This is a genomic window from Aureimonas flava (genome assembly GCF_003583935.1).
GTDB classification, from domain to species: domain Bacteria; phylum Pseudomonadota; class Alphaproteobacteria; order Rhizobiales; family Rhizobiaceae; genus Aureimonas; species Aureimonas flava.
This window is the reverse complement of record NZ_QYRN01000002.1, coordinates 281,953-507,685: the sequence shown is the minus strand read 5'-3', so window position 1 is coordinate 507,685 and position 225,733 is coordinate 281,953. Positions and strand designations below refer to the sequence as shown.

Here is a 225,733-nt window from a genome sequence, read left to right as displayed (position 1 = left end):
GCGACGGTGATGATCTTCTCGGGCGTGTCGTGGGCGACGGCCTCGATGTCCATGCCGCCTTCCGTCGAGACCACGAAGGCGACGCGGCCGACCGAGCGGTCGACGAGGAGCGAGCAGTAAAGCTCGCGCGCGATGTCGGCGCCATCCTCGATGTAGAGGCGGTTCACCTGCTTGCCGGCGTCGCCCGTCTGGGCGGTGACGAGCGTGTTGCCGAGCATCTCGGTGGCGTGCGCGACGGCCTCCTCCACGGACTTGGCGAGGCGCACGCCGCCCTTGGCATCGGTGCCGAGTTCCTTGAACTTGCCCTTGCCGCGGCCGCCGGCGTGGATCTGCGACTTCACCACGTAGAGGGGACCGGGAAGCTGCCGGGCGGCGGCCTCGGCTTCGGAGGCGCTGGTGATCGCGACGCCCGAGGCGACCGGGGCGCCGAAGCCCTTGAGGACCTGCTTGGCCTGGTATTCGTGGATGTTCATGAAAGCTTCCCGTCTCGGATGGATGCGAGGAACGAAGGACGAGGGCCGGGGGCGCGGCGGACGCCTGCCGTCCGGCGGACGGGCGCGCACGGGCGACACGTCGGCTGGACCTGCGGATGGTGTCTCGTCATCGGGCGCCCTTGGTCCCCTTTCGATCGGCAGGGCCGTCGGTCCCGCCGGGCACGGAAGACCCGCCGCGCGCCGCCGGAACGGAGCGGACGCGGCAGGGCCCGTGCGTCGCGCGACGGGGATAGCCCGACTGGCCCGCCCGTGCAATGGTCACAAAACGGCGACAAGCAAATTCAACCGGTTAGGCAATGTGGGGCTTACGTAAGCGTCACTCAGTTCCCGACGTGATTCCAAGGGGAAGGCCGGACGACGCCGCGTGGCGAAATTTTCACGCGCCGGCGGGCGTCATTGTGTGCTCCCCGCCGGTCCGGCGCCGCTCCGCCTCCGCCAGATAGGCGTCGGAGCGCATCTCGATCAGCCGCGACACGGTTCGATCGAACTCGAAGGCCTCCGTGCCGCTCGGCGCGCGATAGAGCCGGTCGGCGGGTGCCGCGGCCGAGACGACCAGCCGCCGGTGCGCGTCGTAGAGCGTATCCACCAGGAGAATGAAGCGCTTCGCCTCGTTGCGCTCCGCCGCGCCGATCACCGGCACCCCGTCCACGACCACCGTGTGGAAACGCGCGGCGAGCGCCAGGAAGTCCGCCGCGCCGAGGGGCCTCGCGCACAGGTCGGCGAAGCCGAAGCGCGCGGCCCCGGCGCCGGCGCGCGGCACGGCGATCGAGCGCCCGCGAAAGGGCAGCGTCTCCGCCCGCTCGGCGGCACCGCCGAGGATCGAGCGCCACAGCGCGTCCATCCGGCGATCGGCGTCCGGCCCCAGCGGCGTGACGTAGAGGTCGCCCGCCCCGATCGTCTCCATCCGGTAGTCGGTGGGCGCGTCCAGGAACAGGATGTCGGTATGGGCCTTGAGCGTCTCCACGAACGGAAGGAAGAGCGGCCGGTTCAGCCCGTCGCGATAGAGATCGTCGGGCGCCACGTTGGAGGTCGCGACCAGCGTCAGCCCGCGGGCGAACAGCGCGTCGAACAGGCGCGACAGGATCATCGCGTCGGCGATGTCGGTGACCGTGAACTCGTCGAAGCACAGGAGCCGCGTCTCGGCCGCCACGGCCTCCGCCACCGGCGGGATCGGATCGTCGCCCCGCGCCTCGCCCGCCTTCACGGCGGCGCGGTGGGCGTTGATGCGCCCGTGCATTTCGGCCATGAACTCGTGGAAGTGGATGCGGCGCTTGCGCTCCAGCGGGGCCGTGTCGAAGAACAGGTCCATCAGCATGGACTTGCCGCGACCGACCGAGCCGTGGATGTAGACGCCGCGCGGCGCCGCCGGCCGCTCGCGCCGGCCGAACAGCCAGCCCAGCGCGCTGGACTTGGCGGGCAGCGCCGCCTCGCGAAGCTCGCGCCACAGCCGGTCCAGCCGGTCGGCGATGCCGGCCTGCACCGCGTCCTCGCGCAGCGTTCCCGCCGCGACGCGCCGCGCCAGCTCGGCGCGCACCGGCCCGCGCTCGCCTCCCACGGGGCCGTAGCCTTGATGCGGCATCGTCAGGACCTTCCGGAAGTGCGGCCCGGGCGGCCCCGGGGGAGAGGCCGGGGCGACGACGGTCGGGCGTCGCCGGGCGGAAGCGGGCGCCGCGCGGGCCGGGGCCGGCGCGCGGCGCAGCGCCTCAGCGGTAGAGGCTGACCGACTGGCCGCCGCTGGTGGTGCCCTCGTAGCGGGTACCGCCGGCGTTGCTTAGCGTCGCCACGGTGGAGCCGGAGGAATCCTTGAGCACCACCTGGCTGCCCGAGACGTCCCAGGCGGACACGTCGGCCACCTGGCCGGGGCAGCCGCGCGAGGCGGCGCGATAGCCGCCGGTCCACTGCGTCAGCGCCATGAAGATCTGGCAGTTGCCGCCGCCCGACGAGACGCGCCAGGCGCCCACGAGGCCCTCGCGCGTCACCGGCCCGGCCGAGGCGGTCTGGGTGGGCGGCGTCTGGCCGCCGGCGGCTGCGGCGTCCGCCGGGGGCGTCGTCGGCGTCATCGGCGCGGCGGGCGGCGGCGGCGGGGGCGGAAGCTGGTTGGAATAGACCTGTCCGGTCGGGGCGGGCCGCAGCGGCGCCGGGCTGCGCACGTTGCTCCCGCCGCCGAAGGAGGGCGCGGCCGACTGGCAGCCCGCCAGGGCCAAGGCCGCCGCAAGGCCGAGGCCCATTCTGATCATCTGGGTCATCCCCGTTCCCCATCCGTTGGTTGCCGCGCGCCGCCGGCGCGTCGTCCGCATCACTGGCTCTAGAAAGGGCGTTTACCATGTTTCGCAAGCGAGGCCTCGGCAAATGCCGCCCGCGCGGCCGATTCTGTGGCCGCCGCGCCACGCCCGCGGGCCGGCGCCCCCGCCGGCACCGCGCCTCAGATCACCGCGTCCTCCACGTCCACCAGCGGACGCTGGAAGTCGCCGGTCTCCGGGTCCATCGCCCAGAGCTCGGCGGTGGAGATGTCGAACCAGGCGCCGCAGAGGCGCAGCTCGCCCGCCCGCTCGCGCGCCGCGATGTAGGGGAAGGTCCGCAGGTTGGCGATCGAGGTGCGGATCGAGATCCGCTCCAGGGCGGTCTGGCGCTCGCCGCTGGTCATCAGCGCGTTGGCGGCCACCGTCTCGGCCACCGGCTGGAGGATGCTCATCCACTTGCCGATGAAGTCGCCGGGCGACAGGGGCTCGCTGCCGGGCGAGAGCGCCGCCTTGATGCCGCCGCAGCGACCGTGGCCCATCACCACGATGTTGCGGACCTTGAGCGCCTGCACCGCGAACTCCAGCGCCGCCGAGGTGCCGTGGAACTCGCCGTCCGGATTGTAGGGGGGCACGAGGTTGGCGACGTTGCGCGCCACGAACAGCTCGCCTGCGCCCGCGCCGAAGATCGTCTCGGGCGCGGCGCGCGAGTCGCAGCAGGCGATCACCATGGTCTCGGGCGTCTGCCCGTCGCGCGCCAGCGCCCGGTAGGTCTGCGTTTCCTGGAGGTAGCGGCCCTGCACGAAGCTGCGGTAGCCGGACAGGAGGGTATCGGGCAGAAGGGTCATCATCGCTCCGTCGCTGGTTTGCAACGCTTCTAGACCAGTTTCTTCCGCACTGCACAGGGGCGCGCGGGGGACCCAGATCGCGATCGGCAGCATGTGCGCGTCGCGCTCGGGCGGCTCGGGAAGCGAGCGGGCGCGCCCGGCCGCGATCGCCCGGGCCACCAGCAGCATGGCGCAGGCGTCGATCCGGTCGTCCTCGCCCGCCCCGGCGGGACGCGCCGCCGCCAGGAGCGCCGCCGGAACGCCGTGCGCCGCCAGCAGCGCGCGCCGCTCCGCCATGCCCGGCCCCGACGCGCGGCCGCCGTGCTTCTTGGGATGCGCCATGGGCTGCGCGCCGTTCAGAACGGCGAAGGCGGTTTCCGGATGGCTCTCGAACACGCGGGCGCGCAAGGCCGGATCGGCGCGCAGCAGCCGGTCGATCTCCAGGATCCGCGGGAACAGCATGAAGCCCTGGCGCGAGACCCCGCGCGGCGGCTCCGAGGCGGCGCGCGCCAGGGCGCTGGCCCGCGCATGGGCGGCGGCGCGCTCGGCCGCCGAGCCGTGCGGCCCGTTCCAGGCCTCCACGGCGGAGCGCGCGGGCATCGAGAACAGGCTGGCGCTGCGGCGCGCGAGAAGCGGGCGCGCCGCCTGCTCGGCCGCCCGCCCCGGCCCCCGGATCCGCTCCGGCAGGCCGATCGGCATGTCCACCGCGATCAGCGCGTCCGCCGGCAGGGCCGAGAGCAGCGCCGCGAGGCTCGCGAAGACCCGCAGCTCGTGCCGACCGTCGCCGTGCGCCACCGCCGCCAGCCAGCCCCGCCGGCAGCCGTCGACGCCCGCCAGCGTCCTCACGCCCGCCGCCCGCCCCCGGCCGGCGCCAGCCGGCGCATCTGCACCATGGCCATCGGCGTCTTGAGGCTGTCGGCGTCGGTCTCCAGCGTCAGCTCGTCCTTGCCCCGCTTGGTGGTGCGGGCGAGGATCTCGAACACGGCAGCCGTGGTGCCCTGCAGGGCCTTCTCGCCGGTGGCCCCCGACAGCACGCGCGCCAGGAACACCGCCCCGGTGAGGTCGCCGAGCCCGTTGGGCACGCCCTCGATGCGGCGGTGCTCGGCCAGCACCGCCGTGCCGTCCTCCACCAGGAGGTTGCCGATCCCCCCGCGCAGCAGCGGAAAGGCGGAGGTGACCACGACCCGGGCGGGCCCGAGCGCGCTCGCCGCCTCCACCAGATGCGCGTTGGTGGAGAACTCGAGGCCGGTGAGGAACTCCAGCTCGAAGCGGTTGGGCGTGGCGATGTCGGCGCGCGGCACCAGGAGGTCGCGGATCGCCGCCACGGTCTCGGCCGGCTGGTAGAGCCGTCCACCCGCCTCCCCGCCGTCGCCCAGCACCGGGTCGCACAGATACACGGCGCGCGGGTTCGCCCGGCGCACGGCATCCACCAGCCGGGCCACCGGCTCCACCTGGTGGCCGGCGCCGAAATAGCCGCTGATCACCGCCCCCACCTCGCCGAGCCAGGGCGCCCGGATCAGGTCGTCCACGAAGGCGGCGAAGGCCGCGGGTTCCGGCACGATGCGCGTCGCCGGACCGTGGCCTGGGTGCCAGGGCAGCGTCACGGTGGGCACCGACCAGACCGGATGGCCGAGCGATTCCAGCGCGAACACCACGGCGCGGTTGCCCACCGTGCCGCGCGCGACGTGGCTGGAGATCGACAGGACGGCCGGCTTGTCCCCGCCGGCAGGGGAAGCGGGAAGGGTCATCGGCTCCGTTCAGTGGGACGAAAGCTGGAAGGCGAGGCCGATGGCCAGGCCCACAAAGGCGAGCAGTCCGGCGAGCCGGCCGATGCGCGTGCCGATCACCTCCATCCGGTCGGCCGGATCCGCGTCGCCCGCCCAGAAATGGCGCACGAGGCCCCGCGCCATGCTTTCGGCCGCCGCGCCGGTCTGGGGCTCGGTCTCCTGGCGCACGCGGCGCAGGATGGCCTCGGCCTCGCGCTGCCGGGCCCGGTCGTCGGAGGGGTTCGTCATGGGCCGGACCGTGGCGCAAAAGCAGGACGAGAGCAATACGGGGGACCGCCGCGCAGGGGGCCGGGACATGCGCGCCCGGCGCCCTATAAGCATGGTTGCCCTCGCCCGGCCCCCATGGTCCCGTCTCGGGCCGACGAGGTGATTCGCTCCGGCCCACGACGCGACCGTGGGGGCCGGGCCGACCGACGTCTCAAGGGGAACACGCATGGCGACCGAGCCGAACCCGACCAAGAACCGGATCCTCGCCGGGGCTCTGGCCCACCTGCCCGACGGGGGGACGGGCGCGCGCCTGGCGCCGCTCCTGTTCGCACGCCCCCCCGCCGAGGACCTGTCCGCCTTTGCGCCGGAGGCCCTCGCACGGCTCGCCGAAGAGGCCGTGGCCGTGCTGGAGCGCCACCGGCCCGGCCGCACCGTGGTCTCGGTGCGGCGTCTGCGCGGCGAGCTGCGCGCCGGCGAGCCGGTGACCGCGATCACCATCGCCCACGACGACATGCCCTTCCTGTTCGATTCCGCGATCGCCGAGATCGCCGACCGAGCGCCCGCCGTGCACGAGATCTCGCACCCGATCCTCCTGGTGGAGCGAGGCGCGGACGGGGCGCCCGCCGGCTTCGCCGAGCGGCGCTCGGGGGTGGCCGGCGGCGACCCGGTGAGCCTGATCCAGGTGGTGATCGAGCCGATGCCGGACCCGGCCGGCGAAGAGGCGCTGGCCCGCAGCCTGGAGGAGATCCTGGCGGCCGTCGCCGTGGCCAATGCCGACTTCGCCGCCATGCGCGGGCGCGTCGAGGCCGCCGCCCGCACCATCGAGGCGCGCGCCGCCGCGCAAGGGGAGCCCGGCGCGGCCGCCGCCGACCGCGAGGGCGCGGCGCTTCTCGACTGGCTCTGCGCGGGCAACTTCATCTTCCTCGGCCTTCGCGAGTTCGCCTACCATTCCGAGGGCGAGGCGCTGCGGCGCGTCGAGGGAAGCGAGCTCGGCATCCTGCGCGACCCGGCCGTGCGGGTCCTGCGCCGCGAGGGCGCGGCCGAGGCGCCGAGCCCGGAGCTGCGCGCCTTCCTGGAGGATCCCGAGCCGCTGATCGTGGCCAAGGCCAACACGCGCTCGCGCGTCCACCGGCGCAGCTACATGGACTATGTCGGCATCAAGCTGCGCGACGCGGCCGGCCGCCTGTCCGGCGAGTTGCGCGTGGTGGGCCTCTTCGCCTCCAGCGCCTACACCCAGCCCCTGGCCGCGATCCCCTACCTGCGGGCCAAGGCGGCCACCGTCACCGAGCGTTTCGGCCTGCCGCCCGGCTCCCATTCCGGCAAGGCGCTGGCGGTGGCGCTGGAGACCTATTCGCGCGACGAGATGTTCCAGATCGAGGTCGATCTTCTGGAGCGCTTCGCCGGCATCGTCACCGAGCTCGGCGAACGGCCCCGCATCCGCGTCCTGCCGCGCATCGACCGGTTCGACCGGTTCGTCTCGGTGCTCGTGTTCGTGCCGCGCGAGCGCTACGACGCGCGCCTGCGCGACGAGATCGGGTTGCTGCTCGCGACCCGCTACGACGGCCACGTCTCGGCCTACTACCCGAACTTCCCCGAAGGCGCGCTCGCCACGATCCACTTCATCATCGGGCGCACCGGCGGCCCGACGCCCGAGCCCGACGAGGCCTTGCTGGAGGCGGAGATCGCCGCGATCGCGCGCGACTGGTCGCTGGCCTTCGAGCGCGCCGCCGCGCGCGCCGGGCGCATCGCGGAGCTGACGGCGCTCGCCCCCGGCCTGCCCGGCGGCTACCGCGACGCGGTGGACCCGGAGGAGGCGGTGGAGGACGCCGCGCGCATCCTGGACCTGCGCGCCGGCTCGCCGCTCGGCATCGACTTCTACCGCCGCGAGGGCGACCACGACGCCTCGCTGCGCCTCAAGATCTTCCATCTCGGCGCGGCGCTGCCCCTGTCGCGCCGGGTGCCGATCCTGGAGAACATGGGCTTCTCGCCGCTCGCCGAGCAGACGCACGAGATCGTGCGCGCCGACGGCGCCCATGTCTGGCTGCACGACATGGAGCTGATCCCGCGATCCAGCACCTTCGCGGCGCCGACCGACAAGGGCCTGGCGCTGGAGGCGACGCTCCAGGCCGTGGTGGACGGGCGCATCGAGGACGACGCCTTCAACGCGCTGGTGTTCGCGGCCGGGCTCGACTGGCGCGAGGCCAATCTCCTGCGCGCCTATGCCCGCTACCTGCGCCAGACGGGCTTTGCCACCGCCGCCGAGTTCATCGCGCAGGTGCTGGAGCGCCAGCCGGACGTGGCGCGCGCGCTGGTCGACCTCTTCGCCTGTGCCTTCGATCCGGCGCGCGAGCGGCGTCCCGAGGCCCTGCCGGCGGAGCTCGAGGGCGACGCGGACGCCGAGCACGCGGCCGCGCGCGGGGCGCTCGGCCCCCTCCTTTCGCTGCGCCGCTCGCTCGACGCGATCACCAGCCTCGACGAGGACCGCGTGGTGCGCCGCCTGACCGGCGCCGTGCTCGCCACGCTGCGCACCAACTTCTACGCCGTTCCCGAGGTCTCGGCCGAGCCGAACTCGGTGCCCACCGCGGTGAAGCCCGCGCTAGCGCTCAAGATCGACCCGCACCGCATCGAGGGCATCCCCGCCCCGGTGCCGTTCCGCGAGATCTTCGTCTTCGATGCGCGCGTCGAGGGCGTCCACCTGCGCTTCGGCCCGGTGGCGCGCGGCGGCCTGCGCTGGTCCGACCGCTCGCAGGACTACCGCACCGAGATCCTCGGCCTGGTGAAGGCCCAGCAGGTCAAGAACGCGGTGATCGTGCCGGTGGGCTCCAAGGGCGGGTTCTATCCCAAGCGCCTCGCCGACCCCGCCAGCCGCGAGGCCTGGTTCGAGAGCGGCCGCTCGGCCTACGTGGTGTTCATCGCCTCGCTCCTGTCGGTCACCGACAATATCGAGCCCACCGGCGAGACGGTGACGCCGACCGGCGTCGTCGCCTACGACGACCTCGACCCCTATTTCGTGGTGGCGGCCGACAAGGGCACGGCGACCTTCTCCGACACGGCCAACGCCGTGGCCCGCGCGCGCGGCTTCTGGCTGGACGACGCGTTCGCCTCCGGCGGCTCGGCCGGCTACGACCACAAGGCCATGGGCATCACGGCGCGCGGCGCCTGGGAGGCGGTGAAGCGCCACTTCCGCGAGATGGGCCGCGAGGGCCGGGCCTGGGACATCCAGCGCGAGCCCTTCACGGTGGCGGGCTGCGGCGACATGTCGGGCGACGTCTTCGGCAACGGCATGCTCCTGTCGCCGAAGATCCGGCTCGTCGCCGCCTTCGACCACCGCGACATCTTCATCGACCCGAACCCGGACGAGGCGCGCGCCTTCGCCGAGCGCCGGCGCCTGTTCGCCCTGCCCCGCTCCTCCTGGGCCGACTTCGACCGCGCGGCGATCTCGGCGGGCGGCGGCGTCTTCTCGCGCCGCGACAAGCTGATCCGCCTGTCGCCGGAGGCGGCCGCCGCGATCGGCTTCGACCGGCAGTCCGGCACGCCGGCCGAGATCATCACGGCGATCCTCAAGGCGCCCGTCGACCTCCTCTGGTTCGGCGGCATCGGCACCTATGTGCGCGCCTCCACCGAGACCAACCTCGACGTCGGCGACCGGGCCAACGACGCGGTGCGCGTCACCGGACGCGACCTGCGCGCCCGCGTGGTCGGCGAAGGCGCCAATCTCGGACTGACGCAAGCCGGACGCATCGAGGCGGCGCGCGCGGGGGTGCGCCTCAACACCGACGCGATCGACAACTCGGCCGGCGTCAACACCTCGGACGTCGAGGTCAACTTCAAGATCGCGCTGCGCCAGCCGCTCGCCGAGGGACGCATCTCGCGCGAGGAGCGCGACCGGCTGCTCGGCTCGATGACCGACGAGGTCGCCCACCTCGTCCTCGCCAACAACTACGCCCAGACGCTGGCGATCTCGCTGGAGGAGAAGGCCGGCGTGTCGCGCCTCGCGCTCCAGGCCCGGCTGATGGCGGCGCTGGAGGAGACCGGCGCGCTGGATCGCCAGGTCGAGACCCTCCCATCGGCCGGCGCGATCGCCGACCTGCGGGCGCGCGGCTCCAGCCTGTCGCGGCCCGAGCTCGCGGTTCTCCTGGCCTATGCCAAGATCGACCTGTTCAACGCGCTGGTCGCGAGCCCCCTGCCCGACGATCCCTATCTCGCCGACCGGCTCCTCGCCTATTTCCCGAAGGCGCTGCGCGAGAAGTTCGAGGCCGACGTCCTCGCGCACCGGCTGCGCCGCGAGATCGTGGCCACGGGCCTCGCCAACAGCTTCGTCAACCATCTCGGCGTGTCCTTCGCCACGGTGCTGCGCGACGCCACCGGGCGCTCCGGCGCGGCGCTGGCGGCCGCCTATGTGGCGATCGCCGACGGGTTCGCGGTCGCCGAGCTCCTGGCCGAGATCGACGCGCTGGACGCGCGCCTGCCCGGCGCGGTGCAGAACGACCTCTATGCCGCGGTGTCCTTCTTCCTGCAGGTCGGCGTCGCCGGCCTGGCGCGTGCGGGCACCTTCGACCTCGGCGAGACTGTGGCCGCGCTGCGCCGGCTGTCCGCCGAGTTCGGCCCCGCGCTGGTGGACCTGGCGAGCGAGCATGCCCGCGCCGAGTTCGCCGCGCGCCAGGCCGAGTGGACGGCGGCTGGGGTGCCCGAGGAGCTCGCCACCCGCGTCGCCCGCCTGCCGCTCCTCGCCCTGGTTCCGGACGTCGAGCGTGTTTCACGTGAAACCGGCCGACCGTTCGGCGAGGCGATGCGCGCCACCTTCGCCCTGACGCAGGCGCTGCACATCGGCCGGCTCGAGGAGGCCCTGGTGACGCTCCGCCCGAGCGACTACTACGAGACCCTGGCGCTCGAGCGCGCCGGCAGCCAGATCGCGCGCGAGCGCCGGCGCCTCACCATCCTCGCTCTCGGCGAGGGCGGCGGCGAGGATTCCGTGGCGGACTGGGCGGCCTCGCAGGGCGAGGCCCTGCGCGCCGCCTCGGAGCAGCTTCAGCGGCTGGCGGGAACGGGCGAGACCTCGGTGGCACGTCTGACGCTGGCCGCTGGCCTCCTCCAGGACGTCGGCCTCTGATCCCCATGCCCGGCACGCGGTCGCCGCGCGTGGCGATCAGGTCGGGTTCGCGGGGGCCGCCGCTCCCGGCTGGTCCGGCACCGCGCCGGGCGGGATCACCGGCGTGGTGCCGGGGTCGGGCGCCGGCACGGGAACCTCGATCCCGGTCGGCCCGGTGTCCGGCGGCGTGAGCACGCCGTTGCAGTCGGCGAGCTGCCCGCTCAGCGAGGTGCCGGACCCGTCCGCCGGGCGGGCCGCGCACGGATCGGTGGACGGCGCGATGGCCTGGTTGGGCGCCCCGCCGTCGCTCGGAGCGGCGGGCGACGGGACGGTCTGGGCGACAGCCGGCGCCATGCCGACGAGAAGGACGGCGCAAAGGGCGCGAAGCGTGGGACGGATCATCGGAACGTCTCCTGTTCGGGGGGAAACGCTCGCCGCCTTCGATCGCTCCCCGGCCGAATCCGATCCTTCGGCTTTCCCTCCCCGCAGGCGCTCTCTCGGTGCGACATGGGAGGTGTCCGATGCGTCGGAGAGGCGGCAAACTCCCGCCAAGCGATCCAGCGCGCCACGCTGAGCATTCGTAACGAAACTATACGTTTGTCAGATTTCTTGACGTAACGATACGATACGTTGTGGGGCCTCTGCGGCGCCGGGTGCTTGCGTTCCGATGTCGGGAGAACTGGCACGGTCCTTGCCGCATGATCCCCCAAGCGGCGCCATCGGGCCTGCCGGACTTGAACGACGCCACACGAGGTCCACCGGATGCCGGACGCCATGCTTCATCCCGAGTTCGAGACGCTGACGCCCGAGGCGACGCGACGCGTCCAGGACGACAAGTGGGCGCGCCAGTGGGCCTATGTCCTCGCCGCCTCCGACTTCTACCGCGACGCCTTGCGCGGCGTGTCCGGCAAGGCGGTCACGCTCGACGGCATCGCGGAGCTTCCGTTCACCGGGAAGGACGAGTTGCGGCTCAGCCAGGAACGGCTCTCGCCGTTCGGCGACCACATCGCCTGCGGGGCGGATCGGGTGGTGCGCGTCCATCGCACCTCGGGCACCACGGGGCGCGCCCTGCAGGTCGCCAACAGTCGGCGGGACGTCGACACGATCGCGCGGATCGGCGGGCGGTCGCAGTTCTGCGCGGGGCTGCGACCCGGTGATCGGGTCGTGCACTGCCTGAACTACTGCATGTGGACCGGCGGCGTCACCGACCACATGACCCTCGAGGAGACGGGCGCCTGCGTCGTCCCGTTCGGCGTCGGCAACACCCGGCTGCTCCTGGACACGATCGCGGATCTCGGCGTCACGGCGATCTCGTGCACGCCCTCCTACCCGGCGCTCCTGGAAAAGCTCCTTCGGGGCGAAGGGCGCGATCCGCGCGAGCTCAAGCTCCGGCTCGGCCTGTTCGGCGGCGAGGCCGGCCTCGACAACATCGAGTTCCGGCAGTCGATGGAGGACGTGTGGGGCTTCGGCGTGCGCAACGCCAACTACGGCATGTCGGAGGTGATGAGCAACTTCGCCAGCCAGTGCGAGCACTCCAACGACCTGCATTTCCACGGCGCCGACGCCGTGTTCGTGGAGCTGATCGACGCCGCGGGCAGCGCCGTGTCGATCCGCGAGGGCGCCGTCGGCGAGCTCGTCTGCACCCATGTGGAGAAGGAGTGCCAGCCGCTCCTGCGCTACCGGACGCGCGACGTGGTCACCGTCACCGGAACCGGACCCTGCGACTGCGGACGGACGACCTGGCGCTTCCGCGTGACGGGGCGCACCGACGACATGTTCAACGTGCGCGGGATCAACGTCTTCCCCACCGCCGTGCAGACCGGCGTGATGAGCCGGCCCGACCTCGCCTCCGGCCAGTTCCGCATCGTGCTGGCGGGCGCCGGGCCGTGGGATCGCATCGTGGTGCGGGCCGAGGCCGCGCACGGCCTCGATGCCGCGGACTACGCGGGGGCCGCCCGCGCGCTCGAGGCCGCGATCCGCCAGCATGCGGGGGCCTCGGCCGAGGTCACGCTGCTGCCGCCCGACAGCCTGCCGCGCACCGACGGCAAGACCGCCCTGATCGAAAGGACACCATCGTGAGCTTCGCCCTCTACGAACGCCGGGAGGCGGTCGGCCTCGTCACTCTCGACCGGCCGGACCGGCTGAACGCCATCAGCGGCGACCTGATGCGCGACTTCGTCGCCGCCCTGGAAGCCGCCTTCGACGACGCCGGCACCGGCGCGATCGTGCTCACCGGCAACGGCCGGGCCTTCTGCTCCGGCGACGACCTCAAGGAGTTCGACCTCCAGACCGAGAGCGACGAGGCCGTCCGCGACCACGTCGCGGCGATCCAGTCGGTCACCCGCCTCCTGATGGGGCGCGACAAGCCGGTGGTGGGCGCGATCCACGGCTACGCGGTGGGCGGCGGCTTCGAATGGCTGCTGAACTGCGACCTCGTGGTCGCCTCGGACGATCTCGTCGCCTTCTTTCCCGAGATGGACTGGGGTCATTTCGTCACCGGCGGCGTCACCCACCTCCTGCCGCTCACCGTCGGCTACCAGCGGGCGATGGAACTGCTCCTGCTCGGCGAGCGGCAGAGCGCCGCGCGCCTGGAGGCGCTCGGCATCGTCAACCGCGTGGTGCCGCGCGACGAGATGCTCGCCTGCGCGCTGGACCTGGCGGCGCGCATCGCGGCCAAATCGCGCTTCGCCACCGCCAAGCTGAAGTCGACGCTGAACGGCGCGCTCGGCGACGCGCTCTGGCGGGCGGTGGACCACGAGGAGACCGTGACGGTCGAAGCCTTCTCCCACCCGGACACGATCGAGCGCGTGAAGGGCTTCGAGGCGCGCCGCAAGCGATGAGGCGCCGGGCGCGGCGGCGGGCCTCCCCGCCGCCGCGCCCGCAACGGGCGGCGCCCGTCCGCGGGGGCTTGCGGTGGACGGGGATCGCGGGGCACTTGCGCACGACGCGTGCCCCGGCTCGTCCGAGACCCGGTGGGCCGTCCCGCAAGCGCGAGGAACGATGACGCAACCGCGGCAGGCCGAGGACCTGAAACTGCATCTGGAGGAGCTGTGCGAGCTCTTCTCGGCGCTGCTGCCCGGCAGCGCGCTGGGCGTCGGCGTGTTCGGGGGCGACGGCCGGCTCGTGCTGCATGTCGGGCTCGACGGCTTCCCGCGACACCTGCCGCGCCCGCTCGGCAAGGAGGGCGGCGGCGAGGAGGCGGACGTCCGGGCCGGCATCGCGCTCGCCTATGCGAAGGTGCGAACCACGGCTGGCGAGGCGCCTCCGGTCTTCGCCGTCTGCTCGTCCCGCGCGATGCCGGGGCACACGCTCGCCAGCCTGTGCCGGATGGGCGCGAGCTTCCTGGCGCGCACGCTCGACCTCCTGGAGCAGGCCCGGAGCCTGCAGCAGCTCGTCGGCGAGCAGCGCGCGATCATCGACCACATCTCCGACGGCCTGCTGGTGCTCCGCCGCGACGGGGTGCTGCGCCACGTCAACGCGCCGGGCGCCCGGATGCTGAACCTCGACCCCGCCGCCGCCGTCGGCCGGCCGTTCCGGGACCTCGTCGACTTCGAGCCGCACATCATGCCGATCTTCGCGTCCGGGCAGGGATACACTGACCGCGAGCTGCGGGTCCGCACCGGGACGGTCGACATCCACATCCTCGACACGGCGGTGCCGATCCTCGGCGAGGACGGGACGGTGGTCTCGATCGTCAACACGTTCCACGAGATGACGCGCGCGAAGCGTCTGTCCAACCGGCTTGCGGGGGACCGGGCCCGGTACCGGTTCTCCGACGTCGTCGGCCAGTCCCCCCTGATGCGGGAGGCCGTGGCCGTCGCCGAGCGTGCCGCGCGCTCGGACGCCGGCGTCCTCCTTTACGGGGAGAGCGGAACCGGCAAGGAGGTGTTCGCGCAGTCGATCCACAATGCCAGCCGGCGAGCGAACGGCCCCTTCGTCGCCGTCAACTGCGCGGCGCTGCCGCGCGACCTGATCGAAAGCGAGATGTTCGGCTACACGCCCGGCAGCTTCACGGGCGCCGACAGGGCCGGGCGCCTGGGGCGGTTCGAACTGGCCGCCGGCGGCACGATCTTCCTGGACGAGATCTCCGAGATGCCGCTCGACGTGCAGGCCAAGCTCCTGCGCGTCCTCCAGGAGCGGCAGGTCACGCGCATCGGCGCGGCCGCCAGCGTCGGCGTCGACGTGCGCGTGGTGGCCGCCGCCAACCGCGACCTGGGCGAGATGGTGGAGAACCGGGCGTTCCGGGAGGATCTCTACTATCGCCTGAACGTGATGCGCATCGACCTGCCGCCGCTGCGCCGACGCCGCGACGACATCCCCGCCCTGGCGCTGGACGCGATCCGCCGGAGCTGCGCCCTCCTGCATCGGCCCGCGCTGCACCTGTCCGCGAAGGCGATGCGGCAGCTCGCGAGCTACGGCTGGCCCGGCAACGTCCGCCAGTTGCAGAACGTGATCGAGCGCCTGGTCAACATGACCGACGCGGACGAGGTGGACGAGCTGCCGGCCGACTGGCTTCCCGCCAGCGAGGCGGAAGGCGGGGCGGCCGCCGGTGCGCCGCTCTCCGGCGCGGCGGTCGAGACCCTAGAGGACGCGGAGCGGCGCGCCGTGGGGGCCGCCCTGGAAGCGTTCGGCTTCAACCTGACCAGGACCGCCGAGGCGCTCGGCATCGCAAGACCGACGCTCTACGCGAAGATCCGCAAGTTCGGCTATCCGGCGAATGGGCGGGCCGCACGGGCCGGCCCCGGCGGCTGAGTGTCCCCTGCCCCGCCCGGAAGCCGGCCCGTCCTCAATGGCGGAAGTGGCGCATCCCGGTGAAGACCATGGCGATGTCGTTGTCGTCGGCGGCCTGGATCACCTCGGCGTCGCGCATCGAGCCGCCGGGCTGGATCACCGCCCGCGCGCCCGCCGCCACCGCCGACAGGAGACCGTCGGCGAAGGGGAAGAAGGCGTCGGAGGCGACCACCGAGCCCTTGGTGAGGACCGGGCCGCCGGCCGCCTCGGCGGCGTCCTCGGCCTTGCGCGCGGCGATGCGCGCCGAATCGACCCGGCTCATCTGCCCGGCGCCGATGCCGACGGTCGCCAGGTCCCTGGCGTAGACGATGGCGTTGGACTTCACGTGCTTGGCGACGCGGAAGGCGAACCGCAGGTCCGCCATCTCGGCCTCGCTCGGCGCGCGCTTCGTCACCACCTGGAGGTCCAGCGCGTCCACCGCGCCCGCGTCGCGCGACTGCACCAGGAGGCCGCCGGCCACCGACTTCACCAGAAGCCCCTCGGCGCGCGGGTCCGGCAGGCCGCCGGTCAGAAGGAGGCGCAGGTTCTTCTTGGCGGCCACCAGCGCGACGGCCTCCTCGTCCGCCTCGGGCGCGATGATCACCTCGGTGAACACCTTGACGATCTCGGCGGCGGCGGCCGCGTCCAGCCGGCGGTTCAGCGCCACGATGCCGCCGAAGGCCGAGACCGGGTCGCAGGCGAGCGCGCGGCCGTAGGCCTCGGCGAGCGAGGCGCCCTCGGCTACGCCGCAGGGATTGGCGTGCTTAATGATGGCGACCGCCGCGGTGCGCGCCGCGTCGAACTCGGCGACCAGCTCGAAGGCGGCGTCCGTGTCGTTGATGTTGTTGTAGGACAGCGCCTTGCCCTGCACCTGGCGGGCCGTGGCGACGCCCGGCCGGCCCGAGCCGTCGAGATAGAAGGCGGCCGACTGGTGCGGGTTCTCGCCGTAGCGCAAGGACGAGGCGAGCGTGCCGGCGAAGGCGCGCCGGGCCGGGGCCGCCTCCCCCGTGTCGCCCGCGAACCAGGCCGACACGGCCGCGTCGTAGGCGGCGGTCATGCCGAAGGCCTTGCCGGCGAGCCGGCGGCGCCGGTCGAGGTCCACCGTGCCGCCGTTGGCGCGCAGCTCCTCCAGGAAGCCGGCGTAGTCGGCAGGGTCGGTCAGCACCGAGACGTAGGCGTGGTTCTTGGCGCCGGCCCGCACCATGGCGGGACCGCCGATGTCGATGTTCTCGATCACCGAGGCACGGTCGGCGCCGGACGCCACCGTGTCGGCGAACGGGTAGAGGTTCACCACCAGGAGGTCGATGCCGGCGATGGCGTGCGCCTCCATGGCCGCCGCGTGCGCCGGGTCGGCGCGGATGCCGAGGAGACCGCCGTGGACGCCCGGATGAAGGGTCTTCACCCGCCCGTCCATGATCTCGGGAAAGCCGGTCAGCTCCGAGACGTCGCGCACCGGCAGGCCGGCCGCCTCCAGCGCGGCGCGCGAGCCGCCGGTGGACACCAGTTCCACGCCGAGCGCGACGAGCCCGCTCGCCAGTTCCGCCAGGCCCGCCTTGTCGAACACGGACAGGAGGGCGCGGCGCACCGGATGGCGGTCGGGGGCGGGGGTGCGGTTGGCGGCGACGGCCATGGCGGGCATCCTTCTCGGGCGGCGGGCGGGCGCCGGCGCCCGGCCGGACGCGCCTCGATGCCGCCCCCATAGGACGGGCCGGCCCGCCGCACAACCATCCGGGCGCCGCCGCCCGGCGATCAGCCCATCACGCGGCGGTACAGGTGCCAGGTCGCGTGGCCAAGCACGGGCAGCACCACCGCCAGCCCGACTAGGAGCGGCAGCGACCCCAGCATCACCAGCCCGGCCACCATCGCCGCCCAGACCGCCATGGGCAGCGGGTTCGCGCGCACCGCCGCGACCGACGCCGCCATGGCCTCGCCCGCGCCGTAGCCCCGGTCGAGGATCAGCGGCAGCGACAGGGCGCCGATCGAGAAGGCGACCGCCGCGAACAGGAAGCCCACGGCATGGCCGAGCACGAGCAGCGCCCAGCCGGCGGGCGTGGCGAGCAGGGCCTCCAGGAAGGCCGCGTAGCTCGGCGCCGCGATCGGCGGCGCCAGGAGCGAGAACAGCGCCTGCGCGCTCAGGAGCCAGAGCGCGAACAGCGCCAGGAGCGCCAGCGCGACGCGCCCGATCGCCCCGCGCGCGGGCCCCGCGGGAACCGCGAAGGCCTCGCGCCAGGAGGGGTGCTCGCCCCGCTCCTCGCGCCGGCTGATCTCGTAAAAGCCGAGGGCGGCCACCGGGCCCACCAGCGCGAAACCCGCGACCAGCGGAAACAGGATCGGGAAGGCGTTGGCGTTGGTGGCGGCGAGCGCGATGGCGATCCCCGCCAGCGGGTAGATCGCGGCCAGGAACACGAGATGGGTCGGCCGGCGCCGGAAGTCGGCAAGGCCCCGTTGCAGGCTCGCGGTGAGGTCGGCCGTGGTGATGCGGCGGATGGCGGGCAGGCGTTGGCCCGCGATGCGGGCGGCGTCGAGAGGCAGGGCCTTCATGATCCGTTCTCCTCTGGCCGAGGACGAACCGGTCGGGAAAGGGGCCGGTCGAGGCGACCGGACGCCGGGCGGACCGGCGGGAGCGGGCGGCCAGGAGCCGAACTCCCGTGCATGCGATCGCCCGAGCCTACGCCGATCGGCGGCGCTTGGCGAGCGGGCGTGGGACGCGGCGAGGTCCGGCGGGCCGCACGAGGTCGCGAGGTCGGGGACGGGTCGCGGCGCGGGCGGTCAGGGCCGGGCGGCCAGCGCCGCGTCGCCCGGCTGCGTCGGGCCGGCGGCGGCGGGCGCGGGCGCGGACGTCGCGGCGCCCTGGGGCGCCGGGCGCCCGCCGAGGCTGTCCAGCGTGTTGGGCAGCACTGCGACGGCCCGGTTCATGCCGGCGCAGCCGGATAGGGCGAGCACGAGGGCGAGGCCGATGCAGAGGCGGTGCCGAGGCGGGATGTCGGGGCGCATGCGGGCGAAGATAGGGCGCCGGGCGCCGGCGTCCGCCCCCCCCCCCTCGCCCCGCGCGTCGGTCAGCCCTGGCGCTCGAAGCGCCAGTGAAGGTCGGTGCGGTCGAGGCAGTCGAGCGGCAGCACGATCTGCCGCGTGCGGCGCGGGCCGGCGGCGTCGGCGAAGAAGATCGATTCCTCCAGTTGCGGCTCGCCGTCGGCGAAGAACCACCAGACCTCCTCGCCATGGGCGAGCCGAAGCCCCTCGCCCGCCGCGTCCACCGCCACGTCGGGATGGAGGTGGAAGCGCAGCGTGCCCATCGGCTCGTCGCAGGCCATGCGGTGGGGCCGGCCGGCGGCCTGGAACAGACGGTCGATGCCCTCGATCCGCCGCCCGTCGCGCGACAGGAAGAGCTGGCGCTCGTGCACGAAGCCGAAGGGCTGGCGATAGCCGTCGTGGGCGGCGGTGAGCACCTGTCCCTCGCGCGTGTCCTCGCGATTCACCGGCACGCGGGTCGGGCCCGGAAGGAGCGGGCCGCCCAGGAACCGATCCACCGCCTCCGAGCGCGAGAAGCGCGAGGAGGACTGGTCGTTGAGCGTCAGGGTCGAATGGGCGGCCGTGGTGCGCGACAGGCGGCGCCAGCCGCCCTCGATGCGCACGGGCGCGCCGCAGTTCACCACGAAGCGGCGGCCGGCGGACGAGAACTCCAGCGCCAGCGTGCCGGCATGGGCGTCGTGCGACACGTCCGGGGCCGGCGGGGCGCCGGTGTCGGCGACCACCACCGTGAGCCCGGCGGCGAGGCGGTGATAGCCCGACTGGCGCATCTGGCTGATCGGCTCGCCCAGCGTCTCGTCGTGCTGGAGCAGGGCCGCCGAGAGATGGTGGTCGGGCGCGCCCGCGCCGTTGAACAGCGCCAGGGCCCCGTCGCCGTGGCGGAAGAAGCGCAGCGCCGGCAGCATGCGGTCCACCGCGCCGAACACGCCGCGCGGCGCGGGCAGGCCGCGCTCGGCGAACAGGGCGCGCAGCGGCACGAGCTCGGCGAGGATCTGCGACACGGCGGCGGGATTGCGCGAGACATGGCCGCCGTCGGCATGGACCTGGACGTCGAGCTCCTCGGCCAGGAGCCGCGCCGCCTGGCGCACGGCATGGGCCGGGTTCGGCTGCACCAGCGCGGCCGCGACCAGGGCGATGCGCGCCCGCAGCCGCGCCATGCCCGCCGGCGCCGAGCCGGCGGTGCGACGGAGCTGGCGCACCTCGGCGCCGAGCCCGCGGGCGAAGCGTTCGGCGAAGGCGGCATCGGCGCCCGCGAGGATGGTCGGCGCGTGCGAGATCCAGGCGAGCACACGGCTCGCCGCGACCTCGTGCTCGTAGGCCAGCGCGCCGCGCTGGCGACGCCCGAGGCGAAGCCAGTCGCCTACCAGCGAGCGCGCGTGCTCGCAGGAGAGCGCGTCGCCGGCGCGGGCGAAATGGCGCAGCCAGCCGAAGCCGTGCAGCTCGGCCCGCCAGGGCCGCGATTCCTCGCGCAGCGCGAAGGGCGAGCGGCCGTTGAGCTCCACGAGCTGCCCGGCGAGCCAGACATGGCCGACATAGAAACCGCGCGCGATCGACGGGTCGCCCCGCCGCAGGTCCGCCAGCACCGCCACGGGCAGGCCGCCGCCGGCCGCAGGCAGCGGATGGCGCAGCACGGAGCGCAGCCGGGCAAGGGCGCGGCGTGCGATCTCGCGCGCCATCAGGCCGGCCAGGCGAGGCTCGTCGACGAAGCCCGTCGTCATGCGCATTCCCCCGCTCAAGACGCCCCCTGGGTGCTCCGCGCCCGGAAGGCGCTGGAAGGTCCACGGCCAATTTCGGCCAACAGGGTTAACGAGAGCTTAAGGGCGCGCAACCAGGAGGCGGCGGGCTGGCGCGGGCCTGGAGGCGGGGCCGGGGCGGGCGCCCCCCGCGAGCCGGCCTTCTAGCGCGCGCGGCGCAACCTTGCGGCGAAGAACCCGTCGAGCCCGGACGCCTCGGGGCTGGCGCGCCCGAGCATGGCCGGCGTGGTGCGCAGGAAGCCTTCCCCGGTGATCGCCTCGCCCAGCCCCGGCACCTCGTCGGGGCGCACGGGCTCGACGGCGAAGTCGGGCGTCTCGGCCAGGAAGGCGCGGGCCACCGCCTCGCCCTCCCCCGGGTCTAGCGAGCAGTTGGAGAACACGAGGCACCCGCCTGGAGCCACCAGCGCCGCCCCCTGGCGCAGCATCCGCGCCTGGACGCCCGCCAGCTTCTCCACCTCCTCGGTGGTCTTGGTCCAGGCGACGTCCGGATGGCGTCGGATCGTGCCGGTGGAGGAACAGGGCGCGTCCAGGAGCACGGCGTCGAACGGCGCGTCGGGCCGGAAGTCGCCGAGGTCGCCGAGATGCGTCTGCGCCTCCAGCCCGAGGCGCGCGAGGTTCTCGCCGAGACGGCGCAGGCGCGAGGCCGAGATCTCCAGCGCGGTGACGCGGGCGCCGGCGGCCGCCATCTGGGCGGTCTTGCCGCCGGGCGCGGCGCAAAGGTCGGCGGCGCGGCGGCCGGCGAGATCACCGAACAGGCGCACGGGAAGCGCGGCCGCGGCGTCCTGCACCCACCAGTCGCCCGCCGCGAAGCCCGGCAGCTCGCCCACCGCGCCCTCGCCGCCGGTGAGGCGCACCGTGCCGGTGGGCAGAACCTCGGCGCCCAGCATCCGCGCCACGTCGGCCGGATCGCGGCGCGCGGTGAAGTCGAGCGGCGCCGGCACGCGGTGGATCGCGGCGATCGCCAGCGCCTCGCGTTCGCCGTAGGCGGCGGTCCAGCGCTCCAGGAGCCAGGCCGGCGTGTCGAGTCGGGGGTCGTCGCCCGCCGGCAGCAGCGCCTCGCGCTCGCGGGCGATGCGCCGCAGCACGGCGTTGACGAGCCGGGCGAAGCGCGCCGAACGCGGGTCGGCGTCGGCCTGGCTGACGGCGAGGTCCACCGCGGCCGCGTCCGGCACGTCCAGGAACAGGATCTGCGCCGCGCCGACATGGAGGATGTGGCGCAGCGCGGCCGCGCCCGCCGGCAGAGGCTTCTCGATGCAGGCAGCGATCACGGCCCCGATCGTGCCCCGGCGCCGGAGCGCGACGGTGAGGATCGCCTTGACCAGCGCCTGGTCGCGCGCCTCCAGCGCCCGGAACTCGGGATGACCGTGCTTGCGGTCGGTGAGGCCGTCGAGCGAGGTGCGCGTGTCCACCACCGCCGACAGGAGGCGGGTGGCGACGCGCCGGCTCGCGAGCCCCGGGCGATCGGGATTGGCGGGGGCGGCGGGCCGGGCGGGGCGTTGCGGCTTGGCGTTCTTGCTCATCGGCGATGCTATGGGCCGCCGCCGCCGCCGGGGCAAGCCCGCGCGCCGCGCGCGATCCGCCGGTTGCCTTCGCCGGCGGGGCGGGGCACAGGACGGGCCTGTTTCCCGACGGAGCCTCACCTCATGAGCGACGCGCCCCCGGCCCCCGAGACCCCGGACCCCGAGACCCTGGCCTTCGCCGCCCGCGTGTTCGCGGCCGCGCGCGAGGGCGACGCCGCGGCGCTGGAGCCGCTGCTCGCACAGGGACTTCCGCCCGGCCTCGCCAACGAGCGCGGCGACACGCTGGTGATGCTGGCGAGCTACCATGGCCATGCCGAGACGGTGGCGCTCTTGCTGCGCCACGGCGCGGACCCGGACCGGCCCAACGACCGCGGCCAGACGCCGCTCGCGGGCACCGCGTTCAAGGGCGAGACGGCGGCCGCGCACGCGCTGCTACGCGGCGGGGCGGGGGTCGACGCCGCCGGGCCGGACGGGCGCACGCCGCTGATGATGGCGGCCATGTTCGACCGCGTGGAGATGGTGGAACTGCTGCTCGCCCACGGCGCCGACCGCCACCGCCGGACGCCCGAGGGCGTCGACGCGCTGGGCGCCGCCCGGGCGATGGGCGCCCGCCGGACGCCCGCGCTGCTCGAGGGCTAGCCGAAGGGCCCGCCGGCGGCGCGAGCGCGGCTCCTCAGCCCCAGGGACCTTTCCGCGAACCCGGCGACCGCCTCGCGCCGCTCCACGGCCCGGAACGCGCGGGCGGCGCGTCGACCCGCGCGGGCGCCGTCGCCCCCATCTCGGCCGCCATGGCGCTCAGGGCGTCGATGCGGTTCTGTGTGTCGGGGTGGGTGGAGAACAGGCCGTCCATCCGCTGCCCGTTCAGCGGGTTGACGATGAACATGTGCGCGGTGGCCGGGTTGCGCTCGGCGTCGTAATTCACCGTGCGTCCGGCCGCGCCGGCGATCTTGCCCAGCGCGGAGGCGAGCCACAGGGGGTTGCCGCAGATCTCCGCGCCGCGCCGGTCGGCCGAGTATTCGCGGGTGCGCGAGATGGCCATCTGCACGATCATCGCGGCGAGCGGGGCGACGATCATCGCCAGGAGCACGCCGATCATGCCGAGCGGATTGTTGTTCTGCCGGCTGCCGCCCATGAAGAAGGCGAAGTTGCCGAGCATCGAGATCGCGCCGGCGAGCGTCGCGGTGACGGTCATGGTCAGCGTGTCGCGGTTCTGCACATGGGCGAGCTCGTGCGCCATGACGCCCGCGACCTCCTCGGGCGTCAGCCGCTGGAGCAGGCCCGTGGTGGCCGCCACGGCGGCGTTCTGCGGGTTGCGCCCGGTGGCGAAGGCGTTGGGCTGGTCGTTCTCGATCACGTAGACGCGCGGCATCGGCAGGCCGGCGCGCGCGGCGAGCTCGGCCACGATCCGGTGGTATTCGGGCGCGGTGCGCGCATCGACCTCGCGCGCGTGGTGCATGCGCAGCACCATCTTGTCGGCGTTCCAGTAGGAGAAGAGGTTCATGGCCGCGGCGACGGCGAAGGCGACGGCCATGCCGCGCCCGCCCCCGATCAGGAACCCGACGCCCATGAAGAGGGCCGTCATCCCGGCGATCAGCATGGCGGTCTTCACGGTGTTCATCGGCGGCCCGGCTCCTCGGTGGCTGCGGCGGGCCGGGCTTGCCAAAGCGCGTCCGGTCGCCGATCTGTCCCCTGCAAGGTGGGAAGCGGGCCGGCACGGGTCAACGTCGCCGGCCCGCCGCGCCGCGCCCCGCCGATCCCTTTGCCGTGAGCCCGAGGTTCTCCCGTGATGCCCGACACGCCCGTTCCCAACGCCGCCGCGCCCGCCGCCCACCCCGCTAGGGATCTGCCGCCCGCCGCCCGGCGCGCGCTCGCCGAGGCCGAGGCGCGACGGGCGGCCGAGGCGGACGCGGCGCGCCCGACCGAGGTGAACGGGCGCGGCGGCGCCGAGCCGACGCGCTTCGGCGACTGGGAGAAGAACGGCATCGTCTCCGACTTCTGACATCCATAGGACCGGTATCCTCGCGGTCGCGCGACATCGGCACCGGAACCGCATCGGCGCAAGCGTGCTCTGGGATTGTTCACCTATGCGCGCCAGTCTTCCGCCATGCGAATCGTCCTCGCCCTCTTTCTCGCCGCCTCGTGCGCCGCGCCCGCGCGCGCCGGGGACTGGCCGCGCGAGATCGAGGGTCCGGTCCTGGCCCACCCCGTCAAGGTGCGCGACGGCGATACGATCGAGGTCGAGGCGCTGATCTGGCCGATGCAGACGGTGCGCGTGCGGTCCGCCTCCGGGGGATCGACGCGCCCGAGCTGCGGGGGGCCTGCGCGGCCGAGACGGCGGCGGCGCAGGCCGCGCGCGATCGGCTTGCGGCGCTGGTCGGAGCGGGGCCGCTCCGTCTGACGCGGGTGTCGGGCGACAAGTATTTCGGCCGCGTGCTCGCCGATGTCGCGAGCCCCGCCGAGCCCGACCTCGGCGCCCGCCTCCTGCGCGAAGGGCATGTCGACGCCTACGACGGCGGACGGCGCCGGGACTGGTGCGCGGCGCTGGGCGCGCGCCGGTCCGACGAGGCGGCCGGGCGCGGCTGAGGGCGGCGCACGGGGTCCGCCCCGCCCGCCCCTCCCAACCCCTTGACCGGTGGGCGGCCGGACCCATCTCACCGGCGAGGGCGTCGGACGACCGCGCCCCGCGCGCCCCTTGCGCCCTCCCTCGGGACGACCCGGATCGAAACGCGGGACCTTTCCCCATGCCTTGGGCCTTTCTCATCGTCGCCGGTCTCCTGGAGATCGGCTGGGCGTCCGCCATGAAGCAGTCCGCCGGCTTCACCAGGCTCCTGCCCACGCTTCTCACCTTCGCGCTGATGTTCGCTAGCTTCGGCCTCCTGGCCGCGGCCATGCGCTCGCTGCCGCTCGGCACCGCCTATGCGGTGTGGACCGGCATCGGCGCGCTGGGCGCCTTCGTGGTGGGCCTCCTGTGGTTCGGCGAGAGCGCCCACCCGATGCGCATCCTGGCGGCGCTCCTGATCCTCGCGGGCATCGCCCTGATGAAATGGGCACCGGCCGGTTGAAAGAGACGGCTTCGGGTGGTCGCGACGCGGGTGGCGGGCTAGAACGGTTTCACGTGAAACGCGAGCGCCGGTGAGCATGTCCCCATCCCCTTCCGCCGACGAGGGCCGCGTCGCGGCCGCGGTCGCCGATCTCGTCCGCACGCTGGATCCCGGCTTTCCCGTGCTCCTGTGGACCGGCGAGCGCATCGGCGCCCCCGAGGGGCCGGCCCTCGTCGTGCGCCGCGCCGACGCGGTGGCCCGCCTCGCCTTCAGCCCGCGCGTCGAGACCCTCCTTGGGCTCTGGATGGACGGGACGATCGACGTCACGGGCGGCTCGATCCTCGACCTCGCCGCCCGGCGCGAAGCGCGCACCAAGGCGCGGGGCGCCTGGAAGCGGCTGCGCAAGCGCGGCCTCGTCGCCCTCCTGCCCGCGCTCTGGCGGCTGCGCCGGCTCGGCCCGGCGGCGGGCACTGGCGCCGAGGCGGGCGCCGACGCGGGCGCCAGCGGCTCGACCCGGCAGGCGATCCAGTATCATTACGACGTCTCGAACCGCTTCTACGAGCTCTTCCTCGATCGGCGCATGGTGTATTCCTGCGCCTATTTCGACGGCTGGCACGACGATCTCGACCGCGCCCAGGAGGACAAGCTCGAGATGATCTGCCGCAAGCTGCGGCTGCAGCCGGGCGAGCGCTTCCTCGACATCGGCTGCGGCTGGGGCGCGCTTCTGATCCACGCGGTGTCGCGCCATGGCGTCGTCGGCCACGGCGTCACCCTGTCCAAGGCGCAGTTCGACCTCGCCACGCGGCGCGTGCGCGAGGCGGGGCTGGAGGACCGGATCACGATCGAGCTGAAGCCCTACCAGGAGCTCGCCGGCACGTTCGACAAGATCGCCTCGATCGGCATGTTCGAGCATGTCGGCTTCCGCCACCACGACGCCTATTTCGGCGCGGTCCGCAAGCTGCTGCGCCCGCGCGGGCTCTACCTGCACCACACGATCGCCCGCCCCGCCAAGCGCGATCTCAAGACCTTCCACCGGGGCTCGCGCGAATACCGCGCCATCACCCGCTTCATCTTCCCCGGCGGCGAGCTAGACTATATCGGCCATTCGCTCCAGAAGCTGGAGGCGCACCGGTTCGAGGTGCACGACGTGGAGAACTGGCGCGAGCACTACGGGCGCACCTGCCGGATCTGGGCCGAGCGGCTGGAGGCCCAGTTCGAGGCGGCGGCCGCCGAGGCGGGCGCGCCCGTCGCCCGCCTCTGGCTCCTCTATCTCGCCGGCTGCGCCCTGGCCTTCGAGCGCGGCACGGTGATGATCAACCAGACGCTCGTCTCCCGGCGCGACAAGGGGCCCTCGGGCCTCCCGCCGACGCGGGCCGACCTCTACGCCTGACGCAGCGCCCCAGGCCCGCCCGCCTCCGCGCCCGCCGGCCCGGCCCCGGTCCCAGCTCCGGTCCCGGTCCCGGCTCCGGTCTTGGGCCCGACGGTGGCGATCAGCGCGCGCATGTCCTCGCGCAGGGCGGCGAGTTCGTCCGCCAGCGCCAGGATCTGCGCCTCGGCGCGGATGTTGGTCTCGTAGTCGAGCCGCGCCTCCAGCCGGTCCTTGGCGGCCTGCCGGTTCTGGCTCATCATGATGATCGGCGCCTGCAGCGCGGCTAGCATCGACAGCATCAGGTTCAGGAAGATGAAGGGGAACGGGTCGAAGGCCCGGGCCGCCAGGATCCAGACGTTGAGCACCGCCCAGCCGACCAGGAACGCCGCGAAGCCGATGATGAAGCTCCACGAGCCGCCGATCGCGGCGACGCGGTCCGCCAGACGCTCGCCGAAGCTCATGCCCTCGGCGAACACCTCGTGCGTGTCGCGGGTGATGGAATTGCGGCGCAGACGGCCGGCGACGTAACGGATTGCCGCGTTCATGGGCTCACCTGTGGGACGACCGGCCGCTCGCGCGGGCCCGCATCCGGCGAGCCGACGGATCAGCTCGGGCGCGGCCGCGCGGGCGGCTCGGTCGATCGACTGAGATCGTTGCTGGGCATGATCCTTCTCGGGATCGGCGGGGTCGGGAGGGAGCCGGTCGGCTCACCGGCGATATGCGCCGCCATGCCGCCGGGGTCAAGTCTGCGTGACCAGCGGAGCGGGGCGGTGGATCCACGCGTCCCCGCGCGCACGAAAAAGGCCGCCCTCCCGTGGAAGGCGGCCTCCGTGATCGTTGCCATGCCGGCAGGTCCGATGCGGACCCCTACCGGGGGCACCGGATCGTCAGATGCGGGAAGAAGGCTGCCCCTTCCCCATCGTCGAACCCATGGACCCGGCCGGCATAGGAAAACCACTCGACATCGGATCACCTCCTCTCGCTTCGTTGAACACGAGGAGAAGTATGGGATCGCGCGCCGGCGGCCGCAAGGTGGGCGGCGGGAAAAGCGGGCGCGCGTCGCCCCAAGAGATCGCGCGCGACTCTTTGCCGCCGCTCCTCGCGTAAAACATCCCTTCAACCCTTTGGCGTAGTGTCTTCGGGGGCGGAACGGGGAAGACGTCGGATGCTGCTGCGGATCGAGCGCCGCCAGGTCAGGATCGGCATGTATGTCCAGGAGGTCGAGGGCGACTGGATCGATCTTCCCCTGTGGTTCAGGGGCTGCCGGATCGGCGACGCGGCGACGCTGGCGCGGATGCGCGACAGCCGGATCTCGACGCTGGTGATCGATCTCGGCAAGGGCGTCGGCCCGGCGGAGACCACCCCTTTCCCGGCGCTGCGCCCGCCCCTTTCCCCGGCCCCCGCGGCGGCCCGCGTCCCCCCTTCGCCGGACTTGGAGAAGGCCAGGGCGACGCTGCGCCGCACCAATGCGGCGCTGCGCCAGATCTTCCGCACCGTGCACGAGGGGCGGGTTCTCGATCCCGCGCAGACCCGCGCCATCGTGGACGAGGTCGCCGCGGCCATGCGCCACCGCCCCGGCGCTCTTCTCGGCATCACGCGGCTGAAGTCCAAGGACGAATACAGCTTCCTCCATTCGGTGGCGGTGTGCGCGCTGATGACCCATTTCGCGCGCTTCCTGCGGCTCGATCCCGTCGAGGTGCAGCATCTCGGGATGGCCGGTCTCCTGCACGACATCGGCAAGCTGACGCTGCCGGAGGGGATCCTCGGCAAGCCGGAGGCGCTGAGCGAGGAGGAGACGCGGATCGTGCGCACGCACCCCCCGGAGGGGTTCCGCCTGCTGGCGGGGCAGGACGTGCCGGACGTGGTGCGCGAGGTGTGCCTCCACCACCACGAGCGGATGGACGGCGCCGGCTACCCGGACGGGCTCGCCGGCGACCAACTCTCCCGCGCCGTGCGCATGGCGGCGATCTGCGACGTCTACGACGCGGTCACCTCGGTGCGCCCCTACAAGGAGGCCTGGTCGGCCAAGACCGCCTATCGCCGCATGTGGAGCTGGGAGGGCCATTTCGACCGGGTGCTGCTCGGCCAGTTCTTCCGCAGCATCGGCGTCGCCGGCGAGGCCGCGCGCCAGCCCTGAGGGCGCCCGCCGGCGGGCGCCCTCAGGTGGGGCGAGTCCGATTCAGCCCCGGCGGTTCTGCCGGTTCTCGATCAGCTCGTCCACGACGCCCGGATCGGCCAGGGTCGACGTGTCGCCCAGCGCGCCGAACTCGTCCTCGGCGATCTTGCGCAGGATACGCCGCATGATCTTGCCGGACCGCGTCTTGGGCAGGCCCGGCGCCCACTGGATCTTGTCCGGCGAGGCGATGGGGCCGATCTCGTTGCGGACATGGGCGACGAGCTCCTTGCGCAGCTCGTCCGTGGCGGTCTCGCCCTCCATCAGCGTGACGTAGCAGTAGATCCCCTGCCCCTTCACGTCGTGCGGATAGCCGACCACGGCGGCCTCCGAGACCTTGGGATGGGAGACCAGCGCCGATTCCACCTCGGCCGTTCCCATGCGGTGGCCCGACACGTTGATCACGTCGTCGACGCGGCCGGTGATCCACCAGTAGCCGTCGGCGTCGCGGCGCGCGCCGTCGCCGGTGAAGTACTTGCCCGGATAGGTCGAGAAGTAGGTCTGCTCGAAGCGTTCGTGGTCGCCGAACACGGTGCGCATCTGGCCGGGCCAGGAATCGGCGATGCACAGGTTTCCGTCCGCCGCGCCGTCCAGCACCCGCCCTTCGGCGTCCACCAGCTCCGGCCGCACGCCGAAGAAGGGCTTGGTGGCCGAGCCCGGCTTCAGCGCCACGGCGCCCGGCAGCGGCGAGATCAGGATGCCGCCGGTCTCGGTCTGCCACCAGGTGTCGACGATGGCGCAGCGCTCCTCGCCCACCACGGTGTAGTACCAGTTCCAGGCCTCCGGGTTGATCGGCTCGCCGACCGAGCCGAGCAGGCGGATCGACTGGCGCGAGGACCGCGTGACGAACTCGTCGCCCGCCCCCATCAGGGCGCGGATCGCGGTGGGCGCGGTGTAGAAGATGTTCACCCGGTGCTTGTCGATCACCTGCCACATGCGGCCGGCATCGGGATAGTTGGGCACGCCCTCGAACATCAGGGTGGTGGCGCCGTTCGCCAGCGGCCCGTAGACCGTGTAGCTGTGGCCGGTGACCCAGCCGACGTCGGCCGTGCACCAGAACACCTCGCCCTCGCGGTAGTCGAAGACGTACTGGTGCGTCATCGAGGCCCAGACCAGATAGCCGCCCGTGGTGTGCAGGACGCCCTTGGGCTTGCCGGTGGAGCCCGACGTGTAGAGGATGAACAGGGGGTCCTCGGCGCCCATCTCGACGGGCGGGCAGTCGGCCGCCACGCTCTCCCGCGCCTCGTGCCACCAGTGGTCGCGGCCGGGCTCCATCGCGACCTCGGCGCCGGTGCGGCGCACCACCAGCACCTTCTCCACCGTGTGTCCGGCCCGGGCGGCGATGCCGACCGCCTTGTCGGCGTTCGCCTTGAGCGGCACACGCCGCCCGGCGCGCAGTCCCTCGTCGGCGGTGACGAGCACGCGCGACGTCGAATCCTCCATGCGCCCGCCCAGCGCGTCGGGCGAGAAGCCGCCGAACACCACGGAATGCACGGCGCCGATCCGGGCGCAGGCCAGCATGGCCACCGCCGCCTCCGGGATCATCGGCAGGTAGATCGACACGCGGTCGCCCTTGGCGACGCCGAGGTCCTTGAGGACGTTGGCCATGCGGCAGACGTCGGCGTGCAGCTCGCGATAGGTGATCCGGCGCGACTGGGACGGGTCGTCGCCCTCCCAGACGATCGCGGTCTGGTCGCCGCGCGTCTCGAGGTGGCGGTCGAGGCAGTTGGCCGACAAGTTCAGCGTGCCGTCCTCGAACCAGCGGATCGACACCGCGCCGGGCTCGAACGAGGTGTTCTTCACCGCCGAATAGGGCTTGATCCAGTCGAGGCGCCGTCCGTGCTCGCGCCAGAAGCCGTCCGGGTCGGACACGCTGCGGTCGTACCATTCCCGGTAGGTCGCCTCGGTGATCTGCGCTTGCGCCTTCCAGGCGTCCTTGACGGCGATCGTGGTCATTCCTGTCTCCCTACCCTCGGCACGCGCGTGCCGGCGCCGCTCCCATCGGCGCAACGTCAACCTAGAACGGGGCGCCGGCCGAGAAAACCGCCTCGCGCCGAAAATGGCGGGCCCTCAGGATGCGTCCTCCACCGGCCCGCCGAGCACGTCCTGGACGTAGAGCTCGCGCACCAGCGTCATCACCACGGCGATCACCGGCACCGCGAGCACGAAGCCGAGGAGGCCGAACAGGAGGCCGAACACGACCTGGGTGGAGAGGGTGAGCGCGGGCGGCAGCGCGCTGGTGTAGCGCTGGGCGATCGGCTGGGCGATGTTGCTCTCGATGCCCTGCAGGAGGACGTAGAGACCGAGCGCCCAGAGCGCCATGTCGACCCCCTGCGCCAGCGCCGCCAGCACGATGATGACGCCGGCCACGAAGGCGCCGAGCGTCGGCACGAAGGCCAGCACGCCGGCCTGGAGCCCCAAGAGGAAGGCGTTGTTCACGCCGATCAGCCAGAGCCCGGCCCAGGAGACCGAGAAGATCAGCGCCATGGAGACCGCGTCGCCCGCCACCCACATCAGGAGGGAATGGGCGCTCTTGTCCAGGACCTCGCCGACGCGCGCCCGCTTCTCGCGCGGAAACAGCGACACCAGCCCGTCGCGGTAGAGCTTCGGCTGCCAGGACACGAAGATCGCCAGGAACAGGACCACGAAGAAGTTGCCGAGGCCCCCCAGCGCGCCGAACAGCGCCTGGCCGGCCGACGACACGAAGCCGGACGGGTCGGGCAGCAGCGACTGGAGATCGCCCGAGTTGATCTCGCGCTGCACCGGCAGGCCCATCTGGCTGAGCGAGTCGAGGAGCTGGTTGGCCTGGTCGCGCACGCCCGACAGGAGATCGCGGAACTGCTGCACCAGCGTCACCCCGCCCCAGGCCACCGGAACGATGATCAGCGCGAAGGTGAGGAGGTAGACGAGGCCGAGTGCAGCCGGGCGCGGCAGCCCGAGCCGCTGCAGGGCCCGCGCCAGGCCGCAGAAGATGGCCGCGATCAGGAGGCCCGCGAAGATCAGGAAGAAGGCCGAGGACGCCCGGGCGAAGACCACGACGAGGAGCACCAGGCCGAGCACGATGGCCGCCATGGTCACCGTCCGGTAGGCGAGCCGTGGGGAGACGGCGGCGGGATGGGGTGCGGGATCGCTCAAGGTCGTGTCCGTTCCGGGCGGGGTAGCGCGCGCCGGTCGCGCGGCGCATCGGGGTCGCCCGCCGGCGCATATATGGCGGCCCGCACCGCCGGAAACCGAGGGCCCCGCCCCGGCCCGCCGCGCCGGCGCCGTCCGGCTAGGGCCGGGGCCGCGCGCCGAAGATCGCCGAGCCGACGCGCACGCTCGTCGCGCCGAAGGGGACGGCCCGCTCGAAGTCGCCCGACATGCCCATCGACAGGCGCTCCACGCCGGTCTGCGCCGCGATGGTCTGCAGCAGGGCGAAATAGGGGCCGGGATGCTCGGCCACGGGGGGAATGCACATCAGGCCCTCCACCGCGAGCCCGTGCTCGTCGCGGCAACGGCGCACGAAGCCGGCCGCCTCGCGCGGGGGAATGCCGGCCTTCTGAGCCTCCTCGCCGATGTCGACCTGCACCAGGAGGCGCGGCCGGCGCCCCTGGCGCGCCATCTCCTTGGCGATCTCGCGCGCGATCTTGTCCCGGTCCACCGTCTCGATCACGTCGAACAGCGCCACGGCCTCGGCCGCCTTGTTGGACTGGAGCGGGCCGATCAGGTGAAGCGCGACGCCGGCGAACTCGGCGCGCAGGCCCGGCCACTTGGCCGCCGCCTCCTGCACCCGGTTCTCGCCGAACACGCGCTGCCCGGCCTCCAGCACCGGCCGGATCTCGTCGGCGTCGAAGGTCTTGGACACGGCGACGAGCTCCACCGAGCCCGACGCGCGGCCGGCCTCGGCCTCGGCGGCGCGGATGCGGGCGCGGATGTCCCGGAGGCGGTCGACGGCGGTCTCGCTCATGGCATGGCTCCCTTCGACGCGGCGGGGCGCGACGGTCCGCGCCCGCTCGGGGCGGCGCGGCGCGGCGCGAGGCGCCCGCTCCCCCCGTGTCCGATCCCGCCCTTATGCGGCCCCGCCCCGCGCTTGTGAAGCTCGGCATAAGGCAATATTGACTGGTGCCGTCGGCGCGTCGCGCCCCCTCGCCCGCCCGCATCACGCTCACGAGTCTGCCGCCCGCAATGGCCATCGAACGATACAATCCGCGCGCTTCCGAACCCCGCTGGCAGGAGGCCTGGAACGAGGCCCGGCTGTTCGAGACGGACACGGACGCGCCGGGCGAGGCCTACTACGTCCTGGAGATGTTCCCCTACCCGTCCGGGCGCATCCACATGGGCCACGTGCGCAACTACGCGATGGGCGACGTGGTCGCGCGCTACAAGCGCGCCATGGGCTTCAACGTGCTGCATCCGATGGGCTGGGACGCGTTCGGCATGCCGGCCGAGAACGCGGCCATGCAGAACAAGGTGCACCCGCGCGACTGGACCTACGCCAACATCGCGGCCATGCGCGCCCAGCTCAAGTCGATGGGCCTGTCGCTGGACTGGAGCCGCGAGTTCGCGACCTGCGACGTCGAGTACTACCATCGCCAGCAGATGCTGTTCCTGGACATGCTGCAGAAGGGCCTCGCCTATCGCCGCAAGTCCAAGGTCAACTGGGACCCGGTGGACCAGACGGTGCTCGCCAACGAGCAGGTGATCGACGGGCGCGGCTGGCGCTCGGGCGCCGAGGTCGAGAGCCGCGAGCTGACGCAGTGGTTCTTCCGCATCACCCACTACGCCGAGGACCTCCTGCAGGCGCTGGACACGCTGCCCGGCTGGCCCGAGAAGGTGCGCCTGATGCAGCGCAACTGGATCGGCAAGTCGGAGGGGCTGGCGCTGCGCTGGGCGCTCGGCGAACCGGCGGGCGGCGTCGGCGAGGTCGAGGTCTTCACCACGCGCCCCGACACCCTGTTCGGCGCGAGCTTCCTGGCGATCGCCGCCGACCATCCGCTGGCTCGTGCCGCCGCCGAAACGAACCCCGAGCTGCAAGGCTTCATCGAGGAGCTGAAGCGCGGCGGCACCTCGGCGGCCGAGATCGAGACGGCCGAGAAGCGCGGCATGGACACGGGCCTGCGCGCCGTGCACCCGCTGGATCCGTCCTGGACGGTGCCGGTGTTCGTCGCCAACTTCGTGCTGATGGACTACGGCACCGGCGCGGTGTTCGGCTGCCCGGCGCACGACCAGCGCGACCTCGATTTCGCCCGGAAGTACGGCCTGCCCGTCACCCCCGTGGTGCTGCCCGACGGCGCGGACGCCGGTGCCTTCTCGGTCGGCGACACGGCCCATGACGGCGAGGGGCGCCTGTTCAACTCGCGCTTCCTGGACGGCATGACGCCCACGGAGGGCTTCGAGGCCGTGGCCGCGCGTCTTGCCGACGAGACGCTGGGCGACCGGCCGGTGGCGACGCGCCGGGTCAACTTCCGCCTGCGCGACTGGGGGGTCTCGCGCCAGCGCTACTGGGGCTGCCCGATCCCGGTGCTCCATTGCGAGCGCTGCGGCACCGTGCCCGAGCGCCGCGAGAACCTGCCGGTCCGCCTGCCCGACGACATCGACTTCGAGAAGCCCGGCAACCCGCTGGACCGCCACCCGACCTGGCGCCACGCCGCCTGCCCGCAATGCGGCGGCGCGGCGCTGCGCGAGACCGACACGATGGACACGTTCGTCGACTCGTCCTGGTACTTCGCCCGCTTCACCAGCCCCCGCGCCGCCGAGCCGACGGTGCCGGCCGTGGCCGACCGCTGGCTGCCGGTGGACCAGTATATCGGCGGCATCGAGCACGCGATCCTGCATCTCCTCTACTCCCGCTTCTTCACGCGGGCGATGCGCGCCACCGGCCATCTCGACCTCGACGAGCCCTTCCGGGGCCTGTTCACGCAAGGCATGGTGGTCCACGAGACCTATCGGGACGGGCGCGAGTGGGTGCCGCCCGCCGATGTCGCGATCGAGGAAACCGACGGCGCGCGCACGGCGCGGCGCCTGTCCACCGGCGCGCCCATCGAGATCGGCGGCATCGAGAAGATGTCGAAGTCGAAGCGCAACGTCGTCGATCCCGACGACATCATCGGCTCGCTCGGCGCCGACACCGCGCGCTGGTTCATGCTGTCGGATTCGCCCCCCGAACGCGACGTGATCTGGACCGAGGCGGGCGCCGAGGGCGCGCACCGCTTCGTGCAACGCGTCTGGCGACTGGTCGCCGAGACGGCCGAGACGCTGCGCGCGGCCGGTCCGGGTCTCGGCGAGACCAGCGCGGCGGCGACGCAGGCGCGGCGCGCCGCGCACCGCACGGCGGCGGGCGTCGGCGAGGACATCGAGCGCCTCGCCTTCAACAAGGCCGTCGCCCGGCTCTACGAGCTCGTCAACACGCTGTCGGCCGCCTTCAGCGAAGAGGCGCTCGCGCGCGACCCGTCGCTGCGCGAGGCGGCGCGCGAGAGCCTGTCGATCCTCACGCGCCTCGTGGCGCCGATGATGCCGCATCTGGCGGAGGAGTGCTGGCGCACGCTGGGCGAGACGGGCCTGTGCGCCAGCGCGCCCTGGCCCAAGGCCGATCCGGCGCTCCTGGTGGACGACGAGATCACGCTGCCCGTCCAGATCAACGGCAAGAAGCGCGGCGACATCACCGTGTCCGCCAAGGCCGACAAGGCCGAGGTGGAGGCCGCCGTGCTGGCGCTGCCCTTCGTGGCCGAGGCGCTGAACGGCGCCGCCCCCAAGCGTCTCGTCGTGGTTCCGGGAAGGATCGTCAATGTCGTCGCCTAGCCGCCTCGTGCTTCTCGCCGCCGCCGTGGCGCTGTCCGGCTGCACCGCCGGGCCGCTCTACGGGACCACCTCGGTCGATCCGGCCACCGGCGCGCGCCGCTCCGTGCTCACCGAGCTGCGCGGGCGCATCGCGATGACGCCGGCCACCACGCGCACAGCGCAGGTGTTCCGCAACGCCATGCTCTACAAGCTGAACGGGTCGACGCCCGTCGCGGGCGCGCTCTACGAGCTGCGCTACACCGTCTCGGGCACCGACCAGATCGCCGCCGTCGAGGCCGGCACCGGCACACCGAGCGCCGCGCTCTACCGCATGACGGTGGACTACCAGCTCCTGCGCACCGCCGACATGGCGCCGATCGCCAAGGGCCAGCGCTTCGCCGTGGTGCCCTACGACCGCACCGGCCAGCTCTTCGCGGCCAGCCGCGCGGTGGTGGACGCGCGCAACCAGGCGGGCGAGGCAGTGGCCGAGCGGGTGCTCGGCGCCATCGCGCCGGTGCTCCAGCGCGAGGCCTTCACCGACGCGCCGGCGGCAGTCGCCAAGAACTGACGGGGCAGGGGGCTTGGCCAGCAAGAAGGCGCACGAGGTCGACGCCTTTCTGTCGCGCCCCGACACGTCCTTTCCGGTGATCCTGCTCTACGGGCCCGACCCCGGCCTCGTGTCGGAGCGGGCCGAGACGGTGGTCCGCCATTCGGGCGTGGCGCCGGACGATCCCTTCTCGCACGTGTCGCTCCAGGCCGACGAGCTGGAGCGCGACATCGGCCGCCTGTTCGACGAGGCGCGCACCCTCTCCCTGTTCGGCGGCCGACGCCTGGTGCGCGTGCGCGGGGCGGGCAACGGGCGCAACCTCGCCGACGCCGTGGCCGACCTTGCCGCCGACCCGCCGGCCGGCTGCACGGTGCTGATCGAGGCGGGCGACCTGCGCAAGAGCGCCCCGCTGCGCACCCAGGCCGAGCGCGGCCGCGCCGCGATGGCCCTGCCGTGCTTCCAGGACGAGGACAAGGCGCTCGACCGGATGATCGACGAGGAACTGGCGCAGGCGGGCCTCGCGATCGATCGCGCCGCGCGCGAGACCCTGCGCGCCCGGCTCGGCGCCGACCGGCTCGCCTCGCGCGGCGAAGTGCGCAAGCTCTGCCTCTTCGCGCTCGGCAAGGGCCAGATCACGCAGGAGGATGTGGAGGCGATCGTCGGCGACGTGTCGGCCGAGACGGTGGACGAGGCGGTGGACGCGGCGGCGAGCGGCGAGGTGAAGCGCCTGCCCGAGCTGATCGGCCGGCTCGTGTCCTCCGGCACCTCGACCTTCCAGCTTCACGGCGCGCTCCTGCGCTTTTTCCAGGCGCTGCAGGTGATGCGCGGCGAGGTGGAGGCGAAGGGTACGCCGGTGTCGGCCGTGGTGGAGCGCCGCCGCCCGCATTTCCGGCGGCGGCCGGCGCTCGAGGCGGCGCTCGGCGCCTGGGACGGGGCGGGCGTCGCCGCCGTGCTCGGGCGCCTGGAGCACGACATTCTCCTGTCGCGGCGCGAGAGCGCCCTGGCGGTGACGGTGATGCGGCGCAGCCTGATCGAGATCGGCGTCGAAGCGGCGCGACGGCGCGCCCGCGCCCGCCGCTGACGCATCGGCGGCGGCTCGGCCTGGTTTTCCGCCGAAACCCGCGCAAAAGATTTCAAATCGAAGCGCATCCGGCCACCATCGGGTCGGAGGATGTGCTTTAACGGCGGAAGGGCCGGCGGGAGGGTCGGTCCATGCATCCGCGAGGGGAGACCTTTCCATGGAATACAGGACGCTCGGACGGTCGGGACTGAAGGTCTCGGCGCTCACCATGGGCACGATGACCTTCGGGGGCGCCGGCGTTTTCGGCAGCGTCGGGGCCACCGACGCCCGCGAGGCGAGGGGGCTGATCCACCTCTGCCTCGACGCCGGCATCAACCTGATCGACACGGCCAACATGTATTCGGGCGGCCTGTCGGAGGAGATCATCGGCGAGGTGCTCGGGGCCGAGCGCCCGAACGACGTGCTCCTCGCCTCCAAGGTGCGCATGCGCATCGGCGAGGGGCCGAACGACGAGGGGCTGTCGCGCCATCACGTGATCCGCGAATGCGAGCGCTCGCTGAAGCGGCTCCGCACCGACGTGATCGACATCTACTACTGCCACGAATGGGACGGCACGACGCCGCTCGAAGAGACGATCGCCGCGCTCGACACGCTCGTCACCCAAGGTAAGATCCGCTACATCGGCTGCTCGAACTACGCGGCCTGGCAGGTGATGAAGGGGCTCGGCATCTCCGACCTCCACCACCACCCGCGCTTCGTCACCCAGCAGATCCACTACACGCTGGAGGCGCGCGAGGCCGAATACGAGCTGCTGCCGCTCTCGGTGGACCAGGGCCTCGGGGTCCTCGTCTGGAGCCCGCTCGCCGGCGGCCTCCTGTCGGGCAAGCACCGGCGCGGCGCGTCGGCCGAGGGCTCGCGCCTCACCGCCGGCTGGACCGAGCCGCCGATCCGCGACGAGGACCGTCTGTGGCGGATCGTGGACGTGCTCGCCGAGATCGGGGAGGGCAGGGGGGTCTCGGCCGCGCAAGTTGCGCTCGCCTGGCTGCTCGGCCGCCCCGCCGTCGCCTCGCTCGTCATCGGCGGACGCCGCGAGGACCAGTTCCGCGACAACATCGCCGCCGCCTCGCTGAAGCTCACCGACGACGAGCGCAAGCGTTTGGACGATGTCAGCCGCCCGCCGGTGCTCTATCCCTACTGGCACCAGTACAACACGGCGCGCGACCGGTTCGGCCCGGCCGACCGGGTGCTCGACCACGGCTGAGGGCCGCGCGTTTCGACCCACGGCGCCGGTTCCGGCCGGCGCCCCTTTCCCGGGAGACGACACCCATGCGCCTTGCACCCGCTCTCGCGGCCTTCCTCGCCCTCGCCGCACCGGCCCGCGCGCAGGAGGTCGACTGCACCGATCCGCAGACCCAGACCGCGCTCACGCACTGCGCGGCAGCCGACGCGGATGCGGCGGACGAGACGCTGAACGCCCTCTACGGTCAGGTGCGCGAGCGCCTCGCGGACGACCGGGGCGGGCTCGACCTTCTTCGGGACGCCCAGCGGGCGTGGATCGCCTATCGCGACGCGGAATGCGCCTTCCGCGCCTCGGCCGTCCAGGGCGGCAGCGCCCAGCCCATGGTGGAGGCCCAGTGCCTCGCCGACACGTCGAGGGCGCGAAGCGCCGACCTCCGGGGCTACCTCGCCTGCGAGGAAGGGGACATGAGCTGCCCCGTTCCGGCAGAGTGAGCCGTTCGGACTAAGCCGGCTTACAGATTGCGGATGCGCGGGCCGGCTTCCCCCGCGACATGACCACCCGCCTGGAGCAGGCGGCACACCGCGTCGAGCTGGTCGAGGTCGCGGAAGGCGAGGTGCAGCGTGCCGCCCTGGCCCGCCATGTCGATCGTCACGGGCAGGCCGAGCGTCTCGGACAGGAGGTCGGCCAGCGCGCGCGCGTCGGAGGCTTCCGGCGCGGCAGGGGCGACCGGCGTGCGCTTGCGCGGCAGCGGCTTCGGGGCGGGCGGCGCCTCGGGTCCGCGGGCGAGGCTTTCCGCCTCGCGCACGCTGAGGCCCTCGTCCACGATGCGACGCGCGAACCGCTCGGGATCGTCCTGCGCGACGGCCGTGCGCGCGGCGCCCGCCGACAGTTCGCCCCGCTGCACCATGTCCTTGACGCTGTCCGGCAGCTTCAGGAGGCGGAGCGTGTTGGCGACGTGGCTGCGGCTCTTGCCCACCACGTCGGCAAGGTCGGCCTGGGTGTAGCCGTGCTCGGCGATCAGCATCTCGTAGCCCATCGCCTCCTCGATCGGGTCGAGGTCGGCGCGCTGGACGTTCTCGATGATGGCGATCTCGAGCGACTGCCGGTCGGAGATCTCGCGCAGGACGATCGGCACGTCCTTGGACCCGGCGGCCTTGGCGGCGCGCCAGCGTCGCTCGCCGGCGACGATCTCGAAGCCCGCAGCGCCCTCCACCCGGCGCACCAGGATCGGCTGCACCACGCCGTGCTGCCGCACGGAGGCGGTGAGTTCGGCGAGCTCCGCCTCGTCGAAGTGGCGACGGGGGTTCTTCGGGTTGGGGCGCAGCTCGGCGGGCGCGACGCGCCGTTCGCCGGCCGGCGCCTCGCGCGCCATGGCCGGGCCCGGAAAGGCGGTCCCCGCGCGCGACGGCAGCGCCGAGGACGCCGACCCGCCGATCAGGGAGGCGAGCCCGCGACCCAGCCTCTGGCGTCCCTTGTCCTCGTTCATGCCGGTCTCCTGGAATTCGTGGGGGGCGCGGTGGCCCCGTGCGGCGGTCGGCCCGCCCGTGGGGATGGGCCCGTGGGAATGGAACGGATCAGGCCGCCGCGAGCTCGCGCTCGCGCTGGATCACCTCGGAGGCGAGGCGGATATAGGCCTGGCTGCCGGGGCACTTCATGTCGTAGAGGATCGCCGGTTTGCCGAAGCTCGGCGCCTCCGAAACGCGCACGTTGCGCGGGATCACCGTCTCGTAGACGTGGTCGCCCATATAGGAGCGCACGTCGCGCACCACCTGGCTCGCCAGGTTGTTGCGCCCGTCGAACATGGTCAGCACGATGCCATGGAGCGACAGGGCGGGGTTCAGCGTGTCGCGCACCTGCTCCACCGTCTCCAGAAGCTGGCTGAGCCCTTCAAGCGCGAAGAACTCGCATTGCAGCGGCACCAGGATCGCGTCCGCCGCGGCCATGGCGTTCACGGTGAGCAGGTTGAGCGAGGGCGGGCAGTCCACCAGCACGAAATCGAAGCGCGCGGTCTCCTCGACATGGAAGTGCAGCGCGTCGCGCAGGCGGTAGGCGCGGCTCGCGGCGCTCGATATCTCCATCTCGACGCCAAGGAGGTCGAGCGTCGACGGCACCACCCAGAGGTTGGGGACCGCCGTCTCCATCGCGGCCTCGGTGACCGAGGCGTTCTCCACCAGGACGTCGTAGGACGAGACCGCCCGGTCCTCGCGGTCGATGCCGAGACCGGTGGAGGCGTTGCCCTGCGGATCGAGGTCGATCAGCAACGTGCGCTTGCCGATGGCCGCCAGCGCCGTCGCGAGGTTGATCGCCGTGGTCGTCTTGCCGACGCCGCCCTTCTGGTTCGCAACCGTGATGACGCGCATGCGCGGGACGGAAAGCGTGTCCATGTCTCAACTCCACCCGGACTGGCCAAGCCGGGCCCATGCTTTCGGTTGTGGTCGGCGTCCCTCAGGGGGCGCGGAGACGCTCCAGCGAGCGGATCTCCAGAAGCACCGAGCCGTCCTCGACCGGCGACGCATGCTTTACCATGTCGAAGCGCCAATGGGCAGCGGCCTCAGCGATTTCGCTCTCGTGCGCGCGGCCCTTCAGGAACCAGAACACGGCGTCCGGTGCGGCGTGCGGGGCGACCAGCGCGAACAGATCGTCCAGGGAGGCGAGGGCACGGGCGCTGATCGCCTGGACCGCGGAGAGCACCGCGCCGCAATCCTCGATCCGCGCGGCGTGGACGGTGACGGGCAGCGCCAGCTCGCGCGCCACGGTGCGCAGGAACGCCGCCTTCTTGGCATTGCTCTCGACCAGATGCACCTCGGCGCCCTCGCGATCGGCGACGAGGATCCCGAGGACAAGGCCCGGAAGACCCGCTCCCGACCCGAGATCGGCCCAGCGCACGGTGCCGCGCGCCCGCTCGCCCAGCACGAGGCCGTCCTCGACGTGCCGGGTCCAGATTTCGGGGATCGTGGCGGGCGACACGAGATTGATGCGGGCCTGCCACGTGCGCAGCAAGGCGACATAGGCGTCGAGCCGCTCCAGCGTTTCACGTGAAACACCGTGCCGCGACAGGACCAGCGCGCGCTCCTCGGCGAGCTTGGCCTCGGTGGCCGCCTTGCCCATGCGGGGGCGGGGCGCAGGCCGCTTCGGCGCGGCGGCGGGGCGAGGGGGCGGCGCGCCCCGGCGGTCACGCGGCGTGCGCAAGGTCTTGCTTTCGAAGCGCCACGAGGAGGAGCGCCAGGGCGCTCGGCGTCATCCCGTCGATCCGCTCCGCCTCGGCGAGGCTGCCGGGCCGGCGCTCCACCAGCTTCTGGCGAAGCTCGTTGGACAGACCCTTGATCGCGGCGAAGTCGAACCCCGCGGGAAACTGCCGCGCTTCGTCGCGCTTCAACTGCGCCTGGTCGCGTCGCTGGCGATCCAGATACACGTCGTAGACCGCCTCGATCTCGATCCGCTCCCGAACCGATCCCTCCATCGCGCCGAGTTCGGGCCAGACCGCGGCGAGCCGTTCGAGGTCTATATCGGCATGCGACAGCAGGATCCAGGCCGAGCGCGTGCGCCCGTCCTGGTTCACCGGGAGACCGCGACGGGCCGCCTCGCTGCTGGTGAGGCTGAGGGTCTGGAGGCGCGCACGGGCCGCGGCCAGCGCCGTTTCGCTCGCCCCGAAGGCGGCGCGGCGCTCGGGCTCGGCGATCCCCCAGCCGATCGCGAGCGGCGTCAGCCGTCGGTCCGCATTGTCGGCGCGCAGCGACAGGCGGAACTCGGCGCGGCTGGTGAACATGCGGTAGGGCTCGGTGACGCCGGTGCGCGTCAGGTCGTCCACCATTACGCCGAGATAGGCGTCGGACCGGTCGATCACTGCAGGCTCGGCACCGCACGCCCGGCGCGCTGCGTTGAGCCCGGCGAGAAGCCCCTGCGCCGCCGCTTCCTCGTAGCCCGTGGTGCCGTTGATCTGGCCGGCCAGGAACAGGCCGGGCGCGGCGCGCGCCTCCAGCGCGCGCGTCAGCTCGCGCGGGTCGACATGGTCGTATTCGATCGCATAGCCGGGCTTCAGCACAGCGACGCGCTCGAGACCGGGAAGCGAGCGCAGGAAGAGCTCCTGCACGTCGGCGGGCAGCGAGGTCGACAGGCCGTTGGGATACACGGTCGCATCGTCCAGCCCCTCCGGCTCCAGGAAGACCTGGTGGCCGTCGCGCTCCCCGAACTTGACGATCTTGTCCTCGATCGAGGGACAGTAGCGCGGGCCGACGCCCTCGATCTCGCCGGAATAGAGCGCCGAGCGATGGAGGTTGTCGCGGATGATCCGGTGGGTCTCGGGCGTCGTGCGGGTGATGCCGCAATCGATCTGCCGGTTGTCGATCCGCGTGGTGAGATAGGAGAAGGGATAGGGTTCGGCGTCCGGCCCCTGCCGGTCGAGCCCTGCCCAGTCGATCGTCGCGCCGTCGAGGCGGGCGGGCGTTCCGGTCTTCAGGCGGCCGAGCCGAAGGCCCAGCCGGCGCAGCGTGGCGGACAGGCCGAGCGAGGGCCGCTCGCCGACCCGGCCTGCCGGGATCTTGACGTCGCCGAGGTGGATCAGCCCGTTCAGGAACGTGCCGGTGGTCAGGACCGCCGCGCCGCAGCCGATGCGCCGCCCGTCTTCCAGCATCACGGCACAGACCCGGCCGCCGGCGTCGAAGCCGAGGTCGAAGGCGTCGCCCTCCATCACGCGAAGGCCGTCCTGCCGGCGCACCGCCTCCTGCACGGCGGCGCGGTAGAGCTTGCGGTCGGCTTGGGTCCGGGGCCCGCGCACGGCCGGGCCCTTGCGCCGGTTGAGGAGGCGGAACTGGATGCCGCCCCGGTCCGCCGCACGGCCCATCACCCCGCCCAGCGCATCGATCTCGCGCACGAGGTGGCCCTTGCCGATGCCGCCGATCGCCGGGTTGCAGCTCATGGCGCCGACGGTCGCGAAGGCATGGGTGAGAAGGATCGTCGCCGCGCCGGCGCGAGCCGCCGCGCAGGCCGCCTCCACGCCCGCGTGGCCGCCGCCGATCACCACGACGTCGGCGGAAAGATCCGTTGGGTTCTGCGTCATGGGAAAGGGTTAAGCCCTGCTGCCGGGAGCGTGTCAATCGATCCCGCGCGCCGCGCCGCCGGGAAACGCGGGCCCACGCACCGGGCGTTGCGAATCACATAAGTACCTGCTTATGTATGGCATGGTCGAGAACGAGATCTTCCGGGCGCTGGCCGATCCGACCCGCCGCACGATCTTCGAGCGGCTGGCGGCCGGGCGGATGAACGCCAGCGCGCTGCGGGCGGACCTAGCGATCAGCCAGCCCGCCATGTCGCAGCATCTCTCCGTGCTGCGGGGCGCGGGCCTCGTCCGCCAGGAGCGCTGCGGGCGCTTCGTGAACTACGAGGTGGACCCGGCGGGGGTGGCGCGGATCGCGCAATGGCTCGACCGGTATCGCGCCTATTGGCCGGCGCGGATCGACGCCCTGCGCGACGTCCTCCGGGAGATGGACCCATGAGCGAACGCGAACCCCGGCTCCGCCCGGCGATCGATCTCGAGGTCGAGCTCGCGGCGCCGCCGCACAAGGTCTGGCTGGCGCTGACGACCCCGTGCTGGCGCGACCGATGGCTGTCCGCCGCCGATCTCTGCCCGGCCGAACCCGTTGCGAGCGTTCCGGGGCGGGAGGCCCGCTACCGGACGCGCGAGGCGACACCGCCCTTTCGCGAAAGCGTGGTGACCTTCAGCATCGCGCCGACCGACGGCGGCGGAACGCGGCAGAGGACGCCCTGGAATGGGGCCTCATCGACCGCGTCCTCGACAGGCGGGAGGCGGTGGCGGCCTAGGCACTTTCCCCTTCAAGCCCAGGGCGGTCCGGCCTATCTTGGCGGGGGACACCAACCGGGTACGAGGACAACCTGATGAGCGTCGTTTCCGCCGTGGTTCCATGGACGACCGACGCGTTCCTCGACTGGCAGGCGGAACAGGACGACCGCTACGAACTCGTGGACGGCTTTCCGCTGAAGATGATGACGGGCGCCACGCGTCGGCACGACCTCGTCGTGGTGAACATCCTCGTGGCTTTGAGGATCCGCCTTCGCAACGGACCCTGCATTCCGTTCACCGCCGACGGCGCGGTGGAGACGCGGCCCGGACAGATCCGCCGTCCCGACGTCGGCGTTGACTGCGGACCGACCGACCCGGATGCGCGGATCGCCAGCGAGCCCACCGTCGTATTCGAAGTCCTGTCACCCTCCACGCGCGACTTCGACCGGTTGCGCAAGATCGGCGAATACAAGTCCATGCCGTTGCTGCGCCATATCGTGCTGATGGAGCCGGACCGCTCTCACGCCGTCGTATGGTCCCGGATCGAAAGGGCGGACTGGGAGGAGCACACCCTGGAAGGGATGGAAGCCGTGCTTCCGCTTCCCGGCATCGCGATCGAACTGCGGCTGGACGAACTCTACGAGGGCGTGCTGGCCTGACGCCTCACTTGCCGATGCAGAACTCGCCGAAGATGACGCCGAGGAGGTCCTCGACACCGCGGCGCCCGGTCAAGGCGCCGAGGCGGTCGGCGGCCAGACGCAGCGTCTCGGCGGCGACTTCGGCCGGCTGGTGCAGGGGATCGTAGGCGTCGAGATGGGCCAGCGTGCCGGCCACCACCTCGCGCTGGCGCAGGCGTGCCGGCACGGCGCGGGCGGGGTCGCCCGCCGCCTCGCGCGCGGCGTCGGCGACGCGGCGCACCAAGGCGTCGATCCCCTCGCCGGTGCGGGCGGACAGTGCCAGATCGAAGCCCGCCGGCGGCGGGCCGTCCGGCGCGAGATCGCGCTTGGTGCGCAGCCGCAGGACAGGCGCCTCCCCCTCCAGCTCGCCCGCCTCCTCGCCGGGCGCCACCAGTTGGAGCACGAGATCGGCCTGCCGCAGCGCAGCGCGGGCGCGCTCGACGCCGATCGCCTCCACCGCGTCGTCCGCCGCGCGCAGGCCCGCCGTGTCGGAGAAGCGCACCGGAACGCCGCCGAGATCGAGCCGGGTCTCGATCACGTCGCGCGTCGTGCCGGGCACCGGCGAGACGATCGCCACCTCGCGCTCGGCCAGCGCGTTCAGGAGGCTGGACTTGCCGGCATTGGGCGCACCGGCGATCACCACGTGGAACCCGTCGCGCCAAATTTCGCCGCGCCGCGCCTCGGCAAGGCTCCGCCGCATCTCGCCCGCCAGAGCCGCCACCTCGGCCGCGACGCCCCCCGCCACGTCGTCGGCGACGTCACCCTCGTCGGAAAAGTCGAACGCCGCCTCGATCAGGGCGCGCGCCCGCAGGAGCCGCGCCATCCACGCGTCGGCAAGCTGGCGAAGGCTGCCCCCGGCCTGCGCCATCGCCCGGGCACGCTGCCCTTCGGTCTCGGCGGCCAGGAGATCGGCGAGACCCTCGGCCTCGGTCAGGTCGATCCGCCCGTTCTCGAAGGCGCGGCGGGTGAACTCGCCGGCCTCGGCGAGGCGCACGCCCGAAATGCCGGTGAGGGCGGCCAGCATGGCGGCCGCCACCGCCCGGCCGCCGTGGACGTGGAACTCGGCCAGATCCTCGCCCGACACCGAGCCGGGCCCGGGGAAGAACAGGAGGAGGCCCCGGTCGATCGGCACGCCGGACCGGTCGCGGAAGGTGCGAAGGCTCGCGCGGCGCGGGTCCGGCACTCCGCCGGCCAGGCTTTCCATCGCCAGCCGCGCCGCCGGCCCGCTGACGCGCAGCACCGCGATGCCGGCGGGCAGCGCGCCCGAGGACAGCGCCGCGATCGTGTCCTCGGCCCTCACCGGACGTCGATCACGCGCGCGTCGCAGGCGATGCGCAGGGCCTCGGGCACCGTCTCGAACACGTGGAAGGGCGTGCCCGCCGCGGCCCACACGAAGGGAAAGCCGAGAAGGTCGCGGTCCATGAAGGTCGCGAGCGGCTCCGGGGCGCCCAGCGGCGCGACGCCGCCGATCGCAAAACCCGTCGCCCGGCGCACGAACTCGGCGTCGGCGCGCGCCAGCGGCTCGCCGATCGCGCCGGCGGCGGCCGCCTCGTCCACCCGGTTGGCGCCCGACACGAGCAGGAGATAGGGCGCGCCCGTGTCGCGCCCCCGGAACACGAGGCTCTTGACGATCTGGCCGACCTCGACCGAGACCGCCGCCGCGGCCTCGGCGGCCGTGCGCGCGATGGTCGCGGTCTCCACCACGCGGATCGGCAGGCTGCGCGCCAGCGCCGCGATCTCGACGCGGCGCACGGCATCGGGGCGGGAGGGCGTGTCGGACATGGCTCGGGCTCCGCTGGCGCTTCGGCTCCAGGCTCTAGAGCATTTCGCGCCGGGGGTGAACGGCCTCGGCGGCTTGGGCGCCCGCCTCACGAAAAAGGCCGCCGTGTCGCCACGGCGGCCTCGGGAAGCGTCCGTCCGGCGGCTCGCCGTCAGGTGTTCATGGAATCGAAGAAGTCGGCGTTGCTCTTGGTCTGCTTGAGCTTGTCGTTCAGGAACTCGATCGCGTCCGTGGTGCCCATGGGCGCCAGGATGCGACGCAGCACGAAGATCTTCTGCAGGTCCTGGCGCGGCACCAGGAGATCCTCCTTGCGCGTGCCGGACTTGAGGATGTCCATCGCCGGGTAGATGCGCTTGTCGGCGACCTTGCGGTCCAGCACGATCTCCGAGTTGCCGGTGCCCTTGAACTCCTCGAAGATCACCTCGTCCATGCGCGAGCCGGTGTCGATCAGGGCCGTCGCGATGATGGTGAGCGAGCCGCCCTCCTCGATGTTGCGCGCCGCGCCGAAGAAGCGCTTGGGCCGCTGGAGGGCGTTGGCGTCGACGCCGCCGGTCAGCACCTTGCCGGAGGAGGGCACCACCGTGTTGTAGGCGCGCCCGAGGCGGGTGATGGAATCAAGGAGGATCACCACGTCGCGGCCGTGCTCCACCAGGCGCTTGGCCTTCTCGATCACCATCTCGGCGACCTGCACGTGGCGCTGCGCCGGCTCGTCGAAGGTGGAGGAGACGACCTCGCCCTTCACCGAGCGCTGCATGTCGGTCACCTCCTCCGGCCGCTCGTCGATCAGGAGCACGATGAGGTAGCACTCGGGATGGTTGGCGGTGATCGAATGGGCGATGTTCTGCATCAGCACCGTCTTGCCGGTGCGCGGCGGCGCGGTGATCAGCGCGCGCTGGCCCTTGCCGAGCGGGGCGACGAGGTCGATCACCCGGGCCGACAGGTCCTTCTTGGTGGGATCCGGGTTCTCCATCCGGAACCGCTCGTTCGGGTAGAGCGGCGTCAGGTTGTCGAAGTGGCTCTTGTGCTTGATCTTCTCCGGGTCGTCGAAGTTGATCGTGTTGACCTTGAGCAGCGCGAAGTAGCGCTCGCCGTCCTTGGGGGAGCGGATCGTCCCCTCCACCGTGTCGCCGGTCTTCAGCGAGAAGCGTCGGAGCTGGGAGGGCGAGATGTAGATGTCGTCCGGGCCGGGCAGGTAGTTGGCCTCGGGGCTGCGCAGGAAGCCGAAGCCGTCCTGCAGCACCTCGACCACGCCCTCGCCGATGATCTCGACGTCCTGCGCAGCCAGGCGCTTCAGGATCGCGAAGAGCAGTTCCTGCTTGCGCAGCACGGAGGCGTTCTCGACCTCATTCTCCTCGGCGAAGGCGACGAGCTCGGCGGCGTTCTTGTTCTTGAGGTCCTGGAGTTTGATCTCGGACATGGCATGGGCTCCAACCCGAGCCGGACCGGTGGCGGTCGCGCGGCATGGGGGCGTCAACGAAACGGGGGAAGGGTCGGCCGGAACGAGGATGGACGTGTTCGGCTGAAAAGGCGGGACGTGGGACATGGCCGCGTCGCGCCGGAGGCGGGATACGCCTCCTTCTATAATCGCGCCGGGGCGCGAGCGCAAGGGCAGCCGGACGTCAGGCCGCCTCGGGCGCCAGCTTGCGCAGGGCATCGGCCACGACGGCCTCCGGCGTCTGCTCCACCGAGACGCGCACGCCGTCCTCTCCCGCCTCCAGCGGCTCGAAGTCGGCATATTGCGAGGCGAGCAGCGAGGGCGGCATGTAGTGGCCTCGGCGCTTCTCCATCCGTTCGCGGATCACGGCCTCGTCGGCCTCCAGCTCCACGAAGCGCACACGGGCCTCCGCCCCTCGGAGCACGTCGCGATAGCGCCGCTTCAGCGCCGAGCAGGTGATGACCGTCGAGCGCCCGTCCTCCGCCTCGTCCGACACCCAGTCGCGGATCGCCACGAGCCAGGGCGCCCGGTCCTCGTCGTTCAGGGGAATGCCCGCCGACATTTTGTCGATATTGGCCTTCGGATGGAACTCGTCGGCCTCCGCGAAGGTCCATCCGAGCTGTCCGGCCAGGCCCTTGGCCGTGGTCGTCTTGCCGGTGCCCGACGGGCCCATGACGACGAGGCAGACGGGGCGGTCGGACGCGGGACTCTCGGGCAAGGCAATCGGCTCCGGCTGACGAACTTCCGCCTTAGATCGCAAAGGCGCGGCCCATGGCAAGGCATCCGCCTACCATTGCCGCACCACCACGACCAGCACCACGATCACCACCATCAGCAGCGCCGGAACCTCGTTCATGATGCGCCAGTGCCGGCTCGACCGGGTGATCTCGTCGCGCTCCAGCCGCTTGCGCGAGGCGGAGAAGTAGCCGTGCAGCCCCGACAGAAGCACCACGAACAGCACCTTGGCATGCAGCCAGCCGCCCCGGAACGCATAGATCTCGATCGCCAGCCACAGGCCCGCCACCCAGGTCACGATCATCGCCGGGTTGACGATGCCGCGCATCAGGCGCCGCTCCATCACCTTGAACGTCTCGGCCTGCGGCGAGCCCGCGCCCGCCTCCGTGTGGTAGACGAAGAGCCGCGGCAGGTAGAGCATGCCCGCCATCCAGGAAATCACCGCCAGGATGTGCAGGCTCTTCACCCAGAGCTGCGCCTCGAGCGGCACGAAGCCGAACAACACCGCCGCCAGCACCGCGCCGCCCGCCAGCGAATACAGAAGCGAACGGTCCTTCGGAGCGGGCTTCGGCTGAACGGTCATGGCATCCTCCGGCGATCACCCCGCCTGCCTAGTCGAGAACCGCTCCAAACGGAAGCGGCGGGGTGGCGATGGCGGGGCTGCCGCCCCGATCCCCGCTCGGGAAGGAATTCCCGAACCCTTCTTTTCGTTTGGGACTTTTCCGACGTGCGGGAGGGCCGCAGGCCCTCCCGCACGTCGGACACATCGCAACCGAGGAGGGGTCCAGGGGAAATCATTTCCCCTGGCGGGGCCGGGGGCAGCGCCCCCGTCTTCGTCTACCCCCGCCGCACCCGTTCGACGAGGTGCTCGACATGGGCGACGGGCGCCTCCGGCGTGATGCCGTGGCCGAGGTTGAACACGAGGGGGCCCCGGCCGAGCTGCTCGAGGATGGCGTCGATCCCCTCGTCCAGCGACCGGCCGCCGGCGATCAGGCGCAGCGGGTCGAGGTTGCCCTGCACCGGGCCGCCACGCTGGAGCTCGGCGGCGAAGGAGAACGGCACGGACCAGTCGAGCCCGACGGCGTCGACGCCGGTGCCGGAACGATAGGCGGGAAGGAGGGGTCCCGCGCCCTTCGGAAAGCCGATGATGCGCGCGCCCGGCACGGCGGCGCGCACACGGTCCACGATGCGGCGGGTGGGGGCGATCGAGAAGCGCTGGAAACTCGGCTCGTCGAGGACGCCCGCCCAGGAATCGAAGATCTGCACGCAGTCGGCGCCGGCCTGGAGCTGGCGCACGAGATATTCGGCGCTCATCTCGGCGAGCAGCGCCACCAGTTCGTCCATCGCGTCCGGGTGGCGATAGGCGAAGAGGCGGGCCGGCGCCTGGTCGGGCGTCCCGTGGCCGGCGATCATGTAGGTGGCGACCGTCCAGGGCGCGCCGCAGAAACCGATCAGCGCGGTCTCGGCGGGCAGCTCGGCGCGCAGGCGCGCCACGGTGGCGATCACGGGCGCGAGGTGCGTCTCGGCCAGGGACGGGTCGAGGCCGGCGATCTCGTGCGGCGCGATCGGGTCCATGCGCGGACCCTCGCCCTGCACGAAGCGCACGTTGCGCCGCAAGGCGTCGGGGATCACCAGGATGTCGGAGAACAGGATCGCCGCGTCGAAGCCGAACCGGCGGATCGGCTGGAGCGTGACCTCGGTGGCGAGGTCCGGATTGTAGCACAGGTCCAGGAAGCCGCCGGCCCGGGCGCGCGTCTCGCGGTATTCGGGCAGGTATCGGCCGGCCTGGCGCATCAGCCAGATGGGGGGCGGGAAGACGCTCTCGCCGGCGAGGACGCGCATCAGCTTGCGCTCTTGCATGGAACACCTTTCGAGGCCGGAGGGCGAGGCGAGGGATGCCCCGTGCGGACGCCCACGTCCAGCCCCTTTCGGGGCGGTGCGACGGAGGGCGTCATCGTCCGGCGGCCGGCCGCGGCGGTTTTCCCGCCCGCCCCTCTTAGAAAAGAAATCCATGAAAAGAGAGATTCTGATTCTATGAGTCGGTGGATCATGGGAATTCACAACGGCGCGCCACAGCCGGCGGGAACGCGCCCGGTGGCGGGTTCATTCCTCGGGCGAAAAAGCGGCAGCGGCTGCGGGCATTTGGGCGAAACGGGGGTGGGCCGGCGCGCGAGGCTGTTCCCGCAGTTCACAGCCCGCCGCACACAGGGCCGCTCGCTTCATGATCTGTGGATGACGACCGGGTTTTCCGAAGGCGAGAAATCGCTTGGCGACGGGGAGCGCCGCCCGTCCCCTGATTCCCACAAGGGGGCGGAAATTGCGGGGGCCGCAGCGCCGGCGGCTTGCCCCGCGCCGAAGAATCGAGTCCGCCCGACCGCGAGGCTTTCCCGTCCCCGCACCCTTCACTAAACAGGGCGAGTTTGAACAAAGGTTTAACGGGCGCGACAACGTCCCGGAAAGGATATCGCGGATGGGAGAGGCTCTGGTGCTCGCTTCGGGGAGCCGTCACCGGCAGGCGCTGCTGCGCCAGGCGGGCATCGCGGCCGAGGCCGATCCGTCGAACCTTGACGAGCGGCTGGTGGAGGCGCCGCTCGGGGGCTCGGGCGCCACGCCGGACGAGGTCGCGCTGGTGCTGGCCGAGGCCAAGGCGACGGACGTCTCGGCCCGCCGGCCGGGGGCGCTGGTGATCGGGGCGGACCAGGTCCTGTCGGTGGGCGGCACGGTGCTGCACAAGCCGGCCGACATGGAGGCGGCGCGCCGCACGCTTCTCGCGCTCTCGGGCCGCACGCACCATCTCGACAGCGCGGTGGTGCTGGCGCGGGACGGCGAGGCGGTGTGGCGCCACGTCTCGCGCGCCTCGATCACCTTCCGCTCGCTGACGCCGCCCGAGATCGGACGCTATCTCGCGGCGGCCGGCGAGGGGGTCCTCACCAGCGTCGGCGCCTACCAGGTCGAGGGGCTGGGCCTGCGGCTGATGGAGCGGATCGAGGGCGACCTGTTCACCGTGATCGGCCTACCCATGCTGCCGCTCCTGGCCGAACTGCGGGCTCAGGGGGCGCTCGATGCCTGAGGCTTGCCGCGCCTTCGTCACCGGCTGGCCGATCGCCCATTCCCGCTCGCCGCTGATCCACGGCACCTGGCTGCGCGAACTCGGGCTCGCGGGCTCCTACGAGCGGATCGCGGTGCGGCCCGAAGGCTTCGCCGCCTTCCTGGAGGGTCTGGCGGCCGATGGCTTCGCGGGGGGCAACGTCACCATTCCCCACAAGGAGGCGGCGTTCGCCGCCTGCGCACGGCTGGACGCGGCGGCCGAGGCGATCGGCGCGGTCAACACGCTGTGGTTCGAGGGCGGTCGGCTCACCGGCGGCAACACCGACGCCTACGGCTTCTCCGCCAACCTCGACGAGCGGCTCGGCGGCTGGCGGGCGGCGGGTTCGGCCGTGGTGCTGGGGGCGGGCGGCGCGGCGCGCGCGGTGGTCCACGCGCTGCAGGCGGCGGGCGTGCCGCGCATCGCGATCGTGAACCGCACGCGCGAGCGGGCCGAGCGCCTGGCCGGGGCGTTCGGGGCCACGGCCCATGGGGAGGACGCGCTCGGCCGCCTTGCCCCGACCTGCGACCTCCTGGTCAACACGCGGCCGGCCGATCCCCAAGGCCTGTCCGAGGCCGACGCGCGGGCGATCGACGCCCTGCCCGGGGCGGCGCTGGTGAGCGACATCGTCTACGTGCCGCTGCGCACGCCCGTGCTCCTTGCCGCCGAGGCGCGGGGCCTCGGCACGGCGGACGGGCTCGGCATGCTCCTGCATCAGGCGGTTCCGGGCTTCGAGCGCTGGTTCGGGCACCGCCCCGCCGTGGACGGGGCGCTGCGCCGGGCGGTGATCGCCGATATCGAGGACCATCCGTGAAGGTCCTCGGCCTCACCGGCTCGATCGGCATGGGCAAGAGCACCACGGCCGAGATGTTCGCCGCGCTCGGCGTGCCGGTCCATTCCGCCGACGCGGCGGTGCATCGCCTCTACGCCGGCCGCGCCGCGCCGCTGGTGGAGGCGCGCTTTCCCGGCACGGTGCGGGGCGGGGTGGTGGACCGCGCGGCGCTCGGCGCGCGGGTGCTGGGCGACAAGGCGGCGCTCGCCGCGCTCGAGGCGATCGTCCACCCGCTGGTGCGCGAGGAGGAGCGGGCGTTCCTGGAGGCGGCGCACGGGGCGGGCGCGCCCTTCGCGGTGCTCGACATCCCGCTCCTGTTCGAGACCGGGGGGGAGGGCCGGGTCGACGCCGTCCTCGTGGTCAGTGCGTCGCCGGCCGTGCAGCGGGCGCGCGTCCTGGCGCGGCCGGGAATGACCGCGGACCGGTTCGCGGCGATCCTCGCCAGCCAGATGCCGGACACCGAGAAGCGCGCGCGCGCCGACTACGTGATCGACACCGGCGCGGGGCTGGAGGCGGCGCGCGCCGCGGTCGCGCGCGTCGCGGCCGAACTCCGGGAGGCGCGTCCCGCGGTTTGAGGCTTGCGCGCGGCGCCGCCCTGTCCGACATGGAAGGCGCAGCCTGCGAGGAGCCCATGCGCGAGATCGTCTTCGACACCGAGACCACGGGGCTCGACTTCGCGGAGGACCGCGTCATCGAGATCGGCGGCATCGAGCTCTGGAACCACATCCCGACCGGGCGCGAGTTCCACCGCTTCATCCGCCCGCAGGGCCGGAAGGTCGATCCCGGCGCCTTCGACATCCACGGCATCTCGGACGACTTCCTCAAGGACAAGCCCCTGTTCGCCGACGTCGTGGAGGATTTCCTCGCCTTCTTCGAGGATGCCCGGCTGATCGCGCACAACGGCACGTTCGACATGCGCTTCATCAATGCCGAGCTGGCGCGGCTCGACCGGCCGCCGATCCCGGCCGAGCGCCTCGTCGACACGCTGCCCATGGCGCGACGCAAGTTCCCGATGGCGCCGGCGACGCTGGACGCCCTGTGCTCGCGCTTCTCGATCGACACGTCGAAGCGCGACAAGCACGGGGCCCTGGTCGATTCGGAGCTCCTGGCGCAGGTCTATATCGAGCTGATCGGCGGCCGGCAGTCGGCGCTGCGGCTGGTCACCGAGGACGAGGCGCGCGCCAGCGAGGGCGGCGCCGCCGGCAGCGCGCGCGCCCTGCCGCCGCGCCCGGCGCCGCTCGCCCCCCGCCTCACCGACGCCGAGCGCGAGGCCCACCGCGCCTTCGTCTCCGGTCTCGGCGAGGCCGCGCTGTGGCGGCGCGTCGAGGGCTTCGACCCCTAAGCAACTGTCCTAGACGTCCGCCGGGTCGGCCCGGCGGTGCCATGCGCCACCCGTTTCCCCGCCGATCCCCGAAGATGCCGCCGCGCTCCGTGCCTCGCGGGCGGCGAAGATCCCTCGCCGGGGGAGTTTGTGGACGGACCCTCGGTGCCGGTCCGGCCCGCCGGGGGACCTTTCCAGGGCATGGCCGAGCCTCTAGAAGGCCGGATCATGGACACGCCGCTTCTTCCGTTTCGCCACTTCCTGCTCGGGCTCGCGGTGGTCGCCGTGTGGGGCACCAACTTCGTGGTGATCCACCAGGGTCTGGCGCACCTGCCGCCGCTTCTCTTCGCGGCGCTGCGCTTCCTGTTCGCGGCGCTGCCCGGCATCTTCCTGTTTCCCCGCCCGCGTGTGCCCTGGAGCCACCTGGCCGCCTACGGGGTGCTGATCGGCACCGGCCAGTTCGGCCTCCTGTTCATCGCCATGAACGGCCACATCTCGCCCGGCATCGCCTCGCTGGTGATCCAGATGCAGGTCTTCTTCACCATCGGGCTGGCCATGCGCCTGTCGGGCGAGACGGTGCGACCCTACCAGGGCGTGGCGCTGGCCCTCGGCCTTGCCGGCCTCGTGGTGATCCTCACCCACACGGACGGCTCCACCACGCCGCTCGGGCTCGGCCTCGTGCTGGTCGCGGCCCTGTCCTGGGCGGGCGGCAACATCGTGGCGCGGGCGAGCCGGGTCACCGACATGCTGCCCTACGTGATCTGGGGCAGCCTGTTCTCCGCGCCGCCGCTGTTCGCCCTGTCCTTCGCGCTGGAGGGCTGGGACGCCATCCGCGCGGGGATCGTCGGGGCCGACGTGCCGACCTGGGCCGCCGTCCTGTGGCAGACGGTGGGCAACACGATGTTCGGCTACGCCGCCTGGGGCTGGCTCCTGTCGCGCCATCCGGCGGCGGTGGTCACCCCCTTGGCGCTCCTGGTGCCGCTGTTCGGCATGGGCGCCTCGACCGTGCTCCTGGGCGAGTCGTTGCCGTTCTGGAAGATCGCGGCGGCGCTCCTGGTGATGTCCGGCCTCGTGGTCGGCCTCCTCTACCCGCGCTGGCGCAAGGCGCGAACCGCCTGAGGCGGCGGGCCGCCCCCCTGAAACGAAGAAGGGCGCCCCCGATCCCTCGGCGGCGCCCTTCTTTGTTCGTTGGGGTGCGGCGGCCTCAGGCCACCGGCTGCACCTGCGCCTTGGCCCGCTCCTCGGCGAGCCGCTGGGTGAACAGCGCCGCGAAGTCGATCGGGTCGATCATCAGCGGCGGGAAGCCCGCGTTGCGCGTGACGTCGGCCACGATCTGGCGCGCGAAGGGGAACAGCAGGCGCGGGCACTCGATGAACAGCACCGGCAGCATGTGCTCCTGCGGGAAGCCCTCGAGGCGGAACACGCCGCCGTATTCCAGCTCCACGTGGAACAGCGTGTCGGCTCCCTCGCCGGCGCGCGCGTTCAAGGTCAGGCGCACGTCGTACTCGTGATCGCCGCCCTGCACCGGGTTGGCTCCGACGTTGACGCCGATGTTGATGCCGGGGGCGCGCGACTGGCCGCGCAGCGAGGCGGGCGCGCCGGGGCTCTCGAAGCTCAGGTCCTTGATGTACTGGGCGAGGATGTTGAGCGAGGGCTGGGCCCCCTGGCTCGCACCGTTGGCGCCATTGGCGCCGTTGGCACCGTTGTTCTGGTCGATCTGGGACATCGGGGCTCCTCGGGCGCCCTGGGCGCCCCTTCCAAGATGGCGGCTCTTCCCGGCCGCGGCTCGGGGCCGCAGCTATCACGGCGCCGGGGGGTGAAACAAGCGCGCGGGGTCAGTGAAGCGTGCGCGGGCCGCGATCGTCCGGGTCCGGGCCCGGCCCGTCCAACGCCGTCCAGGGGCTGCCGTCGGCCCCGTCGCGCCGATGGAACTCGCCGCCCGACAGGTCGATCACCTCCGGTCCCGGCTGGCGCTGCGCGGGCCCGCGCGGGCCGACCACCACGACGCCGGCGCGCAGCCGGCGCCACACGAGATCGCGCACCGGCGGCAGGAACAGGAGAAGGCCGAACACGTCGGTCACAAAACCCGGCAGGATCAGGAGGATGCCCGCCAGCGCGATCATCGCGCCGTGCACGATCTCGCGCTCGGGCACCCGGCCGGCCCGCGCCTCGGCCTGCGCGGCGCGCAACGTCGACAGGGTCTGGCGCCGCAGCAGGAGCGATCCCACCACCATGGCGGCGATCACCAGCGCCAGCGTCGGCCAGACGCCGATGGCGCCGCCCACCCAGATGAACACGCCGATCTCGACGAGCGGCAGCGCCAGGAGCGCCAGGGGGATGAGGATCAGCGGCATGCGCGCGGAAGGTCTCCGAAGGGGCGGGAGCGTCCCGCCGGGGCGTCCCCAACATAGGACGCGGAAGCGTGAATTTGAATGCGGGGGTCGCTGCCTCTATATGAAGCGGACATAACCATCGCTTGATCTTCGGGACACACGGCACTTCATGGGCTTCGGGACGATCTTCTTCATCGTGGTGGCGGCGATCGTCCTGTACCAGCTCCGATCGGTGCTCGGCCGGCGCACGGGAAACGAGCGCCCGCCCTTCGATCCCTATTCCCGCCCGAGCGAGACGCAGGCGCCGGCGCAGGGCAACGTGGTCACGCTGCCCTCGCGCCGCGTCAATCCCGACGAGGCGAGCGTCTCGCCCTACGAGGCGATCGACAAGGTCGCCGTGCCCGGCACCCCGGCCAACGAGGGGCTGCGGCGGATCCGGGACGCCGATCCGAGCTTCGACGTCGGCACCTTCCTCGACGGGGCGCGCACCGCCTACGAGATGATCGTCACCGCCTTTGCCGACGGCGACCGCAAGCTCCTCCAGAACCTCCTGTCTCCGGAAGTCTACCAGGGCTTCGACGCCTCGATCGCCGAGCGCGAGCGCCGGGGCGAGCGGCTCCAGTCCTCGTTCGTCGGCATCAACGAGGCGACCGTCACCGGTGCCGAGATGAAGGAACGCGAGGCACTGGTCACGGTGCGCATCGTCTCCCAGCTCATCTCGGCGACGCTGCGGGCCGACGGCACGGTGGCGGAGGGCGATCCCGAAACCGTGGTCGAGGTCATCGACGTGTGGACCTTCGCCCGCGACACCCGCTCACGCGACCCGAACTGGCGCCTCGTGGAAACCGAGTCCGAGGACTGACCGGAGCCGGGGACACGCCATGTCCGCGCCGTCCGACCGAGCCGAGCCGCGCGAGGGGCCGAGCGTCGCCTCTCTCGGCTTCGCGCCCCTCGGCTTCGACCGCCTGACCCATTGGGGCCGCGCCGACCACCGCGCGGCCCTCCATGCGTTCCGGCGTTCCGCCCCGTCCCTGCTGCGCGTCGATCCCGCCGCTGCCGCAGGCCCGCTGCGGCGGGGCCGGTTCGCGCCCGCGGCCCGCGCGGTCCTCGAGGGGCCGGCGGATCCGTCCCGCACGGAGGCCCGCCTGTTCTTCGAGCGGTTCTTCCGCCCCGCCGAAATCCTGAGCGCCGGCGCGCCCGTGTCCGGCTTCGTGACCGGCTACTACGAGCCCGAGCTGCCGGCCTCGCGCCGCGCCACGCCCCGCTTCCGGGTGCCGCTCTACCGCCGGCCCGCCGATCTCGTCGCGGTGGCGGACGATTCGGCGGTGGCCGGCCTCGAGCCCGATACGCGCTTCGCCCTCCGCGCGGCCGACGGCCGCCTTCTCCCCTATCCCGACCGCGCGGCGATCGAAGGCGGCTGGCTCCGGGGGCGCGGGCTGGAGCTGGCCTTCCTGGAAAAGCCGGTGGACGCCTTCTTCGTCCACGTCCAGGGCTCGGCGCGCCTCGCGCTGCCGGGCGGCGAGACGATGCGGGTCGGCTACGCCGCCAAGAACGGCCATCGCTTCACCGCGATCGGGCGTGTCCTGGTGCAGGCGGGCGAGCTGCCGCTGGAAGGGGCCGACATGGCGGGCATCCGCCGCTGGCTGGCGGCACATCCCGATCGCGCCGACGCGCTCCTCCATCGCAACCGCTCCTTCATCTTCTTCCGCGAGGTCGCGGTGGAGCCGGGTGCCGGGCCGGTGGGAGGGGCGGGCGTGCCGCTCACCCCCTTCGGCTCGCTCGCCGTCGACGCGGGGCTGCACGCCTACGGCATGCCGGTCTTCGTGGAGGCGCCCGAACTTGCCGTGTCCGGCCGTCCGTTCCGCCGGCTCCTGGTCGCGCAGGACACCGGCTCGGCGATCGTCGGCCCGGCACGCGGCGACATCTTCACCGGCTCGGGCGACGCGGCGGGGCGCGTCGCCGGCGCGATCCGCCACCGGGCGCGCTGGCTCGCCCTCCTTCCGGTCGAGGCTCGGCCGTGAGGCGGCGCCGCGACCTCTCGGGCGAGGAGCGCCGGCTCTGGGCGAGCGTCGCGCGCTCGGCGGTTCCGCTGCCGGGCAGGACGACGCCGGACCTGCCGCCCGAGCCCGAACCGCCCGCGCCTGCGCCGGCCGCCGGCGCGACGCCGCCGCGGCCGAACGGCATGGCGGCGGCGCTCGTGCCCGCCACGCGCCGCCCCGCCGCCCCGCCCGCCCTCCAGCCGATCGACCGGCCGGTGCGGCGCAAGATCGGCAAGGGCCGGATCGAGCTGGAGGACCGGATCGATCTCCATGGCTGGAGCGAGGCGGTGGCGCACGGGGCGCTTCTCCATTTCCTGCGCGGCGCCAAGGCGCGAGGCCTGCGCCATGTGCTGGTGATCACCGGACGGGGCGCCTCGTTCGGCTCCACCGGCAGTCTCCGGCGCGCCCTGCCGCACTGGTTCGCCACGCCCGACTTCCGCGTCCTGGTGTCCGGCTACGATCAGGCCGAGCGCGGCCACGGCGGCGATGGGGCCTTCTATGTCCGGGTGCGGCGGCGATGACGCCCTTCGGCCTGCGGGTCCGCGCCCTGCGCGCCGAGCGCGGCATCACGCAAGGCGAGATGGCCGCCGCGCTCGGCGTCTCGGCCGCCTACCTGTCGGCGCTGGAGCACGGCAAGCGCGGACGCCCCACCTGGTCGATGCTCCAGCGCATCATCGGCTATCTCAACGTGATCTGGGACGACGCGGAGGAGCTGGAGCGGCTGGCCGAGCTCTCCCACCCCAAGGTCGTGCTGGAGACCGGCGCGCTCGGACCGGAGGCGACGGCCTTCGCGAACCGGCTCGCCGAGGCCCTGCCGACGCTCGCCCCGGACGACATCGCCGCCCTCGACGCGCTGCTGCAGGAGGCCGCCGCGCGCGCCGAGGCTGCCGCCCGGGCGCGGCGTCGGCGCTGACGCTCCCGCCGGGTGCGACGCCTGCGGTTCAGGGGTCTGGGTTCAGGGGAAGATCGCCTCGAGGTCGTCGATCTTCTCGTTCACCAGCCAGCCGTAGTAGTTCTCCTCCGGCAGCCGCCCGGCCCCGCCCCGGTTGGCGGCGGCCAGCTTCTCGGCGCGGCCGAACGGGTCGCCCACGTTGTAGAGGGTCGCCACGACGCCCGGATTGCCCGAGATGTCGAAGCCCGCGATGTCGCGATAGGCGTCGATGGAGACGCGGATCACGGCGGCCATGTAGGACAGGGTCTGGTCGGGATCCATGATCGCGGCGTAGACCGCCCCGGCGTCGCGCATGTCGAGCGCCGGATAGCCGGAGACGCGATGCACCATGTCGGACACCGACAGCGCCGTCAGCGGGTTGAGCTGCCCGAGGCCGAAGGTCTGGCCGGCATAGAAGGGCTGAAAGAACACCGCGCCGAAGCGGTTGTCGGGATAGCTGACGCCGTCCACCGTCCGGCCCCGGAACCGCCGGTCGAACACGCCCTCGCGGCAGGCCCAGAGCCGCGCCAGGCCGCGCGCGTCCTCGCAAGGGGCAAATTCCGGCCGCTCGACGAAGTCCGCCACGTTCTGCCCGCGATAGGAGAAGTCGACCCCGGCGTTCAGGTAGGACGCGGCCTTGACGTAGTAGGTCTGGAGCCGGTCCATCGCATCCACGTTGTAGGTGTGCTCGCCGACGAGCGCCCCCGCGATGTGGACCGGGCGGATGCCGTAGAGCCGCGCCGCCTTGCGGATCTTGTCCTGCAGGACGCGGTTGTCGGCGAGGAGCGCGTGGATCTTCTCGTACTTTGCCTCGAAGGATGAGCGCGTCGCCTTGGTGCGCGAGCGCGAGCCGCCGGGGATCTCCGGCTGCTCGACGTGACGGTTGCCGGGCGGCACGCGCGTCTGCGCGGCGGCCGGCTGGAGCCCGAGACAGGCAAGGGCGAGGAGGGCTGCGAAACGGATCATGACCGGCTCTGCGGGACGGTGCCAGCGTTCCGCTAACCCATCGCGCGGCGGGCCGGAAGGGCCCTTTCGACGCGGCGTGGCGGGCGGCCTGCCGGTGCGGCGGATCGATCACACGCCGTTCGCCGTCTACGGGCCCGGTTGCTTCACGTGAAACATCCTGGCCCGTGCCCGTCAGGCGTAGCGGGTCGGCAGCGGGACGTCGGCCTTCATCGTCTCCATCGAGATGTAGGCCGAGACGTCGGACAGCTCGACCCGCGAGACCAGCCGCTTGTAGATCGTGTCGTAATGCTCGACGTCGGGCAGCACCACCTTGAGGATGTAGTCGACGTTGCCGGTGAGCCTGTGCACCTCGACGATCTCCGGGATCGATGCGAGCGCGGCGCGGAACTCCTCCAGCCAGCCGCCTGAGTGGCGGGACGTCTTGACGATCACGAAGACGGTGGTCGGCAGATTGATCCGCCGCCGGTCCACCAGCGCCACGCGGCGTCGCAGATAGCCCTCGTCGCGCAGGCGCTGGATGCGGCGCGAGCAGGCCGAGGCCGAGAGCGAAGCGCGCTCGGCCAGTTCCTGCACGGGTCGGTCGGCGTCGTCCTGCAGGAGGTCGAGGAGAAGGCGGTCGCGGTCGTCGAGCATGGGCCGAGAATGCACCGTTCGCGATGGACGCGCAAGCGACGCGCGCATTCTCGCCGTCTTGCGCGATATTCTTGCATGGTGGACGCCAGGGACGACGAACAACGCGCGCCGTTTGCGGATACGACGCGCTAGGGTCGGCGCAACGACATCGACGCGACGGAGTGGGACGGATGAAGCGGATCGGGCTGATCGGGGGCATGAGCTGGGAATCCACGGCCGTCTACTACCGTCTCCTGAACGAGGCGGTGCGCGGCGCCGGCGGACCGCTCGATTCGGCCGATATCCTCCTCCACTCCCTGAACTTCGCGGACGTCGTGGCGCAGCAGAAGGCGGGCCGCTGGGATCTCGCCGGCGCCATGCTGGCCGACAGCGCCGCGCGGCTGGAGCGGGCGGGCGCCGACTGCGTGCTGATCTGCACCAACACGATGCATCTCGTCTCGGCGGCGGTGGCCGGCGCCGTGTCGATCCCGCTGATCGACATCATCGCCGAGACCGGCGCGGCCCTGCGCGCCGCCCGTGCCCGGCGGCCGCTGCTTCTGGCCACCCGCTACACGATGGAGCACGGGTTCTACGCCGACCGGCTGGAGGCGGCCTGCGGCCTGCGCCCGCTGGTGCCGGACGCGGGCGACCGGGAGACCGTCCACCGCGTGATCTTCGAGGAACTGTGCGCCGGGCGCGTGCTGGACGCCTCGCGCCGGGAGCTCATGGCCATCGTCGAGCGGGGCGTGGCGGCGGGCGCGGATTCGGTGATCCTCGGCTGCACGGAGATCGTCCTGTCGCTCGATCCGGACGCGCTGCCCGTTCCCGGCTTCGATTCCACCGCGATCCATGCGGCGGCGGCCGCCCGCTTCGCCCTGGCGGGACGGGACCAGCTTCGCGAACGCATGGTGGCCTAGAATCGAAGGCGTCGACCCGCACCGGCCGAACGCTCCCGGGACCACGCCATGTGCCGCCTTCTTGCCTATCTCGGAACGCCGCTCTTCCTGGAAGACCTCCTGATCCGGCCCGCGGGCTCGCTGGTCTCGCAGTCGCTGGCCGCGCGCGAGGCGAGGACCGTCGTGAACGGCGACGGCTGCGGCCTCGGTTGGTACGGCGAGCGCCCGGAGCCGGGCCTCTATCGCGGCGTCCTGCCGGCCTGGTCCGACGCCAACCTCGCCTCGCTCTGCCGGCAGATCCGCTCGGGCCTGTTCCTGGCGCATGTGCGGGCGGCGACCTCCGGGGGCGTGTCCACCGCCAACTGCCATCCGTTCGCGCTCGGCTCGCGCCTCTTCATGCACAACGGCCAGATCGGCGACTATGGGCGCCTGCGCCGGCAGGTGGAGGGGATGATCCCCGACGCCGCCTATGCCAGCCGCACCGGCACCTGCGATTCCGAGGCGCTGTTCCTGGCCGCGCTGGCGCACGGGCTGGAAGAGGACCCGGCCCGCGCCTTCGCCCGCACGCTGGCCGCCGTGGAGGCGCTGAAGGGTCCGGGCGCCGAGCCGACGCGCTTCGCCGCCGTGTATTCCGACGGCCGCCGCCTCCTGGCCTTCCGCTGGGCGAGCGACGGCCAGCCGCCCTCGCTCTACTCGCGCCACGACGCCGGCGGGGTGATGATCGCCTCCGAGCCCTGCGGTGCCGATCCCCTGGCCTGGGTCGCCATGCCCTCGGGAAGCCTGCTGGAGGCGGGCCTGGGGGGCGCCTGGCTGCGCGCCTTCGACGTCGGCGCCGAAGCCCCCGCCCGCCGCGCCGCCTGAGCGCCGCGCCGATCCACCCTTCGCCATCATGTTGACGCGGCGATCGTTTCGGCTTGTCTGGAACGATTATCGCCCGATCCGGCCTTCGCCTGTTGGTGTCCGCGCCAAACAGGTGTAATGGCGGGTACGCCTCACCAGACCGGCAGGTTCATCATGCCCCATTACCGTTCCCGCACCACCACGCATGGCCGCAACATGGCCGGAGCCCGCGGCCTGTGGCGCGCGACCGGCATGAAGGACGAGGATTTCGGCAAGCCGATCATCGCCGTGGTCAACTCCTTCACGCAGTTCGTGCCGGGCCACGTACACCTCAAGGATCTCGGCCAGCTCGTGGCGCGCGAGATCGAGGCGGCGGGGGGCGTCGCCAAGGAGTTCAACACGATCGCCGTGGACGACGGCATCGCGATGGGCCACGACGGCATGCTCTACTCGCTGCCCTCGCGCGAGATCATCGCGGACTCGGTCGAGTACATGGTCAACGCACACTGCGCCGACGCCATGGTCTGCATCTCCAACTGCGACAAGATCACGCCGGGCATGCTGATGGCCGCGCTCCGGCTGAACATCCCGGTGGTGTTCGTGTCCGGGGGGCCGATGGAGGCCGGCAAGGTCAAGCTCAGCGACGGCAAGATCCACGCGCTCGACCTCGTCGACGCCATGGTGGCGGCCGCCGACGACCGGATGTCGGACGAGGACGTCCAGGTGATCGAGCGCTCGGCCTGCCCGACCTGCGGTTCGTGCTCGGGGATGTTCACCGCCAATTCGATGAACTGCCTGACCGAGGCGCTCGGCCTTTCGCTGCCCGGCAACGGCTCGACGCTCGCCACCCATGCCGACCGCGAGGACCTGTTCCTGGAGGCCGGGCAGCGCATCGTGTCGCTCGCCAAGCGCTACTACGAAGGCGAGGACGAGACGGCCCTGCCGCGCACCATCGCCACCAAGGCCGCGTTCGAGAACGCGATGGCGCTCGATATCGCGATGGGCGGCTCCACCAACACCGTTCTCCATATCCTCGCCGCCGCGCACGAGGCGGGCGTCGACTTCACCATGGCCGACATCGACCGCATGTCGCGCAAGGTGCCGTGCCTTTCGAAGGTCGCGCCGGCCAAGGCCGACGTCCACATGGAGGACGTCCACCGCGCCGGCGGCATCATGGCGATCCTCGGCGAACTCGCTCGCGCCGGCCTTCTCAATCTCGACGTGCCGACCGTCCACACCGCGACGATGCGCGAAGCGATCGCCAAGTGGGACATCGCGACGAGCCGCGATCCCAGCGCCCTGAAGCTCTTCAGCGCGGCGCCGGGCGGCGTCCCAACCCAGGTCGCCTTCAGCCAGAACGCCCGCTGGAAGGAGCTCGACACCGACCGCGCCGCGGGCGTCATCCGCAACCGCGAGCACGCCTTCTCCCAGGACGGGGGTCTTGCGGTCCTGTTCGGCAACCTCGCCGAGGACGGCTGCATCGTGAAGACGGCGGGCGTCGACGACTCGATCCTGCGCTTCTCGGGCAAGGCGCGCGTCTTCGAGAGCCAGGACGCCTCGGTCAAGGCGATCCTGTCGGGCGAGGTGCATCCGGGCGACATCGTGCTGATCCGCTACGAGGGTCCGCGCGGCGGCCCCGGCATGCAGGAGATGCTCTATCCGACGAGCTACCTGAAGTCGAAGGGCCTCGGAAAGGCCTGCGCCCTGGTCACCGACGGGCGCTTCTCGGGCGGCTCCTCGGGCCTGTCGATCGGCCACGTCTCGCCGGAAGCGGCCGAGGGCGGCCTGATCGCGCTGGTGCACGAGGGCGACCCGATCGAGATCGACATCCCGAACCGCTCGATCCACCTGGCGGTGGACGACGCCGAGATCGCGCGACGCCGCGCCGAGATGGCGGAGCGCGGGGCAGAGGCCTGGAAGCCGACCGAGCAGCGCAAGCGCAAGATCACCACGGCCCTGCGCGCCTACGCGGCGATGACCACCAGCGCCGCAAGAGGCGCCGTGCGCCAGGTCGACTGAGGCCGGGCGCGCCGGCTACGCAGGGGAGGGAGGGCGTCGGTCGCTTCGACCGGCGCCTTTCCGCGTTCAGCGCCGGTCGAAGCGCTGACGGGCGGCCTCCACCGTCTCCAGGTTCCGTTCCGCCCAGATCCATACCCCGCAAAAGGCGGCCCCGAGGCTCGTGCCGAGCTCGGTGAGCCGGTAGTCGACATGCGGCGGCACCACGGGATGGACCGTGCGCGTCACCAGCCCGTCGCGCTCCATCGCCCGCAGCGTCTGCGTCAGCATCTTCTGGCTGATCGTGCCGATCCGCCGCGACAGCTCGGTGAAGCGCAGCGTGCCGCCGGTGTCGAGCTCCTCCAGGATCAGAAGGGTCCACTTGTCGGCCACCGCGCCGATCAGGTCGTTCACCAGCGCCTCGACGCGCGGATCCGGCGCCGCGGACGGCTCCTCGCGGGGCGCGACGTCCGGGGCCGGCTCCTTCGACGCTCTCCTTTCGGTGCGTATCATTCTTTCCGGTGCCTTCGTTCCAGATGAGAGCATGGCGACCATATGCCGGAGATCGACACGCAACCGAAAGGGGTCCGCCTCATGAAGACGAGCGGAAACACCATCCTCATCACCGGCGGAACGGGCGGCATCGGGCGCGAGCTCGCGCTGCGCTGGCATGCGGCCGGCAACAAGGTCGTGGTCGCCGGCCGGCGGCGGGCGGCCCTAGACGCCATCGCCACCGAACATCCCGGCATCGAGGGCCTTGTCCTCGACGTCGAGAGCGCGGACGGGGTCCAGGCGTTCGCCCGCGAGGTGCTCGCCCGGCACCCCGAGATCAACGTGCTCGTGAACAATGCGGGGATCATGCATTTCGAGGACGCCGCGACGGCGCGCGACCTCACCGACGCCGAGGCGACGGTCACCACCAACCTTCTCGGCCCCATCCGGCTGACGGACGCCTTCGTGGACCATCTCTCGAGCAAGGCGAACGCCGCGATCGTCAACGTCACCTCGGGTCTCGCCTACGTGCCGCTGGTCACCGCCCCGACCTACAACGCCACCAAGGCGGCGATCCATTCCTACACGGTGAGCCTGCGCGAGCTGCTGCGGGGCAAGGTGGAGGTGATCGAGATCGCGCCGCCGGGCGTCCAGACCGGGCTCACGGAGGGGCAGGAGACCCGGCCGGGCTACATGCCGCTCGAGGACTTCATCGACGAGGTGATGGCGCTCTTCGCCGCCCAGCCCACGCCGCCGGAGATCCTGGTCGAGCGCGTCCGACCGCTGCGCTTTGCCGAACGCGACGGCCGCTTCGACGCAACGCTCGCCCAGCTCAACGAGATGGCCCGCAAGGCGCGCGAAGGGCAGGACTGAAAGCGGCGCGCCCGGGAGCCGGGCGGCCGCCTCGCCCCGCGCCCGGGCGTCAGAGGATGAAGCGCGACAGGTCGGTGTTGCCGGCGATGCCGTCCAGCGCCCGGCGCACGTAGTCGCCGTCGACCCGGTAGCTCTGCCCGCCCCGGTCGGGCGCCTCGAAGGAGATGTCGTCGAGCACGCGCTCCATCACCGTCTGGAGCCGGCGCGCGCCGATGTTCTCGACCGAGCCGTTGAGCGCGACCGCCACGTCCGCGATCGCGTCCACCGCGTCGTCGGTGATCTCGAGGTCGACGTTCTCGGTCTTCAGGAGCGCCACGTACTGCTTCAGCAGCGAGGCCTCGGTCTCGGTCAGGATGCGGCGGAAGTCGTCGCGGTCGAGCGCCCGCAGCTCGACGCGGATCGGCAGGCGGCCCTGGAGCTCGGGCAGGAGGTCCGAGGGCTTGGACACGTGGAAGGCGCCGGACGCGATGAACAGGATGTGGTCGGTCTTCACCGGCCCGTGCTTGGTGGCCACCGTGGTGCCTTCCACGAGCGGCAGGAGGTCGCGCTGGACGCCCTCGCGGCTGACGCCGGCCCCGCCGCGCGCCTCGCCGTTGTTGGCCACCTTGTCGATCTCGTCCAGGAACACGATGCCGTTGTTCTCCACCGCCCGGATCGCGTCCGCGACCAGCGCCTCGGTGTCCAGGAGCTTGTCGGACTCCTCGTTGATCAGGAGGGCGTAGGACTCCTTCACCGTGGTGCGGCGCGTCTTGGTGCGCCCGCCCATCGCCTTGCCGAACATCTCCGACAGGTTGAGCACGCCGAGATTGGCGCCGGGCATGCCGGGAATGTCCATGCCGCCCAGCGGACCGGCGGTGTCGGCCACCTCGACGTCGATCTCCTTGTCGTCGAGCTCGCCGGCACGCAGCCGCTTGCGGAAGCTGTCGCGCGTCGCCGGCGAGGCGGTCTTGCCGACCAGCGCGTCGAGCACCCGGTCCTCGGCGCCCGCGTGGGCCCGGGCGCGCACCTCGTCGCGCTTGCGCTCGCGCGTCAGCGCGATGCCGATCTCCACGAGGTCGCGGATGATCTGCTCGACGTCGCGCCCGACATAGCCCACCTCGGTGAACTTGGTGGCCTCGACCTTGATGAAGGGCGCGCCCGCCAGCTTGGCGAGGCGGCGCGAGATCTCGGTCTTGCCGACGCCCGTCGGCCCGATCATCAGGATGTTCTTCGGCGAGACCTCCTCGCGCAGCGACCCTTCGAGCTGCTGGCGCCGCCAGCGGTTGCGCAGCGCCACGGCCACGGCACGCTTGGCGTCCTTCTGGCCGATGATGTGGCGATCCAGCTCGGACACGATCTCGCGGGGGGAAAAGTCGGTCATGGACGTCATGGGTCTCGAAGGGGACGGCGGTCCGCCGGATGCGGACCGCTTCGCGTCGCCCGCACATGGGGCGCCGCGCGCCCGCGCGCCAGGGGCAGGCGTCCGGCTTGCGCCCGGCGACGAAAAAGGCGGCCGAAAGGGGGTCGTTTCATGGTCGCTTCGCGATAGGATAGAGAACGCAGGTTCGCCGGTGCCGCGAATCGCCATCCTGACCCGGCCGCTCGCGCCGCTTCCCTGGAAAGGATCGTCATGACCGTCCCCTCGACCGCCGTCCGGCCCGCTTCCGCCGCCCCGCGCGCATGATCCGACCGCAGGCCAGCCTCGCCGGCCGGTTGGAGCGGCCCTGGACGGAAGCGGGGCTGCGCGCGGCCGTGGGCGAGATCGTGGGCGACGCCGGCTTCGACCGCTTCGCGCTGATGACGATCCCCTCGACCGACGAGGCGGGCGCGGAGCTGCGACCGATCCTGTCCAACTGGGAGGAGGAGTTCCGCATCGGGTTCGAGCGCCTCGGCCTCCACCGGTTCTCGCCGGCGCTGCGCGCCCTGATGGGCGGCTCGCTGCCCTTCGTGTGGGACGCCGAGTTCGTGTTCGGCTTCGACCCGGACGATCCCGAGGGCTCGCCGCCGCAGGGCCGGTTCCTGGCCGCGCACGGCTGCCTGTCGGGCGCCTACTGCCCGGTGCACGGCGTCTCGGGCTTCACCGGCGTGCTGGCGGTGTCGGGGCGCGGCGCGGCGATGGCCGAGGGCGAGGCGGACGGGCTGCAGCTCCTGGCCTTCGCCGCCTTCGGCGTGCTGGCCGCCTGCCGCTACGAGGAGAACCGGCGCAACAACCCGCTCACGGGCCGCGAGCGCGACTGCCTGAAGCTCGCCATGCTCGGCAAGACCTCGTCCGAGATCGGCACGATCCTGAAGCTTTCCGAGCACACGATCTCGCAGTACCTCACCTCGGCGACGCGCAAGCTCGACGCCTCCAACCGCACCCACGCGGTGGCGCTGGCCGCCCAGCTCGGCTACCTGTCGTGACGGCGCCGGGCGCGCTGCCGCCCGGCCTGGTCCACCTGCCGGCCCGGCTCGACGCGGCGGCCCAGCGCGCGCTTTTAGCGGAGGTGCGCCGCGCGGCGGCCGAGGCGCCGCTGTTCCGTCCGGCCATGCCGGGCAGCGGGCGTCCTTTCTCCGTGCGCATGACCAATTGCGGCCCGCTCGGCTGGGTGTCCGACCCCGCCGGCTACCGCTACCAGCCCCTCCATCCCGAGACCGGCCGGCCCTGGCCGCCCATCCCGGCGGCGCTTCTCGACCTGTGGAGGGAGCTGGCGGGCTACCCGCATCCGCCGGAAGCCTGCCTCGTCAACTTCTACGCGCCGGGGGCCCGGCTCGGCCTGCACCAGGACCGGGACGAGGCCGATCTGGCGGCCCCGGTCCTGTCGGTGTCGCTCGGCGACGAGGCGCTGTTCCGCTTCGGCGGCACGGCGCGCGGCGGGCCGACGCGCTCGTTACGCCTCGGCTCCGGCGATGTCGTCGTCCTGGGCGGCGAGAGCCGCCTTGCCTTCCACGGCGTCGACCGGATCTACCCCGGCACCTCGACGCTCCTGAAGGGGGAGGGCCGCATCAACCTCACGCTTCGGCGGGTGACGCGGCCCTGAAGGGTCAGGCTCCCATCGAGGTGGGCAGGAACTGGTACGCCCAGGTCTCGGTGAGCACCTTGTCGCCCTGACGCATGTAGAGGCGCAGCTCCACCGGGTCGTTGCCCTCGGCCGTGAGGTCGAAGGTGACGCGCCAGGCGGTGCCGACCTTGACCGAATAGCAGTCCACCTTGCCGAGCGTGCCGCGCGAGGCGGTGGCGAGCGCCTCGACGCCCTTGGCCTCACGGTCCAGGGCGGCGACCAGGCCGCCGTCGAAGTCGACCACGATCTTGGTGACGCCGGGCGGCCGCGGCTGGCCGGCGATGCCCCCGCGCCCGAGGCGCGTGGCCACCACCTTGCCGACGTCGCCGGGATAGGGCTCGCGGTTCGACCAGTGCAGCTTGTAGTCCAGCGCGATCGCGTCGCCCGCGCGCACGGGCTTGGCCGACAGCCAGTAGGCGGCGATGTTGTCGTGGATCTCGTCGTCGGTCGGGATCTCCACGAGCTGCACCACGCCCGCGCCCCAGTCGCCCTTGGGCTCGACCCAGACGCAAGCGCGCTTCTCGTAGAACACGCCGTCGTCCTCGTAGTTGGCGAAGTCGCGGTCGCGCTGGAGGAGGCCGAAGCCATGCGGCGTCCCGTCGGTGAAGCTCGAGGTCATCACGCGCGGCGGGTTGTTCAGCGGGCGCCAGATGCGCTCGCCCGAGCCCGTCCACATGGCGAGCCCGTCGGAATCGTGCACCTCCGGGCGCCAGTCGATGCGCCGCTGCTTGTCGGTCTCCGAGTACCAGTACATCGAGGTCAGCGCCGCGATGCCGAAGCGGGCGATGTCGGCGCGCGCGAAGTAGCGCGACTGGATGTCCATGACGATCGGGCCGCCCTTCTGGACGTCCATGCGCAGGACGCCCGCCACGCGCGGCGAGTTGAGAAGGCAGCTGATCACGAGCCGCCCGTCCGCGGAGGGCTCCAGGAAGAAGTCGGTGAAGCGCGGGAACTCCTCGGGCGTCGGCATGGCGACGTCGATCGCGAGCGCGCGGGCCGACATGCCGAACTGGTTGTCCTCGCCGGACGTTCGGAAGTAGGCGGCGCCGAGGAAGGCCAGCCAGTCGGCGTCGGAATCGGGCTCCAGCACGCGGAAGCCCGCGAAGCCGATGTCGGCGGGCAGTTCCTTGGCCGGCGAGTCCGACGGGATGGTGAAGAGGTTGGGATCGTAGCGCAGCGTGCGCGCCTCGCCGTTCTCCACCACGTGGATGCCCACCGGCAGCTTGAAGTAGCGGCCGAGATGGAAGAAGCGGATCGGCGCCTTGCCGTCGTTGAGCTGGAGCGTCTGGTCCTTGCGGTACTGGATACGCCAGTGCTGGTCGAAGTCGATCCGCTCCAAGACATCGTCCGAGCGGGGCACTTCGGGCACGTAGGGGGCGGCGGCCAGGGCCCTGGCGCGCTCCACCAGCCGGTCGAAGGAGAAGGGCTCGGGCGCCCCGAACCGGAGGAGGTCGCCGTCGGCGGCGAGGGCGCCGCGGGTGGCCGATGCGAGGCCGAGGGCGGCCAGGCCCATCATCCATTCGCGTCGATTGAGGTCGATCGTCATCTGGTCTCCGTGTCCCAGTTCGAAGCCGGGCAGGGAGTTGGGTCGGACGGCCGGGAATGTCAACTGGGTAGCCGGGCAAACGCCCCGTTCCGCTCAGATCTTGCGCAGCGCGACCTGCTCCACCAGATGGTCGCCGCCCTTGCGCAGGATCAGGTCGGCGCGCGGGCGGGTCGGCAGGATGTTCTCGTGGAGGTTGCGGGCGTTGATGGTCGCCCAGAGCCGCTCGGCGACCTCCAGCGCCTCCGCCTCGGAGATCTTCGAGTAGCGGTGGAAGAACGAGCTCTCCTCGCGGAACGCGGTCTCGCGCAGGCGCATGAACCGTGAGATGTACCAGCGGTGGAGGTCCCGCTCGTCGGCGTCGATGTAGATCGAGTGGTCGAAGAAATCGGAGACGAAGGGCACGAACTTGCCGCCGGGCGGCATCTCGCGCGTCTGGAGGACGTTGAGCCCCTCGAAGATCAGGATGTCGGGCTGGTCGACCTCGATCCGGTCGCCCGGCAGCACGTCGTAGAAGAAGTGCGAATAGACCGGTGCCGCGACATGGCGCGCGCCGGCCTTGATATCGGACAGGAAGCGCAGGATGGCGCCCACGTCGTAGCTCTCGGGAAAGCCCTTGCGCTGCATCAGCCCTTCGCGCTCCAGCACCGCGTTGGGATACAGGAACCCGTCGGTGGTCACGAGGTCGACCTTGGGCGTGCCCGGCCAGCGAGCGAGCAGCTCCTTGAGGATGCGCGCGGTGGTCGACTTGCCGGCGGCCACGGAGCCGGCGATGCCGATGATGAAGGGGGTCTTCACCTGGGTCGAGCCGCGCAGGAAGCGCTTGCGCTGGCGAAACAGCGCCTGGCTCGATTCCACGTGCGCGTAGAGGAGGCGCGACACGGCGAGATAGATGCGCTCCACCTCCTCGAGGTCGATCGCGTCGCCGAGCGAGCGCAGGCGCTGGACCTCGCCCGCGGTCAGCGTCAGCGCCTCGCGGCCGCGGAAGGTCGCCCATTCCTCGGCGGCGAAGAAGTGGTAGGGCGACAGGGTCGAGGGGGCGAGCTGGTCCATCCGCCTCGTCTCTACGCCCCGTGCGGCCGTGCGGCCTTTTCCTGGAGCCCGGTCCGCGCGGTGCGCGCTTGCAGCTCCTCCATCACCTCGGCGAGCGGCAGCCCGCGCAGGTGGAGCAGCACCAGGAGATGGTAGAGAAGGTCGGCCGCCTCGCCGCGCAGCGCCGCCTTGTCCTCTGCCAGCGCCGCGATCACCGTCTCCACCGCCTCCTCGCCGAGCTTCTGCGCGACCTTGGGCAGCCCGCGGCGGGCGAGCTTGGCGGTGTAGGAATCGGGGTCCGTCGAGGCGGCGCGCTCGGCGACGATCGCTTCCAGTTGGGACAGGTCGAACATGGCGGGCCTTCAGGAACGGGCGGACGGAAGCGGGGCGGGCGTCGATGCGCCGTCGAGCCGCACGGGAATGCCGGCGGCGGCCATGTGGCGCTTGGCCTCGCCGATCGTATGGGTGCCGAAATGGAAGATCGAGGCGGCGAGCACGGCCGCCGCGCCGCCCTCGCCGATGCCCGCCACTAGGTGGTCGAGCGTGCCGACGCCGCCCGAGGCGATCACCGGAACCGGAACCGCGTCGGCGACGGCGCGCGTCAGCGCGAGGTCGAAGCCGGCCTTGGTGCCGTCGCGGTCCATGGAGGTGAGGAGGATCTCGCCGGCGCCGAGCGCCACCACGCGCCGCGCGAAGGCCACCGCGTCGAGGCCCGTCGCCTCGCGCCCGCCATGGGTGAAGATCTCCCAGCGCCCCGCCTCGCCGGGCGCCGACACGCGCTTGGCGTCGATCGCCACCACGATGCACTGGTTGCCGAACTTGTCGGCGGCCTCGGCAACGAACTCGGGCCGGCGCACGGCGGCCGTGTTGATCGAGACCTTGTCGGCACCGGCCAGCAGCAGCCGGCGGATGTCGGCCACCTCGCGCACGCCGCCGCCCACGGTGACGGGCATGAAGCAGGCTTCCGCGGTGCGCGCCACCACGTCGAAGATCGTCTCGCGGTCGTCGGAGGAGGCGGTGATGTCGAGGAAGCAGAGTTCGTCCGCGCCCGCCGCGTCGTAGGCGCGCGCCGCCGCCACCGGGTCGCCCGCGTCCACCAGCCCCTCGAAGTTGACGCCCTTGACCACGCGTCCGTCCTTGACGTCGAGGCAGGGGATGATGCGCGCCTTGAGGGTCACTTCGATGCCGTCTCCGTTCCGCGTCCGGCGGACAAGGGCCGGCCCGCCGAGCTTATGCGATGCCGCGATAAAGGTCCGCAAGGGGAAGGGCGAGACCGAAGCCCTGGAGCGTCACGCTTTCCTCGCGCCCCACGATCATCTCCGGCGAGCCGAAGGCGCCGTCCTCGCCCCGCGCCCAGAGCCAGACGCGCGGCTCGTCCTGCGACAGGACGAGGTAGTGGAGGAGGGAGGGGAGGGCGGTGTAGTCGCGCACCTTCTCGCCGAAATCCCTGGCCATGGAGGAGGGGGACAGGATCTCGGCGACGAAGGCGGGAGCATGGGCCACCAGATCGCGCCCGTCGCCGCCCGTCCCGTCCACGTAGACATCGGGAAAGCGCACCCCGTCGGGCGTCCGCACGCCGAAATCCGCCGCGCCGACCTCGTAGCGATCCGGGTCGAGCCCGCTCGCCAGGAGCACAGTCAGCGCGGTCGTCAGCTTCGCATGGTTGCGCGAGACGTTGATCATCAGGTCCACCACCTTGCCGCGCACGAACTCCCGCTTGCCGTCGAGCCCTTCGAAGGCCCGCAGGAAGTCGTCCGCGGTTCGGATGGTCGGGACCTGGATGTTCATGGGATCAATCTAGTCCCGGCGCGTGCGCCTGCAAAGACGCGCGGCCGACTCACGTGAAACGTCAGGCGCGCAGGCGGGCGAGCGCCTCGCCCGGATCGATCCGGCCGTCGTAGAGCGCGCGGCCGGAGATCGCGCCTTCGAGCAGGGCGGCATCGGGGGCGGCGAGGCGCTCGATGTCGGCCATGGAGGCGAGGCCGCCGGAGGCGATCACCGGAATGCGCACGGCCCGTGCCAGCGCGATCGTCGCGTCCCAGTTGATGCCGGCGAGGATCCCGTCGCGGTCGATGTCGGTGTAGATGATCGCCGAGACGCCGGCGTCCTCGAAGCGCCGGGCGAGGTCTTCCGCCGCGAGCTCGGCGGACTCCGCCCAGCCCTCCACGGCCACCTTGCCGCCCTTGGCGTCGATGCCCACGGCGACCCGGCCGGGAAACCGCCGCGCCGCCTCGCGCACCAGCGCCGGATCGCGCACCGCCACCGTGCCGAGGATCACGCGATGGAGGCCGGCGCCGAGCCAGCGTTCGACGTCGGCCAGGGTGCGGATGCCGCCCCCGAGCTGCACCCGCATCGCCCCGCCGACCGCCGCCACGATCGCCTCCACCGCCGCACCGTTGACGGCGCGCCCCTCGAAGGCGCCGTTGAGGTCGACGACGTGGAGATGGGTGAAGCCCTGCGCGTGGAACGCGCGCGCCTGCGCCGCCGGGTCGGCGTTGTAGACGGTCGCCTCCTCCATCAGCCCGAGCTTGAGGCGCACGCACACGCCGTCCTTGAGGTCGATGGCGGGGAACAGGATCGGCATCAGGGCTTCCAGCGCAGGAAGTTGGCGATGAGGGCGAGGCCGAGCGTCTGGCTCTTCTCGGGATGGAACTGCGTGCCGGCCTTGTTGCCGCTGGCGACCACGGCGGTGACCGGGCCGCCGTAGTCGGCGGTGGCCAGGACCTCGTCGGGCCGGCGCGGCACGAGGTGGTAGGAATGGACGAAATAGGCATGGAGGCCCGCCTCGCCGGTGGCGATGCCCTCGAGCAGCGGGTGGGCGCGTTTCACGTGAATCGTGTTCCAGCCCATCTGCGGGATCTTGAGCGCGGGGTCGCTCGGCACGATCGGCTCGACGTCGCCGCCGATCCAGCCGAGGCCCGGCGTCACGGTCTTCTCCAGCCCGCGCTCGGCCATCAGCTGCATGCCGACGCAGATGCCGAGGAACGGTCGGCTTTGCCGTTCCACCGCCTCGCGCAGCGCCTCGAGGAGGCCGGGCGCCTGGTCGAGACCGCGCCGGCAGTCGGCGAAGGCGCCGACGCCCGGCAGCACCAGCCGGTCGGCCGCGCGGATCGCCGCCGGCTCGTCGGTCACCAGGATGCGGCTCGGATCGCCCGCCTCGCGCGCGGCGCGCTCGAAGGCCTTGGCGGCCGAGCGCAGGTTGCCGGAGCCGTAGTCGATAATGGCGACGGTGGGCATCGTGTCAGGCGCTCCGCAGGTCGAACAGGGACGGGCCGGGCCGCAGCGGCGAGGGCGCGGGACCGGCCGGCGGCCGGACGGCCTCGGCCCACGGCGCATCCGGCGCATCCGCCGCCGCGCCGGCGAAGTAGAGGAGCTCGGCGTCGCGCCGGTCGCGCGCCCAGACGGCGTCCGCCTCGCGCCAGCCGCGCCGCCGGAGACGTCGCGCGCGAAGGCTCGGCCCCTCCAGCGCCGCCAGGAGGCCGATGGAGAGGCCCAGAAGCGCGCCGAGCGGCGTGCCCGCCGCGCCCGCCAGCGCCTGCGCCGCGAAGGTCGCGAGCGCCCAGCCGAACAGGCCGTGCCTAAGCAGCCAGAGGCTCGGCAGCACCAGCGCCCAGAACCGGAACCCGTCGCGCAGCAGCAGCGCCCCCTCCGTGCGCCCCGAGACGCCCGGCGGCTCGAAGATGCGGTATCGCCTCAAGCCAGCATCCCCTTGGTGGAGGGCACGAGGTCGGCCTGGCGCGGGTCGATCGACAGCGCCTCGCCCAGCACCCGCGCCACCGCCTTGAAGCAGGTCTCGGCGATATGGTGCGAATTGTCGCCGTAGAGCGTCTCGATATGCAGCGTCAGCCCGGCGTTGACGGCGAAGGCCTGGAAGAACTCGCGCACGAGCTGGGTGTCGAAGGCGCCGATCTTCTCGGTCGGGAACCGCGTGCGGAACACCAGGAAGGGACGGCCCGACACGTCCACCGCGGCGCGCGTCAGGCACTCGTCCATCGCCAGGTCCAGCGAGGCGTAGCGCCGGATGCCGCGCCGCTCGCCCATCGCGCGCCGGATCGCCTGGCCGAGCGCGATGCCGACGTCCTCCACCGTGTGGTGGTCGTCGATGTGGGTGTCGCCCTTGGCCTCGACGCGGATGTCGATCAGCGAATGGCGCGCCAGGTGGTCCAGCATGTGGTCGAAGAAGCCGACGCCCGTGGCGACGTCGGCCCGGCCCTGGCCGTCGAGGTCGACGCGCACGCGGATCTGCGTCTCCTTGGTCGCCCGATCCACCGAGGCATCCCGCCGTCCCGCCGTCTCGCCCATCGCCGTCCATCCTTCACCCGATCGCCGCTTCATACAGAAGCGCGGGGACGACGCCAACCGAGGGCGCGGATGGTGGAAGACGGGGGCGCTGCCCCCGACCCCGCCAGGGGAAACGATTTCCCCTGGACCCCTCCTCTGTTCAGAGACGTCCGAGATGGGGAAGGGCCAGCGGCCCTTCCCCATCTCGGAAAGGCCTCGAAAGAGAAGAAGGGTTCGGGAATTCCTTCCCGAGCGGGGTCCGGGGCGGCAGCCCCGCCATCCCACCTACCATCCGCGCCCTTGTTGGCGTCGCCCCCGCGCTCCCATATGGGGCGCGGATCGAACGAGGACGCGACGAGCATGATGGACCAGCACGACCCGGCGAAGATGTACGGCACGACGATCGTCACGGTGCGCAAGGGCGGCAAGGTGGTGGTGGCCGGCGACGGGCAGGTGTCGCTGGGCAACACGGTGATGAAGGGCAATGCGCGCAAGGTTCGGCGCATCGGCAAGGAGGGCAGAGTGATCGCGGGGTTCGCGGGCGCGACGGCCGACGCCTTCACGCTGCTGGAGCGGCTGGAGGCCAAGCTCGAGCAGTATCCCGACCAGCTCATGCGCGCCTGCGTGGAACTCGCCAAGGACTGGCGCACCGACCGCTACCTGCGCCGCCTGGAGGCGATGATGATCGTCGCCGACGCCAAGGTGACGCTGACGCTGACCGGCAACGGCGACGTGCTGGAGCCGGAGAACGGGGTGATCGCGATCGGCTCGGGCGGCAACTACGCGCTGGCGGCGGCCCGCGCGCTCGCCGAGACCGACCTGTCGGCCGAGGAGATCGCGCGCCGGGCGATGCGCATCGCGGCCGAGATCTGCATCTACACCAACGACAACGTCATTCTGGAAAGCCTCGACGCGCACTGAGGCGTGGCGGTGAGCGGTGCCCCGCGGCCCTGGCGCGGGCCGGGGCGCGTTCCAGTTTAGGGCGGATGGACGCGTCCCCCGCCCCCACCCCGCCCGTGCCTCCGCCGGGGCGCTTCGCGCTCTTCCGGCGACGGCTCGACTTCCTGTACCACGCCGACCATCCGTCGGCGGTGCGCTTCCAGGGCTGGGTGGCGATCGTCGACCTCGTCATCATCGCCTTCTTCGTGATGGCGCCGGTGCTGCAGGAAAAGCGCTACTTCCTGTGGCTCGACTACTCGCTGGCGGCCTTGCTGGCGCTCGATTTCGGCGCGCGCGCCCTTGCGGCCCCGAACCTGAAGGTCTGGGCGCGGCGGCCGGTGATCTGGGTCGACGCCCTGATCCTGATGACGCTGCTCCTGCCGAGCCTGTTCTTCAACCTCGGCTTCCTGCGCATCCTCCGGCTGTGGACCCTGTCGCGCAAGGACGTCCTGTGGCGCTCGCTGCGCCGCCGGGGATGGCAGAAATGGGAGGAGGCGGGGCGGGCGATGATCAACCTCCTGACCTGCCTGTTCCTGGCCACGGGCTTCATCTACACCGCCTTCGTACGCGAGGGCTCGGGCATCGAGGGCTATATCGACGCCCTGTACTTCACCGTGGCGACCATGACCACGACCGGCTTCGGCGACGTCACCCTTCCGGGCCCCGGGGGCAAGCTGACCTCCGTGGTGGTGATGATCGTCGGCATCTCGCTGTTCGTGCGCCTCGCGCAGACGGTGTTCCGCCCCTACAAGGTGTTCTTTCCCTGCCCGGCTTGCGCGCTGGAGCGCCACGAGCCGGACGCGGTCCACTGCAAGGCCTGCGGCCACATCCTGGCGATCCCGGACGACGGCAACGCGTGAGGCGGCCGTGCGGGCGCCCCGCGCCGGCCGCCGTGGTCGCCGGCCGGCCCCGGTGCGCACCCACGTGACGCAGCGGAGCGTTCCGCTGACCGTCCACGGGCGCCGGCTGGTGATCGGCGAACCGCCGCCCAGGCGGTGACCACGCGATCCCTGACAAACGACGCCTACGGTCATGCGGTGGCGAATGGCCGGCGGGTGGTCGCGGACCCGCGGACCCGGAGCGTGATCGAGGTCCGCGACCGGGGATCGCCCTCAAGGGATCGCCGGCATCCGCCGCGGATCGCGCGCCCGCGGTCTCGCCGACCCCCTTGAAACGGGGCGGGCGCCCGCCCATCTGTCCCTCAGGCGCCGCGTCCCGGTTTCGGTCGATGCGCCGCCGAAAGTCCGGCCTTTCGTCCGACCACGGATGTACTGGCGAGGTGTTGGGCCGGATCGCCATTCCCTGGAATGGACGCGGAGCCGTCGGGAGCCCCCGGCGGCTTTTTCGCGTCCGCGACAGACCGTCTCGGGGCTTGCACCGTCCTGCAACCTTTCCACTTAGTCACATAACCTACAGGCGAAATCGGCACGTCGAGGTCGGTGGCTCACCATGCAGCGCCAGGAATCGGGTCACCCGTCGGACGGCCTTCTCGACATCCGCGACATGCTGCGCCTCGTGCGGCACAATCTCGGGCTCGACGTCGCCTTCATCGGCGAGTTCGCGGGCGGGCGGCGGATCTTCCGCGTGGTGGACTCGGACGCGCCCGGCGCGGTGCGCGAAGGCGGCTCGGACCCGCTGGCGGGAAGCTACTGCGCCGGCGTGGCGGAGGGGCGCCTGCCCGCGCTGATCCCCGACACCGCCGCCGTGCCGGAGGCGCGGTGCCTGGCGGCGACCCAGACCCTGCCCGTGGGCGCCCATCTCAGCGTGCCGATCCGCCTGTCGAACGGCGCGGTCTACGGCACGTTCTGCTGCTTCGGCCATGCGCCCGATCATTCGCTCAACGAGCGCGACCTTGCCATGCTGCGCATCTTCGCGGGGCTCGTGGCGCAGCGCATCGACCGCGACCTCCAGGCCGAGAGCCTCGACGTCGCTCGGCGCAGCCGCGTCCTGACGCTCCTGGCGGAGGGCGGCCCGCGGATCGTGTTCCAGCCGGTGTTCCTTCTCGACGGGCTCGTGCCCGCCGGCTCGGAGGCGCTGTCGCGCTTTCCCGACGACCGCGCGGTGGAGACGTGGTTCGCGGACGCGGCGAGGACCGGGCTCCAGGTGGAGCTCGAGCACCGGGCGATCGCCAACGCGCTGGCGGCGCATGCCCCGGTCTGGCGCCGCCACGCGGTGCAGCTCGGGCTCAACGCCTCGCCCACCGCGAGCCTCGATCCGGGCTTCGCGGCCCTGTTCGACGCCAGTCCCGCCGACCGGATCGTGCTGGAGCTGACCGAGCACGAGCGGATCGAAGACTACGGGGGCCTCCTGGCCGCTCTGGCGGGCCTTCGCGCACGCGGCATGCGGATCGCGGTGGACGACGTGGGCGCCGGCTATTCCAGCATGAGCCGCATCGTCGCCATCCGGCCCGACATCATCAAGCTCGACCGGAGCCTCGTGCGCGGCGTCGACACCGATCCGATGCGCGAGGCCCTGGCCACCGCGCTGATCGGCTTCGCCGACCAGTGCGGCTGCAAGGTGGTGGCGGAGGGCGTCGAGACGCAAGGCGAGCTCGCGCTCCTGTCGCGGCTGAGGGTGCAGGCGTTCCAGGGATACCTGCTCGCCGGCCCGATGGACGTGGAGGCGCTGGAGGCGTTGCTGGCGCGCGGGGGGCCGCCCGCGCGCCGGCCCACGCTCGTGCCGTCCGGCGGCTGAGCGCTCGCGCGGCTCGATTGACAGCCCGGCACGGGGCGACGATGAAGCGGACAGCCGATTCGGGCACCGGCGACCGGGGCCCGTCCGAGCGTGCGTCCCGTTTCGTTTCGCCAAGGATTCGCCCGTGACCCAACGCCTGTCCTCCGCCGCCCTGCCCGCGCTGCCCGCCGACGTCGCGCGTCCGCCCTACGACCGGGACGCCGTGCGCATCGGGATCGTGCATCTCGGGCTCGGCGCCTTTCACCGCGCGCACCAGGCTGTGGCGACCGAGGCGGTGCTGGCGGGCGGCGACCACGCCTGGGGCATCGCCGGCGTCTCGCTGCGCAGCCCCGACACGCGCGACGCGCTCGAGCCCCAGGACGGGCTCTACACGGTGGCGGTGCGCTCGGGCGAGGGCGACCGGTTCCAGGTGGTCGGCGCCATCCTGCGCCAGCTCGTGGCGCCCGAGGACCCGGAGGCGGTGCTGGCTCTGATGGCGGCGCCCACCACGCGCATCGTCTCGCTGACCGTCACGGAGAAGGGCTACTGCCACCTTCCCGCCACGGGCGAGCTCGACCGCGACCATCCCGACATCGTCCACGACCTCGCCAACCCGCATGCGCCGCGCTCGGCGCCCGGCTTCCTGGTGGAGGCGCTGCACCGCCGGCGCGAGCGGGGCCTGCCGCCCTTCACCGTCCTGTCCTGCGACAACCTTCCGGCCAACGGCGAGACGGCGCGGCGCGTGGTGTCCGCCTTCGCCGAGCTGCGCGGGGCGGCGCTCGGCGGCTTCGTCGCGCGCGAGGTGCCCTTTCCCTCGACCATGGTGGACCGCATCGTGCCGGCCACCACCGACGCCGACCGGGCGCTGGTGGCGGGCGCGCTCGGGCGCGAGGACGCCTGGCCGGTGATGACCGAGCCCTTCTCGCAATGGGTGATCGAGGACCGGTTCGCCGACGGGCGGCCGGACTGGACCGTGGGCGGGGCGCGCTTCGTCGCCGACGTCGAGCCCTTCGAGCTGATGAAGCTGCGCCTCCTCAACGGCTCGCACTCGACGCTCGCCTATCTCGGCTACCTCGCCGGCCACGAGACCGTGTCGCAGGCCATGGCCGACGAGCCCTTCGCCGCGCTGCTCGCCGGGATGATGAGCCAGGAGATCGCGCCCACCCTGCCGCCGCTGTTCGGCTTCGACCTCGCCGCCTACCGCGCCGAGCTCCTCGAGCGCTTCCGCAACCCGGCGCTGCGCCACCGCACCTGGCAGATCGCCATGGACGGCTCGCAGAAGGTGCCGCAGCGCCTGCTCGGCACGATCCGCGACCGGCTGCGGGCGGGCGAGCCGTTCGAGCGGCTGGCTCTCGGCCTGGCCGGCTGGATCCGCTACGCCGGCGGGCGCGACGAGCGGGGCGGGACGATCGACGTGCGCGATCCGATGGCCGCGCGGCTGCGCGCGCTGACCGACGGCGCGGGCGAGGACCCGGCGCGCCTCGTCGACGCCTTCCTGACGGTTCAGGACGTGTTCGGCGACGACTTGCCGGCCGACCCGCGCTTCCGCCGGGCGGTGACCGAGGCGCTCGGCCGGCTGCTCGCCGTGGGCTCTGCCGCCGCCGTCGCCGAGCGCGCCTGACCGGTCAGACCGATCGCGTCAGCCCGCCGTCGACCCGGATGTTCTGGCCGGTGATGTAGCCGGCCCCCTCCGACACCAGGAAGGCGATCGTGGCGGCGATCTCCGCGGTGGTGCCGTAGCGCCGCATCGGCACGCTGTCGCGGCGCTCGTCCGTGCCCGGCAGGCTGTCGATCCAGCCGGGCAGGACGTTGTTCATCCGCACGTTGCGGGGCGCCATCTCGTCGGCGAAGAGCTTGGTGAAGGCGGCGAGCCCCGCGCGGAACACCGCCGATGTCGGAAACAGCGGGCTCGGCTCGAAGGCCCAGGCGGTGGACACGTTGACGATCGCCCCACCGCCGCCCTCGGCCATCACCGGCGCCACGAGCCGCGCGGGCCGCACGACGTTGAGGAAGTAGGTGTCGAGGCCGCGATGCCAGTCCTCGTCGGTGATCGCGAGGATCGGCGCGCGCGGGCCGTGGCCGGCGCTGTTGACCAGCGCGTCGACCCGGCCCCAGCGCGCCATCGCCCCGTCCAGGAGGCGCCCGAGATCCTCGACCCGCTGGTTCGAGCCGGTGACGCCGAAGCCGCCGAGCGCCTCGGCCAGCGCCTCGCCCTTGCCGGAAGAGGAGAGGATGGCGACCTTGAACCCGTCCGCGGCGAGCCGCCGCGCCGCCGCCGCGCCCATGCCGCTGCCCCCCGCCGTCACCAGCGCCACCCTGCCTGTCATCGTCCCGACCCTTCCCGCCGGCCGCGCGGTTTGTCGCAGCCCCCGCCCGGCCGATCGTGCCACGGGCCGTGCCGCCATGGCCAGGGCGTGCAAAGGCGTTGCGCCGCCGGGGGCGCGCGGCTAGTCAATATCGAGCGGACCCTCGCGGCCGCCGAGCGACCCACCGAGTTCGAGAGTGCCTCCGATGCGCGCGACTTCCGATCGGACCTCGTCCGGCAATGCCGAACTCGACCAGATCCTGAACGGCGGCCTGCCGTCCGGCCGCCTGTATCTCCTGGAGGGCGCGCCGGGCTCGGGCAAGACGACGCTGGCCCTGCGCTTCCTCCTGGACGGCGCGGCGCGGGGCGAGCGCTGCCTCTACGTGACCCTTTCGGAGACGCGCGAGGAGCTTCTGGCGGTCGCCGCCTCGCACGGGTTCGACCTCTCGGGCGTCGACATCTTCGAGTTGTCCTCGGCCGAGGCGGTGCTGGGCGAAGGCCGCGAGCAGTCCATCCTCCATTCCTGGGAGGTGGAGCTCGGCGGCATGATCCAGCTCATCCAGAACGAGGTGGAACGGGTGGCCCCGAGCCGCGTCGTGTTCGACAGCCTGTCCGAGATGCGCCTGCTCGCCCAGGACGCCCTGCGCTACCGCCGGCAGGTGCTGCTGCTCAAGCAGTTCTTCGCCCCGCGCGCGACCACCGTGCTCCTGATCGACGACCTGACGGCGGGCGAGGAGGGGCGGCGCGACACCCACCTGCACAGCCTGTGCCACGGCGTCGTGACGCTGGAGCGCGTCACCCTGGATTTCGGCCCGGCGCGCCGCAGGCTCCAGGTGCAGAAGATGCGCGGGGTCGACTTCGTCGCCGGCTACCACGACTTCACCATCGGACGCGGCGGCCTGCAGGTGTTCCCCCGCCTCGTCGCCGCCGACCACCACGTTCCCTTCGTGGGCGATCCGTTGCCCAGCGGCATCCCCGAGCTCGACGCGCTGCTGCTCGGCGGCCCCTTGCGCGGCACCAGCACGCTGATCACCGGCCCGGCCGGCACCGGCAAGACCACGATGGCGCTGCAATATGTCGACGCCGCCTGCCGGCGCGGCGAGCCCTGCACGATCTACGAGTTCGACGAGCGCATCGGCACCATGATGGTGCGCGCCGCCGCCATGGGGCTCGAGCTCGCCGCCCATGTGGAGCGCGGCCTGCTGCGCATCGTCCAGATCGACCCGGCCGAGATCGCGCCGGGCGAGTTCGCCTGGAGCGTCCGGCGCGAGGTCGAGGAGCGCGGCTGCCGCCTCCTGGTGATCGACAGCCTCAACGGCTACCTCGCCGCCATGCCGCAGGAGCAGCAGCTGATCCTGCAGATCCACGAGCTTCTGTCCTACCTCAACCAGCGCGGCGTCGGCACCTTCCTGATCAACCCGCAGCACGGGCTGGTCGGGTCCATGATCCCCGGCTCGCTCAACGTCTCCTATCTCTCCGACACGGTGATCCTGATCCGCTTCTTCGAGGCGCAGGGGCGCATCCGCAAGGCGGTCTCGGTCCTGAAGAACCGCAGCGGCCCGCACGAGGAGGCGATCCGCGAGCTGCGGATCGACGGCGAGGGCGTGCGCGTGGGGGCCCCGCTCGCCGAGTTCCGCGGCATCCTCACCGGGACGCCCGAATACTCCGGCGAGACCGGGCCTCTGATGGAAGACCGGACGCGTGCATAGGCGGGCGGCGCAAGGCTTCGAGATCCTGGTCTGCGCCCCGTTCGGGCGCGACGCCGAGAGCATGGGCGAGCTGCTGGCGCGCGAGGGCTACCGGGCCGAGGTCTGCACCGACCTGCGGGCGCTCGCGGCCCGCGTCGCGGGCGAGGGCGGCGAGGCGGTGGGGCTGATCCTCGCGACGCAGGAGGCGCTGGAGCTCGGCTTCGACGCGCTGGCGCGCGCGCTCCGGCTCCAGCCCGAATGGTCCGACATCCCGATCATGGTGCTGGCCGCCCGCCGCACGGGGCGTGACGACGCGATCGTCGGCCTGCGCCACCGCCTGCCCGAGACCGTTACCAACGTGATGATCCTCGAGCGCCCGCTCGGCGCGGAGTCCCTCGTCAGCTCCATCGCCTCGTCCATGCGCGCGCGCCAGAAGCAGTTCGAGATGCGCGACCGCCTGCGCGACCTGACCGCCAGCCGCGAGGCGCTGGCGGCCAGCGAGCGCGAGCTGCGGCTCGTCACCGATTCGCTGCCCGTGCTGATCGCTTTCGTGGACCGCGAACTGGTCTACCGCTTCGCCAACCGGGCCTACGAGGACTGGTTCGGCCGGGGGGCGGGGAGCGTGATCGGGCACACGATCCCCGACATCCTCGGCCCGGGGCAGTTCGCCACGCGCCGCGAGGCCGTGACGCAGGCGCTGGCGGGCGAGCCGGTGCGCCTGGAGACGCGGCTCGCCATGCCCGGTCGCACCGACCGCCTGGCCGAGATCCGCTACCTGCCGCGCCGCGACGCGGCGGGGCGGGTCGACGGGTTCCACATCTTCGTGCTCGACGTCACCGCCCAGAAGCGGATGGAGACCGAGCTGCGCGAGGCCGCCGCCATGCTGGAGGCGCGCGTCGCCGAGCGCACGGAGGCGCTGTCGGCCGAGATGACGCGGCGCGAGGGCGCCGAGGAGGCGCTGCGCCAGTCGCAGAAGATGGAGGCGATCGGCCAGCTCACCGGCGGCATCGCGCACGACTTCAACAACATGCTGGCCGGCGTCATCGGCTCGCTCGACCTGATGCGTCGGCGCATCGAGACGGGCGACACGCAGGCCCTGGAGCGCTACCGCACCAACGCCATGCAGGCGGCCCAGCGCGCGGCGACGCTGACCGCGCGCCTCCTCGCCTTCGGCCGCCGCCAGTCGCTCGACCTCAAGGCGCTCGACCTCAACACGGTGGTGCGCGAGATGGAGGAGCTCCTGCGCCGGACGCTGGGCGAGAACATCGCCATCCGCACCGTGCTCGGCCCCGAGCCGCTGGTGGCGCGCACCGACGTCAGCCAGCTCGAGAACTCGCTGCTCAACCTCGCGATCAACGCCCGCGACGCCATGCCCGAGGGCGGGCGGCTGACCATCACGGCGCGGCGGGCAGGCCCGGAGGAGGCGGGCGCCGCCTTGCGCGCCGGGCCGTTCGCGGTGCTGGAAGTCGCCGACACCGGGTCGGGCATGTCGCCCGAAACGCTGGCCAAGGCCTTCGAGCCCTTCTTCACAACCAAGCCGCTCGGCCAGGGCACCGGGCTCGGCCTGTCGCAGATCTACGGCTTCGCCCGCCAGTCCGGCGGCCACGTGGCGATCGAGAGCCGCGAGGGCAAGGGCACCACGATCCGCCTGCTGCTGCCCGCCGAGCCGGGGGACGTGGCGTCGGAAGCCGCAGCCGCGCCGGGCGAGGCGCCGGCCGGCCAGGGCGAGACGGTGCTGGTGGTGGAGGACGAGGGCCTCGTCCGCATGCTGATCGTCGACGTGCTCGCCGATCTCGGCTACCAGCCGATCGAGGCGGTGGACGCGGCCATGGCGCTGCCGATCCTGGAATCGGCGGCCCGGATCGACCTCCTGGTCACCGATGTCGGCCTGCCGGGCATGAACGGGCGTCAGCTCGCCGAGGTGGCGCGGCGCCTGCGGCCGGAGCTGAAGATCCTGTTCGTCACGGGCTACGCCGAATCGGCCTCCGTGCGCGGGGCGTTCCTGGGCGAGAACATGGACCTGATCGCCAAGCCCTTCGAATACGAGGCGCTGGGCGCCAAGGTGCGCGAGATGATCCTCGGGGGACCCGCCGCCTGAGGCGGCGGGGCGGGCCGCAAGGGCCCGCCCCGCCCCACGCGGCTCAGCAGTTGGCGGCGATGCCCTGCGCGTCGTTGGCCGAGCGCGCGGTCCGGCAGGCGGCGTCGCGCGTCAGGTCGTTGAGGCCCTGCTTGGCCGATTCGATCGCCTGGCCGGTGGCCTCTTGGGCGCGCTGCAGCGCCGGCGCGGCAGCGTCGCGCGCCTCGTTGGCGGCGGCCCCGATCGCCTCGCCCGTCTCGCGCCCGGCCTCGCCGATCGCATCCACGGCTTCGCGCGCCTGCGTGCGCGCCGGGTCCGCCGGCGCCGTCGCGGTGGTGGCGGGGGCCGGGGCGGTGGCCGCCGGCGTCGAGGGCGCATCGTCGCCGCAGGCGGCCAGCGCCAGCGTCGCGGCAAGGGCCCAGGGCGTCAGCTTGTTCATCGGTTCGATCCTTGTTCGAGGCCGCCGGCGCGGCACGTATCGGCCCGAAAGGTGCGTCGCCCGGTCGGCGTTTCAAGGGCCGCCCGTCGTCCCCGTGCCGACGGCGTCTCGCGGCGCCCGGGAAAATCACCGCGTCGAATCAGGGGTTTGCGACGCGACACGGCGAATGCGCGGGGCCGCGCTCGCGAAATGTTCACCATCCGTCCACCTTCGCCCGCTAGGTCTAGGGCACGTTCCAGCGAAGGGGGAGCCGCGCGATGGCCCAGCGAAAGCCTCGATCCCGAAAGGCCGCCGCGCCGCGCCGCGGCGCCGCCCGGCACCGGGTCGGCCCGCTCTGGTGGGGCGCCGGCCTGCTGGCGCTCGGCTGGATCGCGCTCGACGCCAATCGGCCCATGATGGAGCGCCACGTGCCCCAGCTCGCGATGCTGCGCCTGCCCTGGGACGCCGCCGAGACGCCGCCCGCGCGCCAGCCCGCCGCACCCCGGCGCGTCGCCGCGGTGCCCGACCCGGCCCGCGCGGCCGCGCGGCCGGCGGAGCCACGCCAGATCGAACCGAGGAAGGCCGAACCGCGGCAGGCCGCCGTTCCGGCGCGGACCGCCGTGCCGGACGCCCGGCCGCCGCGCCCGGTCCCGGCATCGGCATCGGCATCGGCTCCGGCGCAGGGTCAGGCACCGGCCCCGGCATCGGCCTCGACGCCCGCATCGCCCCCGCCTGCCGCGTCGGCGGCCCCCGCCGGCGCGCATCTGGTGACGCGCGCGCCGGTGCCGCTGCGCCGGGCGCCCCGGGCGGGCGCGCCGGTGTGGATGGTGCTGGACCCCGGCCGGCCCTTGCGCGTCACGCGCCGGGAGGGCGGCTTCGCGCGGGTGGAGTCGGGCATCTTCACCGGCTGGGTGGACGCGTCGGTGCTGCCGGCGCCGGCGACGCGCGAGACCCCGCGCCCGTCCGCGCAGCCGGCTCCGCGCGCCGCCATGCCGACGCTGGCGGCGGCCGCCGCGCGGCCCGCCGCGCCCGTGCCGGTCGCCGGAGTTCCTGGCGCTGGGGTTCCTGGCGCCGGGGCTCCCGCCGCCGGGCGCTGACCGGGCGCGCGATCAGCGCTCGCCGAGCGTGCGCATCACCAGGAACGTCGCCGAGGCGCGGTTCTCGACGCCCAGCTTGGCGAACACCACCTCCAGGTGCTTGTTCACCGTGCGCGGGCTCAGCGACAGGATCTCGGCGATGTCGCGGTTGGACTTGCCGCGCGCCAGCCAGACCACGACGTCGGCTTCGCGCGCGGTGAGTTGGAAGCGCTCGCGCAGGAGCGCCTCCTCGGCCGTGGCGTCCTCGACGCTGAGGCGGAACAGGTGCTCGCCCTCGGCCACCTTGCCCACGAAGGACAGGGCGACGCTGCGGCCGGCCTCCGGGGGCTGCGCCCAGCCGCCGGCGGGCGCGCGGGCCGGGTCCGCCCCGGCGGCGAGCCAGTCGCGCACGGGGGCGGGAAGGGCGGGGCCCTCCGCGCCCGGCGCCGTGCCCAGAAGCCGCCCCGCCTGGGGCGTCGCCCACAGGACCCGGCCCTCGCCGCTGGTGGCGAACAGGAAGCGGCCGGTGGTGTCGAGGGCCGCGCGGGCGCTGTGCGCGGCGCGGGCGCTGGCGAGGTGGACGCGGATGCGCGCCAGCAGCTCGTCCGGCACGATCGGCTTCACCACGTAGTCGACGCCGCCGGCCTCCAGGCCGCGCACCACGTGCTCGGTGTCGTTGAGGCCGGTCATGAAGACCACCGGCACGTGGCGCAGCGCCGGGTCCGCCTTGAGCCGGCGCGTCGTCTCGAACCCGTCGATGCCCGGCATCACCGCGTCCATCAGCACGATGTCCGGGGTGATCTCGGCGGCGATGGCGAGCGCCTGGCTTCCCTCCAGCGCCACCAGCACGGTGGCGCCCGTGGCCTCGATCGCGTCGGTCAGGAGGCGCAGCGTGTCGGGCGAATCGTCCACCACCAGCACGATGTGGCTCTCGCCGCCGGGCGCGTCGCCCTCACGCATCGCCGGCCTCCAGGATCGCCACGAAGCCGGGCCAGTCGAACTCGCGCGCCGGGGCGCGCATGAGGGCCACGAAGCCGGCGAGCGCCGGGTCCTCCGCCTCGAGCGCGGCGAGCTTGCGCTCGATGCCCTTGGCGAAGCCGATCCGCCCGAGACGGCGCAGCTCGGCCATGTCGGCCTCGCTCGGGCGGGCGGGCGCGCCCGCCGCGACGGGCGGCTCGGGCGGGGCGGCGTCCTCGCGCGTCCAATCCAGCGCCAGCGCGCGGCCGATCGCCGACAGCAGCGTCCTGAGGTCCACGGGCTTGGGCAGGGCGGCGCCGATGCCGGGGTCGTCCTCCGCCTCGCCGCCGGGCGCCGGCATCTCGGCGAGCGTCGCCGACAGCATCAGGATCGCCCCTTCCTGGCCCTCGCCGCGCAGCCGCCGCGCCAGCGCCCAGCCGTCCATGCCGGGCATATGGATGTCGAGCAGGAAGAGGTCGGGCCGGATCTCGGCGACGAGGCGCAGGGCCGTCGGCCCGTCGGCGGCGGTGAGCACGATGAAGCCGAGCGGGCGCAGCACCTCCACCATCAGGTCGCGGTGGACCTCGTCGTCGTCCGCCACCAGGATCGTGCGCCGCGGGCCGCCGTAGCCGCGCACCGGCGCGTCGGGCGCCTCGGGCTCGGGCGCCGCGCCGCCGGGCCGCCGGGCGGGCCGCGGCGGGGCGGCCGACAGGAGCACGCGCACCTCGAAGCGGCTGCCCCCGCCCGGCCCGCTCGTCATCGCCACGTCGCCGCCCATCAGGCTGGCGAGGAGCCGCGTGATCGTGAGGCCGAGCCCGAGGCCGGGCACCTTGCCCCGCGCCGCGTCGCCCCGCTCGAAGGGCTCGAAGATGCGCGCCGCCTCGGCCTCGGCGATGCCGGGCCCGGTGTCGGTCACCGACAGGATCGCGACCTGGCTGCGATAGGCGACCTCGAAGGTCACCGACCCGCGTTCGGTGTACTTCACCGCGTTGGTCAGGAGGTTGATCAGGATCTGGCGCAGCCGCTTCTCGTCGGTGCGCACCACCTCGGGCAGGGCGGCCGGCTTCAGGAAGCGGAACTCCAGCCCCTTGGCCTCGGCCTGGAGGCGGACCATGTCGACGATCTGGGCGAGGAAGTCGTCGAGGCGCACGTCGGAGCGCTGCAGCGTGAGGCGGCCGGTCTCGATGCGCGAGATGTCGAGGATGCCGTCGATCAGGCCCGACAGGTGCTCGGCCGAGCGCCGGATGGTGCGGATGCCGCCCGCCTTCTCGCGCGGGATCGCGGCGTCGCCCTCCAGGAGCTGGGCGTAGCCGAGCACGGCGTTGAGCGGCGTGCGCAGCTCGTGGCTCATGCCCACCACGTAGCGGCTCTTGGCCAGGCTCGCCGCCTCGGCCCGCTCCTTGGCGGCCTGGAGCGCGGCGTCGGTGCGCCGGTGGGCCGCGATCTCCTTCAGGAGCAGGCTGGTCTGGCGGGCCGATTCCTCCTGCGCGACGCGCCGCGATTCCTGCGCCAGCACCACGAACCAGGTGGCGATGCCGGCGACGATGAGCAGGATGAAGAAGGCCGCCCAGAGCGCGGCGGCGATGGTCTCCGTGTCCTCCGGGCTCGCCAGGGTCGCCTGGTAGTAGATCAGGCCGAGCACCAGCGACAGGACGGCGGCCAGCAGCGAGAAGCCGCCGAGATAGCGGCCGGTCCGCGAATCGATGCGCCGCAGGAGCCGCCGGGGCAGGGTGGCGCGCGCGAGGCCCTCGGCCTGGGCGGCGAAGCGCGCGTGCGGCTTGCACAGGTCGTGGCAGCGCGCGTCGAGCGAGCAGCAGAGCGAGCAGATCGGCGCCGCGTAGGCCGGGCAGTAGGCCATGTCCTCGGGCTCGAACGGATGCTCGCAGACCCGGCAGGCGATGGCCGCGCGCCGGGCCCATTCGGCGCGTCCCCGCCGGGCGAGATAGAAGCGGCCGCCGGTCGCCCAGGCGATCGCCGGCGCCGCGGCCAGCGCGGTGCCGAGCGCCACGAAGGCGGAGAGCGCCTGCGCCGCCTCGCCGAGCGCGCCCGAGAAGGCCACCAGCGACACGAGCGTCGCCAGCCCCATCGCGCCGAGGCCCACCGGGTTCAGGTCGTGGAGATGGGCGCGCTTGAACTCGATGCCGGGCGGCGACAGGCCGAGCGGCTTGTTGATCGCCAGGTCCGCCACGATCGCCCCGAGCCAGGCCACGGCGACGTTGGCGAACAGGCCGAAGGTCGCCTCCAGCGCGCGGTAGATGCCGAGCTCCATCAGGAGCAGCGCGATCGCGACGTTGAACACCAGCCACACCACGCGGCCGGGATGGGAGTGGGTGAGGCGCGAGAAGAAGTTCGACCAGGCGAGCGAGCCCGCGTAGGCGTTCATCACGTTGATCTTGAGCTGGCTCACCACCACGAAGGCGGCGGTCAGAAGCAGCACCGCCGCGCCCTGCGGAAGGACGAAGCCGAAGGCGGTCCGGTACATGTAGGCGGGCTCGGCCGCGTGCTCGGGCGACACGCCGTGCCGCAGCGCCAGCACCGTCAGGAACGAGCCGAACAGGAGCTTGGGCGCGCCCAGCACGATCCAACCCGGGCCGGCGGCGAACAGGGAGAACCACCAGTTCCAGCCCCGCCGCGCGCCGTTGCCGGGCAGGAAGCGCAGGATGTCCACCTGCTCGCCGATCTGGGGCATCAGCGCCAGGATCACCGAGGCCGCCGCGCCGAACTGCAGGAGGTCGAATCCGTGCCCCGCCTGCCCGTCGAGGCCCGGAAAGGCGACCCAGGCCTCCACCGAGCCCCAGTCCTGAAGGAGGATGAAGCCGACCGGCAGGAGGTTCAGCCCGATCCACAGCGGCTGAGTCCAGAGCTGGAAGCGGCTGATCCAGGTGACGCCGTGGGTGACGAGCGGGATCACCACCACGGCCGAGACGATGTAGCCGATCCACAGCGGCAGGCCGAAGGCGAGCTCGAGCGCCGCGGTCATGATCGAGGCCTCCACCGCGAACAGGATGAAGGTGAAGCTCGCGTAGATCAGCGAGGTGACCGTGGAGCCGATGTAGCCGAAGCCGGCGCCGCGCGTCAGGAGGTCGATGTCGACGCCGTGTCGCGCGGCGTAGACGCTGATCGGGATGCCGGTCAGGAACAGGACCACGGTGGCCGCCAGGATCGCGGCCACGGCGTTGGCGAAGCCGAACGACAGGGTGATCGCCCCGCCCACCGCCTCCAGCGCCAGGAAGGAGATCGCGCCGATCGCGGTCTGCGAGACCCGCGCGGCGGTCCAGCGCCGGGCGGACTTCGCGGTGAAGCGCAGCGCGTAGTCCTCGAGCGTCTGGTTGGCGACCCAGCGATTGTATTCGCGCCGGACGGGAAGGATGCGCTGGCGCCCGTTCATGCCCGGTTCCGGCGTGGGTTGCAGATGCGCCGATCCTATGCGCGCCCGGCGCGCGTCCGTCTACGTCATTTGACGTATACCGCCCGCCCGCCGTCCGTCCGATGGTCCCCGGCGGGCGGCGGGGGTGCCGCGATCAATCCGAGGGGACGATCCCATGCGAGTTTCCACCAGGGCCGGCTGGCTCATCGGCGCCTACGCCGCCACCACGATCGCCATGGGCGTCTCGGCCATGGCCGCCGAGGACACGATCAAGGTCGGCATCCTCCATTCGCTGTCGGGCACGATGGCGATCTCGGAGACGACCCTGAAGGACGCCATGCTGATGCTCATCGACGAGCAGAACAAGAAGGGCGGGCTCCTGGGCAAGCAGCTGGAGGCCGTGGTGGTCGATCCCGCCTCCGACTGGCCGCTCTTCGCCGAGCGCGCGCGCGGCCTGATCGCGCAGGACAAGGTGGCGGCCGTGTTCGGCTGCTGGACCTCGGTGTCGCGCAAGTCGGTGCTGCCGGTGTTCAAGGAGCTGAACTCGATCCTGTTCTACCCGGTCCAGTACGAGGGCGAGGAATCGGAGCGCAACGTCTTCTACACGGGCGCCGCGCCCAACCAGCAGGCGATCCCGGCCGTGGACTACCTGATGGAGGAGGGCGTCGAGCGCTGGGTGCTGGAAGGCACCGACTACGTCTATCCGCGCACCACCAACAAGATCCTGGAAGCCTACCTCAAGTCCAAGGGCGTCGCGGCCGAGGACATCAAGGTGAACTACACCCCGTTCGGCTTCTCCGACTGGCAGACCGAGGTCTCCGCGATCAAGGACTTCGGCGGCGCCGGCAAGAAGACGGCGGTGGTCTCGACCGTCAACGGCGACGCCAACGTGCCCTTCTACAAGGAGCTCGCCAACCAGGGCGTCTCGGCCTCCGAGCTTCCCGTGGTCGCCTTCTCGGTGGGCGAGGAGGAACTCGCCGGCATCGACACCAAGCCCCTCGTCGGCCACCTCGCCGCCTGGAACTACTTCCAGTCGGTCGACACGCCCGAGAACGAGGAGTTCATCGCAAAGTGGCGCGAGTTCACCAAGGACGACAACCGCGTCACCAACGACCCGATGGAGGCGCACTACATCGGCTTCAACATGTGGGTGAAGGCCGTGGAGGCCGCCGGCACGACCGACACCGACAAGGTGATCGACGCCATGGTCGGCGTGTCCGTGCCCAACCTCACCGGCGGCTTCTCCTCCATGGGCGCCAACCACCACATCACCAAGCCCGTGCTGATCGGCGAGATCCAGGAGGACGGCCAGTTCGAGGTGGTGCACGAGACCTCCGGCCTGGTGCTGGGCGACGAGTGGTCCGACTATCTGCCGGAGTCCAAGCCCCTGATCGCCGACTGGCGGGCGCCGATGTCCTGCGGCAACTTCAACACCGAGACCGGCAAGTGCGGCGGCGCGGGAGCTGCGGCCTCCAACTGAGCGAAGGAGGCGGGGCCGTCCCGGCGGCCCTCCCCGGATGCCCCGCCCCGACGCCCCTCAAAGGCGCCCCGGCCGCATGGCGGGGCGTCCGCACGCGAGCACCCATCGCCGACCGGCGTCCCGCCCCACACGCGCCCTTCCGGTCCGGAGTGACCCCATGCCCCAACTGTTTTGCCGGCTTACCTCGTGGCGCGCAGCCCTTGCCGCCCTTGCCCTGATCCTCGCCGCGCTGGCCGCGGGCGCGCCGGCAGCGCGGGCGCAGGATACGGGGGAGGGCGCCGACCCGGCCGCCCTGATCCAGGCCTTCGGCGGCAAGCGGAGCTTCGAGGACACCGAGGCGACGATCCGCGCCCTCGCCGCCACCGGCGACCCGGCCGTGGCGCCCGCGCTGCAGGCCCTGGCGGACGGCGACCTCTACTACGAGAAGGACGGCGGGCGCGTCCTGATCGGCGAGGGGCGGGGCGCGCGGATCGCCGTTCGCGACCCGCTCACCGGCAAGTCTCTGGGCGACCGGCCCAAGGGCGCGCTCGACAAGGTGCGCGTCAAGAACTCGATCCGCACGCTGGTGGCCGAGGCCCGGGGCACGCTGACGCTGGGCTCGCCCAATCCGGCCCGGCGCCTGGCGGCCGCGACGGCGCTGTTCGAGCGGGCCGCGCCCGAGCAGATCGCCATGCTGGACGAGGCGATCGCCCGCGAGAGCGACCCGGCCGTGGACGCCGCGCTCGCGCAGGCCCGCGCCAGCGCCGTGCTGCGCTCCGACCTGCCGGCGGCCGAGAAGCTCGATGCCGTGTCCACCGTCGCCGCGCGCGGCGACCGCCCGGCGCTCAACCTCCTGAACGCCGCCGCCTCCGACGCCGACCCGGCCGTGGCCGCCGCCGCCGCGCGCGGCGCCGCCGCGGTGGAGGGCACGATCGCGCTCTGGGGGCAGGCGCAGAACGTCTGGTACGGGCTGTCGCTCGGCTCGGTCCTGCTCCTCGCCGCGATCGGCCTCGCCATCACCTTCGGCGTCATGGGCGTCATCAACATGGCCCATGGCGAGATGGTGATGCTGGGCGCCTACACGACCTTCGTGGTGCAGCAGGCGATGCGCGACCACGCCCCGCAATGGCTCGACTGGTCGCTCGCCATCGCCCTGCCGCTCGCCTTCCTGGTGTCGGGCCTCGCGGGCCTGGTGATGGAGCGCGGCATCATCCGCTTCCTCTACGGCCGCCCCCTGGAGACGCTGCTCGCCACGTTCGGCGTGTCGCTGGTGCTCCAGCAGGCGATCCGCGTCCTGTTCGGGCCGACCAACCGCGAAGTGTCGAACCCGTCCTGGATGTCCGGCTCGTTCGGCCTCGGCCAGATGGCGGTGACCTGGAACCGGCTGTGGATCATCGTGTTCGCGCTAGCCGTGTTCGCGGCGCTCCTGTTCGTGCTCAACCGCACCTCGGCCGGGCTCAAGATGCGCGCGGTGACGCAGAACCGGCGCATGGCCGCCGCGATGGGCATCCGCACGCCCATGGTGGACGCGCTGACCTTCGCGCTGGGCTCGGGCATCGCCGGCATGGCGGGCGTCGCGCTCAGCCAGGTCGACAACGTCTCGCCCGACCTCGGGCAGGGCTACATCATCGACAGCTTCATGGTCGTGGTGTTCGGCGGCGTCGGCAACCTCTGGGGCACGCTGGTCGGGGCCTTCTCGCTCGGGCTCGTCAACAAGTTCCTGGAGCCCTACGCCGGCGCGGTGCTCGGCAAGATCGTGGTGCTGGTGCTCATCATCCTGTTCATCCAGAAACGGCCGCGCGGCCTCTTCGCCCTCAAGGGAAGGTTCGTGGACGCATGATCACCGCCCGTTTCCTCGGCCCGCGCGCCGTCTGGCTGGCGCTCGGGCTGCTCGGCCTCGCCGTCCTGGTGCCGGTCCTCAACCTGGCGCTCGCCCCCTCGCATCCGCTGCACGTGCCCGATCATCTCGTGCCGCTCCTCGGCAAGTATCTCGCCTATGCGCTGCTGGCGCTCAGCCTCGACCTCGTGTGGGGCTATGTCGGCATCCTGTCGCTCGGCCACGGCGCCTTCTTCGCGCTCGGCGCCTATGCGATGGGCATGTACCTGATGCGCCAGATCGGCGCGCGGGGCGTCTACGGCAATCCGGAGCTGCCGGACTTCATGGTGTTCCTGAACTACCGGGAGCTGCCGTGGTTCTGGCACGGGTTCGACCAGTTCTGGTTCGCCGCGCTGATGGTGGTGCTGGTGCCCGGCCTTCTCGCCTTCCTGTTCGGCTACTTCGCCTTCCGCTCGCGCGTCACCGGCGTGTATCTGTCGATCATCACGCAGGCGCTGACCTATGCGCTGCTCCTGGCCTTCTTCCGCAACGACATGGGGTTCGGCGGCAACAACGGCCTGACCGACTTCAAGGAGATCCTGGGCTTCCCGATCCAGGCCGCCTCGACGCGCGCCGGCCTCTTCGCCGCCACCGCGCTGGCGCTCGCCGGCGGGGTGCTGGTGGCGGCCGCCGTGACGCGCTCCAGGCTCGGCGCGCTGATGGTGGCGGTGCGCGACGCGGAAGGGCGCACGCGCTTCCTCGGCTGGCGGGCCGAGCACGTGAAGCTCTTCGCCTTCACCCTGTCGGCTATGATGGCGGGGGTCGCGGGCGCGCTCTACGTGCCGCAGGTCGGCATCGTGAACCCCGGCGAGTTCGCGCCGCTGAACTCGATCGAGGTCGTGGTCTGGACGGCGGTGGGCGGGCGCGCGACCATCCTCGGGCCGGTGCTGGGCGCCGTCCTCGTCAACGGCGGCAAGAGCTACTTCACCGCGGCCGCGCCCGACGCCTGGCTCTTCATCCTCGGCGGGCTCTTCGTGTTCGTCACCCTGTTCCTGCCGCGCGGCATCGTCGGCACGTTCGACCACGGCTGGCGGGCGCTCGGCGAGCGCCGGCGCGCGGCCCGGGTGGAGAAGGGCGTGGCGGCGGGCCCGGCGGACGCCGCCGCCAACCCCGCGGAGTGAGGCCCATGACCATCGACACCGCCATCGCGTCCACCCCGATGCCCTCCACCCCGATCCCGGACGCCGCCGCCGCCCTCCGCGTCTCGCCCCATCCCTTCGCCACGCGGATGGCCGAGCGGCGCGAGGCCGAGGCGCGGCTGCGCCCGCCGCGCGGCGAGACGCTGCTCTACCTCAACGGCGTCACCAAGGCCTTCGACGGGTTCAAGGCGATCAACGACCTGTCGCTGGTGGTGGCGCGGGGCGAGATGCGCGCCATCATCGGGCCCAACGGCGCGGGCAAGACCACGATGATGGACATCATCACCGGCAAGACACGGCCCGACGCGGGCGAGGTCTTCTTCGCCGGCGACACCGACCTCACCCGCCACGACGAGGCCGAGATCGCCTCGCTCGGCATCGGGCGCAAGTTCCAGAAGCCGACCGTCTTCGAGGGCCACACGGTGGAGGAAAACCTGCGCCTCGCCCTGTCGGGCAGCCGTTCGATCTTCGCGGCCCTCCTGCACCGGCGCGGGGCGGCCGAGGACGCGCGCATCGACGCGATCCTCCGGACCGTGCGTCTCGCCGACCGGCGCGGCGCCTCCGCCGCCGACCTCAGCCACGGCCAGAAGCAGTGGCTGGAGATCGGCATGCTGCTCGCCCAGGACCCGGAGCTTCTCCTGGTGGACGAGCCCGTGGCCGGCATGACCGACGCCGAGACCGAGGAGACGGCGCGGCTCCTGCGCGACATCGCGCGCACCCGCTCGGTGGTGGTGGTGGAGCACGACATGCATTTCGTGCGCATGCTGGGGGTCAAGGTGACCTGCCTGCACGAGGGGCACGTCCTCGCCGAGGGGCCGCTCGACATGGTGTCGGCCGACCCGCGCGTGATCGAAGTCTATCTGGGGCGCTAATCGCGCCGCTAGTTATGAGATTTTTACGCAGTAATTACCTGAAGAAGAGTAGCCCGGCGGGCAGGATCCGTTCTTAGGAATTACATCTTTTGGATCCGACTTGTTGGCAACGCAGTAATTCCCTGCAGATGACCATCCAGGAGGGCACGACCCAATTTTCTCGATAGCTGGTTTCGCAGACGATCCAGGGACGCAATAGTTTCCACTGGATGTGTAGCCAGGCGGGCAAGAACCTTTTTTCGGTATCGTGCCAGGTTTCATGATGACATCTCCCAGAATCTAACCAAGGTGTCGAATGTTTCATCATTACACAAGGATGTCGAGAGCAACATGCTGACCGTGTCCGACGTCGATCTCTTCTACGGTGCCGCGCAGGCGCTGCGCGGCGTGTCGCTGGAGGCGAAGGCCGGCGAGATCACCTGCGTGCTCGGGCGCAACGGGGTGGGCAAGACCAGCCTCCTGCGCGCCGTGGTCGGCCAGCAGCCGATCCGCCGCGGCACGATCTCGCTGGGCGGCGAGGACCTCGGGTCGTCCGCCCCCTACACGCGTGCGCGGGCCGGCATCGGCTTCGTGCCGCAGGGGCGCGAGGTGTTCCCGCTCCTGACGGTCCGGGAGAACCTGCAGACGGGCTTCGCGCCGGTGAAGCGGGCCGAGCGCACCATCCCCGAGCACGTGTTCGAGCTGTTTCCGGTGCTCCGGTCCATGCTCGGGCGGCGCGGCGGCGACCTGTCGGGCGGCCAGCAGCAGCAGCTCGCCATCGGCCGGGCCCTCGTGACCCGCCCGCGGCTCCTGGTGCTGGACGAGCCGACCGAGGGCATCCAGCCCTCGATCATCAAGGACATCGGCCGGGCGATCCGCTACCTCAAGGACGAGGCTGGCATCGCCGTGCTCCTGGTGGAGCAGTATCTCGACTTCTGCCGCGAGCTGGCCGACCGGGTCTATATCCTGGACCGCGGCCGGATCGTGTTCTCGGGCGTCGGCGCCGATCTCGACGACCCGCAGGTCCGCCGCCACCTCATGGTGTGAGGCGGCGGCCTCGGCGCCGTCAGATCAGCCCATCGGCCTTCGCCGCGTCGGTGAGGCGCTCCAGCGTTCGTCCCATGCGCGTCATGATCTCGGCGACGTCGTCGTCCGTCACGATCATCGGCGGGCAGAGCGCGAGCTGGTCGCCGATGGCGCGGAAGATCAGCCCCTCGTCGTGGCCGATCGCCGACGCGAGACGCCCCATCGCGCCGGGCGTCTCGAACGGGCGCTTCGTGGCCTTGTCGGCCACGAGCTCCAGCGCCCCGATCAGCCCGTCGCCGCGCGCCTCGCCCACCAGCGGATGGTCGGCGAAGGCGCGCAGGCCCGCTTGGAACGGCGCCTCCAGCCGCGCCGCGTTGCCGGTCCAGTCCTCCTCGCGCATGATCGCGAGGTTCTCCAGCGCCACCGCCGTCGCGACCGGGTGGCCGGAGGCGGTGAAGCCGTGGCCGAACACGCCGACCCGGGCCGAGTTGTCGGCGATCGGCCCGTAGACATGGTCCGAGATCATCACCGCCGCCAGCGGCATGTAGGAGGAGGTGATCTGCTTCGACAGCGTCATGATGTCGGGCGTGAAGCCGTACTTCTGGCACCCGAACGGCGTGCCGAGCCGCCCGAAGCCGCAGATCACCTCGTCGGCGACGAGGAGGATGTCGTTGGCGCGGCAGATGCGCTCGACCCCTTCCCAGTAGCCGGCGGGCGGCGGCATCACACCGCCGGCGGCCATCAGCGGCTCGCCGATGAAGGCGGCGATCGTGTCGGCGCCCTCTTCGGCGATCACCGCCTCGAGCTCGGCCAGGAGGCGCCGGGTGAAGGCCGCCTCGTCCTCGCCCGCCGCGCCGAAGCGGTAGAAGTGCGGACAGGTGAGATGGCGCACGGGGATCGCCGGAAGGTCGAAGTCGCGGTGGTTGACCGGCAGGCCGGTGAGCGAGCCGGAGGCGACCGTGATGCCGTGATAGGCCTTGTTGCGGGCGAGGAACGTCTTCTTGGCGGGCCGGCCCAGCGCGTTGTTGCGGTACCAGACCATCTTGACGATCGTGTCGTTGGCCTCCGAACCCGAAGAGGTGAAGAAGGCGCGCGTCAGCGGCTCGGGCGTGATCTCGGCCAGCGTCTCGGCCAGGCGGATCGAGGGCTCGTTCGCCTTGGAGGTGAACGTGTGGTAGTAGGGCAGCTTCAGCATCTGCGCGTAGGCCGCCTCCGCCAGCCGCTTCTGCGAGAAGCCGGCGCCCACCGACCAGAGCCCGGCCAGCCCCTCGATATACTCCTTGCCGCGGTCGTCCCATACGCGGATGCCCTCGCCGCGCGCGATCACCAGCGGGCCGTTCTCCTCGTGCGCCCGAAGGTTCGTGTTCGGGTGCAGCGTGTGCGCCATGTCGGCCGCGGCCAGCGAGTTGGAGAGTGCGTCCATGATGGGTTCCGTTCTGGTGATCCGGGCGTTCGCGCGAGCGACCGACCCGGATGGTTTCACGTGTGACACGAGCGCCGGCCTCGAGCGCGGCGTCAAGCCGCGCCGGCCCGCCGGCGCCGGTTCATGAGGGCCGCCAGCGCGGCGAGCATCAGCGTGCCGAGGATCAGCACGAAGGCGGCGGCCGCGATCGCCGGCGAGATGTTCTCGCGGATCGAGGAGAACATCTGGCGCGCCAGGGTGCGCTGGTTGGGCCCGGCGACGAACAGGGTGAGCACGACCTCGTCCAGGGAGGTCGCGAAGGCGAACACCGCGCCGGTGACGACGCCGGGCAGGGCGAGCGGCAGGGTGACGCGCCGGAACACGGTGGCGGGCGAGGCGCCGAGGCTCGCCGCCGCCCGCTCGACGCGCCGGTCGATGCCCTGGAGCGCGGTGGACACGCTGATCACCACGAAGGGCACGCACAGGACCGTGTGCGACAGGATCACCCCTCCATAGGTGCTGGTGAGGCCGAGCCCGCCGAGCGAGATCTGGAGCCCGACGCCCAGCACCACCGCCGGCACCACCATGGGCAGGAGGAAGAAGGTCCGCAGGACGCTCGGAAACGGCAGGAGCCCGTTGCGAAGGCCGAGCGCCGCCAAGGTGCCGAGCACCACCGAGAGCACCGTGGCGCCGCCGCCGATCACCAGGCTGTTGAGGATCGACAGGCGCCAGGCGTCGGCCCGCGCCAGCTCGTCGAACCAGCGCAGCGAGACGGCAGGGATCGGGTAGTTCAGGAAGATGCCGTCGGTGAAGGCGAGCGGCAGGATCGCCACCAGCGGCGCCAGCAGGAACAGGACGGCGAGCGTTCCGAACAGCCCTTGCGCGGTCTTGAGCATGTCAGGTCCCCAGCGGCGTGCCGGTGCGCGACAGCCGGCCGTACAGGAGGTAGAGGATCGTGGTCGCTGCGAGCAGGATCAGCCCCAGCGCCCCCGCCATGCCCCAGTTCGCCGTCTGGAGCGCGTAGAAGGCGATCACCGAGGAGATCATCTGGTCGTTGGGGCCGCCCACAAGGGCCGGCGTGATGTAGTAGCCGATCGCCACCATGAACACGAGCAGGGAGCCCGACAGGATGCCGGGCATGGCGAGCGGCAGGAGGATGCGTCGGAACGCGGCGAGCGGCGGTGCGCCCATGGAGGCGGCGGCCGGCATCAGCGTCTTCGGGATGGCGTTCACCACCGAGTAGATCGGCAGCACCATGAAGGGCAGGAGCACGTGCGTCATGGCGATCACCACGCCGGCGCGGTTGAAGATCAGCGGCAGCGGCCCGTCGGTCAGCCCGATCGCCTGCAGCGCGCCGTTGATGACCCCCTGGTCCTGCAGGAGGATGAACCAGGCGGCGGTGCGCACCAGGAGCGAGGTCCAGAGCGGCAGCAGCACCGCCAGCATCAGCGCATGGCGCCGCCAGCCCGTGGTGGATGCCATCAGCACGGCGTAGGGCAGGCCGATGGCGAGGCAGCACAGGGTGATCACGGCGGCGATCAGGAAGGTGCGCCCGATGATGAGCCGGTTGGCCGAGGCGCCCGCCGGCAGGCTCGCGATGGCTCCGTCCTCGTCGCGCGTGAGGTCCACCGAGGCGAGGAGGTTGCGATCCGTATAGGCGGAAGCCGCGGCCTGGATCGCGCCCCAGAAGGCCGGGTCGGCCCAGCGCCGGTCGAGGGCCGCGAGGTCGACCGGCTGGCCCTCCTCGGCGCCGCGCGCCGCGCGCTGCGTCTTGGGGATCAGGGTCCGGAAGCCGGACACGTCGCTGTTGAGCCGGCGCACGGCCGCGCCGAGCCCGATGGCGTCGGCCGCGCGCAGGTCCGCCACCAGCGCGGCCTGCGTCCCGGCGTCCGGCAGGCCCTCGCCGTCCCACGCGGCGATCGCGGCGGCGGTGCGGGGCAGCGCGGCGCCGACGGCCGGGTCGCGCACCGCCACCGATACCATGGTCCAGAGCGGCCACAGGAAGAACACGGCGAGGAACAAGAAGAGCGGCGCGACCAGCACGGCGCTGCGCCCCGTGGAGCCGGCGCGGCTCATGCCGGAAACACCGCGACGTCCGCCGGATCCACCGCCACGTGGACCGGGCCGCCCAAGGCGGGCGGCGCCTGGCGTCGCTCGGCGCGCGCGATCAGCGACAGGTCCCCGCGCGACAGGTGCAGCCGGAGATGGTCGCCCTGGTAGACCACGTCATCCACACGCGCCTCGATGGCGCCGGGGCGGGGCGCCGCGTGAAGATGCAGGCGCTCGGGGCGGACGGAGGCGGTGACGGCGCTGCCCGGCCGGAACGCCCGGCCGGGCCCCGCGCGCAGCTCGGCGCCGCCGGCCAGAGCGAGGACCGCGCCGTCCGCGTCGGCGGCCGCGACGGTCGCCCGAAGGAGGTTGGTCTCGCCGATGAACTGGGCCACGAAGGCGTTCTCGGGATGGTCGTAGACCTCGGTCGCCGTGCCCACCTGCGAGATCCGGCCCCGGTCGAAGATGGCGATGCGGTTCGACATGGTGAGCGCCTCGCCCTGGTCGTGGGTGACGAAGACCACGGTGAGGCCGAGGCGGCGGTGCAGCTCGCGGATCTCGAGCTGCATCTCCTCGCGCAACTGCTTGTCCAAGGCGCCGAGCGGCTCGTCCATCAGCACGACCTTGGGCTCGAACACCAGGGCGCGGGTCAGCGCCACGCGCTGCTGCTGGCCACCCGAGAGCTGGTCGGGCCGCCGGTCGCCCAGATGGCCGAGGCGCACCCGCTCCAGCGCCCGGCCGACGCGCGTGCCGACCTCGGCCTTGGCGAGCCCGCGCATCTGGAGCGGGAAGGCGACGTTCTCGGCGATCGTCATGTGCGGGAACAGGGCGTAGTTCTGGAACACGACGCCGATGCCGCGCCGGTGGGGCGGCAGGTCCTGGATGCGCTCCCCGTCCATCAGGATCGTGCCCGACGTGGCGTCCTCGAACCCCGCCAGCATCATCAGGATCGTGGTCTTGCCCGAGCCCGAGGGGCCGAGCAGCGACAGGAACTCCCCCTTCTCGACGTCGAGGTCGAGGTTCTCGACCACCCGGGTCTGGCCGAAGGACTTCGACACGTCCTGGAAACGGATGAAGGTCATCGGGCCTCTTGCGAACCGTCGCTCGGGCCGGCGGGGCGCCGGATCGGGACGGGGCCGGCGGCGGGCGCCGGCCCCGGGGCGGCGACTACTGCGCCACCCAGGCGTTGAAGCGCGTGTTCAGCGCCTCGATGTTGTCGACCCAGAAGTCGGTGTCGAGCGGGATGGCGACGTCGAGGTTGGCCGGGGCGGTCGGCAGCTCGGCGGCCACCGCGGGCGACAGCATGGCGCCGGCCTCCTTCTCGGGCAGGCCGTAGGCGATGTAGTCGGGCAGCTTGGACTGGTTGGCCGGCTCGCTGGCGAAGGCGACGAAGTCGAACGCGGCCTCCTTGTTGGGCGAGCCCTTGAGCACGACCCAGGAATCCACCGCGTAGATCGAGCCCGGCCAGACGATCTGGAAGTTCTTGCCCTCCGACTTGTTGATGCCGGCGAGGCGCCCGTTGTAGGCCGACGTCATCACCACCTCGCCGGAGGCGAGGAGCTGGATCGGCTGGGCGCCGGCCTCCCACCAGACGAGGTCGCCCTTGATCGTGTCGAGCTTGCGGAAGGCGCGGTCGACGCCCTCGGGCGTCGCGAGCACGTCGTAGACCTCCTTCGGATCCACGCCGTCCGCGATCAGGGCGAATTCCAGCGCGTATTTCGGGCCCTTGCGCAGCGCGCGCTTGCCGGGAAACTTGGCGGTGTCGAAGAAGTCGGCCCAGCTCCGGGGCGCCTCCTTCAGCTTGTCGGCGTCGTAGCCGAGGCCGGTGGTCCAGACGATGGCGCCGACGCCGCACTCGCTGACCGCCGAGGGGATGAACTTGTCCTCGCCGCCCATCTTCGACCAGTCCACCGGCTCGTAGATGCCGTCGGCGCAGCCGAGCGCCAGTTCCTCGGCCTCGACCTGGACCACGTCCCAGTTGGGGGTGCCGGCCTGCATCTTGGCCGACAGGACGCCGTAGCCGCCGTCCCAGGATTCTTCGAGCACCGGCTTGCCGGTCTTGGCGGCGAAGGGCTTGAAGTAGATCTCGCGCTGGGCGTCCTGGTAGTTGCCGCCCCAGGAGACCACGGTGAGGTCGCGCGCGGCGGCAGGCGCGGCGGCCGCGAGGCCGGCGACGGCGAGGCCGGCGAGGATGCTGCGAAGTCCGTTGCGTGGCATGAGCGTGTCTCCCCCGGGAGTTGAACCGTTCGAAACTGAAGCACGAAAGGGCGCGGGCGCAAAACGCTTCGCGGCGGCGCTCGGAATAGTTTCCGGCCGCGTCAGTAGGTCGGCGGCGTGATGGCGCTCACCAGCTCGGCCGGCTCCGGGCCCGGATTGCGGAAGCGGTGCGGCGTCTCGCTGTCGAAATAGTAGGCGTCGCCGGCCCGCAGGAGCCGCGTCTCGTCGCCGACGCTGACCTCCACCGCGCCGGTCGTCACGATGCCCGCCTCCTGCGCCTTGTGCGAGAAGGCCTCGCCCGTGTCGGCGCCGGGCTGGTAGGTCTCGCGCAGCATCAGGAGCTTGCGGCTCGGATGGTTGATGCCGACCATGCGGTAGGAAACCCCGTCGGCGCGGCCGATCTCGACCAGGTCCTCAGCCCGGTAGAAGGGCGAATGGGGCAGTGCCGGCCCGATCTCGGAGAAGAAGCCGGTGAGGGTCGAGCCCATGGCCTCCAGGATCGCGCCCAGCGTGTCGACCGAGGGGCTGATGCGGTCGCGCTCCAGGAGCGAGATGGTGGAATGGGCGATGCCGGAGCGCGCGGCGAGGTCGCGCGTGGAGAGCTGGCGGCGGCGGCGCAACTCGCGGATGGCGGCTCCGATGGCGGGCATGGGGGCTCCTGGCGTCCGGCGCCCCGGCGGCGCGGTCCGCTCATCATACTGAACGCGCCGGCGCGCGCCATTGCCCGCGTGTGACGCTTCTGCGAGCGTCCTGCGCGCAAACGGAGCAGGACGCGCCCCATGGTTTCCGACATCGACGCCCTTCGTCGCCGCCTCGACGTGGTGAAGGCCCCCGGGGACGGGGCCGCGACGCAGGCGGGCGTCGCCGACGCGGTGGCGGGGATCCTCCGAGCCGTTCGCGAGGAGGGCGACGCGGCGGTGCGGCGCTTCTCGGCCGCGTTCGACAAGGTGGAGCCGGCGGCGCTCGAGGTCGGCGCGGCGGAGCGCGAGGCGGCGGTGGCCGCGCTGGACCCCCGGACGCGCGCCGACACCGAATTCGCGATCGCCAACGTGCGCGCGTTCGCCGAGGCGCAGCTCGCCACCGTGCTGCCGCTGGAGATCGAGCTGCGGCCGGGCCTCCATCTCGGCCATCGGGTGATTCCCGTGGCCCGGGTCGGCGCCTATGTGCCGGGCGGGCGCTACCCGCTGCTCTCGGCGCCGGTGATGACCATCGTGCCGGCCAAGGTCGCCGGCTGCCCGGAGGTGATCGCCTGCCTGCCGCCCACCGCCGCCGAGGCGATGGTGGCCGGCTGCCATCTGGCGGGCGCCGACCGCATCTTCCGCGTCGGCGGGGCGCAGGCGATCGCGGCCATGGCCTACGGCACCGCGACGATCCCGGCGGTGCACAAGATCGTCGGCCCCGGCAACGCCTTCGTGAACGAGGCCAAGCGCCAGGTCTTCGGGCCGGTCGGCATCGACCAGCTCGCCGGCCCGTCGGAGATCTACACGCTCGCCGACGAGACCGGCAACGCGGAGGTGATCGCGACCGACCTCCTGGCGCAGGCCGAGCACGACGTGCACACGCGCGTCGGCCTCCTCACCACGCACCGGCCGCTCGCCGAGGCGGTGGTCGCCGAGGTGGAACGCCAGCTCGCGACCCTGTCCACCGCCGCCGTCGCGCGCGCCGCCTGGGAGGCGCAGGGCGAGGTCGCGGTCTGCGTCTCCCAGGAGGACATGATCGCCTATTCCGACTGGATCGCCGCCGAGCACCTCCAGGTCCACACGCGCGACCCGCATGCCATGGCGGCCCGGCTGTCCGGCTACGGCTCGCTGTTCATCGGGCCCAAGGCCAGCGTCGTGTATTCCGACAAGTGCTGCGGCACCAACCACACGCTGCCCACCATGGGCGCCGGCCGCTACACGGGCGGGCTCTGGGTCGGCTCGTACCTGCGGATCGCCACGCACCAGTGGCTGACGGACGAGGGGGTCGCCGCCGTGGCCCCGCCCGCCGTGCGCCAGAGCGCCAGCGAGGGGCTGGAGGGCCACCGCCGCGCCGCCGCGCTACGGCTGGAACGTCCCGACCTCTTCGGCTGACAGGCGCCGGCCCGGCTCAGGCGGTGGCCTGGAGGGCCTCGGCCAGCACGCCGGCGAGGAGCTCGGCGTCGGCGCGCGAGAACACCAGGGGCGGGCGGATCTTCAGGCTGTTGTGATGGCGGCCGGAGATCGAGATCAGGACGCCGCGCTCGCGCATGGCGTTGACGACGCGCGCGGCCCGCGCGGCGTCGGGCGCCCCGTCGGCCCGGTCCGCGACGAACTCCACGGCGACGAAGAGGCCCGCGCCGCGCACCTCGCCCACCGCCTCGTGCGGCGCGCAGACGGCGGCCACGCGCTCCAGGAGATGACGCCCCGTCCGCAACGCGTTGGCCTGGAGCGCCTCGGCCTCGATCGCCTCCAGCACCGCCAGCGCCGCCGCGCAGGAGACGGCGTTGCCGCCGAACGTGTTGAAGTAGCGGGCCTCCCGGCCGAACCGCTCCACCACGTCCGGGCGCATCACCACGGCCGAGATCGGCTGGCCGTTGCCCATCGGCTTGCCCAGCGTCACCATGTCGGGCACGACCCCGTGGCGCTGGAAGCCCCACATCGCCTCGCCCGTGCGCCCGAAACCGGGCTGCACCTCGTCGGCGACGAACAGGCCGCCGGCCGCGCGGATCGCCTCCGCCGCGCCCCGGAGGAAGCCCGCCGGACCCGGCAGGATCCCGTCGCTGGTGAACATCGTGTCGACCACGAGCGCCGCCGGCGCGATGCCGTGGCGCCGGAGGTCGGCGATCGCCGCCTCCACGTCGGCCCGGAACGCGGCGCCGACCTCGCCGGGCGCGGCGCGCGTGCGGTCGGGCGCGGGCACGGTTCGCACGTGGGGGCCGAGCGGCACGGCGGCCCCGAGCGAGGGTGAGAAGGCGGCCACCGCCTCGGTGATGCCGTGATAGGCGTGCTCGGTGACCACGACGCCGGTGCCCCCGGTATGGGCCTTGGCGATGCGCAGCGCCAGGTCGTTGGCCTCGCTGCCGGTGCAGGCGAACATGACCTGCGACAGGGGCGCGGGAAACCGCGCGACGAGCCGCTCGGCGCAATCGAGGATCGTGGTGTGGAGGTAGCGCGTGTTGGTGGCCAGCACGCCCGCCTGCGCGCGGATCGCCTCCACCACGCGCGGATGGCAATGCCCCAGCGAGGCGACGTTGTTGTAGGCGTCCAGGAAGGCGCGGCCCGTCTCGTCGTAGAGCCACACGCCCTCGCCGCGCACCAGGTGCAGCGGCGTCTCGTACATCAGGCGGTAGGCGGGCCCGAGCACGCGGGCGCGGCGTGCCACCAGCGCCTCGTTCTCCGGCGACAGGTGGCCGCGGCCCGGCAAGAAGGCGTTCGCCATGGAACGGTCGGGGATGGCGCTCATGCGGGCTCCGGGGCGGGAAGGGCGAGGGCGGGAAGGGCGTGGGCGGGGCCCGGGAACGCGGAGTGGAGGGCCGGCGGCGGCACCATACCGCGCGCCGGCCCGCACCGGAAGCGCGGCGGGCCGAGGCCGGGGCCCGAGACGGGGGCCGCGACCGGGCGCCGGACGCCGGACGCCGGACGCGGGCGCGGCTTGCCGCCCCGCCGCCCATGGCCTATCGCATGGGGGCACGATCGGGCCGCCACGGGGGCCCGCGCGCCCGTCATGCCCCACCCTCGCGCGAAAGGCCGGTCATGCCGCCGTCCGACACCGCCGGGCCGCGCTCGGCCTTCACCACGCGCCCGCCGGGCTTCGCCCCGGCCGAGATCGAGGCGCTGGTGCGCGAGCGGTACGCGATCGCGGCCAGGGCGACGATGCTGGCCAGCGAGCGCGACCTCACCGTGCGGATGGACGCGGCGGACGGCGGGCGCTTCGTGCTGAAGATCGCCAACGCGGCCGAGGATCCGGCCGTCACCCTGTTCCAGAGCCGGGCGCTGGAGCATCTCGAACGCGCCGCGCCGGACGTGCCGGCCCCGCGGCTGGTGCGCACGCGCGCGGGCGAGACGGCGTTCCCGGCCCCGCACGGCGGCGAGCGCCACGTCGCCCGGCTCCTCACCTGGCTGCCGGGCCGGCCGCTCCTCGGCACGCCGCGCAGCCCGCGCCAGATGCGGGCGCTGGGCGCCGCGCTGGGACGCCTCACGGCCGGGCTCGCCGGTTTCTCCGACCCCGCCGCCGCGCACGAGATCGTCTGGGACATCCGCCGCGCGCCGGCGCTTCTCGCGCGCACGCGCCATGTCGGCGACCCCGCCCTGCGCGCGCGGGTGGAGGCCGTGTTCACCCGCTTCCGCGACGAGATCGCCCCGAGCGAGACCGGCCTGCGGCGGCAGGTGGTGCACAACGACTTCAACCCGTCCAACCTCCTGGTGGACGAGGCGGACATGGACCGGCTCACCGGCATCCTCGACTTCGGCGACTTGGTGGAGACCTTCGCGATCTACGATCTCGCGGTCGCCTGCGCCTACCAGGTGCCCGAGGAGGGGCACCCGTTCGGGCCTGCGGCGCAGATCGCCGCCGCCTACCACGCGGAGCATCCGATGCCGGCGCACGAGCTCGACCTCCTGCCAGACCTCGTGGCGGTGCGGCAGGCGATGACGATCACGATCGGCGAATGGCGCGCCAGCCGCTACCCGGACAACGCGGCCTACCTCCTGCGCAACCGCGCGCGGGCCGAGGAGGCCATGGTGCGCTGCGCGGCGGTGGGGCGAGCGGAGGCTTGTGCCCTCCTGCGCCGCGCCTGCGGCCTGGACGGCTGACGCGCGCGGCCGGCCGGCGCCTCACCCTTCGCCGAAGCCAGCGGTTCCGCCGTCGCCGAGGCGCGGCGAGGCGCGGGCGAGCGAGAGCTCGGCTTCGCGGAAGCGGATCGGCGTGCGAAGGCCCGGCACGCCCTCCGGGTCGATCCGCAGGCCGCGATGGACGACCTGCGGGTCGGCGAAGACGTCGTCCAGCGTGTTGATCGGCCCGGCCGGCACGCCCTCGCGCTCCAGCGCCTCGAGCAGCGCGTCGCGCGTCGTCCGGAGGAGCCGCGCCTCCAGGATCGGCACCAGCGCGGCGCGGTTCGCCACGCGCGCCTCGTTGGTGCGAAAGCGCGGATCCGCCGCAAGGTCCGCCTCGCCGAGCACGCCGGCGAACCGGGCGAACTGCCGGTCGTTGCCGCAGGCCACCACCACGTGTCCGTCGGAGACCGCGAAGGCCTGGTAGGGCACGATGTTGGGATGGGCGTTGCCGAGGCGGCGGGGCGCCGCGCCGCCGGCGAAGTGGTTCAGCGCCTGGTTGGCGAGCACGCCGGCCATGCAGTCCATCAGCGCCATGTCGATATGGTCGCCGCGCCCGGTGCGCTCGCGTCGCGCCAGCGCCGCCTGGATGGCGATCGTGCCGTAGAGGCCTGTGACGATGTCGGCGAGCGCCACGCCGATCTTCTGCGGCGCGCCCTCCGGCTCGCCCGTGAGGTGCATGATCCCGCCCATGGCCTGGATCATGAAGTCGTAGCCGGCCCTGGCGGCGTAGGGCCCGTCCTGGCCGAAGCCGGTGAGGGAGCAGTAGACGAGGCGCGGGTTCGCCGCCGACAGGCTCGCGTAGTCGAGCCCGTAGCGCGCGAGCCCGCCGACCTTGAAGTTCTCGACCAGGACGTCGGCCTCGCCCGCCAGCCGCCGCACCAGGGCGCGGCCCTCCGGCGTGGCGAAATCGGCCACCACCGACCGCTTGCCCCGGTTGCAGGCGTGGAAATAGGCGGCCGCCCGCTCGCCCCCGTGCTCCACGAAGGGCGGACCCCAGCGGCGGGTGTCGTCGCCCTCCGGCGCCTCGACCTTGATCACCTCCGCGCCGAGATCGGCCAGCGTCTGGCCGATCCAGGGCCCGGCGAGGATCCGGGCGAGCTCCAGCACCTTGAGCCCCTCCAGCGGCGCGGCGCCCATCAGAAGAAGGCCTGGAGCCCGGTCTGGGCGCGGCCGAGGATCAGGGCATGGACGTCGTGCGTGCCCTCGTAGGTGTTCACGGTCTCGAGGTTCTGCGCGTGGCGCATCACGTGGTACTCGCCCATGATGCCGTTGCCCCCGTGCATGTCCCGCGCGGCCCGGGCGATGTCGAGCGCCTTGCCGCAGTTGTTGCGCTTCACCAGGGAGATCATCTCCGGGGCCATGCGCCCCTCGTCCAGGAGGCGGCCGACGCGCAGGGCCGCCTGCAGGCCGAGCGCGATCTCGGTCTGCATGTCGGCGAGCTTGCGCTGCACGAGCTGCGTCTGGGCGAGCGGGCGGCCGAACTGGGTGCGCTCCAGCGTGTAGGCGCGGGCGCGGTGCCAGCAGTCCTCGGCGGCGCCCATGGCGCCCCAGGATATGCCGTAGCGGGCGCGGTTGAGGCAGCCGAACGGCCCCTTGAGGCCGGACACGCCCGGAAGCAGCGCGTCTTCGCCGACCTCCACCCCGTCCATCACGATCTCGCCGGTGACCGAGGCGCGCAGCGAGAGCTTGCCCTCGATCCGGGGCGCGGACAGGCCCTTCGTGCCCTTTTCGAGGACGAAGCCCCGGATCGCCCCGTCGTGTGCGTCGGACTTCGCCCAGACCACGAAGACGTCGGCGATCGGGGCGTTGGAGATCCAGGTCTTGGCGCCCGACAGGCTGTAGCCGCCGTCGATCTTGTGCGCGCGCGTGCGCATGCCGGCCGGATCGGAGCCGGCGTCGGGCTCGGTGAGGCCGAAGCAGCCGATCCACTCGCCGCTGGCCAGACGCGGCAGGTAGGCGCGGTGCTGCGCCGGCGTTCCGTAGGCGTGGATCGGGTACATCACCAGCGAGGACTGCACGCTCATCATCGAGCGGTAGCCCGAATCCACCCGCTCCACCGCCCGCGCCACGAGCCCGTAGGACACGTAGGACGCGCCTGCGCCGCCGTAGTCCTCGGGCAGCGTCACGCCCAGGAGACCCAGCGCGCCCATCTCCGCGAAGATCGACGGGTCGGTCTCCTCGCGCGCATAGGCCTCCACCACGCGCGGGCGCAGGCGCTCCTCGGCGAACTGCGTGGCCGTGGCGAAGATCAGCCGCTCGTCCTCGCTGAGCTGGTCCTCCAGCCGAAAGGGGTCGGCCCACTGGAACACCGCCCGTTCGGCGGCGGCGGTGGCGACGGCGGGCGAGGGCAGGGCGGACATGGCGGCGTCTCCGGTCGATTCGCCGCGATTGTGCGCGCGCACGCGCCGCTCGGCAAACCGGGCGCCGACGGCCCGCGCGCGCGATGCACCGGGCCGGACCGCCGGGCGGGCGAACCGACCGCCGGGGCGGTCCACCCCCATTCCGCGAACAGGGTGAGCGAAGCGTGAAGATCGCGCCGACCAGCGGGCCGCGCGAGGGCTCGGCGCAGGGGCGGCGCCAGGCCTGAAACGCCTTGCCCACCCGCGTTTCCGGAAGGGCGAAGGCGTTGGCACGAAACGGCTTTTACGCCTCTGGCGCGAGATGGCGCACGCTGCGCGAGTGGTTTCCGGAATGCTTATTTTAACGAATGGACTTTATTCATAAGCCGACTATCGAACACACCCCGGACCGACGGTGATGACGCCCTTCACGCTTGGCGAAGCCTGCACCCTGTCGCAGGCCGAAGCGATCCATGCCGCCTTAAGCGAGCACATGCTCCGCCACGCCGCGGACGGCCTTCTGATCGATGCCACCGGGGTGGCGGAGGCCGACGTCAGCCTGACCCAGCTCCTGGTCGCCGCTCGGCGCGCGGCCGCCGCGCGGGGCCTTGCCACCACCCTCCTGCCCTCGCCGGCGGTCCGCGAGCTTCTCGGGCGCGCCGGCCTGGACGGCTGGGCCGAGAGCGCGCGCGCCTGATCACATCACGAAAAAAGGTTGGACCCCATGGGCAAGCCCGTTCTCTGCGTCGACGATTCCGCCAGCGTCCGTCAGATGCTTTCCTTCACGCTGGAAACGGCCGGCTATGCGCCCACCACCGCGGAGGACGGTCTCGACGCCCTCGGCAAGCTGGCCGGCGGCCGTTTCGCGCTGGTGATCACCGATCTCAACATGCCCAACATGGACGGGATCACGATGATCGGCCGGATCCGCGCCATGCCCGAGCATGCCGGCATGCCGATCGTCATGCTCACCACCGAGTCCGACGAGGCCAAGAAGGCCGCCGGCCGGGCGGCGGGCGCGACCGGCTGGATCGTCAAGCCCTTCGACCAGACCCGGCTCCTGGCGGTGGTCAACAAGCTGATCGGGGCCTGACCGCCATGACCAGCGGCAACGCCGTCGAGATCTTCCTGAACGAGGCGCGCGACCTTCTGGAGCAGCTCGAGGTGGCGCTGCTCGACCTCGAGGCGCGCCCCGGCGACGCCGAGCTGATCAACACGACCTTTCGCGCCCTCCATACGCTGAAGGGGTCGGGCGGCATGTTCGGCCCGCCCGAGATGGCCGCCTTCGCCCACAAGCTGGAGGACGCGTTCGAGACGGTGCGCCGCGGCGAGGTGCCGCTGACGCCCGCGCTGGTGGGCGTGCTCCTGGCCGCCGCCGACCAAATCCGCCGCCTCCTGTTCGAGCCGGCACCGGGCCTGGCCGCGCGCAGCGCCGAGCTCGTGGCCGCGCTGGAGGCTGAGGTCGGCGGTCCGCGGGGCGCCGCCCCGGCCGCCGCAGGGTTCGCCGCCGCCGCGCCCGCCGGCGCCGACGCGCATCGCTTCGCCGTGACCTTGCGCCTGCCGGCCAACGCGCTGCTGTTCGGCACCAATCCGCTGGCGCTCCTGGACGAGCTGCGCGCGCTCGGCCCGGCCGAGGTGGAGGTTCTGGCCGACGCCCTTCCCGAGCTCGCGCTCCTGGCGCCCACGGCGCTTCACCTCGCCTGGCGCGTGGTGCTGACCACGGGGCGCGGCCGCGAGGCGATCGAGGACGTGTTCATCTTCGTGGACGAGCCTGGCGCCGTCGCGATCGAGGACCTCGGCCCGGCAGCCGATGCCGCGCCGGCCGCGCCCGCTCCGACCCCCGCTCCGGCCGCCACGGCGCCCGCGCAGAGCGGCGAGGCCGGGGCGAGGACGCTCGCACAGGCCTCGCCCGAGGCCAGCGTGCGCGTGTCGGCCGCGCGCCTCGACACGCTGCTCGACCAGGTCGGCGAGCTGGTGATCGCCCAGGCGCGCCTGATCGCGCTCACCCACCAGCGGCACGACCCGGCGCTCACCGCCGTGGTGGAGGAGATCGAGCGCATCTCGGCGGACCTGCGCGACTCGGCGATGGACATGCGCATGCTGCCCATCGACACGCTGTTCAGCCGCTACCGCCGCGTGGTGCGCGACCTGTCGGGCGACCTCGGCAAGGAGATCGACCTCGTCCTGTCGGGCGAGGACACCGAGCTCGACAAGACGGTGCTGGACCGGCTCGGCGACCCGCTCGTCCACATCATCCGCAACTCGATCGACCACGGCATCGAGCGGCAGGACCGGCGCCTGGCCGCCGGCAAGCCCCGGCGCGGCTCGCTCCGCCTCTCGGCCCGCCAGTCCGGCACCGAGGTGATCATCGCCGTCGAGGACGACGGCGCCGGGCTCGATCGCGGGCGCATCCTGGAGAAGGCGCGCGCCGCCGGCATCGTGGCCGAGGGTGCGACGCCGGCGGAGCGCGAGATCGACGAGCTGATCTTCCATCCCGGCCTGTCCACCGCGGCGGCTGTCTCCAACCTGTCGGGGCGCGGCGTCGGCATGGACGTCGTGCGGCGCACGATCGGCGAGCTGCACGGCTCGATCGAGATCGCCACCGAGCCCGGCCGGGGCACGCGCTTCACCCTGCGCCTGCCGCTGACCTTGGCCATCATCGACGGGCTGCTGGTCAGCGTCGGCGGCACGAAGTGCATCCTGCCGCTCGCCAACGTGGAGGAATGCGTCGAGCTGTCCTCGATCGAAGGCCGCACCTCCTCGGGCCGCAACTTCGTCGACATCCGCCACACGATGGTGCCGATCCTGCGCCTGGACGACGTGTTCGGCGGGACCGGCCGCGAGGACGGCATCGTGGTGGTCGCCGACACCGACACCGGACGGGTCGGCATGGTGGTGGACCAGGTGGTGGGCCAGCACCAGACCGTGATCAAGCCGCTCTCGCCCCTGCATCGGCACACGCCGGGCCTGGCGGGCGCGACCATCCTCGGCGACGGCTCGGTGGCGCTCATCCTGGACGTCAACTCGCTGGTCCGCCAGGCCGGCGCCCCGCGCGCCGAACGCCTCGCCGCCTGAGCCGGAGCCCCGCCATGAGCCACGCCATTCCCGCCGCGGGCGCGCCCGGCGCCCCGCCCGAGGACTTCCTCACCGTTTCCCTGGGCGAGGACCTCTTCGCCCTGCGGGTGGAGGCCGTCCACGAGGTACTCGACCCTCCGGCCGTCACGCGGGTGCCGAACGCGCCCGACTTCGCCCCCGGCCTCGTCAACGTGCGCGGCAACATCATGCCCCTGGTCGACCTGCGGTGCCGGCTGGACATGCCGCCCGTCGCCGACACGGCGAGCTCGCGCGTCGTGGTGTCTCGCGTGGAGGTCGGCGGCGAGGGGTTCCTGGTCGCCATCAAGGCCGACGCCGTCCACGAGGTCGTCGCGCTGGACCGCGGCGCGGTGGAGCCGGTGCCGGAGAACGGCACACGCTGGCCGCTGCGGTTCCTGTCGGGCGTCGCCCGGCACGCGGGGCGCATCGTGGTGCTCGTCGATCTCGCGGTCGTGCTCGGCGCGGACGCCTCGCCCGCCCACGCCTGACATCCTCCCTCTCCCCATCGGCCCCTGGAACCGGACCTTCCGCAAGATGCGCGTCACCATCAAGACCAAACTCGTCGGCTCCTTCGGCGCCGTCCTCGCCCTTCTGGGTGCCGCGGGCTACTTCGGCGTCTCCAGCCTCGGGGAAAGCAACCGGAGCCTGCTCGACTTCGCCGAGCGCCCCTTCGCCCAGGTGCGGCTGGCGCAGGAGGTCGACAACGAGGTCCGCGACGTTCGGCGCATCCTGAACCGGTCGCTGGTGGCCACCGAACCCGCCGAGATCGAGGCGCTGAAGGCCGGCTACGAGGCGTCCTGGAACAAGGTCCAGGCCAATCTGCAGACGCTCGACGCCAGCATCGCGGAATCGCGCAAGGGCGAGCTGGCCGAGTTCGCCGCAGCGCTGTCGGTCTTCCACAAGGTCACGGACGACGCCTTCGACGCGGTGCTGGGCGTCGACCCCTACGCGGGCGGAACGTCGCTCGCCGAGACGGAGCCGCTTGTGGAGGCGATGCGCGCCGAGATCGACCGGTTCGCCCGCGCCGACCGCTCCGCCGCCGCGGCCGCCGTCGCCGAGCAGCTCGGCACGATCGTCACCCGGTCCCAGCTCGCCATGATCTCCACGATCGACTATGCCGACGACGCCAAGTCCGCAGCGGCGATGCGCGAGCTGGACGACGCGGATCGCAACCTCGCCGAGGTCCTGTCGACGGTTCCCGGCACCGACGCGCTCGGCACGGCCGCGGCCGCCCAGATCCGGGACCGCTGGCAGGCGCTGCACGACCGGCAGCTCGAACTGGCCAAGTGTGGCCTGAACAGCCCGTTCAAGGCGGGCGCCGCGGTGTTCGGCAGCACGGTCGCGCCCGAGTCGGCGAAGGCGGCCGCCGCGATCAAGACCTTCGTCGCCCGCACCCAGGAGACGGCCAACGGCATCATCGCCCAGACGCAGGACAACTACGCCGCGATCCGCAACATGATGATCGCCATCGTGCTGGGGGCGATCGCGATCGGCGCGGCGGCGGCCGCCTGGATGGCCATCTCGATCTCGCGCGGCCTGCAGCGTTCGGTGAAGCTGGCCGAGGACATCGGCGCGGGCGACCTGACGCAGGTGGTGGACGCGCGCGGGCAGGACGAGATCGGCGACCTCCTGCGCGCCATGAACGCGATGACCGAGAACCTGCGCTCCATCGTGTCCGATGTCACCGGCTCGGCCAGCCAGGTGGCCGCCGGGTCCCAGCAGTCGTCCGCCACCGCCGAGCAGCTCAGCCAGGGCTCCAGCGAGCAGGCCGCGGCGACGGAGCAGGCGTCGTCCGCGATGGAGGAGATGGCGGCCAACATCCGACAGAACTCGGAGAACGCCTCGACCACGGAGAAGATCGCCGCGCAGGCGTCGAGCAGCGCGGAGCGCAGCGGCGAGGCGGTGGCCAACTCGGTGGCGGCGATGCGCACCATCGCCGACAAGATCCGCATCGTGCAGGAGATCGCGCGGCAGACCGACCTCCTGGCGCTGAACGCGGCGATCGAGGCGGCGCGGGCGGGCCAGCACGGCAAGGGCTTCGCGGTGGTGGCCTCGGAGGTGCGCAAGCTGGCGGAGCGCTCGCAGATCGCGGCCTCCGAGATCGGGTCGCTGTCGGGCTCGACGCTGAAGGTCGCCGAGGAGGCGGGCGGGATGCTGCAGCAGCTCGTGCCCGACATCCAGCGCACCGCGGAACTGGTCGCCGAGATCTCGGCCGCCTGCCGCGAGCAGAACGCCGGCGCCCAGCAGATCAACGAGGCGATCCAGCAGCTCGACCAGGTCACCCAGCAGAACGCCTCGGCCGCCAACGAGATGTCGGCCACCGCCGAGCAACTGTCCGCCGAGGCCGGCCGCCTCAACGACCGCGCCGCCTTCTTCCGCCTCGACGAGGGCTCCAGGGCGGCGAGGCCCGTGGCGGCCGCCGGGCGCGACGTGCGCGCGCTCCAGGCCACGGTGGACCGCTTCGCCGCGGGCGCCGTGTCCAGGCCCAAGGCCGCTCCCCGGCCCGCGACCCGGGGCGGCTTCGATCTCGACCTCGGGGGCGAGGCGAAGGACGCCGAGTTCGAGAGGATGAGCGCATGAGCTTCGCCACGGGTCTGTCCGACGATCCATCCAGCCCCGACGGGGCCGAGGAGGAGCCCGCGCGCGAGATCCTGACCTTCCGGCTGGGCAGCGGGACGTTCGGCATCCGCGTCGCCCATGTGCGCGAGGTCCTGGACTACAAGCCGATCGCGCCCATCCCCAACGCTCCGCCGCTGCTTCTGGGCATGATCGACGTCCGCGGCGGCGGCGTGCCGGTGGTGGACCTCCAGGCCAAGCTGCGCATGCGCGGCGCGCTGGACGGGGAGCCCACGGGCGACAGCCGCATCGTGGTCCTGGACTTCGAGGCGGGCGGCGTGCGTCGCACGGTGGCGGTGATCGCCGACACCGTGCACGAGGTGACCGAGTTCGCCGATGGCGAGGTCGAGCCGGCCCCCGAGTTCGGCGAGACCTGGGACTCGTCCTTCATGACCGGCATCGGCCGGCGCGGCGAGACGTTCCTGACCCTCCTCGACATCCCGACGCTGTTCGAGACCGAACGCCTCGCGTTCGCCTGATCGGGAGCCCGCGCGCGCGATCCGGCGGGCCGTGCCCGGCCCGCCGTCCCCTTCCTTCCCTTTCCGATTTCGGACATCCCCCAATGGTGCGCTCGGCGATCCAGCGGCAGACCAGGCAGACCGGCGCCGTCCCCCCGGCCAGCCTCGACATGCCCACCTTTCGCGAACTGGCCCGGCTGGTGGACGAGAGCTGCGGGATCGTGATGACCGACGCCAAGCGGGTGCTGCTGGAGACCCGCCTGCGGCGTCGCCTGGCGGCCGTCGGCGTCGACGACTTCCGCGCCTATCTCGCCTTCCTGCGCGCGCCCGCCGGACGGGCCGCCGAGCTGCAGGCCTTCACCGATTGCGTGGTCACCAACGAGACGTCGTTCTTCCGCGAACCGCCGCATTTCGACTACCTGACGCCGGACGAGCTGCGGCGTCTGGCGGAGGGCGGCCGCGAGCGGGCCCTGCGCATCTGGTCGGCCGCCTCGTCCAGCGGCCAGGAGGCCTACAGCCTGGCGATGATCGCCGACGACGCTTCCGGCGGCGGCGCGCTGTTTCCCTGGTCGGTGACGGCCACCGACATCTCGGTGCGGATGCTGACCGCCGTGCGCGAGGCGGTCTACGACGCGGAGGCGACGCGCAGCGTGCCGGCCCGGCTCCACCAGAGATACCTGATGCCAGCGGACGGGGGGGCGGCCCGGAGGCTGACCGTGCGGCCCGAGCTGCGCCGCAACGTGCGCCTCGGCCGGATCAACCTGATGCATGCCGAGTACCGGCCCGGTCAGGTGATGGACGTGATCTTCTGCCGCAACGTCCTGATCTACTTCCAGCCGGAGCTCCAGATCACGGTGATCGGCAAGCTCCTGCGCCACCTGCGGCCCGGCGGGCTCCTGTTTCTCGGCCACGCCGAATCGATCCGCTCGCACGATCTGCCGCTGCGGCTGATCCGGAGCAACATCTACGAACGGACCGAGTGAAGGTCATGAAAACCATCCGCGTCCTCATCGTCGACGACAGCGCCAGCGTGCGCACGATCCTGACCGAGATCCTCGACGCCGAAGCCGACATCGCGGTGATCGCGACCGCGTCCAACCCCTATTTCGCGGCCGAGCGGATGCGCGACGAGGTGCCCGACGTCATCGTCTGCGACATCGAGATGCCGCGCATGGACGGCATCACCTTCGTGCAGAAGCTGATGAGCCAGCGCCCCGTGCCCGTGGTGATCTGCTCCTCGCTGGCCGAGGCGGGCTCGCAGATGGCCATGCAGGCGCTGGAGGCGGGCGCGGTGGAGATCATCACCAAGCCGCGCGTCGGCACGCCGCAGTTCCTGATGGAGGCCCGGACGCGGATCTGCGACGCCGTGCGCGCCGCCTCCCGGGCGCGCGTCGTGGCGCGCACCGCCACGATCGACGTCCCGCGGAAGCTGACCGCCGACGCGATCCTGCCGCCGGCCTCCGGCCGGCCGATCGAGCGAACCACCGACAAGGTCGTGGTGGTCGGCGCCTCGACCGGCGGCACGGAGGCGCTGCGCAGGCTCCTGGAGGCGTTGCCCGAAAGCTCGCCGGGCATGGTGATCGTCCAGCACATGCCGGCCGGCTTCACCACCGCCTTCGCGCGCCGGCTCGACGGGCTCTGCCGGATCGAGGTGCGCGAGGCGGCGACCGGCGACCGCGTGGTGCCCGGGCTCGCGCTGATCGCGCCGGGCAACCACCATCTCCTGCTCCGGCGCTCCGGCGCGCAGTACCACGTGGAGGTGCGCGACGGGCCGCTGGTCACGCGCCACCGCCCCTCGGTGGACGTCCTGTTCCGCTCGGCCGCGCGCGCGGCCGGCGCCAACGCGCTGGGCGTGATCCTGACCGGCATGGGCGACGACGGCGCCAAGGGCATGCTGGAGCTGCGCACGGCCGGCGCGCGCACGCTCGGCCAGGACGAGGGCAGTTGCGTGGTCTACGGCATGCCCAGGGAAGCCATGCGGGCGGGCGCGGTGGAGGCGGAGCTGCCGCTCGACCGCATCCCGGCCGAGATCCTGCGATTGGCGGCCGATCCCTCCACCAAGCCCGCGGCGGTCAAGCGATGACGACGACGCTCCCCCAGATCCCGTCCGTGCCCGGCGGCGAGGCCGCCCCTTCCGCCGGTCCGCCCGACGAGCTCGATCGCCTGGTGCTCGGCATCACGCGCTGGACCGTGGCGAGCGAAAGCGTCTTCCTGGAGGTGGGCGAGCGCCTGCGCACGGCGCACGGGCGCATCGCCGAGGTGCGCGAGGGCATCGCGCGGGCGACCGAAGTCTTCACCCACCCGGTGATGGCCGAGGCGCGCGGCGGCCTGGTCGAGGCGGCGGCCAGCGTCGAGACGGCATGGCGCCTCACCGCCGAGCGGCGGGACCGGATCGGCGAGCTGAACGCGGCGGTGGAGCGCGCGCGCGACGGGTCCGCCTCGCTCAAGACCGTGTTCCGGGTGCTGGACTACATCGTGGTGATTGCCCGCGCCCAGGTCGAGAGCATGAAGGGGGCCGAGGTCGACCTCGTGTCCTTCTCGCGCACGGTGGATGATCTCGTCACCTCCGGTACCGCGGTCGCCCAGTCGATCGACGAGCGCATGGACACCTTGCGCGCCGCGCTCCAGGAAAGCCGCGCGATCGTCGGGCGCAGCCTCGCGACGGTGGACGGGCGCGAGCTCGCGCACGGGTTCCAGGCCCTGATCGGGCGGATGGCCGAGGAGCAGGACGTGGCCGCGTCGAAGCGCGAGGAGGCGCAGGTCGCCTTCACCGCCGTGTGGCGCGCGGTGGCGGCCGCGGTGATGGGCCTCCAGGCGCACGACATGGCGCGCCAGCGGCTGGAGCACACGGTGCGCAATCTCGACCGGATCGGGCCGCTCGCTCGGGACGGGACCTTCGAGCCGGGCGAGGCGCCGCTCGCGCCCGCCCACCGCCGGGCCGCGATCCACCGCGTGGCGCGGCTGGAGATGGCGCAGCTCGACGACCTGGCGGCGACCTACGGCGCCCTGATGGACCGGCTGGCGCTCGACCTCGCGGCCATCGCCGACCGGTTGGACGATTGCGGCCGCGTCCTGGAAAGCCTGCGCGTGCCCGAGGTCGCGGGGCGGGGCGTCGCCGCGCTGGAAGGCGGCGCCTCGCGCCTGCGCGCCGCCATGGAGGCCGGCGGCGAGGCGCGCCGGGCGCTCGCCGCGAGCCTGGCGCGCAGCGTCGAGCGCACCGCCCTCCTGATCGAGATGACCGATCAGATGACGGGTCTCGAGTTCCACCTCAACCTCGCCGGTCTCAACGCCGCGATCCAGGCCGCCCACGTGGAGGGCGGCGACGAGACGATCGGCTACATCGCCCGCGTGATCCGCGAGCAGTCCTCGCAGGCCCGTGCCGAGGTGGACACGATCCGCGCCGGCATCGAGCAGGCGGCGGAGGCCACGCGCGATCTGGCCGGCCGGCTCCTGCCCGCCATCGCCGAAGCCGAGGCGAGCGTGGACCGCAACCTCACCGCGGCCTGCGCGGGCCTCGCGGCGGCCGAGGGAGACAGTTGCCGGGCGCTCGCGGCCAGCGCCGAGGCGGCCGACGGCATGGGCGACGAGATCCGCTCCGTGCTTCGGATGATGGCGCTGCATGAAGAGGGCACGCGGGTGATGCGCGCCCTGTCCGCCGCCGTCGGGACGCTCGTGGGCGAGCCGGCGGAGGCCGAGCTGCCGCCGGCGGACGCCGCACGGCTCGATGCGGTCCTTTGCGCCGGCTACACGATGAAGGAGGAGCGCGGCGTGTTCGCCGCGGCGCTGGGCCCGCCCGCGGCGGTGCCGGGGGCGGGCGCCGACGCCTCCCCGGCGGCGGGCGACGATTTCGACGACATCCTGTTCTGACGGCGCGGCGCCGGCCGCCTCACCAGCCGGGCGCCACCGCGCGCGGCGGGCCCACCAGCCCGGTGCGCGGCGCGGCGTCGGCGGGCGGCCAGGCGAGTCCGTCGAACCCATCCCCGCCGCGCCGCAGCAGCGGGTTCGCGAAGGGATCGGACGCAAGGACGTGGCCCCAGCGGGCCGACAGGGTGTCGACCTCGCGCGCGAGGCCGGCGGCGAGGGGGGGCATGGCGAGCGCGGCCGCCTCCGAGCGCAGGAGGCGCGCGTCGGGCGTCACCACCACGCGGCGCCCCAGCGCCTGCAGCTTCAGCGCGTAGTCGGCGGCGAAGAGATGGCGCGGGAACAGCACCGGGTCGAAGCCGCCGAGCGCCAGGAAGTCGGCCCGCCGCGTCGCCAGGGCGGCCGGTCCCACCGCCGCGACCTGATGGGCCACCAGGAGCAGGTCGCCGTGGCCGGGATCCTCCGCGCCCCGTCCGCCGAAGCGCGGTCGCGGCGCGGTTCCGAGGTCGAGCGCCAGTCCCGCCTCCACGACGTCGCCCGCCCGCCCCACCAGCAGCGGCGCGACGAGCCCGGTTCCCGGATCCGCGAGCCGGCCCAGGAGCTCGTCCAGCCAGCGGTCGTCGAGCGGCGCGAGGCCCGCGTCCAGGAGGCACAGCGTCTCGCCGCCCAGATGCCCCGCCGCCTCGCTCAGCCGGCGCGCCGGCGAGCGCGCGGCGTGCGCGAGCCGGACCTCGACGCCGCCGAGCCGGAGGCGTGCCGCCGCGCGCTCGTCGAGCCTCGGCGAGGACACCAGAATGCTTGCCCCCCGGCGGCGCCGCGTCGGCTCCAGCGCGTCCAGCGCGGCGGCGACAGTCGCCTCGTCGTGCCAGCCGGCGTCGATCAGGATGGCGCAGGCGCCCGCCGCCGGCTCGCGCCCGACGCGCACGGCGGGCAGCGTGGCGGCCGGGCGCGGCTCCACCGCGGCAACGGTGCCGCGCGCGCCAAGATGCGCCCGCACCGCCTCGGCCAGCCGCTCGGCGCCGCCGGCCGGCGAGGGGGGCACGGCGAAGCCGAAGCCCGGCACGTGCAGATGCAGCGGCGTGCCGGCAAAGCCCCGGTCCAGCGGATGGAGGAAGATCCGGTCGAGGTCGCCCGCGCCCTCGCCGAGCGCGGCCAGCACCGCCCCGCGCCGCATGGCGAAGGGAGCGCCGGCGCTGCCCTGCTCCAGCGCCCGCTCGGTGTCGAAGGCGGTGCCTGCCAGCGGCACCGGCTCGCCGTCCTCCAGGAGGAGAAGCCGGTCGCCGTAGGCGACGGCGGCGGCGGGCTCGTCCCCCAGCGCCTGGAGAAGGCGCTCCGGCCCGCCGGGCCGGGCCAGCGTCCCGGCCTGCATAAGAAGCACCGTGTCGCAATCCGCCGCCTCGCCTTCCAGGAAGCCCTGGAGGTCGGCCGGATCGAAGCGGCCGTCGCGCTCGGGGAGCACCACGCCGATCCATTCGCCCGAGCGATCCAGCGCGCCGGCCGCAAGGCTCGCCTCGGCCCCCTCCTCGCCGCACACGGCCACGGCGAAGGGCCGCGCCGCCTGCGGCCGGGGCGAGGGAAGCGGGAAACGCACGCTCCAGCGGTCGAACTCGGAGAACGGCACGCCGTTCGGAAACCAGCGGTCGAAACGCTCGCCGCGCAGCCGCTCGCCCTCCGTTTCGGCCCGCGCCTCGAGATGGGCGGCCAGGCCGTCGGCGAAGGCGAGGAGGCGCAAGGGACCGCCGGGCAGGGGCTGGCCGTCGGCGAAGACCTCCACCTCGTGCAGGCGCCCGTCGGCGAAGCGGTCGGGCAGGCGCAGGCGAAAGGCGGGCTCGGCGCGCAGCGTCGCGCCGCGCCGAACCTCGCGCCACCCGTCGGCCCACGCGAGCGAGACCGTCGCGTCGTCGATGTGCGCCTCGATCCGCGGCGGTGCGCCCTCGGCGCCGGCGCGGTGCACCCAGCCGGCGAGCTCGAGCCCGCCCAGCCAGCGCACCTCGCCGGCGGGAGCGGGCGAGGGGGCGAAGGGCTCGCCCCCGTGCAGCGCGATCGGCTCGCCCACCGGCTCGCCGCCGTTGGCCAGCCGCACCTGCGCCACCGCCGCGAACGGCAGCACGGCCGGGTCGAGCGCGAACGCGAAGCCGTGGCAGCCGTCGCCCACGGGGGCGCCGTCGCCGGCGGCGGCGAGCCGCTGCTCGGCCCGCGCGAGGGCCACGGGCACGCCGTCGAGCAGCAGCTCCACCACGAAGCGGCGCTCGGGATCGCCGGGGTCGGCGGCATGGCCCTCGATCAGCGTCTCGCCGGTGCGCCGGGCTTGGAGGCGCAGGGCGCCGTCCTCGGGCGCGGCCTGGCCGGCGTCGGCGTGGCCCCGGCGCCTACGGCGCGAGGCGACCAGCGAACCAATCGACGAGGGCTTGGACGGTGTGTCGCTCATCGCGGCTCCGGTCGAGAACAAGGGAGGAGGCGGGTGGGGCGGGCGGTGCGCCGCCCCAGTCGACCCGGGCGCCGGGCAGGCCGGTCTGCGCCTCGAGGCGCTCGAACAGGGCGAGCGAGGGGTCGGCGGGCGGCAGCGCCAGGGCCGCCGCGCCGACCGCGGCGGCGGCGGGCGCGAACTCGCCCGCCTCCAGGCGTCCGGTGACGCCGACGCCCCGGCCGATCAGCGCGAGGTCGTCGGCGCTGGCGCCCAGCACGGCGAGCCGCGCCCCCCGCGCGGCGAGCGCGGCACCGAGCGTCCGGGCGAAGCCGAGCGAGGCCGGGGCCGGCACGGCCATCACCAGCGCCAGCGGCCCGGTGGGCGCCGGGGGGTGCGCGGAGTGGGGCGCGGGGTGGGGCGCGGCGGGCCGCGGTTCGGGCGCGTCGGTCACGAGGCGGCCGGCGACGGGGTCGCCGTGCAGGAGCCGTGCGAGAACCGCGTGCGTCGCCCGGTCCTGCGCGAGCCCCTCGATCCAGCGGTCGCCGAGGCGGGCGCGCCAGGCGGCGAAATGCGCCGCCAGCGGTTCGGCCGCGCCCGCCTCGGGGTCGCCCGCCAGGATCGCGAAGGGGCCGTCCAGCCGCAGGATCGCGTCGCTGAGGCCGGCGGGCGGCACCGGGCCCGCCAGCTCGACGCGGCGGGGGGCGAGCGCCGCCAGCCAGGCGGCGAGGGCGTCCGCCTCGGCGAGGGCGTCGAAGGCGAGCGACTGCGGCGCGCCGCCGTCCGGGCGCACGAGCTCGACGCAGAGCGCCGCGCCGGCGCGGCGCCAGCGCAGCACCACCGTGCCCCCTGCCGCCGTGCCCCTTTCCGTCGCGCCCCCTGCCGTCGGGCCAAGGCGATGCAGCCGTTCGGCCAGCGTCGGGCTGCCGGCGGGGCCGACCAGGAGCGTCGGCCGGCCGGCCGGCGGGCAGGCCTCCTCCAGCCGGGCCCGGGCGGCGCGCAGCGGGTCGGCGGCGCGAAACGCGGCGCTCGCCTCGCGGACCGCGGGATAGCGGCGGCGCAGGCGCCGCAGGTTGCGCGCCACCAGCAGCGCCTTGTCCGTCCCGAAGGACCGCGACCCGTGATGGGGCACGAAGAGGTCGGGCGCGGCGACGTTGCGATAGCCGGCCCTCCTCGCCTCCAGCGTCCATTCGAGATCCTCGAAATAGCCGCGTTCGTAGATCCGGGCGGGCGCGCCGATCGCGGCCAGGCAGTCGTGGCGCACGAACAGGGCGAAGCCGACGCCGTTGGGCAGGTCCACCGGCGCCGCCCCGAGGCGGCGTGCCGCCGCGTCGAGGCGGGCGGCCTCAGCCTGCGGGGGGACGGGGGCGGCCCGGCCGAGAAGGGGCCAGCTCGTCCATTCGCCGTTGTTGGACAGGGGGGTGACGGTGCCGATGTCGGGCGCCGCGTAGGCCGCCGCCGCAAGGCGCGCGAGCGCGCCGGCCGGCAGCGTCGCGTCGGCGTTGAGCACCAGCGCGTCGAGCCCGTCCGCCCCGTCGAGGCCGAGCGCCACCGCGCCCGGAAAGCCGAGGTTCACCGGGGTGCGGCGAAGCTCCAGGAGGCCGCGCGCGGCGAAGCTTTCCAGGAGCGCCGTGATCGCGGGTACGGGCGAACAGTCGTCCACCGCCACGAGCCGGGCGCCGGGCTGGCGCCCGACCTCCAGCACCGCTGCCCGCAGCGCCTCGCGCGTCGTGTCCGGGTCGCCGTGGACCGGCATCACCACCCGGATCGGGCGGCGCGGCGGCACGGCTCGCGGGGGGAGGGCGGTCGGGCGGGGCGCGCGGTGGCGCGAGCGGGCGTGCAGCGGCCCTTGCGCCACCACCCGGCCGTCCCGCTCGAGGCGCCAGCCGGCGAGCGTGCCGCCCACGGCCAGATCGATCCGCGCGCCTCGGGCGCCGGGCGGCAGGAAGGCGAGGTCCGGGCAGACGGCCAGCACGTGGCGCCGCTCGCCGCCCGGCCCGAACAGGAGGAGGGCGGGCGCCGGCTCGCCGCGCCAGGCCGCCCAGCCGGTCAGGTGCCCGTCCGCGAAGTCGAGGCGGGGCACGGCGTCCTCGCCGGCCGAGAGGAGGGCTCCCAGAGCCTGCGCCACGGCGTCGTCGCCGGCGGCGGGGCCGGCCAGGATGCGCCGGGCGGCCGCCGCCACCGCCTCGCGGCCGACGGCGAGGCGCAGGCCGACGAGCCCGGTCGCCGGGTCCAGCGGGTCGGCGAGGAGCGCCTCGGCCAGTGCCGCGTCGGCCTCGGCGCGCGCGCCCGCCGCCGAGGCCGTCAGGGCGAGCAGCGCGCACTCGGCCGCCGCCGGCGGCTGGCTCAGGCGCATGCGCCGCCGCAGGAGCACCAGCGCGTCGCCCGGCGCCCCCTCTCGGAAGCGGCGGGCGGCGGCGCGGGTCAGGGCCTCGGCGTGACGCTCCGGCAGCGCCAGCGCGGGATCGGCGCGCAGGAGTTCGGTCCAGTCCATCGCGTGTTCCGGCTCGGGCGCGGGATGATCGGGCGCCCGTCATCGCAGGGCTGGCTGGCGGCGGCCTGACCCCGCGCGCCCCGGCCCCTGCGCGTTCACCCTTTGCTTGCCCTGTCGGGAGGTCTCGCTTGCGGGCGCGCCGGGCCGGCCGCAAGGTAGGCTCGACCCCATCCGCCCCGCGAAGGACCGGCCCGTGACCGAGACCGAGGACATGCAGGAAGACGCCGGCGCCGGCGAAGGCGGCGGCCGCGACCGGCCGGGCGGCGCCTCGTCCACGGGCGGCGCGAACACCTCGGCGGCGGCCAGCGTCGCCATGTCGGGCAGCATCGCCTCGGCGGCCGCGACGCCGGGCGCGGCCATGGCGGCCGCAAGCGGCGGCACGGCGCGCGCCGGCGGCGAGGCCGCCGCCGCCGATGCGGAAGCGGGCGGCACCGCCGGCCGCGAGGGCACCGGCGACGGGTCGGGCGAGAGCCACCAGAGCGCCGGGCCGGCGGCCACGAGCGGCAGCGGCGCGGCGAACGCGGCCGCCACGCGGCTCGCCGGCGCTCCGGGAGCCGCCGCCGCACCCGGCACGGGTCAGGGCGCGACGGGCGTCGGCGGTGCGGGCACGGCCGGCGGCTCGGGCGCGGCGGCGGCCGGTGGTGCCGGCGGGACGACCTCCGCCGGGGGCGCCGCGCGCGAGAGCGGCGCCGATCGCGGCGAGGGCACCGCCGCATCCGGGGACGGCGCGGCGGCGGGCGGCTCGGGCGAGGCCGGCGGATCGGAGAGCGCGGGCGGCGAAGGGGGCGGCGGCGCGTCCGACGGAACGGAGACGGCCTCGGGCTCGGGGAGCGGCGGGAGCGCCGCAGAGGCGGCCGCCAAGGACGCGATGGCGGCGGCCGGCGGCTCGTCCAGCGGCACCGCCACGGGTTCGGGCGTCGGCTCGGGAGCGAGCGGGGGCGCCGGGGCGGCGAGTGGCGACGCTGCCGCCACCGGCGCGGGCGGCTCGGGATCGGGCCCCGTGGGCGCCACCGCGGGCGATGCCGCGACCACCGGCGCGATCGGGGTGGACGTCGCGCCGGTGTGCTTCCGGCCCGGCACGCGGCTCGCGACCCCCGCCGGGCCGGTGGCGGTGGAGGACCTGCGGCCGGGCGACCTGGTGCTCACGGCGGACGGAGCCGCGGAGGCGGTACGATGGATCGGCCGGCAGACGGTGGCGACCCGCTTCGCCGACCCGCTCCGGGTTCTGCCGATCCGCATCCGCGCCGGGGCCGTGGCTCCCGGCGTTCCGGCGCGCGACCTCCTGGTGTCGCCCGACCATGCCATCGGCATCGGCGGCATCCTCGCGCACGCCTCGACGCTGGTGGACGGGATCGGCGTCACACGTGAAACAGCGGCGGGGGACACGATCCTCTACCTGCATGTCGAGCTTGCCCGGCACGCGCTGCTCCTCGCCGAGGGGCTGCCGGCGGAAAGCTTCGTCGACAATCTGGAGCATCTCGCCTTCGACAACGGGGCCGAGCGCCAGTCGATGCACCCGGACGTCGCGCCGATGGCGGAGATGGCGCTGCCCCGCGCCAAGTCGCGCCGGCAGGTGCCGCTGTCGGTGCGCCGCGCGCTGGACGCGCGCGCCCGCGTCCTGTTTCCCGACACGGCACGCCCGGCGGCCTGAGCCTCAGGCGGCCCGTCCGCCCCCCTGACGCGGCCGACCGCCGAAGGCGGTGCGGCTCCAGTGGCGCTCGCTCGCCTTGTAGGCGGCGAGGCAGTGGATCGCGACGTGGTCGAGGAACTCCGAGCGGTCGAGCACGAGGGCGTCCGCAGCCTCGTCCGGCGTCGCGCCGCAGCGCGCGCGCGCCAGGACGCGGGTCAGGAGCCCGGGACCGGTGGCGAGCCAGAGGATGTCGCCGTCGCCCCGGTTCACCGCGTCCGTCCCCTCGCGCAGCGCGCGCGCCAGAACCGGATGGCCGGGACGCGCCGCCAGCCAGTTGTTGCCGAGCGAGCCGAGGTCCTCCTGATAGGCGAGAAGGCCGGCGCCGCGCGCCAGGAGCGGCGCGATCGGCCGGAGGCAGCGGTCGTCGGCATCGGCCCAGACGCCGCCCTCGTGCGCGAGGAGCGCGAGGCGGAACAGGTCGGCCTTCATGGCCGGCTCGCGCGCCCGGCGAAAGGCGGCGCGCACCGCCGGAGCGGCATGCGCCGTCAGGTAGGCGTCCGCTTCCGGCCCACTCCACACCCGGTGCCGGAAGCCGGGATTGCGCTCGCGCCAGCTCGCCATGAAGGCGGCGACGTCGGCCGGCACGTCCGGCTCGGTCCAGAACTGGTGCACCGTGCGCGGCACGCCGCCGTCGCCCGCCCCGCACATCGCGGTCAGCGCGCCGCCGCGCCGCGCCTCGATGAAGTGGAGGATCGCCGCGCCGGTGTGGTCGGGAAAGGCGCGCACGGTGGCGGCGATCGCCTCGCCGCGCTCGGCGGGCGGGCGGGCGAGCGCGTCGCGCAGGGCGGCGAGCGCCTCCGCGTCCAGCCGGAATTCGTCCAGGAGCTGTCCGTAGTGGCTCTGCGAGGGATTGGCCGACTTGCCGCGCAGCGCGTTGGCGCCGGCTTCCAGCGCCGCCGCCTCGGCCAGAACGCACGCCGCGCGCGGGATCTCCAGCGCGAGGAGCGACGCGTGGGCGAGGCGGTTGCGGTACCAGCCGTCGGCCGGCTGGAGGCGCACGGCGGCCTCGCCTTCGCGGATCGCCGTGTCGAAGTCCCAGCGGGCGGCCGCGAGCTGGGCCCTTGCGAAGCCAACTCGCGCCTCGTCCGCGCGGGTGCCGGCGCGGCGGTCCGACAGCAGCGCCTCGGCGCGCGCGAGCCGGCCCGCTTCCACCGCCGCCAGCGCGGCGGCGGTGCGGAGCGCGGGCGTCGCCCCGGCGGCCAGGGCGGCGTCGAACGCGCGTTCGCACGCGTCGGGCCGGCCGATCTGGCGCAGGAGCTCGGCCCGTGCCAGCGCGATCTCCGGCCGGTCGCCGAAGCGGCGGGCGATCGCATCAAAGCGCTCCAGGCCCTGGTCCGGCGCGCCGCCCATGGCCTGGAGCCGCGCCTCCGTGAGCTGCGGCCACAGGCGGGCGGGATCGCGCGCCGACGCCTGCGCGAGCAGCGCGCCGGCCGTGTCGAGGTCGTCCCGCGCCAGGGCGTGCCGGGCCCGGGCTTCCAGAAGCGCGGGATGGCCGGGCGCGCGCGCCTCGGCCTCCGCCAGCAGTTGCAGCGCCTCGCGGGCGCGGCCGAGCCGCAGCGCCTCCTCGGCTGCCTCCACGGCGAGGTCCGGCCGCGTCGGCCAGCGACGGGCGGCCTGGAAGAGAAGCGTCACGGCGCCGGCGGCGTCGCCCGCAAGGCGTTGGATGCGGGCGCGGACCAGCGCCGCCTCGGCGGCGCGCGGGGCCGTGTCCGGCACGGTGTCGAGCAGCGCGCGGGCGGCCTCCGCCTCGCCGCGCTCGGCGAGCCGCAGCGCCAGCACGATGCGCGGATGCGCCTCCGCCGGATCGGCATCGATCGCCGCGCGCAGCGCCGCTTCCGCCGCCGCGCCGTCGCCTCGTGCCTCGGCCAGCAGCGCCAGGCCGACATGGGCCCAGCCGAAGCCGGGGCGGGCCCGGAGCGCCTTGCGATAGGCCTCCTCGGCCGATCCGAAGCGTCCGGTCTCGCGCTCCAGATCGCCGAGGCACAGGAGCGCGCGGGGCTGTGCCGGGTCGAGCCGCAGCGCCGCGTCCAGTCGGTCGCGGGCCGCCTCGCCCCCCCGGAGGCGCCGTGCCAGGAGGGCAAGCTCCACCAGCGCCTCGGGCGCCGCGTCCGGGCGGGCGGCGATGGATTCCAGCACACGCTCCGCCGCGTCGAGCTCGCCGGCGTCGCGCAGCGCGGCGGCGAGCTCGAAGCCGGCCTGCGCCGGTCCGGCGCCCTCGGCCCAGAGCGCGCGGATCAGCTCGAGGGCCTCGGCCTCCCGGCCGCGCGCGCGCAGAACCTGCGCCAGCGTCCGGGCGGCGTGCGGGGAGGCCGGGTCGATCGCCAGCGCCGCGCGCGCCTCGCTCTCGGCTTCCTCCAGCCGCCCGATCGCCAGCGCGTCGGCGGCCCGTTCGGCGCGCAGCGGCGCCGCGTCCGGCAGCAGGCGGCAGGCGGCGCGCGTGTGGGCCAGCGCCCGCTCGCCCTCGCCCCGCTGCCGCGCGGCGCGCGCCAGGAGCCGCAGGGGGCGGGGCGCCGCGCCGCGCCGCGCCAGATGGCGGGCGGCCAGCGTTTCGGCCTCGGCGGTCTGGCCGGCGTCCAGGAGCGCGTCGGCAAGGTCCAGCGTGCCCGCGTCCGCGTCGAGGCACGCGAGCGCGCGCGCGTGATCGATCTGCGCCGCGCGGTCGCCCCGGCGCGCGGCAAGGCGCATCAGGGCGCGGGGCGCGCCGGCGAAGCGGGGATGGCGCCGGGCGAGGGCGCCGAGCGCCTCCTCGGCCTCCGCCAGGCGCCCGAGCGCCGCCAGCGCCTCGGCATGGTCCAGCAGGAACCACGGATCGGCGGGCAGGAGGTCGGCGGCCACGCGAAGCGCGGCCAGCGCGCCGTCGGCGTCGCCGCGCATCCGGGCGGCGTCGCCCAGGGCGCGCAGGGCGTGCGGCAGCGGCGTCGCGCCGGCCAGGGCGCGCAGCGCCGCGTCCGCCTCGTCGGTCCGGCCAAGGGCGCGAAGGGCCTGCGCGCCGTCATAGGCGTTCCAAAGGTCGGCCCGGTCGCGCGCGGCGGCGGCACCGAAATGGCCGTGCGCGGCGGCGTGGTCCCCCCGGGCGCGCGCGATCAGACCGAGCGTCCGGTGCGCGGGGGCGAAGTCGGGCCGCTCGGCCGCCAGGGCCTCGGCGAGGACGGCGGCCTCCGCCGCGCGGCCGAGGGCCAGGAGCTCGGCGGCGGCGTCGCTGCGGCTCCACGGGTCGCCGGCCTCCCGGAACAGCGCCAGCGCGAGCGCCCTGTCGCCCGCCGCTCGGGCGGCCAGCGCCCTGTCGCGAAGGCCTGCGGTCTGGGGGGCGGCGGACATCGGCGGACGGGCTCGTTGCGGACGGTGGGGCGGGGGCGGGACGGGGCTGCGGTCGGAGGCACGGCGCGCGCGAGGGCGCAGCCGGGCGCCGCCAGACTGCACCGCGATCCCTAAACGGCGCCTTACCCGGCGCTTCCGCTCGCCATCACCGTATCCTCGAACGGGAGCTGGTCCGTGCCGGAATAGCCGGGGTCGTAGCCGTCCGCGTAGGACACGAAGGTTCCCGCGTCGGAATGGGTGACCTGGCCGTCCGCGAGATAGGGGTCGTGGTACGCGGTTCCGTCGTCGCCCGTCCCGGTGCCGTAGCCGTCGTAGCCGAGAAGCGCGAAATGGTCCGAGCCGTCGCCGCCGATCACGCTGTCGGGCGAGCCGTAGGCGAGCACGGAGGCGTTGGCCGCGTCGCCGCCGAAGCCGTCATAGGCGGAATAGGCCGCCGCGTGGGCGTCGTCGCCGGTGGCCGCGATAGCCGAGCCCGCGCCGTCGTGCAGGAGGATCGTGTCGCTGCCCGAGCCGCCCGGCAGGTCGGCGAAGCTCGTCGAGCCGTCGGCCTGGAGGGGCTGGGCGGAGGCCGAGCCGTCCATCGTGGTCGCCTCGCCGCCGGCCAGCACCGTGTCGGTGCCGAGCGTCGTGGAATGGCCCGAGGCGTAGATCGTGGCGTTGCCGCCGTAGATCGTGTCCATGCCGCCGGCCGCGTGCATCGTATCGGTGCCCGCCGGAACGGGGGCGAGGCCGGACAGGTCGTGCGTCGTGCCGTCGCTGCCCCAGAGCGTGTCCGTGCCGAGGCCCCCGAGAGCGTCCGACCCGGCGGCGTGGGAGCCGGACAGGCTGTCGGCGCCCGTGGCGGCGGTGGCGGTGGCGGTGTCCGTGCCGAGATCGGCCGCCGAGGCGGAGACGGTGCCGGCATCGAGGTCGGTCGCGTGCGGCACGCTCGCGGCGACGGGTTCGGCGGTCGGCTCCGGCGTGAGCGCGGCGGACGCGGCGTGGTCGCCGGTCCCGGCGCCCGATCCCGTCAGGATCGATCCGGCCTGGTCCGTCGAGGCGTCGGTGCCCGACGTCGCGGCGTCCGTGTCGGGGCGGGCGGTGAGGTCGTTGAGCGTGCCCACCGCATCGGCGGTCGAGGGCGCCGCGCCGGACACGTCGCCCGCGGTGCCGTCCAATCCGAGATCGGCCAGCACGCTGTTGATGTGATCCGACGCGTCCGGGGTCATCGACCCGTAGCTCGCGTTCATCGAATAGGTGTAGATCTCAGCCATTCATGGCCCTTGGAACCGGTGCCCGTCCGAGGCGTGGCGCCGGCGCGCGAATGTCAGGCGGCGGCGTCCACCTCGGGCGCCGGCCGGCGGAACACACGCAGACGGCTCGGCTGGCGCACGGGGGTGGGCGGCGCGGGGCGGGTCGCCCGACCCGCCGCCGCGAAGTCGAGGCGCACGCCGACCAGCGGGTCGAGAGGGGTCGGACCGACCAGCTCGATCTCGCGGCCCTGGCGGGTGGCGACGGAGGAGCCGAGGAAGACGCCGTCGGCCTTGAGGACGAGGCCGGGAGCGGCGTCGGGCAGGAGGCGCACGCGCAGGCCGATCAGCGGCAGCGCCCGTCCGCGCGTGCCGGCATAGGCGCCCGCCGGGGTCCAGGGCGACCAGCCCGCGCCGCGCCCGCCGCTCGCCACCTGGTATTCCAGCGGCAGCTCGGCGGCAACGCCGCGCATCTCGATGCCCTCGATCCGGCCGGGCGTTTCCGGCCCGCAGATCCAGTGGCCGCGCGGGGCCGCGATGTCGCCGCGCAGGGAGACATGGGCGCGCAGCAGGAACTCCACCCCGCCTTCCGGCAGGTCCGGCCGCAGCCGCAGCGCCGGGGCGGGTGCCGCCTCCGCCTCGGCCTCCGCTCCCATGCGCCGCAGTTCGAGGCCCGCCGGCAGCGCGCCGCCCGGACCGGTCGAGCGCATCACGACGTCGATCGCGCCCGGCTCGTGCGCCACCACCACCAGGACCTGGCCGGGCGCCGTCAGGAGGCCCGGCCGCTCGCCGGGCGTGCACAGGAGCGAGAGGCCCGGCGACACGGCCACCACCTCGACCTCGGGCGCTTCGCCGGCGGCCGGCGTCTCGCCGCGATAGGACAGGGCCGACAGTCCCCGTTCCACCCTCAAGGTCGCGCGTCGCTCCAGTCCGCCCACAGGTCGCTCCATCTCGTTCAATGACGACAAGAGACGCGGGATGGCCGGGATATTCAAGTTAACGAATACTGTTCCTGACGGCGAGGAAAACAACAGATGAAGCGGGTATACAGTCTTTCGCAATCATTATGAAAATATCGAAAAATTCATGAAACGTTTTCGTTCCCGTCGTCGCGTCGGCCTCCGCCGGAGGCGGGCAACGCGCCATGATGCGCCCGTGGGGTGGTTACGGAAGTGTAAGGAATATCTTTCACAATACAGACAAAATCCGCCGAAGGAGCCATGGCCGATGATCCGGGGAAGCATCGAGTTCGCCAGTACCGATCTGATCCAGGGGTGGATTTACACGTCGGACGGGCGCGTGCGCGACTACACGCTCCTCGCCTTCCAGGGCGACCAGTGCGTGGGCGCCGGCAAGGTCGCGGCCTTTCGCGGCGATCTGGCGGAGGCGGGCATCGGCGACGGGCACCTGGGCTTCAGCTTCCCGATCTCCGTGGCCGCCGAGCGCGTCGGCTCCGTGGTGCTGCGGCTCGAGGGCGGCGACGCGGTGATCCTGCAGAGCGGCGCCACCGTGGCGGGCGCCGCCCGGGCGCGCGCCGGCCTGTCGCGCGAGGAGGTGCGCGAGCGCCTGGCGTCGCTGAAGTGGGCGCTCAAGCACGGGCGGGTGTCGCAGTCCGACTTCGACTTCCTGCGCATCCTCTGGTCGTTCGGCGCCTACGAGCGCGGCCTCCTGCGCCGCAACGCGGGCGACGAGGCCGTGGTGGCCGACAAGCCGGCCCTCGTGGCCGCCGCGCTTCTGGAAGCCTACGCCGGCACCGACGTGCGCACCGCGTGCGAGACGGTGCGCAGCCCGGCCGAGTTCGCGGCCGCGCTGGGGCGCGTCGTCGCCCGCAGCGCCGCGCCCCCGGTGGTCGCCCTCCATGCCGTCGGCCGCGCCACGGTGCGCGTGGCGGAAGGCACCCACGTGGCCGATTCGGAGGGCGCGGGGGCGGTTCCGTTCACCGACTATCCGCTCACCGGCGAGCAGCTCCTGATCCTCGACGCGCGGGCGCGCTGCGACATCCAGCTGGGCGAGGGCGCCCAGGTCGAGATCGTGCGCGCCGAGCCGGCCGCCTGACCGGGCGCGCGCCGCCGCCCGCGCGCCGCCCCACCGCCTCGCATCCCTGCCGGACCGGCTCCGGCGTTCCTCCTTCTCGCCCCGCGCCATGCTGCAAGTCCTTCCCCTTTCCGCCTATGCGGCCACGGATCTGGTGGAACTCGAGACCGGACGCTGGTGCGGGCGCGTCGAGCGCGCCGATCCGGGGCACGGCGTCACGGGATGGGTGCTCAACGTCGACGCGCCGGAGGCGCCGACCGAGCTCGAGCTGACCGTGGGCGATGACGCGCTGGTGCTGGGCGCGAGCGGCCTGCCCCATCCACCGAGCGACCTGAGGCTCGGCCGCGCCACGGGCGCCGCGTTCCGCTTCGGCCCCGAGGTCTTCGCGCGTCTGGCGCGCCTGTCGCCGCGCCGCGCCGCGATGCGCGTCGGGGTGCGCGTGGCCGGCACCGACGTCCGGCTGATGCCGCCGGGCGGGCGCGACCCGTCCGTCGCCGAGCTGGTCGCCGCCTGGCGCGGCGGGGTGCTGGCCGCGATGTCGCCGCAGGGCGGCGAGGACACGCGCGGCGAGCGCATGTTGCGGCGCCTGGCGGGCCTGCGCGCCGAAGCCCTGGCCCTGTGCGATCGCCCGCTGCGTCCCCTGTCCGACAACGACATCGGCCAGATCGACGCGGTGCATGTCGGCGCGGAGGGCCAGGTCTGGTTCGTCGGCTGGATGAAGCGCGGCGCCGACACCGACTTCGCCGCCGTGGTGGCCGACCGCGAGAAGCTGCCGGCGGGCGGCGCCGTGTTCCGCTACGAGCGGCCGGACCTCAATTCCACCTGCGTGGGCGTCGTGGGCCTCCTCGACACCGGCTGGCAGCCGCCGCCGGTGCTGCGCGACGGCTTCGTGTATCTCGGCCGCGGCGCGCAGTTCCACCTGCGTTACGGCCCCCACACCCGCGTGCTGCGGACCGACGCCTTCACCGCCGCCTTCGCCCAGGCGCGGCCGCTGGCGGTGGGCGGCCACGCCGAGGGGCTGGCGGCCGTGCTCCATTCGGGCGGTGGCTGGGCGGCCGGCAACGCCGCCGCCGCCGGGATCGCCGCCGAGGGCGGCATCGACAAGCTGCTGATGGCGCCGGGCTTCGGCTGCTTCGCGGAAGGCTGGGCGGTGAGCCCGGCCAAGCGCGTCGAGACCTTCCAGATGCGGCTCGGCGACTGCGTGCTGACGGCGGACGAGGCGTCCACCTCGTTTCGGCCGCGCGCCGACCTCGCCGCGGTGTTCGGCGGGGGCGGCACCACGGCGCGCGCCGGGTTCTCCACCGTGCTCCAGGGCGCGCTTCCGCTGGACGCGGGTGGCGCCCCGCTGCTGCGCGTGGTCCACGACGACGGCACCGGCGCGGTGCTGCGCGTCGAGCCCAAGACGCTGCGCCGGCTCGATCCGGTGGCCGACGGCGAGGAACTCCTCGCCCTGTTCCCGGCGATCCGCCACGAGCCCTTCTGGGAGGCCTTCCTGGCCGCCCAGGGGCGCGAGCTGCGCCGGGCCCGACGCGCGCCGGCGGTGCTGCGGGCCGAGCCCTGCCGGACGTTGGTGGTGCTGCGCCTGCCGGGCGAGACGGGCAACCTCAACCTCGTGTTCGACCGCCTGGCCCGGCACCTGCCCGAACTCGCGCCAGGCACCGGCCTGTGCGTGGTCGCCGACCAGGGCCGGGGGCGGGCGGAGGCGCTGATGCGCTTCGAGGAGCTGCGCGCCCGGACGCCGGCCCCGCTCTCGCTTCTCGCCGTGCCGCACGGCCACGACGTCCTGTCCGAGCTGCCCTTCGTGCTGGACCGGCTCGGGCCGGAGCGCTTCGTGCATGTCGGGCGCGGCGTCGTCCTCGTCGCGGCCGGCTGGCGCGCGGCGGCCGCCAGCCTCGAGCGGCGCGGCCACGGGCTCGACCGCTTCGAGATCCTCGACGACGCCGGGCGGCCCGACCGCGTGGACGGCGCCTATGGCGCGGCCTGCTTCGGCTGGAGCACGCCCGCCTTCCTGGACCACGCCGCCGGGGCGCCGGTGCTGACGCGCGGGCTCCTGGGCGACAGCGGCCTGCCCGTCTCGCCCGGCGACCGACGCCACGCGGCCTGCGCGCTGCGCGTCGAGCGCGCCGCCGCCTCGCGCCTCGCCGACATGATCGACGCCGATCTCCTGGCCGGCCGGGCGCGGGAGGCCGCATGATCCCCGCCAACGCCAATCGCGCCGGCGCGGACGCCGCCGCCGCCGCCCGCCCCAAGGTGGCGGTGATCTCCCACAGCCACCCCTCGCTCTCCAAGGGCGGCGCCGAGATCTCGGCCTATGCGCTGTTCCGGGGCCTCCGGCAGATCGGCGTGGACGCCATCTACGTCGGGGCCTGCGCCTCCGCCACGCGCCATCGCCTCGCCTTCGCCGACGAGCACGAGTTCGCCGTGTTCCACGATGCCGAACGCTACGACCACTTCTACCACCTCGCGCCGCGCTCGGTGTCCGACCAGCTCGTCGAGATCCTGGCGCGCGAGGGGGTGGGCCTCGCCAACTTCCACCACTTCTACCATCTCGGCCTCGGCGCCCTGCGCGCCGTCAGGGCGATGCCCGGCATGCGCACGTTCCTCACCATCCACGAGTTCCTGGCGATCTGCCAGAACCACGGGCAGATGATCACGCGCCAGGTCCGGATCCTGTGCGAGGGCGCCTCCAACGAGGCCTGCGCCACCTGCTTTCCCGAGCACCTGCGCGCGCAGTTCGCCATGCGCCGCGAGACGATGCTCGACAGTTTCGGCGATTTCGACGGCTTCGTCTCGCCGAGCCGGTTCCTGGCCGACCGCTTCACCGACTGGGGCCTCGACCCGGCGCGCATGCGGGTGATCGAGAACGGCCTCCTGGCGCCGGCCGAGCCGATGCGCGGCCCCAAGCGCGACCGGAGCTGGACCTTCGGCTTCTTCGGCCAGATCAACCCGTTCAAGGGCGTCGACGTGCTGCTCGACGTCGCCGACCTGATCGGCGCCGACAAGGCGCTCGCCGCCACCATGCGGCTGCGCATCCACGGCAACCTGATCGGCCAGGGGCCGGAGTTCACCGAACGGTTCGAGACGAGCCTCAAGGCCCACCCGTTCCTGTCCTACGCGGGCGCCTACGACAACCGGTCGGTGCACCGGCTGATGAGCGAGTGCGACTACGTGGTGATCCCGTCCAAGTGGTGGGAGAACTCGCCCGTGGTGATCCAGGAGGCGTTCGGCGCCGGCGCGCCCGTCATCTGCACGGGCATCGGCGGCATGGCCGAGAAGGTGCCGGACGGGGTGGCCGGGCTCCACTTCCGGCTCGGCGACGCGGCGGACCTCCTGCGCGCCCTGCGCCTGGCCGCCGACCCGCGCAACGCCGCCGTGCTGCGCGCCGGCCTGCCCGCCGTGATCTCGGCGGCCGAGATGGCGCGGCGCTACTGCGACTCCTTCGGCTTCGCGCCCGCGCGCCTCGCGCCGCCGCTCGAGGCCGCCGAATGATCCGCGGCCACATCGACCTCGCCACCCGCTCGCGCGTCGAGGGCTGGATCCACAGCGACGCGCTGACGCTGCGCGGAGCGACGGTGCTCGCCTTCCACGACGACCGCTGCGTGGGCGGCGGCCGGGTGGAGGTGTTCCGCCAGGACCTCGCCGATGCCGGGCTCGGCGACGGCTTCGTCGGCTTCGGCTTCGCCGTGGCGCTCGCCCCCGGCCAGGACCCGCGCGTCCTCGACGTGCGCCTGGACGGGGGCACGCTGCTCCTGAAGCAGGGCACCACGGCGCTCGCCCCGCGCGAGGCGCTGACGCAGGACCGGCGCCGGCAGGGGCGCGATCCGGCGGCCCTGTCCTGGATGCTCGGACGCGGCTGGCTGGCGCAGGCGCAGCACGACGCCCTGCGGGGCCTCGCCCGCTTCGGCGCCCATCCGCTGACGCTGCCCATCGAGCGCCGGAACCGCGACGCGCGCGCGGTGTGCGACGAGGTGGCGCTCCAGGCGGCCGACCTCCTGGAACTGTACCTCCAGACGGCGATCGACTGCGAGATCCGCGACGAGGTGCGCGGGGCGGACCTGCCCGCCATCCGCCGGGCGTTGCGCGAGGCCTTTCCCCACGCGCCGCCGGCGATCGGCCTCTGGGCGGCGGCCGAGCGCCGGCTCGACCTCGTGGAGGGGTCCCATCTCGGCGGCCCGCCGGCCGAGGCCGGGGCGGCGCTGGAATACGCCTTCGGCGGCCGCACCCTGCTGCTGCTCGACCTCGACGCCAGCGTCGGTTTCCGGGCCGGCGACGCGCCGCTGCCCTTCGCCGCCTTCGTGCCCTGCCGGCCGGAGGAGCGCCGGTGATCTGCGAGCGCGCCGAGCCGCTGACGGGCGAGCGCATGGCCGCGCGCATCTATTCGCCCTTCTCCTACCCCCTGCCGCGCCGGGCGGGGCTGGTGCCGATCGTGGCCGCCGAGGCCGAGCGGCTGGCCCCCGCCTTTCCCGTGGTCTGGCAGCGCGGCGAGGAGGGGCCGCGCCTGTGCGTCCTGCGCTCCCTCCTGGAAGACGGCTCGGGCTTCCCACCCGGCACGGCCGAGGCGCTGCCGCTCCTGCCGCTGCTCCTCCAGGCCTACCCTTTCGTGTTTCCCGCCGGACCCTTGCGCGAAGCGGAGAACCCGCGCCTCCTGGACGTGGCGGGCGCCGATCTGCCGACCGACGCCGGCGCGCCGATCACCACCGCCGACGGGCGCCTCAGCAAGGGCGCCGAGCTGCGCCTGCGCGCCCTTTCGCTGTTCGAGCGCGACTTCGCGCGCACCGCCGCGATCGGCCGGGCGCTGGGCGAGCTCGGCCTGCTGGAGCCCTGGCCGCTGCGCTTCGACCTCGGGCACGGCCGCACCTGCGACATCGAGGGACTGGCCGTGGTGCCGGCGGGCGCCTTCGACACGCCGCGGCTCGAGCCGGTGATCGCCCGGTTCGGCATGGCCGCGGCCCGCCTCCTGGGGCTGCACCGCCTGTCGCTGTTCCGCGCCGCCGCCCTGCTCGCCGCCGCCCGCGCCGCCGCGGCCGAAAGCGCGCCGCGATGACCCTGACGCTGACACCGCTCGCCGCGATGGCCGGGGCGCGCTTCCGCCCGCCCGAGCATTTCGGCTTCGCGGCCTCGCTCGCCTGGATCCCGGTCAACGACACCGAGTTCCACCTGACCTCCCACCACCTGCCGCTCGCCGTGCGCGTGCTGGGCGGCATGCCCCGGCTCGGCGCCCTGGTGCACCCGGCTTTCGGCCGCCGCCCGGCGGTGGACGCGGCCGGCCGGTGGCAGGCCGGCTATCGCCCGCTGGCGCTGCGCACCCACCCGTTCGTCCTGTCGAACCGGCGCGGCGCGCGGCCGATCGACGAGATCGACGTGGTGTCGGATGCCGGGCTGGTGGGCCCTTGGGGCATGCCGGTCTGCGCGGACCCCGCCGCCGGCACGCTGTCGGCGGAGATGGCGGGCGTGCGCAGCGCGCTGCTGGCCATGCGCGCCGGCGCGGTGCGCCTGTCGGCGGCGCTCGAGCTCCTGCGCATCACCAACGTCCTCGTGCCGCTGCGCGACCCGGCCGGGGCGCCCGCCGCCGACCACACGGTGGATCCCGGACGCCTCGCGGCGCTGGACGAGGGCGCGGCGGCGGCGCTGGCGGCGCGCTCCTTCCTGCCGCTGGACCTGGCCGCCGCGCTGGCCTTCTCGCGCCGCCACTTCCATCCCGACCGCCTGCCGCAGCCGTCCGCCCGGAGCGCGGCGACCGGCGCCGGGCGCGAGGAGCCGCGCCCGGCCGAGCCCGCCGACATCGTGCTGGCCGGTCTGGAGGCGATGAACTTCGCGCTCGACGGCAGCGACCTCTTCGACATCCTCGCCATCGGCGATCTGTCCGAGTTCGCCGCCCCGCCGCCGGCCGAGCCGGCGCCCGAGCCGGGGCGGGCGCGCAAGACGGGGGAGGGCGCGGCGCGCGCGCCCGCCGCGGCATGAAGTACCTGTTCGTCCACAACAACTTTCCCGCCCAGTTCCGGCACCTCGCGCTGCATCTGGGCGCCGACCCGAAGAACGAGGTGCGGGCGATCGGGGCGGAGGGCTCGCGCCCGCTGCCGGGCGTGACGCTGCACCGCTACGCGCTGCCGCCCGGCTCGCTGGCGGCCACCCATCCCTTCGCCCGCCGCTTCGACGGCGAGGCCCGGCGCGCCGAGCAGACGCTCTACGTCGCCACCATGCTGCGCGCCTCCGGCTTCACGCCCGATATCGTGGTGGCGCATTCGGGCTGGGGCGAGGCGATGCCGCTGCGCGCCGCCTTTCCCGACGCGCGGCTCGCCGCGTATTGCGAGTATTTCTACCGCCCGCGCGATTCCGACGTGAACTTCGACCCCGAGTTTCCCGAGCTCGGCCTGGACGGTCTGGTGGGCCTCCACGCGCGCAACGCGGCGAGCCTCCTGGCCCTGGCCGACTGCGACCTCGCCCTGTCGCCGACGCGCTGGCAGCGCTCGACCTTTCCCGCCGAGTTCCGGGCCAAGATCCGGACCGTGCACGAGGGCGTCGACACGCGCCTCGTGGCGCCCGACCCGTCGGCCACGCTGCGGCTCGACGACGGCACGGTTCTGCGCGCGGGCGAGGAGACGGTGACCTTCGTGGCGCGCAACCTCGAGCCGCTGCGGGGCTACCACGTGTTCTGCCGCGCCCTGCCGGCGATCCTGAGGAGCCGACCGGCGGCGCGCGTCCTGGTGGTCGGCGGCTTCGACGTGTCCTACGGCCAGCGGCCGCCCTCCGGCGAGAGCTGGCACCGGGTGTTCCTGAACGAGGTGGCGGGCGAGATCGACCTGTCGCGCGTCCACTTCCTCGGCCACCTGCCCTTCGCGCGCTATCTCGACGTGCTCAAGGTGTCGCGCGCCCACGTCTACCTGACCTACCCGTTCGTCCTGTCCTGGTCGTGCCTGGAGGCGATGGCCACGGGCTGCGCGGTGGTGGCTTCCGACACGCCGCCGGTGCGCGAGGTGATCGACGGGAGCAACGGCCTGCTGGTGCCCTTCCACGACCCGGCGGCGCTCGCCGCGACGGTGACGCGGGTGCTGGCCGAGCCCGAGGGCTTCGGCCGGATGCGCGCCGCCGCCCGCCGCACGGTGGTGGAGCGCTACGACATGGCCGGCGTCTGCGTGCCGGAGGCGATGCGGCTCCTCCATGCGCCGGCCGCGCTGCCGCGCCGGCACCCGCCGCGCTTCGAGCCGGGCCTGTTCGGCGCCGGCTGACGCCGGGCTCCCATCGAAGCTTAATCATTCTTGCCCATGCTCGGCCGGTTCCTGCATTTCCCGGCGACCCCACACGAAGGTTGGACCCCATGCGCGCAGCCCTGGTGAAGTATTCCGGCCGGCGGCTCAACAACCACGAGGCCGTGTGGTTCGACGTGCCGTTCCGAAACACGCTGGAGGACTACTACAACACGGGCGACATCTGCGTGTACGATTCCACGCTGCGCCTGGTGGACTACGCGCAAGGCGTCTCGCTCAACATCGACGAACCGGTGACGGACGAGGGCGTCGCCCGCGTCCGGGACGCTTGCGACTTCATCCTCCTGCGAGGCTCCAACTACATCCACGAGGCGATGGACTGGGGCCACTTCCCGCAATGGCTGGAGGCCCTGGACCTGCCGGTCCTGTGCATCGGCGTCGGCGCGCAGGCCGAGACCGAGCGCCCGATCGTGCTGCCGCCGGAGGGCCGCCGCCTGTGGGAGGCGATCGCCGAGCGCGCCACGATCGGCGTGCGCGGCGCCTTCTCGGCCGAGACGCTCCACCGCAACGGCATCCACAACCTGGAGATCGTCGGCTGCCCGTCCATGTTCCGCGCGCGCGACCGGGCCATGGCTCTGCGCCATGCGGAGGGGGGGCCGCGGCGCGTCACCTTCTCGCTGCGCCGCGAGGTCGGCTCGACCTACGCGGTGGATCCGGCCGACTTCACCGCCACGCAGAAGCGCATCATCGCCAAGCTCGACCTTGCCGCCGACCTCTACCTGTCCTGCCACGGCGAGCCGGAGGAGAAGGCGTTCTTCTTCCGGGCACCGGTTCACCAGCAGCGCGCCACCGCCAAGCTGGTGGCCGAGGGCTGGTTCGACGAGACCACGGGCGCCCGGCTCAAGGCGCTCTACGAGCAGCGCCTCTACTATGTCGGCGCGCCGGGCGACTACGACGTCTACGCGCCCCAGTTCGACGCGGCGCTCGGCTACCGGGTCCACGCGGTGCTGCCGGCCGTGGCCATGGGCGTGCCGGGCGTCCTGTTCTCCTACGACACGCGCTCGCGCGAGCTGGCCGAGACCTTCGACCTGCCGATCTACACGCCGGCCGAGTTCGAGCGCCAGACGCTGGCCGAGGCGCTCGCGCCCTCGCGCTTCGCCCGCTTCGCGCAGCGCTTCCCCGAACGCTACGACCGGATGAAGGCCTTCATCGAGAAGAACGGGGTGACGACCCGCATGTGAGGGCGCCTCAGGGCGCCCCGATCTCCACCGGCACGATCACGATGTCGCGCTCCGGCCCGAGCTCGCAGCCGCGGAGCCGGGCCCGCACGAAGGTGAGGGACGGATGGTCGCCGACCGAGGCGAAGTTGCGGTCCGCGCTGGCCGGATCGATCAGCGCCGGGTAGCCGATCGGGCGCTGCGGGGCGCAGGGCGTGCCGCTGCCCATCAGCGGCGATTCCAGGAGAAGCCGGGGCCCCCGCCAATGGAGGAGGTCGGGGCTGGTGGCGTAGAACACGCCGGTCCGCTCCACCCCCGCCTCGTCGGCGCGCCGGCCCTTCATGGTGGCGATCCACAGGCCGGAGCCCCGATGGCGGACCAGGCTCGTCACCGGCCAGGGCAGGGCGGCCGGGTCGATCGGCTCGCACAGGTGCGCGGCCGGATCGAGGTCTCGGGCATAGGGGTCGGCGAAGCGCGTCGCGAAGGCGTCGCCGGTCCAGGCCCGCCAGCGCGAGGCGTCGGCAAGGTCGTCCGTGCGCAGGAGGCAGTTGCCCGGCCGCTGGGGCGCCGGGGCGACGACGTTGGCCATCATCGCGAAGCCGCCGAAGACGGGCACGATGTTGGTCGGCTCGAACAGGCCGGCATGGTGTCCGCGCGTCTCGTCCGCCCGGCGCGGCAGCGCGGCCACGAGGCGCGGCTCGGCCGGCCGGAAGCTCTCGCCTCCGTCCGTCGATACGGCGGCGGTCAGGGTGTTGTACCAGCACGCGCCCGCCGCCTCCGGCCCGCAGGTGTCCGGCGCGTGGCCGCGATACTCGTCGTGCACCACCGCGTGCACGGTGCGCCCGTCGGGCGAGAAGGTGCTGGCGATCCAGCTCCGGTTGTCGAAGGAGGCCGGATCGTCCCGCCCGCCGCCCTCGAAGGACACGGCGCAGGCGTGGCGCAGCGAGGCGAAGTCCGGCCCCGTCAGAGCCCGCGCGCGGTGATGGCTCTGGAACAGGTGGATCGTTCCGCGCGCGTCGCGGAAGGCCCGGCTCGGCGTGTCCGGGATGTCCCAGGTCTCGCACGCGTCGCGCCCGTGATCGAACAGGAGGCGCTCGCGCGCCGGGTCGGCCGCCAGCCGGAGCGCGGGGGGCTCGCCTCCTGACGCAGCGCCCGTGTTGGCGGCCAGCCCGGCCGCCAGCGCGCCCCCGAGGACGCGACGTCGCCGCGGCGGAGACGGCGCGGGCGCGGGTGCGGGCGGGGGTACGAGCGCGGGGTGCGGGATGCGGGGCGGCGTCGCCTTTTTAAACAGAGCTTTACTCCCCCCGTGCGAGTTTTCCTCGAAGACGCGGCGACGGCTCCTGCGCGCCGCCGGAACAACGGACGGCGGGCGGCTTCGATCCCGCCCGACCCCAACCTCGAGGCAACGGCGGCAGCCGGAAAGGAACGAGCCATGCGCGATCCCCGGAGCGCCGGGAAGCGCCGCGGGGCGGGAGACGGGGCGACCGGCGCGCCCCCGGCCCCGCCGCGCCCGGTTCTGCCGCGCCCGGCCGCCGGGACGGGGGGCGCGTGAAGCCCGCCCTGTCCTCGCCGCTCCTCGGCATCGTCCGCACGCTGTCCTTCGGCTATCTCAACCTCTTCGCCTTCGGCTTCTTCCTGCCGTTCCTGTTCATGGCCATGTCCATGGTGCCGATGAGCATCGTGGAGCGCGTCGGCACCAGCCGCAACGCCTCGACGCTGGCGACGCTTCTGGTGATCGCGGCGGTGGTGGCGGCCACCTACACGGTGATGGAGCAGATCCGCGGCCAGGTGCTGGAGCGCATGGGGCTGGTGATCGACGAGCGCCTGACCCGCGTCTGCTTCGACGCGGTGAACCGGGGGCAGGGGCGCGCCGGCGTGCCCGCCGCCCAGGCGCTGGCCGATCTCCAGACCGTTCGCCGCTTCCTGTGCGGCCCCTCCCTGTCGGCGTTGATCGACGCCTTCTGGTCGCCGCTCTTCGTGCTGGCGATGTTCTTCATCAACGCCGCGTTCGGCTTCCTGATGCTCGGCCTCCTCACCTTCTCGGCGGCCGCTTCGCTGGCCACCCACTATTGGGTCTCGGCCCATCTGGCGGCGGCGCAGCGGCTCGACGGCGAGGCCAACGAGTTCGGCCTCGCCGTGTCGCGCAACGCCGAGGCGCTGCGCGTCATGGGCATGCTGCCGGCGCTGGCCGAGCGCTGGTACGCGCTGCACCGCGACGGGCTCGGCTGGCGGGGCCTGGCCGGGGCGCGCGCCGCGCGCATCGGCCTGGTGCCGCGCATGGTGCAGAACGGGCAGATGATCGTGGTCTACGGGCTGGGCGGCTTCCTGTTCCTGTCGGACCGGATCCAGCTTTCCGTGCTGTTCGTGGTCCTGATGGTGATGATGCGCGCGCAGGGGCCGCTCCAGCACATCATCAACAACTGGAGCCAGATTCAGTCCTTCGCCTCCGCCGCGCGCCGGCTCGACGCGCTGCTGCGCGGCATCGAGGCGGCGCCCCGGCCGATGTCGCTGCCCGCGCCGGCGGGAGAGCTGCGGGTCAGCCGCCTCGTGGGCGGGCCGCCCGGCATGGCCCGGCCGGTGATCAACGACGTGTCGTTCTCGCTGGCGCCCGGCCGGATCCTCGGCGTGGTGGGGCCGAGCGGGGCGGGCAAGTCCTGCCTGTCGCGGCTGGTCACCGGGATCTGGAAGCCGGTCCGCGGCACGATCGTGTTCGGCGAACAGGACCTGTCGCACTGGGACCCGGACGAGCTCGGCCGCCATGTCGGCTACGTGCCGCAGGACGTCGAGTTCCTGCCCGGCACCATCGCCGAGAACATCGCCCGCTTCGACCCGGACGCCAGCAGCGAACGGATCCTGGCGGCGGTCGAGCTCGCCGGCATCCACGACATCATGCGCGGCCTGCCGGACGGCTACGCGACGCGCCTCGGCGGTCCCGGCGGCCACGTCCTGTCGGGCGGCCAGCGCCAGCGCGTCGCGCTGGCCCGCGCCGTGTACGGCGCTCCGCGGCTGGTGGTGCTGGACGAGCCCAACTCCAACCTCGACGCCGGCGCCGAGCAGGTGCTGGGGCGCACCATGCAGCGCCTGCGCGACGACGGGGCGGCGGTGATCGTTGTCTCCCACCGCATCAGCCTCCTCGGCTTCTGCGACGACCTCCTGGTGCTCAACGAGGGGGTGGTGCAGGCGATCGGCGCGCGCGAGCGCATCTTCAACCGCCTGCCGCGCTTCCGCGAGGGGCCGCAGCCGCCGCTGATCGACCTTCCGCGCACGGGAACCGGCGGATGAGCGCCGCCCCTCCGCCGCTCGCCCATCCCGGCGCACGGGCCGCCCCGCTGCTGGAGGTGCCCGCCCCGAACACCGACTGGCGCGGCTCGCTGCGCGCCGGTTGGATCGTGCTGGCGCTGTCGGTCGGCCTGTGCGGCGGCTGGGCGGCCTTCGCCCACGTCAACTCGGCGGTGGTCGCCAACGGGACCTTCGCGGTGGAATCGCACCGCCAGTCGATCCAGCACCTCGAGGGCGGCATCGTGGAGGAGATCCTGGCGCGCGACGGCGACCGGGTGGAGGCGGGCCAAGTGCTGCTGCGCCTCGACACGACGCGCTCGCAGGCCGCCACCGCCGCGGCCGCACAGGCGCTGGCCGGTGCGCTGGCGACGGAGGCACGCCTCGTCGCCCAGCGCGACATGGCCGATTTCATGGTGCTGCCCGAGGAGGCGGCCTCTCTGATGCGCGGCCTCGACGGCGGCGAGCTGCAGGACAACTACCGCGAGTTCGAGCAGCGGCGTCAGGTCCTGGCGGGCTCGCTGGAGCTCCTGGACACGCAGGGCCGCCAGGCGCGCAACGACATCGCCCAGACCAAGCTCGACGCGCAGGCGGCCTCCGACCAGCTCGCCAGCATCGCCCGCGAGCTGAAGAGCGTGCGCCCGCTCTTCGACAAGGGTCTCGTCGCGCTCAGCCGCCTCACCACGCTGGAGCGGCAGAAGGCGCAGTTCGAGGGCACGATCCGCAAGAGCCGCAACGACGAGCGCAAGGGCCTCGACAAGCTGGCCGAGATCGAACAGAAGCGCGAGGCCCTGCGCAAGGACTACCGTCAGGAGGCCTCGGCCAAGCTGATCGAGGTGGGGCGCCAGATCGCCGCGCTGCGCCAGGAGCGGCAGGTGGCGCTGGACACCCTGTCGCGCTCCGCCATCCGCTCGCCCGTGGCGGGCACCGTCCAGGCCTCGCGGCAGTTCACCGTGGGGGGCGTGGTGCGCGCCGGCGAGACCATCCTGGAGGTGGTGCCGGAAGGCGAGGAGATGCGGGTGCGGGTGCGCATCCCGGCGAGCGAGATCGACCGCGTCCACCAGGGCATGGCGGTGGAGGTGCATCCCGGGACGCTGATGAAGTTCCGGCGCGAGCGGGTCACCGGGCGCCTCGTCACCCTGTCGCGCGACACGGTGGCCGCGAGCGATCCCAGCCAGCCGCCCGCCTATGCCGCCGAGGTGGAGATCGACCGGGACACGCTGCCGGCGGACGTGCGCGAGCGGCTGGTCGCGGGCATGGACGCGTCCGTGGTGATCCCGACGGAAGGGCGTTCGGTGTTGGAATACCTGGTCCAGCCGGTGCTGCGCAACGTCGGGGAATCGCTGCGCGAACGCTGAGCGAAGGGCTGCCTCAGGCCGGCGCGCCGGTGTGCCAGCGCGCGGCGAAGGGCTCGCTCGGCATGCCCTCGCCCGACAGGAAGGCGAGCGGCATCAGCGCCTCGAGCCCGTCGGCGTCCAGCCGTTCGATGCGCCCGAAGAGCTGGCGCTCCAGGCACATGCGCACCAGCCGGAGGCCGAAGCCCGGAAGGTAGGGCTGGCGTCCCTCCGCCTCCGGCAGGCTCCAGGCGATCCGCACCCCGTCCGCCTCCAGCGCGGTGCGCAGCACGACGGGGCGCACGCGCTCGCGCCCGTGGCGGCGCCGGTTCACCGCCAGCTCGTGCAGGACCTGCGCCATGGGCGCCACCGCCTCGGCGCGCAGCAGGATCTCCGGCCCCTCGTAGCGCAGCGGCACGCCCTCCTCCTCGCCCGTGCGGCGGGCGAGGTCCGAGAAGGCCACCGGCGACCATTCGGCGTGCGACAGGAGGTCGTGCGCCCGCGACAGCGCCATGACGCGTCCCGCCGCCTTGCGCGCCAGCGCGTCGTCGCCGCCGGAGCGGATCGTCTGGTTCACCACCGACAGGAGCACGCTCAGCGTGTTGCGGACCCGGTGGTTGAGCTCGGCCAGGAGCAGGTCGCGCGTCCGGTTGCGCTCCAGGAGCGACGCGTCGGAGGCGCGCAGGGCCGCCGCGATCGCCTCCAGCTCGCGCACGCGCCCCGGCCGGCGTTCCGCCATCCGGCCGCTGCCGGTGGCCGCCGCCATCGCCTGGAGCGAGGTCACCTCGCGTTCCAGCCGGAGCGAGTACAGGCGGGCGAGGATCGCCGAGGTGCCGAGCGCCAGGAGCGCCACGGCCGCGATCGTCACGAGCAGGATCCGGAACGGCGCGTTGAGCACGGCGTGCGGCACGCCCACCACGACGCGCCAGTCGCTGGCGTCCAGCGTGTCGAAGGCGGCGAACTGCGTGGTGCCGTCGAGCCCCGTCACGCTGTGGACCATGCCGTCGCGCCGCCCGGCGATGTCCTGGGCGAAGCGGGCGGGCGCCGGCTGGCCCAGAAAGCGCGCCTGCTCGCGCGAGCGGGCCAGGACGCGGTCGTGGGCGTCCAAGACGGTGATGGTCCAGGTGTCGGGAAGGCGCGTGCGGATCAGGATGTCCTGCACCGCCGCGGGCGGCAGGGCCATGCTCATCGCGTAGCGCGCGTCGCCGGCGGACAGGGGCACGATCACCGCCGTGTAGAGCCCCTTGGTGATCGAGCTCGCGAAGAGGTCCGAGACGGTGCTCCGGTCGGTCTCGAAGACGCGTTCGTCGGCCGCCGCGAGGGCCGGGTCGATCCCGTCGGGCAGCGGCGCGCCCGGGGGCACCAGCGTGTTGAGCACCTGGCGGTGCTCGCGGTCGCGCACCGACAGCATCGCCTTGCGCTGCGGCAGCAGCCGTTCGGCCTGGCTCCGCAGCGCCGCGAAGTCGCCCACGGCGGCGTTGGGGGAGGTCGCCAGCGCCTGCAGCGCCGCCTTCATCGATTCCAGTTCGCGGTCGAGCTGGTCCCGGACCGCGGCGGACGCGGCCACCGCCTGTTCCTCCAGGCGCCGGTTCTCGGCGTCCGAGTACCACCCGCCGAGACAGACGCCGAGGCAGATCTGCGGCACCAGCACCAGCGCCGCGAACACCACGAGATGCCAACGGATCGGGAGGGTGAAGGGGCGCCGGGCGGGCGGCGGCCGCACCGGTCCGGGGGGCGCCGCGGGCGTCGCCTCGCCGCTCACGCCTCGCCCCCGTCCAGGATCGCGCCGATGCGCCGGCCGAGCTCGCCGAGGTCGAAGGGCTTGGTGACCACGGCCATGCCGGGCGACAGATGGCCGTGGTTCAGGACGGCGTTCTCCGCGTAGCCCGTCACGAACAGCACCCGGAGGCCGGGGCGCAGCTCGCGCGCGGCGTCGGCCACCTGCCGGCCGTTCATGCCGTTGGGCAGCCCGACATCGGTGATCAGGAGATCGATCGGCGGGCCCGAGCGGATCGCGGCCAGCGCGGAGGGGCCGTCCTCGGCCTCCAGCGCCGCGTAGCCGAGCTCCTCCAGCACCTCCACCACGAGCATGCGCACCAGCGGCTCGTCGTCCACCACCAGGACCGTCCGTCCCGCCCCTTCGGGCGGCGCGGCGTCCCCGGGCGTGGGCGCCTCGGCCTCGACCCGGCCGTCGTGGCGCGGCAGGACGAGGCAGGCCTCGGTGCCCCGACCGGGCGTCGAGCGGATCTGCACCTGGCCGCCCGACTGGCGGGCGAAACCGTAGATCATCGACAGGCCGAGACCGGTGCCAACGCCGATCGGCTTGGTGGTGAAGAACGGCTCCATGGCCCGTTCCAGGACGTCGGGCTCCATGCCGGTGCCCTCGTCGGCCACGCACAGCGACACGTGCGGCCCCGGCGCAAGGTCGAGCTCGCGCGCCTCCGCCTCGCCCAGCGCGCGCTCCTCCACGCCGATCCGCAGACGCCCGCCGTCCGGCATGGCGTCGCGCGCGTTGATGCACAGGTTGAGCAGGGCGTTCTCGAGCTGGTTGGGATCGGCCAGAACGGGGCCGACGCCCGCGCCCCCCCGCACCTCCACCGCGATCGCGGGGCCCACGGTGCGCTGGATCAGGTCCTCCAGCCCGGCCACCAGGGCCGCGACGTCGATGGCGCGCGGGGCGAGGGTCTGGCGCCGCGAGAAGGCGAGGAGGCGGTGGGTCAGCGCGGCGGCCCGACGCGCCGCGCCCTGCGCGGCCTCGAGGTAGCGGTCCACCTCGGCGCCGCGTCCCTGCCCGATGCGGGCGCGCGCCATGTCGAGGCTGCCCGAGATGCCGGCCAGGAGGTTGTTGAAGTCGTGGGCGAGGCCCCCGGTGAGCTGGCCCACGGCCTCCATCTTCTGGCTCTGGCGCAGCGCCTCCTCGGCCTGGAGCTGCTCGGTCACGTCGCGGCCCACCATGTGGAAGGCGCCGGCCTCGACCTCGGGGATCGCGGTCCACTGGATCGTGCGCGTCCCGCCCTCGCGCGTGCGCAGGCGATCGACGCAGCCGGCCACCGTCTCGCCCGCCGTCAGCCGCTCGACGTTGCGGGCCAGAAGGGCGTGGTCCTGCGGGTCGATGATCGCGGACAGGGGCTGCCGCAGGATTTCCTGCTCGCTCCAGCCGAGCATGCGGGTCCAGGCCGGGTTGATCGTGCGCAGGCGCCCGTCGAGGCCGGCCGTGCCCATCAGGTCGTTGGTGGTCTGCCACACGCGGTCGCGCTCGCGCATGGAGAGGGCGAGCGCCTCGGCCTGGTGGCGCACGGCGGTGACGTCGCGCACCGTGGCGTAGACGCGGCCCTCGCGCGGCACCGCGTTCCAGGACAGCCAGCGATAGGTGCCGTCGCGGTGGCGGTAGCGGTTCTCGAACGCGTGCTGCGCGGCGCCCGCGGCCAGCGCGCGCGCCGCCGCCGCCGTGGCCTCCCGGTCGTCCGGGTGGACGAAGGCGATGAACGGGCGGGCTTTGAGCTCGGCCTCGCTCCAGCCGGTGGTGGCCGTCCAGGCCGGATTGACCTCGATCAGCCAGCCGTCGACGTCGGCCACGCACAGGAGGTCGCTGGAGGCGGCCCAGATCAGGTCGCGCTCGCGCGTGCGCTCGGCGACCTTGCTCTCCAGCGCGGCGTTGAGGCGGGCGAGCTCGGCCGCCTGGCGGCGGGCGTCGTCGATGTCGGTGTTGGAGCCGACCCAGCGCAGGATGGCGCCCGCCTCGTCGCGCACGGGCAGGGCGCGCGCCAGGAACCAGCGGAAGGCGCCGTCGAAGCGCCGCATGCGGAACTCGTGCTGGTAGACCTCGCCGCTCTCCAGGCTGCGGGCCCAGGCGCGCGCGGTGTCGGCGAGGTCCTCCGGGTGGAGGATGCCCGACCAGACGCCCGGCTCCTCCAGCGCGCCCTGCGGGAGGCCGGTATAGGCGTAGACCTGGTCGTTGTACCAGTCCACGGCGCCGTCCGCCCGCGCGGCCCAGACCTGGCTCGGCATCGCCTGGGCGAAGACGCGGAACTGCGCCTCGCTGCGCCGCTGCTCGGCCTCGGCGGCGCGCCGCGCGCTGACGTCGTTGAACAGGAGGCCAACACGGTGGAGGTCGGGCACGTCCACCGGGAACGCATCCACCTCGAACCAGCGGCCCATGGCGTCCGAGCCGCTCTCGAAGCGCCGTGCCTCGCGCGAGGCGTCGATCGCGGCATAGGTGTCGATCCACGCCTGCTCCAGGCCGGGCACCAGCGCGCGCGCCGTCCGGCCGACGGGCTCGGCGAGGCCCGTCTGGCGCTCGAAGGCCGGATTGGTCTCCACGAAGCGGTAGTCCATCGCGCGACCGTCCGCGTCGTGGAGGATCTCCAGCACGCAGAAGCCGATCTCGCTGTTGTCGAGGATCGCGCCGTAGCGCGCGTCCGGCCCGAAATGCCCGCGGCGGAGGGTGTCGGGAGCGTTCATCCGGGACGGCCTGCCTTGGGTTGCGGGATGCCGGCGGGCGACCGGCGGCGGGGTTCGGGGGCGCCCGTGCGAGGGGGCGGCGCGCTTAAACATAGCCGGCTCCGGCGGCTTGGCGAGGGAGGGGCGCGACCGGACGTCCCGCGGGTCAACCATCCGGGCGCCGGCGCGTTGGGGGAGGCCCGCAAGGAGACGCCGATGACCGACAGCACAGCCACCCTCGCCCGACGCCGCGAGATCGCGGTGGAGCACGTCCTGTTCAAGCTGATCGAATACGTCGAGAGCCGCCAACCCGGCCTGATCGACTTCGTGGAAGCGAGCCTCGACCATCTCGGCGACCCGGCCCACGACGACACCAAGGACGACGAGGCCGTGCGCGAGGTCGCCCGGCGCATGCTGCGGGGCGCCCGCCGGCAGGGGACGGGCTGACGCCCGCCCGCCCTCCGGCCCCGCGCCTCAGCCGGCCAGGATCTCGCGCACCCGCGGGGCGACCTCGCGCCCGTAGAGCTCGATGCAGCGCATGAGCCGCGCATGCGGCAGCGGCCCGGCGCTGTACTTCAGGTCGAAGCGGGCGAGGCCGAGCGCGGACGCCGTCGTCGCGATCTTGCGCGCCACCGTGTCCGGCGAGCCGACATAGAGCGAGCCGTGCTCGATCTCCCGCTCGAAGGCCGCCCGTTCCAGGGGCGGCCAGCCGCGCTCGGCGCCGATGCGCGCGTGCATGGCGCGGTAGTCCTCGAAGAACTCGTCGCGCGCCGCCTCGTCCGTGGCCGCGACGTAGCCCGGCGAATGGACGCCGATGGGCAGGGGCTCGCGCCCCGCCTCGGCCAGGGCGCGATGGAAGAGGTCGACATAGGGCCGGAAGCGACCGGGCGCCCCGCCGATGATCGCCAGCATCATCGGCAGGCCGTAGCGCGCCGCCCGCACCACCGATTCCGGGCTGCCGCCCACGCCGATCCAGGTGGTGAAGGGCGCGCCCTCCGGCGTCGGATAGACACCCGGAACCGACAGGGGCGGGCGCACCGAGCCGCGCCAGGCGACCGGGCCGCCCTCGCGGAGCGCGGCGAACAGGTCGAGCTTCTCCTGGAACAGGCGTTCGTAGTCGTCGAGCGGAAGGCCGAACAGGGGAAAGGATTCGGTGAAGGATCCGCGCCCGAGGATCGCTTCCGCCCGTCCGTTCGACAGGGCGTCCAGGGTGGAGAAGCGCTGGAACACGCGGATCGGGTCGTCCGAGGAGAGGACGGTGACCGCCGAGCCGAGCCGGATGCGGTGCGTGCGCGCGGCCAGGGCGGCCAGCACGGTCTCGGGCGCGGACACGGCGAAGTCGGCGCGGTGGTGCTCGCCGATGCCGAAGAAGTCGAGGCCGAGCGCGTCGGCCAGGACGCCTTCCTCCACCACGTCGCGGATCACCGCCGCGTGCGGCTTGGGCCGGCCGCCGTCGCCGCGCGTGACGTCGCCGAACGTGTCGAGGCCGAGTTCCAGGGATGCGCTCATGGGCCGTGTCCGCGAAGAGGGAAAACGGCGCGGTTCTATCCCGGCGAAGGGTTGCGGGCCAGCGCCGGGACGCGCAGGGCCGTGCTACGCACCGTTCACCCCGGGGACCGGCCCACGGCGGAAGAGCGCGCGGAGCGCGTCGGTTCAGGCCTCGACGGGCGGCAGGATCGCCAGGATACGCGCTGCGGCACCCGCGATGCGCACCGTCTCGCCTTCCTCGCGCCCGACGAGCTGGCGCGCCAGCGGCGACAGGTAGGAGACCAGCCCGGCGGCCGGATCCGCCTCGTCGATGCCCACGATGCGGAAGGTGCGCGCCGGCTCCGCGCCGCGCTGCACCTCGACCGCGTGGCCGAACTGGACGACGTCGCTGTCCCGCTCGGGCCGCACCACCTGGGCCGTGGCGCGGCGGGCGCGCCAGTAGCGCAGGTCGCGATGGGCCATGGCCAGCGCGATCTTGTCGCCGGCCGCGCGCGCGCGCTCGGCGGCCCGCGTGACGGCCTCGATCTCGCGCTCCAGCAGCGTCAGGCCGCGCGGGGTCACGAAGTTCGGGTCGGTGCCGAGGTCGCGCTCGGGCAGGGCCTCGACCTGGTCCTCGTTGGGCTCCTTGACGAAGGTGACGCTCATGGGCCGCTCCTTCTGGCTGGGTGTCGGGGACGACGCGTCCGGCCTTTTCATATGGGAAGCCCGGCCCCGCTTGTCGCCCCCGCCGGGCCCGGCATGCCTGGCCGTCGAGGACCAGCACCGCTCCGGCCGCGATGTCGCAGGACCACCCGTGCGGGATCGATCCGCCTGCCGCGAGCTCGGGGTCGAGCACGGAGTTGTCGGGGGTATCGAGCCGGGGAGGCTGCGAACGCCCCTCGGCAGCGTATCGGTGGGCGATCTGCTCGTCTTCGCGTCGCCTCGTGCGAGCGCGAGCGCGGACATCGCGACCGGATACGTGCGGAAGATCGTTCCCAACGTGCGAACGAGCGCATCGTCCGCGAGACATCCGGCGAAGATGTTATCGGCCGGGTGCGAAACGTTTCCCCGCCGTTCTCCGTTGCGCCGCAATATGACGATTTGCTAGCTAACGGCGGGTCGTCCCACCCATTCGGCGCGGAAGGGGACACATCGCATGGTGATGCCGGAATCGGCCAAGTTCGCGAACATGCTGCGCTACATCGGCTGGCCGCTGCTGCTGCTCTTGGCCTGGGACGTCGCGGTGACGGTGGCCTACACCACGATCCCGCATCCCGAGTTCGAACTGCCGGTGCTGCCGATGACGCTGCTCGGCTCGGCGCTGGCGCTGTTCCTGTCGTTCCGCAACAACAATGCCTACAACCGCTGGTGGGAGGCGCGGGGCCTGTGGGGCCTGATGGTCAACGCCTCGCGCTCCTTCGGGCGCGGTGCCTTCTTCCTGGTCGGCGGCGGCGCGGACAGCCTCCCGCTGCGCGAGGCGCTGCTGCGTCGGCAGATCGCCTACGTGCACGCGCTGCGCTGCCACCTGCGCCGGCAGGCGCCCGACCGGGAGATCCGCGCCCTCCTGCCTGAGGGCGAGGCCGACGAGATCGCCGGCCGCGCCAACGTGCCGAACGCCATCCTGAACGGAACGGCCGCGCTTCTGGAGGACGCCTCGCGCCGGGGCTGGCTGGATTCCATCCGCCGGACCCAGATCGAGGCGCTGCTGGTCGACATGAGCAACGCGCAAGGCGGCATGGAGCGCATCAAGAACACGCCGCTGCCGCGCGAATACGCCTTCTTCCCGACCTTCTTCGTGCGCTCGTTCTGCATCCTCCTGCCGATCGGCCTGGTGGACAGCCTGGGCATCTACACCCCGCTGGTGGCGACCGTGGTGGGCTTCATGATGCTGGCGATGGACCAGATCGGCTCCGACCTGCAGGACCCGTTCGAGAACCGGGCGCACGACGTCCCGCTGACGGCCATCTGCCGCACCATCCAGATCGACCTGGAGGAGCTGCGGGGCGCCCGGGAGGTGCCGGAGGCCGTCCGGCCGGTGGACCGCGTCCTGTGGTGAGGCGTTCGTGCGCGCCGCCTCAGGCGGCCATGGCCAGCCGGTCGCGCCCGTCCCGCTTGGCCCGGTAGAGCGCAGCGTCGGCGGCGCCCACCAGCGCGTCCAGCGAGAAGTCCGCCATGCGGCAGGCAGCCACGCCCACCGACACGGTGACCACGGCCTCCTCTCCCATGGCGGGATGGGGAATGCGGGCGGCCTGCAGGCGGCGGCGGATCGCGTCGCCGTGCACGGCGGCCTCCGCGAGCGTGGTGTCCGGCAGCAGCACGAGAAACTCCTCGCCGCCGAAGCGGAACGCATGGTACCGGCCGGACACGTCCCCCGCGGCTCCCTCCAGCGTCTCGCGCACCACATCGGCGACCGACCGGATGCAATGGTCGCCGGCGATGTGGCCCTGTGTGTCGTTGAGCTTCTTGAAATGGTCGATGTCGATCATCAGCGCTGCGATCGGCGCGTCGCCCCGCGTCGCCGTGCGCGCGATCTCCGACGCGACGGCGGCCAGATGGTGCCGGTTCGACAGACCCGTCAGGAGATCGGTGCGCGCGGTGCGCTCGATATGCTCGACCAGGTACTCCGCACGGAGCCGCTCGAGGAACCCGTGCCGCTCTGTGCGCTCCAGGATGTACGATCCCGTCATCAGCAGCACGGCGCCGGCGACGTAGAAGTTGATCACGAAGAGAAACGACGTCGCGTCGATGCTGGGCACGAGCGAAACGCACCAGATCTGGGCCACGACCAGAAGCGTGAGTCCCCAGGCGGCGAACCAGAACCGGACCCGCTGCACCAGGCTGAAATAGGTGATCGTGATCATGCTGCCGAACTGGTAGATCAGGACCTGCGGCGTCGGGCTGAGCGTCATGATCACCGTGGGCAGCAGCACGGCCGCGAAGGTTCCGAACACCGTCATCGCGTCGATCTGCCGAACCGTGGTGGTCCGGGGCAGAAGCCACATGATGGCGAGGCAGAGCGGCGTGAACACGCACAGCCGCGCGAGCGCGAGCGTTCCGACGAGGTGCGGCAGGGTCTGCCAGTCCGCGAACAGGAACGCGTCGTAGATCAGGATCCCGATCACGAGCGTCACGCGGCCGACACGCTTGCGGTGGGCCAGCCCGTCGTCGTTGAACACCGCCTCGATGCTCGGGGAGAAACGCAGGCGGTTGATGCGCTGGAACTCGGCTTCGATAGCCGGGAATTGCGGAGCGTTCATCGCGGCTGGTCCAGGGGGATCAATCCTCCGACCCAGTCCTAGCAAAGCACCGGTTACGGCGGCGTTACACCGCGCCGGAGGGTTTGAGGCGATTGCGTCAGGCGTCGGCGACCACCCGATTGCGGCCGCTTCGCTTGGCCTCGTAGAGATGGCCGTCGGCCACGCGGTGGAACTCGTCCCAGTCGAGCCGGCCGCCGGCCGGAACCCAGTGGAGGCCGAAGCTGGCCGTGACCCGCAGGCGCGGCTCGGCCAGGATGGGTGTCGCCTCCAGCTCGGCCCGCAGCGTCTCGGCGTGGCGGCGCAGCTCGATCGGGCCGGTGTCGGCGAGCGCCATCACGAACTCCTCGCCGCCGAAGCGCGCCACGCATCCGCCCGGCGGCAGCACCTGCAGCAGGAAGCGCCCGATCGCGCGCAGCACCGCGTCGCCGACCCCGTGCCCGAACCGGTCGTTGATCGACTTGAAGTGATCGAGGTCGATCATCACGATGCCGAGCCCGAGGCCCAGGGCGCCCGGGTCCGCGAAGGTCGCCGCGACCCGCTCCTCGAAGGCCCGCCGGTTCATGATGCCGGTGAGTGGGTCGGTGGTGGCGAGCGTCTTGAGCTCCTGCGCCAGCGCCTCGCGCTCGCGTTCCAGACGGCGCAGGTCGATCTGCTGGCGGCGCAGCTTCTCGATGTCGTCGTCGAGCTGGGTGAGCTCCACGAAGGAGTTGACGGGGCCCGCTCCCGCCGCCGCCAGGTCGCCCTCCAGGATGCGCGCCATGCGCTGGCGGGCCATTAGCAGCGGCCGGAACACGCCGCGCTCGAACATGGCCAGGGTCGCCAGCACCACGAGCCCGCCCAGCACCGCGCCGACGCAACTGGCGCTCGCCAGGTTCAGGCTTCGTTCGCGCTGGGCGATCAGCTTGTCGTGCGCGACGTCCAGGATCTTCTCGCGCAGCGTCTCCGTGGTGCGCATGCCCGGCCCGTAGCGGTCGTTGAAGGCCCGGAAGCCGACCGTGCCCCCGTCGCGCAGGATGCCGAACGCCGTTTCCGCGTAGTCGCGCGTGTTGGTGAAGTAGCCGAAGGTCACCGCGGTCATCGCCCGGTCGACGTCGGGATCGGCGATGAAGGGGACGGCGTAGTTCTCGATCTGCCGGTACAGCGAATCCGTCAAGGAGAGCATGGCGTCGAACTCGCTCTCGAGCTCCTCGTCGATCGGCGTCTCGCCGGTGTCCGGCCCCGCGTCGATGCGCAACACGACCATCGAGCCGAGGCGGCCGGCATATTCGCGCAGGTCGCTGACCGCCACCACCGCGGTCAGCAGCGGGGTGAGTTCCGGCGACAGCTCGATCAGCACCCGCCCCACCCCGTCGCGCAGGCGCTGCGCCCGGTCGGTGGCCGCGAACATGGCGCGGAAGGCGGCGATGGTCTCGGCGGGGTCGTGCGCGTCGTGCGCCGCCGCCACCCGCCGGTCCACCGCCCGGCGGCCCTCGGCCAGCGCCTCGCGCAGCGCCTGCGCGTCCTCGCGCAGCGCGATGCTGCTGCCGAGCTCCGTCTCGAACCGGCGGGTCAGGGTGTCGAACAGGTCGTCCACCTGGGCCCGGGCCTCGACGAGGTGGGACGCCGCGTCGGGACCGGAGGGCGAAGGCCCGTCCAGGAGGCGGTTGACGGGCCCGCGCTCGGCCGAGGTCGCCGCCATGAGCCGGACCGACAGCGCGAAGCGGTCGAACTGGTCGAGCGCCCGCTCGTGGCGGCGAAAGGCGGACAGGTTCCAGACCACCACCACCGCGGTCAGAAGCAGGCAGGCCGCCAGCGTCGCGGCGACGCCAGCATGCATGATGCGCTGCAGCTTGAACGTCATGTCCGAGGGTCCATCGTCGATCCGGCACGACCTTAGACGGCAAAGGTCGCCGATTCGTTGTCGCGCTGCGAAAAATCTCCCGGCAGGCGTGTCAGTCCACGGCCTCGAGCCCGAGGGCCTCCAGCCGGTCCAGCATGGCGGCCTCGTCCGCCGACAGGGCGATGCCCTCGCGCGCGGACCGGTCCCTGGCCTGGAACCGCCGCTGCGAGGGCAGGCGTGCGCCCTGGCCGACGATCGCCGCGAACAGGTGCTCGCCCGCCGCGAGCGGGTCGCCGGGGCGCCCGGCGGCGAAGCGCTTCGGGCAGAAGGCGAGGATCAGCTCCCCGTGCCGGGGCGCCAGCGCGGTGGTGCCGAGCGCGTCGAGCGCGCCCTGGCTGGTGAGGTCGCCGATCATCGCCCCGGCCAGGAGCTCCACCATGGTGGCGATCGCCGATCCCTTGTGCGCGCCGAAGGGCAGCATGGCGCCGGACAGGGCCGCCGCCGGGTCGGTGGTGGGCGCGCCCGCGGAGTCGATCGCCCAACCCTCGGGCAATGGCCGGCCGGCGCGGCGATGCAGCTCGATCTCGCCGCGCGCGGCGACCGAGGTGGCGAAGTCGAAGACATAGGGGTGGCCCGCCGGCCGGGGCCAGGCGAAGGCGACGGGATTGGTGCCCAGGAGCGGGCGCGTGCCGCCGGCGGGCGCCACGGTGGCGTAGCTCGGGCAGAGCGCGAGCGCCGCCAGGCCCTCGGCCGCCAGCGCCTCCACCTCCGGCCACAGCGCAGAGAAGTGGACGCAGTCGTTGATCGCGAGCGCGGCGAAGCCGAGGTCGCGCGCCCGCTCGGCGAGGCGCGGGGCCCCCAGCGCGAAGGCGGCGGGCGAAAACGCCCCGCCGGCCAGGACCCGGATCACGCCCGCGCCCTCGTCCACCAGTTCGGGCACCGCGTCGGGCGAGACCTTGCCGGCCTTCAGCGTGCGCAGGCACCCCTCGATCCGGTAGATGCCGTGCGACTTGGCGCCGTCGCGCTCGCCCGCCGCGATCACCCGCGCCAGCGCCTCGGCATGCAGCGCCGACAGTCCGCCCCGGCGCAGGATCGCGCCGATCCGCAGGGCCAGGGCGTCGAAATCGAGGATGGTCGCCGTGTCCGCCATGCCGTGTCCCCTCCGGTTCGCACCCAGCGCATACGCCAGCCGGGGCCCCGCCGGAAGCCCCCGGCGGCGCGCCCTTGAAGAACGTCTTGAAACGCCTCAATTTCTCTCCGGGAACGCCGGTTCGGGAGAGGTCTTCGTGACGACGCTCAAGGAGTTCGAGGAGGCGCTGCGGGCCTACGGGCTGCGCTCGGCGCTGGACGTCCTGGAAACGCTGCGCAAGCGCGACAAGGCCAAGCGGTCGCTGGCGCCCGCGCGGCGCGTCGCCGGGCGCAAGATGACGCCCGATCTCGCGCGCCAGATCCTGCACCTGCACGAGACGACCGGGCAGACGCAGCAGGAGATCGCCTTTGAGCTCGGCGTCAACCAGGGCCGGGTGAACGAGGTCATCAAGCGCGGCAAGTGGCTGACCGAGAACCCGGACGCGCCGGAGGCGAAGGCGCGCGACGCGGCGCTCAAGCGGCTGCGCCGGCCCCACGCGGCGCCCGCGAACCCGGCCGACGCCACGTCCAGGCGCGCCGCAGCGCCCAAACGACGCGCGCGCGCCGAGACGTCGCCCCAGCTCAGCCTCGGCGATTTCTGACCGCCGTCGGCCGGCCGGGGCGGTTCCCGGTCCGGCTCTCTTCGGCATTCGCCCGCGCCGGTCGCCAGGCCGGGCGCGCTAGCGTCGGTGGGCGAGCGAGGCCACGATGGGGCAGGGGCCAGGGGCGCCGGCGCGGCACTCGCCGGCCAGATGCGCCAGCGCGTCGCGCGCCGCGCTCAGCTCCGCGATCCGCCGGTCCAGCGCCCGCACGCGCGCTTCGGCGAGGGCGCGCGCCCGCTCGCGGTCCGCCACGGCGTCGAGCCGCAGGAGTTCGGCGATCTCGTCCAGCGTGAAGCCTGCCGCCTTGGCGGCGCGAATGAAGTGCAGCCGCTCGGCCTCGGCGCGGCCGTAGCGCCGGAAGCCGCCCGCCGAACCGTGGCCCGCCGGGCGCTCGGGTTCGGCGAGCAGGCCCCGGCGCTGGTAGTAGCGAACCGTCTCCACGCCGATGCCGGCCTCGCGCGCGAGGCCCGCGATGGTCCAATCCGCCATGGCTTGACTCCGTACCCTGGTACGGACCCTATATGGGGTGCGGCCTCAGCCTACCAACCCGGAAGCAAACCGAAAGCCGCGCCCCATGTCCGCCACCGTCGTCGCCGCCGACAAACCCCGCCGCGCCGTGATCCATCGCATGGTGATGGAGAAGCACGTCTGCCCCTACGGGCTCAAGGCGCTGGACCTCCTGAAGCGCGAGGGCTTCGCGGTGGAGGACCATTGGCTGACGACCCGCGCGCAGACCGACGCGTTCAAGGCCGAGAACGGCGTGAAGACGACGCCGCAGGTGTTCGTGGATGGCGAGCGCATCGGCGGCTACGACGACACGCGCCGCTTTCTCGGCAAGGCGGTGGCCGAGCCCGGCGACACGACCTACACGCCAGTGATCGCGATCTTCGCGATGAGCGCGCTGATGGCGCTCGCGATCAGCTACGCCGCGCTCGGCACGCCCTTCGCGCCGCGCGCGGTGGAGTGGTTCATCGCGGTCGCCATGTGCCTCCTGGCGCTCCAGAAGCTCCAGGACGTCGAGAGCTTCTCGACCATGTTCCTGAACTACGACCTCCTGGCGCGCCGCTGGGTGCCCTATTCCTACGTCTACCCCTTTGCCGAGGGGCTGGCCGGCGTCCTGATGCTGGCCGGGGCGTTCACGGTCCTGTCGGCCCCGCTCGCCCTGGTCATCGGCACGGTGGGCGCGGTGTCGGTGTTTAAGGCGGTCTACATCGACCGGCGCGAGCTGAAATGCGCCTGCGTGGGCGGCGCCTCCAACGTGCCGCTCGGCTTCGTGTCCTTGACCGAGAACCTCATGATGGTCGCCATGGGCCTGTGGATGGGCGCCCGCCTGTTCCTGTGATCAGCGGGCCCGGCCGCGCCACAGCGAGGCGATCGGCTCGCCGGCGCGGTCGGGCTTGGAATCGCCGATGAACACCACCACGGGGCCGGGCTGTTCGTTGCGCGGATCGTAGAAGTCGAGGAGCCCCGGATGGAGCGCCTGTAGGAATGGCGGCAGGCGCCCCGCCCGGCGCAGGAGGTGGTCCACCACGACCTGGTCGCCGTGCACGGAGTTGGGCACCGGGCCGCAGGAGCCCTCCCTCATCCAGTGCGCCGGGTCGGACGCGAACGTGTCGTAGACGTCGGTCAGCGCGTCGCCCTCCCAGCGCAGGAGCGCGGTGGAGAGGCGCCCCTTCAGGAAATAGTCCTCCATCGCCGCCGGGCCCGGCACGGCCAGCGCCGAGGCGTCGCCGCACAGCACCGTGTCGAGGTCGCACAGAACCACGGTTCCCGCGGCAAGACCCGGACGGAACGCCTCCATCTTCGCCCACCAGGCGGGCCAGTCGTGGCGAAGCGGCACCGTCTCGACGCCCGGAACGGCAAGCTCCATGTCGGTGAGGCACAGGATTCGCCCGAAGGCGGGCGCGTGGCGCCGCGCGCCGTGCGCGAGGCGCTCCACCCACGAGGGGTCGTAGCGGCCGCCGCCGCGCAGCACCGTGACGAGTGTCGGCACGGCCGCTTCAGCCCACGACCTTGAGCGCGGGCGCCTCGTCCGTGCCGGTCGGGGCGCGCTCCGCCCCCTCCCACAGCTCGTCCGTCAGCCCTTCCAGCCAGCCGGCGGCGCGCCGGGCGGCCTCGGGCGCATGGAGGGTGCGGATCGTCTCGCCGTCCAGCGCGCGGGCTTCGGCGAGGAGCGCCTGCCAGCCGTGGAGGTCGCCCGGCCAGGCGGGAGCGGTCACCGCCGCGCCGAGCCGCACCAGCGCCTCGGCCTTGCGGGTCTGCTCGCCGAAATAGCGCCATTCGGGCATCACGATCAGCCGGCCGCCGACGCGCGCGATCTCGTGGATCGTGTTGTCGCCGGCCGAGGCGATCACGATGTCGGCGGCCGCGAGGTAGTCGGTCACGCCCGGCACCCAGCCGAGCTCGACCAGGTTGGAGAAGTCGGTCTCGTGGCCCTCGCGATGGGTGGGGCCGAGCGTCAGCCAGAGCGCGTCCGGGGCGGCGCGCGCGGCCACGGTCAGCGGCGCGTAGGGCGTGCCGCTGCCGCCGCCGCCGGTCACGGTCACGACGATCTCGCGCGCCGGATCGAGCCCGAGGCGCCGACGGGCCTCGGCCTTGTCCGGCACGGCGTCCAGCGTGGTGCACAGGCCGCCGGAATAGAAGGTCTTGGCGCGCAGGTGAGCCGGGTAGTCGTCCTGCTCCATCCGCTCGTCGAAGGGCGCGAGCATGCCGACGCAGGCCTCGTAGGAGCCCAGATGTCCGATGTCGGACCGGTCGCCGTGCATGCGGATCTGCACGGCCGGAACGCTGGCGATGCGCGACAGGAGCGCGATCTCGGCCGACACGTCCACCACGAAGAGGCCGACGTCCCGCTCGTCGAGATGATCGAGGATCGTGCGCATCGTGCGCCGCATCTCCACGAGGCCCAGCGGCACGCAGTGCATCACCTGCGGGGTCGGCTCGGCATGGAGGCGGGGCGTCGGCACGCCGGCGCCGATCATGTCGGGCAGGGGGACGATCTCGATGTCGCGCCCGAACCCGTCGAACAGATGCGGGCCGGCGGTGAGCACGGAGACCGGGCGCTCGCGCGAGAACTCGGCGACCATCGCCATGGTGCGGTTGGCATGGCCGCGCCCCTGGTGGTGGACGAAGAAGGAAATCGGTTTCGGCAAGACGGTCGGCCCCCGCGCCCCCATGCGCCGGACCCCCGTCCGGCTGGTTTCGAGCTTCGATAACCTAAGACTCCCGCGCCGTTCGTCATCATGTTCGGGCGAAGTGACGCGGCGCGCCCCTTTCCTTCGCCCGACCATGGAGCATCTACGGGTCGAACCCGCCAGCCATCGGATCGAGGACGAGCGCATGTTGGGAGGACCGCGCCCGCCCGCCGAGCCGCCGCGGCATGTGCCCCGGCGCATCGCCATCGTCGGCAACGCTCCCGAACTCGGCGACCGGGGCGAGGAGATCGACGCGGCCGACTGGGTCGTGCGCTTCAACAACGCGGCCGGGTTCGGCGAAGCCGCCGGCCGCCGGGTGACGCATCTCGCCCTGGTGAACCACGGCGGCCAGATGCGCGAATGGCTGGAGGATCCGGGCTTTCTCGACCGGCCGGCGATCCGCGCCGCCGGGACCTTCCTGTTTCCCTTCGCCCGCAAGCCGGCGTCCGATCGTCCCGAGACGGAGGACGGGCGCGACTGGACCGAGGAGGCCGAGGCCCGGCTCGCGCCGCTCGGCGTGCCGGTCGCCCTCCTGCCGGCCACGGTTCAGCGCGAGGCGCTCGCGCTGGTGCGAACGCCCGGCGGCCGCCCGGCGGCGCCCAGCACCGGCTTCCTGGTCGCGCTCCATCTCCTGCGGCGCTTCGGCGGCACCGCCCGGATCGACGTCTACGGCTTCGGCTTCGGCGGCTGGGACGGCCACGACTGGTCGCGCGAGCGGCGGTGGTTCGAGGCCATGGCGGCCGGCGGGCTGCTTCGGCTGCACCCGCTCGCCGCCGCGCCGGTCGCTTGAGCGAGCCCGCGCCGCGCTGCTTCCTGTGCGGGGGGCGCGCGCTCGCCCCGACACAGCGCCGCCTGCGCTGGCCGGACGGCTTCGAGCGGCGCTTTGCGCTGGCGTGCGGGTTCTGCGGCGTCCTCACCGACGGCGAGCCCGGCGGGCCGGCGCTGGGGCATCTGGCCGAGGCGCTCGTCGGCGACCGGTTCCATCTGGCGCGCGAGGCGCCCTACGGGCTCGACATCTTCACCCTGCGCGCGGCCGCCACGCGCTGGCGCCGCGCGGCGCACCCGGCGGACGGGGCGCAGCGCGAAGCCCTGCGCGATCCCCATGGCGACCTCGCCGCCGCCGCGCGGCTGGAGGACCTGCGTGCCGGCGGGGGCCCCGGCGTCGCGGTCGGCCTCGCCTGCCGGGCGCGCGAGCGGGGCGACGCGCTCGCGGCGCTGCGCCCCCACCTCGCCTGGGCCGACGCGATCGTGGTGCTGGTGGACGGCGCGGGCGCGGACGAGGCGTGCGAACCGCGCGTGCGGCTCGCCCACCGCCCGATGGACGGCGACTTCGCCTCCCAGCGCAACGCGTTGCAGGACCTGTCGCCCGCGCCCTGGATGCTGCAGCTCGACGCCGACGAGACGCTCGCGCCGGAAACGGGCGCCCTCGTGCCGGCGCTGGCGGGGCTGGCGGAGGCGGGCGGGGCGGTGTCGGTCGGCCTCGCCCGGCGCAACCTCGTGGACGGCATCCTGGCCGACCTCTTCCCCGACACGCAGTACCGGCTGAACCGGCGCGAGGTGCGCTTTCGCGGCACCGTGCACGAGCGGCCCGACCGGCCGTGGCAGCGCAGCCTCCTCGCGCTCCACGGCGCGATCGACCACCATCTGCCGCGCGCGCACGTGGAGAGCCGCTCGCAGCGCTACGAGGCGCTGGCGCCCGGCCGGGGCCGGCTGGACGAGGCCGAGGCCCTGCTTCAGCCGTTCCGCGCCTGACGGCGGGCGAGGGCCTCCTCGTAGAGGGCCAGCGTCTCGCGTCCCAGCGTCACGCGGGTGAAGCGGCCGGCGGCCCGCAGCGCCTTGGCCCGCAGCGCGGCCCGCAGGGCCGGGTCGGCGATCACCGGGCGCAGCGCCTCGGCCAGCGCCGGGCCCGTGGTCCGGCGCGCCATGGATCCGGCGCCGGTGGCGCCCACGAACTCGCGGGCGCTGGCGTCCTCGTCGGAGGCCACCATCGGGCGGCCATAGGCCATGCCCTCCTGGTACACGAGGCCGAAGCTCTCGTAGCGCGAGGGGGCGAGCACGGCATGCGCGCCCTCGTACTCGCGCGCGAGATCGGCCTCGGCGAGGCGCCCGAGCGCGGCGAGGCGCAGGCGCGCGCCGGCCGACGGCCCGTCGGCGAGGGCGTCCGGCGCGACGCCGGCGAGGCGGATCGCGAAAGGCGGCAGGGCGCCGGCGTCCGCCTCGCGCGACAGGATCTCCGCCGCGCCCAGGATCGCGTCGAACCCCTTGCGATGCTCCGGGCGACCGACGAACAGGATGCGGACCGGCTCGCCGGCCGGCGCCTCCGGATAGGTCGCGGCGCCCGCGCGGGCGAGCATGTCGGGCGCGAGGCTGAGGCCGATCGTCGCGTGCGGCCGGTCGCCGTCCGTCAGTCCGTAGGCGGCCGCGATGCGCCGGCCGTGCTCGGCGGTGTTGGAGATCAGGCCGTGGCTGCCGCGCGCCTGCGCCCGTTCCAGCCGGTCGGCCGTCCAGCCGTCGAAGCGGTCGCGCGCGGTGCGCGCCGGGTCGCGCGAGAAGGCGGCGGGCGTCGAGTTGCGCGTCACCAGCGCCATGGGCGGGCGCCGCGCCAGGAGCACGGCCGGCGCGTACCAGTTGGTCGCCTCCACCACGTCGATCGGCCGGCGCGCGTGCTCGGCGAGAACCGCGCGCCGGACCGCCATGGGCGCCGCCAGATGCCCCGCGCCGCCCCACAGCCGCAGCCGGGCGAGGCCTCCGCCCTCGCGCGGCCGGCAGCCGAGGATGCGCACGCCCCCGGCCTCGCTCTCGCCCTCGCGGTCGAGCGCGAACACGGTGACCTCCGCGCCGCAGTCCCGCAGGCTCTCGGCGATCTCGCGGGCCGCGGTGGACAGGCCGCTCGGGGCCGGCGGGTAGTCCCAGGCGATCAGGGCGGTGCGCATCAGGCCTCCAGGAGCCGCCGGTAGAGGGCGAGGTAGTCGGTGGCCATGCGCTCGGCGGTGAACCGCTCCTCGAAGCGCCGGCGGACCGCCGCCCGGTCGAGCCGCCGCGCCCGCGCCAGGGCGGCGACGGCCTCCTCCTCGGAGCCGACCACGAAGCCGGTCACCCCGTCCTCCACGACCTCGCGCACCGAGCCCCGGTCCCAGGCGACCACGGGCGTGCCGCAGGCCATGGCCTCGATCATCACCAGGCCGAAGGGCTCCGGCCAGTCCACGGGAAACAGGAGCGCCTCCGCGCCGCCGAGGAGCTCGCCCTTCGCGCGGTCGCCGAGCGGGCCGACATAGGTCGCCTCCGCCGACAGGAGCGGGCGGACCTCGCGCTCGAAATAGGTGGGATTGCCGACGTCCACGGTGCCGGCGAGGCGGATCGGGCGCCCGGCCGCCCGCGCCACGCGGATCGCCCGGTCGGGGCGCTTCTGGTCGGTCATCCGGCCCACGAAGGCGAGGTAGCCGCCCGAGCCGTCGCCCATGGCGTAGCGGTCGCGGCGGATGCCGTGATGCACCACGCCCGCCCGGTTCGAGGCGGGCAGCATGGCGGCCTGGGCGGCCGAGATCGCGGCCACCGGCAGGTCGGGGAACGTCCGAAAGAAGATCTCCCGGTCCAGCTCGTCCACCCGCCAGTGGATGGTGGTGAGGCTGTGCCGGCGCCGCTCGCCCAGGAGCGCGGCGTGGAAGAACTCGCCGTGGCAGTGGACGATGTCGAACGCGTCGAGGCGCAGGCGCAGGTCCTCCATGCGCGCCGCCTCCAGCACCGCCGGGATCGAGGGGGGCACCTGGCCGTGCGACGCTTCCAGGCTAAGCAAACTCGGCCAGATTCCGACGAGCGGTACATCTGTCGCACTGTCCGCCGGGGCGAACAGCGTTACCTCGACTCCGAGGTCCCGTAGCGCAATGGACAGGTCGTGGATGACTCGTTCCGTTCCGCCGTGATCTTTCGGCGGTACCGGAAATATTGTCGGAGCGACCTGGGCGACCCGGATGCTCGGTTTCGGGTCCGCCGTTGAATTTGCCTGCATGAGCCGTTGCTCTGTTCTGTTCGTGTGTTTTGCGTCAAGCGTTGGAGAGAGCCATGTTCATTCTTCATGTCGCACTTCAAGGGTGCCTGCGTGCCGGAAACGTGGAATACGGCCTGACGGCCGACACGGGCGGCCACATCCGCTACCTTCTCGACCTCGCGGCGGCCTCGGCCGCCGATCCGGCGGTGGAGCGGATCGTGATCGCCACCCGCCGCTTCGACGAGGCGCGCCTCGGGGCCGACTACGCGCTCGGCTCCGAGCGGATCGACGGCAAGACCGAGATCGTGCGCTTCTGGACCCACCGCCCCGGCTACCTGGAGAAGGAGGCCCTCCACACCGAGGTGGAGAGCTTCGCCGAGGCGCTGGTCGCCTTCATCGAGGCGCAGCCCGAGCGCCCCGCCGTGCTGCACGCCCACTACGCCGACGCCGCGTCGGTGGCGGCGATCGTGGAGGCGCGGCTCGGCATCCCCTTCGTCTTCACCGCACACTCGCTCGGGCTCGTGAAGCGCGGGGTGCTGGGCCTTGATGCCGGCGCCGACGCGGCGCTCGACCTTCGCGTGCGGGCTGAGGACGCGGCCCTGGAGCGGGCCGCGCTGGTGATCGCCTCCTCGCGCGACGAGGCGGAGGTGCAATGGGCCGGCTACCCCGCCTACGAGCCCGGCCGCATCCGCATCCTGGCGCCCGGCAGCGACCTTGAGCGCTTTGCCGGCGCGCCCACCTCGCCGCGCGTCGACGCCGCGGTCGCCCGCTTCCTGCGCGAGCCCGACAAGCCGGTGATCCTGGCGCTGGCCCGGCCGGTGGCCAAGAAGAACCTCGCCGCCCTGGTGCGCGCCTACGGCGAGTGCCCGGCGCTTCAGGAGCGGGCCAATCTCGTGATCTTCGCGGGTGCGCGCGACGACCTGGCCGCGCTCGACGGCGACATGGCCGGCACGATGCGCGAGATCCTCGCCCTGATCGACCGCTACGACCTCTACGGGCGCGTCGCCTATCCCAAGCACCACCGGCCGGAGGACGTGCCGGCGATCTACGCCCATGCGAAGCAGCGGGGCGGCGTGTTCGTCAACCCGGCGCTGAACGAGCCGTTCGGCCTGACGCTCCTGGAGGCCTCGGCCGCCGGACTGCCGCTGGTGGCGACCGATTCCGGCGGCCCCAACGACATCGTGGAGATGTGCGGCAACGGCATCCTGGTGAACCCGCGCCACGACGCGGCGATCGCCGAGGCGGCGCTGCGCATCCTGTCGGATCCGGCGCTCCACGCGCGCTTCGCCGAAGCCGGCGGGTCGGTCGCCCGGGCCTACGACTGGCGCCGACACGCCGAGCGCTACCACGCGCTTCTCGCCTCGCTGGCCGATGCGGCAGTCGAGGCCGCCAACCCCGAGCAGCTCCTGATCTGCGACATCGACAACACGCTGGTGGGCTGCGCGGAAGGGGTGCGCACCTTCGGCACCTGGCGCGAGCGCCAGCCGGGCCTCGCCTTCGGGGTCGCCACCGGTCGTTCCTTCCACTCGGCGCTGGCCATCCTGGAACAGCAGGACGCGCCGCGCCCGCAGGTGGTGATCTCCTCCGTGGGCTCCGAGATCCACCATCTCGACGCCAACGGCACGACCTACCACCAGGACGCCGAATGGCGCGCCGTGGTCTCGCGCGACTGGAACCCGGAGGAGGCGCGCCGGGCGCTCGCCCGCGTGCCCGGCCTCCTGCCTCAGGCGCCGCTGGAGCAGCGGGCGCACAAGCTCAGCTACTTCACGGAGGGGCAGCCTGGCATCGTGTCGCGCGTGCGCGCCGCGCTGGAGCGGGCGGGCCTGCGCTGCTCGGTGATCCACAGCCACGGGCGCTATCTCGACATCCTGCCGATCCGCGCCTCCAAGGGCACGGCGGTGGATTTCGTGCGCGCCCGGCTCGCCCTGTCGCACGACGCGGTGTTCGTGGCCGGGGATTCGGGCAACGACATCGAGATGCTGCGCACCATCCCGCAGGCGATCATCGTCGGCAACTTCTCCGACGGTCTCGCCGCCATGCCGGCGCTGCGCCATTCCTACGTGGCACGCAACACCCATGCGCGCGGCGTGATCGAGGGCGTCGTCCACTTCCGCGACAAGGCGAGGGCGGCATGCAAGCCAGCGCGCTGACGCTGGTCCGGGGCCGGCGGGAGCATCTGGCGAACCTGATGGAAGGGCTGGCGCTCCAGACGCGCCGGCCGGCCGAGCTGGTGATCGCCTGGATGCAGGACGAGCCCTTCGCCGACCTGCCCGACCCCGGCTGCCCGGTGCGCCACCTCCTGGTGCCGGGCGACCCGATGCCGCTCGCGCTGGCGCGCAACCGCGCGGCGGCGGCCGCCTCGGGCGAGCTCCTCGTGTTCCTCGACGTCGATTGCATTCCCGCGCCCGGCGTGGTGGCGGCCTACGCGGCGGCGGCCGAGGCGCGCGACGGCCTGTTCCTCGGCGAGGTCCTGTACCTGCCGGCCGGGGCCACCGACGGCGGGCTCGACTTCGACCGGCTCGACCGGCTGGGCCGGGTCCATCCGGCCAAGCCGCCGGTGCCGGCGCGGGGGCTTCGCGAGGAGCCGGACGCGGGCGAACTCTGGGGCCTGTCCTTCGCCCTGGCGCGCGCGCGCTACGCCGGCGTCGGCGGCATGGACGAGCGGTTCGCCGGCTACGGCGGCGAGGAGACCGACCTTGCGCTGCGCCTGTCGGCCTCCGGCCTGCCCTTCTTCTGGACCGCCGGCGCGCGCTGCTACCACCAGCATCACCCCGTCCGGGTGCCGCCGCTGCACCATTTCGACCATATCCTGCGCAACGCAGCGCTGTTCCGCGAGCGGCACGGCCGCTGGTGCATGGACTACTGGCTCGGCCAGTTCCGCGACGCCGGCCTGATCGACTGGGGGGATCGGGAGATCCGCCTCCTGCGCCGCCCTTCCGCCGGCGAGATCGAGGCCTCGGGGCACGGCGCGGCGGAGCGGCTGTTCTCATGAGCCCGAGGGCCGGGCCCGACGACGCGAGATGACGCCGCGCTTGCGTATGTTATAAAGTAACAATATGGATGGGCATCCCGATCTGGAGAGGTTCCATGCAGCGATTGCCCGTCACCGTCCTGTCCGGCTTCCTGGGCGCCGGAAAGACCACGGTCCTGAACCATGTGCTGAACAACCGCGACGGCCTGCGCGTCGCGGTGATCGTCAACGACATGAGCGAGGTGAACATCGACGCGGCCCTGGTGCGCGAAGGCGGGGCGGACCTCGCGCGCAGCCGGGAGACCCTGGTGGAGATGACCAACGGCTGCATCTGCTGCACGCTGCGCGAGGACCTCCTGCTCGAGGTCCGCCGGCTGGCGGAGGCGGGACGCTTCGACCATCTCCTGATCGAATCCACCGGCATCTCCGAGCCGCTGCCGGTGGCCGCCACCTTCGACTTCCGCGACGAGGCGGGGCGCAGCCTGTCGGACGTCGCCCGGCTCGACACGATGGTCACGGTGGTGGACGCCGCCCATCTCCTGCGCGACTACGGCTCGACCGACTTCCTCCGGGCGCGGGGGGAGTCGCTCGGCGTGGACGACACGCGCACGCTGGTCGATCTCCTGGTGGAGCAGATCGAGTTCGCCGACGTCGTGGTGCTCAACAAGGTGTCGCTCGCCGCGCCCACGCAGCGCGACGCCGCGCTCAAGATCGTGCGCGCCCTCAACCCGAGTGCGCGCCTCGTGGAGACCGACTGGGGGCGCATCGCGCCGGGCGACGTTCTCGGCACCGGCCTCTTCGACTTCGAGAAGGCTCAGGAGAACCCGCTCTGGTACAAGGAGCTGCACGGCTTCGCCGACCACGTGCCCGAGACCGAGGAGTACGGCGTGCGCTCCTTCGTCTACCGGGCCCGCCGGCCGTTCCGACCCGACGCGTTCCGGGACTTCGTGGACGGGGACTGGCCGGGCGTGATCCGCGCCAAGGGCTTCTTCTGGCTGGCGACGCGCCCCGACCACGTGGGCGAGCTGGCGCAGGCCGGCGCCTTGGTGCGCACCGAGCGTCGCGGCCTCTGGTGGGCCTCGGTGCCCCGGAGCCGCTGGCCGGACCTGCCCGAATGGCGGCGCGCCATGGCGCCGGTGATCGATCCGGTCTGGGGCGACCGGCGCCAGGAGATCGTCTTCATCGGCACCGACCCGATGGACGAGGCGGCGCTGCGCGCCCGCCTCGACGCCTGCCTCGTGGCGGCCGACGGGTTCCGGCCGGAGGCCTGGGCGAGGCTTCCGGACCCGTTCCCCGCCTGGGACTGCCGCGACGCCTGAGCGCGGCGCCGGGCCTTGCGGCCGACGTCTCAACCCGGCAGCACGCGGTAGCGAAGGTGCAACGCGCCGCCCTCGATCGCCTCGGCCGACTGGAGCGAGAGCTGCAGACGGCCCCGGAGCCCGTCCCGGCCGAAGGCGACGATGCTGTCCGTCTCGGTGCCCCCGTCCAGCGCCGGCGCCACGATCACGCTGAGCTCGTCCACCAGCCCGGCGGCCAGGAACGAGCCGTTGATCGCCGCCCCGCCCTCCACCAGGAGGCGCCGGACGCCGAACTCGTCCGCCAGCACCGCGAGGGCCCGGCCGAGGTCGACCTCCGGCCCGTCGGACACGAGGTAGCTGACGCCGTCGGCGGCGAGCTCGGCGAGGTGGGCGTCGGACACGGACGAGCCCAGCAGCACCAGAACCGGATCGCCGCCGACCTCGGGCCCGCGGAAATGCAAGCGGCCGTGCGTGTCGGGGGCGATCGCCAGCGGTCGCCGGTCGCCGCCGGGAGCGCGGTGCATCGGCCGGGCAGGCGGGTCGAAGCGCGCGGGCGGGTGCGCCTCGCCCTTGGCCATCTCCGCCATGGTGGTACGGCCGACCAGCCAGGCGTCGCCCTCCAGGCGCTCGTGGATCGCCTCGTAGGCGCCGCTCCAGTCCTTGACCGTTCCGTCCGGGCTGGCGGTGTAACGGCTCGGATGAAGCCGCCCGTCGATCGAGGAGGTGATGTGGCAGACGACGTGGGGGCGCGGGGCCATGGGGTGTCTCCTTGGGGTGGAAGGCCCGCCCCGCCGCCTCAGGTCGCGGCTGCGATCACCACGAGGGGAAGGGCGAGGACCAGCATGCCGAAGGCGATGCCGATCCGGGGCGAGGGGGGTGAGCGGCGCATTGGGGTCTCTCCGGGATGGTGGGTCGGATCCCGGGGAGCCTCGGCGGTCGTGGTTGACGAAGGTTTAACGCGGCGGTTCGGGCTTGAGCCCTATGATGAAGCGGGCCACCACCTCGGCCGGCATCTCGCAAGGGCGCAGCAGCGTCTCGCCGTCGCTCAGCCGGTAGAGGTTGGCGCTCACGAAGTCGCCGCCGCCGCGCTCCTCCGCGTAGATCCAGCTCCGGCGCGCGTCTCGCGAGCGATGCAGCGTGACGCCGAAGCGCCGACCCTCGTAGAGGCCCTCGAAATGCCCGTCGGGCCAGTGGCGGAGGCGCTCGGCGAGCACCTGCGCGTCGAGCGTCAGGCTCGCCTGCGGGCGGATCGCCATCACGGAGCGCCGCCGGTGGGCGTCGGCGGACGGGGCCGGACGGGGGGCGGGGCGGCCGCCGGGGCTTTGCGAAACGTCATCGGACGGTCTCCCTCGGGCTCGGTCAACGCGCGAGCGCGCGACCGGTTCGCCCGAGCGGGCGCGCGGCGACCCGCCTCCGCCTCAGGACGGCTCGTGATAGGGGCAGCCGTTGAAGCGGGCGCGGAAGTCGGCCGAGTGGCGGTAGGGCTCGCGCCGGGCGCGGTTGATGTTGCCGAGCGGCCGGTGGTCTGCGATGCCGGTCCAGATCGAGAAGCGCATCTCCTCGTTGACCGCCTGGACGCGCGCCGCGTCCCAACTGTCCTGCGCCTTGGCGCGCACGATGCCGACCCGCTGGAACGGCGCCTCGGCTTCGTCCCATTCCACGGTCGGGTCCTCCACCGGCTGCCGGTCGAGGTCGCGGCAGAGCTGGACGCGGAACTCCCATTCGGCGTCCATGTCCGCCATCTCCCGGCGCACCTCCTCGCGGATGGCGTCGTCGCGCCCGTCGACGTCGATCGTCTCCCCGGCGAGCGCGGTCATGGCGGGGGCCACGGGCCGCAGGCTGAACTTGGCGATGTGCGCCCCGTAGCGGAACGGGGTGGTGGAATAGTAGGTCTCGCCCAGCGGCTCGACGTTCGGCGCGCCGCCGAGCGAGTTCAGCGCGGGGCTCTCGATGCCCACCGCGCCGAGCGCCGAGGTGACGCCGCGCAGCACGGAGGAGACGACCTTCTTGGCGCCCTCGGCCCGGTCGGTGGTGGCGGCCAGCATCTTCAGGTTGCCCAGGAACTTGTCGGCGGTCTTGGCCTGGAACACCGGGCCGTTCACCATCACGAAGTCCTGGGCGGCGCCTTCCGAGCCGGGCAGGCGCTCGCCGGGCACGTCGAACACCTTGAGCGCCAGCCCGCGCGGCAGGCTGATCGCGTCGGGCAGGATGTCGCCGGCATTGGTGGACATGCGCATCAGCACCCTGTGGGTGCCCGGCCGCGCGAACAGGCCTTGGGCGAGCTCGGGCGGCAGGTGCGCGTCCACCACCAGCTCGCCCTCCAGGATGCCGTGCGCCTTGGCGTGCACCGAGCGCACGGCATGGCCGTAGTCCTCGGCCGTGCGCTCGAGGATGGTGTCGAAGGCGTCCTTGAGCCCCTGGACGGTTTCGCCCTCGTCGGGACGGATCGTCTCGACCTCGGGACCGTAGCGTACCGGCTGCGCGATCATATCCTGCTCCATGTTATCTGCTCCCCTGTCAACTCGCCGGAGGTTGGAAGGTTTCCAGAAACCCGTGCGTCGCGCGGCCGGGTCGTCGGCCGGCGGGGTCTTGTGGCGCCCCTCCCTTTGCGGCAAGGAAGGGTCCCGTTCCCCCGAACCTTCCGGATCCCATGACGCAGCACCCCTTTCCCGGCCGCCGCTTTGCCGGCTTCCTGTTCGACATGGACGGCACGATCCTCAACTCGATCGTGGCGGCCGAACGGGTTTGGGGTGCCTGGGCGCGCCGCCAGGGGCTGGACGTCGACAGCTTCCTGCCGACCATTCACGGCATGCGGGCGGTGGAGACGATGCGCCGCGTCGGCGTGCCGGAGGACGTCCTGGAAGCCGAGATCGCGGCGCTCGTACAGGCCGAGATCGACGACGTGGAGGGGATCGTGGAGATCGCGGGCGCTGCGATCTTCCTGAAGTCGCTGCCGCCCGAGCGCTGGGCGATCGTCACCTCGGCGCCGCGCGCGCTGGCCGAGCGACGGCTGGCCGTGGCCGGCCTGCCGGTGCCGGCCCTGATGGTCACCGGCGAGGACGTGGCGAACGGCAAGCCGGCGCCCGACTGCTTTCTCCTGGGTGCCGAGCGTCTCGGCCAAAGCATCCAGGACTGCCTGATCTTCGAGGACGCCCCGGCCGGCATCCGCGCGGCGGAGGCGGCGGGCGGCGCGGTGCTGGTGATCGACGCCACGCACGGCCACCCGATGGACACGCCCCATCCGCGCGTCTCCGGCTACGAGGCGCTCGCCGTCTCCACCGCGCCGGACGGCACGATGGAGATCGTCGCCGCGGACTGAGCTCTACCAGCAGGTGAAGCCGGCGTCGGCCAGCACGGTAGCCCCGGTCATCAGGCTCGCGGCGTCGGACGCCAGGAAGTGGACCACGGAGGCGATCTCGTGCGGCTGGCCCATGCGGTGCATCGGCGTGTCGCGCAGCCAGACGTCGATCATCCCGTCGTTGTCGTCGCGATACTTGGTCATCTCCGTCTCGATGTAGGTCGGCGCGACGGCGTTGACGCGCACGCCCCGGTCGGCCCATTCGGCGGCCAGCGACGAGGTCATCTGGTGCACCGCCGCCTTGGAGGCGTTGTAGTAGGTCTGCTTCTGCGGGCGGTTGGAGATGAAGCCCGACATCGAGCCGATGTTGACGATCGCGCCGCCGCCGGCCTTCAGCATGTGCCGGCCGAAGGCGCGGTTGCACCAGAAGACGCCGTTGTAGTTGACGTCGTTGACCTGGAGCCACCGATCGTCCTCCGTGTCCTCGGCGGCCACGCCCGACAGGGCGATGCCGGCGTTCGCCACCAGCACGTGGACGCGCCCGTGCGCCTCCACGATGCGCTGCGCGAAGCCCTCCACCTCCTGCGGCTTCGTCACGTCGAGGACGTGCGCCTCCGCCTCGAAGCCCCTGCCCCGCAGTGCCGCGAGCCCCGCGTCCGCGACCGCCCGGTCGATGTCGGCGATCACGATGCGGGCCCCGAACTCGGCCAGCGCCTCGCAGATCGACAGGCCGATGCCGCGCCCGCCGCCGGTGACCACGGCCACCCGCCCGTCCAGCCTGAACTTGTCCTGAAACATCGCGAAAACTCCTCAGCGGTCGATGAAGGGATGGCGGCCGGGGGCCGGGAAACGCTGGTTCTTGAGGGCCACGAGCCGGTCCACCTCGCGCTGGTCGAACTCGTGCGCGCCGCCGTACTGCGAGGCCAGGAAGACGACCTTGGCGTAGTAGTCGAGCGCCTCCATCTTGAACCAGGCCGACTGGAGGTCGTGGCCGCAGGTCAGCGCGCCGTGGTTCTGCAGGAGCACGGCGTCGTGCCGGGCGAGGTAGGGGCGGATCGCGTCCGACAGCTCCTCGGTGGAGGGCAGGCCGTAGGGGGTCAGCGGCACCTCGCCGAGGAACATGGTGGATTCCGGCATGATCTGCTGCGTCAGCGGTTTGCCGCAGATCGCGTGCACCGTGGCGTAGAGCGGATGGGCATGCACCACCGAGCGCACGTCGGGCCGCGCGTCGTAGACGGTGAGGTGCATGCGCGTCTCGGACGAGGGCCGCCACGCGCTCTCCTCCACCGGTGCGCCCGACCGGTCGATGCGACAGATCATGTCGGGCGTCATGAAGCCCTTGGACGTGTTGGTGGGCGTGCACAGGAGCGTGCCGTCGTCTAGGAGCACGGTGACGTTGCCGTCGTTGGCGGCGCCCATGCCCTTGGCCCAGGCCCGGCGCCCGATGTCGCAGATCGCCCGTTTCAGGGCGTCGATGTCCTGGCTCATGCGGGGATGTCCTCGGAGGCCGGGGCGAGCCGGCGGCGTTTCGGGGAAGGGGCGTGCCGTGCGGTAGCCGGCAAACAGACGCGGGTCGGGCCGGCGGGGCACGGCGCCTGGGCGCGGCGCGCGTGCGGCCCTCAGGCGATCATGTAGCCGCCGTCCACGGGCATCGACAGGCCGTGGACCATGGCGCTCGCGTCCGACAGGAGGAACAGGATCACCTCGGCGATGTCGTCGGGTTCGGCGAAACGGCCGAGCGGGATGCGGGCGAGCATGCCGGCGGCCTTGTCCGGGTCGCTCCAGGCCTTCACGGCCATCGGCGTCATGGTCACCGTCGGATGGAGGCCGTTGACGCGGATGCCGTGCGGCCCGAGCTCCTTGGCCATGACCCGGGTGAGCCCGTCCAGCCCGGCCTTCGAGGCGCAGTAGGCCGCATGGTCGGGAATGCCGACGAAGGAGGCGCAGCTCGACACGTTGACGATCGCGCCGGTCCGGCCCCCGGCGATCCGGTCGCGGGCGTATTCCTGCGCGACGATCATCGGCGCGCGGGTGTTCACCGCGTACAGGAGGTCGAAGTTCCGCACCGAGACGTCGAGGAAGGATTCGAGCTCCGTGGTGCCCGCGCAGTTGACCAGGAGGTCGGCGGGCAGGGCCGCCCGGGCGGCCGCGCGGGTGGCGTCGGCGTCGGCGAGGTCCACCACGATCGCCTCGCAGCCGGTCTCCGCGGCCAGGGTCTCGAGGTCGGCCGCCGAGCGTGTGAGCGCGACCACCTGCGCGCCCCGGCGCGCCAGCATCAGCGCCGTGGCGCGCCCGATGCCCTTGCCCGCGCCCGTGACCACGACGCGCCGGCTCGCGAAGTCCACGGCCGCGCTCACAGCCGCTGCCCCGTCTCGCGGTCGAACAGGTGGACGCGGCGCGTGTCGATGCGCAGCGAGATCTCCTCGCCGGGCCGCGCCGCGATCCGGTCCTTGACCACGGCGTCGAGCGAATCCTTGCCGACCTTGGCGAAGACCTGCGTCTCCGAGCCGGTCGGCTCGAGCACCGAGACGCGCGCGGGCACGCCGCCCGGTCCGATGTCGATATGCTCGGGCCGGATGCCGTAGGTCGCGGCACGGCCGATCTCGGCCGCGCGCTCGCCGAGCGGCAGGCGCGCGCCGCCCTCGGCGGCGAACACGACGCCCTCGGGCCCCGCCTCGATGCGCCCGTGCACGAAGTTCATGGCGGGCGAGCCGATGAAGCCCGCCACGAACGTGTTGACCGGGTTGTCGTAGAGGTCGAGCGGCGCGCCGATCTGCTCCACCCGCCCGTCGCGCATGACCACGATCTTGTCGGCCATGGTCATGGCCTCGATCTGGTCGTGGGTGACGTAGACGATCGTGGTCTTCAGGCGCTGGTGCAGCTCCTTGATCTCGACGCGCATGGCGACGCGCAGCTTGGCGTCGAGGTTGGACAGGGGCTCGTCGAACAGGAACACCTGCGGATCGCGCACGATGGCGCGGCCCATGGCGACGCGCTGGCGCTGGCCGCCCGACAGCTCCTTCGGGTAGCGGTCGAGATACTTCTCGAGATCGAGGATCGCGGCGGCCTTGCGGACCTTGGCCTCGATCTCGCGCTTCGGAGCGCCCTTGATCTTGAGCGCGAAGCCCATGTTCTCGGCCACCGTCTTGTGCGGGTAGAGCGCGTAGGACTGGAACACCATGGCGATGTCGCGGTCCTTGGGCGGCACGTCGTTGACCACGCGCCCGCCGATCGAGATCGTGCCGCCCGAGATCGCCTCGAGCCCGGCGATCATGCGCAGGAGCGTGGACTTGCCGCAGCCCGAGGGGCCGACCAGCACCACGAACTGCCCGTCGCCGACATCGACGTCGACGCCGTGCATGACCTGCACCTGGCCGTATCGCTTGACGACGTTCTGGATGGTGACCTGTGCCATGGGGAACCTTGGGAAAGTGGGGCCGGGGTGGACGGGGCGGGCGGGGCCCGCTCAGCCCTTCCACACGATCAGCGCGCCCAGCGCGATCGCGACGACGTGGCAGACGGTGAGCGGGATGGCCTGCTCCAGGAAGCGCATCCAGAGAAGCTCCAGCGCGACGAAGAGGTAGATGCCGATGAACAGCCGGTCGAACCAGTTGGTGGCGATCGGCAGGAAGCCCTGGCGCCCCGAGGGGCGCTCGGCGGCGGCGGCTTCCTCGTCGGCGGCGTCGAGGTCGACGGTCTTGTCCATGGGCTTACTCCTTCACCGCGCCGAAGGTCAGGCCGGCCACGATGTGGCGCTGAACGACGGCGAAGACGACGAGGGCGGGGATGAGCGTGATGATGGCGATCGAGGCCATCGTGCCCCACTCGGTCCCCGTGGTGGTGACGTATTCCGACAGGCCCGTGGTGATGGTGCGGGCGTTGAAGCTCGTGAGCGTGGCGGCCAGGAGGAACTCGTTCCATGCGAAGACCCAGGTCAGGATCAGCGTGACCGCGAGGCCCGGCCGGGCGAGCGGGAAGATCACCTCGCGGATCACCTGCCAGGTCGAGGCGCCGTCCACCGTCGCCGCCTCGTCGAGCTCCTTGGGCAGCCCGTCGATCGTGGGGCGCAGCGTCCAGATCGCGAAGGGCAGGTTGAAGGTGCAGTAGAGGAGGATCATGCCGATCCGCGTGTCGTAGAGGCGGAAGTCGCCGATCGTGAAGACCTGCGTGAACAGCAGGAAGAACGGCAGCAGGAACACCGCGGCGGGCGCCATGCGGTTGGTGATGGTCCAGAAGAAGATGTTCTCCTTGCCGCCGAGGTCGTAGCGCGACAGGGCGTAGCAGGCCATGAAGGCGAGCGTGGTGCACAGCACCGCGTTGCCGCTCGAGATGATGATCGAGTTCATCATGTAGCGGCGCAGCGTGTCGTTGGTGAGGACGTCGGCGTAGTTGTCCCAGAACACGGTGTCGAGGATGACGCTCGGCGTGGTGAACAGGTCCACCGCCGGCTTCACCGAGATCACGAAGAGCCAGTAGATCGGGAACAGGGTCAGGAAGCTGAGGGCGATCCAGAGCAGGACGCTCGCCCAGGGGCGGGACTGGCGCATCAGAACGTCCTCTTCTTCTTCGTGCGCGGAGCCACCAGGGCGACGTAGAGGATCCAGCACATCACCAGCGTCAGGTAGAGGACGATCACCGAGATCGCCGAGCCGTAGCCGTAGTCGGTCTTGGGGAACACGACCTTCCAGATGTGGAGGCCGATGTAGCGGGTGGCCGCGCCCGGGCCGCCGCCGGTCAGCATCCACACCTCGTCCACCGTGCGCAGGGCGTCCATCAGGCGGATGAAGACGGTGGCCAGGATCGCCGGCCGGATCATCGGCAGGGTGATGTGCCAGAACACCTGCCAGCGGCTCGCGCCGTCGATCTGGGCCTGCTCGAACGGCTCCTTGGGCAAGGACACGAGCGCGGCGAGGAGCGTCAGCGTGACCAGCGGCGTCCAGTGCCAGATGTCCATGATGACGGTGAGCGCGAAGGCGGCGCCAGCGTCGCGGCCGATGTTCAGTTCGTAGCCGAACCAGGCGTTGAGGTAGTAGGGGATGATGCCGATCGAGGGCGTCGTCAGGAGGCGCCAGACCGAGCCGACCACGATCGGGGCGACGATCAGCGGCAGCGTGTGGATGGTGCGGAAGAAGCCGCGTCCGGGGAACTCGCGCATGAAGAGCTGGGCGAGCAGGTAGCCGATCACCACTTCCGAGAACACGGCGAAGAAGGCGAACTTCAGCGTGTACCAGATGGCGAGGAGGAACTCCCGGTCGAACACCAGGCGGCGGAAGTTGTTCGCGCCGTTGTAGATCATGTCGGGACTGGCGCCGAACGGGTTCCACTGGTGGAACGCGACGTAGAGCACGTAGACGAACGGCACGATGCCGAAGGTCGCCAGGATCAGGATCGTCGGGGCGAGCAGAAGCCAGCCGACCGTGTTGGAACGCATGAAACCATCCTCTCGAGAGGCTTGCGGCCGAGGGACCGGCGGGCCGGGCGGCGCACGAGGTCGGGACGGCGGGGGCCGGACACGGGGGGCGCGGCTTGCGTCCCCCCTCGTCCGGCCGCTCGGGGCTACTTGCGGTAGCCGAGGTTGGTCAGTTCCTGCTCGGTCGCCTCGGCCATCTGGTCGAGACCCTCGTCCGGTCCAACCTCGCCGGTCAGGATGCGGTAGAAGATCGGGGCTACCGTCTCGCGGACCTGGGCGTGGAACGGATACTTCGGGGCGCCGGCGAAGAGCTTCCCCTGGTCCTTCATCATCGTGTAGTAGCCGCCGAGCTTGGCATCCATCTCCTTCACCTTCGGATCGTCGTAGGTGGCGGTGTTGGTGACGCGCGGCGCGACCACGGCCCAGTCCGGCTGCACCGAGTTCTGGCCGATGAACTGCAGGAACAGCAGCGCGGCGTCCTGGTTCTTGGCGGTGACGGGGATGCCGAAGGCGCCGCCGTCGTAGTAGCCGATGTAGCCCTTGCCCGATTCCGCGTCCGCCATCACGCCGTCCGAGAGCGGCGGCAGGGCGATGCCGACCTTGCCGACCACCTTGGATTTGGACGGGTCGGAGGCGATCCAGGCGGCGTTCTCGCCGTAGACGAGCCCCTGCGCGGCGCGGCCGGCGGCGAACGTCGTGGCGACCTCGGACCAGGTGCTGGCGGCCGATTCGGGCGGCGCGATGTCGCGCAGGTGCAGGAGGTACTTCAGCGCGGCCTTGGCCTTGTCGCTGTTCATCGTGCCGCCGTGCTCCACCGTGGCGGCGTAGTTGTCGTCGGCGTTGATGCCCCAGTTGTAGACGCCGAAGGTCGGCAGCCACGATTCGACGTACTCGTACCAGGAGGCCGGGTGGCCGGTATGGGCCTGCGAGGTGGTGCCCCAGAGCTGCTCGCCGTGCTCCTTGCCCCATTCGGTGAAGAACTCGGCGATCTGGGTGTAGTCCTCGTGCGTCTTGGCGGGCGCGAGATCCTTGCCGGTCTTCGCCTTGAAGGCCTCCTTGACCGCCGGGTCGTCGAACAGATCCTTGCGGTAGAGGTAGATCTTGACGAAGGCCTCCATCGGCACGCCGAAGAGGTCGTTGTCCTTGCCGCGGAAATAGTCGGCGAAGGTGGTGAAGTTCTTCTCGTCGAAATCCGGCGCCTTGAGGTCCGGATTGTCGGCCAGCGTCTTGGTGATGTCGGTCAGGAAATTGCGCTGCAGGTAGGCGTAGACGATGTCCTGCTCGATATAGACCATGTCATAGATGCCGGTCTTGGCCTCCATGTCCTTGATCGCCTTGTCGTACATCTGGTCCCAGGAGGTGGTCTCCAACTCGACCTTGATGCCGGTCTTCTCCTCGAACTGCTTGGCCAGGACGTCCTTGACGTAGTTCGAGGGCGGCGTGCTCTCGGTCACGCCGTGCAGCGTCACGCCCTTGTACTTGGCGCCCGCGTCGGACCAGAAGTCCGCGTGCGCGGCCGACAGGCCGCCGATGAGGCCGATCGTCAGAGCGATCAGGCTCGTACCCAATGTGCGCTTCATGGTGTCGTCTTCCTCCCGAAGGCCCGCCTTGCCGGCGGATCGTTGCACCCGCCCTTGTCGCGCCGGGCGGTTTCTCCTCTGGAAAAATGGGCCTTGCGTCCCGCCATAGGGGGCGGGTGAACGGGGCCGTAACGTCATGCCTAGCGCATCGCGGCGGGCCGCACAACATTTGTTGCACAATCTGTCAAATTATGTTGCAACGGGCGCAAGAAAGGCTGCAAGAGCCGGATTGGGCTGCTGATCGTCGTCGGCGCCGAACGATCTCATAGTGAAAGCGCATTGTTTGCGACGCAAAACCGTCGATATGCGTCGCAACATAGCCGCCGCCTTGACAAATCACCAGCGCCGAGACTTTGTTGCGCAATCCAACAATAAAGGTGAGGAGGGGGCGATGGCGCGACTCGGAATCCATTCGTTCGTGTGGACGGGCGGCGGCACGCAGGACGAACTGGAGCGTGCGCTCGACCGATCGGCCGAGTGCGGCTACCGGCTCATCGAGTTCGCCTACCTGCGCCCGGAGCGGTTCGACCTCGACCGGCTGGGCGAGAAGGCCCGCTCGCTCGACATCGAGATCGCCGTCACCATGGGCCTGCCCCTGTCGGCCGACGTCTCCAGCACCGACGAGGCCACGGTGAAGGCGGGCGAGGCGCTCCTGGCCGACGCGGTGCGCGCGGTGCGCGACGTCGGCGGCCGGACGCTGGGCGGCATCCTCTACTCCGCCCACACGAAATACGGCGCCATGCCCACCGAGCGCGGCCGCCGGAACGCCGTCGCCGCCATCGCCAGGACCGCCGACATCGCCAGGGACGCCGGGGTCGACCTCGTGCTCGAGGTGGTCAACCGCTTCGAGAGCAACGTCCTCAACACCACCGCCCAGGGGCTCGACTTCATCGCCCAGACCGGGTCCGACCACGTCCGGCTCCATCTCGACACGTTCCACATGAACATCGAGGAGGCCGATCCCGCCGCCGCGCTGCGCCTGGCCGGCGACAAGCTCGGCTATTTCCACATCGGCGAGAGCAACCGCGGCTATCTCGGCGACGGGGTGGTCGACTTCGACCGGATCTTCGACGCGCTGCTCGACATCGGCTACGCGCGCAACATAACCTTCGAGTCCTTCTCCAGCGCCGTGGTGGACGAGGCGCTCTCGCTCGCCTGCGCCATCTGGCGCGACACCTGGACCGACAACATGCCGCTCGCCCGACACGCCAAGACCTTCATCGAGCTGAAGCAGGACGAGGCGAAGCGCCGGGGCGCCACGAACGCGCGGCCCTGACGGGCCCGGCTCCCGCCGCCCGTCCGCCCCGAGGCCGTCCCGTGTCGCACGCCATCCCCCTCGACCCCGCGCCCCGCCGCGTCCGGCAGGGCAGCGAGATGGCGGCGCTGCGCGCGCTGCATCGCCACGGCCGGCTCAGCCGGGCGGACCTGGCGCGCGTCCTTGGGCTCAACCGCTCCTCCTCCGGCCACATCGTCACGGCGCTCGCCGCCGAGGGCCTCGTGCGCGAGGTGGCGGACGGGGGCGAGGGGGCGGCGCGCGCCGGCAGGGCGCAGGACGGGGTCGGCCCCGGCGGGCGGGGGCGGGCCGGTCGGCCCGGCATCCTTCTCGAGCTGCGGCCCGACGCGGTGTTCTTCGCGGGCGTCGAGATCGGCGTCGAGCACATCAGCTTCGTCGCGGTGGACCTGTCCGCCACCGTGATCGCCCGTCGCCTCGAGGCCTTCGACGCCCCGGCGGCGGGGCTGGAGGCCGCCTTCCGGACCGCCGCGCGCCTTGCCGGAGAGGCGCTGCCGGCCGACGGCTGGGCGCGCTGCGAGGGCTTCGGCATCGCGATCCCGGCGCAGATGGAGCGCAGCGGGCGCGTGCGCAACGCGCCGCTCCTCGGCTGGCGCGACGTGCATCCGGCGGCGCTGATGCGCGCGCACCTGCCCGCGAGCGTGCCCGTGGTCGCCGAGAACGACGCCAACGCCTTCGCCATCGGCGACGCCTACGGGCGCGACGCCGCCCGGCCGGGCGTCACGCTCGCCCTGGTGCTGGAGACCGGCGTCGGCGGCGGGATCCTGGTGGACGGCACCCTGTTCCGCGGCGGCCACGGTCTGGCCGGCGAGATCGGCCACCTTCTCCTGCCCGAGGCCGCCGGCGCGCCCCGCCGACTGGAGGAGCTGGTCGGGCTGGAGGGGATCCTGTCGGCCTACCGCGCCGCGGCGCCCGAGGGCGCGGCGACGCTGGCGGGGTTCCTGGGCGAGGTCAAGGACCGGGCGCCGGGCGCCGTGGCGATCGCCGAGGGCTGGGCCCGCGCGATGGCCTTCGGCCTCGCCCAGGGCTGCCGGCTGGTGGATCCCGACCAGATCGTTCTGGGCGGCTCGCTCGCCGCCCTCTATCCGCTGGTCGGCGCGCGCGTCGCCGCCCATTGGGCGCGCATCCAGGATCCCGGCTTTCCGCTGCCGGGCATCGTGGTCAACGCCGACCCCACCTTCGGGGCCGCCTTCGGGGCCGCCTGCATCCTGCACCAGCGGTTCCTGGCGGGCGAGGCGGAACCGGCCGGCGCCTGAAGATCCAACGCCCGAAGACGAGGAGAGCGAACATGCAGGACCGGTTTCGACTGGACGGAAAGGTGGCCCTGGTCACCGGGGGCAATCGCGGCATCGGGCTCGCCATCGCCCTGGCGCTCGGCGGGGCGGGCGCGCGCTGCCTGGTCACCGCCCGCCGCGACAATCCGGAGGGCGAGGAGGCCCTGCGCGCCGCCGGCATCGAGTTCGACGTGGCCAGGGGCGACCTGCGCGAGGCGCAGATGCCGGCCCGCGCCGTGGCGCAGGCGATGGAGCGGTTCGGCCGGATCGACGTCCTCGTCAACAACGCCGGCGTCGCCTCGCACGGCGACACGGAAACCTTCGACGACGAGCGGCTGGAGCTCATCCTGTCGACCAACGTCGCGCAGGTCTTCCGCTTCGCGCGCGCGGCGCTGCCGCACCTTCGCGCGGCCGGCGAGGGCGTGATCCTCAACGTCGGCTCGGTGTCGGGCTTCATCGCCAACATCCCGCAGAACCAGGCCGCCTACAACGCGTCCAAGGCGGCGGTGCACATGCTGACGAAGAGCCTCGCCAGCGAGTTCGCGCCCGAAGGCATCCGCGTCAACGCGGTGGCGCCCGGCTACATCGATACGGACATGACGCGCGGCGGCTTCGAGAATCCGGACTGGGACCCGGTCTGGCGCCGCATGACGCCGATGGGGCGCTACGGCCGGCCCGAGGAGGTGGCGGCCTGCGCGCTGTTCCTGTGCTCGCCGGCGGCGAGCTACGTGACCGGCGCGGTGCTGCCGGTGGACGGCGGCTATCTCACGCGCTGAGCGCGGCAGGGTTTCAACGGGAGGACCAATCACCATGACAGGGAAACTCGCGGGCAAGGTCGCGGCCGTCACCGGCGGCGCGTCGGGCATCGGCCTCGAATGCGCGCGCGCCATGCTGGGAGCCGGCGCGCGCGTCTTCGTGGTCGACAACAACGACGAGCGCCTCGAAGCGGCGGCGGCCGACCTCGGCCAGGGCGCGAGCGCGCTCAAGGTCGACATCACCGATGGCGCGAGCGTCGAGACGATGCTGCCGCGCATCCTGGAGGCGGCCGGGCAGCTCGACATCTTCCACGCCAATGCCGGGTCCTACATCGGCGGCGACCTCGTGGACGGCGACCCGCAAGCCTTCGATCGGATGCTGAACCTCAACGTCAACGCCGTGTTCCGTGGCGTCCACGCCGTGCTGCCGCACATGATCGGCCGCGGCACCGGCGACGTGATCGTCACGAGCTCCGTCGCCGGGCACCAGGCGATCCCCTGGGAGCCGGTCTACACCGCCTCCAAGCACGCGGTGCAGGCCTTCGTCCACGCGGTGCGCCGGCAGGTGGCCAGGCACGGCGTGCGCGTCGGCGCCATCGCGCCGGGCCCGGTGGTCACGCCCCTCGTCCAGGACTGGCCGGCCGAGAACCTGAAGCGCGCCATCGAGAACGGCGCCCTGTTCGAGCCCGTGGAGGTGGCCGAAGCGGTGCTGTTCATGCTGACGCGCCCGCGCAACACGGTGGTGCGCGACCTGGTGCTGCTGCCGCAGAACTTCGACATCTGAGCGCCGCCGTTTCCGCTTGAAACCGCCGGGCCGAGCCGCCATGTCGCGGCTCGGCTTTCTTCATTCGAGGGATCACGGAATGACGGCGGAAACGGGCGCGGGCGAAACGACGCGCAGCTTCGAGGCGGACGTCGCGCGGCTGCTGCACCTGATGGTGCACTCGGTCTACTCGGACAAGGACGTGTTCCTGCGCGAGCTCGTCTCCAACGCGGCCGACGCCTGCGAGAAGCTGCGCTTCGAGGCGATCGCCGATCCGGCGCTGCTGGACGGGGGCGGCGAGCCGGCCATCACGCTGACGGTCGACCCGGCGGCCCGCACGCTCGCCGTGGAGGACAACGGCATCGGCATGACCGAGGCCGAGATGGCGGAGGCGCTCGGCACCATCGCGCGCTCGGGCACGCGCGCCTTCATGGAGCGGATGGCCGAAAGCGCCAAGGGCGGCGAGAGCCGGCTGATCGGCCAGTTCGGCGTCGGGTTCTATTCCGCCTTCATGGTCGCCGACCGCGTGGACGTCGTGTCGCGCCGCGCCGGCGGCGACACGGCGGCGCGCTGGAGCTCGGACGGGCTCGGCACCTACACGGTCGGCACGGCCGACCCGGCGGAGGCGCCCGCGCGCGGCACCCGCGTCACCCTGCACCTGAAGGAGGACGCCGGCGCCTATCTGGATCCCGACGCGCTGGAGCGCACCGTGCGCGCCCAGTCCGGCCACGTGCCCGTGCCGATCGCGCTGCGCCGGGCGCCGGACGCCGAGCCCGAGCGCATCGCCGACGGCGCCGCCCTGTGGACGCGGCCGAAGTCGGAGATCTCGGCCGCCGACTACGCCGACGCCTACCGCACCCTGGCCGGCCAGTTCGACGATCCGGCCCTGACGCTGCACTACCGCGCGGAGGGCCTGCACGAATACACGGTGCTGGCCTTCGTGCCGGGCTCCAAACCCTTCGACCTCTTCGATCCCGACCGCGCCGGGCGCATGAAGCTCTACGTGCGGCGCGTCTTCATCACCGACGAGGCCGAGATCCTGCCGCGCTGGCTGCGCTTCGTGCGCGGGCTCGTGGATTCGGCCGACCTGCCCCTCAACGTCTCGCGCGAGATGATCCAGGAGAGCCGCGTCGTGGCGGCGATCCGCAAGGGCGTCACCAACCGCGTCCTGTCGGAACTCGGCAAGCTCGCCGAGAACGAGCCGGGGCGCTACGCCGAGGTCTGGGAGAACTTCGGCGCCGTCCTCAAGGAGGGGCTCTACGAGGACGAGGACCGGCGGGCCGCGCTTCTGGGCATCGCCCGCTTCCGCACCACCGCGTCCGGCGAGGCCCCGCGCAGCCTCGGCGACTACGTGGCCGCGATGAAGGACGGGCAGGCGGCGATCTACTACGCCGTGGGCGCCGATGCCGACCGGCTGGCCGCCTCGCCCCAGCTCGAGGGGTTCGCCGCGCGCGGCGTCGAGGTCCTGCTCCTCACCGACCAGGTCGACGGGTTCTGGACCTCCATGGTGCCCGAGTTCGAGGGCAAGCCGCTGCGCTCGGTCACGCAGGGGCTCGCCGATCTCGGCGCGGTCCCGCTGCGCGAGGGCGCCGAGGCGCCGGAAGCCGAGACGGCGCCGGAGATCGAGGGATTCCTCGCCTACCTGCGCGAGACCCTGGGGGCGGACGTGTCGGACGTGCGGGCCAGCGAGAGGCTCACCGACAGCGCCGTGTGCCTGGTCGCGCCCGACCGCGGCATCGACCGGCAGCTCGAGCGCCTGCTGGCGAGCGCCGGGCGCCTCGGCGGTGCGGCGTCGAAGCCGATCCTCGAGGTCAATCCGCGCCACGCGCTGGTGGCGCGGCTGGCGGGGCTCGACGCCGGCGAGGCGGCCCTTCGCGAGGATGCCGCGCGCCTGCTTCTCGACGAGGCGCGCGTCGCCGACGGCGAGGCGCCGGCCGATCCGCGCGCCTTCGCCGCCCGCCTCGGCCGCGTGATGGCCCGCGCGCTCGGCTGAGCGGGCGCGGCGGACCTCGGTCCGCCGACGGCCCTAGCGGGCCGACAGCACGGCGGCCTCGCGCGCCGCCCGGCGCTGAAGCACCCGGATGCGCGCGGCGAGCGCCCCGAACTCCCGGCGGATCGCCGCGTCGCCGGCGGCCCGCTCGCTCCGCAGGGACGCCGCACCCGGACCGGAAGGGCCGGGGCGGGACGCGAGGGCGGGGCGGGCGCGCGGCGCGCCGGAGCGGAAACTGACCATGGACCGAACCTTCGTGATGGGGCCGACGACCGATTCCTAGCGCCGCGGGCTTGGCCTTGGCTGACCAGCGCGCACGGCGGCGGGTCCCGCGCGGGTTTTCCCAAAGGGCGCGCGAGCGGCTAAGCGGGGAAATCGTGTCGTCCTGCCTCGCGAGGTGCCCCTTGCTGTTCGGTCTCTTCGTACTTCTCGCCTGCCAGCTCGCCGGCGAGACGCTGGTGCGGCTCCTCGGCCTGCCCGTGCCGGGCCCGGTGCTCGGCATCCTCCTGCTTCTTGCCGTGCTCGCGCTGGCCGAGCGTCGGCGGCCGGCGTCGGCCTCGGAGCCCGGCGCGCCGGTGGGCCGGGCCGCCGACGGGCTGCTCGCCCATCTCGGCCTCCTGTTCGTGCCGGCCGGCGTCGGCGTCGCGCGCTCGCCCGAGCTGCTCCTGGCGAACGGGCCCGGCGTCCTGGCGGCCCTGGTCCTGTCCACGGTGCTCACGCTCCTGGTCACTGTCGGCGTGTTCCGGCTGGCGCGGCGCCGCTCCGGGGGCGGCGCGGCATGACCGACGGCGCCTCCTTGTTCGAGCTCTGGGTCTACCTGTCGGCAAGCCCGCTTCTGTGGCTCACCCTGACGGTCGGCGTGTTCCTGCTGGCCCGGCGCGTCGCGCGCGCCAGCGGCGACCATCCGCTGGTGAACCCGATCCTCCTGTCGATCGCCGCCCTCGTCGCCCTGCTCTGGGCGACCGGCACGCCCTACGCCACTTATTTCGCGGGCGCGCAGTTCGTCCACTTCATGCTCGGGCCCGCGACCGTGGCGCTCGCCGTTCCCCTGTGGCGCAACCGCGCGCTGGTCGGCTCCGCGCTGGGGCCGGTGCTCCTGGCGCTGCCGGCCGGGGCGCTCGTCGCGCTGGTGTCGGCCATGGGGCTCGGTGCCCTGTTCGGCGTGCCCGAGCCGCTGCTCCTGGCCATGGCACCCAAGTCCGTCACCGCCGGCATCGCCATGGGCATCGCCGGCAAGATCGGCGGCGACCCGGCGCTCACCGCCGTGTTCGTGATCGCCACCGGCATCATCGGCGCGATCCTGGTGACGCCGCTGATGAACGCGCTGCGCATCCGCGACTACGCCGCGCGCGGCTTCGCGGCGGGTCTCGCCTCGCACGGCATCGGCACGGCGCGCGCCTTCCAGGTGGACGGCGTCGCCGGTACCTTCGCCGGGCTCGCCATGGCGCTGAACGGCCTGGTGACGGCGCTTCTGGTTCCCGCCGCGCTCGCCCTGTTCCGGTGAGGCACGCTCAGCCGCGCCGCTCCAGGCTGAACTCCACCGGGCGGCCCGGCTCGAGCGGCAGGCGCCCGGCATAGAGGCGGGTCGGCGCGTCGGCGCGCTCGGCGACGGGCGCGTCGGGCCGGCCGATCCGCTCGCGGATCAGCCCCTCCGCCTCCGCCCAGCTCGCGGCCAGCACCGCAAAGAGCCGCGTGCCGTGGCGCGGCTCTCGCTCGCGCGCCTCCGGCTCGGCCGCCCCCACGAACAGGAATGTCGGGTCGCTCATCTCGCCTCCGTTTCGGGTGGAAGGATGGGGCATCCTTCGCCGGCTGACAGCCTGATGCTGGTGCCGCCGGGCGAACTTAACCTAGTTAATGGACGAATCCCCCCCGATCCATTCGGAAGACCCGACCCCGGAGGAACGGTTCTTGGTCGTGCATCTCATCCGCAAACTACAGAACTACGCGCCCCTGTCCGAGGAGGAGCGGTCGGCGCTGCAGGACCTGTCCAACCGACGGCAGCGCGTGCTCAACAGCCGCGACGACGTGATCGCGCAAGGGGAACGGCCCGGCTTCGTCAACCTCGTGCTCGAGGGCTTCGCCTGCCGCTACAAGATCCTCCCGGACGGCCGGCGGCAGATCCTGTCCTTCTTCATTCCGGGAGACCTGTGCGACCTGCACAACGAGGTGCTCGGCGTCATGGACCACTCGATCGGCGCGATCTCGCCGCTGCGCATCGCCCAGATCGGCTCCGACGAGATCGAGGCGGTGATGACGCGCTTCCCGCGCCTCAGCCGCGCCTTCTGGTGGAACGAGCTGGTGGGCGAGGCGATCACCCGCGAATGGCTCGCCAATCTCGGCCAGCGGACCGGGGCCGAGCGGGTGGCCCACCTCCTCTGCGAGACCTTCGTGCGCATGCGCGCGATCGGCCTGGTCGACGCCGCCGGCGCCTGTCCCTTTCCCATCACCCAGGCCGACCTGTCGGACGCGCTCGGCATCTCCATCGTCCACACCAACCGCATGCTGCAGGACCTGCGCGCCGAGGGGCTGATCGTCCTCAAGGGCCGCGCGCTGCAGGTCGACGACCTGGGCGCGCTGATGCGGCTCGCCAATTTCGAGCCGAGCTACCTCCACCTGCGCCGCCACGACGGGGAGGAGGCGGGCGACCCGGCGGAGATGCACCGGGAGACCACCGCCTGAACGGAGCGGCCACCCTTTTCGGGCGAGGCGGTGCGAGCCACCGACCGGGGCCCGGCCTCAGCCGGGGGGCGCCGTCAGGTGGACGCCCTCCGCGCGCAGCCGTTCCAGGAGGGTGAACAGGACGGCGCTGCGCGTGCCGTAGACCTGGCGCGGGCCGCCCACGAAGGCGAACGACTTGAAGGTCACCTTGCCCTCGTCGATCCCGTCGATGAAGACGCTGGGCGCCGGCTCGGTCCGCACCGCCTCCTGCGCGGCGAAGGTCTCGAGGATCGCCTGCCGCACGGCCGCGACGTCGACGCCGATCGGCGCCGAGAACACGATCTGGATCCGGCCCAGCGGGTCGGCCAGCGTCATGTTGCGGATCGGCTTGGTGACGAGCTCGGAATTGGGCACGATCAGGGTCGAGCGGTCGGCGATCTGGATCTCCGTGGAGCGCACGCTGATGCGCCGCACGTCGCCCTCCTCGGTGCCGATGCGCACCGTGTCGCCGATCTTCACCGGGCGCTCGGCCAGGAGGATCAGCCCCGACACGAAGTTCTGGGTGATCGCCTGGAGGCCGAAGCCGATGCCCACCGACAGGGCCGAGACCACCAGGGCGATGCGCTCGACGCCGATGCCGAGCGTGCTGATCGCCCAGAAGCCGGCCAGGAGGATGCCGGCATAGCTCACGATGGTGGACACCGAGTTGCGCGCGCCCGGATCGAGGTCGGTCGCCGGCAGATAGCGATCCTCCAGCCAGCGGCGCACCACGCGCATCAGCGCGATGCCGATGGCCAGAACCACCGCGGCCTTCAGGATCGCGCCCGGCACGATGGTGAAGCCGCCGATCTGGATCTCGGCCGAGGAGCCGATCTGGTAGAACAGCGAACTCGCCCCGGGCCCGAGCGGGCCCGACAGGAGCAGCGCCGCCCAGACCAGGATGGCGATGCGCAGCAGCGCCGACAGGAGAACGCCGAGCTGGCCGACCTGCGCGCGCCGCAGGCCGAGCCCGACATGCAGCGAGCGTCCGAGCCGGCTGTCGCCCGACAGGAACGTGGTGCACAGGTCGTCCACCACCACCAGGAGGAGGAAGGCGCTGGCCGAGACCACCGCCGTCCAGATCACCTGCCGCGTCAGGAACAGCGCGAGGTTGACGTAGCCCTGGAGCGCGGCGATCAGCGCCGCCGCGACGCAGGCCCAGGCCAGGAGCGTGGCGATCGTCGCCAGCGTGGTGCGTGCGCTGGGCTGGCGGTTCGCGGCGTCCGGATGGGTCCGCCGGATCCGCCCGAGCGTCAGCAGCACGGCGACGATCAAGCCGCCGTAGACCGCGGCGACGAGATAGTTGATCACGATCGCGGCCGGCTGGCTGACCCCGACCGCCCGGCCGCCCTCCACCAGGAGCACGCCGAGGAAGGTCAGGATCGCGGCCAGCGGGGGAAAGGGCCGCAGCCGATGCGCCGCCGTGTCGTCCAGCGGCAGGAGGCGCCAGGACGGCTGGCCCACGAGCAGCAGCCCGGCGCCGAGCGACAGGACGAAGGCGCCGAGCGCGGCGATCTGCGCCAGGCTTTCGGCCAGCGGCCGCACGGTGCGCGTCAGCACACCGGACCAGTTCAGGCCGAAGAAGAACACCGTCACCCCGAGCGCGGCGGTGAGGGTCCCAACCAGCACGAACCAGAGCGCCAGCGCCGAGCGGCGGGCGCGCGTGCTGGGCACCTGCGCGGTGGCGACGCGCCGGCCCGCCTCGCGCAGGTGCCGGCGCAGCGGCAGCGCGAGGGCGAGGGCGAGCGCCAGCGAGCCGGCCAGCGCCGCAAGGCGCGGGGCGGGCCCGGCCTGCGGGAGCTGGTCGCGCCAGTCGCGCGCGAAGTCGCCGAGCCGCGCCAGGTCGTCGGGCAGGCGGGCGCCGACCTGGCTCCACAGCATCGGCGACAGGGGCGAGGCCACCTCCTTGAACGTGTCCCGGCTGAAGGCTTCGTTGATCTCGCGGATCATCCGGTCGATCGTCTCCTTGGCGTCGGCCGCCACCAGCCGTCCGCGCTTGATCGCCGAATCGATGTCGCCCCGCAGGTCGGCGAGCCCCTCGCGCTGCGCCTTGACGTCGGGCGCCTCCGTGTCGCTCGCCTCGCCGAGCTCGGCGAGGCGGGCATCGATGGCCGCGAGCTGCGGCTCCAGGAGCGCCACCGCCTCGTTGGCCGCCGAGCCGACCGCCATGGCGCGGTCGCGCAGCTCCGCCTTCTGCTCGACGCCGGTGGCGCCGTCCGTGTCGTCGCCGGCGGCCTGTCGGATGGCGGCGAGTTCGCTCGCCTGCGCGTCCACGGCGGCGATTGCGGGGGCGGCCGCGCCCCGGTCCTGCGCCACGGCGGCGGGCGCCAGCGCGCCGGCGCAGACCACCAGAAGAGCGAGGCAGAGGAGCCGCGCGCGGATCGATCGTGTCATGGTCGTCTCGTCGCCGGCGCCCGCGCGCCGTTCTCCCCGTGGATGGCACGCGGGAGGCCGGGAACGGCCCGGTCGGCGACCGCGCGCGCGAAGGGCGGGTTCTGAGCCGATCCGATGGGCCGAAATGTGGCTGTCTCGACGGTTTCCGCGCGTCGGACGACTCGACAACGCACCGGCCGACGCCACTTCCCCGACATGAACTGCGACGACGACATCCTCTGGCTGCGGGACGAGCTGACCCGGCGCTTCGACCTCGTGCTCCGGCCCTCGGCCGGCGAGATCGGGCTGTTCCGCGCCGAGGCCGCGCGCCTGGCGGCGGTGGGCGGCGACCGCGAGGCGGCCGAGAGCGCGGCCGCGCGTCGGGTGTTCCTGATGCCGGTCGCGACGCCGGCGGAGGGCTCCGCGTCCGAGCTTCGCAGCGCGGCCTGACGGGCCGCGCCGCCGCCCGGTCAGCCGCGATCGTGCGGCGTGGGTCCGGCCGAGGGCGGGCCGCCGTCCGGGATCAGCACCAGCTCGCCGTGCCGCACCGAGCGTTCGGCGATCACGTGGTTGGCGAAATGGCGCACCTCGCCGACATTGCCCTTGAGCACCGACACTTCCATGCAGGTGCCCCGGTCGAGATGGACGTGGAGGCTGGAGACCGACAGGTCGTGGTGATCGTGATGGGCGTGGGTCAGCCGGCGCGACAGGTCGCGCGCGGCGTGGTCGTAGACGTAGACCAGCGCGGCCACGCACGTTCCCTCGCCCGTCTCGGCATGGGCGCGCGACAGCCCCGCGCGGGCGAGGTCGCGGATCGCCTCCGACCGGTTGGCATAGCCCCGCTCGGCCATGATCGCGTCGATCTCGCCCATCAGGTCGTCGTCCAGCGTCACCGTCACGCGCTGCATGGGAAACTCCTCCCGGTCCGTCCGCTCCGCCCCTTCTAGCCGAGCGCCGGCCCGGGCGCGACGCCCTTCGCGGCCGCCGGCGCGGGCGCCGCGGACTTCGCGTCGAGTATGACGAATCCGAATAGACCTCATACTTCTCCTCCCGTAAGGTCGCGCCGATTCGAGTGGGCGAGCGGCGGGGTGCGGCATGATCGGTCAAGTTCTGCGAGCGGCTGCGGTCCTCCTGTGCCTCGCGGCGTCCGCACCGGCGGCGCCGCGCGACGCGCTGGTGCTCGCCATCGGCGGCGAGCCGGACACCGGCTTCGACCCGCTGATGGGCTGGGGCGCCTACGGCCATCCGCTGTTCCAGTCGACACTGCTGACGCGCGGCCCCGACCTCGAGACGCGCGGCGACCTCGCCACGCGCTGGAGCCTGTCGGAGGACCGGCTGCGCTGGACCGTCGCGATCCGCCCCGACGCGGTGTTCTCCGACGGCACGAGGCTCACCGCGCGCGACGTCGCGTTCACCTTCGAACAGGGCCGCCGCACGGCCGGGGCGCTCGACCTCTCGATGCTGGAAGGCGCCCGCGCCCTGGACGACACCACGGTGGAGATCTGGCTGCGCAAGCCCTGGATCACCTTCACCGAGACGTTCTTCACGCTCGGCATCGTGCCGGCTGCCTCCTACGGACCGGACTACGCGCGCCATCCCGTCGGCTCCGGGCCCTATCGCCTCCTGTCCTGGCGCCAGGGCGAGCAGCTCATCGTGGAGCGCAATCCCGGCTACTACGGGCCGGCGCCCGCCTTCGGGCGCGTCACCTTCCTGTTCACCGGCGACGACGCGGGGCTGGCGGCCGCCCGCGCCGGCGCGGTGGACATGGTATCGGTGCCCGCCCCGCTCGCCGACGCGCTGCCCGAGGGCTTCCGCGCCCTGTCGGTGAAGACGGTCGACAACCGCGGCATCAGCCTCCCCTTCCGGCCCGAAGGGGAGGGCGCGGCGCCGGACGGCGGGCCGGTCGGCAACGCCGTCACCTCCGACCCGGCGATCCGGCACGCGATCAATCTCGGGCTCGACCGCCAGGCCGTGGTGGACGTCGCCCTCGGCGGCCACGGCACGCCGGCCTTCGGCCCGGTGGACGGACTTCCCTGGGCCGGCGCGGACGACCGGGTCGCGTTCGACCTCGGGGCCGCCCGCCGCCTCCTGGACACGGCCGGATGGGTCGCGGGGGCGGACGGGGTGCGAGCGCGAGACGGGGTGCGCGCCGCCTTCCCGATCAACTATCCGGCCGCCGACGCCACGCGCCAGGCGCTGGCCGAGACCGCCGCCGAGCTCCTGCGCCCGCTGGGCATCGAGGCGGTGCCCAAGGGTTCGTCCTGGGACGCGATCCGCCGCGTGATGCACGCCGAGCCGGTGATCTTCGGCTTCGGAAGCCACTCGCCCTACCAGCTCTACAGCCTGTACCAGTCGACGCTGGGCGGGGTGGAGTACCAGAACCCCACCTTCTACGCGAACCCTGCGGTGGACGCCCTGTTCGCGCGGGCGCAGGCGGCGCCGAGCCTGGAGGCCTCCTATCCGCTCTGGTCCGCCGCCGCCTTCGACGGGACGACGGGCTACGGCCTGCGCGGGGACGCGTCCTGGGCCTGGCTGGTCAATCTCGACCACGTCTACTTCGTGAACCGCTGCCTCGACGTCGGCCGCCCGCAGATCGAGCCGCACGGCCACGGCTGGCCGATCACCGCCTCGATCGCAGACTGGAGATGGACGTGCGACTGAGCCGGCGGGCCGCGCGACCGGCGCTCAGGCTCCTGCGCCTCGCGGCGCTCCTGGCGCTGGTGGCCTTCGCCGCCTTCGCGCTCCTGCGCCTGTCGCCGGTGGACCCTGTGGCGGCCTATCTCGGCCCCGGCATCGCCCGGCTCGGGCCCGAGCAGCGCGCGGCGATCGAGGCGGCGTGGGGGCTCGACCGGCCGGCCGGCGTCCAGTTCCTGCGCTGGCTCGGCCGGATCCTGTCCGGGGACCTCGGCTGGAGCACCAGCCAGAACGCACCCGTGGCGGCGGTGATCGCCGAGCGGGGCGCGGCGACGCTGCGTCTCGCGCTGCCCGCGCTGGTGCTGTCCGGGCTTCTCGGCTTCGCGCTCGGCCTGGCCGCCGGCGCGCGCGAAGGCTCGCGGCTCGACCGCGCGGTGCGGCTCTACGCCTATGTCCTGGCCGCCACGCCGACGTTCTGGCTGGCGATCGTCTTCCTCACGGTGTTCTCCGTCCAGCTCGGCTGGGCCCCGCTCTGCTGCTCCGGCCCGATCGGCGTGACGCCCGACGCGGTGACCTGGAGCCAGCGTCTCGCCCACCTTGCCCTGCCGCTCGCCGTGCTCACCCTGTTCGGGGTGGCGCAGGTGTCGCTCCACACCCGCGCCAAGGTGGCCGAGACGATGCGCTCGGACCATGCGCTGTTCGCCTTCGCGCAAGGGGCGACGCGCCGCGACGTGGCGCTGCGCCATGCCGCGCGCGCCGCGCTCGCACCCGCGCTCACCATCGTCTGCGCCTCGCTCGGCGAGATCCTGGGCGGCACGGTGCTGGCCGAGCAGGTGTTCGCCTATCCGGGCCTCGGCCGGGCCGGCGTCGCGGCCGGCGTCCAGGGCGACGTGCCGCTGCTTCTGGCGCTGACGCTGCTGGCGGCCGCCCTGGTCGCCATTGGAAACCTCGCGGCCGACCTCCTGTATCCGCGCGTCGACCCGCGCCTGCGGTCCGAAGGCGCGCGCCTGTGAGCGCCGTGCCGGCCGGGGCCGCGCTCGCCCCCCCGCCGCGCCGCCGCGTCCGGGCGGCCCTGCGGCCGGCGATCCTCTCCCTGGCGCTCGTGCCAGTCCTGGCGGCCGTGCTTGCCCCCCTCGTGCTCGGCGAGGCGGGCCTGCGTCCCGACCTGTCCGCCCGCCTCCTGCCGCCGACCCTCGCCCATCCGTTCGGCACCGACGCGCTGGGGCGCGACATGCTCGCCCGCACGCTCCAGGGCCTGTCGGTGAGCCTGCGGATCGGGCTCCTGGCCGCCACCGTGTCGGCCGCCATCGCGCTGCTCCTGGCGCTGGCCGCCACCCTGTCGCGGATGGCCGACGCGGCGGTCTCGCTCCTCACCGACGCCGCGCTCAGCCTGCCGCATCTGGTGGCGCTGATCCTCGTCGCCTTCGCGCTGGGCGGCGGGGCCGAGGCGGTGGCGGCCGCGGTGGCGCTGACGCATTGGCCGCGCCTCGCGCGCATCCTGCGGGCCGAGCTCCTCGCGGTGCTGCGCAGCGACTACGTCGCCGCCTCGCGCGGCTTCGGACGCTCCCGCCTGTTCGTCGCCCGCGCCCATGTCCTGCCCCACCTCCTGCCGCAGCTCGGCGTCGGGCTGGTGCTCCTGTTCCCGCACGCGATCCTCCACGAGGCGGCGCTGACCTTTCTCGGCTTCGGCCTGGAGCCCTCGCGCCCGGCGATCGGCGTGCTCCTGGCCGACGCGATGCGCACCTTGAGCGCGGGGCGCTGGTGGCTCGCCTTGTTTCCGGGCCTCGCCCTCCTGGCGCTCGCCCTGGGCTTCGAGACGCTCGGCTCGGCCGCGCGCCGCCGGCTCGATCCGCGAGGCGCCGGGTGAGCGCGCTCCTGTCGATCCGCGACCTCACGCTGGGCTTCGCACCGCGCGGGGGGGCGGCGCCGGCCGGCGCGGTGCTGCGCGAGCTGCGGCTCGACCTCGCGCGCGGCGAGGTGCTGGCGCTGGTGGGCACGTCCGGCGCGGGCAAGAGCCTCCTGGCCCATGCCGTCCTCGGCCTCCTGCCGCCCAATGCCGAACTGTCCGGCGAGGTCTGGTTCGCGGGCTGGCGGCTTGACGCCGACACCCTTCCGGCCCTCCGGGGCCGGCGCATCGCGCTGGTGCCGCAGTCGGTCACCCATCTCGATCCGCTGATGCCCGTCGGCCGCCAGGTGGCGCTCGCCGCACGCCGCGCCGGCGTGCCGGATCCGGGCGCGGCGGGCTTTCGCCGGCTCGGGCTCGACCCGGCGCTGCGCGCGGCCCATCCGCACGCCCTGTCGGGTGGCATGGCGCGCCGCGTCCTCCTCCTGGCCGCGCTGGTCGGCGAGCCCGACCTCGTGATCGCCGACGAGCCGACCGACCATCTCGATCCGGCGGGCGCGGCCGCGGTGCTGGAGGCGCTGGCCGCGGTCGCGCGGCGCGGCGGCGCGGTGCTCCTGGTGACGCACGACCTCGTGTCCGCGCTGCCCTTCGCCACCCGCGTCGCGCTCCTTCGCGACGGGCGGCTGGCGGGGACCGAGCCCGCCTCGGCCTTCGCGGGTGACGGCGAGGGGATCGCCTCCGCCTATGGCCGCACGCTGTGGCGGGCGCTGCCGCAGAACGGCTTCGGCGCCAATGCTTGAGGCGCTCGCCCTCGGCCACGCCTATGCGCCCGGCGTGCCGGCGCTGCGCGAGGTGTCGATCCGCGTCGCCCCCGGCGAGGTGGTCGGGCTGTCGGGGCCCTCGGGCATCGGCAAGACGACGCTCGGGCGTCTCCTGGCCGGGCGGCTGCGCCCGCAGGCCGGATCGGTGCGCCTCGACGGGCAGCCCCTGCCGGAGCGCGGGTTTCGCCCCGTCCAGTATCTCGCCCAGCACCCCGTCCTGGACATGAACCCGCGATGGCGCGTCGCGCGCGTGCTGGCCGAGGCCGGGCGGCCCGACCCGGCGCTGGCCGCGCGCCTCGGCATCGATCCGGCCTGGGAGGGGCGCTATCCGCACGAGCTGTCGGGCGGGCAGTTGCAGCGCGTCTCGCTGGTGCGGGCGCTCGGGCCCCGGACGCGCTTCCTGGTGGCCGACGAGATCTCCGCGCCGCTCGACGCGATCGCACAGGCCGATCTCTGGCGCCTGCTTCTGGCCCTGTGCGCCGAACGCGGCCTCGGCATCCTGGCGATCAGCCACGACGCGGCGCTCCTGGCGCGCATCGCCTCGCGCCGCGTCACGCTCGGCGGCTGAGCCGCCTCAGTCGATGTGCCGGACGGGCAGGAAGTTCACCGCCCGGCCGCTGAAGCGCGCCGTGCGCCCCGGCTTGCCGCCGGTCGGCGCGAAGCCGAGCGCCAGCACGTCGTGCGGCCGGTCCGCCACCAGCCGTTCAGCGCGGGGCAGGGCGGGCGCCGTTTCCAGCGCGCGTCGCTCCGGGTCCACCAGCAGGGCGGCGATCGCCGTCTGCGAACCGGAGGGGCGGGCGGCGGCGGTGGATGCGGGCTTCGGCGGGCGCGCCGTCCCCGCGACGCGGCCGCCGCGCCCGGTGGGCGTGGCCGAAACGGCGGGGCGAGCGGTCACCGCGGCGGCGGCGGAGCGCCGGTCCAGCGAGGCCTCCAGGAGCGCCGGGCGCGCGTGCGGCGCCGGGGCATGGATCGCGGAGGCCCGTTCGGGCGCGAAGGCGGCGGCGAGCATCGGGGCGGCGGCCGCCGCGTCGTCGGGCGCCTCGCCGACGGCCGCCGCGATCTCCCGCGCGATGCCGGATGCGGCGCCCGCGGCCACGGGCCGCTCGTGCGGCATGGGCACGCCGTGCGGCAGGCCCGCCTCCGCCTCGGGCTCCTCGGCCAGCGCGGCCACCAGCACGGCGTCGATCGGATTGCGCTCCTCGGGAGCGGGGCCGCGCGCAGGCGCGTGGGTCGGCAGCGGCACCCGGTCGGGCGCGGCGAGGGCGGCCACCGCCACCTCCGCGCTCTTCGGGCTCGTGGCGTCGAAGGCGCCGGCATCGGCCATGGCGACGCCGGGCGGCAGTTCGGGCGGCCTGGGCCTCGCCTCGGCGGGCCTCGGGGCGGCGGGCGGCGCGGCGGGCGGCGCGGCCTTGGCGGCGGGCGCCGGCGCGGCCTCCATCTCCTCGCGGTCCTCCGCCTCGTCGCGGCCGCCGCCGAACAGCGCGGCCAGGAACGAGCGGCGCGGCGCCACCGAGCCGGCGTCGGCCACCATCAGCTCGGACGCGCCCTTGCGCTTCTTGTAGGAGGCCACGGCCTCGGCGTAGCCCGGCAGGGGCTTGCCGTCGGCCGGCAGGTGGATCGTCTTGCCGTCGGGAAAGATCCGGGCGAGCTCCTGCCGGCTCATGCGCGGCCAGTAGCGGCCCGAGCCGACGTCGAAATGCACGAAGGGCGCGCCCGAGCGGGGATAGAAGCCGACGCCGCCGATCTGCATCTTGAGGCCGATCTCGCGCAGCTTGGCGAGCGGCACGTCGGGGATGAAGAAGTCCACCGCCTTGCCCAGCATGTGCTGCGAGTGTTCGGCGACGCCCGTATGGGACGAGCGCGAGCGCAGCATCTTGTTGGTCTCGGGGGCGCGGTAGCCGCCGATCACGTGGATCGGCATGTGCGAGCCGCTCTTCTGGTAGGCCTCCCAAAGGAGGTCCAGGAGGCGCGGGTCCATCTTGGTCGGCTCGTTGCGGCGCCAGTCGCGCAGCGCCCAGTTCGCCTTCTTCAGCCCGTCCGGCAGGTACTTGCCGTCGCGCTTGAAGGTGATCTCCGAGGCCTCGTGCAGGTTGATGTGGTAGAGACGGAGGGTGCGCGTCTCGGGCCCGGCCGTGGCCGTGGTTCCGAGCGCGAGGCCCGCCAGCCCGGCCGCCAGCGCAGCCGCGAGGCCCAGGCGCCCGCGACGCCGCAACCATCCCCCTCCGGCCATTCCGTCACGCCCCGCTCTCGTTTCCGTGAGGCCATCATGCCACATCGATTGCGTCGGCACGAGGGCATGCGTTGCGCGAGGCTGGATCGCGTCTCAACCGGGGCGCGATTGGACGAGGCTCGCCACGCGGCGAAGGGCCAGGCGGTAGCCCTCCGTTCCACATCCGGCGATCACCCCGTCGGCCCGGAGGGACACGTAGGAGTGGTGCCGGAAAGCCTCGCGCTGGTGCACGTTGGAGATGTGCACCTCGATCACCGGCCCGTCGAAGGCCTTGAGCGCGTCCAGGATGGCGACCGAGGTGTGCGTGTAGGCGGCGGGATTGATGACGATCGCGGCCGCGCTCTCGCGCGCCTCGTGGATGCGGTCCACGATCGCGCCCTCGTGGTTGGACTGGTGGAAGGCGATCTCCAGTCCGAGCTCGCCCGCCAGCGCCCGGCAGTCCCGCTCCACGTCGGCCAGCGTCTCGTGGCCGTAGATCTCGGGCTGGCGCCGGCCCAGGAGATTGAGGTTGGGTCCGTTCAGGACGAAGACGAGCGGCATGGCGGGGTTCCGGCGCGAATCGTGAGCCTCCGAGGCTTAGCAGAGGGCGCCCCGCAAGCCCATCGGGGCGAATTTTCGCCCCCGTGCCCGATCCGGGGGTGAATCGTTCCCCGAACCCGGCCGCCGGCGCAGCGCCCGTCGCTCGTGCGGGCGGCGGGCCGCCGCTAGAGTCCCGCTCCGTCGCTGCAACGAGGACTGCCGCATGGCCCGATCGCTCTCCCTCCGAACGCTGGGCCTTGCCGCCGCGCTCGCCGCCGCCGCCCTGGCGCCTCCCCTGGCCGCCGGCCTGTCCACATCGGCGCGGGCGCAGGAGCCGAACCGCATCCTGAACGCCTCCTACGACATCTCGCGCGAGCTGTTCGAGACCGTGAACGCCGGGTTCCGCGAGGCCTACCGGGCCGCCAACGGCACCGAGGTGACGGTGGACCAGAGCCACGGCGGCTCGTCCAAGCAGGCGCGCGCCATCCTGGAGGGCCTGGAGGCCGACGTGGTCACCTTCAACCAGGTGACGGACGTCGACGCGCTGGTGCGGGGCGGCTTCGTGGCGGCCGACTGGCAGACCCGCTTTCCGCATCAGGCCTCGCCCTACTACTCGCTGCCGGCCTTCCTGGTGCGCGCCGGCAACCCGAAGAACATCCGCAACTGGGACGACCTGGTGCGCGACGACGTGAAGGTCGTGTTCCCCAACCCCAAGACCTCCGGCAACGCCCGCTACACCTATCTCGCCGCCACCGCCTTCGCGCGCGAGGCGTTCGGGGGCGACGAGGAGAAGGTCGAGGCCTTCCTGGTCAAGCTGTTCGACAACGTGCCGGTGTTCGACACGGGCGGGCGCGCCGCCACCACGACCTTCGTGGAGCGCGAGATCGGCGACGTCCTGATCACCTTCGAGGCCGAGACGCGCGGCATCGCCCGCGAGTTCGGCGCCGAGCGCTTCGAGACCGTGGTGCCGCCGGTCAGCCTGCTCGCCGAGTTTCCCGTGGCCGTGGTGGACCGGGTGGCCGAGCGGCGCGGCACGCAAGCGCTCGCCAAGGCCTATCTCGACTATCTCTACACGCCGGGCGGCCAGCGCCTGATCGCCCGCAACGGCAACCGCGTGCGCGACGAGGCGGTGGCCCGCGAGTTCGCGGCCGAGTTTCCCGAGACGCGCCTCCTGACGGTGGAGGACGTGTTCGGCGGCTGGCAGAAGGTCCAGGAGGAGCAGTTCGCCAGCGGCGGCGCGCTCGACAGGATCTACGGCGACCGCTAAGGCCAACCCGCCGTCCGGCGGCCCCCGCGCGGCCGCGCCCGTCCAAGGGGGTGGCCGCGAGGCCGCCCCGACCCGCATCCACGGAGTGCCCGACGCTTGTCCCGCCGCGTTCTGCCCGGCCTTCCCCTGACGCTGGGCTTCACGCTCCTGTTCGTCTCGGTGATCGTTTGCCTGCCGCTGGCCGCCCTGATCCTGAAGGCGGCCAGCCTCGGCCCGGCCGAGTACTGGCGCATCGTCTCCTCGCCGCGCGCCGTGGCGAGCTATCGCGTCACCATCGGCTGCGCGGCGGTGGCGACACTGTTCAACGCCGTGTTCGGCCTGGCGCTCGCCTTCGTGCTCACCCGCTACCGCTTTCCCGGGCGGCGCCTGCTCGACGCGGTGGTGGACCTGCCCTTCGCGCTGCCGACCGCGGTGGCGGGCATCGCCCTCACCACGCTGTTCGCCGCCAACGGCTGGTTCGGCGGCCTCCTGGCGCAGGCCGGCGTCACCGTGGTCTACACGCCGCTCGGCATCGTGGTGGCCATGGCCTTCACCAGCATCCCCTTCGTGGTGCGCACCGTGCAGCCGGTCCTGGAGGATCTCGACCCGGCCCTGGAGGAGGCGGCGCTGTCGCTCGGCCAGTCGGAGGGGCGCATCTTCGCGCGCGTCATCCTGCCGCTGCTCGCGCCCGCGCTGATGGCCGGCGTGTCGCTCTCCTTCGCCCGCTCGCTCGGCGAGTTCGGCGCCATCATCTTCATCGCCGGCAACCAGCCGCGCTCCACCGAGATCACCGCGCTTCTCGCCTTCATCCGCCTGGAGGAATACGACTACCCCGCCGCCGCCGCGCTCGCCTCGGTGATGCTGCTGGCGGCCTTCGCGATGCTGAGCGTGATCGGCGTGCTCCAGGGCCGCGCCCTGCGCTACACGGGGCGCGCCTGAGATGGCCGGCGCGAACCGCCGCGCCCGCGCGCGCATCGGCGACGCGCCGCTGGTGCGGCGCCTCCTGATCGGCGCCACGGTGCTGGTCGCCGCGGTGCTGCTGGCGGCCCCGCTCGCGGTGATCTTCGTGCAGGCCTTCTCCGCCGGCCGGGCGGCCTTCGGCGCGGCGATCCTCCATCCCGACACGCTTCACGCGATCGGGCTCACCGTTCTCGCCGCGCTGATCGCGGTGCCGGTCAACACGGCGTTCGGCGTGGCCGCCGCCTGGGCGGTGACCAAGTTCGACTTCCCGCTGAAGCGCCTCCTGGTGGTGCTGATCGAGATCCCGTTCTCCGTATCGCCGGTCGTGGCGGGCGTCGCCTATCTCTTCGTCTACGGGCTGCAGGGCCTCTTCGGGGCGGCGCTCCAGGACGCGGGCGTGCAGATTCTGTTCGCGCTGCCCGGCATCGTGCTCGCCTCCGTGTTCGTCACCGCGCCCTTCGTGGCGCGCGAGCTGATCCCGCTGATGCAGGCGCAGGGGCGCGACCTCGAGGAGGCGGCGACCACGCTGGGGGCCGGCGGATGGCGCACCTTCCGCCGGGTGACCCTGCCCAACATCCGCTGGGCGCTGCTCTACGGCGTGGTGCTGTGCAACGCCCGGGTGATGGGCGAGTTCGGCGCGGTGTCGGTGGTGTCGGGCAACATCCGCGGCCAGACCAACACGCTGCCGCTCCACATCGAGCTCCTGTACCACGACTACCAGACGGCCGGCGCCTTCGCCGCCGCCAGCGTGCTCACCGTGCTGGCGCTGGTCACCCTGGCCGCCAAGGTCTGGCTGGAGGGGCGCGGCGCCGGCCGCCGCCGCCGGCCCGCCGCCCCGGCCATGCCCGCCGATCCCGCCACGCTGCCGCCCGGAGGCCTTGCCCGATGAAGATCAGCCTCCAGGGCGTCTCGCGCCTGTTCGACGGCACCGTGCCGGCCGTGGACGACGTGTCGCTGGAGATCGGCTCGGGTCGCCTCGTCGCGCTGCTCGGGCCCTCGGGCTCGGGCAAGACCACGATCCTGCGCATGGTGGCCGGCCTCGACTTTCCCGACCGGGGCACGATCCGCTTCGGCGACGAGGACGCCACCGCGATTCCGGTCGCCCGGCGCGGCGTCGGCTTCGTGTTCCAGCACTACGCCCTGTTTCCGCACATGACGCTGGCCGAGAACGTCGCCTTCGGCATGGAGGCGCTGAAGCCCAAACGCTCGCGGGCCGCGATCGCGGCGCGCGTCGAGGAGCTGCTCGGCCTCGTGCGCCTGCCGGGCCTTGGCGCGCGCTTCCCGGCGCAGATCTCGGGCGGCCAGCGCCAGCGCGTGGCGCTCGCCCGCGCGCTGGCGGTGGAGCCGCGCGTCCTGCTCCTGGACGAGCCCTTCGGCGCGCTGGACGCGGCGGTGCGCCGCGACCTGCGCCGCTGGCTGCGAGAGATCCACGACGAACTCGGCATCACGACGCTGTTCGTGACCCACGACCAGGAGGAGGCGCTGGACCTCGCCGACGAGGTGGTGATCCTCAAGGACGGGCGCATCGTCCAGGCCGGCACGCCCGCCGACGTCACGCGCCGGCCCGGCTCGCCCTTCGTGCTGGAGTTCCTGGGCGACGCCAACCGGTTCGAGGTCTCGGTGGACGGCGGCGGGGCGCGCTTCGGCTCGGCCTGGCTCGCCGCCGGCGGGGTGCCGGACGGGCGCGCCGTCCTCTACGCGCGCCCGCGCGACCTCGCCTGGTCGCCCGACGGGCCGGGCCTGCCGGCGCGCATCCAGCGCATTCTCGACCGGCCGGATTCGCGCCGCCTCGTCGCGCTTACGCCCGAGGGCGCGTCGGTGGAGCTCGACGCCCCGCCGGAAGCCTCGCTGCGGCCGGGCGAGAACGGCGTCCTCGCCGCCCTGCGCTGGCAGATCTTCCCGGCCTGACGCCCCGCCGTCGGGGGCGGGTTCGCGAGGCGCGCGTCGATACGCCGGACCGGGGCGCCTGGCTCGCCGCTAGTCCGTTCCGGGCGGGCCGCCGGACGCCTCTCCGGATCCGCCGGATGGCGCCGCCCGGCGGCGTTCGATCTGGCGCATCACCTCGCCCGCCAGCGCGCGCAGGCTCTCGGCCTGCTCGGGCGACAGCCCGTCCGGGCGCGGCACGTCGTCCACCACGCAGAGCGTGCCGAGGACGTGCCCGTTGGGCGCCACCAGCGGCGCGCCGGCATAGAAGCGCAGGTGCGATCCGCCGGTCACCAGCGGGTTGGCCGCCGTGCGGGGATCGCGGCTGAGATCGGGGATCACCAGGAGGTCGCGGCCGCCGAGCGCATGGGCGCAGACCGACTGGTCGAGCACGGTCTCGGTCCGGTCCAGCCCATGCCGCGCCTTGAACCACTGCCTTGCCCGGTCCACCAGGGTGACCAGCGCCACCGGCGCCGCGCAGGCGCGCGAGGCCTGGCGCACGAGCTCGTCGAACGCGGCCTCCGGCTCGGTGTCGAGGATCCGGTAGCCGTTCAGCGTCCCGAGGCGCTCCGCGTCGGCGGCGAGCGCGACGGGGGTGCCGGCGGCATCGGTTTCGGTCGGTCTCGTCGGCGACATGCGCGGGTCCTCGGCCGGCGATCGGGCCGGCGCCGCCCATCGTGGCGAGGCCGGCCGGCGGCGTCCAGGGGGCGGGGCCGGTCGCGCGCGCCGGCCGCGCGGTCTCAGTCCGCCGGCTGCGGCGGGATGTAGGGGCGGGGTCCGCTGCGGGGCGCTGCCACGGCGCGGCCGCCGAAGGCGCGGCCGGCGTCGATCTCGGGCTGGGCCCCGGGGGCCGGACGCACCAGCGGCGCGGCGCGGCGCACGGGGGGCGTCTCGGCGACGCGCGGGGGCGGCCGGTCGTAGGACGGACGGCCCGGCCGGCTGGAGGAGGGCCGGTCGTAGCGGGGACCGTCGTAACGGGGTCCGTCGCGCCGAGGCGGCCGGTCGTAGCGGCCGAAGCGACGGTCGTCGCGCCAGTAGGGGTCGCGGTCGTAGCGGTAGACCGGGCGGGGGCGGTAGCGGTCCTCGTAGACGATCGCCGGCCGGGCGTCGTAGACGCGCGGACCCCCGTAGAGCGGATAGTCGTCGTAGACCGGATAGTCCGACACGCAGCCCGACAAGCCCAAGAGGGCCGTCCCAAGCAACAGAAGACGTTTCATGCAGAGCCTCCCACACGCCCCGGGGAAGATAGGGGCGCCGGGCGCGGCGTCGATCCGGCGGCGGCGAAATGAATCGCCCGGCAGGGCAGGGAATCGCCCGGCGGGGCAGGGGGCGCCGCGCGGCGGCGGCGCCATCGCCGGTGTCAGATCCGGCTCTCGTCGAGCTGGGCCCGCAGGGTCATGGCGAAGGCGTTCAGCGCGGCGCGCACGTCCGCGAGGTGCCGGTCGTGCCCCTCGAAGTCCTCGTCCTCGCCGGCCGCGAGCGACGCGCCGAGGCCGAGCACCTCCTCCGCCGCCTCCTGGGGGAAGGTGCCGCGCTGCAGGGCGCGCTCGGCGTAGAGGGCACGCAGGAGCAGGTCCTGCGCCTGGAGCTGGGCCTGCAGTTTCATCACCGCGCCGGCCATCACGCGGATCGTGTCATCGGAGTTGGGCATGCGGACAGTCCTGGAGAACGCGCCGGATCGCACCGGCTTCGCGCCCATCCATAAAGCTCCCGAGGCGCACCGCAAGAGGCGCCGGGCGCACGTGCCGTCGCGGCCCGATGCAGGGGGGGACGTTGAAGTGGACGGGATAGAGACGTCTGTGGTGGAGATGGTGGAGCCAAGCGGGATCGAACCGCTGACCTCTACAATGCCATTGTAGCGCTCTCCCAGCTGAGCTATGGCCCCATCGCCGCCGAGGCGGACATTCCGTCGGGACCCTTGGGCAGGCCCCGCGACCGGTGTGGCGGCTAGGTATGACAATGCCGCCGGGAGATCAAGCGAAAAAAGAAGGGGCGGGAGGATTTCCCTCGCCGCCCCGATCCGTCCCGCGTTTCGGCCTGGTCAGGCGTCGTCCTCGTCGTCGCGGCCGCCGCCGATGATGTCGGTCATGTCGTCGTCCTCGTCCTCGTCGTCGGCGAGGAACGTGTCGTCGTCGTCGCTGTCGTCGTCGTCGATGACGTCGTCGTCCTCGTTGCCGTCCACGTTCGGCATGTCGTTGGACGAGCTGCCTTCCTCGTCCTCGGCCACGTCGTTGATCGAGACCGTCTCCTCGTCGGTGTCGGCGACCTCGGTGGTCTCGACCTCCTCCTGCTCCTCCTGTTCCTCGCGGCGCGTGGCGCGCGCGGGCGCCTTGACGGTCTCGAAGAAGGACAGGGGATAGCTCTTGCCGGTGAAGGGCGAGACGATCGGGTCCTTGCCCAGATCGTAGAACTTGCGGCCCGTTTCGGGGTCGATGCGTTTGGTGCCGAGTTCGGGTTTTGCCATGGGAAGCCTCGCGGAAGGGGGGAGGGGCGGGCCGCGGATGCGGCCCCTCGAGGATCAGGGGGAGAAACCGGCGAAGGGCCGATCGTTCCCGCGGAAAAATCGGTGGGTCCTTACGGCCTGGGCCCCGGCTTGTCAAAGCGGCGCGGCGGTGCCGCCGGCCCGGCCCGCGTGACGCCCCGCGCCGCTCGTGATAGGGCCTTGCGCCGAGCCGGGCCCGCCCGGCCGCCCCGTCCGTCCCGTCGCCCGCCTTCCGAGGATCCCATGACCGCCCACGCCTCCCATCCCCGCCCCCTGACCAGCCGGCGCGCGGGCGCCCTCGGGGGCCGCGTCCGGGTGCCGGGCGACAAGTCGATCTCGCACCGCGCCTTCCTGTTCGGCGGCCTGGCGGCGGGCCGCACCCGCGTCACCGGCCTGCTGGAAGGCGAGGACGTCCTGGCCACGGGCCGCGCCATGCGGCAGATGGGCGCGCGGATCGAGCGCGACGGCGAGGCCTGGATCATCGACGGCACCGGCAACGGCGCGCTCCTGGAGCCGGACGGCGTCCTCGACTTCGGCAACGCGGGCACCGGCTCGCGCCTCACCATGGGCCTTGCGGGCCCTTACGACTTCACCACGACCTTCGTCGGCGACGCCTCGCTGTCGCGCCGGCCGATGGGCCGCGTCCTCGATCCCTTGCGCGAGATGGGCGTCCAGGTGCTGGCGCGCTCGCGCGACCGCCTGCCCCTGTCGCTCCGGGGGCCGCGCGTCGCCGCGCCCATCGAGTACCGCGTGCCGATGGCCTCGGCGCAGGTGAAGTCGGCCGTGCTGCTCGCCGGGCTCAACACGCCGGGCGTCACCACCGTGATCGAGCCGGTGATGACGCGCGACCACACGGAGAAGATGCTGGAGGGCTTCGGCGCCACCGTCTCGGTGGAGACCGACGCGGCGGGCGTGCGCACCATCCGCCTCCATGGCCAGGGTGAGCTTCGCGGCGTGCCGGACTTCGTGGTGCCGGGCGATCCGTCCTCGGCGGCGTTCCTGGTGGTCGCCGCGCTCCTGGTGCCGGGCTCCGACGTCGTGATCGAGAACGCGCTGATGAACCCGACCCGCACCGGCCTCGTGGAGACGCTGCGCGAGATGGGCGCCGACATCGAGATCCTCGATCCGCGCCTGTCCGGCGGCGAGGACGTCGCCGACCTCCACGTGCGCCATTCGAGCCTGCGCGGCGTTCGGGTGCCGGCCGCGCGCGCGCCCTCGATGATCGACGAGTATCCGGTGCTGGCCGTCGCCGCCGCCTTCGCCGAAGGCGAGACGCGGATGGAGGGGCTGGACGAGCTGCGCGTGAAGGAATCGGACCGCCTCGCGGCCGTGGCGGCGGGGCTCGCGGCCAACGGCGTGACGCACGAGGAAGGGCCGGACTGGCTCACCGTCACCGGGCGGCCGGACGGCCGGGGCCTCGGCGGCGGCACGGTGGAGACCCATCTCGATCACCGGATCGCCATGAGCTTCCTCGTTATGGGCCTTGCCTCCGAGAAGCCGGTGACGGTGGACGACGCGACCATGATCGCGACGAGCTTCCCCGAGTTCGAAGGGCTTGTGACGGGCCTCGGCGGCGTGCTGGAGCCGGCCGCGCGGTGAGCGGCTGGCTGGCCGGCCTCCTCGCGCTGGCCTTCTTCTCGCCGCTCGCCTTCATCTACGCCCGCGCCTTCGCCGGGCGGGTGCAGGCGGCCGCCGCCGCGCGCGGTCGGTCGGCGGTGGCGGTGGCGGCGCCCAAGCTGATCTGGCCCCTGGTGCTCGGCTGCGCGCTGGCGCTGCGCCTCGGGGGCGGCGATCTCGCCGAATGGCAGGAGGCCGCGGCGAGCCGCACTCTGGCCGCGGCGCTCTCCGCGCTCTGGCTGCTCGGCTCGCTCGCCGCGATCCTGTTCTTCGTCACGATCCCGTTCGTGTTGGGTCGCTTCCTCGGCGCGCTTCTCGCCGCGATGGGGAAATTCTCGGGCGAGCGCGACGATCCGTTGAGCTTCGGGTCGCGAGGCTTCAAAAGGGAAGGCTCCGAAACGGCTGGGCAAGAGAGCGCGCGCATGGGGTTCACGGTGGCGATCGACGGGCCCGCGGCGGCCGGCAAGGGCACGATCGCCCAGCGCCTCGCCGCCCATTACGGCTTCGCCTATCTCGACACGGGCCTCCTCTACCGGGCGATCGGGCGCCTGGCGGCGGAGCGCGGCCTCGACCTAGACGACGGCGAGGCGATGGGCGCCGTGGCGCGGGCGCTCGACCCGGCCGTGCTCGACGACGGGTCGCTGCGCGGCCGCGAGGCGGGCGAACTCGCCTCGCGCGTCGCCGTCCACGCGCCGGTGCGCGCGGCGCTGACCGAGTTCCAGCGCGGCTTCGCCCGCCGGCCGGGCGGCGCGGTGCTCGACGGGCGCGACATCGGCACGGTGATCTGCCCGGAGGCCGAGGTGAAGATCTTCGTCAGCGCGAGCCCGGAGGTGCGCGCGCGCCGCCGCACGGACGAGCTCCTCGCCAAGGGCCGGGCGGTGGACTACGGAACGATCCTCCAGGAGGTGCGCGCGCGCGACGAGCGCGATTCGGGGCGCGCGGCCGCCCCGCTCAAGGCCGCGCCCGACGCCGCCTTGCTGGACACGAGCGAACTCGATATAGAGGAAGCGTTCCGGGCGGCTTGTCGTATCGTCGACGCGTCGCCACATCCACGGAGCGGAGCGTAGCACAGCCGTCCATCGACGGGCCCCGGGCCCGCCGCCGGGCGGCGCGCATGCGTTTCAATTAAGAATTCACCGCCGGCCGCCGGTTCCTCGCGCCGAAACGGGTCCGCCGCCACCTGAGACGGGCGGTCCCGTGCCCCAGCCCTCCCGCAGCGCGCGGGGCGGGCCGAAGGCGGAACCGGCCGGACGGCCCCGAAGCGACGAACCCCGGCGCGATGCCCCGAACCGCTCGAGAGCGGCGGGGTCCCAAGGAGAACGAATGTCCAACGCAGCAGTCTCGCGCGACGATTTCGCCGCGCTTCTCGAAGCGTCCTTCCACGAGAACGACGTCGCCGAAGGCGCCGTGGTCAAGGGAACGGTCGTCGCGATCGAGAAGGACATGGCCGTCATCGACGCCGGCCTGAAGGTCGAGGGCCGCGTCGCCCTCAAGGAATTCGGCACGAAGGGCGGCGAGAGCACCCTGAAGGTCGGCGATGTCGTCGACATCTACGTCGAGCGCATCGAGAACGCGCTGGGCGAGGCCGTCCTGTCGCGCGACAAGGCGCGCCGCGAGGAGAGCTGGGTCAAGCTCGAGGTCAAGTTCAACGCCGGCGAGAAGGTCGAAGGCCAGATCTTCAACCAGGTCAAGGGCGGCTTCACGGTCGACCTCGACGGCGCCGTGGCCTTCCTGCCGCGCAGCCAAGTCGACATCCGTCCGATCCGCGACGTCGGCCCGCTGATGAACACGCCGCAGCCGTTCCAGATCCTCAAGATGGACAAGCGCCGCGGCAACATCGTGGTGTCGCGCCGCACGGTCCTCGAGGAGAGCCGCGCCGAGCAGCGTTCCGAGATCGTCCAGAACCTCGAGGAAGGCCAGATCGTCGACGGCGTGGTCAAGAACATCACCGACTACGGTGCGTTCGTCGACCTCGGCGGCATCGACGGCCTGCTCCACGTGACCGACATGGCCTGGCGCCGCGTCAACCACCCGACCGAGATCCTCCAGATCGGCCAGTCGGTGAAGGTGCAGATCATCCGCATCAACCAGGAAACGCACCGCATCTCGCTCGGCATGAAGCAGCTCGAGGCGGATCCCTGGGAAGGCATCGGCGTCAAGTACCCGATGGGCGTGAAGGTCTCGGGTCGCGTGACCAACATCACCGACTACGGCGCCTTCGTCGAGCTGGAGCCGGGCATCGAAGGCCTGATCCACGTCTCGGAGATGAGCTGGACCAAGAAGAACGTCCATCCGGGCAAGATCCTCTCGACCTCGCAGGAAGTCGAAGTGGTGGTGCTCGAGGTCGATCCGGTCAAGCGCCGCATCTCGCTGGGTCTCAAGCAGACGCTCCAGAACCCCTGGGAAGCGTTCCGCGACCAGTTCCCGGTGGGCACGATCGTCGAGGGCGAGGTCAAGAACAAGACCGAGTTCGGCCTGTTCGTGGGCCTCGAGGGCGACGTGGACGGCATGGTTCACCTGTCCGACCTCGACTGGTCGCGTCCGGGCGAGCAGGTCATCGACGAGTTCAACAAGGGTGACACCGTGCGCGCCCAGGTTCTCGACGTCGACGTCGAGAAGGAGCGCATCTCGCTCGGCATCAAGCAGGTCGGCGGCGACGCCTTCGCCACGGCCGCCGAGTCCGGCGAGCTGCGCCGCGGCGCCATCGTCACCTGCGAGGTCACGTCGGTGAACGAGGGCGGCATCGAGGTCCAGATCGTGGACACCGACCTGACCGCCTTCATCCGCCGCAACGACCTCGGCCGCGACCGCGACGACCAGCGCCCCGAGAAGTTCTCGGTCGGCCAGAAGGTCGACGCGCGCGTCACGCAGTTCGACAAGAAGGCCCGCCGCGTCGGCGTGTCGATCAAGGCGCTGCAGATCGCCGAGGAGAAGGAGGCGGTGGCCCAGTACGGCTCGACCGACTCCGGCGCCTCGCTCGGCGACATCCTCGCCGCCGCGATGAACAAGCGCGACACCGAGTAGACCATCCGATCCGGGCGGCTTCGGCCGCCCGTTTCACGTGAGACGCGAAGGGCTCGCGCCGAGCGATCGGCGCGGGCCCTTCGCGCATGCGGGCCCGAGCCCGCCACGAGCGCTCCCCGCGCCCCACCATTCCTCGCAAGGACCCAGCATGACCGAAACGCCCCGCTTCACCCCGATCGGACGCGGCAAGATCGCGGCGATCGCCACCCGGCTGGAGATGCGCGAGCGCCCGGCGGCGCGCCCCGAGCCGGACGGGCTGGACGGCGAGGTCGTGTCGCTCGAGGGCATTTCCGTCGATCGCTATCTCGACCTCTTCCGGCGTATCGGCACCGACCATCTCTGGCTGACGCGGCTCCTGATGGCGCGCGAGGACCTGGAAGGCCTGCTCGCCGCGCCGGGCACCCGCCTCCTCGGCGAGCGCGTGGACGGCCGGCTCGAAGGGCTGGCCGAGCTCGACCTGTCGCAGGGCGAGGGCGTGTGCGAGATCAAGTATTTCGGCGTCACCGCCGCGCGCCAGGGCACCGGCAGCGCCCGCCGGCTGATGAACCACGCGGTGGCGGCGGCCTTCGATGCGGGCGCGCGCCGGCTGTGGCTCCACACCAACACGATGGATCACCCGCGCGCGATGGCCTTCTACGGGCGCTCCGGCTTCACGCCGATCGGCCAGGAGGTCGAGATCAACGACGACCCGCGCCTCACCGGCCACCTGCCGCGCGACGCGGCGCCGCACGTGCCGATCTTCGAGTAGCCGAGCGCCTGCAGGGGCGGGGCGAAGCCCTCAGAGCGTGACGCGCCATGTCATCGCCCGGTGCTCGCCGGGCGCCAGGTGCGCGAGGCCGGGCTTGTCCGCGAACTCCCCGTCCCAGCCTTCCGGGCTCGCCATCGAGTACCAGGGCTCGACGCACAGGAACGACGCGCCGCCGGGCTTCGACCAGAGGCCGAGGTCGCGGTAGCCCTCCCACGAGAAGCGCAGCGCGCGCGCGGTGGAGCCGTCCGCGTTCCTGGCGACGTAGCGCAGGGACCGGCTGCGCACGGACGGCAGGACCAGCGCGTCGTCGGCGAACAGCGCCTCCGACAGCGGCAGCACGGTGCCCCGCAGCGGAATGGGGCGGGGCGGCCCCAGCAGCCCGTCGCGGACCGAAAGCGCCTCGCCGCTTTCCGCGGCGCCGAACTCGATTGCGTGGTCGTGCTTGGGCACGCCGTCCACCAGAGGCCAGCGGAAGCCGGGATGGGCGCCGAGGCCGAAGGGCAGGACCTGCGTGCCGGGATTGGTCACCGTGGCGGTGACGGCGAGCGTCGGGCCCTCCGCCGCGAAGGCGAGTTCGAGCCTGAAGGCGAAGGGGAACAGCGCGCGGGTCCGCTCGTCGTCCTCGAGCCGCAGCACGGCGCGCGTGCCGGTCGCCTCCACCAGTCGGAACAGGCTGTCGCGGGCAAACCCGTGCTGCGTCATGCGCAGGCTGCGGCCCGCGTGGCGCAGCGTGTCGCCGGCCAGACGCCCGACGATGGGAAACAGCACCGGCGCCCGGCGCGGCCATTCGGCCCCGCCCTGCCACAGGAGCTCTGCGCCGTCCGCGCCCGTCAGGCCGACAAGTTCGGCCCCGGCCAGCGCCACCGTGGCCGACAGCTCGCCCGTTTCCAGCGTGATCCGATCGCTCATGCGCGCACTCCTTGTCCGGCGTTCCGACTACGGCAAGTTGGGCGCCGATGACAGCGCGCTCTTCGGGCTCGCGCGGCGAGCGCGTCGATTCGTATGATTTGCTTATCAACGCGCGGCCCGTCTAGGATCGCGGCCGGCGCCGCAAGGTGCCGATCGGGACCGGCGCGCCCCGCCGGACGCGGCGCCCGGCCCAACAGGGAGGAGACCATCCGCATGACTGCGATTCACGGCCGCCTCGCCCCGTTCGCGGGCTGGGGCGTTCTTGCCGGCGCGCTGATGCTGTCGGGGGCCGCCGCCGCCGCCGAGGCGGGGCGCGACGAATTCTTCTGGCTCGGGGAGATCAACAAGGCGACGGCGGTGATCAACGCCGACGAGGGCCTCTTGCCGGCCGACAAGGTGCCGGGCATCGCCGCCGCGCTCGACCGGGTGATCCGCGACGGCGACCGGCCGGACGCCAAGCGCCCGTCCACGGTGATCAGCTTCGAGCCGCTGCTGATCGAGGCCGGCGGGGTGGAGGTCACGCTCCTGCATGCCGGCCGATCGAGCCAGGACATGCACGCGACCTATCGGGCCGCGATCCTGCGCGACGACCTGCTGCGGCTCGCCGACCGGCTGAACGCCACGGCGCGCACGCTGGTGGCGCTCGCCGCCGACCATCGCGAGACGATCGTCCCGAACTACACCAACGGCGTCGCGGCGCAGCCCAACAGCTACGCCCACTATCTCCTGGGCCATGCCGCCGGCTTCGAGCGGGACGCGCAGCGGATCCGCGAGGCCTACGGCCGGATCGACCGCTCGGCCATGGGCACCACCGTGCTGAACGGAACCGGCTGGCCGCTCGACCGCGCGCGCATGGCCGACTATCTCGGCTTCGCGGGCGTGGTCGACAACGCCTACGACGCCTCGCAGATCTCCTCCATGGAGCATCCCGTCGAGGTCGGCGCGGTGGTCACCTCGATCGCGCTCCATACCGGGCACTTCATCGAGGACGTGATGACGCAGTACGCCCAGAGCCGCCCGTGGATCCTCCTGGAGGAGGGCGGCGGCAACACCTACGTCTCCTCCGCCATGCCGCAGAAGCGCAATCCGGGCCTTCTCAACTCGACCCGCAGCGACGCCTCCACCGCCATCACCCTGGCGCTCGGACCGATGATCCAGGCGCACAACATCACGCCCGGCATGAGCGACCCGAAGGACGTCGAGGCCAACTCGGCCGTGATCGCGGCGGGCGTGAAGGCGCTGGCCGGGCTGGACCGGGTGCTCAAGGGGCTGGTGGTCGATCCGCGCCGGGCGCTGGAGGAACTGAACGGCGACTGGACGGCCTCCCAGGAGATCGCCGACAGGCTGATGCGCGAGCACGGGCTGCCGTTCCGGGAGGGGCACCACGTCGCCTCCGAGATCGTCACCTATGCGCGCGCCCGGGGCATCGGGCCGCTCGACTTCCCCTATGCCGAGGCGCAGCGCATCTATGCCGAAACGGTGGCGGGCACCGACTTTCCCCCGGTGCTGCCCCTCGGCGAGGCGGAGTTCCGCGCGGCGCTGGACCCGGCCGCCATCGTGCGCAGCCGCGTCACCGCCGGCGGACCGCAGCCGGCGGAGGTGACGCGCATGCTCGCCGAGGCGGGCGAGAAGCTGGACGCGCAGGACCGCTGGATCGCCGATCGGCGCGGCCATGTCGACGCCGCGCTGGAGCGGCTGGACCAGGACTTCCGGGCGCTTCTGTCCCGCTGACGAAAGCGGGCCCCGCCGGCGCGGGCGGGGCGTGCCCCCGTGTCCCGCCTCGTGCCCGCCGTCGCAGGGCGCGACAGGCCTGGGGCGTTCGCGGCGACGGCGCCCGGCCCTCGGAGCCCGTGCGAAACGTCCGCCGGAGCGTTTCCGGACGGCGTCTCAGAGCGCCCCTTGCGCGGGCATCGGCAGGAAGGCCACGCGCTCGTAGGGCACCTCGGCGCGCGCCAGCGCGTCGCGCCCCCGGATGATGTCGGAGGCCTTCTCGGCGATCATGATCGTGGGCGCGTTGAGGTTGCCCGTGGTGATCGAGGGCATGATCGAGGAGTCCACCACCCGCAGCCGCCCGGCGCCGATGACGCGCGCCTGCGGGTCCACCACCGCCAGCGGATCGTCGGCCGCGCCCATGCGGCAGGTGCAGGACGGGTGGTAGGCGCTTTCCGCGTGCCGGGCGACGAAGCGGTCGATCTCCTCGTCGCTCTGCACCGCCTCGCCCGGCTGGATCTCGCGGCCGCGATAGCGGTCGAACGAGGGCTGCGCGAAGATCTGCCGGGTCAGGCGCACGCAGGCGCGCATCTCCGCCCAGTCGTCTGGGTGGCTCATGTAGTTGAACAGGATGCGCGGCGGGGCGGCCGGATCGGCCGAGGCGAGGCGCACGCGGCCGCGCGACTTGGAGCGCATCGGCCCGACATGGGCCTGGAACCCGTGCTCGGAGGCGAGCCCGCGCCCGTCGTAGGTCACGGCGAGCGGCAGGAAATGGTACTGGATGTCGGCGTGCTCGACGTCCGGGCGCGAGCGGATGAAGCCGCAGCTCTCGAAATGGTTGGTGGCGCCCAGACCCCGCTTGGTCAGCAGCCAGCGCGCGCCGATCGAGCCCCTGGCGAAGGGCGACATGGCGGAGAACAGCGTGATCGGCTCGCGGCAGGCGACCTGGAAGTAGAATTCCAGGTGGTCCTGCAGGTTCTCGCCGACGCCCGCCCGGTCGGCGACCACGTCGATCCCATGGTCCCGGAGTTCGGCGCCGGGCCCGACGCCCGACAGCTTCAGGAGCTTGGGCGAGTTGATCGAGCCGGCGGCGAGGATCACCTCGCGCCGCGCCAGCGCCCGGCGCGGCGCGTCGCCGACGCGATAGGCGACGCCCGCGGCGGCCTGTCCCTCGAACAGGACGCGCTCCACCAGCGCATGGGTGACGACCTGGAGGTTGGGCCGCCCCAGCGCCGGCTTCAGATAGGCGTTGGCGGTGGACCAGCGCCGGCCGTTGTGGACGGTCATGTCCATTCGGCCGAAGCCCTCCTGCGTGGCGCCGTTGATGTCCTCGTTGAGCGCGTGGCCGGCTTCGGCCGCCGCGTGCACGAAGGCGTCGTAGAGCGGGTTGGCGAGCGTGCCGTAGGTCGTGTGCAGCGCGCCGCCCTCGCCCCGGTAGGGGTCGCCCCCGGCCCGCCGGTGCTCGGCCTTGCGGAAGTAGGGCAGGACGTCCGGGTAGCCCCAGCCGGTGGCGCCCTGGCTTTCCCAGCGGTCGAAATCGGCCGGGGCGCCGCGCACGTAGACCATGCCGTTGATCGAGGAGGAGCCGCCCAGCACCTTGCCGCGCGGGCAGTTCATGCGCCGCCCGCCCAGATGCGGCTCGGGCTCGGACTCGTAGCCCCAGTTGTACTTGCGCATGTTCATCGGGATCGACAGCGCGCTCGGCATCTGGATCAGCATCGAGCGGTCCGAGCCGCCGAATTCCAGCACCAGAACGGTGCTCCTGCCGTCCTCGGTGAGCCGGTTGGCCAGCACGCAGCCCGCCGATCCGGCACCGACGATCACGTAGTCGAAGCTTTCGGTCTCCATGCCTTGCCGCTCCGGTCAGTAGGGCGCGTCGACGCGCCCGAGGTTCACGTAGACGCTCTTGGCCTGCGTGTGGGCGAGAAGGGCGGCCCGCCCGTTCTCGCGGCCGAGGCCCGATTCCTTGGCGCCGCCGAAGGGCAGCTCGATCGGCGTGATGTTGTAGGTGTTGATCCAGGTCGTGCCGGCCTCCAGCCGCGCCACCACGCGGTGGGCGCGCGCGAGGTCGCGGGTGAAGACGCCGGCGGCCAGGCCGAAGCGCGTGGCGTTGGCGCGCCCCACCACCTCGTCCTCGTCGCGGAACGGGAGCACGGTCATCACCGGGCCGAAGATCTCCTCGCGCACGATCCGCATGTCGTCCGTGCAGGCGTCGAAGATCGCGGGCTCCACGAAGAAGCCGCGGCCGAGCGCGCCGGCGGTGACGCGGTCGCCGCCGCACAGGAGCCGGGCGCCGCCGCGACGCCCCTCCTCGACATAGGACAGGACCTTGGCCATGTGCGCCTCGGAGATCAGGGCGCCGACCTGCGTCGCCGGGTCCGTCGGATCGCCCACCACCATGTCCCGCGTGCGCGCCGCCAGCTTGGCCAGGAAGGCCTCGCGCACGTCCTCGTGCACGAAGACGCGCGTGCCGTTGGAGCAGACCTCGCCGGCCGAGTAGAAGTTGGCGAGCATCGCGCCGCCCACCGCGTCGTCGAGGTCGGCGTCGGGGAAGACGATCAGCGGCGACTTGCCGCCGAGCTCCAGCGTCACCTGCTTCAGCGTGGACGCGGCGTCGGCCATCACCTTCTTGCCGGTGCCGACCTCGCCGGTGAGCGAAATCTTCGCGATGCCGGGATGGCGCGACAGGAGGCGCCCCGTGCGCCCGTCGCCCTGCACCACGTTGAAGACGCCGGGCGGCACGCCGCACTCCGTCATGATCTCGGCGAGCTTCAGGGCGGTGAGCGGCGTCAGCTCGGCCGGCTTGAACACGAAGCTGTTGCCCGCCGCCAGCGCGGGCGCCGCCTTCCAGCAGGCGATCTGGATCGGATAGTTCCAGGCGCCGATCCCGGCCACGACGCCGAGTGGCTCGCGCCGCACGTAGCCGAAGGCGTCGGGCCCGAGGTCGACGTGCTCGCCCGCGATGCCGGCCGCCAGCCCCGCGAAATACTCGATGCAGTCGGCGCCCGACAGGATGTCGACGGCCTCCGTCTCCGCGATCGGCTTGCCCGTGTCGCGGGTCTCCAGGAGCGCCAGCTCCCGGTTGCGCTCGCGCAGCCGCGCGGCCACGCGGTGGAGGACGCGCCCGCGCTCGGCCCCGGTCATCGCGCCCCAGGCACGTTGCGCCTCGCGCGCCTGCGCGACCGCCGCGTCCACCTCGCGCTCGTCCGCGACCGCGATCTCGGCCAGGGTCTCGCCCGTCGCCGGGTCGATGGTGGCCAGGGTCTCGGCACCCTCGCGCAGCGGCAGGTAGGCGCCGCCGACATGGCTGGTGAGGATCGCAACGCCGGGCGCGCGCGCCGGCCTTGCGGGCGGGGCGCCCTCGCGACGGGGCGCCGCCGCGGCGATCTGCGCGTCGGCGAAGCTCGTGGCGAGCGCGCAGGCCGCCGCGCTGTCGGTCTCGCCCGCGTCCGACAGCGAGGAGCGCAGCCACAGCCCGTCGATCACCGCCGCCACGGCCACGGCGACGCGGCCCACGTCCTCGTCCGCCACCAGGCCGCGCAGGTCGTGGCGCAGGTTGGAAAGCATGCGCTGCTGGTAGACCCGCTGCACGCGCTTCAGCCGCGCCGAATGGAGCACCTGCCCCCAGAAGGCCAGCCAGACGGAGCCGGTGCGCCCGTCGAATTCCTCGGGCGCGAGGTTGGCGTCGATCACGCACTGGAGCCGCTCGCGCGCGCCCTCGGCGCGCCGGAGGCGCCAGCGCGTGCCGTCCGAGACGCGCGCCGCCAGGTGGCGCAGCGTCGCCTCCAGGAGGCCGTCCTTGTCGCCGAAATAGTGGGACACGAGCGACGGGGCGACGCCCGCGCGCCCGGCGATCTCCGACAGGCTCGCGGCGGCGAAGCCGACATCGGCGAGCGCCTCGATCGTCGCCTCGATCAGCTGGCGGCGGCGCTGGTCCTCCAGGCCGAAACGGGGGGCGGTGTGGGGACGGCCCATGGATCAGGTCTCCGACGCAAAGCAGGCGGGGTGCATTCGTTGATCGTCCATTCAATCGAACGAAACGCGATCCGACGCAATCCCCATTCTTCCGCGTTCCGGCTCCAATAGCGCATGTCGCTGCGCAAAGACGAACAAGCATAAGTTTGCAGGCTACCGGAATTTCTCATTTCATCCGGTGTCGATGCGCCTTGTATACAAAGCATTGAACGATCGTTCAATGCTCGCTTGACAGATGCGTCCGGCCCGTCCTCAATAAGGGGTGTCGGTTCGATTTTTCCGAACGAACATTGGGCCGCCCCGCTTGTTTTCGCCGCCGTCCGAGGCCAAGGCTTGTCCATCGCAGGAGAACCCGAATGGTGTCATCGAACCCCGCCGCCGCCATGAGCCTCGCCGCTCTCGCATTCGCAGCCCTTTGCGCCCCGGCGCTGGCCTCCGACGCGGCCTCGTGCCGCGCGGTTCGCTTCGCCGACGTCGGCTGGACCGACATCACGGCGACCACGGCCACGGCCTCCACCGTGCTGGAGGCGCTGGGCTACCAGCCGCGCACCGACATCCTCGCGCTGCCCGTGACCTTCGCCTCGCTCAAGAACAACGACATCGACGTCTTCCTGGGCAACTGGATGCCCACGATGGAGGCCGATCTCGCACCCTACCGGGCGGACGGCTCGATCGAGGTCGTGCGCGCCAACCTCGAGGGGGCCAAGTACACGCTCGCCGTGCCGCGCTACCTGTTCGACGCGGGGCTCAAGACCTTCGCCGACATCGCCAAGTTCCGCGACGAACTGGACGGCAAGATCTACGGCATCGAGCCCGGCAACGACGGCAACCGGCTGATCCTGTCCATGATCGATGCCGACCAGTTCGGGCTCGGCGGCTTCGAGCTCGTGGAATCGTCCGAGCAGGGCATGCTCGCCCAGGTGGCGCGCGAGACGCGATCGGAGAAGCCGATCGTGTTCCTCGGCTGGGAGCCGCATCCGATGAACGCCAACTTCCAGCTCTCCTACCTGTCGGGGGGCGACGAGGTGTTCGGGCCGAACTACGGGGGCGCCACGATCTACACGCTGACGCGCAAGGGGCTGTCCACCGACTGCCCGAACCTCGGCAAGCTCCTGGCCAACCTCGCCTTCACGCTGCCGATGGAGAACGAGATCATGGGGGCGATCCTCGATGGGGGCGAGGCGCCCGAGGCGGCCGCCCGCACGTGGCTCGCCGCCCATCCCGACGCCTGGAAGCCCTGGCTCGACGGCGTCACCACCTTCGACGGCCAGCCCGCCGACGCCGCCGTCCAGACGGCGCTGGAGCGCTAGCGCCGACGCGCCCCGGGCCATGCGACACGGCCGCCGGTGCGGCCGTCTCCTCCCCTTCACCCCGCCGGAATCCGAGGACGCATGACGCAATGGCTCATCGATCATAAGATCCCGCTCGGGCTCTGGCTGCGCAGCTTCGTGGAAGCGCTGACCGGACACGCCCAAGGGGTCTTCGACGCGATCTCGACGGTGCTGGAGTTCCTGGTCGGCGGGCTCACCACGGGGCTGGCGGCGATCCCCCCGCTCGCCTTCATCGGGCTCGTCGCCGTGGGCGCCTACCTGCTGCACCGTTCGCTGGCGCTGGCCGTCTTCGCGCTCGGCTCGCTGCTTCTCGTGGTCAATCTCGGCTACTGGACCGAGATGATCCAGACGCTGTCGCTGGTGTTCTGCGCCACCCTCGTCTGCGTCGCCATCGGCGTGCCGCTCGGCATCGCCGCCGCGCACCGCCCGGTCGTCTACACCGCGATGCGGCCCTTCCTCGATCTGATGCAGACGATCCCGACCTTCGTCTACCTGATCCCGACGCTGGTGCTCTTCGGCCTCGGCGTCGTGCCCGGCCTGATCTCCACCGTGATCTTCGCCCTGCCCGCCCCGATCCGGCTGACCTATCTCGGCTTCACCTCCGTGCCGGCGGCCCTGCGCGAGGCGGCCAGCGCCTTCGGCGCCACCCGGCGCCAGCTCCTGTTCAAGGTGGAGCTTCCCTACGCCCTGCCGACCATCATGGCGGGCGTCACGCAATGCATCATGCTCAGCCTCTCCATGGTCGTCATCGCCGCCCTGGTCGGCGCCGACGGGCTCGGCAAGCCGGTGGTGCGCGCCCTCAACACGGTCAATATCGGCATGGGCTTCGAGGCGGGCCTGGCCATCGTCATCCTCGCCATCCTGCTCGACCGCATCTGCAAGGCGCCCGAGCGCCGCGCCGTCAAAGGACGCTGACCATGGACGCCGAGCTGCCCGCCGTCGAGTTCCGCAACGTCGACATCGTGTTCGGCGAACGCCGCGCCGAGGCGCTCGCCATGGTGGACCGGGGGGCGACGCGCGACGAGATCCTGCGCAAGACCGGAGCGGTGCTCGGCGCGGCAGGGATCGACCTCGCGGTGCGGCCCGGCGAGATCTGCGTGCTGATGGGCCTGTCGGGCTCGGGCAAGTCCACCGTGCTGCGCGCCGTGAACCGCCTCAACACCATCTCGCGCGGGCGCACGGTGGTGCGCCATCGCGGCCGGCCGGTGGACGTGGCGACCTGCGACGCGGCCACCCTGCGGGACCTGCGCACCCACACGGTCTCCATGGTGTTCCAGCAGTTCGCGCTCCTGCCCTGGCGCACGGTGCGCCAGAACGCCGGCCTCGGGCTGGAGCTACAGGGCATGCCCGCGGCCGAGCGGAACCGCGTCGTGGACGAGAAGCTGGCCATGGTCGGCCTGTCGCAATGGGCCGACAGCTACGCCCACGAGCTGTCGGGCGGCATGCAGCAGCGCGTCGGCCTCGCCCGCGCCTTCGCCACCGACGCCGACATCCTCCTGATGGACGAGCCCTTCTCGGCGCTCGACCCGCTGATCCGCACCAAGCTCCAGGACGAGCTCCTGGAGCTCCAGACGAGGATCCGCAAGACCATCCTCTTCGTCAGCCACGACCTCGACGAGGCGATGAAGCTCGGCAACCGGATCGCGATCATGCAGGACGCCCGCATCGTGCAGCAGGGCAGCCCGGAGGACATCCTGCTCGCACCGGCGACGCCCTATGTCGCCGAGTTCGTCCAGCACATGAACCCGCTCAACGTCCTGCGCGGCTCGGCGCTGATGCGCCCCGCCGTCTCGCTGCGGCGCGAGGGCGACGCCGTCCTCCTCGACCGGGACGGCGAGATCCGGCTCCAGGTCGACGGGGCCGACCGGCCGCTCGGCGTGCGGATCGGCGAGGGGCAGGGCACGCTCGGGCGCGCCGACGCGGTGGAAGGCCGCCTCGACCGCCCCTGCGACGTGATCGTCGCCCCCGCGGACCTCAAGCTGCGCGCCGCGATCGCGCTGAAGCGCCAGACCAACCACCCGATCCTCCTCGTCGACGAGCTCGGCCGGCTGGCCGGCCTGTGCGACGACGAGGAAATCTATCGCGGTCTCCTGCAGCGCTCCGTGCCGAGCTGAGCCGGGCGCCGCAGGGGAGGCGTCACAGCTCGGCGGTCACCGCCGCCACCGCCTCGGCGGTCTTCTCCACGATCGTGTCGGCCTCCTCGCGGGTCAGGCAGAACGGCGGCGCGAAGCCGAGGATGTCGCCCTCGGGCATGGCGCGCGCGATGACGCCGCGCGCCAGGAGCGCCGCCGAGATGCGCGGGCCGACCTTGGCGGCCGGCTCGAAGAAGCGGCGGTCGTCCCGGTCGGCGACGAATTCCACGGCCGCCAGCAGCCCCTCGCCGCGGACCTCGCCGACATGGGGATGGTCGCCGAGCGCCGCCGCGAGGCCGGCGCGCAGATGGGCGCCGACCGTGCGCACGTTGGCCAGGAGGTCCAGCTCGTCGATCAGCGCGAGGTTGGCGACGCCCGCCGCCGCGCAGAGCGGATGGGCCGAATAGGTCCAGCCGTGGCCGATCGGCCCGAGCGTGTCCGAACCCTGCACCAGAACGTTCCAGAGCCGCTCCGAGACGATGGTGCCCGAAAGCGGCGCATAGGCCGAGGTCAGGCCCTTGGCGATGGTCACGAGGTCCGGCCGCATCCCGTAGTGGTCCGAGCCGAACATGGTGCCGAGCCGCCCGAAGCCGGTGACCACCTCGTCGGCGATCAGCATCACGTCGTAGCGCGCCAGCACCGCCTGGATCCGCTCCCAGTAGCCGGCGGGCGGGGGCACGATGCCGCCCGTTCCGAGCACCGGTTCGCCGATCATCGCGGCGACCGTCTCCGGTCCCTCGGCGAGGATCGTCTCCTCCAGCCGGTCGGCGCAGAACTGCGAGAACTGCTCCTCGCCCATGGTGCGGTCGGCGCGGCGGAAATAGTAGGGCGCCTCCGTGTGGAGGATCGGCGCGCGCGGCAGGTCGAAGGCGTCGTGGAAGAGCTTGAGGCCGGTCAGCGAACCGGTCATCACGCCCGAGCCGTGATAGCCGCGCCAGCGCGAGATGATCTTCTTCTTCTCCGGGCGGCCGAGGATGTTGTTGGCGTACCAGACCAGCTTGATGTTGGTCTCGTTGGCGTCCGATCCCGACAGGCCGAAATAGACCCGGCTCATGCCCGCCGGCGCCCGGTCCACGATCATCTTGGCGAGGCGGATCGCCGGCTCCGACCCATGGCCGACATAGGCGTGGTAGTAGGGCAGGCGGCGCGCCTGCTCGGCGATCGCCTCGGCGATCTCGGGCCGGCCGTAGCCGACGTTGACGCAGTAGAGGCCGGCGAAGGCGTCGAGGCTCTCGCGCCCCTCCCGGTCCACCACCGTGCAGCCCCGGGCACCGGCGATGACGCGGGTCGGCGTCTCGCCCCGCGCATGCATGCCCATGTGGGTCGAGGGGTGGAAGAAGTGGTCCCGGTCGAAGGCGACGAGGTCGTTGGACGGGTCGAGCATGGCGGCTCTCCTTGGCGTCGAAAGGGGTGTCAGCCGCGGTCGAGGCAGACGTACTGGATATCGGTGAAGGCCTCGAGCCCGTGGCGCGAGCCCTCGCGGCCGAGGCCGGACTGCTTGGTGCCGCCGAACGGCACCGGCGCGCCGGTGATCTTCACGCGGTTCACGGCGACCATGCCGTAGTCGAGCCGGGCGCTCATGCGCGCCGCGCGCGCCGCGTCGGCGGTGGAGAGATAGGCGACCAGCCCGTATTCGGTGTCGTTGGCGCGCGCCAGCGCCTCCGCCTCGGTGTCGAAGGGCGCGAGCGCGGCGACCGGGCCGAAGGTCTCCTCGCGCATGATCGCGGCATCGGGCGGCACGTCGGCGAGGACGGTGGGCTGGAAGAACAGCGGGCCGGCCGCGTGGCCGCTGCCCCCGCACAGGAGCCGCGCGCCGCGCGCCAGGGCGTCGGCGACATGCGCCGCGCACTTGGCCACGGCCCGCTCGTGCATCAGCGGCCCGATCTCGGCGCCTTCCGCGAAGCCGGCGGCGACCTTGAGCGCCTGCGTCCGGCGCACGAAGGCGTCGGCGAAGGCCGCGTAGGCGGGGCGCTCGACATAGATGCGGTTGGCGGCGAGGCAGTCCTGCCCGGAGGTCGCGAACTTGGCGGCGACCGCCATCGCGGCGGCGCGCTCGACGCCGGCGTCGGCGAAGGCGATCAGCGGCGCGTGGCCGCCGAGCTCCATCACCAGCCGCTTCATGGTGGGCGCCGACCGCGCGGCGATCAGGCGTCCGACCTCGGTGGAGCCGGTGAAGCTCATCGCGCGCACGCGAGCGTCGGCGCACAGCCGGCCGACGATCGCGTCGGCCTCGCCCGTGACCACGTTGAAGACGCCCTCCGGCAGTCCCGCGCGCTCGGCGAGCACCGCCAGCGCCAGCGCCGAGAGCGGCGTGTGGGACGAGGGATGGGCCACGGCCGTGCAGCCGGCGGCGAGCGCGGCCGTCGCCTTGCGCGTCAGCATGGCGGAGGGGAAGTTCCAGGGCGTGACGAGGCCGGCGACGCCGACCGGCCGGCGCGTCAGCCGCATCTCGGCGTCCGGCAGGTGCGAGGCGACGCCCTCCACGCACACGCGCTGCGCCTCGCCGGCGTAGAAGCGCACGAACGAGGCGGCGTAGTCGATCTCGCCCCGCGCCTCGGCGAGCGGCTTGCCCTGCTCTAGCACCATGATCGCCGCCAGGTCCTCGCGCGCCGCGAGGATCGCATCGTGCCAGCGCAGGAGGGCGGCCGAACGGGCCTCCGGGGGGAGGTCGGCCCAGATGGGAAAGGCGGCGGCCGCCGCCTCCACCGCCCGGTCCGCCGCCTCGGCGCCGAGCGAGGCGACATGGGCGAGCGCCTCGCCGTCGGCCGGATCGGTGACGGCGAAGCGCGCCGCGCCCGCGACCCAGCGCCCGCCGATATAGGCGTCCTCGCGCAGGAGGCGCGGGTCGGACAGGCGGGCGAAGCGCCGGTGCGGGACGGATCGGGCAACATGCGCGTTCATCGTGGACCTCCCTCGCCGGACGGGCGCCGGCTCTTGCGGGTCTTCCGACGTCTGCCGTCCGGCCGCGGGGCGATCCGCGGGGGCCGGCCGACCTCGGAAGGCCCGAAGGCTAGGCGGTCCTTGGCGGAGGATCGGTCCGAACAGCGCGGGGCCGACCGGAGGGGCGGTCTTTTTATCCGGGGCACGGGAGAGGGTTTCTCCGGTCCGCGCCCGAACCCGCCCCCGCGCGGGATCCAGGGCGAGGGATCTAGGGCGCGGCGAACAGGGAGGCGGGCGGGTCGATCGCGTCCTTGACCACCTTGGTCACCACGTAGGTGACGTATCGCAGGATGCCGATCTCGCGATCCAGCCACCCGTCCACCAGGCTCTGGTAGGCCTCGACGTCGCGTGCGGCGACCTTCACCACGTAGTCGACGCCGCCGCCCGTGGACCAGCAGGACACGACCTCGGGCGCGGCGCGCATCGCCCGCTCGAACCGGTCGAAATCCGCCTGCCGGTGGCCGCCGAGCGTTACTTCCACGATCACCGTGGTGACCGGCGCGGCCAGCCGCCAGTCGATGCGCGCATGGTAGCCCGCCACGATGCCGGCCTTCTCCAGCCGCTTCAGCCGCATCCAGCAGGGCGTCGCCGACAGGCCGACGCGCTCGGCCAGCGCGGTCTTGGCGATCCGGCCCTCGCGTTGGATCTCGGCCAGGATCCGGATGTCGGTCGCGTCGAGCTGGAGCATGGCGTCTCGAAAAAAGGGCGGGCGTTGCGGCCGCCGCGAAGCGGCGTGCCCTTGTCGAATGTCATGATTTCAGGAAACGTGCATCCATGACAATGTGGTTCATCGATCAGGACGCCCTAAAGCGTCCGGTTTACCTGTCGCTGGCCGACCAGATC

Annotated in this window: 204 protein-coding genes, 1 tRNA gene and 1 pseudogene (2 of these 206 running past the window's edge); 104 read left to right on the top strand and 102 right to left on the bottom strand. The window is 73.0% G+C overall.

Going from position 1 to position 225,733, the window contains the following annotated elements:
- From sucC to D3218_RS05525, 7 genes and pseudogenes are all read right to left on the bottom strand, one after another.
- Positions 1-473: the start of an ADP-forming succinate--CoA ligase subunit beta gene (sucC, locus tag D3218_RS05555; protein ID WP_119538886.1), read on the bottom strand. It extends 718 nt beyond the left edge of the window; the window shows 473 of its 1,191 coding nt (coding positions 1-473); it begins with the start codon at positions 471-473; the stop codon falls past the left edge of the window.
- Between the two features lie 397 nt (positions 474-870).
- The gene (zapE, locus tag D3218_RS05550) at positions 871-2,073 is read right to left on the bottom strand and encodes a cell division protein ZapE (RefSeq protein ID WP_119538885.1); all 1,203 of its coding nucleotides are present in this window, start codon (positions 2,071-2,073) and stop codon (positions 871-873) included.
- Positions 2,074-2,197: 124 nt separating this feature from the next.
- Complete coding sequence (locus tag D3218_RS05545; protein ID WP_210209638.1) at positions 2,198-2,740, bottom strand: protease inhibitor Inh/omp19 family protein; 543 nt, start codon at positions 2,738-2,740, stop codon at positions 2,198-2,200.
- Between the two features lie 176 nt (positions 2,741-2,916).
- Entirely contained in the window at positions 2,917-3,579 is a 663-nt protein-coding gene (locus D3218_RS05540) for a carbonic anhydrase (RefSeq protein ID WP_119538946.1), read from the bottom strand.
- 114 nt (positions 3,580-3,693) lie between these two features.
- A pseudogene (locus tag D3218_RS05535) lies at positions 3,694-4,404 on the bottom strand (DUF429 domain-containing protein); the annotation flags it as partial.
- Positions 4,401-5,306 (bottom strand): pyridoxal kinase PdxY, encoded by a 906-nt coding sequence (pdxY, locus tag D3218_RS05530; RefSeq protein WP_119538883.1) that lies wholly within the window; start codon positions 5,304-5,306, stop codon positions 4,401-4,403. The gene pdxY and the pseudogene D3218_RS05535, both read right to left, overlap by 4 nt.
- 9 nt (positions 5,307-5,315) lie before the next feature.
- Positions 5,316-5,573, bottom strand: coding sequence for a hypothetical protein (locus tag D3218_RS05525; RefSeq protein WP_119538882.1), 258 nt, complete (start codon positions 5,571-5,573; stop codon positions 5,316-5,318).
- Between the two features lie 205 nt (positions 5,574-5,778).
- Between D3218_RS05525 and D3218_RS05520 the strand changes: the two genes are divergently transcribed.
- On the top strand, positions 5,779-10,662 hold the full coding sequence (locus D3218_RS05520; protein ID WP_119538881.1) for an NAD-glutamate dehydrogenase: 4,884 nt from the start codon (positions 5,779-5,781) through the stop codon (positions 10,660-10,662).
- A 36-nt stretch (positions 10,663-10,698) separates the two neighbouring features.
- Here D3218_RS05520 and D3218_RS05515 read toward each other — a convergent pair whose 3' ends face one another.
- Complete coding sequence (locus tag D3218_RS05515; RefSeq protein WP_342635108.1) at positions 10,699-11,043, bottom strand: hypothetical protein; 345 nt, start codon at positions 11,041-11,043, stop codon at positions 10,699-10,701.
- Positions 11,044-11,403: 360 nt separating this feature from the next.
- Between D3218_RS05515 and D3218_RS05510 the strand changes: the two genes are divergently transcribed.
- The 3 genes from D3218_RS05510 to D3218_RS05500 all read left to right on the top strand — a co-directional run bounded on the left by D3218_RS05510 (position 11,404) and on the right by D3218_RS05500 (position 15,393).
- Positions 11,404-12,720 (top strand): phenylacetate--CoA ligase family protein, encoded by a 1,317-nt coding sequence (locus D3218_RS05510; protein ID WP_119538880.1) that lies wholly within the window; start codon positions 11,404-11,406, stop codon positions 12,718-12,720.
- Positions 12,717-13,481 (top strand): enoyl-CoA hydratase/isomerase family protein, encoded by a 765-nt coding sequence (locus D3218_RS05505; RefSeq protein WP_119538879.1) that lies wholly within the window; start codon positions 12,717-12,719, stop codon positions 13,479-13,481. Before D3218_RS05510 ends, D3218_RS05505 begins: the two co-directional genes overlap by 4 nt.
- Before the next feature lie 160 nt (positions 13,482-13,641).
- Entirely contained in the window at positions 13,642-15,393 is a 1,752-nt protein-coding gene (locus D3218_RS05500; protein WP_210209637.1) for a sigma-54 interaction domain-containing protein, read from the top strand.
- A gap of 34 nt (positions 15,394-15,427) precedes the next feature.
- Here the strand turns inward: D3218_RS05500 and purH are convergent, their stop codons facing one another.
- The 5 genes from purH to D3218_RS05475 all read right to left on the bottom strand — a co-directional run bounded on the left by purH (position 15,428) and on the right by D3218_RS05475 (position 21,712).
- Positions 15,428-17,041: a bifunctional phosphoribosylaminoimidazolecarboxamide formyltransferase/IMP cyclohydrolase gene (gene purH, locus D3218_RS05495; RefSeq protein ID WP_119538878.1), complete on the bottom strand. Its 1,614-nt coding sequence runs from the start codon at positions 17,039-17,041 to the stop codon at positions 15,428-15,430.
- A 119-nt stretch (positions 17,042-17,160) separates the two neighbouring features.
- Complete coding sequence (locus tag D3218_RS05490; RefSeq protein ID WP_119538877.1) at positions 17,161-17,952, bottom strand: DUF2189 domain-containing protein; 792 nt, start codon at positions 17,950-17,952, stop codon at positions 17,161-17,163.
- Positions 17,953-18,180: 228 nt separating this feature from the next.
- Complete coding sequence (locus D3218_RS05485) at positions 18,181-18,405, bottom strand: hypothetical protein (RefSeq protein WP_119538876.1); 225 nt, start codon at positions 18,403-18,405, stop codon at positions 18,181-18,183.
- 62 nt (positions 18,406-18,467) lie between these two features.
- Positions 18,468-20,156 carry a heparinase II/III family protein gene (locus D3218_RS05480; protein ID WP_136625057.1) on the bottom strand — a complete coding sequence of 563 codons (1,689 nt, stop codon included), beginning with the start codon at positions 20,154-20,156 and terminating at the stop codon, positions 18,468-18,470.
- Positions 20,157-20,335: 179 nt separating this feature from the next.
- Positions 20,336-21,712 (bottom strand): RsmB/NOP family class I SAM-dependent RNA methyltransferase, encoded by a 1,377-nt coding sequence (locus tag D3218_RS05475; RefSeq protein WP_119538874.1) that lies wholly within the window; start codon positions 21,710-21,712, stop codon positions 20,336-20,338.
- Positions 21,713-21,835: 123 nt separating this feature from the next.
- On the opposite strand from D3218_RS05475, the gene D3218_RS05470 reads away from it, so the two are divergent.
- The gene (locus D3218_RS05470; protein ID WP_119538873.1) at positions 21,836-22,351 is read left to right on the top strand and encodes an ankyrin repeat domain-containing protein; all 516 of its coding nucleotides are present in this window, start codon (positions 21,836-21,838) and stop codon (positions 22,349-22,351) included.
- Between the two features lie 34 nt (positions 22,352-22,385).
- Here the strand turns inward: D3218_RS05470 and htpX are convergent, their stop codons facing one another.
- A complete protein-coding gene (gene htpX, locus D3218_RS05465) occupies positions 22,386-23,330 on the bottom strand; it encodes a zinc metalloprotease HtpX (protein ID WP_119538872.1) in 945 nt (314 codons plus the stop codon).
- Between the two features lie 168 nt (positions 23,331-23,498).
- Here htpX and D3218_RS05460 point away from each other — a divergent pair, with 168 nt between their 5' ends.
- The 5 genes from D3218_RS05460 to D3218_RS05445 all read left to right on the top strand — a co-directional run bounded on the left by D3218_RS05460 (position 23,499) and on the right by D3218_RS05445 (position 26,143).
- Positions 23,499-23,711: a DUF1674 domain-containing protein gene (locus D3218_RS05460; protein ID WP_119538871.1), complete on the top strand. Its 213-nt coding sequence runs from the start codon at positions 23,499-23,501 to the stop codon at positions 23,709-23,711.
- 105 nt (positions 23,712-23,816) lie between these two features.
- Entirely contained in the window at positions 23,817-24,110 is a 294-nt protein-coding gene (locus D3218_RS20045; RefSeq protein ID WP_245414926.1) for a hypothetical protein, read from the top strand.
- Positions 24,005-24,295 (top strand): hypothetical protein, encoded by a 291-nt coding sequence (locus D3218_RS20310; RefSeq protein WP_342635111.1) that lies wholly within the window; start codon positions 24,005-24,007, stop codon positions 24,293-24,295. Before D3218_RS20045 ends, D3218_RS20310 begins: the two co-directional genes overlap by 106 nt.
- A gap of 158 nt (positions 24,296-24,453) precedes the next feature.
- Positions 24,454-24,774 (top strand): DMT family transporter, encoded by a 321-nt coding sequence (locus D3218_RS05450; RefSeq protein ID WP_119538870.1) that lies wholly within the window; start codon positions 24,454-24,456, stop codon positions 24,772-24,774.
- 76 nt (positions 24,775-24,850) lie between these two features.
- On the top strand, positions 24,851-26,143 hold the full coding sequence (locus D3218_RS05445; RefSeq protein ID WP_119538869.1) for an SAM-dependent methyltransferase: 1,293 nt from the start codon (positions 24,851-24,853) through the stop codon (positions 26,141-26,143).
- Here D3218_RS05445 and D3218_RS05440 read toward each other — a convergent pair.
- Positions 26,134-26,667, bottom strand: coding sequence for a DUF1003 domain-containing protein (locus D3218_RS05440; RefSeq protein WP_119538868.1), 534 nt, complete (start codon positions 26,665-26,667; stop codon positions 26,134-26,136). The two genes, D3218_RS05445 and D3218_RS05440, sit on opposite strands and share 10 nt — an antisense overlap.
- A gap of 620 nt (positions 26,668-27,287) precedes the next feature.
- Between D3218_RS05440 and D3218_RS05435 the strand changes: the two genes are divergently transcribed.
- Complete coding sequence (locus D3218_RS05435; RefSeq protein ID WP_119538867.1) at positions 27,288-28,259, top strand: HD-GYP domain-containing protein; 972 nt, start codon at positions 27,288-27,290, stop codon at positions 28,257-28,259.
- Between the two features lie 42 nt (positions 28,260-28,301).
- On the opposite strand, the gene acs is transcribed toward D3218_RS05435, so the two are convergent.
- The 3 genes from acs to D3218_RS05420 form a co-directional block, all read right to left on the bottom strand.
- Positions 28,302-30,251 carry an acetate--CoA ligase gene (gene acs, locus D3218_RS05430; RefSeq protein ID WP_119538866.1) on the bottom strand — a complete coding sequence of 650 codons (1,950 nt, stop codon included), beginning with the start codon at positions 30,249-30,251 and terminating at the stop codon, positions 28,302-28,304.
- 114 nt (positions 30,252-30,365) lie between these two features.
- Positions 30,366-31,430, bottom strand: coding sequence for an AI-2E family transporter (locus D3218_RS05425; protein WP_136625056.1), 1,065 nt, complete (start codon positions 31,428-31,430; stop codon positions 30,366-30,368).
- Positions 31,431-31,566: 136 nt separating this feature from the next.
- A complete protein-coding gene (locus tag D3218_RS05420) occupies positions 31,567-32,241 on the bottom strand; it encodes a YggS family pyridoxal phosphate-dependent enzyme (RefSeq protein WP_119538864.1) in 675 nt (224 codons plus the stop codon).
- A gap of 218 nt (positions 32,242-32,459) precedes the next feature.
- Between D3218_RS05420 and leuS the strand changes: the two genes are divergently transcribed.
- The 5 genes from leuS (at position 32,460) to D3218_RS05395 (ending at position 38,350) form a co-directional block, all read left to right on the top strand.
- A complete protein-coding gene (gene leuS, locus D3218_RS05415; RefSeq protein ID WP_119538863.1) occupies positions 32,460-35,072 on the top strand; it encodes a leucine--tRNA ligase in 2,613 nt (870 codons plus the stop codon).
- Positions 35,059-35,619 (top strand): hypothetical protein, encoded by a 561-nt coding sequence (locus tag D3218_RS05410; RefSeq protein ID WP_119538862.1) that lies wholly within the window; start codon positions 35,059-35,061, stop codon positions 35,617-35,619. Before leuS ends, D3218_RS05410 begins: the two co-directional genes overlap by 14 nt.
- Before the next feature lie 13 nt (positions 35,620-35,632).
- Complete coding sequence (gene holA / locus D3218_RS05405; RefSeq protein WP_119538861.1) at positions 35,633-36,679, top strand: DNA polymerase III subunit delta; 1,047 nt, start codon at positions 35,633-35,635, stop codon at positions 36,677-36,679.
- 157 nt (positions 36,680-36,836) lie between these two features.
- On the top strand, positions 36,837-37,880 hold the full coding sequence (locus D3218_RS05400; RefSeq protein WP_119538860.1) for an aldo/keto reductase: 1,044 nt from the start codon (positions 36,837-36,839) through the stop codon (positions 37,878-37,880).
- A gap of 65 nt (positions 37,881-37,945) precedes the next feature.
- Positions 37,946-38,350, top strand: a complete 405-nt coding sequence (locus D3218_RS05395; RefSeq protein WP_119538859.1) for a lysozyme inhibitor LprI family protein — start codon at positions 37,946-37,948, stop codon at positions 38,348-38,350.
- A gap of 20 nt (positions 38,351-38,370) precedes the next feature.
- On the opposite strand, the gene D3218_RS05390 is transcribed toward D3218_RS05395, so the two are convergent.
- The 4 genes from D3218_RS05390 to mnmG form a co-directional block, all read right to left on the bottom strand.
- Positions 38,371-39,345 (bottom strand): ParB/RepB/Spo0J family partition protein, encoded by a 975-nt coding sequence (locus D3218_RS05390; RefSeq protein WP_119538858.1) that lies wholly within the window; start codon positions 39,343-39,345, stop codon positions 38,371-38,373.
- A gap of 88 nt (positions 39,346-39,433) precedes the next feature.
- Positions 39,434-40,219 carry a ParA family protein gene (locus D3218_RS05385; RefSeq protein WP_425359289.1) on the bottom strand — a complete coding sequence of 262 codons (786 nt, stop codon included), beginning with the start codon at positions 40,217-40,219 and terminating at the stop codon, positions 39,434-39,436.
- An 85-nt stretch (positions 40,220-40,304) separates the two neighbouring features.
- Complete coding sequence (gene rsmG / locus D3218_RS05380) at positions 40,305-40,967, bottom strand: 16S rRNA (guanine(527)-N(7))-methyltransferase RsmG (RefSeq protein ID WP_119538856.1); 663 nt, start codon at positions 40,965-40,967, stop codon at positions 40,305-40,307.
- A 64-nt stretch (positions 40,968-41,031) separates the two neighbouring features.
- Positions 41,032-42,915 (bottom strand): tRNA uridine-5-carboxymethylaminomethyl(34) synthesis enzyme MnmG, encoded by a 1,884-nt coding sequence (gene mnmG, locus D3218_RS05375; protein WP_119538855.1) that lies wholly within the window; start codon positions 42,913-42,915, stop codon positions 41,032-41,034.
- Between the two features lie 121 nt (positions 42,916-43,036).
- Between mnmG and D3218_RS05370 the strand changes: the two genes are divergently transcribed.
- The gene (locus D3218_RS05370; RefSeq protein ID WP_119538943.1) at positions 43,037-43,351 is read left to right on the top strand and encodes an ArsR/SmtB family transcription factor; all 315 of its coding nucleotides are present in this window, start codon (positions 43,037-43,039) and stop codon (positions 43,349-43,351) included.
- A gap of 400 nt (positions 43,352-43,751) precedes the next feature.
- On the top strand, positions 43,752-44,315 hold the full coding sequence (locus D3218_RS05365; RefSeq protein WP_119538854.1) for a Uma2 family endonuclease: 564 nt from the start codon (positions 43,752-43,754) through the stop codon (positions 44,313-44,315).
- A 4-nt stretch (positions 44,316-44,319) separates the two neighbouring features.
- On the opposite strand, the gene mnmE is transcribed toward D3218_RS05365, so the two are convergent.
- The 6 genes from mnmE to hemE all read right to left on the bottom strand — a co-directional run bounded on the left by mnmE (position 44,320) and on the right by hemE (position 50,143).
- Positions 44,320-45,633, bottom strand: coding sequence for a tRNA uridine-5-carboxymethylaminomethyl(34) synthesis GTPase MnmE (mnmE, locus tag D3218_RS05360; RefSeq protein WP_119538853.1), 1,314 nt, complete (start codon positions 45,631-45,633; stop codon positions 44,320-44,322).
- Positions 45,630-46,115: a YbaK/EbsC family protein gene (locus D3218_RS05355; protein ID WP_119538852.1), complete on the bottom strand. Its 486-nt coding sequence runs from the start codon at positions 46,113-46,115 to the stop codon at positions 45,630-45,632. Before D3218_RS05355 ends, mnmE begins: the two co-directional genes overlap by 4 nt.
- Positions 46,116-46,264: 149 nt before the next feature.
- The gene (gene rho, locus D3218_RS05350; RefSeq protein WP_119538851.1) at positions 46,265-47,530 is read right to left on the bottom strand and encodes a transcription termination factor Rho; all 1,266 of its coding nucleotides are present in this window, start codon (positions 47,528-47,530) and stop codon (positions 46,265-46,267) included.
- A 202-nt stretch (positions 47,531-47,732) separates the two neighbouring features.
- Positions 47,733-48,266 (bottom strand): gluconokinase, encoded by a 534-nt coding sequence (locus D3218_RS05345; RefSeq protein ID WP_425359287.1) that lies wholly within the window; start codon positions 48,264-48,266, stop codon positions 47,733-47,735.
- Between the two features lie 69 nt (positions 48,267-48,335).
- Positions 48,336-48,866, bottom strand: a complete 531-nt coding sequence (hemJ, locus tag D3218_RS05340; RefSeq protein WP_119538850.1) for a protoporphyrinogen oxidase HemJ — start codon at positions 48,864-48,866, stop codon at positions 48,336-48,338.
- A 254-nt stretch (positions 48,867-49,120) separates the two neighbouring features.
- The gene (gene hemE, locus D3218_RS05335) at positions 49,121-50,143 is read right to left on the bottom strand and encodes a uroporphyrinogen decarboxylase (protein ID WP_119538849.1); all 1,023 of its coding nucleotides are present in this window, start codon (positions 50,141-50,143) and stop codon (positions 49,121-49,123) included.
- Positions 50,144-50,753: 610 nt separating this feature from the next.
- On the opposite strand from hemE, the gene D3218_RS05330 reads away from it, so the two are divergent.
- From D3218_RS05330 to D3218_RS05310, 5 genes are all read left to right on the top strand, one after another.
- Positions 50,754-51,353, top strand: a complete 600-nt coding sequence (locus D3218_RS05330; RefSeq protein ID WP_119538848.1) for a Maf-like protein — start codon at positions 50,754-50,756, stop codon at positions 51,351-51,353.
- Positions 51,346-52,182 carry a shikimate dehydrogenase gene (locus D3218_RS05325; RefSeq protein ID WP_119538847.1) on the top strand — a complete coding sequence of 279 codons (837 nt, stop codon included), beginning with the start codon at positions 51,346-51,348 and terminating at the stop codon, positions 52,180-52,182. Before D3218_RS05330 ends, D3218_RS05325 begins: the two co-directional genes overlap by 8 nt.
- Entirely contained in the window at positions 52,179-52,775 is a 597-nt protein-coding gene (gene coaE, locus D3218_RS05320; RefSeq protein WP_119538846.1) for a dephospho-CoA kinase, read from the top strand. Before D3218_RS05325 ends, coaE begins: the two co-directional genes overlap by 4 nt.
- 56 nt (positions 52,776-52,831) lie before the next feature.
- The gene (dnaQ, locus tag D3218_RS05315) at positions 52,832-53,542 is read left to right on the top strand and encodes a DNA polymerase III subunit epsilon (protein ID WP_119538941.1); all 711 of its coding nucleotides are present in this window, start codon (positions 52,832-52,834) and stop codon (positions 53,540-53,542) included.
- Positions 53,543-53,722: 180 nt separating this feature from the next.
- Entirely contained in the window at positions 53,723-54,640 is a 918-nt protein-coding gene (locus D3218_RS05310) for an EamA family transporter (protein ID WP_245414924.1), read from the top strand.
- An 85-nt stretch (positions 54,641-54,725) separates the two neighbouring features.
- Here D3218_RS05310 and secB read toward each other — a convergent pair whose 3' ends face one another.
- On the bottom strand, positions 54,726-55,247 hold the full coding sequence (gene secB / locus D3218_RS05305; RefSeq protein WP_119538844.1) for a protein-export chaperone SecB: 522 nt from the start codon (positions 55,245-55,247) through the stop codon (positions 54,726-54,728).
- A 109-nt stretch (positions 55,248-55,356) separates the two neighbouring features.
- Complete coding sequence (locus D3218_RS05300; RefSeq protein WP_119538843.1) at positions 55,357-55,875, bottom strand: FxsA family protein; 519 nt, start codon at positions 55,873-55,875, stop codon at positions 55,357-55,359.
- Positions 55,876-56,023: 148 nt separating this feature from the next.
- On the opposite strand from D3218_RS05300, the gene D3218_RS05295 reads away from it, so the two are divergent.
- From D3218_RS05295 to D3218_RS05280, 4 genes are read left to right on the top strand one after another with little or no spacing between them, the layout of a single operon-like run.
- Positions 56,024-56,716 (top strand): Tim44/TimA family putative adaptor protein, encoded by a 693-nt coding sequence (locus tag D3218_RS05295; RefSeq protein WP_119538842.1) that lies wholly within the window; start codon positions 56,024-56,026, stop codon positions 56,714-56,716.
- Positions 56,717-56,735: 19 nt separating this feature from the next.
- Positions 56,736-57,875 carry a murein transglycosylase A gene (mltA, locus tag D3218_RS05290; protein WP_119538841.1) on the top strand — a complete coding sequence of 380 codons (1,140 nt, stop codon included), beginning with the start codon at positions 56,736-56,738 and terminating at the stop codon, positions 57,873-57,875.
- A complete protein-coding gene (locus D3218_RS05285; protein ID WP_119538840.1) occupies positions 57,872-58,414 on the top strand; it encodes a Smr/MutS family protein in 543 nt (180 codons plus the stop codon). The genes mltA and D3218_RS05285 overlap by 4 nt, the downstream gene beginning before the upstream one ends.
- Positions 58,411-58,806 (top strand): helix-turn-helix domain-containing protein, encoded by a 396-nt coding sequence (locus tag D3218_RS05280; protein ID WP_119538839.1) that lies wholly within the window; start codon positions 58,411-58,413, stop codon positions 58,804-58,806. The genes D3218_RS05285 and D3218_RS05280 overlap by 4 nt, the downstream gene beginning before the upstream one ends.
- Positions 58,807-58,848: 42 nt before the next feature.
- Here D3218_RS05280 and D3218_RS05275 read toward each other — a convergent pair whose 3' ends face one another.
- Together D3218_RS05275 and D3218_RS05270 are read right to left on the bottom strand one after the other, a co-directional pair.
- Positions 58,849-59,790: a DUF1402 family protein gene (locus D3218_RS05275; RefSeq protein WP_119538838.1), complete on the bottom strand. Its 942-nt coding sequence runs from the start codon at positions 59,788-59,790 to the stop codon at positions 58,849-58,851.
- 171 nt (positions 59,791-59,961) lie between these two features.
- Positions 59,962-60,423 carry an Lrp/AsnC family transcriptional regulator gene (locus D3218_RS05270; RefSeq protein ID WP_119538837.1) on the bottom strand — a complete coding sequence of 154 codons (462 nt, stop codon included), beginning with the start codon at positions 60,421-60,423 and terminating at the stop codon, positions 59,962-59,964.
- 170 nt (positions 60,424-60,593) lie between these two features.
- Between D3218_RS05270 and D3218_RS05265 the strand changes: the two genes are divergently transcribed.
- The 3 genes from D3218_RS05265 (at position 60,594) to ilvD (ending at position 64,157) form a co-directional block, all read left to right on the top strand.
- The gene (locus tag D3218_RS05265) at positions 60,594-61,319 is read left to right on the top strand and encodes an aspartate/glutamate racemase family protein (RefSeq protein ID WP_119538836.1); all 726 of its coding nucleotides are present in this window, start codon (positions 60,594-60,596) and stop codon (positions 61,317-61,319) included.
- Between the two features lie 48 nt (positions 61,320-61,367).
- Positions 61,368-62,159 carry a class II glutamine amidotransferase gene (locus D3218_RS05260; RefSeq protein WP_119538835.1) on the top strand — a complete coding sequence of 264 codons (792 nt, stop codon included), beginning with the start codon at positions 61,368-61,370 and terminating at the stop codon, positions 62,157-62,159.
- A 153-nt stretch (positions 62,160-62,312) separates the two neighbouring features.
- Complete coding sequence (gene ilvD, locus D3218_RS05255; RefSeq protein ID WP_119538834.1) at positions 62,313-64,157, top strand: dihydroxy-acid dehydratase; 1,845 nt, start codon at positions 62,313-62,315, stop codon at positions 64,155-64,157.
- A gap of 66 nt (positions 64,158-64,223) precedes the next feature.
- On the opposite strand, the gene D3218_RS05250 is transcribed toward ilvD, so the two are convergent.
- On the bottom strand, positions 64,224-64,646 hold the full coding sequence (locus tag D3218_RS05250) for a winged helix-turn-helix transcriptional regulator (RefSeq protein ID WP_119538833.1): 423 nt from the start codon (positions 64,644-64,646) through the stop codon (positions 64,224-64,226).
- A gap of 81 nt (positions 64,647-64,727) precedes the next feature.
- Between D3218_RS05250 and D3218_RS05245 the strand changes: the two genes are divergently transcribed.
- Positions 64,728-65,498, top strand: a complete 771-nt coding sequence (locus D3218_RS05245; RefSeq protein ID WP_119538940.1) for an SDR family oxidoreductase — start codon at positions 64,728-64,730, stop codon at positions 65,496-65,498.
- A gap of 49 nt (positions 65,499-65,547) precedes the next feature.
- On the opposite strand, the gene hslU is transcribed toward D3218_RS05245, so the two are convergent.
- Positions 65,548-66,858: an ATP-dependent protease ATPase subunit HslU gene (hslU, locus tag D3218_RS05240; protein ID WP_119538939.1), complete on the bottom strand. Its 1,311-nt coding sequence runs from the start codon at positions 66,856-66,858 to the stop codon at positions 65,548-65,550.
- Positions 66,859-67,157: 299 nt separating this feature from the next.
- Between hslU and D3218_RS05235 the strand changes: the two genes are divergently transcribed.
- Positions 67,158-67,880: a helix-turn-helix transcriptional regulator gene (locus D3218_RS05235; protein WP_119538832.1), complete on the top strand. Its 723-nt coding sequence runs from the start codon at positions 67,158-67,160 to the stop codon at positions 67,878-67,880.
- Positions 67,877-68,497, top strand: a complete 621-nt coding sequence (locus D3218_RS05230) for an alpha-ketoglutarate-dependent dioxygenase AlkB family protein (RefSeq protein WP_119538831.1) — start codon at positions 67,877-67,879, stop codon at positions 68,495-68,497. The genes D3218_RS05235 and D3218_RS05230 overlap by 4 nt, the downstream gene beginning before the upstream one ends.
- Positions 68,498-68,501: 4 nt before the next feature.
- On the opposite strand, the gene D3218_RS05225 is transcribed toward D3218_RS05230, so the two are convergent.
- The 9 genes from D3218_RS05225 to hisB all read right to left on the bottom strand — a co-directional run bounded on the left by D3218_RS05225 (position 68,502) and on the right by hisB (position 75,395).
- Positions 68,502-70,064: an OpgD/OpgG family glucan biosynthesis protein gene (locus D3218_RS05225; protein ID WP_119538830.1), complete on the bottom strand. Its 1,563-nt coding sequence runs from the start codon at positions 70,062-70,064 to the stop codon at positions 68,502-68,504.
- Positions 70,065-70,157: 93 nt separating this feature from the next.
- A complete protein-coding gene (gene coaA, locus D3218_RS05220) occupies positions 70,158-71,114 on the bottom strand; it encodes a type I pantothenate kinase (protein ID WP_119538829.1) in 957 nt (318 codons plus the stop codon).
- Between the two features lie 11 nt (positions 71,115-71,125).
- Positions 71,126-71,446: a phosphoribosyl-ATP diphosphatase gene (locus D3218_RS05215; protein WP_119538828.1), complete on the bottom strand. Its 321-nt coding sequence runs from the start codon at positions 71,444-71,446 to the stop codon at positions 71,126-71,128.
- A gap of 9 nt (positions 71,447-71,455) precedes the next feature.
- On the bottom strand, positions 71,456-72,271 hold the full coding sequence (hisF, locus tag D3218_RS05210; protein WP_119538827.1) for an imidazole glycerol phosphate synthase subunit HisF: 816 nt from the start codon (positions 72,269-72,271) through the stop codon (positions 71,456-71,458).
- A 52-nt stretch (positions 72,272-72,323) separates the two neighbouring features.
- On the bottom strand, positions 72,324-72,881 hold the full coding sequence (locus D3218_RS05205) for a Uma2 family endonuclease (protein WP_119538826.1): 558 nt from the start codon (positions 72,879-72,881) through the stop codon (positions 72,324-72,326).
- 61 nt (positions 72,882-72,942) lie between these two features.
- Positions 72,943-73,677 (bottom strand): 1-(5-phosphoribosyl)-5-[(5-phosphoribosylamino)methylideneamino]imidazole-4-carboxamide isomerase, encoded by a 735-nt coding sequence (gene hisA / locus D3218_RS05200; protein ID WP_119538825.1) that lies wholly within the window; start codon positions 73,675-73,677, stop codon positions 72,943-72,945.
- On the bottom strand, positions 73,677-74,330 hold the full coding sequence (gene hisH, locus D3218_RS05195; RefSeq protein WP_119538824.1) for an imidazole glycerol phosphate synthase subunit HisH: 654 nt from the start codon (positions 74,328-74,330) through the stop codon (positions 73,677-73,679). Before hisH ends, hisA begins: the two co-directional genes overlap by 1 nt.
- A gap of 4 nt (positions 74,331-74,334) precedes the next feature.
- Positions 74,335-74,790 (bottom strand): DUF2628 domain-containing protein, encoded by a 456-nt coding sequence (locus tag D3218_RS05190; RefSeq protein ID WP_119538823.1) that lies wholly within the window; start codon positions 74,788-74,790, stop codon positions 74,335-74,337.
- Entirely contained in the window at positions 74,787-75,395 is a 609-nt protein-coding gene (hisB, locus tag D3218_RS05185; protein ID WP_119538822.1) for an imidazoleglycerol-phosphate dehydratase HisB, read from the bottom strand. The genes D3218_RS05190 and hisB overlap by 4 nt, the downstream gene beginning before the upstream one ends.
- A 342-nt stretch (positions 75,396-75,737) precedes the next feature.
- Between hisB and hslV the strand changes: the two genes are divergently transcribed.
- From hslV to D3218_RS05165, 4 genes are all read left to right on the top strand, one after another.
- Entirely contained in the window at positions 75,738-76,295 is a 558-nt protein-coding gene (gene hslV, locus D3218_RS05180) for an ATP-dependent protease subunit HslV (protein WP_119538938.1), read from the top strand.
- A 65-nt stretch (positions 76,296-76,360) separates the two neighbouring features.
- Positions 76,361-77,173, top strand: coding sequence for a potassium channel family protein (locus D3218_RS05175; protein WP_119538821.1), 813 nt, complete (start codon positions 76,361-76,363; stop codon positions 77,171-77,173).
- A 589-nt stretch (positions 77,174-77,762) separates the two neighbouring features.
- Positions 77,763-79,007, top strand: a complete 1,245-nt coding sequence (locus D3218_RS05170; protein WP_119538820.1) for a sensor domain-containing phosphodiesterase — start codon at positions 77,763-77,765, stop codon at positions 79,005-79,007.
- Positions 79,008-79,131: 124 nt separating this feature from the next.
- Positions 79,132-80,607 carry a mannitol dehydrogenase family protein gene (locus D3218_RS05165; protein WP_168990415.1) on the top strand — a complete coding sequence of 492 codons (1,476 nt, stop codon included), beginning with the start codon at positions 79,132-79,134 and terminating at the stop codon, positions 80,605-80,607.
- Positions 80,608-80,611: 4 nt separating this feature from the next.
- On the opposite strand, the gene D3218_RS05160 is transcribed toward D3218_RS05165, so the two are convergent.
- Positions 80,612-81,313 carry an SDR family oxidoreductase gene (locus D3218_RS05160; RefSeq protein WP_119538819.1) on the bottom strand — a complete coding sequence of 234 codons (702 nt, stop codon included), beginning with the start codon at positions 81,311-81,313 and terminating at the stop codon, positions 80,612-80,614.
- 184 nt (positions 81,314-81,497) lie between these two features.
- Here D3218_RS05160 and D3218_RS05155 point away from each other — a divergent pair, with 184 nt between their 5' ends.
- Together D3218_RS05155 and D3218_RS05150 are read left to right on the top strand one after the other, a co-directional pair.
- Positions 81,498-83,000, top strand: coding sequence for an ATPase domain-containing protein (locus D3218_RS05155; protein WP_119538818.1), 1,503 nt, complete (start codon positions 81,498-81,500; stop codon positions 82,998-83,000).
- A complete protein-coding gene (locus tag D3218_RS05150; protein WP_245414923.1) occupies positions 82,993-85,077 on the top strand; it encodes a PAS domain-containing protein in 2,085 nt (694 codons plus the stop codon). The genes D3218_RS05155 and D3218_RS05150 overlap by 8 nt, the downstream gene beginning before the upstream one ends.
- A gap of 43 nt (positions 85,078-85,120) precedes the next feature.
- On the opposite strand, the gene D3218_RS05145 is transcribed toward D3218_RS05150, so the two are convergent.
- On the bottom strand, positions 85,121-85,495 hold the full coding sequence (locus D3218_RS05145; protein ID WP_119538817.1) for a hypothetical protein: 375 nt from the start codon (positions 85,493-85,495) through the stop codon (positions 85,121-85,123).
- 257 nt (positions 85,496-85,752) lie between these two features.
- Here D3218_RS05145 and D3218_RS05140 point away from each other — a divergent pair, with 257 nt between their 5' ends.
- Positions 85,753-86,571 (top strand): SH3 domain-containing protein, encoded by an 819-nt coding sequence (locus tag D3218_RS05140; protein ID WP_119538816.1) that lies wholly within the window; start codon positions 85,753-85,755, stop codon positions 86,569-86,571.
- A gap of 12 nt (positions 86,572-86,583) precedes the next feature.
- On the opposite strand, the gene D3218_RS05135 is transcribed toward D3218_RS05140, so the two are convergent.
- Positions 86,584-87,510: a response regulator transcription factor gene (locus D3218_RS05135; protein WP_119538815.1), complete on the bottom strand. Its 927-nt coding sequence runs from the start codon at positions 87,508-87,510 to the stop codon at positions 86,584-86,586.
- Entirely contained in the window at positions 87,503-90,895 is a 3,393-nt protein-coding gene (locus D3218_RS05130; protein WP_119538814.1) for a hybrid sensor histidine kinase/response regulator, read from the bottom strand. Before D3218_RS05130 ends, D3218_RS05135 begins: the two co-directional genes overlap by 8 nt.
- A gap of 214 nt (positions 90,896-91,109) precedes the next feature.
- Here D3218_RS05130 and urtA point away from each other — a divergent pair, with 214 nt between their 5' ends.
- From urtA to urtE, 5 genes are all read left to right on the top strand, one after another.
- Positions 91,110-92,354 (top strand): urea ABC transporter substrate-binding protein, encoded by a 1,245-nt coding sequence (gene urtA / locus D3218_RS05125; protein WP_119538935.1) that lies wholly within the window; start codon positions 91,110-91,112, stop codon positions 92,352-92,354.
- Between the two features lie 157 nt (positions 92,355-92,511).
- Positions 92,512-94,173 (top strand): urea ABC transporter permease subunit UrtB, encoded by a 1,662-nt coding sequence (gene urtB / locus D3218_RS05120; protein ID WP_119538813.1) that lies wholly within the window; start codon positions 92,512-92,514, stop codon positions 94,171-94,173.
- On the top strand, positions 94,170-95,330 hold the full coding sequence (urtC, locus tag D3218_RS05115; RefSeq protein ID WP_119538812.1) for an urea ABC transporter permease subunit UrtC: 1,161 nt from the start codon (positions 94,170-94,172) through the stop codon (positions 95,328-95,330). Before urtB ends, urtC begins: the two co-directional genes overlap by 4 nt.
- Before the next feature lie 107 nt (positions 95,331-95,437).
- Positions 95,438-96,220: an urea ABC transporter ATP-binding protein UrtD gene (gene urtD / locus D3218_RS05110; RefSeq protein WP_119538934.1), complete on the top strand. Its 783-nt coding sequence runs from the start codon at positions 95,438-95,440 to the stop codon at positions 96,218-96,220.
- Between the two features lie 330 nt (positions 96,221-96,550).
- Positions 96,551-97,246: an urea ABC transporter ATP-binding subunit UrtE gene (gene urtE / locus D3218_RS05105; RefSeq protein ID WP_119538811.1), complete on the top strand. Its 696-nt coding sequence runs from the start codon at positions 96,551-96,553 to the stop codon at positions 97,244-97,246.
- 19 nt (positions 97,247-97,265) lie between these two features.
- Here the strand turns inward: urtE and D3218_RS05100 are convergent, their stop codons facing one another.
- The 6 genes from D3218_RS05100 to D3218_RS05075 all read right to left on the bottom strand — a co-directional run bounded on the left by D3218_RS05100 (position 97,266) and on the right by D3218_RS05075 (position 103,543).
- Positions 97,266-98,648, bottom strand: coding sequence for an aspartate aminotransferase family protein (locus D3218_RS05100; RefSeq protein ID WP_119538810.1), 1,383 nt, complete (start codon positions 98,646-98,648; stop codon positions 97,266-97,268).
- 92 nt (positions 98,649-98,740) lie between these two features.
- Positions 98,741-99,523, bottom strand: coding sequence for an ABC transporter permease (locus D3218_RS05095; protein ID WP_119538809.1), 783 nt, complete (start codon positions 99,521-99,523; stop codon positions 98,741-98,743).
- 1 nt (position 99,524) lies between these two features.
- Positions 99,525-100,703: an ABC transporter permease gene (locus tag D3218_RS05090; RefSeq protein ID WP_119538808.1), complete on the bottom strand. Its 1,179-nt coding sequence runs from the start codon at positions 100,701-100,703 to the stop codon at positions 99,525-99,527.
- Positions 100,700-101,758 carry an ABC transporter ATP-binding protein gene (locus D3218_RS05085; RefSeq protein ID WP_119538807.1) on the bottom strand — a complete coding sequence of 353 codons (1,059 nt, stop codon included), beginning with the start codon at positions 101,756-101,758 and terminating at the stop codon, positions 100,700-100,702. The genes D3218_RS05090 and D3218_RS05085 overlap by 4 nt, the downstream gene beginning before the upstream one ends.
- An 85-nt stretch (positions 101,759-101,843) precedes the next feature.
- Positions 101,844-102,893: an ABC transporter substrate-binding protein gene (locus D3218_RS05080; RefSeq protein ID WP_119538806.1), complete on the bottom strand. Its 1,050-nt coding sequence runs from the start codon at positions 102,891-102,893 to the stop codon at positions 101,844-101,846.
- A gap of 101 nt (positions 102,894-102,994) precedes the next feature.
- Entirely contained in the window at positions 102,995-103,543 is a 549-nt protein-coding gene (locus D3218_RS05075; RefSeq protein WP_119538805.1) for a cupin domain-containing protein, read from the bottom strand.
- 129 nt (positions 103,544-103,672) lie between these two features.
- Here D3218_RS05075 and hisD point away from each other — a divergent pair, with 129 nt between their 5' ends.
- Positions 103,673-104,965: a histidinol dehydrogenase gene (hisD, locus tag D3218_RS05070; RefSeq protein WP_119538804.1), complete on the top strand. Its 1,293-nt coding sequence runs from the start codon at positions 103,673-103,675 to the stop codon at positions 104,963-104,965.
- A 16-nt stretch (positions 104,966-104,981) separates the two neighbouring features.
- Here the strand turns inward: hisD and D3218_RS05065 are convergent, their stop codons facing one another.
- Positions 104,982-106,316, bottom strand: a complete 1,335-nt coding sequence (locus tag D3218_RS05065; RefSeq protein WP_119538803.1) for an aspartate aminotransferase family protein — start codon at positions 106,314-106,316, stop codon at positions 104,982-104,984.
- A gap of 290 nt (positions 106,317-106,606) precedes the next feature.
- Between D3218_RS05065 and D3218_RS05060 the strand changes: the two genes are divergently transcribed.
- Complete coding sequence (locus D3218_RS05060) at positions 106,607-107,665, top strand: phosphotransferase (protein ID WP_168990414.1); 1,059 nt, start codon at positions 106,607-106,609, stop codon at positions 107,663-107,665.
- 21 nt (positions 107,666-107,686) lie between these two features.
- Here D3218_RS05060 and D3218_RS05055 read toward each other — a convergent pair whose 3' ends face one another.
- Together D3218_RS05055 and D3218_RS05050 are read right to left on the bottom strand one after the other, a co-directional pair.
- Positions 107,687-108,823, bottom strand: a complete 1,137-nt coding sequence (locus D3218_RS05055; RefSeq protein ID WP_119538801.1) for a CaiB/BaiF CoA transferase family protein — start codon at positions 108,821-108,823, stop codon at positions 107,687-107,689.
- Complete coding sequence (locus D3218_RS05050; RefSeq protein ID WP_119538933.1) at positions 108,823-110,046, bottom strand: acyl-CoA dehydrogenase; 1,224 nt, start codon at positions 110,044-110,046, stop codon at positions 108,823-108,825. Before D3218_RS05050 ends, D3218_RS05055 begins: the two co-directional genes overlap by 1 nt.
- 397 nt (positions 110,047-110,443) lie before the next feature.
- Here D3218_RS05050 and D3218_RS05045 point away from each other — a divergent pair, with 397 nt between their 5' ends.
- From D3218_RS05045 to D3218_RS05005, 9 genes are all read left to right on the top strand, one after another.
- Positions 110,444-110,722 carry an STAS domain-containing protein gene (locus tag D3218_RS05045; protein WP_119538800.1) on the top strand — a complete coding sequence of 93 codons (279 nt, stop codon included), beginning with the start codon at positions 110,444-110,446 and terminating at the stop codon, positions 110,720-110,722.
- A gap of 27 nt (positions 110,723-110,749) precedes the next feature.
- A complete protein-coding gene (locus D3218_RS05040) occupies positions 110,750-111,118 on the top strand; it encodes a response regulator (RefSeq protein WP_119538799.1) in 369 nt (122 codons plus the stop codon).
- Between the two features lie 5 nt (positions 111,119-111,123).
- On the top strand, positions 111,124-113,100 hold the full coding sequence (locus D3218_RS05035; RefSeq protein ID WP_119538798.1) for a chemotaxis protein CheA: 1,977 nt from the start codon (positions 111,124-111,126) through the stop codon (positions 113,098-113,100).
- A gap of 14 nt (positions 113,101-113,114) precedes the next feature.
- Positions 113,115-113,606, top strand: a complete 492-nt coding sequence (locus D3218_RS05030) for a chemotaxis protein CheW (protein WP_119538797.1) — start codon at positions 113,115-113,117, stop codon at positions 113,604-113,606.
- Positions 113,607-113,652: 46 nt separating this feature from the next.
- Positions 113,653-115,698 carry a HAMP domain-containing methyl-accepting chemotaxis protein gene (locus tag D3218_RS05025; protein WP_119538796.1) on the top strand — a complete coding sequence of 682 codons (2,046 nt, stop codon included), beginning with the start codon at positions 113,653-113,655 and terminating at the stop codon, positions 115,696-115,698.
- Positions 115,695-116,213: a chemotaxis protein CheW gene (locus D3218_RS05020; RefSeq protein WP_119538795.1), complete on the top strand. Its 519-nt coding sequence runs from the start codon at positions 115,695-115,697 to the stop codon at positions 116,211-116,213. The genes D3218_RS05025 and D3218_RS05020 overlap by 4 nt, the downstream gene beginning before the upstream one ends.
- Before the next feature lie 83 nt (positions 116,214-116,296).
- Entirely contained in the window at positions 116,297-117,175 is an 879-nt protein-coding gene (locus D3218_RS05015) for a CheR family methyltransferase (protein WP_119538794.1), read from the top strand.
- Positions 117,176-117,180: 5 nt separating this feature from the next.
- Positions 117,181-118,275, top strand: coding sequence for a protein-glutamate methylesterase/protein-glutamine glutaminase (locus D3218_RS05010; protein WP_119538932.1), 1,095 nt, complete (start codon positions 117,181-117,183; stop codon positions 118,273-118,275).
- On the top strand, positions 118,272-120,059 hold the full coding sequence (locus tag D3218_RS05005; RefSeq protein ID WP_119538793.1) for a hypothetical protein: 1,788 nt from the start codon (positions 118,272-118,274) through the stop codon (positions 120,057-120,059). The genes D3218_RS05010 and D3218_RS05005 overlap by 4 nt, the downstream gene beginning before the upstream one ends.
- Positions 120,060-120,078: 19 nt before the next feature.
- On the opposite strand, the gene D3218_RS05000 is transcribed toward D3218_RS05005, so the two are convergent.
- Positions 120,079-122,481 carry a glycosyltransferase family 2 protein gene (locus D3218_RS05000; RefSeq protein WP_119538792.1) on the bottom strand — a complete coding sequence of 801 codons (2,403 nt, stop codon included), beginning with the start codon at positions 122,479-122,481 and terminating at the stop codon, positions 120,079-120,081.
- A complete protein-coding gene (locus D3218_RS04995; RefSeq protein ID WP_119538791.1) occupies positions 122,423-124,951 on the bottom strand; it encodes a glycosyltransferase in 2,529 nt (842 codons plus the stop codon). The genes D3218_RS05000 and D3218_RS04995 overlap by 59 nt, the downstream gene beginning before the upstream one ends.
- 193 nt (positions 124,952-125,144) lie before the next feature.
- Between D3218_RS04995 and D3218_RS04990 the strand changes: the two genes are divergently transcribed.
- Entirely contained in the window at positions 125,145-126,602 is a 1,458-nt protein-coding gene (locus tag D3218_RS04990; RefSeq protein WP_119538790.1) for a Hint domain-containing protein, read from the top strand.
- Between the two features lie 3 nt (positions 126,603-126,605).
- On the opposite strand, the gene D3218_RS04985 is transcribed toward D3218_RS04990, so the two are convergent.
- The 3 genes from D3218_RS04985 to D3218_RS04975 form a co-directional block, all read right to left on the bottom strand.
- Positions 126,606-129,959, bottom strand: a complete 3,354-nt coding sequence (locus D3218_RS04985) for a tetratricopeptide repeat protein (protein ID WP_119538789.1) — start codon at positions 129,957-129,959, stop codon at positions 126,606-126,608.
- Between the two features lie 122 nt (positions 129,960-130,081).
- On the bottom strand, positions 130,082-131,212 hold the full coding sequence (locus D3218_RS04980) for a hypothetical protein (protein ID WP_119538788.1): 1,131 nt from the start codon (positions 131,210-131,212) through the stop codon (positions 130,082-130,084).
- 53 nt (positions 131,213-131,265) lie between these two features.
- Positions 131,266-132,138 carry a hypothetical protein gene (locus tag D3218_RS04975; protein ID WP_119538787.1) on the bottom strand — a complete coding sequence of 291 codons (873 nt, stop codon included), beginning with the start codon at positions 132,136-132,138 and terminating at the stop codon, positions 131,266-131,268.
- 277 nt (positions 132,139-132,415) lie between these two features.
- Between D3218_RS04975 and D3218_RS19630 the strand changes: the two genes are divergently transcribed.
- The 8 genes from D3218_RS19630 to D3218_RS04935 all read left to right on the top strand — a co-directional run bounded on the left by D3218_RS19630 (position 132,416) and on the right by D3218_RS04935 (position 141,668).
- Entirely contained in the window at positions 132,416-133,243 is an 828-nt protein-coding gene (locus D3218_RS19630; RefSeq protein ID WP_168990413.1) for a hypothetical protein, read from the top strand.
- A gap of 88 nt (positions 133,244-133,331) precedes the next feature.
- A complete protein-coding gene (locus D3218_RS04965; RefSeq protein WP_119538786.1) occupies positions 133,332-135,416 on the top strand; it encodes a hypothetical protein in 2,085 nt (694 codons plus the stop codon).
- A complete protein-coding gene (locus D3218_RS04960) occupies positions 135,413-136,711 on the top strand; it encodes a glycosyltransferase (RefSeq protein WP_119538785.1) in 1,299 nt (432 codons plus the stop codon). The genes D3218_RS04965 and D3218_RS04960 overlap by 4 nt, the downstream gene beginning before the upstream one ends.
- Complete coding sequence (locus tag D3218_RS04955) at positions 136,708-137,547, top strand: hypothetical protein (RefSeq protein ID WP_119538784.1); 840 nt, start codon at positions 136,708-136,710, stop codon at positions 137,545-137,547. The genes D3218_RS04960 and D3218_RS04955 overlap by 4 nt, the downstream gene beginning before the upstream one ends.
- The gene (locus D3218_RS04950) at positions 137,544-138,266 is read left to right on the top strand and encodes a SapC family protein (RefSeq protein WP_119538783.1); all 723 of its coding nucleotides are present in this window, start codon (positions 137,544-137,546) and stop codon (positions 138,264-138,266) included. The genes D3218_RS04955 and D3218_RS04950 overlap by 4 nt, the downstream gene beginning before the upstream one ends.
- Positions 138,263-139,183: a SapC family protein gene (locus D3218_RS04945; RefSeq protein WP_119538782.1), complete on the top strand. Its 921-nt coding sequence runs from the start codon at positions 138,263-138,265 to the stop codon at positions 139,181-139,183. Before D3218_RS04950 ends, D3218_RS04945 begins: the two co-directional genes overlap by 4 nt.
- Positions 139,180-140,448: a glycosyltransferase gene (locus D3218_RS04940; protein ID WP_119538781.1), complete on the top strand. Its 1,269-nt coding sequence runs from the start codon at positions 139,180-139,182 to the stop codon at positions 140,446-140,448. The genes D3218_RS04945 and D3218_RS04940 overlap by 4 nt, the downstream gene beginning before the upstream one ends.
- An 89-nt stretch (positions 140,449-140,537) precedes the next feature.
- Positions 140,538-141,668 (top strand): polysaccharide pyruvyl transferase family protein, encoded by a 1,131-nt coding sequence (locus D3218_RS04935; protein ID WP_119538780.1) that lies wholly within the window; start codon positions 140,538-140,540, stop codon positions 141,666-141,668.
- Between the two features lie 7 nt (positions 141,669-141,675).
- Here D3218_RS04935 and D3218_RS04930 read toward each other — a convergent pair whose 3' ends face one another.
- Positions 141,676-142,569: a hypothetical protein gene (locus D3218_RS04930; RefSeq protein WP_119538779.1), complete on the bottom strand. Its 894-nt coding sequence runs from the start codon at positions 142,567-142,569 to the stop codon at positions 141,676-141,678.
- Positions 142,570-143,192: 623 nt separating this feature from the next.
- On the opposite strand from D3218_RS04930, the gene D3218_RS04925 reads away from it, so the two are divergent.
- Positions 143,193-144,926 (top strand): type I secretion system permease/ATPase, encoded by a 1,734-nt coding sequence (locus tag D3218_RS04925; RefSeq protein ID WP_119538778.1) that lies wholly within the window; start codon positions 143,193-143,195, stop codon positions 144,924-144,926.
- The gene (locus tag D3218_RS04920; protein WP_119538777.1) at positions 144,923-146,278 is read left to right on the top strand and encodes an HlyD family type I secretion periplasmic adaptor subunit; all 1,356 of its coding nucleotides are present in this window, start codon (positions 144,923-144,925) and stop codon (positions 146,276-146,278) included. The genes D3218_RS04925 and D3218_RS04920 overlap by 4 nt, the downstream gene beginning before the upstream one ends.
- 13 nt (positions 146,279-146,291) lie before the next feature.
- Here D3218_RS04920 and D3218_RS04915 read toward each other — a convergent pair whose 3' ends face one another.
- Together D3218_RS04915 and D3218_RS04910 are read right to left on the bottom strand one after the other, a co-directional pair.
- Positions 146,292-148,016 carry a sensor histidine kinase gene (locus D3218_RS04915; protein ID WP_119538776.1) on the bottom strand — a complete coding sequence of 575 codons (1,725 nt, stop codon included), beginning with the start codon at positions 148,014-148,016 and terminating at the stop codon, positions 146,292-146,294.
- Positions 148,013-150,715 carry a hybrid sensor histidine kinase/response regulator gene (locus tag D3218_RS04910; RefSeq protein WP_245414922.1) on the bottom strand — a complete coding sequence of 901 codons (2,703 nt, stop codon included), beginning with the start codon at positions 150,713-150,715 and terminating at the stop codon, positions 148,013-148,015. Before D3218_RS04910 ends, D3218_RS04915 begins: the two co-directional genes overlap by 4 nt.
- Positions 150,716-150,910: 195 nt before the next feature.
- On the opposite strand from D3218_RS04910, the gene D3218_RS04905 reads away from it, so the two are divergent.
- Entirely contained in the window at positions 150,911-151,141 is a 231-nt protein-coding gene (locus D3218_RS04905; RefSeq protein ID WP_119538774.1) for a hypothetical protein, read from the top strand.
- A 27-nt stretch (positions 151,142-151,168) separates the two neighbouring features.
- On the opposite strand, the gene D3218_RS04900 is transcribed toward D3218_RS04905, so the two are convergent.
- Together D3218_RS04900 and D3218_RS04895 are read right to left on the bottom strand one after the other, a co-directional pair.
- Positions 151,169-152,203 carry an LLM class flavin-dependent oxidoreductase gene (locus tag D3218_RS04900; RefSeq protein ID WP_119538773.1) on the bottom strand — a complete coding sequence of 345 codons (1,035 nt, stop codon included), beginning with the start codon at positions 152,201-152,203 and terminating at the stop codon, positions 151,169-151,171.
- A 144-nt stretch (positions 152,204-152,347) separates the two neighbouring features.
- A complete protein-coding gene (locus D3218_RS04895) occupies positions 152,348-152,827 on the bottom strand; it encodes a GreA/GreB family elongation factor (protein ID WP_119538772.1) in 480 nt (159 codons plus the stop codon).
- Between the two features lie 490 nt (positions 152,828-153,317).
- Between D3218_RS04895 and D3218_RS04890 the strand changes: the two genes are divergently transcribed.
- Complete coding sequence (locus D3218_RS04890) at positions 153,318-154,217, top strand: bestrophin family protein (RefSeq protein WP_119538771.1); 900 nt, start codon at positions 153,318-153,320, stop codon at positions 154,215-154,217.
- Between the two features lie 19 nt (positions 154,218-154,236).
- Here D3218_RS04890 and D3218_RS04885 read toward each other — a convergent pair whose 3' ends face one another.
- From D3218_RS04885 to D3218_RS04875, 3 genes are all read right to left on the bottom strand, one after another.
- Entirely contained in the window at positions 154,237-155,418 is a 1,182-nt protein-coding gene (locus D3218_RS04885) for a GGDEF domain-containing protein (protein ID WP_119538770.1), read from the bottom strand.
- Between the two features lie 97 nt (positions 155,419-155,515).
- A complete protein-coding gene (locus D3218_RS04880) occupies positions 155,516-157,258 on the bottom strand; it encodes a GGDEF domain-containing protein (protein ID WP_119538769.1) in 1,743 nt (580 codons plus the stop codon).
- Between the two features lie 91 nt (positions 157,259-157,349).
- On the bottom strand, positions 157,350-158,387 hold the full coding sequence (locus D3218_RS04875; RefSeq protein ID WP_119538768.1) for an Ldh family oxidoreductase: 1,038 nt from the start codon (positions 158,385-158,387) through the stop codon (positions 157,350-157,352).
- Between the two features lie 136 nt (positions 158,388-158,523).
- On the opposite strand from D3218_RS04875, the gene D3218_RS04870 reads away from it, so the two are divergent.
- On the top strand, positions 158,524-158,967 hold the full coding sequence (locus D3218_RS04870; RefSeq protein ID WP_119538767.1) for an RNA polymerase sigma factor sigma-70 region 4 domain-containing protein: 444 nt from the start codon (positions 158,524-158,526) through the stop codon (positions 158,965-158,967).
- Between the two features lie 78 nt (positions 158,968-159,045).
- On the opposite strand, the gene D3218_RS04865 is transcribed toward D3218_RS04870, so the two are convergent.
- On the bottom strand, positions 159,046-159,456 hold the full coding sequence (locus D3218_RS04865) for a MerR family DNA-binding protein (RefSeq protein WP_119538766.1): 411 nt from the start codon (positions 159,454-159,456) through the stop codon (positions 159,046-159,048).
- A gap of 85 nt (positions 159,457-159,541) precedes the next feature.
- Between D3218_RS04865 and D3218_RS04860 the strand changes: the two genes are divergently transcribed.
- A complete protein-coding gene (locus D3218_RS04860; RefSeq protein ID WP_210209636.1) occupies positions 159,542-160,309 on the top strand; it encodes a glutaredoxin family protein in 768 nt (255 codons plus the stop codon).
- On the opposite strand, the gene D3218_RS04855 is transcribed toward D3218_RS04860, so the two are convergent.
- Together D3218_RS04855 and D3218_RS04850 are read right to left on the bottom strand one after the other, a co-directional pair.
- Positions 160,310-160,960: a hypothetical protein gene (locus D3218_RS04855; RefSeq protein WP_119538765.1), complete on the bottom strand. Its 651-nt coding sequence runs from the start codon at positions 160,958-160,960 to the stop codon at positions 160,310-160,312.
- Between the two features lie 7 nt (positions 160,961-160,967).
- Entirely contained in the window at positions 160,968-162,119 is a 1,152-nt protein-coding gene (locus D3218_RS04850; protein ID WP_119538930.1) for a glycosyltransferase, read from the bottom strand.
- Positions 162,120-162,306: 187 nt separating this feature from the next.
- Between D3218_RS04850 and D3218_RS04845 the strand changes: the two genes are divergently transcribed.
- Positions 162,307-162,951, top strand: a complete 645-nt coding sequence (locus D3218_RS04845; protein WP_119538929.1) for a glycosyltransferase family 29 protein — start codon at positions 162,307-162,309, stop codon at positions 162,949-162,951.
- Positions 162,948-163,913 (top strand): glycosyltransferase family protein, encoded by a 966-nt coding sequence (locus D3218_RS04840; protein ID WP_119538764.1) that lies wholly within the window; start codon positions 162,948-162,950, stop codon positions 163,911-163,913. The genes D3218_RS04845 and D3218_RS04840 overlap by 4 nt, the downstream gene beginning before the upstream one ends.
- On the opposite strand, the gene D3218_RS04835 is transcribed toward D3218_RS04840, so the two are convergent.
- Positions 163,895-165,094, bottom strand: a complete 1,200-nt coding sequence (locus D3218_RS04835; RefSeq protein WP_119538763.1) for a glycosyltransferase family 4 protein — start codon at positions 165,092-165,094, stop codon at positions 163,895-163,897. The genes D3218_RS04840 and D3218_RS04835 overlap by 19 nt on opposite strands.
- Positions 165,094-166,167: a glycosyltransferase family 4 protein gene (locus D3218_RS04830; protein WP_119538762.1), complete on the bottom strand. Its 1,074-nt coding sequence runs from the start codon at positions 166,165-166,167 to the stop codon at positions 165,094-165,096. The genes D3218_RS04835 and D3218_RS04830 overlap by 1 nt, the downstream gene beginning before the upstream one ends.
- Before the next feature lie 53 nt (positions 166,168-166,220).
- On the opposite strand from D3218_RS04830, the gene D3218_RS04825 reads away from it, so the two are divergent.
- The 3 genes from D3218_RS04825 to D3218_RS04815 all read left to right on the top strand — a co-directional run bounded on the left by D3218_RS04825 (position 166,221) and on the right by D3218_RS04815 (position 170,436).
- Positions 166,221-168,296: an HAD-IIB family hydrolase gene (locus tag D3218_RS04825; protein WP_119538761.1), complete on the top strand. Its 2,076-nt coding sequence runs from the start codon at positions 166,221-166,223 to the stop codon at positions 168,294-168,296.
- Entirely contained in the window at positions 168,278-169,138 is an 861-nt protein-coding gene (locus tag D3218_RS04820; RefSeq protein WP_119538760.1) for a glycosyltransferase family 2 protein, read from the top strand. Before D3218_RS04825 ends, D3218_RS04820 begins: the two co-directional genes overlap by 19 nt.
- Positions 169,139-169,233: 95 nt before the next feature.
- Entirely contained in the window at positions 169,234-170,436 is a 1,203-nt protein-coding gene (locus D3218_RS04815) for a GTP-binding protein (protein ID WP_119538759.1), read from the top strand.
- A 29-nt stretch (positions 170,437-170,465) separates the two neighbouring features.
- Here the strand turns inward: D3218_RS04815 and D3218_RS04810 are convergent, their stop codons facing one another.
- The 3 genes from D3218_RS04810 to D3218_RS04800 form a co-directional block, all read right to left on the bottom strand.
- Entirely contained in the window at positions 170,466-171,173 is a 708-nt protein-coding gene (locus tag D3218_RS04810) for a RibD family protein (RefSeq protein WP_119538758.1), read from the bottom strand.
- Positions 171,174-171,368: 195 nt separating this feature from the next.
- Entirely contained in the window at positions 171,369-171,671 is a 303-nt protein-coding gene (locus D3218_RS04805) for a hypothetical protein (RefSeq protein ID WP_245414921.1), read from the bottom strand.
- A gap of 162 nt (positions 171,672-171,833) precedes the next feature.
- Entirely contained in the window at positions 171,834-172,916 is a 1,083-nt protein-coding gene (locus D3218_RS04800; protein WP_245414920.1) for a catalase family protein, read from the bottom strand.
- A gap of 149 nt (positions 172,917-173,065) precedes the next feature.
- On the opposite strand from D3218_RS04800, the gene D3218_RS04795 reads away from it, so the two are divergent.
- Entirely contained in the window at positions 173,066-173,734 is a 669-nt protein-coding gene (locus tag D3218_RS04795) for an HAD-IA family hydrolase (protein ID WP_119538757.1), read from the top strand.
- 3 nt (positions 173,735-173,737) lie between these two features.
- Here D3218_RS04795 and D3218_RS04790 read toward each other — a convergent pair whose 3' ends face one another.
- From D3218_RS04790 to D3218_RS04755, 8 genes are all read right to left on the bottom strand, one after another.
- Positions 173,738-174,511 (bottom strand): SDR family NAD(P)-dependent oxidoreductase, encoded by a 774-nt coding sequence (locus D3218_RS04790; RefSeq protein ID WP_119538756.1) that lies wholly within the window; start codon positions 174,509-174,511, stop codon positions 173,738-173,740.
- 12 nt (positions 174,512-174,523) lie between these two features.
- Positions 174,524-175,201, bottom strand: coding sequence for a class II aldolase/adducin family protein (locus D3218_RS04785; RefSeq protein ID WP_119538755.1), 678 nt, complete (start codon positions 175,199-175,201; stop codon positions 174,524-174,526).
- Positions 175,202-175,332: 131 nt separating this feature from the next.
- Positions 175,333-176,070, bottom strand: coding sequence for an SDR family oxidoreductase (locus tag D3218_RS04780; RefSeq protein ID WP_425359286.1), 738 nt, complete (start codon positions 176,068-176,070; stop codon positions 175,333-175,335).
- Positions 176,067-177,128 carry an ABC transporter ATP-binding protein gene (locus tag D3218_RS04775; protein WP_119538754.1) on the bottom strand — a complete coding sequence of 354 codons (1,062 nt, stop codon included), beginning with the start codon at positions 177,126-177,128 and terminating at the stop codon, positions 176,067-176,069. Before D3218_RS04775 ends, D3218_RS04780 begins: the two co-directional genes overlap by 4 nt.
- A gap of 51 nt (positions 177,129-177,179) precedes the next feature.
- On the bottom strand, positions 177,180-177,419 hold the full coding sequence (locus tag D3218_RS04770; RefSeq protein WP_119538753.1) for a DUF2160 family membrane protein: 240 nt from the start codon (positions 177,417-177,419) through the stop codon (positions 177,180-177,182).
- 4 nt (positions 177,420-177,423) lie between these two features.
- Positions 177,424-178,260, bottom strand: a complete 837-nt coding sequence (locus D3218_RS04765) for a carbohydrate ABC transporter permease (protein ID WP_119538752.1) — start codon at positions 178,258-178,260, stop codon at positions 177,424-177,426.
- On the bottom strand, positions 178,260-179,144 hold the full coding sequence (locus D3218_RS04760) for a carbohydrate ABC transporter permease (protein ID WP_119538751.1): 885 nt from the start codon (positions 179,142-179,144) through the stop codon (positions 178,260-178,262). Before D3218_RS04760 ends, D3218_RS04765 begins: the two co-directional genes overlap by 1 nt.
- Positions 179,145-179,269: 125 nt before the next feature.
- Positions 179,270-180,703: an extracellular solute-binding protein gene (locus tag D3218_RS04755; RefSeq protein WP_119538925.1), complete on the bottom strand. Its 1,434-nt coding sequence runs from the start codon at positions 180,701-180,703 to the stop codon at positions 179,270-179,272.
- Between the two features lie 391 nt (positions 180,704-181,094).
- Here D3218_RS04755 and D3218_RS04750 point away from each other — a divergent pair, with 391 nt between their 5' ends.
- From D3218_RS04750 to htpG, 5 genes are all read left to right on the top strand, one after another.
- Positions 181,095-181,979 carry a sugar phosphate isomerase/epimerase family protein gene (locus D3218_RS04750; RefSeq protein ID WP_119538750.1) on the top strand — a complete coding sequence of 295 codons (885 nt, stop codon included), beginning with the start codon at positions 181,095-181,097 and terminating at the stop codon, positions 181,977-181,979.
- A gap of 41 nt (positions 181,980-182,020) precedes the next feature.
- The gene (locus D3218_RS04745) at positions 182,021-183,250 is read left to right on the top strand and encodes an ROK family transcriptional regulator (RefSeq protein WP_245414919.1); all 1,230 of its coding nucleotides are present in this window, start codon (positions 182,021-182,023) and stop codon (positions 183,248-183,250) included.
- A 32-nt stretch (positions 183,251-183,282) separates the two neighbouring features.
- Entirely contained in the window at positions 183,283-184,044 is a 762-nt protein-coding gene (locus D3218_RS04740; RefSeq protein WP_119538749.1) for an SDR family NAD(P)-dependent oxidoreductase, read from the top strand.
- Between the two features lie 34 nt (positions 184,045-184,078).
- Positions 184,079-184,807, top strand: a complete 729-nt coding sequence (locus D3218_RS04735) for an SDR family oxidoreductase (protein WP_119538748.1) — start codon at positions 184,079-184,081, stop codon at positions 184,805-184,807.
- Between the two features lie 79 nt (positions 184,808-184,886).
- Entirely contained in the window at positions 184,887-186,779 is a 1,893-nt protein-coding gene (gene htpG, locus D3218_RS04730; protein WP_119538747.1) for a molecular chaperone HtpG, read from the top strand.
- 33 nt (positions 186,780-186,812) lie between these two features.
- On the opposite strand, the gene D3218_RS04725 is transcribed toward htpG, so the two are convergent.
- A complete protein-coding gene (locus D3218_RS04725; protein WP_119538746.1) occupies positions 186,813-187,019 on the bottom strand; it encodes a hypothetical protein in 207 nt (68 codons plus the stop codon).
- A 161-nt stretch (positions 187,020-187,180) separates the two neighbouring features.
- Between D3218_RS04725 and D3218_RS04720 the strand changes: the two genes are divergently transcribed.
- Both D3218_RS04720 and D3218_RS04715 read left to right on the top strand, forming a co-directional pair.
- Positions 187,181-187,558 (top strand): CidA/LrgA family protein, encoded by a 378-nt coding sequence (locus tag D3218_RS04720; protein ID WP_119538745.1) that lies wholly within the window; start codon positions 187,181-187,183, stop codon positions 187,556-187,558.
- A complete protein-coding gene (locus tag D3218_RS04715) occupies positions 187,555-188,280 on the top strand; it encodes an LrgB family protein (RefSeq protein WP_119538744.1) in 726 nt (241 codons plus the stop codon). The genes D3218_RS04720 and D3218_RS04715 overlap by 4 nt, the downstream gene beginning before the upstream one ends.
- Before the next feature lie 7 nt (positions 188,281-188,287).
- Here the strand turns inward: D3218_RS04715 and D3218_RS04710 are convergent, their stop codons facing one another.
- Positions 188,288-188,542: a hypothetical protein gene (locus D3218_RS04710; protein ID WP_119538743.1), complete on the bottom strand. Its 255-nt coding sequence runs from the start codon at positions 188,540-188,542 to the stop codon at positions 188,288-188,290.
- A 148-nt stretch (positions 188,543-188,690) separates the two neighbouring features.
- Here D3218_RS04710 and D3218_RS04705 point away from each other — a divergent pair, with 148 nt between their 5' ends.
- A complete protein-coding gene (locus tag D3218_RS04705) occupies positions 188,691-189,455 on the top strand; it encodes a Crp/Fnr family transcriptional regulator (protein ID WP_342635110.1) in 765 nt (254 codons plus the stop codon).
- Positions 189,456-189,512: 57 nt separating this feature from the next.
- Here D3218_RS04705 and D3218_RS04700 read toward each other — a convergent pair whose 3' ends face one another.
- Positions 189,513-191,867 (bottom strand): DUF3772 domain-containing protein, encoded by a 2,355-nt coding sequence (locus D3218_RS04700; protein ID WP_119538742.1) that lies wholly within the window; start codon positions 191,865-191,867, stop codon positions 189,513-189,515.
- Positions 191,868-192,062: 195 nt separating this feature from the next.
- On the opposite strand from D3218_RS04700, the gene D3218_RS04695 reads away from it, so the two are divergent.
- The gene (locus D3218_RS04695) at positions 192,063-192,296 is read left to right on the top strand and encodes a hypothetical protein (RefSeq protein ID WP_119538741.1); all 234 of its coding nucleotides are present in this window, start codon (positions 192,063-192,065) and stop codon (positions 192,294-192,296) included.
- Between the two features lie 20 nt (positions 192,297-192,316).
- Here the strand turns inward: D3218_RS04695 and nikR are convergent, their stop codons facing one another.
- On the bottom strand, positions 192,317-192,754 hold the full coding sequence (gene nikR, locus D3218_RS04690) for a nickel-responsive transcriptional regulator NikR (RefSeq protein WP_119538740.1): 438 nt from the start codon (positions 192,752-192,754) through the stop codon (positions 192,317-192,319).
- Positions 192,755-192,941: 187 nt separating this feature from the next.
- On the opposite strand from nikR, the gene D3218_RS04685 reads away from it, so the two are divergent.
- Genes D3218_RS04685 through D3218_RS04670 form a run of 5 tightly spaced genes read left to right on the top strand, consistent with a single transcriptional unit; the run spans position 192,942 to position 197,712 of the window.
- Positions 192,942-194,507, top strand: a complete 1,566-nt coding sequence (locus D3218_RS04685; protein ID WP_119538739.1) for an ABC transporter substrate-binding protein — start codon at positions 192,942-192,944, stop codon at positions 194,505-194,507.
- Complete coding sequence (locus D3218_RS19930) at positions 194,498-195,493, top strand: ABC transporter permease (protein ID WP_245414918.1); 996 nt, start codon at positions 194,498-194,500, stop codon at positions 195,491-195,493. Before D3218_RS04685 ends, D3218_RS19930 begins: the two co-directional genes overlap by 10 nt.
- The gene (locus tag D3218_RS04680; protein ID WP_210209634.1) at positions 195,490-196,347 is read left to right on the top strand and encodes an ABC transporter permease; all 858 of its coding nucleotides are present in this window, start codon (positions 195,490-195,492) and stop codon (positions 196,345-196,347) included. Before D3218_RS19930 ends, D3218_RS04680 begins: the two co-directional genes overlap by 4 nt.
- Positions 196,344-197,123, top strand: a complete 780-nt coding sequence (locus D3218_RS04675) for an ATP-binding cassette domain-containing protein (protein WP_168990412.1) — start codon at positions 196,344-196,346, stop codon at positions 197,121-197,123. Before D3218_RS04680 ends, D3218_RS04675 begins: the two co-directional genes overlap by 4 nt.
- On the top strand, positions 197,116-197,712 hold the full coding sequence (locus D3218_RS04670) for an ABC transporter ATP-binding protein (protein WP_119538737.1): 597 nt from the start codon (positions 197,116-197,118) through the stop codon (positions 197,710-197,712). The genes D3218_RS04675 and D3218_RS04670 overlap by 8 nt, the downstream gene beginning before the upstream one ends.
- 6 nt (positions 197,713-197,718) lie before the next feature.
- Here D3218_RS04670 and D3218_RS19925 read toward each other — a convergent pair whose 3' ends face one another.
- Positions 197,719-199,356, bottom strand: coding sequence for a peptidoglycan L,D-endopeptidase MepK (locus D3218_RS19925; protein WP_210209633.1), 1,638 nt, complete (start codon positions 199,354-199,356; stop codon positions 197,719-197,721).
- 111 nt (positions 199,357-199,467) lie between these two features.
- Positions 199,468-199,914 (bottom strand): type II 3-dehydroquinate dehydratase, encoded by a 447-nt coding sequence (aroQ, locus tag D3218_RS04660; protein ID WP_119538735.1) that lies wholly within the window; start codon positions 199,912-199,914, stop codon positions 199,468-199,470.
- Between the two features lie 202 nt (positions 199,915-200,116).
- Between aroQ and cysP the strand changes: the two genes are divergently transcribed.
- The 4 genes from cysP (at position 200,117) to D3218_RS04640 (ending at position 204,007) form a co-directional block, all read left to right on the top strand.
- A complete protein-coding gene (gene cysP, locus D3218_RS04655; RefSeq protein ID WP_119538734.1) occupies positions 200,117-201,160 on the top strand; it encodes a thiosulfate ABC transporter substrate-binding protein CysP in 1,044 nt (347 codons plus the stop codon).
- 96 nt (positions 201,161-201,256) lie between these two features.
- Complete coding sequence (gene cysT / locus D3218_RS04650) at positions 201,257-202,078, top strand: sulfate ABC transporter permease subunit CysT (protein WP_119538733.1); 822 nt, start codon at positions 201,257-201,259, stop codon at positions 202,076-202,078.
- Position 202,079: 1 nt separating this feature from the next.
- Positions 202,080-202,988, top strand: coding sequence for a sulfate ABC transporter permease subunit CysW (gene cysW / locus D3218_RS04645; RefSeq protein WP_119538732.1), 909 nt, complete (start codon positions 202,080-202,082; stop codon positions 202,986-202,988).
- Complete coding sequence (locus tag D3218_RS04640; RefSeq protein WP_119538731.1) at positions 202,985-204,007, top strand: sulfate/molybdate ABC transporter ATP-binding protein; 1,023 nt, start codon at positions 202,985-202,987, stop codon at positions 204,005-204,007. Before cysW ends, D3218_RS04640 begins: the two co-directional genes overlap by 4 nt.
- A gap of 69 nt (positions 204,008-204,076) precedes the next feature.
- Here the strand turns inward: D3218_RS04640 and D3218_RS04635 are convergent, their stop codons facing one another.
- The 5 genes from D3218_RS04635 to D3218_RS04615 all read right to left on the bottom strand — a co-directional run bounded on the left by D3218_RS04635 (position 204,077) and on the right by D3218_RS04615 (position 206,486).
- Entirely contained in the window at positions 204,077-204,658 is a 582-nt protein-coding gene (locus tag D3218_RS04635) for a GAF domain-containing protein (RefSeq protein WP_119538730.1), read from the bottom strand.
- A 104-nt stretch (positions 204,659-204,762) separates the two neighbouring features.
- Entirely contained in the window at positions 204,763-205,239 is a 477-nt protein-coding gene (locus D3218_RS04630; RefSeq protein WP_136625055.1) for a hypothetical protein, read from the bottom strand.
- Between the two features lie 143 nt (positions 205,240-205,382).
- Complete coding sequence (locus tag D3218_RS04625; protein WP_119538728.1) at positions 205,383-205,673, bottom strand: hypothetical protein; 291 nt, start codon at positions 205,671-205,673, stop codon at positions 205,383-205,385.
- 158 nt (positions 205,674-205,831) lie between these two features.
- Positions 205,832-205,907 (bottom strand) — tRNA-Ala (locus D3218_RS04620).
- Between the two features lie 156 nt (positions 205,908-206,063).
- Positions 206,064-206,486 carry a TIGR02300 family protein gene (locus D3218_RS04615; protein ID WP_119538727.1) on the bottom strand — a complete coding sequence of 141 codons (423 nt, stop codon included), beginning with the start codon at positions 206,484-206,486 and terminating at the stop codon, positions 206,064-206,066.
- A gap of 261 nt (positions 206,487-206,747) precedes the next feature.
- Between D3218_RS04615 and aroA the strand changes: the two genes are divergently transcribed.
- The 4 genes from aroA (at position 206,748) to D3218_RS04595 (ending at position 211,893) form a co-directional block, all read left to right on the top strand.
- Positions 206,748-208,103, top strand: a complete 1,356-nt coding sequence (gene aroA, locus D3218_RS04610) for a 3-phosphoshikimate 1-carboxyvinyltransferase (RefSeq protein WP_119538726.1) — start codon at positions 206,748-206,750, stop codon at positions 208,101-208,103.
- A 440-nt stretch (positions 208,104-208,543) separates the two neighbouring features.
- The gene (gene cmk, locus D3218_RS04605) at positions 208,544-209,188 is read left to right on the top strand and encodes a (d)CMP kinase (RefSeq protein WP_119538921.1); all 645 of its coding nucleotides are present in this window, start codon (positions 208,544-208,546) and stop codon (positions 209,186-209,188) included.
- Between the two features lie 256 nt (positions 209,189-209,444).
- On the top strand, positions 209,445-211,145 hold the full coding sequence (gene rpsA / locus D3218_RS04600; protein ID WP_119538725.1) for a 30S ribosomal protein S1: 1,701 nt from the start codon (positions 209,445-209,447) through the stop codon (positions 211,143-211,145).
- 148 nt (positions 211,146-211,293) lie between these two features.
- Positions 211,294-211,893, top strand: a complete 600-nt coding sequence (locus D3218_RS04595) for a GNAT family N-acetyltransferase (RefSeq protein ID WP_119538724.1) — start codon at positions 211,294-211,296, stop codon at positions 211,891-211,893.
- 30 nt (positions 211,894-211,923) lie between these two features.
- Here D3218_RS04595 and D3218_RS04590 read toward each other — a convergent pair whose 3' ends face one another.
- On the bottom strand, positions 211,924-212,802 hold the full coding sequence (locus D3218_RS04590; protein ID WP_119538723.1) for an aldose 1-epimerase family protein: 879 nt from the start codon (positions 212,800-212,802) through the stop codon (positions 211,924-211,926).
- Positions 212,803-213,015: 213 nt separating this feature from the next.
- Here D3218_RS04590 and D3218_RS04585 point away from each other — a divergent pair, with 213 nt between their 5' ends.
- Positions 213,016-214,533 (top strand): argininosuccinate lyase, encoded by a 1,518-nt coding sequence (locus D3218_RS04585; protein WP_119538722.1) that lies wholly within the window; start codon positions 213,016-213,018, stop codon positions 214,531-214,533.
- A 156-nt stretch (positions 214,534-214,689) separates the two neighbouring features.
- Here D3218_RS04585 and betA read toward each other — a convergent pair whose 3' ends face one another.
- Both betA and betB read right to left on the bottom strand, forming a co-directional pair.
- Complete coding sequence (gene betA, locus D3218_RS04580; protein ID WP_119538721.1) at positions 214,690-216,360, bottom strand: choline dehydrogenase; 1,671 nt, start codon at positions 216,358-216,360, stop codon at positions 214,690-214,692.
- Between the two features lie 15 nt (positions 216,361-216,375).
- Positions 216,376-218,487 carry a betaine-aldehyde dehydrogenase gene (gene betB / locus D3218_RS04575; protein ID WP_119538720.1) on the bottom strand — a complete coding sequence of 704 codons (2,112 nt, stop codon included), beginning with the start codon at positions 218,485-218,487 and terminating at the stop codon, positions 216,376-216,378.
- Positions 218,488-218,843: 356 nt separating this feature from the next.
- On the opposite strand from betB, the gene D3218_RS04570 reads away from it, so the two are divergent.
- The 3 genes from D3218_RS04570 to choV all read left to right on the top strand — a co-directional run bounded on the left by D3218_RS04570 (position 218,844) and on the right by choV (position 221,932).
- Positions 218,844-219,797 carry a choline ABC transporter substrate-binding protein gene (locus D3218_RS04570; RefSeq protein ID WP_119538719.1) on the top strand — a complete coding sequence of 318 codons (954 nt, stop codon included), beginning with the start codon at positions 218,844-218,846 and terminating at the stop codon, positions 219,795-219,797.
- 81 nt (positions 219,798-219,878) lie between these two features.
- The gene (gene choW, locus D3218_RS04565) at positions 219,879-220,733 is read left to right on the top strand and encodes a choline ABC transporter permease subunit (protein ID WP_119538718.1); all 855 of its coding nucleotides are present in this window, start codon (positions 219,879-219,881) and stop codon (positions 220,731-220,733) included.
- Between the two features lie 2 nt (positions 220,734-220,735).
- Positions 220,736-221,932 (top strand): choline ABC transporter ATP-binding protein, encoded by a 1,197-nt coding sequence (choV, locus tag D3218_RS04560; RefSeq protein WP_210209632.1) that lies wholly within the window; start codon positions 220,736-220,738, stop codon positions 221,930-221,932.
- A 22-nt stretch (positions 221,933-221,954) separates the two neighbouring features.
- On the opposite strand, the gene D3218_RS04555 is transcribed toward choV, so the two are convergent.
- From D3218_RS04555 to D3218_RS04545, 3 genes are all read right to left on the bottom strand, one after another.
- Positions 221,955-223,334 carry an aspartate aminotransferase family protein gene (locus D3218_RS04555; RefSeq protein ID WP_119538717.1) on the bottom strand — a complete coding sequence of 460 codons (1,380 nt, stop codon included), beginning with the start codon at positions 223,332-223,334 and terminating at the stop codon, positions 221,955-221,957.
- A 29-nt stretch (positions 223,335-223,363) separates the two neighbouring features.
- Positions 223,364-224,851 carry an NAD-dependent succinate-semialdehyde dehydrogenase gene (locus tag D3218_RS04550; RefSeq protein ID WP_119538716.1) on the bottom strand — a complete coding sequence of 496 codons (1,488 nt, stop codon included), beginning with the start codon at positions 224,849-224,851 and terminating at the stop codon, positions 223,364-223,366.
- A gap of 247 nt (positions 224,852-225,098) precedes the next feature.
- A complete protein-coding gene (locus D3218_RS04545; RefSeq protein WP_119538715.1) occupies positions 225,099-225,578 on the bottom strand; it encodes an Lrp/AsnC family transcriptional regulator in 480 nt (159 codons plus the stop codon).
- Positions 225,579-225,664: 86 nt separating this feature from the next.
- On the opposite strand from D3218_RS04545, the gene ehuR reads away from it, so the two are divergent.
- Positions 225,665-225,733: the beginning of a MocR-like ectoine utilization transcription factor EhuR gene (ehuR, locus tag D3218_RS04540; RefSeq protein WP_119538714.1), read on the top strand. It continues 1,314 nt past the right edge of the window; the window shows 69 of its 1,383 coding nt (coding positions 1-69); it begins with the start codon at positions 225,665-225,667; its stop codon lies beyond the right edge, outside the window.

Coding starts and splice junctions, on each gene's coding strand:
- D3218_RS05050 (WP_119538933.1), bottom strand. CDS start 110,046: ATGTCCGCCCTGCCCTCGCCCGCCGTCGCCACCGCCGCCGCCGAACGG.
- nikR (WP_119538740.1), bottom strand. CDS start 192,754: ATGCAGCGCGTGACGGTGACGCTGGACGACGACCTGATGGGCGAGATC.
- D3218_RS05010 (WP_119538932.1), top strand. CDS start 117,181: ATGAAAACCATCCGCGTCCTCATCGTCGACGACAGCGCCAGCGTGCGC.
- D3218_RS05145 (WP_119538817.1), bottom strand. CDS start 85,495: ATGAACAAGCTGACGCCCTGGGCCCTTGCCGCGACGCTGGCGCTGGCC.
- D3218_RS05450 (WP_119538870.1), top strand. CDS start 24,454: ATGCCTTGGGCCTTTCTCATCGTCGCCGGTCTCCTGGAGATCGGCTGG.
- coaA (WP_119538829.1), bottom strand. CDS start 71,114: ATGGACCAGCTCGCCCCCTCGACCCTGTCGCCCTACCACTTCTTCGCC.
- rpsA (WP_119538725.1), top strand. CDS start 209,445: ATGTCCAACGCAGCAGTCTCGCGCGACGATTTCGCCGCGCTTCTCGAA.
- D3218_RS04725 (WP_119538746.1), bottom strand. CDS start 187,019: ATGGTCAGTTTCCGCTCCGGCGCGCCGCGCGCCCGCCCCGCCCTCGCG.
- urtC (WP_119538812.1), top strand. CDS start 94,170: ATGATCACCGCCCGTTTCCTCGGCCCGCGCGCCGTCTGGCTGGCGCTC.
- D3218_RS05295 (WP_119538842.1), top strand. CDS start 56,024: ATGGGCTTCGGGACGATCTTCTTCATCGTGGTGGCGGCGATCGTCCTG.
- D3218_RS04955 (WP_119538784.1), top strand. CDS start 136,708: ATGATCCGCGGCCACATCGACCTCGCCACCCGCTCGCGCGTCGAGGGC.
- D3218_RS04940 (WP_119538781.1), top strand. CDS start 139,180: ATGAAGTACCTGTTCGTCCACAACAACTTTCCCGCCCAGTTCCGGCAC.
- hisB (WP_119538822.1), bottom strand. CDS start 75,395: ATGGGCGAGACGGCGGGACGGCGGGATGCCTCGGTGGATCGGGCGACC.
- urtB (WP_119538813.1), top strand. CDS start 92,512: ATGCCCCAACTGTTTTGCCGGCTTACCTCGTGGCGCGCAGCCCTTGCC.
- D3218_RS04815 (WP_119538759.1), top strand. CDS start 169,234: ATGCAGCGATTGCCCGTCACCGTCCTGTCCGGCTTCCTGGGCGCCGGA.
- D3218_RS05245 (WP_119538940.1), top strand. CDS start 64,728: ATGAAGACGAGCGGAAACACCATCCTCATCACCGGCGGAACGGGCGGC.
- D3218_RS05355 (WP_119538852.1), bottom strand. CDS start 46,115: ATGTCCGACACGCCCTCCCGCCCCGATGCCGTGCGCCGCGTCGAGATC.
- D3218_RS05410 (WP_119538862.1), top strand. CDS start 35,059: ATGTCGTCGCCTAGCCGCCTCGTGCTTCTCGCCGCCGCCGTGGCGCTG.
- D3218_RS05275 (WP_119538838.1), bottom strand. CDS start 59,790: ATGATCCGTTTCGCAGCCCTCCTCGCCCTTGCCTGTCTCGGGCTCCAG.
- D3218_RS05155 (WP_119538818.1), top strand. CDS start 81,498: ATGCGCGCGACTTCCGATCGGACCTCGTCCGGCAATGCCGAACTCGAC.
- D3218_RS04715 (WP_119538744.1), top strand. CDS start 187,555: ATGACCGACGGCGCCTCCTTGTTCGAGCTCTGGGTCTACCTGTCGGCA.
- D3218_RS04765 (WP_119538752.1), bottom strand. CDS start 178,260: ATGCGCCAGTCCCGCCCCTGGGCGAGCGTCCTGCTCTGGATCGCCCTC.
- rho (WP_119538851.1), bottom strand. CDS start 47,530: ATGTCCGAGATCAAACTCCAGGACCTCAAGAACAAGAACGCCGCCGAG.
- D3218_RS05170 (WP_119538820.1), top strand. CDS start 77,763: ATGCAGCGCCAGGAATCGGGTCACCCGTCGGACGGCCTTCTCGACATC.
- D3218_RS05510 (WP_119538880.1), top strand. CDS start 11,404: ATGCCGGACGCCATGCTTCATCCCGAGTTCGAGACGCTGACGCCCGAG.
- D3218_RS04735 (WP_119538748.1), top strand. CDS start 184,079: ATGACAGGGAAACTCGCGGGCAAGGTCGCGGCCGTCACCGGCGGCGCG.
- D3218_RS04885 (WP_119538770.1), bottom strand. CDS start 155,418: ATGAACGCTCCGCAATTCCCGGCTATCGAAGCCGAGTTCCAGCGCATC.
- D3218_RS04805 (WP_245414921.1), bottom strand. CDS start 171,671: ATGGCGATCCGCCCGCAGGCGAGCCTGACGCTCGACGCGCAGGTGCTC.
- D3218_RS04910 (WP_245414922.1), bottom strand. CDS start 150,715: ATGAACGCTCCCGACACCCTCCGCCGCGGGCATTTCGGGCCGGACGCG.
- htpX (WP_119538872.1), bottom strand. CDS start 23,330: ATGAACACCGTGAAGACCGCCATGCTGATCGCCGGGATGACGGCCCTC.
- D3218_RS05490 (WP_119538877.1), bottom strand. CDS start 17,952: ATGAAGGCCCTGCCTCTCGACGCCGCCCGCATCGCGGGCCAACGCCTG.
- D3218_RS04795 (WP_119538757.1), top strand. CDS start 173,066: ATGACGCAGCACCCCTTTCCCGGCCGCCGCTTTGCCGGCTTCCTGTTC.
- D3218_RS05330 (WP_119538848.1), top strand. CDS start 50,754: ATGGGAGAGGCTCTGGTGCTCGCTTCGGGGAGCCGTCACCGGCAGGCG.
- D3218_RS05525 (WP_119538882.1), bottom strand. CDS start 5,573: ATGACGAACCCCTCCGACGACCGGGCCCGGCAGCGCGAGGCCGAGGCC.
- dnaQ (WP_119538941.1), top strand. CDS start 52,832: ATGCGCGAGATCGTCTTCGACACCGAGACCACGGGGCTCGACTTCGCG.
- cysP (WP_119538734.1), top strand. CDS start 200,117: ATGGCCCGATCGCTCTCCCTCCGAACGCTGGGCCTTGCCGCCGCGCTC.
- D3218_RS04790 (WP_119538756.1), bottom strand. CDS start 174,511: ATGTTTCAGGACAAGTTCAGGCTGGACGGGCGGGTGGCCGTGGTCACC.
- D3218_RS05075 (WP_119538805.1), bottom strand. CDS start 103,543: ATGCCCGCCATCGGAGCCGCCATCCGCGAGTTGCGCCGCCGCCGCCAG.
- acs (WP_119538866.1), bottom strand. CDS start 30,251: ATGACCACGATCGCCGTCAAGGACGCCTGGAAGGCGCAAGCGCAGATC.
- zapE (WP_119538885.1), bottom strand. CDS start 2,073: ATGCCGCATCAAGGCTACGGCCCCGTGGGAGGCGAGCGCGGGCCGGTG.
- mnmG (WP_119538855.1), bottom strand. CDS start 42,915: ATGACGCAGAACCCAACGGATCTTTCCGCCGACGTCGTGGTGATCGGC.
- cmk (WP_119538921.1), top strand. CDS start 208,544: ATGGGGTTCACGGTGGCGATCGACGGGCCCGCGGCGGCCGGCAAGGGC.
- D3218_RS05540 (WP_119538946.1), bottom strand. CDS start 3,579: ATGACCCTTCTGCCCGATACCCTCCTGTCCGGCTACCGCAGCTTCGTG.
- choW (WP_119538718.1), top strand. CDS start 219,879: ATGACGCAATGGCTCATCGATCATAAGATCCCGCTCGGGCTCTGGCTG.
- D3218_RS04945 (WP_119538782.1), top strand. CDS start 138,263: ATGACCCTGACGCTGACACCGCTCGCCGCGATGGCCGGGGCGCGCTTC.
- D3218_RS04695 (WP_119538741.1), top strand. CDS start 192,063: ATGAACTGCGACGACGACATCCTCTGGCTGCGGGACGAGCTGACCCGG.
- D3218_RS04835 (WP_119538763.1), bottom strand. CDS start 165,094: ATGCGCACCGCCCTGATCGCCTGGGACTACCCGCCGGCCCCGAGCGGC.
- aroA (WP_119538726.1), top strand. CDS start 206,748: ATGACCGCCCACGCCTCCCATCCCCGCCCCCTGACCAGCCGGCGCGCG.
- urtA (WP_119538935.1), top strand. CDS start 91,110: ATGGGCGTCTCGGCCATGGCCGCCGAGGACACGATCAAGGTCGGCATC.
- D3218_RS05095 (WP_119538809.1), bottom strand. CDS start 99,523: ATGCTCAAGACCGCGCAAGGGCTGTTCGGAACGCTCGCCGTCCTGTTC.
- D3218_RS05160 (WP_119538819.1), bottom strand. CDS start 81,313: ATGACAGGCAGGGTGGCGCTGGTGACGGCGGGGGGCAGCGGCATGGGC.
- D3218_RS04700 (WP_119538742.1), bottom strand. CDS start 191,867: ATGACACGATCGATCCGCGCGCGGCTCCTCTGCCTCGCTCTTCTGGTG.
- D3218_RS05440 (WP_119538868.1), bottom strand. CDS start 26,667: ATGAACGCGGCAATCCGTTACGTCGCCGGCCGTCTGCGCCGCAATTCC.
- D3218_RS04740 (WP_119538749.1), top strand. CDS start 183,283: ATGCAGGACCGGTTTCGACTGGACGGAAAGGTGGCCCTGGTCACCGGG.
- D3218_RS04905 (WP_119538774.1), top strand. CDS start 150,911: ATGACCGACAGCACAGCCACCCTCGCCCGACGCCGCGAGATCGCGGTG.
- hslV (WP_119538938.1), top strand. CDS start 75,738: ATGGACCAGCACGACCCGGCGAAGATGTACGGCACGACGATCGTCACG.
- D3218_RS05390 (WP_119538858.1), bottom strand. CDS start 39,345: ATGAACGAGGACAAGGGACGCCAGAGGCTGGGTCGCGGGCTCGCCTCC.
- D3218_RS04935 (WP_119538780.1), top strand. CDS start 140,538: ATGCGCGCAGCCCTGGTGAAGTATTCCGGCCGGCGGCTCAACAACCAC.
- D3218_RS04595 (WP_119538724.1), top strand. CDS start 211,294: ATGACCGAAACGCCCCGCTTCACCCCGATCGGACGCGGCAAGATCGCG.
- D3218_RS05420 (WP_119538864.1), bottom strand. CDS start 32,241: ATGAGCGAGACCGCCGTCGACCGCCTCCGGGACATCCGCGCCCGCATC.
- D3218_RS05500 (WP_210209637.1), top strand. CDS start 13,642: ATGACGCAACCGCGGCAGGCCGAGGACCTGAAACTGCATCTGGAGGAG.
- D3218_RS04635 (WP_119538730.1), bottom strand. CDS start 204,658: ATGTCGCCGACGAGACCGACCGAAACCGATGCCGCCGGCACCCCCGTC.
- hemJ (WP_119538850.1), bottom strand. CDS start 48,866: ATGACCGTTCAGCCGAAGCCCGCTCCGAAGGACCGTTCGCTTCTGTAT.
- D3218_RS05030 (WP_119538797.1), top strand. CDS start 113,115: ATGAGCCACGCCATTCCCGCCGCGGGCGCGCCCGGCGCCCCGCCCGAG.
- D3218_RS04670 (WP_119538737.1), top strand. CDS start 197,116: ATGCTTGAGGCGCTCGCCCTCGGCCACGCCTATGCGCCCGGCGTGCCG.
- D3218_RS04960 (WP_119538785.1), top strand. CDS start 135,413: ATGATCCCCGCCAACGCCAATCGCGCCGGCGCGGACGCCGCCGCCGCC.
- D3218_RS04880 (WP_119538769.1), bottom strand. CDS start 157,258: ATGACGTTCAAGCTGCAGCGCATCATGCATGCTGGCGTCGCCGCGACG.
- D3218_RS05080 (WP_119538806.1), bottom strand. CDS start 102,893: ATGCCACGCAACGGACTTCGCAGCATCCTCGCCGGCCTCGCCGTCGCC.
- D3218_RS04785 (WP_119538755.1), bottom strand. CDS start 175,201: ATGAGCCAGGACATCGACGCCCTGAAACGGGCGATCTGCGACATCGGG.
- D3218_RS05235 (WP_119538832.1), top strand. CDS start 67,158: ATGATCCGACCGCAGGCCAGCCTCGCCGGCCGGTTGGAGCGGCCCTGG.
- D3218_RS04860 (WP_210209636.1), top strand. CDS start 159,542: ATGTCCGCCACCGTCGTCGCCGCCGACAAACCCCGCCGCGCCGTGATC.
- D3218_RS05325 (WP_119538847.1), top strand. CDS start 51,346: ATGCCTGAGGCTTGCCGCGCCTTCGTCACCGGCTGGCCGATCGCCCAT.
- D3218_RS04900 (WP_119538773.1), bottom strand. CDS start 152,203: ATGAGCGCATCCCTGGAACTCGGCCTCGACACGTTCGGCGACGTCACG.
- D3218_RS05065 (WP_119538803.1), bottom strand. CDS start 106,316: ATGAGCGCCATCCCCGACCGTTCCATGGCGAACGCCTTCTTGCCGGGC.
- D3218_RS05480 (WP_136625057.1), bottom strand. CDS start 20,156: ATGACGACGGGCTTCGTCGACGAGCCTCGCCTGGCCGGCCTGATGGCG.
- D3218_RS05135 (WP_119538815.1), bottom strand. CDS start 87,510: ATGCGTGAGGGCGACGCGCCCGGCGGCGAGAGCCACATCGTGCTGGTG.
- D3218_RS05270 (WP_119538837.1), bottom strand. CDS start 60,423: ATGCTCGACGACCGCGACCGCCTTCTCCTCGACCTCCTGCAGGACGAC.
- D3218_RS05280 (WP_119538839.1), top strand. CDS start 58,411: ATGACGCCCTTCGGCCTGCGGGTCCGCGCCCTGCGCGCCGAGCGCGGC.
- D3218_RS04750 (WP_119538750.1), top strand. CDS start 181,095: ATGGCGCGACTCGGAATCCATTCGTTCGTGTGGACGGGCGGCGGCACG.
- D3218_RS05140 (WP_119538816.1), top strand. CDS start 85,753: ATGGCCCAGCGAAAGCCTCGATCCCGAAAGGCCGCCGCGCCGCGCCGC.
- D3218_RS05515 (WP_342635108.1), bottom strand. CDS start 11,043: ATGATCCGTCCCACGCTTCGCGCCCTTTGCGCCGTCCTTCTCGTCGGC.
- D3218_RS05265 (WP_119538836.1), top strand. CDS start 60,594: ATGAAGCGGATCGGGCTGATCGGGGGCATGAGCTGGGAATCCACGGCC.
- D3218_RS05000 (WP_119538792.1), bottom strand. CDS start 122,481: ATGAGCGACACACCGTCCAAGCCCTCGTCGATTGGTTCGCTGGTCGCC.
- urtD (WP_119538934.1), top strand. CDS start 95,438: ATGGCCGAGCGGCGCGAGGCCGAGGCGCGGCTGCGCCCGCCGCGCGGC.
- D3218_RS04775 (WP_119538754.1), bottom strand. CDS start 177,128: ATGGCACAGGTCACCATCCAGAACGTCGTCAAGCGATACGGCCAGGTG.
- D3218_RS04800 (WP_245414920.1), bottom strand. CDS start 172,916: ATGGAGCAGGATATGATCGCGCAGCCGGTACGCTACGGTCCCGAGGTC.
- D3218_RS05460 (WP_119538871.1), top strand. CDS start 23,499: ATGCCCGACACGCCCGTTCCCAACGCCGCCGCGCCCGCCGCCCACCCC.
- D3218_RS05215 (WP_119538828.1), bottom strand. CDS start 71,446: ATGTTCGACCTGTCCCAACTGGAAGCGATCGTCGCCGAGCGCGCCGCC.
- D3218_RS05300 (WP_119538843.1), bottom strand. CDS start 55,875: ATGCCGCTGATCCTCATCCCCCTGGCGCTCCTGGCGCTGCCGCTCGTC.
- D3218_RS05520 (WP_119538881.1), top strand. CDS start 5,779: ATGGCGACCGAGCCGAACCCGACCAAGAACCGGATCCTCGCCGGGGCT.
- D3218_RS04570 (WP_119538719.1), top strand. CDS start 218,844: ATGGTGTCATCGAACCCCGCCGCCGCCATGAGCCTCGCCGCTCTCGCA.
- D3218_RS04875 (WP_119538768.1), bottom strand. CDS start 158,387: ATGGCGGACACGGCGACCATCCTCGATTTCGACGCCCTGGCCCTGCGG.
- hisH (WP_119538824.1), bottom strand. CDS start 74,330: ATGCCCACCGTCGCCATTATCGACTACGGCTCCGGCAACCTGCGCTCG.
- D3218_RS05090 (WP_119538808.1), bottom strand. CDS start 100,703: ATGAGCCGCGCCGGCTCCACGGGGCGCAGCGCCGTGCTGGTCGCGCCG.
- D3218_RS05020 (WP_119538795.1), top strand. CDS start 115,695: ATGAGCTTCGCCACGGGTCTGTCCGACGATCCATCCAGCCCCGACGGG.
- D3218_RS19630 (WP_168990413.1), top strand. CDS start 132,416: ATGATCCGGGGAAGCATCGAGTTCGCCAGTACCGATCTGATCCAGGGG.
- cysW (WP_119538732.1), top strand. CDS start 202,080: ATGGCCGGCGCGAACCGCCGCGCCCGCGCGCGCATCGGCGACGCGCCG.
- D3218_RS04895 (WP_119538772.1), bottom strand. CDS start 152,827: ATGAGCGTCACCTTCGTCAAGGAGCCCAACGAGGACCAGGTCGAGGCC.
- betB (WP_119538720.1), bottom strand. CDS start 218,487: ATGGGCCGTCCCCACACCGCCCCCCGTTTCGGCCTGGAGGACCAGCGC.
- D3218_RS05040 (WP_119538799.1), top strand. CDS start 110,750: ATGGGCAAGCCCGTTCTCTGCGTCGACGATTCCGCCAGCGTCCGTCAG.
- D3218_RS04590 (WP_119538723.1), bottom strand. CDS start 212,802: ATGAGCGATCGGATCACGCTGGAAACGGGCGAGCTGTCGGCCACGGTG.
- D3218_RS20045 (WP_245414926.1), top strand. CDS start 23,817: ATGCGAATCGTCCTCGCCCTCTTTCTCGCCGCCTCGTGCGCCGCGCCC.
- D3218_RS05385 (WP_425359289.1), bottom strand. CDS start 40,219: ATGCGCGTCATCACGGTTGCGAACCAGAAGGGCGGCGTCGGCAAGACG.
- D3218_RS04865 (WP_119538766.1), bottom strand. CDS start 159,456: ATGGCGGATTGGACCATCGCGGGCCTCGCGCGCGAGGCCGGCATCGGC.
- D3218_RS04825 (WP_119538761.1), top strand. CDS start 166,221: ATGTTCATTCTTCATGTCGCACTTCAAGGGTGCCTGCGTGCCGGAAAC.
- hslU (WP_119538939.1), bottom strand. CDS start 66,858: ATGACCGACTTTTCCCCCCGCGAGATCGTGTCCGAGCTGGATCGCCAC.
- D3218_RS04820 (WP_119538760.1), top strand. CDS start 168,278: ATGCAAGCCAGCGCGCTGACGCTGGTCCGGGGCCGGCGGGAGCATCTG.
- D3218_RS05470 (WP_119538873.1), top strand. CDS start 21,836: ATGAGCGACGCGCCCCCGGCCCCCGAGACCCCGGACCCCGAGACCCTG.
- D3218_RS05365 (WP_119538854.1), top strand. CDS start 43,752: ATGAGCGTCGTTTCCGCCGTGGTTCCATGGACGACCGACGCGTTCCTC.
- D3218_RS05310 (WP_245414924.1), top strand. CDS start 53,723: ATGGCCGAGCCTCTAGAAGGCCGGATCATGGACACGCCGCTTCTTCCG.
- D3218_RS04890 (WP_119538771.1), top strand. CDS start 153,318: ATGGTGATGCCGGAATCGGCCAAGTTCGCGAACATGCTGCGCTACATC.
- D3218_RS04555 (WP_119538717.1), bottom strand. CDS start 223,334: ATGCTCGACCCGTCCAACGACCTCGTCGCCTTCGACCGGGACCACTTC.
- D3218_RS04965 (WP_119538786.1), top strand. CDS start 133,332: ATGCTGCAAGTCCTTCCCCTTTCCGCCTATGCGGCCACGGATCTGGTG.
- D3218_RS05175 (WP_119538821.1), top strand. CDS start 76,361: ATGGACGCGTCCCCCGCCCCCACCCCGCCCGTGCCTCCGCCGGGGCGC.
- D3218_RS04615 (WP_119538727.1), bottom strand. CDS start 206,486: ATGGCAAAACCCGAACTCGGCACCAAACGCATCGACCCCGAAACGGGC.
- D3218_RS04830 (WP_119538762.1), bottom strand. CDS start 166,167: ATGCAGGCAAATTCAACGGCGGACCCGAAACCGAGCATCCGGGTCGCC.
- D3218_RS05435 (WP_119538867.1), top strand. CDS start 27,288: ATGCTGCTGCGGATCGAGCGCCGCCAGGTCAGGATCGGCATGTATGTC.
- hisA (WP_119538825.1), bottom strand. CDS start 73,677: ATGCCGATCCTGTTCCCCGCCATCGACCTCAAGGACGGCGTGTGCGTG.
- D3218_RS05445 (WP_119538869.1), top strand. CDS start 24,851: ATGTCCCCATCCCCTTCCGCCGACGAGGGCCGCGTCGCGGCCGCGGTC.
- D3218_RS05205 (WP_119538826.1), bottom strand. CDS start 72,881: ATGAACATCCAGGTCCCGACCATCCGAACCGCGGACGACTTCCTGCGG.
- D3218_RS05060 (WP_168990414.1), top strand. CDS start 106,607: ATGCCGCCGTCCGACACCGCCGGGCCGCGCTCGGCCTTCACCACGCGC.
- D3218_RS04995 (WP_119538791.1), bottom strand. CDS start 124,951: ATGGACTGGACCGAACTCCTGCGCGCCGATCCCGCGCTGGCGCTGCCG.
- D3218_RS04585 (WP_119538722.1), top strand. CDS start 213,016: ATGACTGCGATTCACGGCCGCCTCGCCCCGTTCGCGGGCTGGGGCGTT.
- D3218_RS05400 (WP_119538860.1), top strand. CDS start 36,837: ATGGAATACAGGACGCTCGGACGGTCGGGACTGAAGGTCTCGGCGCTC.
- D3218_RS05085 (WP_119538807.1), bottom strand. CDS start 101,758: ATGACCTTCATCCGTTTCCAGGACGTGTCGAAGTCCTTCGGCCAGACC.
- D3218_RS05015 (WP_119538794.1), top strand. CDS start 116,297: ATGGTGCGCTCGGCGATCCAGCGGCAGACCAGGCAGACCGGCGCCGTC.
- D3218_RS04980 (WP_119538788.1), bottom strand. CDS start 131,212: ATGGCTGAGATCTACACCTATTCGATGAACGCGAGCTACGGGTCGATG.
- D3218_RS04545 (WP_119538715.1), bottom strand. CDS start 225,578: ATGCTCCAGCTCGACGCGACCGACATCCGGATCCTGGCCGAGATCCAA.
- D3218_RS04755 (WP_119538925.1), bottom strand. CDS start 180,703: ATGAAGCGCACATTGGGTACGAGCCTGATCGCTCTGACGATCGGCCTC.
- D3218_RS05100 (WP_119538810.1), bottom strand. CDS start 98,648: ATGGACGCACTCTCCAACTCGCTGGCCGCGGCCGACATGGCGCACACG.
- D3218_RS04685 (WP_119538739.1), top strand. CDS start 192,942: ATGATCGGTCAAGTTCTGCGAGCGGCTGCGGTCCTCCTGTGCCTCGCG.
- D3218_RS04710 (WP_119538743.1), bottom strand. CDS start 188,542: ATGAGCGACCCGACATTCCTGTTCGTGGGGGCGGCCGAGCCGGAGGCG.
- D3218_RS05225 (WP_119538830.1), bottom strand. CDS start 70,064: ATGACGATCGACCTCAATCGACGCGAATGGATGATGGGCCTGGCCGCC.
- D3218_RS04760 (WP_119538751.1), bottom strand. CDS start 179,144: ATGCGTTCCAACACGGTCGGCTGGCTTCTGCTCGCCCCGACGATCCTG.
- D3218_RS05485 (WP_119538876.1), bottom strand. CDS start 18,405: ATGCGCCCCGACATCCCGCCTCGGCACCGCCTCTGCATCGGCCTCGCC.
- D3218_RS04985 (WP_119538789.1), bottom strand. CDS start 129,959: ATGTCCGCCGCCCCCCAGACCGCAGGCCTTCGCGACAGGGCGCTGGCC.
- D3218_RS04810 (WP_119538758.1), bottom strand. CDS start 171,173: ATGGCCCCGCGCCCCCACGTCGTCTGCCACATCACCTCCTCGATCGAC.
- D3218_RS05025 (WP_119538796.1), top strand. CDS start 113,653: ATGCGCGTCACCATCAAGACCAAACTCGTCGGCTCCTTCGGCGCCGTC.
- aroQ (WP_119538735.1), bottom strand. CDS start 199,914: ATGCCGCTCGTCTTCGTCCTGAACGGACCCAACCTCAATCTCCTGGGC.
- pdxY (WP_119538883.1), bottom strand. CDS start 5,306: ATGACCCTTCCCGCTTCCCCTGCCGGCGGGGACAAGCCGGCCGTCCTG.
- D3218_RS05370 (WP_119538943.1), top strand. CDS start 43,037: ATGGTCGAGAACGAGATCTTCCGGGCGCTGGCCGATCCGACCCGCCGC.
- D3218_RS04640 (WP_119538731.1), top strand. CDS start 202,985: ATGAAGATCAGCCTCCAGGGCGTCTCGCGCCTGTTCGACGGCACCGTG.
- D3218_RS05035 (WP_119538798.1), top strand. CDS start 111,124: ATGACCAGCGGCAACGCCGTCGAGATCTTCCTGAACGAGGCGCGCGAC.
- D3218_RS05545 (WP_210209638.1), bottom strand. CDS start 2,740: ATGACCCAGATGATCAGAATGGGCCTCGGCCTTGCGGCGGCCTTGGCC.
- D3218_RS04975 (WP_119538787.1), bottom strand. CDS start 132,138: ATGGAGCGACCTGTGGGCGGACTGGAGCGACGCGCGACCTTGAGGGTG.
- D3218_RS05475 (WP_119538874.1), bottom strand. CDS start 21,712: ATGAGCAAGAACGCCAAGCCGCAACGCCCCGCCCGGCCCGCCGCCCCC.
- ilvD (WP_119538834.1), top strand. CDS start 62,313: ATGCCCCATTACCGTTCCCGCACCACCACGCATGGCCGCAACATGGCC.
- D3218_RS05260 (WP_119538835.1), top strand. CDS start 61,368: ATGTGCCGCCTTCTTGCCTATCTCGGAACGCCGCTCTTCCTGGAAGAC.
- rsmG (WP_119538856.1), bottom strand. CDS start 40,967: ATGGGCAAGGCGGCCACCGAGGCCAAGCTCGCCGAGGAGCGCGCGCTG.
- choV (WP_210209632.1), top strand. CDS start 220,736: ATGGACGCCGAGCTGCCCGCCGTCGAGTTCCGCAACGTCGACATCGTG.
- hemE (WP_119538849.1), bottom strand. CDS start 50,143: ATGCAAGAGCGCAAGCTGATGCGCGTCCTCGCCGGCGAGAGCGTCTTC.
- mltA (WP_119538841.1), top strand. CDS start 56,736: ATGTCCGCGCCGTCCGACCGAGCCGAGCCGCGCGAGGGGCCGAGCGTC.
- purH (WP_119538878.1), bottom strand. CDS start 17,041: ATGGCCGTCGCCGCCAACCGCACCCCCGCCCCCGACCGCCATCCGGTG.
- hisD (WP_119538804.1), top strand. CDS start 103,673: ATGGTTTCCGACATCGACGCCCTTCGTCGCCGCCTCGACGTGGTGAAG.
- D3218_RS04625 (WP_119538728.1), bottom strand. CDS start 205,673: ATGCCCAACTCCGATGACACGATCCGCGTGATGGCCGGCGCGGTGATG.
- D3218_RS04550 (WP_119538716.1), bottom strand. CDS start 224,851: ATGAACGCGCATGTTGCCCGATCCGTCCCGCACCGGCGCTTCGCCCGC.
- D3218_RS05045 (WP_119538800.1), top strand. CDS start 110,444: ATGACGCCCTTCACGCTTGGCGAAGCCTGCACCCTGTCGCAGGCCGAA.
- D3218_RS05395 (WP_119538859.1), top strand. CDS start 37,946: ATGCGCCTTGCACCCGCTCTCGCGGCCTTCCTCGCCCTCGCCGCACCG.
- secB (WP_119538844.1), bottom strand. CDS start 55,247: ATGTCCCAGATCGACCAGAACAACGGTGCCAACGGCGCCAATGGCGCC.
- D3218_RS04770 (WP_119538753.1), bottom strand. CDS start 177,419: ATGGACAAGACCGTCGACCTCGACGCCGCCGACGAGGAAGCCGCCGCC.
- D3218_RS05005 (WP_119538793.1), top strand. CDS start 118,272: ATGACGACGACGCTCCCCCAGATCCCGTCCGTGCCCGGCGGCGAGGCC.
- betA (WP_119538721.1), bottom strand. CDS start 216,360: ATGGAGACCGAAAGCTTCGACTACGTGATCGTCGGTGCCGGATCGGCG.
- D3218_RS04920 (WP_119538777.1), top strand. CDS start 144,923: ATGAGCGCCGCCCCTCCGCCGCTCGCCCATCCCGGCGCACGGGCCGCC.
- leuS (WP_119538863.1), top strand. CDS start 32,460: ATGGCCATCGAACGATACAATCCGCGCGCTTCCGAACCCCGCTGGCAG.
- D3218_RS05055 (WP_119538801.1), bottom strand. CDS start 108,823: ATGGGCGCCGCGCCGCTGGAGGGGCTCAAGGTGCTGGAGCTCGCCCGG.
- htpG (WP_119538747.1), top strand. CDS start 184,887: ATGACGGCGGAAACGGGCGCGGGCGAAACGACGCGCAGCTTCGAGGCG.
- D3218_RS05130 (WP_119538814.1), bottom strand. CDS start 90,895: ATGAACGGGCGCCAGCGCATCCTTCCCGTCCGGCGCGAATACAATCGC.
- D3218_RS04630 (WP_136625055.1), bottom strand. CDS start 205,239: ATGAAACGTCTTCTGTTGCTTGGGACGGCCCTCTTGGGCTTGTCGGGC.
- D3218_RS04845 (WP_119538929.1), top strand. CDS start 162,307: ATGTTGGGAGGACCGCGCCCGCCCGCCGAGCCGCCGCGGCATGTGCCC.
- D3218_RS05250 (WP_119538833.1), bottom strand. CDS start 64,646: ATGATACGCACCGAAAGGAGAGCGTCGAAGGAGCCGGCCCCGGACGTC.
- urtE (WP_119538811.1), top strand. CDS start 96,551: ATGCTGACCGTGTCCGACGTCGATCTCTTCTACGGTGCCGCGCAGGCG.